The sequence below is a fragment of the Streptomyces sp. NPDC005706 genome (assembly GCF_040631045.1).
GTDB lineage: Bacteria > Actinomycetota > Actinomycetes > Streptomycetales > Streptomycetaceae > Streptomyces.
The window spans coordinates 1-226,613 of record NZ_JBEXYS010000005.1; the positions used below are offsets into that span (position 1 = coordinate 1).

Below are 226,613 nucleotides of genomic sequence, written 5' to 3' on the forward strand. Positions count from 1 at the left end.
CGGGGTATCAACTAATCTGGCGTTGATTTTTGGCACGCTGTTGAGTTCTCAAGGAACGGTCGCTTCCTTTGTACTCACCCTCTCGGGCTTTCCTCCGGGCGCTTCCCTTCGGTCTTGCGTTTCCGACTCTATCAGATCTTTTCTCGACCCGATTTCCTCGGTGCTTTCCAGGTTCCCGCTCTCGCGTTTCCCTTTCCGGCGGTTCCGACTCTATCAGATCCTTTCGGCGTCCGATTCCCGGTCGGCGGGTTTGTCTTCGCGGCTGTTGGGCCGTTCCGACGAGTGAGACTTTAGCGGATTCCCGGCTCCCGAGCTAATCGGGGGCCGCGTCCTTTCGAACGTGGATTCCTCATTTCGCGAATACGCACGCCAAAACAGCCGACGCGGAACGTCGATGAAGTGGCTGGTACCTGCGGAATCGCTGTCCGGGGACCGACCGAGGTCGGCGCTCACGTCGGACAACTCGGAGAACACTACGCACGGGGCCGGGGTGTGTCAACTCACCCCCGAGGCCACAGGTGAGGCGTACCCTGACGGCATGACCACGCATACGTGTAGCCAGCTCTGGTGGGCCGCCTGACGGCGGCCGACTCACGTATGCACTCAACGGCCGCCGCTTCGGCGGCCGTTCTCGTATCTCCTCCAGGACTCCGGGGGCCGGCCGGTCGGAACGGCGGTCTCGATCAGGAAATGGAGCGGAGATGACACGGGTCTTCAGCGGGATCAAGCCGACCGGGCATCTGACCCTCGGCAACTACCTGGGAGCCATGCGCCGCTGGGCCGAGGTGGACCAGCACAGGTCGGACGCCCTGTTCTGCGTCGTCGACCTGCACGCCCTGACGGTGGACCACGATCCGGCCCGGGTGCTCAGACTGAGCCGGCAGGCGGCGACGCTGCTGCTCGCGTCGGGACTCGACCCGGAGCTGTGCACCGTGTTCCTGCAGAGCCACGTCGACGAGCACACGCGTCTGTCGTACCTGCTGGAGTGCGTGGCGACGGACGGCGAGATGCGCCGCATGATCCAGTACAAGGAGAAGGCGCCGCGCGAGCGTGGGCGGGGCGGGAGCGTACGGCTGTCGCTGCTGACGTATCCGGTGCTGATGGCGGCGGACATCCTGGCCTACGGGGCCGACGAGGTGCCGGTCGGCGAGGACCAGACGCAGCACGTCGAGCTGACGCGGGACCTGGCGGTGCGGTTCAACCAGCGGTACGGGCAGACCTTCGTGGTGCCCAGAGCCACTCCTCCGGAGGTGGCCGCCCGGGTGATGAACCTTCAGGACCCGACGTCGAAGATGGGGAAGTCCGACGACTCCGGGCCCGGGATCGTCTACCTGCTCGACGAGCCGGACGTGGTGCGCAAGAAGGTCATGCGGGCCGTGACCGACAGCGGCCGGGACGTGGAGTACGACCGGGAGGCGCGGCCGGGGGTGGCGAACCTGCTGGAGATCCTCGGCGCCTGCACGGGCGGGGACCCGCAGGCGCTTGCCGCTGACTACGACTCGTACGGCGCCTTGAAGAAGGACACCGCGGAGGCCGTGGTGGAGGTGCTCAGGCCGGTGCGGGAAAGGCACCGGGAGCTGTGCGCGGACCCCTCCTATATGGAGGGGGTGCTTCGCCGGGGCGCGGAGAAGGCCCGGGCGATGGCGCGGCCGACCGTCGACGCCGCCTATCGCGCGATCGGTCTGGTGCCGGCCGTGTCCGAGCCCGCACCGGACTCGGCCCCGTAGGGAAGCCGGACGGCTCCGGGGCGGTGGGGGGAAATCGGTGTCCCGCCGCCCCGGGTGCGGTCGTTCTCTTTCAGTCCTTCTTGCCGGAGGCCAGTTCGCGGCTCCGGTCGCGGGCGGCCTCCAGGGCGGCGATGAGGGCGGCGCGTACGCCGTGGTTCTCCAGCTCGCGGATGGCGTTGATCGTCGTACCGGCGGGGGAGGTCACGTTCTCGCGCAGCTTGACCGGGTGCTCGCCGCTGTCGCGGAGCATCACCGCGGCGCCGATGGCGGACTGGACGATCAGGTCGTGGGCCTTGTCGCGGGGCAGACCGAGCAGGATGCCGGCGTCGGTCATGGCCTCGACCAGGTAGAAGAAGTACGCCGGGCCGGAGCCGGACAGCGCGGTGCAGGCGTCCTGCTGGGTCTCGGGGACGCGCAGGGTCTTGCCGACACCGCCGAAGATCTCCTCGGCGTGGGCGAGGTGCGCCTCCCCGGCGTGGCTGCCCGCGGAGATGACGGACATGGCCTCGTCGACGAGGGCGGGCGTGTTCGTCATGACCCGGACGACCGGGGTGCCGGCGGCCAGGCGCTCCTCGAAGAAGGAGGTGGGGATGCCGGCGGCGCCGCTGATGACCAGGCGGTCGGCGGGGAGGTGCGGGGCGAGTTCGTCCAGGAGGGCGCCCATGTCCTGCGGCTTGACCGTGAGGATCAGGGTGTCGGCGGTCTTGGCGGCCTCGGTGTTGGTGACCGCGGTGACTCCGTGGCGGGCGCGGAGTTCCTCGGCGCGTTCGGGGCGGCGGGCGGTGACCAGGAGATCGGCGGGGGCCCAGCCGGCCCGGATCATTCCGCTGAGCAGGGCTTCGCCGATCTTGCCGGTGCCGAGGACTGCGACTTTCTGGCTCATGCGGTTCAGTCTGGCACCGGGGCCGTGGGGTGCGGGCCGTTGTCCGGCTGACGGAACGCGGACCGCCTGCCACGACCGGCCCTACGCCGTCCGCCGTCGCAGGGTCGCCGCGCCGAGGACCAGGACCAGGACGGCGCAGCCGGCCACGATCAGTACGTCGCGCAGGAACGTGGCGGTCATGTCGGTGTGGTGGAGGACCTCGTTCATGCCGTCGACGGCGTACGACATGGGCAGGACGTCGGAGACGGCCTCGAGGGCGGGGTGCATGTCGGAACGGGGTGTGAAGAGTCCGCAGAGCAGGAGCTGGGGGAAGATCACCGCGGGCATGAACTGGACCGCCTGGAACTCGGAGGCCGCGAAGGCCGAGACGAAGAGACCGAGGGCCGTGCCGAGCAGGGCGTCGAGGAGCGCGACGAGCAGGAGCAGCCAGGCCGAGCCGGTGACGTCCAGGCCGAGGAGCCAGAGCGCGAGTCCGGTGGCGAGGGCGGACTGGACGACGGCGAGGGCGCCGAAGGCGAGCGCGTAGCCGGCGATGAGGTCCGCTTTGCCCAGGGGCATGGCGAGGAGACGTTCGAGGGTGCCCGAGGTGCGTTCGCGCAGGGTGGCGATCGAGGTCACCAGGAACATCGTGATCAGCGGGAAGATGCCGAGCAGCGAGGCGCCGATGTTGTCGAAGGTGCGGGGGCTGGCGTCGAAGACGTAGCGCAGCAGGACCAGCATCAGGCAGGGGACGAGGATCATCAGCGCGATGGTCCGCGGGTCGTGCCGGAGCTGGCGCAGGACTCGGGCCGCGGTGGCGGTGGTGCGGGTGGCGTTGAAGGCGCCGGTCGGGGCGGCGGCCGCCAGGGGTGTCGTGCTCATCGTGTCGTCTCCTCGGTGCGGTCCGCGGCGGCGTCCTGGTCCACCAGGCGGAGGAACGCGGCCTCGACGGTGTCGGTGCCGGTACGGGCGCGCAGGGCGTCCGGGGTGTCTCCCCCGGCCTCCGGCCGGGAGGTGCCCCCGGCGAGGATCCGGCCGTCGCGCATCAGGAGCAGCCGGTGGCAGCGTTCGGCCTCGTCCATGACGTGGGAGGAGACGAGGAGGGTGACGCCCCGGTCGGCGACGAGGGCGTGGAAGAGGTTCCACAGGTCGCGGCGCAGGACGGGGTCGAGGCCGACCGTCGGTTCGTCCAGGACGAGGAGTTCGGGGGCGCCGAGGAGGGCGACGGCCAGGGAGACGCGGCTGCGCTGGCCGCCGGAGAGGTTGCCGGCGAGGGCGTCGGCGTGGCCGGTGAGGTCGACGTCGGTGAGGACGCGGGCGACGTCGTCGCGGCGGTCGGGCCTGGTGCGGCCGGGGTCGAGGACCGAGGCGAAGTAGTCGAGGTTCTGGCGGACGGTCAGGTCGTCGTAGACGGAGGGGGCCTGGGTGACGTAGCCGATGCGGCTGCGCAGGGTGGGGTGTCCGGCGGGGCGGCCGAGGACGTCGAGGGTGCCGGAGACCTTGGCCTGGGTGCCGACGATGGAGCGCATGAGGGTGGATTTGCCGCAGCCGGAGGGGCCGAGCAGGCCGGTGATCCGGCCGCGCGCGACGGTGAAGCCGAGGTGGCGCAGGACGGTGCGGGAGCCGCGGACGACGGTGAGGCCGTCGGCGCGCACGGCGTCCGGTGCCGTGGGCCGGGGTGGATCGGACACATAATTCATCACGCGATGAATAATCGTCCGGCGAGCCGGTGCCGTCAAGGGGCGCGTTCGTGTGCTCCCGGACGCGGAAGCGGCGGCCGGTGTGACCGGCCGCCGCTTCCTCTCGTCGGTGATGTGGTGTCAGGGCTTGGTGGCGACGAGCAGGAGCACGTCGTACGTCTCCTCGACGACGCCGCCCGGGAAGACCTTCAGCAGATGGGCGCGCTCCTCCTCCAGGAAGGCGTCCCTGCGCTCCGCCGGCGCGACCAGGAGCGCCGAGTGGCTGCCGATGTTGGCGAGGTGGGTGTCCAGCGGGACGCGGCGGCTCCAGCGGATGTCACGGCGGGTGAAGCGGAGGCGCCCGGTGGGGTCGGCCTGCGCGCGGTCGCCGGCCCCGCGCTTCTCGGCGGGGATGTCGACCCCGACGAAGCGGGCGGTCCGCTCGGCCGACTCGGCGATCCACTCGACGTCGACGGCGTCGGTGTTCCACCACAGCGCCAGCGTCCCGCCCGGACGCAGCACGCGCAGCGCCTCCGGCACCGCCCGGGCGGGGTCGGTCCAGTGCCAGGCCTGGGCGTAGGTGAGGAGATCGGCGTGGGCGTCGGCGACGGGGAGGGCGTTGCCGTCGCCCCGCACGACGGGGACGTCCGGCAGGGCGCGGCGGAACTCGGCGGCCATGCCCTCCCCCGGTTCGACCGCGAGGACGTCGGCCCCTCGGGCCCGCAGCAGGGCGGTGGCGATACCGGTGCCGGCGCCGACGTCCACGACCCGGGCGCCGGACAGGGGGCGGCCGGCCAGATCCTCCACCGCGTCCAGGAGGGCGGGCGGGTAGGAGGGACGGTTGGCGGCGTACTGGGCGGCCGCCGCGTTGAAGGAGTGGGCGCGCAGGCCGCGCGACGGCTCCGCGGTGTGGGACGTGGTCATACCGCCATGCTGTCCACGCCGGGGGGCGGGGACACAAACGGTTTCAGGGGCGCGGCGGCGCCGAGCCGTGCCGCCGGCCCCGGGTCAGCCGCGGCGCTTCCGCTTCGACGGGTTGCCCGTGCGCCGGGAGGTCCGGCGCGCGTACTCCTCGCGGGCCTTGTCGTACTCCTCGCGGTGCAGCTTCTCGCCCGGGGCCTCGGTGAGGGCGCGGAAGAAGTAGGCCAGCAGCGAGCCGACGAAGCCGATGGCGAGCAGGCCGCGCAGCGAGGCCTGCCGCTGGGGGTCGTGGCGCCTGCCGAACCCCTCCCAGGTGTTGCGGAAGGCAAGCGCGCTGCAGATCGCGAACATGGCGATGATCAGCACGGTCACGAAGGCGCCGGTGCCGGCGATCTGCAGGCCGTCGTAGGCGAAGCGCAGCACCAGGCAGGAGACGACGGCCGCGGCGAGGGAGCCCGCCGCCACGCCGGCCCGGCGGGCCGCGTACCCGTGGTCCTGCTCCACCCAGGAGGTGCCGAAGAAGCGGAGGGGTTCGGGCCGGGGCCCGCCGCCCGCGGTCTCGCCGCGCGCGGAGCCCGCCTGGTCCTCCGGGGTGCCGGTGTCGTCGCTCACGTGACGATTATGGCTCCGGACGCGGGCGGGCTCCGGGCGGGGTCAGCCGCAGCGCGGGGCGATGTAGCCGTCGCTGCCGGTCTGGACGTAGGCGTCGGAGACGTACTGGCCGTTGCTGATGTTGTCCCAGATCTTCGACGTGCCGTACGGACCCGTCACCGTCGTACCCGGCGACTGGCAGTACACCGGGACCTTGGCTCCCTCGGTCAGGACGCGGACGATTCCGTAGTCGGTGCCGGGGCCGTTTCGGACGTTGAGACGGACTCCCGGCGCCACCGAGTAGTAGCGCAGTGCCTGTGTCGAGACCGCGGCCTCCTCCGCACCACCGCCGTCGGTCTCCTCGACGCGTTCGACAGACATCGATTGCCTCCCCCGTTCGTCCCCATCGCTGTCATGGGGTCGCGTTTCCATCCCCTTGAGGCGAGTCGGACGACGTGTCCGCGACTCGCACGCGGAGGCTAGCAAGCCGCCTCTGTCTCGCACGAGTCATCGACTAGGCTCCGTGCGTCGCGCGCACGGACGAACAGCACGGGGGTGGTCCATGGCGCCGCAGCGCAGCATTGGAGCGGGCGCGGAAGCGGAACTTCCCGAGTACGCCGGCCGGTATCGCCTGGAGTCACACCTGGGTTCCGGCGGCATGGGTGTGGTCCATCTGGCCCGCAGTGACTCCGGGTTGAAGCTCGCGGTGAAGGTCGTCCACGCCGAGTTCGCCAGGGACCGCGAGTTCAGGGGTCGTTTCCGGCAGGAGGTGGCCGCCGCTCGCAGGGTGAGCGGCGCCTTCACCGCGCCGGTCGTGGACGCCGACCCCAACGCTGAACGCCCCTGGATGGCGACGCTGTTCATCCCCGGTCCGACTCTTTCGGATCACGTGAAGCGGAACGGCCCCATGCCGTCGGCGCAGTTGCGCCGGCTCATGGCCGGGCTCGCGGAGGCCCTGCGTGACATCCACCGGGTGGGCGTGGTGCACCGGGATCTCAAGCCGAGCAACGTCCTGCTCGCCGAGGACGGGCCGAAGGTCATCGACTTCGGCATCTCCCGGCCGAAGGACAGTGAACTTCGCACCGAGACGGGCAAACTGATCGGTACGCCGCCGTTCATGGCGCCCGAGCAGTTCCGGCGGCCCCGCGAGGTCGGTCCGGCGGCGGACATCTTCGCCCTCGGTTCGGTGCTGGTGCATGCCGCCACCGGCCGCGGGCCGTTCGACTCGGACAGTCCCTACGTCGTGGCCTATCAGGTGGTGCACGACGAGCCGGATCTGACGGGAGTGCCCGAGAACCTCGCTCCGTTGGTGCTCCGCTGTCTCGCCAAGGAGCCGGACGATCGTCCGACCGCGGACGAGCTGATGCGGGAGCTGCGGTCCCTGGCCGCCTCGTACGACACGCAGGCGTTCATACCTGCGCAGCGGACGAGCGAGGACGGCAGGAAGCCGCACGTGCCCGACGAGCCGCACGTGCCCGACGAGCCGGCCGCGCCGCGGTCCGGAACACCGCGCCGCCGCGGAAGCCGCGCGGCGGCCGTCGGCGCCGCGGGCGTCGGTCTGGCCGTGCTCGGCGCCCTGGCCGCGATCCACGTGTTCGACGGCCCGCGTGACACGCCTGGTCCGAAGAGCCCGCGCATGTCGCCGGCGTCCGCCGCGTGGACAGCCAGGCCGACCGGCGCGGGCAAGAGCATGCCCCAGTGCTCGTACGGTGCGCGGCGACTGCTCTGCGCCCGGCCCGGCACGGTGTTCGCGCTGTCTCCCGACGACGGCGCTCTGCTGTGGCGGCACCCGGTGGCAGGGCAGGCGTCGAGCGAACCGCCCGCCGTGTCCGCGGGACTCGTGCAGACGTACACGAGAGGAGATCGACTGGCTGCTCTCGCGCCCGCCACGGGCAAAGAGGTCTGGCGACGTCCGCTGCCCCCCGGCACGACTGTTCATCGCGCGGACGACATGGTCCTGCTCATCCGCCCCGACGGGACGGTCACCGGCGTGGACGCCGCCACCGGTGACACGCGGTGGCGGCGTGCGTTCCCCGGACAAGGCACGCCGACCGTGCGGTCCTTCTCGGGAGACCCACTGGTCTACACGGTCCGCACGAACACCGACGGCTCCAGCACCTGGGCGAGCGCGGTGGATCCACGTACGGGGCGGGTGCGTTGGGATGGGCGACTCGCCGGGACGCTGCAGCCGGTCGGCGCCCAGAGCGGCTCGGTCTTCTTCCTCGCCGTCAACAGCGTTTACGGCAGAGCCGAAGAAGTCGTCCGTTACAGACCCGCGTCACAGGAGACGCACCGAGTCCAACTGCCCGTCCCGCTCGACGACGCCCAAGCCACCGTGCGGGGGCGGAACGTCTACCTCCTGGGTAGCACCGGCTCACTGGCCGCCGTCGACATGGACGCACGAGAAGAACTGTGGCGCCTGGAAACCTCGGCAAGCCATGTCTCCGCACCGGTCACCGACGGCAGGAGGGTGTACTTCAGTCTGGCCGACGGACGGCTTCTCGCGGTGGACGCAGTCCGAGGGAAGCTGATCGGCCAGACACCGGCACGGCTGGGGTCGGACCCGGCCCAGGTCGTGGGCGCGCCCTCCGCGCCCGTCCTCATCGGCCCGCGCGTCTACGCCACCGCCCCCGACGGCACCGTCTTCGCCGTCCCCGCGAAGGACCCCGCGGCCTGGTGAGACGGCTCGAGGGGCCGCCCCCGGTGGAGACGGCCCCTCGGGGAACTCCGGGTCAGCCCAGCTTGCTGACGTCGCGCACCGCGCCCTTGTCGGCGCTGGTCGCCATGGCCGCGTAGGCGCGCAGCGCGGCGGAGACCTTGCGGTCGCGCTTCTTCGGGGCGTACGCCCCGGCCAGCGCCTGGTCGCGCCGGGCCAGCTCGGCCTCGTCGACCAGCAGCTCGATCGTGCGGTTCGGGATGTCGATGCGGATGCGGTCGCCGTCCTGGACCAGGGCGATGGTGCCGCCGGACGCCGCCTCCGGGGAGGCGTGCCCGATGGACAGGCCGGACGTGCCGCCGGAGAAGCGGCCGTCGGTGATCAGCGCGCAGCTCTTGCCCAGTCCGCGGCCCTTCAGGTACGAGGTCGGGTAGAGCATCTCCTGCATGCCGGGGCCGCCCTTGGGGCCCTCGTAGCGGATGACGACGACGTCGCCGTCCTTGACCTCCTGGGTGAGGATCCGCTGGACGGCCTCCTCCTGCGACTCGCAGACCACCGCCGGGCCCTCGAAGGTCCAGATCGACTCGTCCACGCCGGCGGTCTTCACCACGCAGCCGTCGACGGCCAGGTTGCCCCGGAGGACCGCGAGACCGCCGTCCTTGGAGTACGCGTGCTCGACGGAGCGGATGCAGCCGCCCTCGGCGTCGTCGTCCAGGGCCTCCCAGCGCTCGGACTGGGAGAAGGCCTCGGCGGAGCGGACGCAGCCGGGGGCCGCGTGCCACAGCTCGACGGCCTCCGGCGACGGGGAGCCACCGCGGACGTCCCAGGTCTTCAGCCAGTCGGACAGGGAGGGGCTGTGGACGGCGTGGACGTCCTCGTTGAGCAGACCGCCGCGGTGCAGTTCGCCGAGCAGGGCGGGGATGCCGCCGGCACGGTGCACGTCCTCCATGTAGTACGTGCGGTTCTTCGCGACGTTGGGCGCGACCTTGGCGAGGCAGGGGACGCGGCGCGAGACGGCGTCGATCTGCTCCAGGCCGAAGGGGACGCCCGCCTCCTGGGCGGCGGCCAGCAGGTGCAGGATCGTGTTGGTGGAGCCGCCCATCGCGATGTCCAGGGCCATGGCGTTCTCGAAGGCCTGGAAGGTGGCGATGTTCAGCGGCAGGACGGTGTCGTCGTCCTGCTCGTAGTAACGGCGGGTGAGGTCCATGACCGTGCGGGCCGCGTTCTCGTACAGGGCGCGGCGGGCGGTGTGGGTGGCGAGGACCGAGCCGTTGCCGGGCAGGGAGAGGCCGATCGCCTCGGTCAGGCAGTTCATCGAGTTGGCGGTGAACATGCCGGAACAGCTGCCGCAGGTCGGGCAGGCGTTCTCCTCGATACGGAGGATGTCCTCGTCGGAGATCTTGTCGTTGACGGCGTCGGAGATCGCGTCGACCAGGTCCAGGGTACGGACCGTGCCGTCGACCAGCGTGGCCCGGCCGGACTCCATCGGGCCGCCGGAGACGAAGACCGTCGGGATGTTCAGGCGCAGGGCCGCCATCAGCATGCCCGGGGTGATCTTGTCGCAGTTGGAAATGCAGACCAGGGCGTCGGCGCAGTGGGCCTCGACCATGTACTCGACCGAGTCCGCGATCAGGTCGCGGGAGGGCAGGGAGTAGAGCATGCCGCCGTGGCCCATGGCGATGCCGTCGTCCACGGCGATCGTGTTGAACTCGCGCGGGATGCCGCCCGCCTCCTTGATCGCCTCGCTGACGATCCGGCCGACCGGCTGGAGGTGGGTGTGGCCGGGCACGAACTCGGTGAAGGAGTTGGCGACGGCGATGACCGGCTTCCGGCCGATGTCCGCACCGGGTACACCGGAGGCGCGCATAAGGGCGCGGGCGCCCGCCATGTTGCGGCCGTGGGTGACTGTGCGGGACCTCAGCTCGGGCATCGTCGCTCGCTCCTTCGAAGACCTTCTGCCAGAGAGTTCTGACTCCTCCGAGCGTACGCCGCCGCTCCAAGGGATGGACAAGCATGTCCGGAATGCGGGACGCGTGTTTCACGGCCGCGGGTGCCGGGGCCGGCCGGGCAACGGTGTCAGGGCGTGGCCGCGGGGGTCAGGGCTGTGTCAGATGGCGCTGCACCACGGGCGCGACCCGCGCGATGATCTGCTCCAGGTCCGCCGACGCCAGCGGCTCCAGCTTGATCACGTAGCGCATCAGCGCCGCGCCGACGAGCTGGGCGGCGGCCAGCTCGGCGCGCAGCTCCGGGTCCGGCAGGTCCACCTGGGCGGCCACGCGGCGCAGCAGCTGGGTGGCGACCAGGCGGCGGAAGACGGCCGCCGCGGTCTCGTTGTTCACGGCGGAGCGGACGATCGCGAGCAGGGGCGTACGGGTCGTGGGGTTCTCCCAGACGCCGAGGACGAAGCGGGTCAGCCGCTCGCCGACCTCGGCCAGCGGGACCTCGGCGATCGCGTCGGGCGCTTCGAGCGCGGGCGCGAAGGCGACCGCGATGGACGCCTCGAAGATCTGCTCCTTGGTGCCGAAGTAGTGGTGGACGAGCGCCGAGTCGACCCCGGCGGCCTTGGCGATGCCGCGCACGGAGGTCTTCTCGTAGCCGCGCTCGGAGAACTCCTCGCGGGCGGCGGCCAGGATGCGGTCGCGGGTGCCGGCGGACTCGGTGCGCGGGGGCCGGCCCCTCCGGCGCGAGGTGGTGCCGGTCATCGCCGTGGCACCCACACGGCGGAGGCGAGGTGCTGCCGGCTGAAGGCCAGGGCCTCGGCGAGGTCGGCCTCGCGCTCGGCGCTGGACATCGCCCGCCGGGTGTTGACCTCGATCACGACGTGGCCGTCGAAGCCGGTGTGCGTGAGCCGCTCCAGCAGTTCGGCGCAGGGCTGGGTGCCGCGTCCGGGGACCAGGTGCTCGTCCTTGGCGGAGCCGCGGCCGTCGGCGAGGTGGACGTGGCCGAGCCGGTCGCCCATGCGGTCGATCATGGCGAGGGCGTCGGTGCGGGCCGTCGCGGTGTGGCTGAGGTCGATCGTGAAGTGCCGGTAGTCGTCCTTGGTGACGTCCCAGTCGGGGGCGTAGGCCAGCATCTCGCGGTCGCGGTAGCGCCACGGGTACATGTTCTCGACGGCGAACCGTACGTCCGTCTCGTTCGCCATCCGCCACACCCCGGTGACGAAGTCGCGGGCGTACTGCCGCTGCCAGCGGAAGGGCGGGTGGACGACGACCGTGTCGGCGCCCAGCTTCTCGGCGGCCGCCCGGGCGCGCTGGAGCTTGGTCCAGGGGTCGGTGGACCAGACGCGCTGGGTGATCAGCAGGCAGGGGGCGTGCACGGCGAGGATCGGGACGCCGTGGTGGTCGGACAGCCGGCGCAGCGCCTCGATGTCCTGGCTCACCGGGTCGGTCCACACCATGACCTCGACGCCGTCGTAGCCGACGCGCGCGGCGATCTCGAAGGCCGTCGCCGTCGACTCCGGGTACACCGAGGCCGTCGACAGGGCGACCTTTACGTCCCTTGGTTCAGCCACGTCCGTCACCTTACGGGGTCGGGCGGCCCGGACGCGGGGTGCCGGTTCGCCATTGTGAGCTTTGCCATCCGCGTAGTTGCACGGCATGCCGGGGCCGCTCGCACGCGCGGCGCCGGGCATGTGCGGATACGGTTCCGCACCCCTCGGGCACTCAGTCCGAGCCCATGTGGTCGAGACGGCGGAGGATGACGCCCTCACGCAGCGCCCAGGGACATATCTCCAGGCTCTCCACGCCGAACAGGTCCATCGCGCCCTCGGCCACCAGGGCGCCGGCGAGGAGCTGGCCGGCCCTGCCCTCCGAGACGCCGGGGAGTTCCCCGCGCTGGTCCGCGGTCATCCCGGACAGCCGGGGCACCCAGGCCTCCAGGGACTCCCGCTTGAGTTCGCGCTGGACGTAGAGGCCCTCCGCGCTGCGGGCGGCACCGGCGATACGGGCGAGCTGCTTGAAGGTCTTGGAGGTGGCTACCACGTGGTCCGGGGCGCCGAAGCGGCTGAACTCGCCGACGGTACGGGCGATCTCCGTACGGACGTGGCGCCGCAGGGCGCGCACGTCGTCGGGTCCGGGCGGATCGCCGGGCAGCCAGCCGGCGGTGAGGCGGCCGGCGCCGAGCGGCAGGGAGACGGCGGCGTCCGGCTCCTCGTCCATGCCGTAGGCGATCTCCAGGGAGCCGCCGCCGATGTCCAGGACCAGCAGTTTGCCGGCGGACCAGCCGAACCAGCGGCGGACGGCGAGGAAGGTGAGCCGGGCCTCCTCCGCGCCGGTGAGCACCTGGAGCCGTACGCCGGTCTCGTCCTCCACGCGCGCGAGGACGTCGTCGGCGTTGGTGGCCTCCCGGACCGCGGAGGTCGCGAACGGCAGCAGGTCCTCGACGCCCTTGTCCTCGGCGGCCTGGAGCGCGTCCCGGACCACGTCGGCCAGTTGGCGGATGCCGTCGTCGCCGATGGCACCGCTGTCGTCGAGCAGTTGGGCGAGCCGCAGTTCGGCCTTGTGCGAGTGCGCGGGCAACGGCCGTGCGCCGGGGTGGGCGTCCACCACCAGCAGATGCACCGTGTTCGAACCCACGTCCAGGACCCCGAGTCTCATGTACGGAACGCTACTGCCAGATCCGCCGTCCTCGGTCCCCGCTGCGGCCCCGGGCCACTTACCCTGGACGCGTGCCAAAGACGAAAAAGGCGAAGGACGACAAGCCGTCCAAGTCCGGCAAGACGCCCAGAAAGGCCCCGAAGGTGAGTGACGAGAAGGGGCTCGACTTCGCGCGCGCGTGGGTGGAGTTTCCCGATCCGGCGGACGAGGAGCAGGTCTTCCGCTGCGATCTGACATGGCTGACCTCTCGCTGGAACTGCATCTTCGGCAGCGGCTGCCAGGGCATCCAGGCGGGCCGCGCGGACGACGGGTGCTGCTCGCTGGGCGCCCACTTCTCCGACGAGGACGACGAGAAGCGGGTCGCCGGGCACGTGGCGAGGCTCACGCCGGAGATCTGGCAGCACCACGACGAGGGCGTCCGCAACGGCTGGACCTCCGAGGACGAGGAGGGGTCCCGGCAGACCCGGCCCTTCCAGGGGTCGTGCATCTTCCAGAACCGTCCGGGCTTCGCGGGCGGCGCGGGCTGCTCGCTGCACATCCTCGCCCTGAAGGAGGGGCGGGAGCCGCTGGAGACGAAGCCGGACGTCTGCTGGCAGCTGCCGATCCGGCGGACGTACGACTGGATCGAGCGGCCGGACGACACGCGCGTGCTGCAGGTGTCGATCGGCGAGTACGACCGCCGGGGCTGGGGCCCGGGCGGCCATGACCTGCACTGGTGGTGCACCTCGGCGACGTCGGCGCACGGCGCGGGCGAGCCGGTGTACGTCTCCTACCGGGCGGAGCTGACCGAGCTGATGGGCAAGGCCGGCTACGACCGCCTGGCCGAGCTGTGCGAGCAGCGGCTGGCCTCGCAGCTGCCGCTGGTGGCTCCGCATCCGGCGGATCCGGGGCCTGCCTAGCCGTCGTCCGACGGGCTCGGGTCGCCGTCGTCGGTGGGCGGCGGCGGGGACGAGCTCGGCGGATCGGACGGTGTCGGGTCGGCCGGCGTGGACGGCGGGTCCGAGGGCGAGGGGGGCGGACTGGACGGCGGGTCGGTGTGGGCCGGGGTCGAGGGACTCGGGTCGGGGGCGGGCGTCGAGGGCGGGGCCGGGGGTCCGCCGGGGGCGGTGCCGTAGCCGTCGATCGTGACCACGGCGCCGGCCGGTGCGACCGCCACCTGGGTGTGCCAGTGGCCGGACGGCTCGCGCAGCCGGTCGACGTACACCTTGATCGTGAACGTTTCGCCGGGCCGGAGCGTGCCCGCGGACCGGCTGAAGTAGAGCCAGGACGCCGAGGTGGACGCGGACCAGCGGACCGGTCCCGCGCCGGACGCGGTGAGCGTGATCAGCGTGATGTCGCCGTCGGTGCGCGCGCCGACCGCGAGCTCCCCTGCGCCCTTCCCGCCGCCTCCGCCGACGCTGACGACCTTCACGGAGACGTCCGACGTGCCCTTCTCGGCCGGGACGCCGGACGGCTTCACCCGGGCGTTCCCCGCGTTCTCGTAACCGCCGCCGGTGTCGCCGCCGAACGCGTCGGGGCCCTGCGCCTCGCTGGCGGCGCCCGGCCGGCCGTCCTCGCCGGGGGCCGGAGCGCCCCGGTAGGCGGCCCACAGGGCGAGCACGGGGGCGGCGACCACGGTGGCGACGACGGTCGTGGTGACGGCACGCGCGCGGAGGCGGTCGCGGCGGGCCGCGCGGTCCTTGGGGTCCATCGGGAAGCCGCGCCGGTCGAAGCGTGGCGCGGCCGCGCCACGCGCGCGCGGGTGGTGCGCGAGGGCGACGTGCAGGGCCGCGCGGGGCGCCTGCAGAACCGGCAGCTCGGCCGGGGTGACCGTGGCGCCGGGCCAGCGGCCGGGGACGGCGCGCTCGGCGGTGCGGCGGCAGCGGGGGCAGTCGTCGACGTGCCGGACCAGCTCGCGGCGCAGGGTGGTGCTGAGGACCAGCCGGCTGTCTCCGGTGAGGTGGGCCACGCTCGGGCAGCCGCCGGTCTCGACCACGGCGAGCGCGGCGCGGGTTCGCTCGACCTCGCAGGCCGCGGTGGCCAGCAGCTCGCGCGCGGCGGCGGGCGCCATGCCGAGGACGGCGGCGACCTCGCGCGCGGCGAGGTGGTGGCGGACGGCGAGCTCCAGGGCCTCGCGCTGCTCGGGGGAGGTGCCGGCCGCCTCCGGCCAGGCGAGCAGGGCGAGTTCACCGCGCCGCTGCTCCAGGACCTCCGGGGCCACGGGCGGATCGGCCTCCCGCTTCGCGGCGGCCGGGCGGCCCGACGCGTGGGTGGCCTGACGCTTCTGCCGGGCCTCGGCGAGCCCCCGCAGGCACGCCCAGCGGGCCAGTGCGTACAGCCAGGCCCGCTGGTCGACGGCCTCCGGGACGCGCTGTCCGCGCCGCTCGGCCAGCGCCAGGACGTCCCCGAGGGCGGCGGTGGCCGCGTCGTGGTCGCACAGCACCGACAGGCAGTAGGTGAACAGACCGTCCAGGTACGGCTCGTAGCGCGCCGGCGGCCGCTGCGCGAGGGTGCGCGCGGCGGCTCGGTCGCGCGCCTCCCGGTGCGTCCGATGTGCGCCGGTGGTGCGGGTCGTCGTCTCCGGACTGCTGCTCATCACCCGTGCGACCGTAGGCGGCGGCGCAGTGCTCCTTCCGGCGCCTTGAGCTCTTTTAATTCGTACGGGTGAAACGATCCCTCATAAGGGGACAGGAACCTTTCGTTCCACGGCCCGGACCCGACGGGCCCTGACCGGTACCGGGCGGCCCGTGGGGGCGGTGTCAGTGCCGCGGGCTACGGTTTCCGCATGGCTGCCCGTACCAAGACCACCAAGGACCGACCGTCCTACCGCTGCACCGAGTGCGGCTGGCAGACCGCCAAATGGCTCGGCCGCTGCCCGGAGTGCCAGGCCTGGGGCACGGTCGAGGAGTACGGCGCGCCCGCGGTCCGTACGACGGCGCCGGGCCGGGTCACCAGCTCGGCGCTGCCCATCGGCCAGGTCGACGGCCGTCAGGCGACCGCCCGCCCGACCGGCGTGCCGGAGCTGGACCGGGTGCTCGGCGGCGGTCTGGTGCCCGGCGCGGTGGTCCTGCTCGCGGGCGAGCCCGGCGTCGGCAAGTCCACCCTGCTGCTGGACGTGGCCGCCAAGTCGGCCAGTGACGAGCACCGCACCCTCTATGTGACGGGTGAGGAGTCGGCGAGCCAGGTGCGGCTGCGGGCCGACCGCATCGGCGCCCTGGACGACCATCTGTACCTGGCCGCCGAGACCGATCTGGCGGCCGTCCTCGGCCACTTGGACGCGGTGAAGCCGTCCCTGCTGATCCTGGACTCGGTGCAGACGGTCGCCTCGCCGGAGATCGACGGCGCGCCCGGCGGCATGGCCCAGGTGCGCGAGGTGGCAGGCGCCCTGATCCGCGCCTCCAAGGAGCGCGGCATGTCCACGCTGCTGGTGGGCCACGTCACCAAGGACGGCGCGATCGCGGGCCCCCGGCTGCTGGAGCACCTGGTGGACGTCGTCCTGCACTTCGAGGGCGACCGGCACGCCCGCCTGCGCCTGGTCCGGGGCGTGAAGAACCGCTACGGCGCCACGGACGAGGTCGGCTGCTTCGAGCTGCACGACGAGGGCATCACGGGCCTCGCCGACCCGAGCGGGCTCTTCCTGACCCGTCGTGCCGAACCGGTCCCGGGCACCTGCCTGACGGTCACCCTGGAGGGCCGCCGCCCGCTGGTGGCGGAGGTGCAGGCGCTGACCGTGGACTCCCAGATCCCCTCTCCTCGCCGGACCACCTCGGGTCTGGAGACCTCCCGGGTGTCGATGATGCTCGCGGTGCTGGAGCAGCGCGGGCGGATCAGCGCGCTCGGCAAGCGGGACATCTACTCCGCGACGGTGGGCGGAGTGAAGCTCTCGGAGCCCGCCGCCGACCTGGCGATCGCCCTCGCGCTCGCCTCGGCCGCCAGCGACACCCCCCTGCCCAAGAACCTCGTCGCGATCGGCGAGGTGGGGCTCGCGGGCGAGGTCAGACGGGTCACGGGCGTGCAGCGCAGGCTCGCCGAGGCGCACCGGCTGGGCTTCACACACGCCCTCGTGCCGGGTGATCCGGGCAAGGTCCCGGCCGGGATGAAGGTGCTGGAAGTCGCCGACATGGGGGACGCGCTCCGGGTGCTGCCGCGCTCCCGTCGCCGAGAGGCCCCACAGGAGGCGGAAGACCGCCGGTAGACTTTGCCCAGGTCTCGCCCGTCCGTACGAACATAGTGCGTGCGACGGCGGCGCCCCAGAACCTGCGACCGGAGGAGTGCAGTGGCAGCCAACGACCGGGCAGCAGCTCCCGGAAAGTCCGGTGGGAGCGCCGGCTCCGATCGCCTGATGCGCGCCTCACTGAGCGCCGTGGCTCCCGGCACGCCCCTGCGTGACGGCCTGGAGCGGGTCCTGCGCGGCAACACCGGCGGGCTCATCGTCCTGGGCTCCGACAAGACCGTCGAGGCGATGTGCACCGGCGGCTTCGTGCTGGACGTGGAGTTCGCCGCGACACGGCTGCGGGAGCTGTGCAAGCTGGACGGCGGCATCGTGCTCTCCTCCGACCTGTCGAAGATCCTGCGGGCCGGCGTGCAGCTGGTCCCGGACCCGACGATCCCGACGGAGGAGACCGGCACCCGGCACCGCACGGCGGACCGGGTTTCCAAGCAGGTCGGCTTCCCGGTGGTCTCCGTCTCCCAGTCCATGCGGCTGATCGCCCTCTACGTCGACGGCCAGCGCCGCGTGCTGGAGGACTCCGCCGCGATCCTCTCCCGCGCCAACCAGGCCCTGGCCACCCTGGAGCGGTACAAGCTCCGCCTGGACGAGGTCGCGGGCACGCTGTCGGCGCTGGAGATCGAGGACCTGGTGACGGTCCGGGACGTGTCGGCGGTCGCCCAGCGTCTGGAGATGGTCCGGCGCATCGCCACCGAGATCGCCGAGTACGTGGTGGAACTCGGCACCGACGGCCGTCTTCTCGCGCTCCAGCTCGAGGAGTTGATCGCCGGGGTGGAGCCCGACCGCGAACTGGTCGTCCGGGACTACGTCCCCGAGCCCACGGCGAAGCGGTCCCGCACGGTGGACGAGGCGCTCGCGGAGCTGGACGCCCTGACCCACGCGGAACTCCTCGAGATGGGCACGGTGGCGCGGGCACTGGGCTACACGGGCTCCCCCGAGACCCTCGACTCCGCGGTCTCCCCGCGCGGCTTCCGGCTGCTGGCGAAGGTGCCGAGGCTGCCGGGCGCGATCATCGACCGTTTGGTGGAGCACTTCGGCGGGCTCCAGAAGCTGCTCGCCGCGAGCGTGGACGACCTGCAGACGGTGGACGGCGTCGGCGAGGCCCGGGCGCGAAGCGTCCGCGAGGGCCTGTCCCGCCTGGCCGAGTCGTCGATCCTGGAGCGGTACGTCTGACCGGCGCGGACGTGGCCGCGTAAGTGCGGGCACGCGTATCGCCGAGGCGGCACGGGCGGGCGGGGAAGGCATCCCGCCGACGCGGCACGGGCAAGCGGAACAGTCCGTGCCCGGCCGCGGCCCAGGGCGCCACGACAGCGACAATGCGCCGCGCTAGTCGGCCGACAGCACGAACGAGGCCCGCGCCTTGGCGAACCCCGGCGCCTTCGCCTCCAGCAGATACGTCCCCGCCTTCGCCGACCCCGCCGGAGGCGTGGCGCACTCCGGCGCACTCGGCTTCCGGTCCCACTTCACGTTGTACGTGATGCTCTGACCCGCGCTCACCCGGAAGAGCAGGCTCGCCGCGCTCTTCGGGCAGTCGGCCGACGACCAGTACGCGTCGTCGCCCTCCGCCGGCGTGATGGTCAACACCGCCTTCTTGGGCCCGAGATCGACCTTGCAGTCACCGGACGAGGAGTTCTTCGCGACGAGTTCGAACTCCGGCGTCTGGTCCGGCGAGAAGGAGTTGTGCACGCTGCGCAGGGTCAACGTCACCGCGCCGGGCGTGCAGTTGGGCAGCGAGGAGGACGCGGGCAGCGCGTTTTCGGTACCGACCCCGCCGCCGCCTGCGGCGGAGCCGCCGCCCGAGCCACCGCCGGAGCCGCCCTTGTCATCCGAGCCGGTGTCGCCCGAGCCGGAACCGCTCCCGCCGGTGTCCCCGCCGCCCGGCTCGTCACGCCCGCCCGGGTGCTGGCTGTAGGCCGGCCCGGACGAGGAGGGCCCCGGCGTGATGGTGGACGCGGGATTCTTGCCGTTCGGCCCGTCGGCACCGTTCTTGCCGCCCCCGCCGCCCGAGGTCACCATCCAGGTGATCAGCAGCGCCAACAGGGCGAGTACGGACAGCATGAGGACCCTCCGTCGCCAGTAGATGGAGGAGGGAAGCGGCCCGACCGGATTGCGCAGAGATCCCACGGCGCAAACTGTACGAGAGATCACCGCTCCGGCTCGCGCCACCCGCCGTCCGGACGACAACTTTTCCGGATCATCATCACGGCAACTGCCCGCGGACGAAGGGCTTCTTCACTCACCGCCACGCGACGCGACGCTCCGCGACCGCGCCGTCGTCGGCCACCACACGCCGAGCCGTGGCAGGATCGGAAGGCCATGACTGAGAAGCTTCACGCCCCCGTGATCGCCTGGTTCGACTCCCACGCCCGCGACCTCCCCTGGCGCCGCCCGGATGCGGGCCCCTGGGGCGTGATGGTCAGCGAGTTCATGCTGCAGCAGACGCCGGTGAGCCGGGTGCTCCCCGTGTACGAGCAGTGGATCGAACGCTGGCCCCGCCCCGCCGACCTCGCCAAGGAGGCCCCCGGAGAGGCGGTGCGCGCCTGGGGCCGGCTCGGTTACCCGCGCCGCGCCCTGCGCCTGCACGGAGCGGCCGCGGCCATAACGGAACGGCACGGCGGTGACGTGCCGACGGATCACGCGCAGCTGCTGGCGCTCCCCGGGATCGGCGAGTACACGGCCGCGGCGGTCGCCTCCTTCGCGTACGGGCAGCGCCACCCGGTGCTGGACACGAACGTGCGCCGGGTCTTCGCGCGGGCGGTGACGGGTGTTCAGTACCCGCCGAACGCCACCACGGCCGCCGAGCGGCGGCTGGCCCGGGAGCTGCTGCCGGAGGAGGAGAGGACGGCCGCACGCTGGGCCGCCGCCTCCATGGAGCTGGGCGCGCTGGTGTGCACCGCGAAGAACGAGGGCTGCCCGCGCTGCCCGATCGCCGCGCAGTGCGCGTGGCGGCTCGCGGGCAAGCCGGAGCACGAGGGCCCGCCGCGCCGCGGCCAGACGTACGCGGGCACGGACCGCCAGGTGCGCGGCAGGCTCCTCGCCGTACTGCGGGAGGCGCACGCGCCGGTGCCGCAGGCGGCGCTGGACCGGGTCTGGCACGAGCCGGTGCAGCGCGCCCGCGCGCTCGATGGGCTCGTCACGGACGGTCTGGTGGAGCCGCTGCCGGGCGCCCTGTACCGGCTGCCGCTGACCTGACGCACAGCCAAGTCACAGCCGATCGGCGTTCGTTGCAACAGGCTCCGGCCGACGAAACAGTTAATAGCAGGACATAAGCGCCGCGTTCCTTACCCCGTACCTACTTCCGTTACACAACCGACGGACAGCCGATTGCCGGCCGCAGGCTGCTCCGCACAGCCTCGTGACAACCGCTCCGTAGCTTTCTTCCCGTGCCCGGCGGACCAACGGGCAGGCAGCACGGCGGGACTTCCGGCACGGGGCCGGAGTACACGGGGAACGGAGGCGGTCGATCATGGCGCAGGGTGAGGTGCTCGAGTTCGAGGAGTACGTCCGCACCCGGCAGGAAGCGCTGCTGCGCAGCGCCCGCCGGCTCGTCCCGGACCCGGTCGACGCCCAGGACCTGCTGCAGACCGCCCTGGTGCGGACGTACGGCCGCTGGGACGGCATCGCCGACAAGCGGCTCGCGGACGCCTACCTGCGCCGGGTGATGATCAACACCCGTACCGAGTGGTGGCGGGCGCGCAAGCTGGAGGAGGTCCCCACCGAGCAGCTCCCGGAGTCCTCCGTGGAGGACGCCACCGAGCAGCACGCCGACCGGGCCCTGCTGATGGACATCATGAAGGTGCTCGCACCGAAACAGCGCAGTGTCGTGGTGCTGCGACACTGGGAGCAGATGTCCACGGAGGAGACGGCCGCGGCCCTCGGTATGTCGGCGGGTACGGTCAAGAGCACGCTGCACCGGGCGCTCGCCCGGCTCCGCGAGGAGCTGGAGGCGCGCGATCTGGACGCACGCGCGCTGGAGCGTGAGGAGCGGGAGCGTTGCGCGGCCTGATCGGGGCCGGGCCCGAACGGGCCCCAGGCAGTTCAATGGCGGTGATCGCGGCGGCGGCCTCGGTCACCGCCCTCGGCCTTTTCGCCGCCGCCTGCGGCACCGGGGGGACCGGCGCCCGGGACGAGGGCCCGGCGCACGCCTCCGCGGTGGCGGGCGCCTCCCCGCCGCCCAGTCCGTCCGACTCCTACCGGCGGGTGGACGCGGTGGCGCTGCTGCGCCACGACCCCGCGGTCTCGGCCTCGGTCAAGCGCGACCTCAAGCCGTGCAACGGCGACGACTACCCGGTCGACGTGTCCTACGGCGACCTGACCGGCGGCGCCGTGAGCGATGTCGTGGTCAACGTGCTGACCTGCGCGGACGCGGTGGGTGTCGGCTCGTACGTGTACCGGGACGAGAACGGCGCGTACAAGAACGTCTTCCGGTCCGAGGAGTCCCCGGTCTACGCGGAGATCGTCCAGGGCGTCCTGACCGTGACCAAGCAGGTGTACCGCAGGGGCGACCCGATTTCCCGCCCGTCCGGCGAGGACGTCATCCCCTACAGGTGGAAGGCGGGGCGCTTCGCCCAGGGCAAGCCCGTCCACAACGACTACAGCAAGTCCGTCGGCGAGGACGCGACACCCGCTCCGGACAACTGACCGACCACAAGCACACGAGGACTGAGAGCACCCGGGATGGCAGACCAGACCCACGTCCTGTTCGTCGAGGACGACGACGTCATCCGCGAGGCCACCCAGCTCGCCCTGGAGCGGGACGGCTTCGCGGTGACCGCCATGCCCGACGGGCTCTCCGGGCTGGAGTCCTTCCGGGCGAACCGGCCCGACATCGCGCTGCTCGACGTCATGGTCCCGGGCCTGGACGGCGTCAGCCTGTGCCGGCGCATCCGGGACGAGTCGACGGTTCCGGTGATCATGCTCTCGGCGCGCGCCGACTCCATCGACGTCGTCCTCGGCCTGGAGGCGGGCGCCGACGACTACGTGACCAAGCCGTTCGACGGTGCCGTGCTGGTCGCCCGGATCCGCGCGGTGCTGCGCCGCTTCGGGCACGCCGGCGGGGCCGCCGCCGGCTCGGGGGCCGCGGCGGACCTGAACGGCGGGCCGCTGGTCTTCGGCGAACTGGAGATCGACACCGAGGGCATGGAGGTACGCCGGGCCGGACGCCCGGTGGCGCTCACCCCGACCGAGATGCGGCTGCTGCTGGAGTTCTCCGGCGCGCCCGGCACCGTGCTCTCCCGCGACAAGCTGCTGGAGCGGGTGTGGGACTACGGCTGGGGCGGGGACACCCGGGTCGTCGACGTCCATGTGCAGCGGCTGCGCCAGAAGATCGGCCAGGACCGGATCGAGACGGTCCGCGGGTTCGGCTACAAGTTGAGGGCCTGAGCGGAGCGGGACATGCGGGGGATCATTCGGCGCCCGATGCGGCGCGTGGAACGGGCGGGACTGCGGACCGGGCTGAGATGGAAGCTCAGCGCGGCGATCGCGCTGGTCGCCGGTCTGGTGGCGATCGCGCTCAGCCTCGTCGTGCACAACGCGGCCCGTGTCTCCATGCTGGACAACGCCCGTGACCTGGCCAACGCGCGGGTCCAGATCGCGCAGCGCAACTACGAACTGGGCGGCCGGCCGAACTTCCCGAGCATCAAGATCGACGACCCGGAGCTGCCGCCGCCGCTGCGCGACAAGGTGAGGGAGGGCCGCCGGGCCAGCTACGTCAGCGACCGCGGCGCCGGGCCGGACATCTGGGCAGCCGTGCCGGTCAAGGACGGGCATGTGCTGTCCCTGCACGGCAACTTCCCGGACCGCTCCACGGACGTGATGAAGGACCTCGACCAGGCGCTGGTCATCGGCTCCATCGCGGTCGTGCTCGGCGGCAGCGCGCTCGGCGTGCTGATCGGCGGGCAGCTCTCGCGACGGCTGCGCAAGGCGGCGGCCGCGGCGGGCCAGGTCGCGAAGGGGGAGACGGACGTACGGGTGCGGGAGGCCATCGGCGGGGTCGTACGGGACGAGACCGACGACCTCGCGCGCGCGGTGGACGCCATGGCGGACGCGCTGCGGCAGCGGCTGGAGGCCGAGCGGCGGGTGACCGCCGACATCGCGCACGAGCTGCGCACCCCGGTGACGGGTCTGCTGACGGCCGCCGAGCTGCTGCCTCCGGGGCGCCCCACCGAACTGGTCCTGGACCGGGCGAAGGCGATGCGCACCCTGGTCGAGGACGTGCTGGAGGTGGCCCGGCTGGACGGGGCCTCCGAGCGGGCCGAGCTGCAGGACATCATGCTGGGCGAGTTCGTCGCCCGGCGGGTCGCGGCCAAGGACCCGGACATCACCGTACGGGTGGTGCACGAGTCGGAGGTCACGACCGACCCGCGCCGTCTGGAACGGGTGCTGTTCAACCTGCTGGCCAACGCCGCCCGGCACGGCAGGCCGCCGGTGGAGGTCACCGTCGAGGGCCGGGTCATCCGGGTCCGCGACCACGGCCCCGGTTTCCCCGAGGCCCTGCTCGCCGAGGGACCGAGCCGCTTCCGCACCGGCAGCCAGGACCGTGCGGGCCAGGGCCACGGCCTGGGCCTGACCATCGCGGCCGGCCAGGCCCGGGTGCTGGGCGCCCGGCTGACCTTCCGCAACGTACGCCCGGCCGGGGCCCCCGACCACGTTCCCGCGGAGGGCGCCGTGGCCGTCCTCTGGCTCCCGGAGCACGCCCCCACCAACACCGGCAGCCATCCCATGCTGCCGGTGTCCGGCGGGCGTTAGGGCCTCACCGGTCGCCGCGGGTCCGGGCCGGCGGGCCGGTCGCCGCGTCCGGCGGGCCGGCACGGCGAAGGCCCCCGGGGCGGACACCGCCGGGGGCCTTCGGACCGGGAGAGGCTCAGAGGGCCTCGGTCACCTCGGGCTTCTGGGGGCCGCCCTTGAGCGGCACCTCCTTCACGAACAGCGCCGCGATCAGCACCAGGACCGCGATCACCGCGCCCAGCAGGAACGCCGAGTGCGTGCCGGCGGACACCGCGTGCTGGTAGGCCTCCCGCGCCTGCACCGGCAGCTTCGCCAGGCTCGCCGCGTCGAGCTGCGCCGACTTCTCGGTGACCTTGGAGCCCAGCGCGCCGGCCTTCTCCGACATGACGTCCTGGACCTTGTGGTTGAACAGCGCGCCCATGACGGCCACACCGAAGGAGGAGCCGAGCGTACGGAACAGGGTGGTGGAGGAGGACGCCACACCCATGTCCTTCATCTCCACGCTGTTCTGCGCCACCAGCATGGTGATCTGCATCAGGCAGCCCATGCCCGCGCCGAGCACGGCCATGTAGATGCCGGAGGTCAGCCGCGTGGTGTCGGTGTCCATCAGCGACAGCAGGTAGAGCCCGACGATCATCAGCACGCCGCCGGCGATCGGGAACACCTTGTAGCGGCCGCTGTTGGTGGTGACCCGGCCGGCCACCATCGAGGTCACCAGCATCGAGCCGAGCATCGGCAGGAGCAGCAGACCCGAGTTGGTCGCGGAGGCGCCCTGGACCGCCTGCTGGTACAGCGGCAGGAAGAGGGTGGCGCCGAACATCACGAAGCCGGTGATGAAGCCGATGACCGACATCAGGGTGAAGTTGCCGCTGCGGAAGATGTGCAGCGGCAGCACCGGCTCGGCGGCCCTGGTCTGCCAGAACACGAACCCGACCAGCGCGGCCACGCCGATGCCGATCAGCTCCATGATCCGCGCGGAGGTCCAGGCGTACTCGGTGCCGCCCCAGGTGGTGACGAGCACGATGGAGGTGATGCCGACGGTCAGCAGGACGACGCCGAGGTAGTCGATGCCCGCCTTGGACCGCTTCTTCGGCAGGTGCAGCACGGCGCTGACGAGCGCGAGCGCGACGGCGCCGAGCGGCAGGTTGATGTAGAAGGACCAGCGCCAGCCCCAGTTGTCGGTGATGGTGCCGCCGACCAGCGGGCCGCCGATCATCGCCAGCGCCATGACGCCGGCCATCATGCCCTGGTACTTGCCGCGCTCCCGCGGCGGGATCAGGTCGCCGATGATCGCCATGACGCCGACCATCAGACCGCCGGCGCCGAGGCCCTGCACGGCACGGAAGCCGATCAGCTGCCCCATGTCCTGGGCCATGCCGCTGAGCACGGAGCCGATCAGGAAGATCACGATGGAGCTGAGGAAGGTGGCCTTACGGCCGAACATGTCACCGAGCTTGCCCCAGACCGGGGTCGCCGCGGCGGTCGCCAGGGTGTAGCCGGTCACCACCCAGGACAGGTGCTCGAGGCCGCCGAGCTCACCGACGATCGTCGGCATCGCGGTGCCCACGATCATGTTGTCCAGCATCGCGAGCATCATCGCGATCATGAGGGCGAGGAGCACCACCCGGACGCTCCTGGGCTGCTTCTCCTGCGACTCCTCCGGTTGCCCGGGCTGTTTCCGGTCCGCCGCGACCGCTTGTGTGTCCGCCATCTCTCCCACTCCCCCCGACGGCCCCTTACTTGCCGCCCGGCTAGTTCACTACACTGAGGGAAGGTAGACCCGCCACTAGCCGGTCGTCAAGTAAGTTTTGCGGGAGCGCGAGGAGTACGAGGATGGGCGTCACCATGGACGGCACCAAGCATCAGCGCCGCGGCAACACCCGCCAGCGCATCCAGGATGTGGCGCTCGAACTCTTCGCCGAGCACGGCTACGAGAAGACCTCCCTGCGCGAGATCGCCCAGCGTCTCGACGTCACGAAGGCGGCCCTGTACTACCATTTCAAGACCAAGGAAGAGATCATCGTCAGCCTCTTCGAGGATCTGACGCAGCCGATCGAGGACCTGATCGAGTGGGGTCGCAGCCAGCCGCACACGCTGGAGACCAAGCAGGAGATCGTGCGGCGTTACAGCCAGGCTCTGGCCGGCGCGGAACCGCTCTTCCGGTTCATGCAGGAGAACCAGGCCACGGTCCGGGAGCTGCGCATCGGCGAGTCCTTCAAGGACCGGATGCGCGGCCTCAGGGACATCATCATCGACCCCGAGGCCCAACTCGTCGACCAGGTCCGCTGCGTGAGCGCGCTGTTCACGCTGCACGCGGGGATGTTCGTGATGCAGGACCTGGAAGGCGACTTCGAGAAGAAGCGCGCGGCCGTCCTCGAAGTCGCCGTGGATCTCGTCACGCAGGCGCATCAAGGCGCCCACGGGGAACGGTAGATCAGACCTTCAGACCGTGGGCCTTGAGGAAGACCACCGGGTTGACCGCGGAACCGTAGTTCGGGGTGGTCCGGATCTCGAAATGCAGGTGCGGGCCGGTGGAGTTACCGGTGCTGCCCGAAAGGGCTATGTGCTGACCGGTCTTGACGACCTGGCCAACCTTGACGTCGATCCGGGACAGGTGCGCGTACTGCGAGTACGTGCCGTTGCCGTGCTTGATGACGACGGCGTTGCCGTAGGCGGGACCGTCACCGGCGCCGTTGGGGCCGGCCTTGACGACGGTGCCGCCGTGCGCGGCGAGAACCTCGGTGCCGGTCGGGACGGCGAAGTCCTGACCGCTGTGCTTGTGCGCCCAGTGGCTGCCGTCCTGCATGAAGCTGGCGGACAGCGTGTACTTCTTCACCGGGTCGACCCAGGAGGCGGCCGACGGGGTGGCCGCGCTCGCGACCCCGGTTCCCACCACGGCCGTGGCGCCGATGCCGGCAGCCAGGACGGCCACGCGGGTGCGGAGCGAGGACGTACGCGAAGAACGGGACGTGAAGCGCTGGAACATCGAAACCTCGTGGACTAGGGAACGGGGGGCCGTGCGACGTACAGGCGTTCGCCGCGCTGGCCATTCATTGGTAACCCACCACCTCAGTCCGCCACAAAGCCCTGCTTCTACGGCAGGACGTAGTACACAACTACAAATGCACCCACTTCTTGACAGACACCGACTCTTCGGACACCACCGCTGCTGACATGCGGTTTCTTCGTCAAGCGGTGCCGGTAATGCCCCATTTTGACCTGATAGGAAATATCACTAAGCCGGGTAGTAACGGGCATTTCCCCTGTGCGGCTTGTCACGGCCCAGGGGGCCGTGGGGGTGCCTGAATGTGACCCGCGCTACTCGCTTGCCCGGTACGGAAGTTGGCGATCCGGGGACGGATCCGGGACCTGACACTCCGTCAGCCGACCCCGGCCGGACCGCGAAATGTGACGCAGACCCCTGTACGACTACCGTTCAGTAACCCTACGGTTCCTCTCGCGCCACCCTCAGCACTGATCATGCCCCTGACAGTCAATCGTTCTGACCCTTCAGTACGGACGTGAGAGGACCCCCACCGATGACCAGACGCCCCTGGGCGCGCCGTATATCCGTCACCGCCGTCTCCATGGCCGCGCTCACCGCGCTGGCCGCCCCCGCGGAGGCGGCGACCACGAGCGGTTCCTCCGCGAAGGTCGACTACGCCACCTGGCAGCAGGACTGCCAGACCGTGATGGACCAGGCCCTTCCCTACCTGAAGGACCGCATCGCCGCGGCCCGGCCGGGTGAGAAGCAGGCGATCGTCTTCGACATCGACAACACGACGCTGGAGACCGACTTCGGGTTCAGCTTCCCGCAGCCCGCCAACAAGCCGGTGCTGAACGTCGCCGAGTACGCCCAGGAGCACGGCGTCTCGCTCTTCTTCGTCACCGCTCGCCCGGGCATCATCGAGGCGCCCACCGAGTGGAACCTCGAGCACGACGGCTACGAGGTCTCCGGCCTTCGCGTCCGCGGCTTCCTCGACCTCTTCAAGGACGTCGCCGCCTACAAGACCGCCCAGCGCGCCGACATCGAGAAGCGGGGCTACACGATCATCGCGAACGTCGGTAACAGCGCCACGGACCTCTCCGGCGGCCACGCCGAGAAGACCTACAAGCTGCCGGACTACGACGGCCAGCTGTCCTGACGACGGAGAAAGGGGCTGCCCCGGGACCGTGGTCCCGGGGCAGCCCCTTTTCTCGTCCGTCGTGCCCCCGGAGGGTTACGCGTCCTTGCTCAGGTTCGGACCGGCACCGCCGGCCGCCTGCTCGATCGGCGGGACGTCCGGCAGCGCCGACTTCTCCTCGCCGCGGAAGGTGAAGGTCTGGGACTCGCCCTCGCCCTCGGTGTCCACGACCACGATGTGACCGGGGCGCAGCTCGCCGAAGAGGATCTTCTCCGAGAGCGTGTCCTCGATCTCGCGCTGGATCGTGCGGCGCAGCGGCCGGGCACCCAGCACCGGGTCGTAACCCTTCTTGGACAGCAGCTCCTTGGCGGTCTGGGACAGCTCGATGCCCATGTCCCGGTCCTTCAGGCGCTCGTCCACCTTGCTGATCATCAGGTCGACGATCCGCAGGATGTCCCCCTGCGTCAGCTGCGGGAAGACGACCACGTCGTCGACGCGGTTGAGGAACTCGGGGCGGAAGTGCTGCTTGAGCTCGTCCGACACCTTGTTCTTCATGCGCTCGTAGTTGGACTTCGTGTCGCCCTGGGCCGCGAAGCCCAGGTTGAAGCCCTTGGAGATGTCCCGGGTGCCGAGGTTGGTCGTCATGATGATGACCGTGTTCTTGAAGTCCACGACCCGGCCCTGGGAGTCGGTCAGGCGACCGTCCTCCAGGATCTGCAGCAGCGAGTTGAAGATGTCCGGGTGGGCCTTCTCGACCTCGTCGAACAGGACGACGGAGAACGGCTTGCGGCGGACCTTCTCGGTCAGCTGGCCGCCCTCTTCGTAGCCCACGTAGCCGGGGGGCGAACCGAACAGACGCGACACCGTGTGCTTCTCGCTGAACTCCGACATGTCGAGGGAGATCAGCGCGTCCTCGTCACCGAAGAGGAACTCCGCGAGGGCCTTGGACAGTTCGGTCTTACCGACACCGGACGGGCCGGCGAAGATGAACGAACCACCGGGGCGCTTCGGGTCCTTCAGACCGGCACGCGTACGGCGGATCGCCTTCGACAGCGCCTTGACGGCGTCGACCTGGCCGATGACCCGCTTGTGGAGCTCGTCCTCCATGCGCAGCAGACGCGAGGACTCCTCCTCGGTCAGCTTGAAGACCGGGATGCCGGTGGCGGTCGCGAGGACCTCGGCGATCAGCTCGCCGTCGACCTCGGCGACGACGTCCATGTCGCCGGCCTTCCACTCCTTCTCCCGCTTGGCCTTGGCGGCCAGGAGCTGCTTCTCCTTGTCGCGCAGGGAGGCGGCCTTCTCGAAGTCCTGCGAGTCGATCGCGGACTCCTTGTCGCGGCGGACGCCGGCGATCTTCTCGTCGAACTCGCGGAGGTCCGGCGGCGCGGTCATCCGGCGGATGCGCATCCGGGAGCCGGCCTCGTCGATCAGGTCGATCGCCTTGTCCGGCAGGAAGCGGTCCGAGATGTAGCGGTCGGCCAGGGTGGCCGCCTGCACCAGCGCCTCGTCCGTGATGGAGACACGGTGGTGGGCCTCGTACCGGTCGCGCAGACCCTTGAGGATCTCGATCGTGTGCGGCAGGGACGGCTCGGCGACCTGGATGGGCTGGAAGCGGCGCTCGAGGGCCGCGTCCTTCTCCAGGTGCTTGCGGTACTCGTCCAGGGTGGTGGCACCGATGGTCTGCAGCTCACCGCGGGCCAGCATCGGCTTCAGGATGGAGGCCGCGTCGATGGCGCCCTCGGCGGCACCCGCACCGACCAGCGTGTGCAGCTCGTCGATGAACAGGATGATGTCGCCGCGGGTGCGGATCTCCTTGAGCACCTTCTTCAGGCGCTCCTCGAAGTCACCGCGGTAGCGGGAGCCGGCGACCAGCGCGCCGAGGTCCAGGGTGTAGAGGTGCTTGTCCTTGAGGGTCTCGGGCACCTCGCCCTTGACGATGGCCTGGGCGAGGCCCTCGACGACGGCGGTCTTGCCGACGCCGGGCTCACCGATCAGCACCGGGTTGTTCTTGGTACGGCGGGACAGCACCTGCATGACCCGCTCGATCTCCTTCTCGCGCCCGATGACCGGGTCGAGCTTGGACTCACGAGCGGCCTGGGTGAGGTTCCGGCCGAACTGGTCGAGGACCAGGGACGTCGAGGGGGTGCCCTCGGCAGGCCCGCCGGCGGCGGCGGTCTCCTTGCCCTGGTAACCGGAGAGCAGCTGGATCACCTGCTGCCGCACCCGGTTGAGGTCTGCGCCCAGCTTGACCAGGACCTGGGCGGCGACGCCCTCGCCCTCACGGATCAGGCCGAGCAGGATGTGCTCCGTGCCGATGTAGTTGTGGCCCAGCTGAAGGGCCTCGCGGAGCGAGAGCTCCAGGACCTTCTTGGCACGGGGAGTGAAGGGGATGTGGCCGGACGGGGCCTGCTGGCCCTGACCGATGATCTCCTCCACCTGCTGGCGGACCGCCTCAAGCGAAATGCCGAGGCTCTCCAGGGCCTTAGCGGCGACACCTTCGCCCTCGTGGATGAGACCCAGGAGGATGTGCTCGGTGCCGATGTAGTTGTGGTTGAGCATCCGGGCTTCTTCCTGAGCCAGGACGACAACCCGCCGCGCGCGGTCGGTGAACCTCTCGAACATCGTTAATCGCTCCTCAGAGCGGTCAGGCAGTGGGGGGAACTTCCCCTCCCTGTCCTTCCGCAGCTTAGTCCCGCAAGCGGGGACCGCTCATTCCAACTGCCGACACCGTCGATGGCCTCCTGACCCCGAACGCCGACATCTGTCCCAACCCGATGGTGCGAGACGATGTTCCCGCAGGCCAGGCAGTTACCCCAGTCGCCAGTACGCCGATGGCGAACGTGAGGCCGCCCGTCCTGCGTGTCGCCCCCTCCCACTAGGCATGTCTTACCCGCTGGGACTGACACTCCATGCCGCGCCCACCGGTTCCCTCCGCTATGGGCGAACAACCTTGCGGCTGCCCGTGACCCCGCGCGCCTCTTTCTCCCGCACCCCGCGCGACGGACGGAGCGCCCAGCGTAACCACGGGCCCGGTTCGGCGGTTGCACCCTGCATGGCTGGCTCGGTCTCCGCGATCTCATCGGTCCCCCTTCCCCGTCGTCCGCTCGATCCGGTGCCGCCCGGTCCGCGGGCGGGCGGGGTGCCGGACGGCCCGGAGGACGGGGCCCGGCACTGGTACGAGAACGAGCTGGGCTGGCCGACCGTGCCCGGCCGGCCGCCGATGCTGGTCACGGGGGTCCGCTTCGACGTCCTGGACGTGCCGGCCGAGGCGGGCGCTCATGCGCTCCGCCACCTCGGGCCGGGTTCCCCGGTGGCCCTGTGGGGCGAACGGATGCGGCTGCTGGTGGCCGCGGGCAGCGCGGAGGAACTGCCGGGAGTGCTGGAGTGGCTGGAGTGGCGCGGGCTCGCGCTGGATCTGCGGGCACTGGGCACGGGCGGCCTCATGGAGGCGCCCGCACGGCCCGGAGAGGCCCGCTCAGGGGCGCTGCCGCCGGAGCGGGGCCGCGCCGCCGGGCACGGCCCGGTTCCCGTGCAGGGGGCCGCCGTATGGCTGCGGCCCCCCGGGCCGGGGGGTGAGGCCGAGGCCTCGCTGCCGGCGTTGCCGGCCGTGGGGGGCCCGACAGGCGCCCCCGATCTCGTACGACTTGTGGACACGCTGGCGACGCACTGCCACCGCGTCCGGCTGCGGCGCGCGAACGCCCGGCCGCCCGCCTGCCGGGGAAATCAGCCGTTGGCCTTCTCGTAGGCCTCGCGAATGGACGCGGGAACACGGCCGCGGTCGTTGACCTCGTAACCGTTCTCCTTCGCCCAGGCGCGGATGGCCGCCGTGTCCTGGTTGCCACCGGAAGCGGCGCGCGCCTTTCCACGTCCGCCCGCGGCACGGCCTCCGGTACGACGACCGCCCTTCACATAGGGGTCGAGAAGGCCACGCAGCTTGTCCGCATTGGTGGTCGTGAGATCGATCTCGTACGTCTTGCCGTCCAGTGCGAACGTAACCGTCTCGTCCGCCTCGCCGCCGTCGAGGTCGTCGACAAGAAGGACCTGAACCTTCTGTGCCACCGGATTTCCTTTCATCGATAACGTTGAGGGCCAGGGTGTGCGGCGCCCGCCGTTTCGCCGCCCCTGTTATATGCAGTACTGCAGTACGTCGGAAAGCAAACCGCTTTTGCCGGAAAAACACAAACCCCTGGGAGAGACCCGGGGGCCCGCCATGGTCCGGAAACATGCGCGTTTCGGACATAGGGCACCGAGGCAATGGCGATCACAGATGCAGAAGCATCCGGCTGTTGCCCAAGGTGTTCGGTTTCACTCGTTCGAGACCGAGGAACTCCGCGACGCCCTCGTCATAGGAACGCAACAGCTCCGCGTAGACATCGGTGTCGACCGGCGTCTCACCGATCTCCACGAAGCCGTGCTTCTGGAAGAAGTCGACTTCGAAGGTCAGACAGAAAACGCGGCGAACGCCGAGCCAGCGGGCGGTCTGCAGCAACTTCTCCAGCAACTGGTGCCCGACACCGGCGCCCTTGAGGCCCGGCTTCACCGCGAGAGTGCGGACTTCGGCCAGGTCTTCCCACATGACGTGCAGGGCGCCGCAGCCGACCACCTCGGCGTTGTCGTCGCGTTCCGCGACCCAGAACTCCTGGATGTCCTCGTAAAGGGTGACCATGGCTTTGTCGAGCAGGATGCGGTCGCGGACGTAGGCGTCGAGGAGGTGACGCACGACCGGCACATCGCTGGTCCGGGCCCGCCGGACGGTGATGGCTTTCGCGGGGACTTCGGGACGTTCTGCGGACATGGGCGGACGCTATCGCCCGGAGGTGTCCTCCGCCGCGCCGGGGTTCTGCTCTTCCCGCGCTTCGCCGGGTTCCGCGGCTTCCCGCGTCGGCGCGGGTTCCGGCGCTCGCGCGGGTTCCGCCGCTTGTACGGTTTCCGGCCCCTGGACGATGCGTACGGCGTCGCTGAGGGCCTGGCGCTGTTCCTCGCTCATCATCCCGAAGAAGGCGACGAGAGCGGCGGCCGGGTTGTCGCTCTGCGACCAGGCGTCGTTCATCAGCGCGGCGGCGTAGGCGGCCCGGGTGGAGACGGCCTCATATCGATAGGCCCGCCCTTCCGCCTCGCGGCGCACCCAGCCCTTCTGATGGAGATTGTCCAAAACGGTCATCACGGTGGTGTACGCGATGGACCGTTCCTGCTGGAGGTCTTCCAGGACTTCTCGAACGGTCACCGGGCGGTTCCACTTCCACACCCGCGTCATGACCGCGTCTTCGAGTTCTCCCAATGGGCGAGGCACAGCCAGAACAATAGTGGGAGATTCCGCCGAAGGCCCGCCGGACGTGCGCTTAGGTCGCCAAAGCGAACAAAAAGGGCGCACGACTCGGAAAGCACCGGGGTGCGAGGAGTCGTACGCCCTGACGGGGGCGGGTCGGCGAGGCGGCTCAGGCGTCGCCGGCGGCGGTCTCGCGACCGCCCTCCACGCGCGCGAGGGCGGCGTCGACGGCCGCGTCCTCCTTGGCCTTGGCGGCCCCGCCCTGGGTCTTCACGATCACCCTGACCACACCGATGAAGAACACGGCCATGACGACCGGGGGAACGAGCGCGGCGACGTAGTCCATGACACCAGGGTAGCCACACGGGCCGGGACGAAAGGGGCGGGGTGGGCGGCCGGGGCTCAGCCGGCGGCGAGCTGCCGCGACTGCTCCGGGTCAACGGGCGGCGTGGGCGGCTTGCGCCGCGGGAAGACCTCGCCCGGCGTGGGGACGGGGCGCTTCGGGGCGGGTTCTCCCGCCGGACGCTCGCCGGGCCGCCCGGGAGGGGCCTGGCCGGGCTTCGGAGCGGGCTTCTGAGCGGGTTTCTCCTGCCCCTCGGCCGCTCGGGCCACATCCTCCCCCGCGCCGCCCGTGAGGGCCAGCAGGCGCGTCCTGGAGGGCGGTACGGCGGGCGCCGGGACCTTGCGCGCGCCCTGCGCGAAGCGGGCCCGCACGTCCTGCTCCGCGAGCGACCGGCAGCGCTCCAGCAGGGCGGCGCCCTTCGGGTTCCCGCGCAGTGCCCCGAGGGCGGCCAGGTCGTCGGGCGCGGGCCGGTACCCGGCGCCCAGCACCTCCTCCAGCAGGGCGAGGTAGCCGGCCGCGGTGCCCGGCAGGGCGGCGCGGTACCGGTCGAGGTCGGCCACGAGGAAGGCGCGCAGCCGGGCCGCCTCGCGCATCGCCTCGTCCAGGGACGCGGCGAGACGGAAGCAGTCCTTGACGTCCTCGGCGGACGCTCGGCCTGGGTGAAGGGCGAGGGCGAGGGCGCGGCGGAGCACACGCAGCTCCTGCGCACCGAACGCCATGCCGCCGCGGGATCCGTATGGCGTGGGCATGCGGCGACGCTACCGCTAATCGGACAAAAGTGATGGATGGGGACGTTGTGTCGTCGCGTGTCGCCGTCCGGTTTCCCCCGGCCGGTGTCACCCGCGCGCGTGAACGGCGGGAACCGGCGCCCCACCGGGCGCCGGGCGCCTCACAGCCGCGACACGTTCCGCTCGTAGACCAGGCGCAGGCCGATCAGGGTCAGCCAGGGCTGGTGCTCGTCGATCACCGAGGACTCGCCCAGCACCACCGGCGCGAGACCGCCGGTGGCGATCACCGTGACCTCGTCGGGGTCGTCGGCCAGCTCTCGGGCCATGCGGCTCACCACGCCGTCGACCTGTCCGGCGAAGCCGTACACGACGCCCGACTGCATGGCCTCGACGGTGTTCTTGCCGATCACGTTCCGGGGCCGGGCCACCTCGATCTTCCTCAGCTGCGCGGCCCTGATCCCGAGGGCCTCCACCGAGATCTCGATGCCGGGCGCGATGACCCCGCCGACGTACTCCCCGCGCGCGGAGACCGCGTCGAAGGTGGTCGCCGTACCGAAGTCGACGACGATCGCCGGGCCGCCGTACAGCTCGTTCGCCGCGACCGCGTTGATGATCCGGTCGGCGCCGACCTCCTTGGGGTTGTCGAACTGGATCGGCACCCCGGTCTTCACACCCGGCTCGACCAGCACCGCCGGCACGTCGCCGTAGTAGCGGCGGGTGACCTCGCGCAGCTCGTGCAGCACGGACGGGACGGTCGCGCAGATGGCGATGCCGTCGATGCCGTCGCCCAGGCCGTCGCCGAGCAGCGGGTGCATGCCCATCAGGCCCTGCAGCAGGACCGCCAGCTCGTCCGCCGTGCGGCGCGCGTCCGTGGAGATGCGCCAGTGCTCGACGATGTCCTCGCCGTCGAACAGGCCGAGCACGGTGTGCGTGTTTCCGACGTCGATCGTGAGCAGCATGGGCGTTACTCCGCCTCGCGCAGGTCCAGGCCGATGTCCAGGATCGGCGAGGAGTGGGTGAGGGCGCCGACGGCCAGGAAGTCCACCCCGGTCTCGGCGTACGCGCGCGCGGTGTCGAGGGTGAGCCGGCCCGAGGCCTCCAGCAGCGCCCGCCCGCCGGCGATCCCGACGGCCTCCGCGCACTCGCCCGGCGTGAAGTTGTCCAGCAGGACCAGGTCGGCGCCCGCCTCCACGACCTCGCGGAGCTGGTGCAGGGTGTCGACCTCGACCTCGATCGGCACCTCCGGGAAGGCCTCCCGCACGGCCTTGAAGGCCGGCGCGACACCCCCGGCGGCGACGACGTGGTTGTCCTTCACCAGGGCCGCGTCCGAGAGCGACATGCGGTGGTTGACCCCGCCGCCGCAGCGCACGGCGAACTTCTCCAGGGAGCGCAGCCCCGGAGTGGTCTTGCGGGTGTCGCGCACGCGGGCCTTGGTGCCCTCCAGGACGTCCGCCCACGCGCGCGTGGCGGTCGCGATGCCGGACAGCCGGCACAGCAGGTTCAGGGCGCTGCGCTCGGCGGTGAGCAGGTCCCGCGTGCGCGTGGTGACCGACAGCAGCCGCTGCCCGGCCTCGACGCGGTCGCCGTCCTCGACGTGCCGCTCGACCTCGAACTCGTCGGTGCAGACCACCGAGAGCACGGCCTCGGCGACCCGCAGGCCCGCCACCACTCCGGCCTCGCGCGCGGTGAAGTCACCGGTGGCGACGGCGTCCTCGGGGATGGTCGAGTCGGTCGTCACGTCCACCCCGCCGTCCAGGTCCTCCTGGATGGCGACGTTGGCGATGTCCTCGACCTCGACGGGGTCGAGTCCGGCGGCGGCCAGCAGTTCGGCGAGCGCGGGGTCGAGCCCGCACTCCAGGTACTCCTCGTCGCCCTCGGCGCCGCAGGCGCAGCCGTCGCCGCAGCCACCGGTCGGGGCGAGGGGAAGGTCGTCGGTGCTCACGTGTGTCACTGCTCCTGGGAACGCTGGTGGGGCCGGGTAGGGGGGAAGTCTGCGGTGTCCGTGGTGTGTAGGGCCAGGGACCGGTCGGGACCGAGCCGTACGACGATGTGGCGCCGCCACTGGGCGTCGTCGCGCTCGGCGCGGTCCTCGCGCCAGTGGCAGCCGCGGGTCTCCTCGCGCCGCAGGGCGGCGGCGACCAGGACCCGGGCCACGCACAGGAGGTTGGTGGCCTCCCAGGTGTCGACGCCGGGCTCGGCGGTCTTGCCGTTCTCCCGCAGGGCGTCGCGGGCCTCGCCGTGCAGCCGCTGAAGCTGGTCCGCGGCCCGCTGGAGCGACCGCGCCGAGCGGAGCACGCCCGCGCCCTCGGTCATGATCCGCTGGATGGCGAACCGGGACTCCGGGGCCAGCAGCGGGTGGGTGGGCGTCTCGGGGTGCGCGAGCCGGGCGGGCTCGCGCGCGGGGAGGCCGCCCCGCTCCCGGGCACAGGCGATGTCGGCGGCGATGCGCTCGGCGTAGACGAGTCCTTCGAGCAGGGAGTTGGAGGCGAGGCGGTTGGCGCCGTGCACGCCGGTGCAGGCGACCTCGCCGCACGCGTACAGGCCGGGCACGGTCGTCCGGCCCCGGGCGTCGGTGCGGACGCCGCCGGAGGCGTAGTGGGCGGCCGGGGCGACCGGGACGGGCTCCGTCACCGGGTCGATGCCGTTGGCGCGGCAGGCGGCCAGGATGGTCGGGAAGCGGTGCTCCCACATCTCGGCGCCGAAGTGCCGGGCGTCGAGGAACATGTGCTCGGCGCCCTGCTCCAGCATGCGGCGCGTGATGCCCTTGGCGACGATGTCGCGGGGCGCCAGCTCGGCCAGCTCGTGCTGCCCCACCATGAACCGCACGCCGCCCCCGTCGACCAGGTGGGCACCCTCGCCGCGCACCGCCTCGGAGACCAGCGGCTGCTGGCCCTCGGCGTCCGCGCCGAGGAACAGCACGGTCGGGTGGAACTGGACGAACTCCAGGTCGCTGACCTCCGCGCCCGCGCGCAGCGCCAGCGCCACGCCGTCGCCGGTCGACACCGAGGGGTTGGTGGTCGCGGAGAACACCTGGCCCATGCCGCCGGTCGCCAGGACCACCGCGGGGGCGTGCACCGCGCCCACGCCGTCGTGCTGGCCCTCGCCCATCACGTGCAGGGTGACGCCCGCCGTACGGCCCTCGGCGTCGGTCAGCAGGTCGAGCACGAGCGCGTTCTCGACGGTTCGCAGTCCGCGCGCGCGTACCGCCTCCACCAGGGCCCGGGAGATCTCCGCGCCGGTGGCGTCCCCGCCCGCGTGCGCGATACGGCGCCGGTGGTGGCCGCCCTCGCGGGTGAGCTGGATGCCGCCCTCGTCGTCGGTGTCGAAGTGGGCGCCGGTGGAGATCAGCCGCCGTACGGCGTCGGGGCCCTCGGTGACGAGGATGCGCACGGCCTCCTCGTCGCACAGGCCCGCGCCCGCCACCAGGGTGTCCTCCAGGTGCTGCTCGGGGGTGTCGCCCTCGCCGAGGGCAGCGGCGATGCCGCCCTGCGCCCAGCGCGTGGAGCCGTCGTCGAGGCGGGCCTTGGTGACGACGACGGTCGTCAGGCCCGCGGCCTCGCAGCGCAGCGCGGCGGTCAGACCGGCCACCCCGGAGCCGACGACGACCACGTCCGCGGAGATGCTCCACCCGGGGGCGGGCGCGTGCAGTCGTATGCCTGTGCTGGTCACGAGGCGGCTCCGAGGGATCCGAAGGTGAGGGGCAGGTTGTCGATCAGCCGGGTGGCGCCGACGCGGGCGGCCACGGCGAGGACGGCCTCGCCGGTGAAGCCGTCGCCGATCTCGGTGAAGTCGGACGGGTCGACCAGGGCGAGGTAGTCCAGCTTCAGCGGCGGGTCGAGACGCGCGGCCTCGTCCAGGACCTGGTGCACGGCTGCGCGGACGGCCGCCGGGCCACCGGGCGCGGCGGTGGCGACCGCGTGCGCGTCGGCCGCCGCGCGGGACTCGCCTATGGCGCTCAGCGCCTCCGCACGCGCGTGCGTGGAGGGCACCTCGCGGGCCCGCGCGCGCAGCGCCTCCTGCGCCGCGTGCCGGTCCCGGCCGGCGAACAGGGCGCGGGACAGCGAGAGGGCGGTGCGGCGTTCGCCGGGCGAGAGGTAGCGGTTGCGGCTGGACAGGGCGAGCCCGTCCTCCTCGCGCACGGTCGGGACGCCGACGATCTCCACGCCGAAGTTCAGATCGCGCGCCATGCGCCGGATCAGGGCCAGTTGCTGGGCGTCCTTCTGGCCGTACAGGGCGACGTCGGGGCGGGTCAGGTGCAGCAGCTTGGCGACGACGGTGAGCACCCCGTCGAAGTGCCCGGGCCGCGAGGCACCCTCCAGGCGCCCGCCCATGGGGCCGGCGGTGACGCGCACCTGGGGTTCGCCGCCGGGGTAGACCTCGTCCACGGAGGGCGCGAACACGGCGTCCGCGCCCGCCTGTTCGGCGAGCTTCAGGTCGGCGTCCAGGGTGCGCGGGTAGCGGTCGAGGTCCTCGCCGGCGCCGAACTGCAGCGGGTTGACGAAGACGGTGACGACGACCTCGCCCTCCGGCCCGGCGATCCGGCGCGCGGCGCGGATCAGCGTGGCGTGGCCCTCGTGCAGCGCTCCCATGGTCATCACGACGGCACGGCGTCCGTGGCGCACACGCGCGTGCAGCTCCTCGGCGGTGCTCAGCAGGGCGGTGGTCATCAGGCGTTCCCCTCGGTGCCGTCGGGCCCGTTCGTGCCGTCGGTGCCGCCGGCCAGCACCCCGAGCAGGTCCTCGGCGAGCTCCGGCTTCAGCAGGCCGTGGGCGAGGGCCCGGTCGGCGGTCGCGCGGGCCATCGCCAGATAGCCGGCGACGGCCTGCGGGGAGTGCTTGCGCAGCTCGGCGACGTGCGCCGCGACCGTTCCGGCGTCTCCGCGCGCGACGGGGCCGGTGAGCGCGGCGTCGCCGGAGCGCAGCGCGTTGTCCAGGGCGGCGCCGAGCAGCGGGCCGAGCATCCGGTCGGGGGCGGAGACACCGGCCGTGCGGAGCAGCTCCATGGACTGGGCGACCAGGGTCACCAGGTGGTTGGCGCCGAGGGCGAGGGCCGCGTGGTACAGCGGGCGGCTCTCCTCACCGATCCACTCGGGCTCACCGCCCATCTCGATGACCAGGGCCTCGGCGGCCAGCCGCAGCTCCTCGGGCGCGGTGACCCCGAAGGAGCAGCCCGCCAGCCGCTGGACGTCGACCGGGGTGCCGGTGAAGGTCATCGCCGGATGCAGTGCCAGCGGCAGCGCGCCCGCGCGCAGGGCGGGGTCGAGGACCTTCGCTCCGTACCGTCCGGAGGTGTGCACGAGCAGTTGTCCGGGCCGGACGGCGCCGGTCTCGGCGAGGCCGGCGACCAGGCCGGGCAGGGCGTCGTCCGGGACGGTGAGCAGCACCAGGTCGGCCCGCTGGAGGACCTCGGCGGGCGGCACCAGGGGCACGTCCGGGAGCATCGCCTCGGCGCGCCTGCGGGAGGCGTCGGAGACTCCGGAGACGGCCACCGGGCGGTGCCCGGCGAGCTGGAGGGACGCGGCCAGGGCGGGGCCCACGCGTCCGGCGCCGACGACGCCTACGGTGAGCCGCGCGGGGCGGTCCTTGAGGTCTGGCTGGTGGACTGTACTCACGCGACGGTGACCTTCCCGTTCCAGTCCGCTCTGGGTACCGGACGATTTCTCGTCATGTTAACGCTATCCGGTGAGGGGCGGCCGGTTGTCCACAGGCTGTGGGTTTCGCCACGGCCCGGGCGCCTGGAAATCCGGCTGCCGCGCCGGGGCCGCGCAGGGCATGATCCCCCGCATGAGCGATACGGCTGAGCAGGGCGGGGAGCGGTCGGCGGCACAGCGGCTGCGCGAGCGGCGCGGGGCCGCCCAGCGGCAGGCGCGGCGGGTGCTGTCGCGCGCGGGCTGGCGGGGCACCATCCGCGAGCGGCTGGCGCTGCTGCAGGAGGCCGCCCCGGCGGTGTACGACCTGGACGAACAGGCGGACATCTACGGCGACGGGGTCGTGGCCGCCCTGGAGGAGCGGGTCGCCGCGCTGCTCGGCACGGAGGCCGCGGCGTTCTTCCCGACCGGCACGATGGCCCAGCAGGTCGCCCTGCGCTGCTGGGCGGCCCGCACCGGCGACACCACCGTGGCCCTGCACGGTCTGGCCCACCCCGAGGTGCACGAACGGCACGCGCTCAGCCAGGTCGCCGGCCTGCGACCGGTCCGGGTGACCAGCGAGCCCCGGCTGCCCACGGCCGGGGAGATAGGCGACTTTCCCGAGCCCTTCGGGGCGCTGATGCTGGAGCTGCCGCTCAGGGACGCCGGTTTCCTGCTGCCCTCCTGGGATGAGCTGACCGACGTCGTGGCGGCGGCCCGGGAACGTGACGCGGTGGTGCACTTCGACGGCGCGCGCCTGTGGGAGTCGACCGTCCACTTCGGCCGCCCCCTGGACGAGATAGCCGGCCTGGCGGACAGCGTGTACGTGTCGTTCTACAAGTCCCTCGACGGCTTCGGCGGCGCCGCGCTGGCCGGCCCGAGGACCCTGGTCGAGCAGGCGAGGACCTGGCGGCACCGCTACGGCGGCATGGTCTTCCAGCAGTTCCCGACCGCGCTGTCGGCACTCGTCGGACTGGACCGGGAACTGCCCCGGCTGCCGGAGTACGTGCGCCACGCGCGCGTGGTCGCGCAGGCGCTGCGCGAGGGGTTCGCCGAGGCCGGCCTGCCGGGGGCGCGCGTGCACCCCGAGGTGCCGCACACCCACGAGTTCCAGGTCTGGCTGCCGTACCGGCCCGAGGCGCTGACCGAGGCGGCGGTGCGGCAGGGCGAGGAGACCTCGGTACTGCTCTTCGCGAGCACCTGGGAGGCGGCCGGGCCCGGCATCGCGTGCACCGAGGTCACCGTCCGCTCGGCGGGCCTGGAGTGGACGGCGGACGACGTGCGCGCGGCGGTCGCGGACTTCGCGGCCCGGCTGCCGACGGCGCCGTAGCCGCGGGGTGCGGGCGGCGGGCGGCGGGCGGCGCCTCAGTCGAACCGGAGGTGCGGGGCCGGCCCGCCGGGCCCGGTCAGCCGTGGCCGCCGGCCCGCACCAGCCCGGTCTCGTACGCCAGCACCACCACCTGCACCCGGTCGCGCAGGCCCAGCTTGGTCAGGATGCGGCCCACATGCGTCTTCACGGTCGCCTCGGACAGCACCAGCCGGGCCGCGATCTCCCCGTTGGACAGCCCCTGCGCGACCAGCACCATGACCTCGCGCTCGCGGTCCGTGAGCCGCTCCAGCTCCTTGTGCCGGGGCTCCTTGACGCCGGACGGCAGCATCGGCGCGAACCGGTCCAGCAGGCGCCTGGTGGTGGAGGGCGCCACCACCGCGTCCCCGCTGTGCACGGCGCGGATGGCCGTCAGCAGCTCGCCGGGCGGCACATCCTTGAGCATGAAACCGGAGGCGCCCGCCTTCAGCCCGGAGAAGGCGTACTCGTCCAGGTCGAACGTGGTCAGGATCAGCACCTTCGGCGGGTTGGACTCGGCGCAGATCCGCCGGGTGGCCTCCACGCCGTCCAGCTTCGGCATACGGACGTCCATCAGGACCACGTCGACGCCGGTGGAGCGGACCGCCTGGAGGGCCTCGACGCCGTCGCCCGCCTCGGCGACGACCTCCATGTCCGGCTGGGCGGCGAGCACCATCCGGAACCCTGTGCGCAACAGCACCTGGTCGTCCACGAGCATCACGCGGATCGTCATCGGGGTCCTCTTCCGTTCGTCTTCGGGGGGTCGTGCGGGGTCTTCAGGGGGTCCGCCGGGGGGCGTGACAGGTGTCAACCAGGGGCGTGCGGCAGCGTCAGTGCGCCGGTTTGAGCGGCAGCAGCACGCTGATGCGGAAGCCTCCACCAGGACGCGGGCCGGCGTCCAGGGTGCCGCCGACCATCCCGACCCGCTCCCGCATGCCGATCAGGCCGTGCCCCTGTCCGTCGGCACCGCCCTCCTCGTACAGCTCGTGCGGGGCGCCCTTGCCGTCGTCCTCGACGAGCAGGCCGAGCCCGTCGTCGAAGTAGACGAGGCGCACGCTCGCGCCCGCGTTGGGCCCGCCGTGCTTGCGGGTGTTGGTGAGCGCCTCCTGCACGATGCGGTACGCGGTCAGCTCCACTCCGCTGGGCAGCGGACGCGGGGTGCCCTCGACCTTGAAGTCGACGGGCAGGCCCGAGGTGCGGCACTGCTCCACGAGGTCGTCGATCTGGTCGACGTCCGGCTGCGGGACGTACTCCCCCGTCTCCTGGTGCTCGCCGGTGCGCAGCACGCCCAGCAGGCGGCGCATCTCGGCGAGGGCCTGCCGGCCGGTGGAGGAGATGGTCTCCAGGGCCTTCTTCGCCTGGTCGGGGGCGGCGTCGAGGACGTAGGCGGCACCGTCGGCCTGCACCACCATCACCGACACGTTGTGCGCGACGACGTCGTGCAGCTCGCGCGCGATCCGGGCGCGCTCGGCGGCGACCGCGACCTTGGACTGCGCCTCGCGCTCCCGCTCCAGCCGGGCGGCGCGCTCCTCGAGCTGGGCGAAGTAGGCGCGGCGGGTGCGCATGGAGTCGCCGAGCACCCAGGCCAGGGCGAACGGCACCGTCTGGAACACCGCTATCGCCAGCTGGCCCAGCACGCCGGTGTGCTGGGCGGGCCAGCGGATCTGGGCCAGGGCGGCCGCGAACAGGCTGACGGTGAGCGCGAGCCGGGAGGCCCAGCGCGCGCCCATCGTCGCGACCGTGTAGGTGATCACCAGCATGGCGAAGTCGGCGGCGGTCGACTCGACGTCCAGGATCAGCTGGGCCAGCCCGGCGGCGAGGGCCAGCAGCAGCATCGGCTCGGGGTAACGGCGGCGCAGCGCCACGACGACGCACAGCACGGCGGACACCGCCAGCCCCCCGGCGAGGGGCATGTGGTGTCCGGGCGCCCTGCTGAGACTCACCACGCTCACACCGGAGAGCCCGAACAGGACGACGGCCCAGAAGGTGTCGACCCAAGTCGGGTGCCTGCGGAGGAAGTCATAGAGGCGCTGCACGTAACCCAGAGTAGGGAAATGAAATGAGTGCACGGGTCAACCGGAGGGCCGATCCCCACGAGGCACGCGTACTCCGCAAGGTGGAGGAAGTGATCACCTGTACGCCTAGTCTGGCCCGGTGACGGACGAGACGGCGGCTGGAAGCGGGCGCGAGGGACGCGGGTGGCGGCAGGCGGCGCAGGAAGCGCTGTACGGGCCGGCCGGCTTCTACCGGCGGCCGGAGGGCCCGGCCGGGCACTTCCGCACGTCGGTGCACGCCTCCCCGCTGTTCGCGCGCGCCGTGGCCCGGCTGCTGTGCCGGGTCGACGAGGCACTCGGCCGGCCGGGCACCCTGGACTTCGTCGACATGGGGGCCGGGCGGGGTGAGCTGGTCACCGCCGTGCTCGCGGCGCTGCCGGCCGGCGTGGCCGCCCGCGCGCGGGTGTACGCCGTCGAGCTCGCCGCGCGTCCGGCGGCACTGGACGAGCGGATCACCTGGCTGAGCGAGCCCCCGGACGCGGTCACCGGGCTGCTTTTCGCCAACGAGTGGCTGGACAACGTACCGGTGGACGTCGCCGAGGTGGACCCGGCGGGAGTGCCCCGGCTGGTGCTCGTCACCGCGGACGGCACGGAGCGGCTCGGGGACCCGGTGTCGGGGGCGGACGCGGACTGGCTGGCCCGGTGGTGGCCGCTGCCCGCCGAGCCGGGGCTGCGCGCGGAGATCGGACGGCCCAGGGACCTGGCCTGGGCGGCCGCGCTGGAGCGGGTGCGGCGGGGGCTCGCGGTGGCCGTGGACTACGCGCACACCGCCGGCGCCCGCCCGCTGTTCGGGAGCCTCACCGGGTTCCGGGAGGGGCGCGAGACGGCGCCCGTGCCGGACGGCTCCTGCGACATCACGGCGCATGTCGCGCTGGACGCGTGCGCGGCGGCACGCGCGGAGACCTCCCCGCCCGCGCGTCTGCTCACCCAGCGCGACGCCCTGCACGCCCTGGACGTCACCGGCGCACGCCCCCCGCTCGCGCTGGCCTCCACGGACCCGGCGGCCTATGTGCGTGCCCTCACGAGCGCCGGGGAGGCCGCCGAACTCACCGCCCCGGACGGGCTCGGCGGCTTCGGCTGGCTGCTCCAGCCGGTCGGCGTCCCGGACCCGCTCGCCTGAGCCCCGCCGGCTTCCCGGGCGCTACTTGTCGATGTCCCCCACCACGAAGAACATCGACCCGAGGATCGCCACCATGTCCGCGACCAGCGTCCCCGGCAGCAGTTCGGTCAGCGCCTGGATGTTGTTGTACGAGGCCGAGCGCAGCTTCAGCCGGTACGGGGTCTTCTCCCCCTTGCTGACCAGGTAGTAGCCGTTGATGCCGAGCGGGTTCTCGGTCCACGCGTACGTGTGCCCCTCGGGCGCCTTCAGCACCTTGGGCAGCCGCTGGTTGACCGGCCCCGGCGGCAGTTCGGCCACCCGGTCCAGGCAGGCGTCGGCGAGGTCCAGCGCGTTGTGGGTCTGCTCCAGCAGGCACTCGAAGCGGGCCAGGCAGTCGCCCTCGTCCCGGGTGACGACCCTCAGGGTGTCCTGGAGGTCGCCGTACGCCAGGTAGGGCTCGTCGCGGCGCAGGTCGAAGTCGACGCCGGAGGCGCGCGCGATGGGCCCGCTCACGCCGTAGGCGTGCACGGCCTCCGGCGCGAGTTCCCCCACGCCCCTCGTACGCCCCCGGAAGATCTCGTTGCCGAGCACCAGGTCGTCGAAGACGTCCATGCGGGAGCGCACCGCCGCGACGGCGGCACGCGCGCGTGCCGTCCACCCGGCCGGCAGGTCCTCCTTGAGGCCGCCGACGCGGTTGAACATGTAGTGCATGCGCCCGCCGGAGACCTCCTCCATGACGTTCTGGAGCACCTCCCGCTCCCGGAACGCGTAGAACACCGGCGTGATCCCGCCCAGCTCCAGCGGGTACGACCCGAGGAACATCAGGTGGTTCAGCACCCGGTTCAGCTCGGCGAGCAGCGTGCGCGTCCACACCGCGCGCTCGGGGACCTCCATGCCGAGCATCCGCTCCACGGCGAGGACCACGCCCAGCTCGTTGGAGAACGCCGACAGCCAGTCGTGACGGTTGGCGAGCATGATGATCTGCCGGTAGTCGCGCGCCTCAAAGAGCTTCTCCGCGCCCCGGTGCATGTAGCCGATCACCGGCTCCGCGCGCTGGATGCGCTCGCCGTCCAGCACCAGCTTGAGCCTCAGCACGCCGTGCGTGGACGGATGCTGGGGGCCGATGTTGAGCACCATGTCGGTGCTCTCGGCGGCGCCGCCGACGCCGACCGTGGTCTCCGTCGCAGTCATGGACCCAGTCTCCCCTACGTACGCTGGCCCCATGGAGACGGGGAGCCCGGCGGAGACCGGGGTGGCGGGGGACGAACCGGTGTGGCGGGCACTGCCGCCCGGACTGCTGCGCATGCGCCGGCTGCTGCTGGTGCTGTGGACGGGCGTGCTCGCCCTGGCGGCGGGGCTGCTGCCCGGCCTGCTCGTGGGACCTGCCTGGGGCGCCTTCGCGCTGCTCCCGCCGGCCCTGGCCGTGTGGTTCTGGCGGTTGCTGGGCCGCAACTGGCGCTCCTGGCGGTACGCCGAGCGCGCCGACGACCTGCTGATCCGCCGTGGCGTGCTGTGGCGCGAGGAGACCGTGGTGCCGTACGGGCGGATGCAGCTCGTGGAGGTCACCTCGGGTCCCCTGGAGCGGTACTTCGGGCTGGCCAGCGTCCAGCTCCACACCGCGGCCGCGGCGACCGACGCGGTCGTCCCGGGCCTGGACCCGGCCGAGGCGGAGCGGCTGCGCGACCGGCTCACCGAGCTGGGCGAGGCCCGGTCGGCGGGCCTGTGACGGCCCCGGCCCCCGGCGGCGTGCCGGACCGCCCGCCGGTCGCCGAGCGGCGGCTGCACCCCGTCACGCCGTTCCGGCGGGCCTGGGCGCCGGTCGCCGTGCTCGCCGGCTGGGCCGTGCACGACCCGAACGCGGCGCAGGAGCAGTTGGCGAGGCTGACCGGCACCATGCTGCTCATAGGGCTCAGCGTGCTGGTCCCGGCGGCCGGTCTGTACGGCTTCCTGTCCTGGTGGTTCACGCACTTCGCGGTCACCGGCGGCGAACTGCGCATCCGCACCGGCCTGCTGTTCCGGCGCACCGCGCACATCCGGCTGGAGCGCATCCAGGCGGTCGACGTCACCCGGCCGCTCCTCGCGCGCGTGGCGGGGGTGGCCAAGCTCCGCATCGACGTCGTCGGCGCCGCCAAGAAGGACGAACTCGCCTTCCTGGGCGAGCGGGAGGCGCGTGCGCTGCGCGCGGAACTGCTCGCGCGCGCGGCCGGATTCGCCCCGGCGACGGCGCGCGAGGTCGGCGAGGCACCGGCGCGGGAACTGCTGCGCGTGCCGCCGCGCGCGCTGGTGCTCTCCCTGCTGCTGACGGGCGCCACCTGGGGCTCGCTGGCCGCCGCCCTGGTCGTGCCGCCCCTGCTGTGGTTCGCCACGCACAGCGTGTGGACGGTCCTCGCCACCGCCCTGCCGCTGCTGGGCGCCGCCGGCGCGAGCAGCGCGGGCCGGTTCGTCACCGAGTACGACTGGTCGGTGGGCGAGTCCCCGGACGGGCTGCGCATCGACCGCGGGCTGCTCGACCGCGCGCACGAGACGGTCCCGCCGGGCCGGGTGCAGACGGTGCGGATCGTGGAGCCGCTGCTGTGGCGGCGGCTGGGCTGGGTGCGGGTGGAACTGGACGTGGCCGGATCCGACAACTCGGTGCTGGTGCCGGTCGCCCCGCGCGCGGTCGCCGAGTCGGTCATAGCGCGCGTGCTGCCCGGCGTGACCGTACCGGCGGCGCCGGCCCGGCCGCCGGGACGGGCCCGCTGGTGCCTGCCGGTGTGGTGGCGCGGGCACGGTCTCGCGGTCACGGACGCGGTGTTCGCCGCCCGGCACGGCCTGCTGCGCCGGCGGCTGTCCCTGGTCCCGCACGCCAAGGTGCAGAGCGTACGGCTCACCCAGGGGCCCTGGGGGCGGCTGTGGCGGCTCGCCGACGTGCACGTGGACACCGGGGCGGGCAGGACCGTCACGGCCCGGCTGCGCGACGCGGACGAGGCCGGCCGGCTGCTGCGCGCCCAGGCGGAGCGCTCCCGCACCGGCCGCCGGGACGCCCGCCCGGACCGCTGGATGGCCTGAGCGGGACGGCCGCCGGTACGGCAAAAGGCCCGGCTCCCCTCATGGGGCGCCGGGCCTTCCGTCGTTCCCGCGGGTCCGCCGGGACCGCTCAGGAGGCCGCGCTGCGCAGACCCTGGACGTCGATCTGTTCCGTCTCGTCGTGCGCGGTCAGGTCGATGACCTGGCCGACGCCGCGCGCCTGGTCGTCGGCGGTCTTGAACTCGGCCTCGGCCTCGGCCTTGTGCAGCGCGAGGGCCTCCTGACCGACGACGTCCGCCAGGTCCTCGTTCTGCACGGACTCCAGCGCCTCGGACGAGGTGTGCTTGTGGGTGCCGAAGAAGTCGAACCCGCCCTCGATCACGGGGCGCCGGGCGGGCGCGGCCGGTACGACGGCCACCGCGGTCGGCACCGTGAAGTGTCCCGCGGGCTGCTGCCCCGCCGACTTGGCGGCCTCGGCCGGTGCCGTCGGGGTGGCGGCCGGGCGCGCGTGCTCCCCGGCCGCCCCGGGCTTCCCCTGCGCCTCGTCCTCCTGGCCGGCGTCCTCGCTCCGGGGAGCGCCGGCCGCCTGCGTCACGCCGTCCGCGGCGCCCTCTCCTTTGGCGGCCGCCCCGGGCGGCACGGCCGCGGCGGACCGGGTCTCGGCCGGTTCCTCGGCGGACGGCCCGAAGGGCTTCACGGCCCCGGCGTGATCGGCGGGCCTGCCGGGAGCCTCGGTGCCGGGGTTGGCGGGAGTTACGGGGCCGGGCTCGACGGGAGCGTCGGCACCCGGCGCGAGGGCCTCGGCGTCGGGCTTCGCGGCAGCGTCGGCGTCGGGCGCGGAGGCCTCGGCGTCGGGCTCGGCGGGGGCCTCGGCGTCGAACCGGGCCAGTGCCGTCGCGGCCCGCAGGTAGAGCCGCGAACCCTCGGGCGAGAAGACGGCGCCGGGCTCCGGCTTCTCCGCGTCGGCCGGCTCCGCCGCCTGCACGGCATCGAGAGCCTCGGGGGCCTCGGGCTCGGCGCTGCGCGCGGGCGGCAGCGCGAGCGCGCCGGACGGCTCGCCCGCCTCGATCTCCAGCAGCCGGCGCCCCTCCAGGGCGCTCGCCCGCTCGGTCTCGGCGGTCGCGTAGCGGCGCAGCAGGGCGGCGTGTTCGTTGCGCAGCCCGGCCAGCTCCGCGCGCTTGGCGCGCAGCCGCCGCTCGAGCTTGGTGCGCAGCTCCCGCGACTCCTCCAGGTCGGTCTCCAGTTCGGCGACCCGCTCCTCGAAGCGCCACTCGTCGCTGGCACGCGCGCGCATGAGGTCGGCGACCTGCTTGCCCGCATGGGTGTCCCAGCGGCGCATCACGACGGCGCCCACCACGGCGGTCGCCGCGGCGGCCGCGGCCAGCAAGCGCAGCACCGTGGCCTCGGAGAACACCCAGGGACCCAGCGCGCAGACGACGGAGACTCCGGCGATCGCCGACGGTGGCAACAGCCGGTGCAGAGGCGGGGAATGGCGGTGGCGTCCACGTGGCATGGCCAGAAACTTACCGCGCGTAGGCGAATCATGGGTCCCCGCCCCGTAAAAACACGGCCACACCGACGGCTTCGCCGGCCCCGGCGGCACCGGGGTCAGCGGTCGCTGAGCCTTCCGCTGATCCACTGCAGCGTCGGCGGGATCTCCCGTCGCCAGGTGTTGAAGTTGTGCCCGCCGCTGTCCAGGATGATCGAAGAGATCCGGGTCCGGTTCGTGGCCTTCACCCGCTCTATGAACCTGAGCGTGTCCCGGTAGTTGTGCTCACCGACCCGGCTGCTGGTGACGAGCAGTGAGGTGTCGGGCGCTGGGGCGTGCTTGAGGACCCACCACAGGTCGGCGCGGCCGCGCAGGTCCCGGTCGCCGTGGAAGAGGTCACCGGTCGTCGGGTCGATCGGCGCCTTGTAGTACGGCGACAGGCCCGCACCGGCCGCGTAGACGTGCGGGTGGTGCATGGCCAGCTTCAGCGCGCAGTAACCGCCGGTGGAGTCGCCGATGACGCCCCAGCTCCCGGGCCGCTTGCCCACCCGGTAGTGGGCCAGCACGGCCTCGGGGAGATCTTTGGCGAAAAACGTCTCCGTCCGCGGGCCCCCCGGGACGTCCACGCACTCGGTGTCCCGCGGCGGCGCCACGGTCGGCCGCAACATCACCAGGATCATCGGCTGCGTCCGCCCGTCCTTGGCCAGCTCCTGCGCCGTACGCGGATAGTTCAGCTTGTTCACCAGCGCCTGCGCCGTACCGGGGTAACCGGTCAGCACGACCGCCGCGGGGAACGTACGCGTGCGGTACCGCGGCTGGAAGTACTCGGGAGGCAGGTAGACGTACGCCGGTGAGGCGATGCGGGATTCACGGCCCACGATGTCGACCTTCTGTATCTGCCCGGCCGTCCGCGGCCCGGAACCCGTCACGCCCGGCACCGGGGAGGTGGAGAGCACCTGCAGCGGGCCGCCCGGGCCGCCGCCCGAGGAGTGGTCGACGACGACTCCCTGTTCGGTCTCCCGGCCGAACAGGTCCGCCCAGCCCGCGTAGAAGCCGAAGGCCTGGTTGGCGGCGATCCCCAGGGAGGCGAAGAGGGCGAGCTGGGTGGCGAGGAGCAGCCCGACGCGTCCGCTGACGGACCGCCAGCTCCGCCGGGCCAGCCGCGGCCACAGCCACACCGTGGCGACGAACAGAGCCACGGCGAGCACGATCGCCAGCAGCAGCACCTTGTTGCTCGTGAGACCCATGGGGTGTTCCGCCTGCGCTTTCCGCCCGTGCGCCGCCCACACATCGTCGCGAGGGCTTGTCCGGGGCTTTCCTTGGCCTTTGATCCGGCTTTCCGGAAGGGAGTGAACCTCTCTCCCCGAGACACCGTCCTAGAGGGCGCAATGTCGCCGGATGCCCCGATCGGCACCGGGTTCAAGGTCTCTCGCAGAACTACGGGATGCGATGTCTGTCAGGATAGATGGGGAAATGTCGGGCGAGGTTCCGAGCCGATCAAGCCGGGCGCGGCGCATCCTGCGCGGCCCGCGCCCCGAGGCCGTTCCCACCCTGGTCGCCAGGGCGTGCGCCGTCGTGGGCGTTCTGGACATCGCCGCGGGCGTCTTCCCGCGCTTCCGCCACAGCCGTATGCACGCCCTGGCCGAGGTGCTGCCCGGCTCCTTCGGACCCTTCGCCGCGGCCCTCTCGCTGAGCGCCGGCGTGCTGTTGCTGCTGCTCGCGCACGGGCTCAGGAGGCGCAAGCGCCGGGCGTGGCGCGCCGCGGTCGCGCTCCTCCCGGCGGGCGCGGTGGCCCAGTTCGTCTACCGGCACTCCCTCATCGGCATGCTCATATCGGTGGCGCTGCTGGTGCCGCTGCTGCGCCACCGCGACGAGTTCGCGGCCCTGCCCGACCCCCGCAGCCGCTGGCGCGCGCTCGCCAACTTCGTCCTGATGAGCGCCGGTTCGCTCGCCCTCGGCCTGGTCATCGTCAGCGTCCACCCGGGCCGGACGCTCGGCGACCCGAGTCTGGCCGACCGCCTGACCCACGTCCTGTACGGCCTGTTCGGCTTCGAGGGCCCGGTGGACTACGCCGGCAACACCTCGTGGACCGTCGCCTTCTCCCTCGGCGCGCTCGGCTGGCTCACCACGGCCACCACCGTCTACCTGGCCTTCCGCCCCGAGCACCCGGCCGCCCGCCTCACCGAGGAGGACGAGGCCAGACTCCGCGCACTGCTGCACCGGCACGGCCGGCGCGACTCCCTCGGCCACTTCGCGCTGCGCCGCGACAAGGCGGTCGTCTTCTCCCCCAGCGGCAAGGCGGCCGTCACCTACCGCGTCGTCTCCGGCGTGATGCTCGCCAGCGGTGACCCGATCGGCGACGTCGAGGCCTGGCCCGGCGCCATCGAGCGCTTCATGGACGAGGCACGGGCACACTCCTGGACGCCCGCCGTCATGGGCTGCTCCGAGACCGGCGGCGAGGTGTGGACCCGTGAGACCGGTCTCGACGCCCTGGAACTGGGCGACGAGGCGGTGGTCGACGTGGCGGATTTCTCGCTGGCCGGACGCGCGATGCGCAACGTGCGCCAGATGGTCAAGCGCATCGAGCGGGCCGGCTACGAGACCCGGGTACGGCGCATCCGTGACCTCGGCGACACCGAACTGGAGCGCATCCGCCGGGCGGCGGAGGACTGGCGCGGCACCGACACCGAACGCGGCTTCTCCATGGCACTCGGCCGCATCGGCGACGCCGCCGACGGCGACTGCCTGATCGCCACCGCCCACAAGACCGAGGAGGAACCCGGCGAGTACGGGGACCTGAAGGCGATCCTGCACTTCGTGCCCTGGGGCGAGGACGGCGTCTCGCTGGACCTCATGCGCCGCGACCGCGGCGCCGACCCCGGCATGAACGAACTGCTGATCGTCGCCGCCCTGCAGGCCGCCCCGAGGTTCGGCGTCACGCGGGTCTCACTGAACTTCGCGATGTTCCGCTCCGCCCTCGCGCGCGGGGAGAAGATCGGCGCGGGCCCGGTGCTGCGCGCTTGGCGCGGACTGCTGGTCTTCCTCTCCCGCTGGTTCCAGATCGAGTCGCTGTACAAGTTCAACGCCAAGTTCCAGCCCCGCTGGGAGCCCCGCTTCGTCGTCTACCGCGCCTCGGCCGACCTGCCCCGCATCGGCTTCGCCGCCATGCAGGCCGAGGGCTTCGTCGACGTCGCCCTGCCGCTGCCGCGCTTCCTGCGCCGGCGCCGCGCGGCCGTCGAGCGCCCCTGCGCGCACGCGGTCGTGGAACGCGACATCCGGGCCGCCTGAACCGCGCGGTGGCGCTCCGGCCCCCCGAGACGCCCCCGCCCGGCACGGGCGCCACCGCGCGTTCACGGCACCGCCCTGGGCCTACGCTGAAGGTATGAACAACCTCAGCGGGCGCGGCCGAGTGGCAGGCCTTCCGGCATGGGACCGGTGCGCGGTCATGGGAGTCGTGAACGTGACCCCCGATTCCTTCTCCGACGGCGGCCGCTGGTTCGACACGTCCGCCGCCGTCAAGCACGGTCTGGAGCTGGTCGCCCAGGGCGCGGACCTCGTCGACGTCGGCGGCGAGTCCACCCGCCCGGGCGCCAGCCGCGTCGACGAGGCCGAGGAACTCAGGCGCGTCATCCCCGTCGTCCGCGGCCTCGCCTCCGAAGGCGTCGTCGTCTCCGTCGACACCATGCGCGCGCGTGTCGCCGAACAGTCCCTCGCCGCCGGCGCCGCCCTCGTCAACGACGTCAGCGGCGGCCTGGCCGACCCCGCGATGATCCCCGTGGTCGCCGCCACCGGCGCGCCCTTCGTCGTCATGCACTGGCGCGGCTTCCTGGAGGGCGGCAACGTCCAGGGCGCCTACGAGGACGTCGTCGCCGAGGTCGTGGACGAACTCCACGCGCGCGTGGACGCCGTGCTGGAGGGCGGCATCGCCCCCGACCGCATCGTCGTCGACCCCGGTCTCGGCTTCTCCAAGGAGGCCGAGCACGACCTCGCCCTCCTCGCCCACCTCGACCGTCTGCGCGCCCTCGGCCACCCGCTGCTGGTCGCCGCCTCCCGCAAACGGTTCCTCGGCCGCGTCCTCGCCGGACCGCAGGGCGCTCCGCCGCCGGCCCGGGAACGCGACGCCGCCACGGCCGCCGTCTCCGCGCTCGCCGCGCAGGCCGGCGCCTGGGCGGTACGCGTGCACGAGGTACACGCCAGCGCGGACGCGGTACGGGTCGCGCGCGCCGTGGAGGGAGCGCGTACGGAACGGCCCACGCGGGGCACGGACGGCGAGCGCGGCGCGGAAGGAACCCGGTGAGCGCCCCCCACACCGACGTCGAACAGGTGGAGGCCGCCAACACCGCCTTCTACGAGGCGATGGAGCGCGGGGACTTCGAGGAGCTGTCCTCCCTCTGGCTCATGCCCACCGACCTGGGCGTCGACGAGGAGTACCACGACCCGGCCGACACCGGCGTGGTCTCCTGCGTTCACCCCGGCTGGCCGGTGCTCACCGGCCGCGCCGAGGTCCTCAGGTCGTACGCGCTGATCATGGCCAACACCGACTACATCCAGTTCTTCCTCACCGACGTGCATGTCTCGGTCACCGGTGACACCGCCCTGGTGACCTGCACCGAGAACATCCTCAGCGGCGGCCCGGCCCCCCAGGACGGCGCCGAGCTCGGCCCCCTGCTCGGCCAGCTCGTCGTCGCCACGAACGTCTTCCGCCGCACGCCCACCGGCTGGAAGCTCTGGTCCCACCACGCCTCACCCGTGCTGACCGAGACCGACGAAGAGGACGAGAACGGACAGGACGGGGTCAACGGCGTGAACCCGGACGACGATCCCCTGCTCTGAGCGGCCGCGCGCCCGCCGGGAGCCGTGAAGTGGTTGGAATCACGAACCCGGGGGTAGGAGCGGCTACCAGCCCATGACGTGGCCGGGTTCCCCAGGGAGAACACGCGGTGAAACGTCCGGGTCCCGGCCCGGCCCGCACCCCGGTGCCCCGGCTCTGTCAGCGCCCGCGGGTAGATTCGTCCCAGGCCGGTGTGCCGTCCGCACGTGGCACCGCCCGGCCGTTCCCGACGATTGCAGGAGTGATTCGCGTGGATCGTGTCGCGCTGCGCGGCCTGAAGGCCCGCGGGCACCACGGCGTGTTCCCCAAGGAACGCGAGGAGGGCCAGACCTTCCTCGTCGACCTCGTCCTCGGCCTGGACACCCGGCCGGCCGCCGCCGACGACGACCTGACGAAGACCGTGCACTACGGCATCGTCGCCGAGGAGGTCGTGGCCGTGGTCGAGGGTGAGCCGGTGAACCTCATCGAGACCCTCGCCGAGCGGATCGCCCAGACCTGCCTGAAGCACGAAGGGGTCCAGGAGGTCGAGGTCTGCGTCCACAAGCCGGACGCCCCCATCACCGTCCCCTTCGACGACGTGACCGTCACCATCACCCGGAGCCGAGTATGACCCGACCTTTCACCCAGGGTCACAGCGACCCGACCGTCCAGCCGGTGCCCGCCTCGGTCGTCGAGCAGGTCGACGCCGCCGACACCACGCTGAGCAACCCCAAACGGGCCGTGATCTCCATCGGCTCCAACCTCGGCAACCGCCTGGAGACCCTCCAGGGAGCCGTCGACGCCCTGGAGGACACCCCCGGCGTCCGCGTGAAGGCCGTCTCCCCGGTCTACGAGACCGAGCCGTGGGGCGTCGAACCGGGCTCGCAGCCCTCCTACTTCAACGCGGTCGTGGTCCTCAAGACCACGCTGCCCCCGTCCTCCCTGCTGGAGCGGGCCCACGCCGTCGAGGAGGCCTTCCACCGGGTACGTGACGAGCACTGGGGACCGCGCACCCTGGACGTCGACATCGTCGCCTACGCCGATGTCACCTCCGACGACCCGCGGCTGACCCTGCCGCACCCGCGCGCCCACGAACGCGCCTTCGTGCTCGCACCGTGGCACGACGTCGACCCGCAGGCACAGCTCCCCGGCCGCGGCCCGGTGGCCGATCTGCTGTCGGGCGTCACCCGGCACGGCGTCGAAGCACGCGCGGACCTGGAACTCCGACTGCCCGAGTAGTCGTTAAGGTCAAGACGACCACAGTCCGGGACAGTCCGGGGGAGCTGAAGGGACACCGTGAAACAGCTGCGCATCAGGGTGCTGGCCGGCGTGTTCGTCGTGGCCGGCGTCCTGTCCTGGGCGGGCGCCCGCCTCTGGAACTCGATCGGGACCCTGCCCAGCGTCCCCCTGGCCGCCCCCGTCGTCCTCGCCCTGATCGCGGTGGTCCTGCTCGCCACGGCGCTCTCGCTGCGCGCCCGCTTCAAGGCCCAGCGCGAGCGCCGCCCCGGCGCGAAGGGCGTCGACCCCCTGATGGCCGCCCGAGCGGTCGTCTTCGGCCAGGCGAGCGCCCTGGTGGCCGCCCTCGTCGCCGGCATGTACGGCGGCACGGGCGTCTTCCTCCTGGAACTCCTCGACATCCCCGCCCGCCGCGACCAGGCCATCTACGCCGGCTTCTCGGTCCTGGCCGGCATCGCCGTCATAGCGTCGGCCCTGTTCCTCGAACGGGTCTGCAGACTCCCCGAGGACGACGACCAGAACCACACGGGCGCGGAGCCGGTGGCCTGACCACCGGCCCAGGAGGAGGTCCGCAGGAGTCGTACCGGCACCGCGGTCGTATCAGCGCGCCATGATGAGGCTCATCGCCTCGTTCCGCGTCGCCGCGTCCCGGAGCTGGCCGCGCACCGCCGAGGTGAGGGTCTTCGCGCCCGGCTTGCGGATGCCGCGCATCGACATGCACATGTGCTCGCACTCGACGACCACGATCACTCCGCGGGGTTCGAGTATCTCCATGAGGGAGTCCGCGATCTGCGTGGTGAGCCGCTCCTGCACCTGCGGGCGCCGGGCGTAGACGTCCACGAGGCGAGCCAGCTTGGACAATCCGGTGATCTTGCCGGAAACAGATGGAATGTAACCAACATGAGCAACTCCCCTAAATGGGACAAGATGATGCTCACAGGTGCTGTACACCTCGATGTCCTTCACGAGGACCATCTCGTCGTGGCCCAGGTCGAACGTCGTCGTCAGGACGTCCTCGGGCTCCTGCCACAGGCCCGCGAAGATCTCCTGGTACGCCCGTGCCACGCGCGCCGGGGTCTCCCTGAGGCCTTCACGGTCCGGGTCCTCACCGACCGCGATCAGCAGCTCCCGAACGGCGTTCTCCGCGCGCTTCTCGTCGAACTCGCCGATGCGGCCCTCGCTGTCCAGCGTCACGGGGTCGGTCATCTGGATTCCTCGTTCCTGTGCCTGTCACGCGTGCGGCCCACGCGCGCTGTCCGCGAGCATACGAAAATGCCGCACCCCCCAGGCTAGAACCTGGGGGGTGCGGCATTCATTCCGGGCCTGCCGGCCGGAACGATCAGCTCTCGGAGCGGTCCTCCGGGGTCTGCTCGGTCACCGGGGCGGTGTCCGAGACCGTGGACTTGGCCGTGCTGATGGCCGCCGTCGCGCCGTTCGCACCGTTGGTCAGTGCGAGCTCCTTGGGGGAGAGCACCGGCGGGCGGGTGGAGGGGGTGCGGCGGGAGGAGCCGGTCCACGCGGGCCGCGGCGGGCGCTTGTGGATCGTGGCGAAGACCTCGGCGATCTCCTCCTTGCCCAGGGTCTCCTTCTCGAGAAGGGCCAGAACCAGGTTGTCGAGCACGTCGCGGTTCTCGACCAGGATCTCCCAGGCCTCGTTGTGAGCGGTCTCGATGAGCTTCTTGACCTCTTCGTCCACCAGCGCGGCGACCTCTTCGGAGTAGTCGCGCTGGTGAGCCATCTCACGTCCGAGGAAGGGCTCGCTGTTGTCCCCGCCGAACTTGATCGCGCCGAGCCGCTCGGTCATGCCGTACTGCGTGACCATCGCGCGGGCCAGGTTGGTGGCCTTCTCGATGTCGTTGGCGGCGCCGGTGGTCGGGTCGTGGAAGACCAGTTCCTCGGCCGCCCGGCCGCCCAGCATGTAGGCGAGCTGGTCGAGCATCTCGTTGCGGGTGGTGGAGTACTTGTCCTCGTCCGGGAGCACCATCGTGTAGCCGAGGGCGCGGCCCCGGGACAGGATTGTGATCTTGTGGACCGGGTCGGAGTTCGGTGAGGCCGCCGCGACCAGGGCGTGACCGCCCTCGTGGTACGCGGTGATCTTCTTCTCCTTGTCCGACATGATCCGGGTCCGCTTCTGCGGGCCCGCGACCACACGGTCGATCGCCTCGTCCAGCGCCCTGTTGTCGACCAGCTTCTGGTCACCGCGGGCGGTGAGCAGGGCTGCCTCGTTCAGCACGTTCGCCAGGTCGGCGCCGGTCATGCCGGGGGTGCGGCGGGCGACGGCGGCCAGGTCGACGTCGGGCGCGACCGGCTTGCCCTTCTGGTGGACCTTGAGGATCTCCAGGCGGCCCTGCAGGTCCGGCGGGTCGACGGCGATCTGCCGGTCGAAACGGCCGGGGCGCAGGAGGGCCGGGTCGAGGATGTCGGGCCGGTTGGTGGCGGCGATGAGGATGACGCCGCCCTTGACGTCGAAGCCGTCCATCTCGACGAGCAGCTGGTTCAGCGTCTGCTCGCGCTCGTCGTGTCCACCGCCGAGGCCGGCGCCGCGGTGGCGGCCGACCGCGTCGATCTCGTCGACGAAGACAATCGCCGGGGCGTTGGCCTTGGCCTGCTCGAACAGGTCGCGGACCCGGGAGGCACCGACACCGACGAACATCTCGACGAAGTCGGAACCGGAGATCGAGTAGAAGGGGACTCCGGCCTCACCTGCCACCGCGCGGGCGAGCAGGGTCTTGCCGGTACCGGGACGGCCGTAGAGCAGCACGCCCTTGGGGATCTTGGCGCCGACGGCCTGGAACTTGGCCGGCTCCTGCAGGAACTCCTTGATCTCGTGGAGTTCCTCGACGGCCTCGTCACAGCCGGCGACGTCGCTGAACGTCGTCTTCGGGGTGTCCTTGGTGATGAGCTTGGCCTTGGACTTGCCGAAGTTCATGACCCGGGAGCCGCCGCCCTGCATCTGATTCATCAGGAACAGGAAGACGACCACGATGAGGACGAAGGGGAGCAGGGAGAGCAGGACGCCGAGGAACGGGTTCTGCTTGGACGGCGAGACCGTGTAGCCGTCCGGGATCTGCTTTTCCTGGTACTTGCTCTGCAGCGTGCTGGCGATGGTCACGCCTTGGTCGCCGATGTAGCTCGCCTGGATCTTGGAGCTGCCGTCGACCTTCTGACCATCCTTGAGCTCGACCTTGACGGTCTGCTCGTCACCGGTGGTGAGCTTGGCCGACTGGACCCTGTTGTCGTTGATCGCCGCCACGACCTGGCCGGTGTCAACCGTCTTGTAGCCGCCGGACGAGCCGACGACCTGCATCAACACGACCACGGCAAGGACGGCCAGCACGATCCACATGACCGGCCCACGGAAGTATCGCTTCACGTCCATCCATACGGAGCGGTGTCGCCCCGTCCCTCCTGCCATAGTGAGTTTGATAAGACAGTTCTTCTGACGGTACCCCAGCATTGTTGTCCGAAGCCGCACGGAGCGGCATCGACGGCCGGCAATCCCGTCTCTGCATGCTCCAACGCGGGGAAACCCGCTGGGGTTCCCGGTCGTCCTACAGGGAATGGCCCGGTTGGCTCAGCCGCCGTAGACGTGGGGCGCGAGCGTACCGACGAACGGCAGGTTGCGGTACTTCTCCGCGTAGTCGAGGCCGTAGCCGACGACGAACTCGTTCGGGATGTCGAAGCCGACCCACTCGACGTCGATGGCGACCTTGGCGGCGTCCGGCTTGCGCAGCAGGGTGCACACCTTGAGGGTGGCGGGCTCGCGCGAGCCGAGGTTGTTGATCAGCCAGGACAGGGTCAGGCCGGAGTCGATGATGTCCTCGACGATCAGGACGTGCTTGCCCTTGATGTCGGTGTCGAGGTCCTTGAGGATGCGGACGACACCGGAGGACTGGGTGCCCGCGCCGTAGGAGGACACGGCCATCCAGTCCATGGTGACGGGGGTGGACAGCGCCCGGGCGAGGTCCGCCATGACCATCACCGCGCCCTTGAGGACGCCGACGATGAGCAGGTCCTTGCCCGCGTACTCCGCGTCGATCTTCGCGGCCAGCTCGGCCAGCTTCGCGTCGATCTCTTCTTTGGTGATGAGTACCCGCTGAAGGTCGGCACCCATGTCGTTCGCGTCCACCCGCATCACTTTCGGTCGTCCCGCACTTACGGCCGCACTCGCGTGCCTCCGGCCGCCCCGCCCCGCCGGAGGGGGTCCTCCGGGGCCGCGATGTCAGCCCTGCCGAATCACCAGTCTGCCACCCTGCCGCCGGGCGACGACTTTGCCCGGGAGATTGATGACTCCCTGGCCGCGCCATCCGGTGATGAGGCGGTCGACTTCCTCGATGTGGCGGGCGAAGAGGGATCCGGCCGGGGCACCGGCCGCGATGGCGGCGCGGCGCAGGATGCGGCGGCGTACGGCGGGCGGGAGGGCGTAGAGCTTGGCGCACTCCAGGAGGCCGGTGGCGTCGCGTACGGAGGCCTCGGCCTGGCTGGCCCAGGCGTCGAGGGCGTCGGCGTCGTCGCGGGAGAGCTGGGCGGTGCGGGCGAGGGCTTCCACGACGCCCTTGCCGAGAGCCTTCTCCAGGGCGGGCAGGCCTTCGTGCCGGAGCCGGGAGCGGGTGTAGGCGGGGTCGGCGTTGTGCGGGTCGTCCCAGACCGACAGGGACTGGGCCATGCAGGCCTTGCGGGCGGTCTGCCGGTCCAGGGACAGGAAGGGGCGCCGGTAACGGCCGCCGGCCCCCGAGACCGCGGCCATTCCGGACAGGGAGCGGATGCCGGAGCCGCGGGCGAGGCCGAGCAGGACGGTTTCCGCCTGGTCGTCGCGGGTGTGGCCGAGCAGGACGGCGGTGGCGCCGTGGTGTTCGGCCGCCGCGTCCAGGGCGGCGTAGCGGGCGTCGCGGGCGGCGGCCTCGGGTCCGCCTTCGCGGCCGACGGTCACGGCGATGGACTCGACGGGGTCCAGGCCGAGTCCGCGCAGCTTGAGCACGACCTCGTCGGCGCGCAGTCCGGAGCCGGGCTGGAGGCCGTGGTCGATGGTGACGCCACCGGCGCGGATGCCGAGTTTGGGGGCTTCGAAGGCGAGGGCGGAGGCGAGCGCCATGGAGTCGGCGCCGCCGGAGCACGCGACGAGCACGAGCGGGGAGGGGGGCCGCTCGGCCGGACCCCGCCCGGCGGGCGTCCGGAGGGGCACGGTGCTTCGTCCGGCGGTGCTGGTGTGGTCGGTCAGGATGTCGTGGAGGACGCGGCGGACCGCCAGGCGTATCGCCGCGACCGATGGATGGGGACCCATGTCCGGTTCCCTTCATGAAGTTTTCGGGGGGTGAGCCCGAGGATCGGTCACTCAGAGTGTGTCGATGGTGACAGAAGCGGGCCGTTCCCCGAGCATTGCACGCCTACCCATGGCTCACGGTCCCTCGGACGGGTGATTGGAGGGGCGTTCGCCTGCCGTCGGCCGGATTCGTCTCACGGCTTCGCGGCGTGGTTCACGACTCGGCCTTGCGGTGCACCCGTGCGACCCAGTCCGCCGGTTTGGCGATCTCCGCCTTGGTGGGCAGGGTGTTGGGCGAGGTCCAGACGCGGTTGAAGCCGTCCGTGCCGACCTGGTCGACGACGGCGCGCACGAAGCGTTCGCCGTCGCGGTACTGCCGGAGTTTGGCGTCCAGGCCGAGCAGTTTGCGCAGGGCGAGGTCGAGCCGGGAGGCGCCCTTGGCGCGGCGCTGCTGGAACTTCTCGCGGATCTCGGCGACGCTCGGCACGACCTGGGGGCCGACGCCGTCCATGACGAAGTCGGCGTGGCCCTCCAGCAGGGACATGACGGCGGTGAGGCGGCCGAGGATCTCGCGCTGGCTCGGGGTCTGCACCAGTTCCACGAAGGAGCGCCCGCCGTCCTCCTCCTCGCCCTCGGGACGGCCGCCGGCGAGGGACTGGGCGGCTTCGCGGACGCGTTCCAGGACGGTCATCGGGTCGACGTCGGTCTCCGCCAAGAACGACTGGATCTCGCCCTCGAGGTGGTCGCGGAGCCAGGGCACGGCGGTGAACTGGGTGCGGTGCGTCTCCTCGTGCAGGCACACCCAGAGCCGGAAGTCGTGGGGGTCGACGTCGAGTTCGCGTTCCACGTGGACGATGTTGGGCGCGACGAGGAGCAGCCGGCCGCCGCCGTTCTCCCCGGCGGGCAGGTCGCGGGAGGCGGGGGCGAAGGTCTCGTACTGGCCGAGGACGCGGGAGGCGAGGAAGGACAGCAGCATGCCGAGTTCGACGCCGGTGACCTTGCCGCCGACGGCGCCGAGGACGGCGCTGCCCGGGTTGCCGCCGCGCCGTTCCTGCATCTTGTCCAGGAGGGGCTTGAGGAGTTCCCGGAAGCCGGCGACGTTGGCCCGGACCCAGCCGGGACGGTCGACGACCAGGACCGGGGTGTCATGGGTCTCCTCGGTGCCGAGCCGGGTGAAGCCGCGGACGTGTTCCTCCGCGGCCTTGGCGTGCCGGCGCAGTTCCGAGACGACGTCCCTGGCCTCGTCGCGGCTGACTTCGGGGCCCGGTCGTACGAGCCGTGTCGCGGTCGCCACCGCGAGGTTCCAGTCGACCATCCCGGGAGATGCGGTGCCACCGAAGCTCGTCATGCGTCAACGGTACGTGAGCGGTCCCCTTTCGGGCAGGCCGTGCGAGGGCGTTCCGGGCCGCCCGCGGCGGGGGGCGGCCCGGCCCGGCGGTGGCTATCCGCAGCCGCAGCCCGCCAGGGCCGTGGCCGTCCTGTCCAGGGCCGACTGGGCCTCCTGGGCGCTGGTCGTGCCGGAGGCCATGAAGGCGAAGGCGAGCAGGTGGCCGTCGCGGTCGACCGCCGTGCCGGCCAGGGTGTTGACGCCGGTGAGCGTGCCGGTCTTCGCCCGTACGACGCCGGCCGCGCCGCCGGTGTAGCGGTCGGTCAGGGTGCCGGTGAAGCCGGCGACGGGGAGGCCGGTGAGGACGGGCCGCAGGCCGGGGCGGGCGGGGTCGCCGGCCTTGACCAGGAGGGCGGTGAGGAGGTTCGCCGTCAGTCTGTCGTCGCGGTCGAGGCCGCTGCCGTCGTGGAAGGAGGCGCCGGACAGCGGCAGTCCGAGCTTGCGCAGCTGGGTGGAGATGGCCTCGGCGCCGCCGGTGAAGCTGCCCGCCTCGCCGCTCGCGAGGGCGGTCTGGCGGGCCAGGGTCTCGGCGATGTCGTTGTCGCTGTTGGTCAACATGCGCTCGACGAGGGTGGCCAGCGTGGGTGAGGAGACGGTGGCGAGGGTCTCGGCGCGGCTGGTGGCCTTGGAGGGGCCGGGGGGCGTGGTCTCGATGCCGGCGTCGTGGAGGAAACCGGCGAACTTGCGGGCGGCGTCCGCGGCCGGGTCGGTCACGCGGGGCGCGGGGCCGCTGGTGGAGTCGTCGGTGCGGCCCTCATCGGCGGTCAGGGCGCTGACCGGGGCGAGGTTGTCGTTGACGCCGATGGGGTGAAGGGCGGGGCCGGAGAAGAGCGTGGTGTCGTAGGACAGCGTGATCCTGCGGATGCCGCGCTTCGCGAGGGTGGCGGCGGTGTCGGCGGCGAGGGTGCGCAGGCTCGCCCGGTCCCCGGCGTCGCGGCGCGCGGTGAGGGCGGGGTCGCCGCCGCCGGTCAGGACCAGTTCCCCGGTGTCGGGTTCGAGCGCGGCGCGGGTGGTGAAGCGGTGGTCGGAGCCGAGGGCGGACAGCGCGGCGACCGCGGTGGCGATCTTGGTGGTGGAGGCGGGGATGAGGGCCTGGTCGGCTCCGGCGGCGTAGAGCCGCGTGCCGGTGGTGACGTCGACGACGGCCGCGCCGCGGCCGGAGCCGAGCGCCGGGGCGTCCAGGAGGGGCCCGAGGACGTCCGTGAGGGCCTGTCGGCCGGTCGGGGTCTTCTTGGTGCTGACGGTGCCGGTGGTGCCGCCCAGGCCCGCGAGGACGGCCGCGGCGCTGGGCGCGGCCTGGGGGGTCCGGGGGCTGGTGCCGGATCCGCCGTGATCTGCGCCACCTGATCGCTCCAGGGCGGTCGCCCGGTCCCGCTCGGCCGTACGCTGACCGTTGGCGTCCCAGGGACCGGCGGCGGTCACCACCGCGGCGGCCAGTGCCAGTCCGGCGGTGGCGGCGCCGGCGGTGTACTGCCAGGTCCTGTCGGTCCGCCGGCGGGGGAGGTGCGCGAGTTCGGGGCGCACGGCCTTCGTCAGCCGCGCGATCCGGGGTTTCGCGGCCGTCGCGGCACGCGCCAGGCGCGGTCGTACGGCGTTCGCGATCCGCCGCACATGCGGTCCCGCGGCTCGCCAAGGCCTCTGCTCTGGCACGACCACCAGCCCCTTTCGCGATCACACACCTGCGTGAGGGACACTTAATCACCAGAACTATGTGTTGATCATGGAGGAGCCACCGGTGGAGTTCGACGTCACGATCGAGATCCCGAAGGGTTCGCGCAACAAGTACGAGGTGGACCACGAGACCGGTCGGATCCGCCTGGACCGTCGCCTCTTCACCTCGACCGCCTACCCGACCGACTACGGCTTCGTCGAGAACACCCTCGGCGAGGACGGCGACCCGCTGGACGCGCTGGTCATTCTTGACGAGCCGACCTTCCCGGGCTGCCTCATCAAGTGCCGCGCGATCGGCATGTTCCGGATGACGGACGAGGCGGGCGGCGACGACAAGCTGCTCTGCGTCCCGGCCACCGACCCGCGTGTGGAGCACCTGCGCGACATCCACCACGTGTCGGAGTTCGACCGCCTGGAGATCCAGCACTTCTTCGAGGTGTACAAGGACCTGGAGCCCGGCAAGTCCGTCGAGGGCGCCAACTGGGTGGGCCGCACCGACGCCGAGATCGAGATCGAGCGGTCGTACAAGCGCTTCAAGGAGCAGGGCGGCCACTGACCGGCCGGTTTGCCCGACGCGGGCCGCGGCACCCTGGTGGGGTGGCGCGGCCCGTTTGCGTAGGCGTGCGCATACTGAGGCCTACGAGAGGTGTCGTTCAGGAAGCGGTGCGAGGTGACGGAGGCGGAGGACCGCAAGCCCCGGTCGGACGAGGCGCGGACCGCGTACGACCCGGAGATCACGTCCGAGTTCGCCCTCCCCGAGGGACTGGCGGTCCCCAGGGGCGGGGGCGAGTCGGAGACCACGTCCGAGTTCTCGGTGCCCGAGGGGCTGCAGGCGCCGCTGCCCGCGAGCGCCGAGCCGGAGGGGTCGGCGTTCAGCCTGCCGCGCACCTACAGCGCCACGGACTCGCTGGTGGCGTTCACCCCGGCGACGGGTGTGCCCGCGGTCAGCCTGATCAAGGACGCGCCGTGGCAGGACCGGATGCGCACGATGCTGCGCATGCCGGTGGCCGAGCGGCCGGCGCCCGAGCCCGTGCAGCGGGCCGAGGAAGAGGGCCCGGCGGTTCCGCGTGTGCTCGACCTGACCCTGCGTATCGGCGAGCTGCTGCTGGCCGGCGGTGAGGGCGCGGAGGACGTGGAGGCCGCGATGTTCGCGGTGTGCCGGTCCTACGGCCTGGACCGCTGCGAGCCGAACGTCACCTTCACCCTGCTGTCGATCTCCCACCAGCCGTCACTGGTGGACGACCCGGTGACGGCCTCGCGCACGGTGCGGCGGCGGGGCACCGACTACACCCGCCTCGCGGCCGTGTTCCACCTGGTGGACGACCTGACCGACCCGGAGACCCATGTCTCCCTGGAGGAGGCCTACCGGCGGCTGGCCGAGATCCGCCGCAACCGGCACCCGTACCCCGGCTGGGCGCTGACCCTGGCCAGCGGGCTGCTGGCCGGTGCGGCCTCGGTGCTGGTCGGCGGTGATCTGATCGTGTTCATCGCCGCCGCGCTCGGCGCGATGCTCGGCGACCGGCTGGCCTGGCTGTGCGCGGGGCGTGGACTGCCGGAGTTCTACCAGTTCACGGTGGCCGCGATGCCGCCGGCGGCGATCGGGGTGGCGTTCTCGCTGGCGCACGTCGATGTGAAGGCGTCCGCGGTGGTCACCGGTGGGCTGTTCGCGCTGCTGCCCGGGCGGGCGCTGGTGGCGGGGGTGCAGGACGGCCTGACGGGCTTCTACATCACCGCTTCGGCGCGCCTGCTGGAGGTCATGTACTTCTTCGTCGGCATCGTCGCCGGGGTGCTCGTCGTCCTGTACTTCGGGGTGAAGGTGGGCGGCACGCTGGATCCCGACGCGGCGCTGGGCGGTATCTCCGAGCGGCCGCTGGTGCAGATCGCCGCGTCCATGGTGCTGTCGCTGACGTTCGCGGTGCTGCTGCAGCAGGAGCGGTCCACCGTGCCGGCGGTCACGCTCAACGGGGGCGTGGCATGGTCGGTGTACGGCGCGATGCACTACGCGGGCGGGATCTCGCCGGTGGCCTCGACGGCGGTGGCGGCGGGGCTGGTGGGGCTGTTCGGGCAGTTGCTGTCCCGGTTCCGGTTCGCGTCGGCGCTGCCGTACACGACCGCGGCCATCGGACCGCTGCTGCCGGGTTCGGCCACCTACTTCGGGCTGCTGAACATGGCGCAGAACGAGGTCGACAAGGGTCTGGTGTCGCTGGCCAAGGCGGCGTCCCTGGCCATGGCGATCGCGATCGGGGTCAACCTCGGGTCGGAGATCTCCCGGCTGACCCTGCGGGTCGGCTCCGCCGGCAAGCGGCGCGCGGCGAAGCGGACCCGCGGTTTCTGACGGTCTCAGCGGGTGCGGTAGTCGCCCTGGGTGCCGTAGGGGTACTGGTTCTGGCCGTACTGGCTTTGGTCGTACTGGTTGGGGTCGTACCCGTTCTGGTCGTACTGGGGCCCGTTCTGGTCGTACTGGGGCCCGTTCTGGTCGTACCGCGGCTGCTGGTGGGGCTGCTGGTGCTGCCCCTGGCCGTAGTACTGGTCGCTCTCGTAGCCGCCCTGGTTCCAGTGCTGCGGCTCCTGCTGGGGCTGCTGCCGGTAGGGCTGCTGGTACGGCTCCTCCGGCTCGATGCGGCGCAGGCGGGTCGTCGCGTCGTCCATGACCGGCCGCTGCTGGAACCCGGAAGCGGGGTGCTGCTGCTGGGCGGGCTGTGCCTCGTCCCCCTCCCGCTGCGCGGCCTTCTTGTTCTTGCTCCGCGCGCGCAGGTACTCGATCGCGATCGGGACCACCGACACGAGGACGATCAGGATGAGGATCGCCTCGATGTTGTCCCTGACGATCGCGTGCCGACCCAGCCAGGAGCCCAGCAGGGTGACGCCCGCGCCCCACAGGACGCCACCGATGACGTTGAAGGTCAGGAACGAGCGGTACCGCATGCCGCTGACGCCGGCGACGATCGGCGTGAAGGTGCGCACGACGGGCACGAAGCGGGCCAGGACCAGGGACTTCGGGCCGTACTTCTCGAAGAACTCGTGCGCCTTGGCGACGTTCTCCTGCTTGAACAACCGTGAGTCCGGCCGGTTGAACAGGGAGGGCCCGACCTTCTTGCCGAACATGTAGCCCGCCTGGTCGCCCAGGACCGCGGCGAGGCAGATCAGGGCGATCGCGGCCCACAGCGGGAAGTCCAGCGCGTCCGTGGCGATCAGCAGACCGCAGGTGAACAGCAGCGAGTCACCCGGCAGGAAGAAGCCGATGAGCAGGCCGGACTCGGCGAAGACGATGAGCAGCAGGCCCCAGATGCTGTAGGTGTCCAGCAGGTACTGGGGGTCCAGCCAGCTCGGGCCGAGGGCGAGTGTCGTCACGGGTCCGGGCTCCTGAGGGGTGAGGCGGCTACGGCGTCCATGGGGGGCGGCCGCACAAAGCTACCAACGTGGGGTGACCGCCCCAGGTTCCACCGGTGCCTCCAGGATGCACTGTGGTGCGACCGGGAGAAAGCTGTGACCCATGGGACTCGATGACTACGGCGGCGGCCAGGGGCCCCAGCCGGACGTGCTGGTCGTGACCACGAACGACGTGCCCGGCTACCGGGTGCAGCAGGTGCTCGGCGAGGTCTTCGGACTGACCGTGCGCTCGCGGCACATCGGCAGCCAGATCGGTGCCGGGCTGAAGTCGATGATCGGCGGCGAGCTGAGGGGGCTCACCAAGACCCTCGTGCAGACCCGCAACCAGGCCATGGAGCGGCTGGTGGAGCAGGCACGCGCGCGTGGCGCCAACGCGGTGCTGATGTTCCGCTTCGACGTCACCGAGGCGGCGGACGTGGGCACCGAGGTGTGCGCCTACGGCACGGCCGTCGTGCTGGCCCGGGAGTAGGCCCCCGGGCCGGCGGATCACGCCGTGCGGCGGTCGGCGTTGGCGGCGATCGCCTCGCTGAGGTGGTCGGCGAGGCCGGGCCGGACGGAGTCGTAGAACGCCTTGAAGCGCTCGTCGGCGACGTACATCGCGCCCAGGCAGCGGTGCATGGGGTGCGGGCACTCGTAGAACCACTTGCCGATGTGCCGGCGGTGCTCCTCGGCCAGGTCCATGGCCGCCTCGTCGGCCGGCCGCCCGCCGGCGGCCATCAGGGCGACGTAGCGCGCGGTCCAGTCGTCGGTCTCGGCCTGCATGCGCCGCCAGTCGTCCTTGGTGTAGCGGGCGGCCCGGCGCTGCGACTCGGCGTAGGCCTCGGTGCCGCCCCAGCGCCGCTCGGTCTCCTCGGCGTACCGCTCGGGGTCGTTGTCCCCGAAGACCTCGAACCGCTCCTCGGGGGTGAGGTTGATGCCCATCGTGCGTGCCTCCATGGCGTGCTCCACGGCCGCGGCCATCTTCTGCAGCTTCTCGATCCGGGCGGTCAGCAGCTCGTGCTGGCGGCGCAGGTGCGCGCGGGGGTCCGCGTCCGGGTCGTCGAGCAGGGCCGCGACCTCGTCGAGCGGGAAGCCGAGTTCCCGGTGGAACAGGATCTGCTGGAGCCGGTCGAGGTCGGCGTCGTTGTAGCGCCGGTGGCCGGCGTGGGTGCGCTCGCTGGGCACGAGCAGACCGATCTCGTCGTAGTGGTGCAGGGTGCGCACCGTGATTCCGGCGAACCCCGCGACCTGTCCCACGGAGTAGCTCACTTTCCGCTCCTTGTCGTCGGTACGGGCACCACGCTGGGGCCTCACGCCACGTGAGGTGCAAGCCGGACGCGCTCCGGATGTTCGCGGCGGTGTGTCCGCTTATCGTGACGACGTGACCCAGGACACCGGGCAGCAGGCCCGCTCGACCCGGCCGGCGAGCCCGGCGCGGGCCCTGCTGCCGTTGATCCTGCCCGCTGTCGCGGTCGGCGTGGCCGCGAGCCTCGTCTACGTCGGCCTGAGCCTGGGCGCGGAGCAACTGCAGCACGTGCTGTGGGGGCCGCTGCCGAACGCGCTCGGCGTGGGCCCCTACTCGGTGCTGTGGATGTTCGTCATGCTGGTGGCCACCGGCCTCGCCGTCGGGCTGGTGGTCTGGAAGGTACCGGGCCACGCCGGGCCGGATCCGGCGACCACCGGTCTGGACGCTCCGGTGCTGCCGCCCCTGGTGCTGCCCGGTCTGGTGCTGGCGACGGGGCTGATGCTGGCGGGCGGGCCGAGCCTGGGCCCGGAGAACCCGATCATCGCCGTGAACGTCGGCCTGGCGGCCTGGCTCGGCGGGCGCCTGCTGTCCCGGATGCCAGGGGCCCTGTGGCCGATGCTGGCGGAGGCGGCGACGATCGGCGCGCTGTTCGGCACCCCGGTGGCGGCGGCCCTGGTCATCTCCGAGGCGCTGGCCGGGCGGCCGGTCAGGGGTCTGCTGTGGGACAACCTGTTCGCGCCGCTGACCGCGGCGGCGGTCGGCGCGCTGACCACCTCGCTGCTGTACCGCCCGGCCTTCGACCTGGGCCTGCCGCCGCTGGGCCGGCCGCGCTGGACGGACCTGCTGGCGGCCCTGGTGATCGCCTCGATGGCCGCCCTGCTCGGCATGTGCGCCGTGCGCGCCTTTCCCTACGTCCACGCGGCCTTCCAGCGGTTGCGGCACCCGATGCTGATGCTCCCGGCGGGCGGTCTCGTGCTCGGCGCCCTGGCCGCCCTGGGCGGTCGTCTGACCCTCTTCAAGGGGCTGTCGGAGGTGGGTGAGCTGGCGCATGACCCGACGGGCTGGTCGGCCGGGCAGTTCGCCGCCATGGCCGTGGTGAAGCTGGCGGCGCTGCTGGTCGCCGCCTCCTGCGGCTTCCGGGGCGGCCGGATCTTCCCCGCCGTCTTCGTGGGCTCCGCGCTCGGTCTGTGCGCCCACGCGCTCGTCCCGGCCGTACCCGCCGCGCTGGGCGTGTCCGCGAGCGTGCTGGGCATGCTGCTGGCGATCACCCGGCAGGGCTGGGTGAGTCTGTTCACGGCCGCCGTCCTGGTGGCCTCCCCCGCCATCATCGCCCTGCTCTGCATCGCCTCACTGCCAGCCTGGCTGCTGGTGACGGGGCGGCCGCAGATGCAGCTGCGCGGTGACGGCACCTCCGTCCGCTGACCCCATCCGCCTGTCTGGAGGCATGTCATGGCCCTGCACAAAGGTCCGGAGAAGCGCGAAGAGCGCCTGATGTCGGTCAACCCGTTCTACGGCGAGGCCAATCCGGTCGGCGGAATGACCGAGGCACCGCCCACGCACCGGCTCCCCGACACCCCGCTGCCGCCGTCCACGGCGTACCAGCTGGTGCACGACGAGCTGATGCTGGACGGCAACTCGCGGCTCAACCTGGCCACCTTCGTCACCACCTGGATGGAGCCGCAGGCCGGGGTGCTGATGGGCGAGTGCCGGGACAAGAACATGATCGACAAGGACGAGTACCCGCGCACGGCCGAGCTGGAGCGGCGGTGCGTGGCGATGCTCGCCGACCTGTGGAACGCCCCGGACCCGTCGGCCACCGTGGGCTGTTCGACCACGGGTTCCAGCGAGGCGTGCATGCTGGCTGGGATGGCCCTCAAGCGCCGCTGGGCGCAGCGCAACGCCGACCGCTACCCGGGAGCACGCCCGAACCTGGTCATGGGCGTCAACGTCCAGGTCTGCTGGGAGAAGTTCTGCAACTTCTGGGAGGTGGAGGCCCGGCTGGTGCCCATGGAGGGCGACCGGTACCACCTGGACCCCGAGGCGGCGGCCGAGCTGTGCGACGAGAACACCATCGGTGTCGTCGGCATCCTCGGCTCCACCTTCGACGGGTCGTACGAGCCGATCGCGGAGCTGTGCGCGGCCCTGGACGCCCTCCAGGAGCGCACCGGGCTGGACGTCCCGGTGCACGTGGACGGCGCCTCCGGGGCGATGATCGCGCCGTTCCTCGACGAGGACCTGGTGTGGGACTTCCGGCTGCCGCGGGTGGCGTCGATCAACACCTCGGGGCACAAGTACGGCCTCGTCTACCCGGGCGTCGGCTGGGCGCTGTGGCGGGACAAGGAGGCGCTGCCCGAGGAACTGGTCTTCCGGGTCAACTACCTGGGCGGCGACATGCCGACGTTCGCCCTGAACTTCTCCCGCCCCGGCGCCCAGGTCGTCGCGCAGTACTACTCGTTCCTGCGGCTGGGCCGTGAGGGCTACCGGGCGGTGCAGCAGGCCACGCGGGACGTGGCGCGCTCGCTCGCCGGGAAGATCGAGGCGCTCGGCGACTTCCGGCTGCTGACGCGCGGGGACGAGCTGCCGGTGTTCGCCTTCACCACCCAGGGCGGCCTGCCCTACGACGTCTTCGACGTCTCCCGGCGGATGCGCGAGCACGGCTGGCTGCTGCCCGCCTACACCTTCCCGCCGAACCGCGAGGACCTGGCGGTGCTGCGGGTCGTGTGCCGCAACGGCTTCTCCCACGACCTGGCCGACCTGTTCGTGGACGACCTGGCCCGGCTGCTGCCGGAACTGCGCCTGCAGCCGCATCCCCTCACCAAGGACCGGGACGCGGCCACCAGCTTCCATCACTAGGGCCCATCACTAGGGCCTGTCCGCAGGGGCCGTACCGGATCAGGGGTCGTGCCGGGTCAGCGGTCGTCCCCCGGGTGCCGCTCCCCCGTGGCGTACGGGTTGTCCTGGCCCTCGGTGAGGACGCCCACGAACGGCTCGCCCTCCCCCGCGAAGGTGTACGCGCCGGCCTCCAGGCGGGCGATGAGCCCCTGGGTCCAGGCGGCGTCCGAGTCGGCCGTGTGCAGCCAGAGGTTCATGATCTCGCCGATGTGCCCGAGCTGTCCGGGGCCGTCCTCGGGGATGTAGTTCCCGGTGACCGCGGAACGCCACTGCCCGATGCGCCGGATCCGCTCCCGGAGCAGGTCCAGCGCGTCGGCCCGCTCCAGCTCGACCAGGAAGCCGATGGCGGCGGACTGGATGTCCATCTTCTGGTCGTAGGAGACCAGGGACTCGCGCAGCAGGCGGAAGAACTCCGTCTCGCCCGGGTCCGTGATCTCGTACTCGGTGCGCGGCGGACCGCCCGCGGTGGACGGCGCGATCTCGTGCGCGCGCAGCAGCCCCTGCTTCGCCATCTGCTTCAGGGCGTGGTAGATGGAGCCCGGCTTGGCGTTGGACCACTCGTGCGCGCCCCAGTACTCCAGGTCGCCCCGCACCTGGTAGCCGTGGGCCCGCCCGTGCTGGCGGACCGCGCCCAGCACGAGGAGACGGATCGCTGACATGCCGTCCAGGTTATGGCCGCGGCTCAGCCCCGCTGTTCCAGGGCCACCAGCTCGAAGGCGGTCTTCCCGTCCAGGGACTCCCGGATGATGTCGGCGTGGCCGGCGTGCCGGGCGGTCTCGCGGATCAGGTGCAGGCACAGCCAGCGCAGGGAGACACGGCCCTCCGGCGGGAACCAGGGGTCGGGCGGCAGCGGGAAGGTGTCGTCCAGGCTGGGCGCGGAACGGATGTACTTCTCCGTCTCGCCGGCGACCTTCTCCCAGTACGCGAGCTGCCCGGCCACCGTCTCGTCGTCGGTGAGCCGGAAGCACTCGTCCCAGTTCGACTGGTCGCGGTGGACCGCCGGCGGCTCCTGCCGGGCCCGGGCCAGCCAGCTCTGCTCGACCTCGGCGACATGCTTGAGCAGCCCGCCGAGGGACAGCTCGCTGGCGCTCGGACGGGAGCGGGCCTGCTCCTCGGTCAGCCCCAGCAGGGCCCGGCGGATACCGCCTCGCTGCTCCTCCAGGAACGCGAGCAGCGCCCCGCGCTCGTCGCCCTGCGTCTCCGCCGCCACGTGTGTGACCATGACCGGCCGCCTTTCATCGGGTCCTGTTGCCTGACACCGACGAAACTACGGGCCCTTGCGGTCAGCTTCTGTCCGCAAGGGCCCGGCACGCGTTTGCGGGCGCCCGCTAGAAGGGGAAGCCGCTGCGGCCGTGCTGCACCGAGATCCACTTGACCGTGGTGAAGGCGTCGACGGTCGTCTCGCCGTTCAGCCGGCCGAGGCCGGAGTGCTTCTCGCCGCCGAACGGCACCAGCGGCTCGTCGTGCACGGTGCCGTCGTTCACGTGGAACATGCCGGTGTCGATCCGCTTGGCGAACGCGACACCACGCTCGATGTCGCCCGTGTGGACGGCGCCGCTGAGACCGTAGGGGGTGTCGTTGACGATCCGGACCGCCTCCTCCTCGCCGTCGAAGGGGACGAGGAAGACGACCGGGCCGAAGATCTCCTGCTGGAGCAGGGCGGAGCCGGCGGGGACGTCGGTGAGGACGCTGGGCTCGACCAGGTTGCCGGTGGTGGTGCCGTGCACGAGGGCGGTGGCGCCCTCGGCGAGCGCCTGTTCCACGGCGCCCGAGACGGCGTTCGCCTGCTGGGAGTTGATCACCGGGCCGATGACGGTCTGCGGGTCGCGCGGGTCGCCGACCTTCAGCGTCCGGACCTTGGCGACGAACTTCTCGGTGAACTCCTCGGCCACCGAGCGGTCCACGAGGACCCGGTTCGCCGCCATGCAGACCTGGCCCTGGTGCACGTAGCGGCTGAAGACGGCCGCGTCCACCGCGTAGTCGATGTCGGCGTCGTCCAGGACCACCAGCGCGCTGTTGCCGCCCAGTTCGAGCACCGCGCGCTTGAAGTGGGAGGCGCAGACGGTGGCGACGTGCCGGCCGACCTTGTCGGAGCCGGTGAAGGAGATGACCTTGGGGACCGGGTGCTCGATGAAGGCGTCGCCGATCTCGGCTATGTCGGTGACGACGACATTGAGCAGGCCGCCCGGCAGCCCCGCGTCCTCAAAGATCTTCGCCACCAGGGTGCCGCCCGCGATCGGGGTGTTCTGGTGCGGCTTGAGCACCACGCCGTTGCCGAGCGCGAGGGCCGGGGCCACGGACTTGATCGACAGCAGGAACGGGAAGTTGAACGGGCTGATCACGCCCACCACGCCCACCGGCACCCGGTAGACGCGGTTCTCCTTGCCGTCGGCCGGGGAGGGCAGGATCCGGCCCTCCGGGCGCAGCGCCAGGTGGACCGCCTCGCGCAGGAACTCCTTGGCGAGGTGCAGCTCGAAGCCGGCCTTCACGCGCGTGCCGCCCAGCTCCGCGACGATCAGGTCGGCTATCTCCTGCTCACGGTCCTCGATCAGCCGCAGCGCCCGCTCGAACACCGAACGGCGGGCGTAGGGGTTGGTCGCGGCCCACTGCTTCTGGGCGCGGGCGGCGCTGCGGTAGGCCTGGTCGACCTCGTCGACCGTCGCCACGGTGATCGAGGCCAGCTTCTCGTCGTCGTACGGGTTGAAGTCGATGACGTCCCAGGAACCGGTGCCCGGGCGCCACTCACCGTCGATGTACTGCTGGGCCAGGTCGCTGAAGTAGGACGGCATGTGATCCCTCAATCGGTAGCAGACACAGGAGCCACGTCACGGTCTGATCACGCGTCATCGTACTTGTGTTTCAAGAGAGTTGAAGGAGACCCCGGAGAAGGTCCCGGCTCTCGTCCGGGCCCGGACTGTCCTGCTGGAGCTCCTTGAGCGCCTGCTCGTACTGGGCGACGTCCTCGCGCTTGTCCAGGTACAGGGCGCTGGTCAGCTGCTCCAGGTAGACCACGTCGGACAGGTCCGCGTCGGGGAAGCTGAGGATGGTGAAGGCGCCGCTCTCGCCGGAGTGCCCGCCGAAGCCGAACGGCATCACCTGGAGCCGGACGTTGGGGCGCCCGGAGATGTCGATCAGATGCTGGAGCTGGCCGCGCATCACGTCACGGTCGCCGTACGGGCGGCGCAGGGCGGCCTCGTCCAGGATGATGTGGAGCTCGGGGGCGTTGTCCGCGAGCAGGTGCTTCTGCCGCTCCAGGCGCAGCGCGACCCGCCGCTCCACGTCGGCCGGGCTCGCGCCCTTCATGCCGCGCCGGACCACCGCGCGGGCGTACTCCTCGGTCTGCAGCAGGCCGTGCACGAACTGCACCTCGTACACCCGGATCAGCGAGGCGGCACCCTCCAGGCCCACGTAGGTGGGGAACCAGCTCGGCAGTACGTCGGTGTAACTGTGCCACCAGCCCGCCACGTTGGCCTCCCGGGCGAGGGAGAGCAAGGACTCGCGCTCCGCCTCGTCACTGATGCCGTACAGCGTCAGCAGATCCTCGACGTCCCTGGTCTTGAAGCTCACCCGGCCCAACTCCATCCGGCTGATCTTCGACTCGGACGCGCGGATCGAGTAACCCGCCGCCTCGCGCGTGATCCCCCGTGCTTCACGCAGCCGCCTGAGTTGCGAGCCGAGCAGCATGCGCCGCACCACCGATCCGGGCTCTCCCGCGCTCACGTTCGCCAGCCTCCCCAACCGTCTCCAGGGGCCGCAGTCTGCCACTAAAACACTTCGAGCAGTACTCGTCCGGTTACGGAAACGGAAAGAGGTCAGCCGTTTTCCGCAGGCAGAGGTACGTACCTCTGACAGTCGCATGGTCCAATGTGGCAGAAAAAATGGCCAAGAAGCGGTACGGGCCAGATCATTTCGGTCACGTGCACGTGCATCTGCCCTTGCATCTGCCTGTCCCATCCGAAACCATGGTGCCGCGCCACCGCTGCATCGCTACGACCGCGAATTCCCGGGAGTGCCTCGCATGGGGACGAATGGATCGACCATGCTCAAGCCGTTACGGCAGGGCCTTCCGCCGTTGGACCCCGCAGCCGTCTCCGATGCCGCCTCCTGCGCCCTGCCGGCCCGTTACGAGGCGGTGGGCGAGGCCCGGCGCTTCACCCGCCGCACATTGGACCAGTGGGACGTGGGCGACCGTTTCGACGACATATGTCTCGTCGTCTCGGAACTCGTCACCAACGCCCTGCGGCACGGCCTGCCCATCCCCCATCAGCGCCCGTCCGGCGAGGCCCGGCGGTCCGCGCCGTCCGGTCCTGCCGCAGCCGCCCGCTCGCCGCAGCCGCCCGCCGTCCGCCTGCATCTGCTGCGCTGGACCGAGCGGCTGGTGTGCGCGGTGCGCGACCCCAGCGACGAGACGCCGGCGCCGCGCGATTCGGACGACTTCTCGGCCGAGTCCGGCCGGGGGCTGTTCCTGGTCGACTCCTTCGCCGACGGCTGGGGCTGGCATCCGCTCGCCGGCACGCTCAACGGCAAGGTCGTCTGGGCGCTGTTCCGGCTCCGGCCGGCCGACTGACATGCCGCGTGGCCGAGTCACGCCCGGTGTCTACGCGCGTACACCGGGTCGCCACCGCTCCCTGGGGCGCTGAGTCGTTTCAGCCGGCTATGAGGTGGTCGAACTCGCCGTCCTTGATTCCGAGGAGCATCGCCTCGATCTCCGCACGCGTGTAGACGAGCGCGGGCCCGTCCGGGAAACGCGAGTTGCGCACCGCCACATCACCGCCGGGCAGGCGCGCGAACTCCACGCAGGAACCCTGCGAGTTGCTGTGCCTGCTCTTCTGCCAGGCCACTCCGTCCAGCTGCGTGGCAGCCATGCCGTTGTACACGTCGTACCTTCCGTACACGCCGTCAACGTCGCGGTCCACAGGTCGCTCCCCGGTGGTGCACTTGGCTGATGTGGCCATGGATGTCTTGGTCAACTGATCCGGATCATAGCTGCGTTCATGTGCAGTTGCATGAGCAGATGCACGTGCACGGGGTGTGTTGCCGCGACTACAGCTTTGACGTCCGCTTTACCGAAGCCGTTCCAGCGTCCGCCCGAGAGACGGCAGCACATGCCCTCTCCAGCCCCCGTTCATGATCTTCCGCGCCATCATCTGCGCCGGGTCGTCCGGATCGAATCCCTCGTGCACTAGGAACAGACGCGTGCCGCGCCCTTCCTGTTCCAGGGTCCACGTGATGGTCCAGTCCGTGGGACCGGCGGGATCCGCGTCGGCCCAGCGGAGGGACAGCATCCGCTCGGGGACGTAGGCGAGGACGCGCACTTCGACGACACCGGAGAAGCGGGTGGCGGGGCGCGGGACCGAGGTCATCCGGTACCGGTGACCGACCTCGAGCCGGAAGTCCTCGGCGCCGGGCATCTGCCAGCGGGCCAGCAGCGCGGGTTCGGTCAGGGCGCGCCAGACCTTGGCGGGCGGATGCGGGAAGAACTGGTCGACGCGGACGGTGGTGAGGTCGTCGGCGTCACCGGGCGGTGCGGTGCTCATGGGTGTTCATCGTCGGGCATGCGGTCGAGCAGATCGCCAAGGCCCTTCAGGCGGTCGCGCCAGAACCGCTCGTACGGATGGAGCCAGTCCTGCACCTCGGCGAGCGGCGCCGCCTCCAGGCGGTAGATGCGCTGGCGGCCGGAGCGCTGCTCGGAGACGAGGCCGGCGTCCCGGAGCACCTTGAGGTGCTCGGACAGGCTCGGACGGCGCATGTCGAAGTGCTCGGCCAGGGCCTGCACGGCCTGCGGACCGCGCTCCCGCAGCAGCCGCAGCACCTCGCGGCGGGTGGCGTTGGCGAGCGCGGCGAAGACACGGTCCTCGGCGGCGGTACCCGTCCCGGTCACGGGGCGGCCGGATTCATGGGGCGGTCCGGTTCATGGGGCGTCAGAAGCCTTCCTTCTCCGTCAGCAGCATCAGGCCGTTGCCGTCGGGGTCCGCGAAGGAGGCCATGCGCCCCCAGGGGAGCTCGTCCGGCCCCTGCACCGGGGTTCCGGCAGCGGCGAGCCTGGCGCAGTCCGCGTCGACGTCGGTCGTGACCAACATGATCCCGTGCGCGGAGCCGGGCGTGAAACCGCCCATCCCCGGCCCGGAGAGCGTGAAGGCGGTCTGCGCGCCCTCGGGGGCCACCTGGAGCCAGCGGCCCTGGGGCAACTGCCGGTCGGCGGTGACCTCCATGCCGAGGACGTCGCGGTAGAAGCGCAGGGCGCGGTCCTGGTCGGAGACGGGGAGGGTGACGAAAGAGGCGTGAGTGATGGTCATGCGCCGAGCATAGGTAGGCATCTTCCGACGCGTCACCGTAGGGGATTCCCTACGGGTACCCGGTGAGCAGCCATGGGGGGATTTCCCGCACGGCGTCCGGAAGTGTTCGGGGTAACGGCTGGTAACTTGCTGCGGTCCCTCCGGTTCGGGGGTGCCGTCCCGAGCGGGACGACGGCCCCGGGACGGCCCGGTTCGCTACAGCTTGGGAGCTTGACGTGACTACGGCGACTGCAAGGGTGCGGACGGCGGCCGCGGCGGCGGGGCTGGTGGGCGCGCTCGCGCTGACCGCGTGCGGTGGGGGCGGCGCCGAGGACGACTCCTCACCGGCCCCGGCACCGACGGCCGGGTCGGAGTCCGGCAGCGGCTCCACGGGCACGGTCACCAGCGCTTCCGGCGAGCTTCAGGGCAGCTGGGTCACCACCACCAAGGGGTCGATCGTGGCCCTGGTGATCACCGGCAAGAAGGCCGGGCTCTTCGCGACGGGCGGAGCCACGTGCGCCGGCACCGCCGGCGCCGAGTCGGGCATGCGGATGATCCACCTGGACTGCACCAACGGCAGCAAGGACCGGGTCAGCGGCATGGTCGAACCGGCGAGCAAGAACACCTTGAAGGTGACCTGGTCCGGCAAGCTCGGCGAGGAGACCTACACCAAGGCCGAGGGCGGCAAGCTGCCTTCGGGGATGCCGACCACCCTGAAGCGGTGAATTCGGTGGGGTGCGTGAGCGGACCCCCGGCGCAGGCGCCATGATGCGAGAAGACCGTCACGACCTCGATGGGACCTGCTCATGCGCGCCATTCCGCTCACCGTCACCGCCCTCACCGCCGCCCTTCTGCTGACCGCCTGTGACGACGGCGGTGGAGGCAAGAACGGCAAGAGCGGCTCCGCCTGCGAGATCGGCGGGGTCGCGGTGCAGATCGGCTCGGCGAGCGTGGCCCCGGCCGCCGGTGACACCGGCGAGGTGCCCGTCAGCATCACCAACCAGAGCACGCCCTGCACCCTGGACCACTTCCCCGGCGCCACGCTGAGCACCGGCGGCGGCGAGGTGAAGCTGCCCGTGCAGGAGGGGGCGAAGCCGCAGAAGCTGAAGCTCGCCAAGGGCGACTCGGCGACCTTCACCATCACCTACGTCCGCGGCGGCGCGGGCGGCAAGGCCGGACTGGTGGCGAAGTTGGTGAAGATCAGCCTGCCCGGCACGACCTCCGCCCGGAGCTTCCCGTGGTCCTACGGGCCCGTCGCGACCAAGGGCTCCGCCGGCACCCCGGACGCCTCCGTCAGCGCCTTCCAGCAGGTCGGGGACTGACGTCCGCGCGGTGCGGCGGGCCGGGCCCCGAGGGTCAGCCGAGCCGGGGGCGGGCCCTGACCTGGGCCTGGTCCGCCGCCCGCGCGCCCTCCGTCCAGCCCGCCGCGTCGCTCACCCCGCGCAGCCGGGTCGTGGTGGTCTCGGGGAACATGTGCTCGAGCCGGTCGGTGACGGCCATCTCGCGGGTGGCGAGGACCGGCAGCAGGTCCTGGGTCACCTGGGTTCCGGCCACGGCCGCGAGGCGGTCGCCGACACGGTGCGCGTAGGCCGCGAGGAACGACTGCCGGAACGTCTTGGTGCGCTTGCGGCCGCCGGCGCGCTGCGCCGCCTCGGCCTTGGTCATCGCATGGGTGGCCTGCACGAGCAGCGAGGTGTGGAGCAGTTCGACCGCCTCCAGGTCCGCCTCGAAACCGACGACCGTGGCGAAGCAGAGCGCCTCGTTCCACACCGCACGGCAGTGGTTGGCGGTGGCCACGGCGTCCAGCAGCACCGCCTTGGCCTGCTCGTACGGCGGCTCCACGCCGATTCGGCAGGCGCCGGGCGCGTCCGGCGCGGGGGCCTCGGCGGCCAGCAGCGCCTCGTCGACGCTGTGCCGGGCCATCAGCTCCTGCGCCTTGGCCGAGAGCGCCTCCGCCTCCTCGGGGTAGCCGGTGGCCTCGGCCTTGGCGAGCAGCGCCCGGATGCGGCTGAGCATGCGGGAGGCGCCGGGCCCAGGATCACGGCGGGGCTCCTCCAGGATCTCCAGGGCGGGCAGGCGCAGCAGCAGGCGGTACAGCTCCAGCGCCGCGGTGGCGTGCGAGAAGCGGTCGCCCGCTCGCGCGGTGGACTCCGGCAGGGCTTCCAGCTGGGCGGCCCAGCGGCGCCCGCGGGCGCGGTCCTGCCCGGACTGCGCCCGGATCAGCGCCGACACGAGCGCCAGGTGGACCTCGTCCAGCTCGCGCCGCACGAGTCGTACGACATCGGCGGGCTGCCAGCCGCGCCGCCAGGCGGCCGCTACGAACTCCTCGCCCCGGCGCGTGAGTTCGGTGTCCGCCGCGGGGTCGGCGGCGAGCAGGGAGGCACCCGTGTCGAGTCCGGCGTCGTTGTCCTCGTACAGGGCGGCGCGGAAGGCCCGTTCGACGGTACTGGCAGTGCTGGTCACCCGTCGATCGTGCCACGGGCCACCGGCGGCGGGCGCAGGCCGTCCACACCCTGTGGACAACCCGGCGGGCCCTGGCGGCGGACACTGTCAACCGACAGTTGACACCCCCTTCAGCGCAACCTACGGTTGACACATGGCGACCAACCCGAACATCACGGCATCCGTACGCCTCGACGACCTCATCGCGGCGATCAAGAAGGTTCATCCCGAACCCCTCGACCAGCTCCAGGACGCGGTGATCGCCGCCGATCACCTCGGTGACGTGGCCGACCACCTGATCGGCCACTTCGTGGACCAGGCCCGCCGGTCGGGCGCTTCCTGGACCGACATCGGCAAGAGCATGGGCGTGACCCGGCAGGCGGCGCAGAAGCGGTTCGTGCCCAAGGAGTCGGCCGACCTCGACCTCAGCCAGGGCTTCAGCCGCTACACCCCCCGCGCGCGGAACGTGGTCATGTCCGCGCACAACGAGGCGGTGGCCGCCCACCACTCCGAGGGCCGCCCCGAGCATCTGGTCCTCGGCCTGCTGGCCGAACCGGAGGGCCTGGCCGCGAAGGCGATCACCACGCAGGGCGTCCCGCTGGACACGGTGCGCCAGGCCGCGACCGCGGCGCTCCCGCCGGCCGCGGAGAACGCTCCCGACCTCGTCCCCTACGGCCCCGAGGCCAAGAAGGTCCTGGAACTCACCTTCCGCGAGGCCCTCAGGCTCGGCCACAACTACATCGGCACCGAGCACCTCCTGCTGGCCCTGCTGGAGCACGAGAACGGCACGGGCGTCCTCAGCGGCCTCGGCATCACCAAGGCGGCGACCGAGGAGTTCATCGGCAAGGTGCTGGCGACGCTGCTGGAGCACAAGAAGGCGGCGGCGGACGCGGAGGAGGCGGCGACGGACTGACCCCCGGGCAACGCACGGCTCCGCCGTGATGGACCCGCAGGTCACAGCCATTGTCAGTGCCGCCTGCCAGACTCCTTCCCATGTCCGGCCGGTGGGCTCTCGCGGCGGCCGAGGACGGTGGCGTGGACGTCGCCCCCCTCGGCCCCGACGGGCTGCCCGCCGGGCCGGTGCGGCGGGAGAGCGATCTCGCCGGGGCGGTGCGGAGCCGTCCGGAGGTGACGCGCTGGGTGTGGCGGTCGACCGCCGACGTCTACCCGCGTCTGCTCGCCACGGGGGTGCGAGTGGAGCGGTGCTACGACATCGAGGACGCCGAGACACTCCTGCTGGGCCACGAGGGCCGGCACGGCGAGCCGCGCTCGGCCGCCGCCGCCCTGGCCCGCCTCCGCGGCGGCCCCGTACCGCCCGACCCACCGCAGCGGCAGGCCGACCCTGGCGCCCAGTCCCCGCTGTTCGAGCCCGCCGGCAACCGCCTGCCCCTCACCGATCTGCTCGCCGTCTACGCCGAGCAGCAGCGACGGCACGAGCGGACCGCCCTCCCCGACCGCATGCGGCTGCTGACCGCCGCCGAGTCGGCGGGGATGCTGGTGGCCGCCGAGATGAACCGCTCCGGCCTGCCCTGGAGCGCCGAGGTCCACCGCGAGCTGCTGCGCGACCTGCTGGGCGAGCGGTACGCGGGCGGCGGCGAGCCGCGGCGCCTGGCCGAGCTGGCGGACGAGGTGTCGGCCGCCTTCGGCCGCCGGGTGCGGCCCGACCTGCCCGCCGACGTGGTCAAGGCCTTCGCCGGGGCCGGGATCAAGGTGCGGTCCACTCGCCGACGGGAGATCGCCTCCGTCGACCACCCGGCGGTGAAACCGCTGCTGGAGTACAAGAAGCTGTACCGCATCTGGGTGGCGCACGGCTGGTCCTGGCTGCAGGACTGGGTGCGCGACGGACGCTTCCGGCCCGAGTTCCTGGCCGGCGGCACGGTCACCGGGCGCTGGGTGACCAACGGCGGGGGCGCGCTGCAGATCCCGAAGGTGATCCGGCGGGCCGTGGTGGCCGACCCCGGCTGGCGGCTGGTCGTGGCCGACGCCGACCAGATGGAGCCGCGCGTCCTTGCGGCCATCTCCCGCGACCCCGGCCTGATGGAGGTGGCCGGGCGCGAGAGCGACCTGTACCAGTCCGTCTCGGACCGCGCCTTCTCGGGCGACCGGGACCAGGCCAAGCTCGCCGTGCTCGGCGCGGTCTACGGCCAGACCTCCGGTGACGGTCTGAAGAACCTCGCCGCCCTCAGACGCCGCTTCCCCCGGGCCGTGGCCTACGTCGACGAGGCCGCCCGGGCCGGCGAGGAGGGCCGGCTCGTCCGCACCTGGCTGGGCCGGACCTGCCCACCTGTCGCCGGCCCGGGCGAGGACGCGGCCGAGGAGGCGGGCATCCCGGTCGGCGACGACGACACCGGCAACCAGGCGGACGGTCCGGGCTGGGGCCCTGGCCACACCTCGGGCGACTCCCGCGCGCGCGGCCGCTTCGCCCGGAACTTCGTCGTGCAGGGCAGCGCCGCCGACTGGGCCCTGCTGCTGCTCGCCGGGCTGCGCCGGGCCTGCGCGGACCTCGAGGCCGAGCTGGTCTTCTTCCAGCACGACGAGGTGATCGTGCACTGTCCCGCCGACGAGGCCGGCACGGTCGTCGAGGCGATCCGGGAGGCCTCGCGCCTCGCCGGGCGGCTGACCTTCGGCGAGACACCGGTGCGCTTCCCGTTCACGACCGCGGTGGTGGAGTGCTACGCCGACGCCAAGTGAGGGCAGGTCAGCACACCGGGGTGCCGGCCACCAGCTCCCGCAGCTCCTCCAGGACCGCCTGCTCGTCGGTGCCGTCCAGCGCCGCGAGGGCCGCGTGCCAGACGTCGCGTGCCTCCCCCCGCCGTCCCTGGTCGCGCAGCAGCAGCCCGTGCTGGTGGCGGGCCAGGCCGCCCATGTAGCGGTCGGCGCGGGCGTCGGCCCGGCGCAGCAGCTCCGCGCACTCGCGGGCGGCCCGCTCCATCTCGCCGAGCCGTCGCAGCGCGCGGACCAGACCGAGCCGGGTCTGCGACTCGCCGTGCCAGTCGCCGTGACCGCCGAGGATGCGCAGACTCTCCTCGAAGTGCCGTGCGGCCGCCGCCGGTTCTCCGAGGGTGAGGTGGGCGTATCCGATGTTGCAGTGGGCCGAGTGCCGCACGATGACCGCGCCGATCGCCTCCCCGATCGCCAGCGAGCGCCGGTGCCGCTCGATCGCCGCGCGCGGGTCCGTGTGCTCGTAGAGGTTGCCGAGATGGCTGTGGGTGATGGCCTCCCCGTAGGGGTCGTTGAGCTGCCGGGAGTACGCGAGGCTCTGCCGCAGCGCGTCACCGGACTCCGCGAACCGGCCGAGCCCCTCCAGCAGCAGCCCGCGGTTGTTCAGGCTGCGCCGGATCCAGGAGACCCTGCCCAGCCGCCGCCAGATCGCGAGGGCGTCGTCGGTGAGGGCGAGGGCGTCGTTCTGCCGGCCGGTCAGGAAGTGCAGCCCGGCGAGGTCGCCCAGCGCGTACGCCTCGGCCGCCGCGTCCCCCAGCCCGCGCGCCGCGTCGAGCGCGGCCCGCCCCAGCACCTCCATCTCGGCCACCCGTCCCCGCCGCCGCACGTAGGGGAAGAACAGCCGGACCAGCACGGAGAGACTGGCGGCCCGGCGCCCGGCGGCCGTGCCGGCGTTGCGCTCCACCAGCGCGACGACGTTCTCCAGTTCCATGTCGCCCCAGGCGAAGGCATGGTCGGCGGACTCGAAGGCCGGCAGGGACGCCACGTCCGCCGCGTGTTCCGGCGGCTGCGCGGAAGTGGGCCGGCGGCGGTCGTCCTGGTCGAGGCCGGGCTCCTCGAGGGCGGTCAGCACCCGCTCGGCGGCCGCCGCGTACCAGCGCAGGGCGGTGAGGTCCGGATCGGTGCCGGCGGCCGGCCCGGCGCTCGCTCCGGCCAGTTCACGGGCGAAGTCGCGGACCAGGTCGTGCGGGGCGTAGCGGCCGTACTCCGTCTCCTCCAGCAGGGCCACGTCGACCAGCCGGTCCAGGGCCGCCTCGGCGCGGCGCTCGCCGGTACCGGTGAGGCGGCCCACGAGCATGGCGCCGTAGGTCGGCAGGTCGAGTTCCCCGATGCGGCGCAGTACGAGGGCCGCGTCCCGGTCGGCCTCGCGTTCGGCGGCGGCGAGTGCGTCGTGGGCGACGGCGAGGGACCGGCGGACACTCAGGTCGTCGTACTCCAGGTGGGGCAACCTGCTGCCCGAGGCGGCCAGTTGTCCGGCCAGTACGTCCGGGGTGAGGGCGCGGCGGGCGGCCAGCCGGGCGGCGACCACCCGCAGTGCGAGCGGGAGCCTTCCGGTCAGCTCGATCAGGGCGTGACCGGCGTCGAGTTCCTCGCGTCCGCTCACGGCCCGCAGCAGCGCGGCGCTGTCCTCCCCGGTCAGCGGGTCGAGCGGGAAGCGCCGGGCGCCGTCGAGGGCGGTCAGCGGCGACCGGCTGGTGACGATCACCGCGCAGCCGGGCCCGGCCGGCAGCAGGGGCCGCACCTGGGCCGCGCTCGCCGCGTCGTCCAGCATCAGCAGGACACGGGACGGAGCGAGCAGGGAGCGGAACAACGCGGCCGCGGCGTCCGGGTGTTCGGGGATGCTCCGGGGCTCGGCACCGAGGTCGCGCAGCAGGGCGACGAGCGCCTGGGCCGGGGTGAGCGGGGTCATGCCGGGTGTGGCGCCGTGCAGGTTGACGTGGAGCTGGCCATCGGGGAAACGGTCCCGCAGCGTGTGGGCCACGTGCAGGGCGAGCGCGCTCTTGCCGACGCCCGCCATACCGCTGATCACGGCCAGTCGGCCGCCCCGGGCGGCGAGGGCCTGCCGCAGGTCGTCGGACTCGGCGGCCCGGCCGGTGAAGTGAGGCGGTGAGGGCGGGAGTTGTGCCGGGACGAGGGCCTGGGGCGAGGGGGACGCCGGGTCCTCGGACGGACGCGGGGCCGCGCCGGCACCACCCGCGTCCCCCATGCCGGCGGTGCCGCTGTCGCCCTCGCCGTCGACCACCTGTGCCCCCTGCGGGCCGGAGCCACCGCGGGCGGGTACCGGTGTGCCGCGGAGGGTGGGGGCGGCCGGCCCTCCTTCGGCCGGTACGCGAGCGCCACGGGCGTTCGCCCCGCTGCCGGCCGGGGCATGGGCGTGACCGCACGCAGAGGCGCTTCCCGCGTCGCCCGTCTCTCCCCGCGCCGGTGCCGTGACCTCCCGCAGGACCTCCATGTGGGCCTCGCGGACCGCCGGGCCGGGCTCGACGCCGAGCTCCTCGATCAGGCGGGCGCGCAGGTCGCGGTGGACGGCGAGGGCCTCGGCCTGCCGGCCGGTGCGGTGCAGGGCGAGCATGAGCCTGCGGTGATAGGCCTCGCGCAGCGGATGCTCGGCGACAAGCGCCGCCAGCTCCGGCACGATGTCGGCCAACCGTGTTCCACCGAGCGCGAGTTCGGCGTCGTACCGCCACTCCAGCAGAAGCAGCCGCGCCTCCTCCAGGCGCTGCACGAGGGCGTGACCGCCGAGGTCTGCGGAGAGCCCGCCGAGCGGAGCGCCGCGCCAGAGCGCGAGTGCGGACGTGGCGGCGCACACGACGTTCCGCCAGTCCCCCCGCGCGTGGGCGGCGCGTGCCGCGGCGACCCCGGCGTCGAACACATGCACGTCCAGTTCGCCCTCGTCGACGCGCAGCAGATAGCCGGGCGCCACGGTTCTGAGCCGCTCGGGGTCGTCCAGGAGCCGGCGCAGCCGGGTGACGTGGTTGTGCAGCGAGGCCTGCGCGGAGACGGGGGGCGCCCCGCCCCACAGGGCGTCCTTCAGCGACTCGGCCGAGACGACCCGGCCGGCCTCCAGCAGCAGCGCGGCGAGCAGCGCGCGCACCTTGGGGCTGCCGATGGCGCGCGGCTGGGTGTCAGCGCCGCCATCGGGGGCATAGTCCTGGGTGCCGGGATCACCGTGGGGTTCGCCGTGCGGACCGGCGCAGGGGTCGTACGAAATTTCGTACGGCTGTCGGTCGTACAGGGCGGGTGACCCCAGCAGTCCGAACCGCAGCTCGTACCGCTGCTTCACGCTGCCCACTGCCTTCCCGCGGTCCTGCTCCCGGCCGGCCGATCGGCGGCTTGCGGACGAACCGTTGGCCACATGTTAGCGATCTGTTGGCGAGCCCTGATGTGATCATTCCATCGGATCCGGTCCGACGGCGCGCGCGTCACACGCGTAACTCGGGGGAGTGTCGCCGCAGGCCTGGTCCGGGGACGCAGAAGGACCCCGGTCGGCGGAGGTGAACGGCCGGGGTCCTGTCCCGCCCTCTCCGCATCGCTGACCGCTCGGCCGCACTGCGCGTCGCCGACGTCCCGGCCGACCCACATGCCCCTCTTGTCCTTGGCGCTGGGGCCGGCGACCGTGAGTCCGAGTGCCGCCAGAGTCGCGATGGTCCTACGCACGCACCGCGCCGCGCCGCGCCGCGCCGGGGCAACGGAAAAACCCCGAATCCGTCGATGACTGACCCGGGGTCCCAGAAGAGCCGCTTTCGGGATTCGAACCCGAGACCTACGCATTACGAGTTGTCGGACCTCGATCTGCGGGCATCCACCCGAGTCCAGGAGCCGGGCGTCGAACCTGCTCACAGCCCTTGCAGAAGCTCGGTGGACGCCGATGGATGGGTCCGGACCGAGGGCGGTTTGAGACCACGAATGAGCCCACAGCTGCTTACATAACGAGTAGGTCCCAGGGCACCCCCATCCTCCAGATCGCGTGGCTTGGCGGCTCCTCGGCCGCCGACGTCGGGGCAGGCGGACGGGGTTGATAGTTCGGCTCATCGTGTGGGGGGTCTCGTCCTATGCTGAACTTCTTGTCCGTTGATGCGCGGGGGTGTTGTCGTGTTGGTCGAGGGACTGATCGCGGTGGCGGCGGCTGGTGGCGGAGCGATCGTGCAGGCAGCGGGGACGGATGCGTGGGCCGGGATCCGTAGCGGTGTCGCGCGGATCCTCGGTCGTGGCGAGGCAGGGCGAGAGCAGACCGAGCTGGAGCGGCTCGATCAGACCCAGGCCGAGTTGGAGTCGGCGGGCGACAGCGCCGAGGCGGAGCGGGTGCAGACCGTCTTGGCGACCCGCTGGCAGACCCGTCTGGAGATGCTCCTCGAGCAGCTCCCGGAAGAGGAGCGGCAGCAGGTGGCCGCTGAGCTGCAGGCTCTAGTCCAGCAAGCCCAGAGCCAGGCCCCAGTGCAGAACACACACAACAATTTCAGCAGCGCAACGTTCACCGACAGCCAGGTTCTCGGCAGCGGCACGCAGAACAACACGATCAACCGGTAGCGGGACGGGCGGATAGGCATGGGGGCAAGGAAGACGTCTGGCAAGCGCAAGAGCGGCGGGAAGAAGGACAAACGTCCCAGGCAGGGACAACGCACTGGTACCAGTTTCGCGGGGGCGTCGTTCGAGCGCAGTCAGGTACTCGGTAGCGGGACGCAGACCACGAAGATCAACGTGCAGGCGTACGCGGCCGTGCCGACCGCACTGAACTCTCTGCCAGGTCTGCCGCAGGAGTTCACCGGCCGCGAGGATGAGATCGCCAAAATTCTGTCCATGCTCGATCCCGGGAGCGGTGCGGGTACGGCGGTCGGATCGGTCGCGGGGCTGCCGGGCGTGGGCAAGACCACCCTCGCCCATGCCGTGGGACATGCCGCGCTCGATAAGGGCTGGTTCACAGGGGTGCAGTTGGTGAACCTGCGCGGCTACGACCCGAGCCCTGTCCCGCCGGAGGACGCCTTGGAGGCGCTGCTGCGAGCCCTCGGTGTCGCGGCGGAACACATCCCGCCCACGCTGGACGAGCGGGAGGGGCTCTACCGGTCCCAACTCGACGCCCTGGCTCGGGAAGAGCAGCGGCTTCTGATCCTGGCGGACAACGCCTCGACCTCGGACCAGGTCCGGCCGTTGCTGCCGGCCCGTCACCACGCAGTGCTGGTGACCTCCCGGCACACCCTGCCCGGGCTTGGGGCCCGCCTGTTCAACCTCCACCCTCTCCAGCCGGATGCCGCCGTCGACCTTTTGCACCAGCGGCTAGAGGTCGCCGACCCCGACGACCGGCGAGTCGAGGACGAGCCCGCGGCCGCCGAGGAACTCGCCGCTCTCTGCGGCTACCTGCCACTCGCGCTGCAGATCGCAGCCGCTCTCCTCGCCGACGACCCCAACCAGCCGCTGTCCGAGCGCGTGCGGATGCTCACCGACGCCGGCACCCGCCTTGGGGGCCTCGACGACGGCGAACGCAACCTGCGCGCCGTCTTCGACGAATGCCTCACCCGCCTCTCCCCTCAGGAGGCCGACTTCTACCGCCTTCTGGGTCTCCACCCCGGCCCGGACATCTCCACTCCGGCCGTCGCAGCCCTCACTGGCCAACCCGCCGACAAGGTCACCCCGCTGTTGCGACAGCTTGTCCGAGCACGCCTGCTCACCCAGAACAGCCAGTCGCGCGACCGCTGGTTCATGCATGACCTCCTGCGCGTCCACGCCCAGGAACAGGCTCGCATCACCATGGGCCGTGACCGTGTCCCCCGCCGACGCTACGAACAGGCCCGCGCCGGGCTCACCGACCACTACGTCCGCCACGCCAGAGCAGCCGACTCTCATCTCAGGCCGTCGGGTGAGGCGGTGCCGACGCTGTTCGACGGACGGGAGCAGGCACTGGCATGGTTCGATGCCGAACGCGAGAATCTCCTGGCTATCACCCACGCGCACGCCCATACGCGGACGGCCCTTGCACTCGGATTCGCCCTCGGCCACTACCTGACTTGGCGACGGCGACTCCACGATCTAATAACCGTCCGTGCTCACGCGCTTGCCGCCTGCCAGGCTCTCGGTGACGCAAAGAATCTCACCAGTGCCTGGACGAACCTCGGCCTCGCACTCGACAACCTCAAGCGCTACCCCGAAGCACTCGCCGCTCACCAAACCGCGCTCGAACTCGTCGACCCAAACGACATCCTTGGCCGAGCTACGGTCTCGACCAATCTCAGCTCCGCGCTCTCGCACCTCAAGCGCTACCCCGAAGCACTCGTCGCCCACCAAACCGCGCTCGAACTCTTTCAACAGACCGACAGCATTAGCGGCTTGGCCGGAGCCTGGCACAACCTTGGCATCGCACTCAAAGACCTCAAGCGCTACCCCGAAGCACTCGCCCCTCTCCGAACCGCGCTCGAACTCTTCCAACAGATCGAGGACACCAACAGCCAAGGCGTCGTATTGGGCAGCCTTGGCACCGCCCATCGGGGCCTGGAGCAGTACGCTGAGGCGATCGTGTCCGGAGAGCGTGCGGTTGCGATGCTGATTCAGGATGAAGACTGGGAGCGGGTGGGAGAAGCGTGGGCTGAGTTGGCCACCACCCTGAACGCAAGCGGCGCTGAGCCATCCCAGGTTCGGGAGGCATGGGAACAGTCCGCCGCCGCCTACATCCTTGCTGGCGACGACGAAGCAGCAGCGACATCTCGTGCCAAAGCCGGATAGCCCGAGCAAAGCCGGGCTCCGCTGGAAGCGTCGCGTTCTGCGCCAGCTTTCCGGCAGGCCGATCGCTGAGCCGGAACGCCGTGCCGATCCGCCGGTCTTCGTTCCCTTCCTGCACGACCACAAGACACAACGGGAGGCTGCACGGAAGGCCGCCGGTGAGCTGTGGCAGGAACACGATGTCGTGTTCTCCCGCCCGGACGGCCGGCCACTGGATCCGCGCACCGACTACGAGGAATTCAAGGACCTACTAAGGAGGCTGGGATCGATGACCGCCGCCTGTACGACGGGAGCCGTCACACCGCCGGCACGATCCTGAACGAGCTGGGCGTCGACATGCCCACCATCATGGAGATCCTGCGGCACACGCAGATCAGTCAGACCCGGCGGTACGTCAAGGGCCGGCCCCACTTATCGAAGGACGCCATGCGACGCATGGGCGAGTTCTTCGTGCCTCCGCCCGCGCCTCCGATTCCGGGCCCCACTGAGACCAAGACTGAGACCACCGGCACACGCGCGGCCCGTTCCCAGCGCCGCCGCCGCATCCGCTGAACGAGACAGCCCAGCTCAGACGGTGTCTGGGCTGGGCTTCGGATGGAGCCGCTTTCGGGATTCGAACCCGAGACCTACGCATTACGAGTGCGTTGCTCTGGCCATCTGAGCTAAAGCGGCGCGCTGCCCGCACTATGGTGCGATCAGCAACGTCGGTAAGTCTACACAGTTTCGTGGGGTGCTTCGCACCCGCCTCGGAGCGGGCGACTCCGGGGCGGGTGCGAGGGCTATGAGCAGCGTTTTCCGGCGGGCGGCGGGGTGCCGTCGAGGAGGTAGGCGTTGATCGCCGAGTCGATGCAGGAGCTGCCGCGGCCGTAGGCGGTGTGGCCGTCGCCGACGTAGGTGAGGAGGCGGCCCGAGGAGAGCTGGGCGGCCAGGGACCGGGCCCAGCGGTAGGGGGTCGCCGGGTCGCGGGTGGTGCCGACGACCACGATGGGGGCGGCGCCCTTCGCCTCGATCCGGTGCGGCTCGCCGGTGGCCTTCACCGGCCAGTACGCGCAGTTCAGCGAGGCCCAGGCCAGGCCCGCGCCGAAGACCGGGGACGCCTTCTCGAACGCGGGCAGCGCCTTCTCCACCTGCTCGGGGCCGGTGAAGGCGGCCGGCAGGTCGAGGCAGTTCACCGCGGCGTTGGCCATCATCAGGTTGCTGTACTGGCCCTTCGCGTCGCGTTCGTAATAACTGTCGGAGAGGGCGAGCAGGCCGGAGCCGTCGTTCTTCCGCATCGCCGAGGTCAGCGCCTCGCGGAGCTGCTCCCAGGCCGTCTGGTCGTACATCGCCGCGATCACTCCGGTGGTGGCCAGCGACTCGACGAGCTTGCGGCCGCCGGCCGGGACGGGATGGGCGTCCAGCTTGCGGAAGAAGGCCTTGAGATGGTCGCCGACCTGCGCGGGAGTGGTGCCCTTGGCGCCGAGCGGGCAGTCGGAGCGGGTCACGCAGTCCTTGGCGAACGCCTGGAACGCCGTCTCGAAGCCGGCCGTCTGGTCCAGGTTGATCCTGCGGGAGTCGAGAGAGGGGTCGATCGCGCCGTCCAGGACGAGCCGGCCCACCCGGCCCGGGAACAGGCCGGCGTACGTCGCGCCGAGGAAGGTGCCGTACGACGCCCCCACGTAGTTCAGCTTCGGATCGCCGAGCACCGCCCGCAGGATGTCCATGTCCCGTGCCGCGTCGACGGTGGACACGTGCCGCAGCAGCCGCGCCGAGCGCGCACCGCAGCCCTCCGCGAACTTGCGGAACTGCCCGACCAGCGCGTTCGTCTCCTGCCGGTCGTCGGGGGTCACGTCGGTCTCGGTGAAGGTGTCCATCCGGGGGCCGTCGAGGCACTCGACCGGCTCGCTGCGCGCGACGCCCCGCGGATCCATCGCGACCATGTCGTAGAGCGCGCGGACCTCGGCGGGGTAGCCGATCCCCGCGTACTGCTCCAGGTAGCCGATGGCCGAGCCGCCCGGGCCGCCCGGGTTGACCAGCAGCGAGCCGAGCTTGTCCTTGCCGGTGGCGTTCTTGCGCGCGACGGCCAGCTTGATGTCGCCCGCGCCGGGGTCGGCGTAGTCCAGCGGCGCCTTCATCGTGGCGCACTGGAAGCCGGGGACACCGCAGGCCCGCCAGCGCAGGTGCTGGCCGTAGTACGGGGCCAGCGCCGCGGGCGTGGCCCGTGGCAGCGCGGCCAGCGCCGCCTCCGCCGCGCCGGTGGACGCCGTGGTGGAACTCCCGGCGGAGCAGGCGGACACGAGCAGTGCGGCGGCCGCGATCAGGGCGCCCGTGACACGGGCCGTCGCCCGGGATCGGGTTCGGGCGCGCGGTGCGGTGCGGGTCCGGCCGGTCCGTTGGGGACGGCGGAGGGAGGGCCAGGTGTGCATCAGGCGATCGTAACGCTGAGCGACGTGATGAGTACGCGGCGTACGGAGCCGTGGCCCCGTACGGGGGACGGAGTCCGTCAACCACCGTACGCCCGGCTCACCCGGCCCGCAGTGCCATCGTCATCGCCTCCACCGCGAGCAGCGGGGCCACATTGCGGTCCAGGGCCTCACGGCAGGCGGCGATCGCCTCGATGCGGCGCAATGTGGACTCCGGGCTGCTGCCGCGGGCCAGCCGGTCCAGGGCGTCCTCGGTGTCGCCGTTGGCGATCGCGACCCGGGAACCGAGCTGGAGGGCGAGGACGTCGCGGTAGAAGCCGGTGAGATCACCGAGGGCGACGTCCAGGCTGTCCCGCTGGGTGCGGGTTTTGCGGCGCTTCTGCATGGCCTCCAGATCCTTCATCACGCCGGCCGTACCGCGCGGCAGCCGACCGCCCTGGGCCGCGCCCAGCGCCGCCTTCAGCTCCTCGGTCTCCTTGTCGTCCATCTCGTCGGCGAGCTGCTTGGCGTCCTCGGCGGCCGCGTCGACCAGTTCCTGGGCCGCTCTGAGGCAGGACCCGACCTCGTCCAGCCGCAGCGGGAGCCTGAGCACGGCGGCCCGCCGCTCGCGAGCGGCGGGGTCGGTGGCCAGGCGGCGGGCCCGGTCCACGTGGCCCTGCGTGGCGCGCGCGGCGGCCTCGGCCGCCGCGGGTTCGATGCCGTCGCGGCGTACGAGCATGTCGGCGACGGCTTCGACCGAGGGCGTGCGCAGGTTCAGGTGGCGGCAGCGGGAGCGGATGGTCGGCAGGACGTCCTCGATCGAGGGGGCGCACAGCAGCCACACCGTGCGGGGCGCGGGCTCCTCCACCGCCTTCAGGACGGCGTTGGCCGACCTCTCGTTCAGCCGCTCGGCGTCCTCGACCAGGATGATCTGCCAGCGGCCGTTGGCCGGGGCGGTGTACGACTTGCGGACCGTGTCCCGCATGTCCTTCACCAGGATCTCGGCGCCCACGGCGGCGATCGTGCTGACGTCCGCGTGGGTGCCGAGCAGCGCGGTGTGGCAGCCGTCGCAGAAACCGCAGCCGGGGGCGCCGCCGAGGGCCCGGTCGGGGCTCACGCACTGCAGGGCCGCGGCGAAGGCCCGGGCCGCCTGGTTCCGGCCGGCGCCGGGCGGGCCGGTGAACAGCCACGCGTGCGTCATCCTCGACGCCTCCGGCGGCGGCTGATCCGCGGCCGCGGCCGTGACGAGGGCGTCGGCGTCCCGCGCGGCGGCGTCGAGCACCGCGCTCACCTTGTCCTGTCCGACGAGGTCGTCCCACACGGTCATGGGTCACGCCGTCCTTCCGTCACACTCCGCGTTCCGCCCTCCATTGTGCGGGCGGGCACTGACAACGACGGCGGCGCCCGCCGGTACCCCGTGGGGTCCGGCGGGCGCCGCCCGGTGTTCCTCGCTCGGCGCGCCCGTTCGGCAGGCCCGTGCGATGCGGCCCGCGGCGTCCGCTGTCAGCCGCGCCGGCCGCCGCGGCCACGCCGCCCACGGGGCTCGTCGTCGCCGGACTCGTCCCGCTCCGGCTGCCGGTCGTCGTAGGACCCGAGCAGTTCGTCCGCCAGGGAGGGGAGGTCGTCCAGCGGGGTCTCCTCGGCCCAGTCGGGCCGGGGGCGGCGGCGAGGTGTGCCGTCGGCGTCGATCTGGGGCATCTCCCGCGTGCGGTCCTCGCCGTCGTCGGGACGGGCGGCGCTCCGCTCGTTCCGGGAGTCGTCCCGGAAGTAGCCGGGCGGCACCCGGTGCGCGGGGTCGTCGTCCCGCACCGGCGGCAGTACGGCGGTCTCGTCGGCGGCACCGGACGGGACGGGCGGCAGTACGGCCGTCTCGTCGGCGGCGCCGGAGGGGGCCGGCGGCTGCGGCAGCTCGGCCGTCACCTCGGAGTCGGTCGTGCGGCCCGCCGAGCGCGCGTCCTCGGCCCGCTCCTCGCGCACCGGTCGCAGCACCGCCGTGTCGTCGTTGCCCGGCGAGACCACGGGAGTGGGCACCGTCTCCGCCGCGCCCGGCGAGACCACCGGCGTCGCCACGGTCGCCTCGTCGGGCGTCATGCCCGGGACCTTCGGCTGCGGCGTACCGGGCCGGCGCGCCGCGGTGTCGGCCGCCTTGGCCGCCTCGGCCGCCTGCCGGCGTGCCTCCTCGGCGCGCAGCAGCGCCTCCTCGGCCTTGCGCTGCTTGTCCAGGCGCCGTGCCTCTTCCTCGGCGCGCAGCCGGGCCTGCCGCGCTTCCTCGTCGGCGCGCAGCCGCGCCTCCTCCTCGGCCTGCCGGCGCCGGCGTTCCTCCTCGGCCCGGCGGCGGGCCTCCTCCTCGGCGCGGGCCTTCTCCTCGGCGAGCAGCCGCTGCCGCTCCTCCTCGGCCCGGCGGGCGGCCTCCTCGGCCCGCTGCCGGGCCTCCTCCGCCTGCCGTTCGGCCTCACGGCGCTGCGCCTCCTCCAGCTCGCGGCGCTTGCGCTCCTCCTCCTCGGCGCGCAGCTTGGCGAGCTGTTCCTGGCGCTCGCGCTCCAGGCGCTCCTCCTTGGCCTTGCGCGCCGCCTCCTCCTCGGCCTTGCGGCGCGCTTCCTCCTCGGCCTTCTTCCGCGCCTCCTCCTGGGCCTTGATCTCGGCCTCGGACAGCGGCAGCACGGTGTCGAGCCGGTGCCGGATCACGGTGGTGACGGCCTCGGGCTCCTGCCCGGCGTCCACGACCAGGTAGCGGCCGGGGTCGGAGGCGGCGAGGGTGAGGAAACCGGCCCGTACGCGCGCGTGGAACTCGGCCGGCTCCGACTCGAGGCGGTCGGGGGCCTCGGTGAACCGCTCGCGGGCGGCCTCCGGCGAGACGTCCAGCAGGACGGTGAGGTGCGGGACGAGTCCGTTGGTGGCCCACCGGTTGATGCGGGCGACCTCGGTCGGGGACAGGTCGCGGCCCGCGCCCTGGTAGGCGACGGAAGAGTCGATGTACCGGTCCGAGATCACGACCGCGCCCCGCTCCAGGGCGGGCCGTACGACGGTGTCGACGTGCTCGGCGCGGTCGGCCGCGTACAGCAGCGCCTCCGCGCGGTGCGACAGGCCGGCCGAGGACACGTCCAGCAGGATCGAGCGCAGCCGCTTGCCGACGGGGGTGGCGCCCGGCTCACGGGTCAGCACGACCTCGTGGCCCTTGGCCCGGATCCACTCGGCGAGGGCCTCGGCCTGGGTGGACTTGCCGGCGCCGTCGCCGCCCTCCAGGGCGATGAAGAAACCACCCGCCGCCTGGGCGGTGACCGGGTCGTCGCCGCCGAGCAGCGCGTCCTTGAGGTCGTGCCGCAGCGGGACGCCCGAGCGGTCGTCGGCCTTGGCCAGGACGATCACGGCAACCGGCAGCAGCAGCGCGCCGACCAGCATCAGCGTGAACGAGGCTCCGCCGTGCGCGAAGACGAACTTGCCGTTCTCCAGCCGGTGCGGGCCGATGAGCCCCGCGACGACGGGAGCGATCAGGGCGCCGAGCGCTATGAAGACCCGTACGACCGCGTGCAGGTGCTCGGTGGTGCGTGCCCTGCGGTACTCCTCGGTCTCCTGGTCGAGCAGGGCGTGCCCGGTGTTGGCGGCGATGCCCGCGCCGACGCCGGCCAGCGTGACGATCAGCAGCACGGTGGTGACGTCCGGGACCAGCCCGGCGACCAGCAGGGCGACGCCGGTGAAGGCGATGGCGAGCGCGAGGAGCCGGCGGCGCGAGAGCGACGGCAGCACCGAGGGCGCGGTGCGAATGCCGACGGCGACTCCGCCGGTCAGGCCGAGGACCAGCAGGCCGTAGAGGACCGGGCCGCCGCCCAGGTCCCTGGCGTGCAGCACGCACACCGCGACGGCGGCGGCGATGGCTCCGGCGACGGCGGCACAGGCCGGGACGAGCAGCGGGATGGCGCCGGTGCGGCCCTTGTCGACGCCGGTGCCGGTGCGCGGGCGGCGCAGCCCCTCCAGCGGGGACCGCGCGCGGGGGGTGCGCGTGTCCGGCAGCTCCAGGGAGGTCAGCACGGACAGCGACGCGGCGAACAGGCCGGCCGCGACATAGGAGGCGAGGGCCGCCTGGTGCTGGTCGAACCAGGCCACGCCGGTGCCGAGCAGGTTGTTCAGCAGGGCGGCGGCGACCAGGACGGCGGCGGCCAGCGGGACGGCCAGGAAGGCGGTGCGCAGCGCGAGCCGGCGCAGGGCGTCCAGGTGGTCCGGCAGCGGGCGTACCGTCGCGCCCTCCGGGGGCGGGGCGGGCAGCAGGGCGGGGGCCGCGCTCTCCCGGCACACCGTCCACAGCCGCTCGGCGACGCCGGTGACGAAGACGGTCACCAGCAGGACGGCGAGCGCGTTGTCCGGGATCCAGTCGATCCACAGGGGCGCGACGATCAGCAGCGCGACCCGCAGGCCGTCGGTGCCGACCATGGTCCAGCGGCGGTCGAGCGGGCCCTCCTGGGCGGTGAGCGCGGTCAGCGGGCCGAGGAGGACGGCGCCGAAGAGCAGGGTGGCGAGAATGCGCGCCGCGAAGACGGTCGCCACTGCGAACGCCGCGCCCCGGTACCCCCCGCCGAAGGAGCCCTCGGCGACGGCCGCCTGGAGGACCAGGACGATCAGCACGAGGAGGGCGAGACAGTCACCGACACCGCTCACGAGCTGCGCGCTCCACAGGCGCTTCACCTGCGGTCGGCGCAGCAGTGAGCGGACGGCGCGCTCGCGGGAGTCCGCGACCAGGGCGTCGTCCGGTGCTGGCGTGGGGGCCGTTGGCTGCTCGGCTCGCGTCATGCGTTCAGCCTATCCGCAGGCGCCGACACCACACCCACCACTCCTGACGTGTGCACGCCCCGACATCAAAGTGATGCCGGGGCGTTCGTTTCGCGAAGCCGGAACCCTGACCGAAGCCGGGGCCGGCCGGAGTGACGGTCCGGCCGGCGGCCCGGCGGGCTGTCAGTCCTCCGTGCCCGAGGCCGTCGCCTTCGAGGCCGTCGCCTTCTTCGCGGTCGTCTTCTTGGCCGTGGTCTTCTTCGCGGCCGCCGTCGTCTTCTTCGCCGCCGTCTTCTTGGCGGTGGTCTTCTTCGCGGGAGCGGCCTTCTTCGCGGTGGCCTTCTTCGCCGTCTTCTTCGCGGGGCCCTTCGCCCGCTTCTCGGCGAGCAGTTCGAAGCCGCGCTCCGGGGTGATCGTCTCGACGCTGTCGCCGGAGCGCAGGGTCGCGTTGGTCTCCCCGTCGGTGACGTACGGCCCGAAGCGGCCGTCCTTGACCACGACCGGCTTGGCGGAGACCGGGTCCTCGCCCAGCTCCTTCAGCGGGGGCTTGGCGGCGGCCCGGCCACGCTGCTTCGGCTGGGCGTAGATCGCCAGCGCCTCGTCCAGCGTGATCGTGAAGAGCTGCTCCTCGGCCTGCAGCGAGCGCGAGTCCGTGCCCTTCTTCAGGTAGGGGCCGTAGCGGCCGTTCTGCGCGGTGATCTCCACGCCCTCCGCGTCGGCGCCGACGACCCGCGGCAGCGACATCAGCCGCAGCGCGTCGTCGAGGGTCACCGTGTCCAGCGACATCGACTTGAAGAGGGAGGCCGTCCGCGGCTTGACCGCGTTCTTGCCGGTCTTCGGGGTGCCCTCGGGGAGCACCTCGGTGACGTAGGGGCCGTAGCGGCCGTCCTTGGCGACGATCTGGTGGCCGCTCACCGGGTCGGTGCCCAGCTCGAAGTCGCCGCTCGGCTTGGCCAGCAGTTCCTCGGCCAGGTCGACGGTCAGCTCGTCAGGCGCCAGGTCGGCCGGGATGTCGGCGCGCTGGTGCTGCTCGGTGTCCTTCTCGCCGCGCTCGATGTAGGGGCCGTAGCGGCCCACCCGCAGCACGATGTCGTTGCCCACCGGGAAGGAGGACACCTCGCGCGCGTCGATCGCGCCCAGGTCGGTGACCAGTTCCTTGAGGCCGCCGAGGTGGTCCCCGTCGCCGTTGCCGGCGTCGGCCGCGCCCGCGGCGAAGCCGCTGTCCGGCACGGTCTCACCGAAGTAGAACCGCTTCAGCCACGGCACGGCACGCGCCTCGCCGCGGGCGATGCGGTCGAGGTCGTCCTCCATGCGGGCGGTGAAGTCGTAGTCGACGAGCCGGCCGAAGTGCTTCTCCAGCAGGTTGACCACGGCGAAGGACAGGAAGGACGGCACCAGGGCCGTGCCCTTCTTGAACACGTAGCCGCGGTCGAGGATCGTGCCGATGATCGACGCGTACGTCGACGGGCGGCCGATCTCCCGCTCCTCGAGCTCCTTGACCAGGCTGGCCTCGGTGTAGCGGGCCGGGGGCTTGGTGGCGTGGCCGTCGACCGTGATCTCCTCGGCGGACAGCGCGTCGCCCTCGGCGACCTGCGGCAGCCGGCGCTCGCGGTCGTCCAGCTCGGCGTTCGGGTCGTCGGCACCCTCGACATAGGCCTTGAGGAAGCCGTGGAAGGTGATCGTCTTGCCGGACGCGCTGAACTCCACGTTCCGGCCGTCGGCGGCGGTGCCACCGATCTTCACGGTCACGCTGTTCCCGGTCGCGTCCTTCATCTGGGAGGCGACGGTCCGCTTCCAGATCAGCTCGTAGAGCTTGAACTGGTCGCCGGTCAGGCCGGTCTCGGCCGGGGTGCGGAAACGATCACCCGAGGGCCGGATCGCCTCGTGCGCCTCCTGCGCGTTCTTGACCTTGCCGGCGTACGTACGCGGCCGGTCCGGCAGGTAGTCGGCGCCGTAGAGCTGCGTGACCTGGGCGCGGGCGGCCGCGACGGCCGTGTCGCTCAGCGTCGTGGAGTCCGTACGCATGTACGTGATGTAGCCGTTCTCGTACAGCTTCTGGGCGACCTGCATCGTCGCCTTCGCGCCGAAGCCGAGCTTGCGGCTGGCCTCCTGCTGCAGCGTCGTCGTACGGAACGGGGCGTACGGCGAGCGGCGATAGGGCTTGGACTCGACGGAGCGCACGGAGAAGCGGGTGTTCTCCAGCGCGGCGGCGAGGGCGCGGGCGTTCGCCTCGTCGAGGTGCAGGGTGTTCGCGCTCTTCAGCCGGCCCAGGGAGTCGAAGTCGCGGCCCTGCGCAACCCGCCTGCCGTCGACGGTCTGCAGACGCGCGACCAGCGACGACGGGTCCGACGAGTCCCCGGCGCGGCCGGTCGCGAAGGTGCCCGTCAGGTCCCAGTACTCGGCGGAACGGAAGGCGATGCGCTCGCGTTCACGCTCGACGACGAGCCGGGTCGCGACGGACTGGACGCGGCCCGCCGACAGACGCGGCATGACCTTCTTCCACAGGACCGGCGAGACCTCGTAGCCGTAGAGGCGGTCGAGGATGCGGCGGGTCTCCTGGGCGTCGACCATGCGCTGGTTGAGGTCGCGCGGGTTGGCGACGGCCTCGCGGATCGCGTCCTTGGTGATCTCGTGGAAGACCATCCGCTTGACCGGGACCTTGGGCTTGAGGACCTCCAGGAGATGCCACGCGATGGCCTCGCCCTCGCGGTCCTCATCGGTGGCGAGGAAGAGCTCGTCCGAGTCCTTCAGCAGGTCCTTGAGCTTCCTGACCTGGGCTTTCTTGTCCGCGTTGACGACATAGATCGGCTCGAAGTCATGCTCGACGTCCACGCCGAGCCGGCGCACCTCGCCGGTGTACTTCTCGGGTACCTCCGCGGCACCGTTCGGAAGGTCGCGGATGTGCCCGACGCTCGCTTCGACTACGTAGCCGGGGCCCAGGTAGCCCTTGATCGTCTTCGCCTTGGCAGGCGACTCGACGATGACGAGTCGGCGGCCGCCCTGTGCGGTCTCGCTGGTCGGGGACAACTTCGCTCTTCTCTCCGGTCGACGCCGGCCACTCCCCCGGCCTTCGTTCCGGGGTCGCGGCGCGCTTCTGGCTCGTGTGACGCTGCGGAGTGTGACGGTACATCCCGCCCCCGTGTCAAACGGGAAAAGCCCACAACGGCCACTCGAACGGTAACCCGACTACCGGCATTCCTGCCGCCCGGACTCCTCGGCCGCCCCCGCTCCGCTGTCCGGAGCGTGACGCTCCTATTACCGGAGCGGTACCACGGCCGCCGACGTCAGAGGCGGGACAGGCAGTACCCGGCGAGGCCCAGCGCGACGACCGCGACGGCACCGGCGAGGGCCGCCGATGCGACCGGGCTCACACCCTGGGCGACCGGCTGACGGTGCCGCACCCGGGTGCCGGTCCACACCAGCAGGGCGCCCCCGAACAGGGCGAACACCACTCCGGCGAAGATCGCCGATCCGCTCTCCATGACCCCGCCCGCCCCTTCCGCGCCGTCCGCCGTACCCAGCGCGGGGAGGGTGGCACGCGCGGGAGACCGGCGGGCGACATCGGGGTGAACGGAAGGTCCCCGAGCCTTCGAACGCGGGCACGAACGCGCCCCGCCCGGACCGCACCCGTATTTTTCCGGCCGTTTTACCGGCACCGGCGCGTTCCGGCCTGTGCCACCGGCATACGACGGCGGTCCGGACGCGGCTACGACGGCCCGGGGAGCGGTGGTACGGCAGCGGGGCGTGGACGTGACCGCGCTCCCGTCACCGCGACCCGTCGCGCCCCGTGTCCGGCCGGCGCGCCGGTTCCAGGAAGCCCTGCTCGACCAGCAGCCGGATCTGCGCGGGGGTGCGGTCGCGCAGCAGGACCGGGTCCTCGCCGACGAGCCGGGCGATCGCGTCGAGGATGCGGCCGGCGCTCAGCGTGCCGTCGCACACGCCGGCGAAGCCCGCGCCGACCGTGTCCACCTTCGTGGCACGGCGCATACCGCGGTGCTGACGCAGCACCACGTGCTCGGGGTCCTCCGCGCCGGGCAGCCCGACCTGCTCCTGGACCACCTCGGCGGTCAGCGCGAAGTGGCCTTCGAGCAGGGCGGCGTCATCGTGGTCCCGGAGGTAGTCGAGGCGGTCGAAGTGCGCCCGGATCGCCTCCCCGAGCGGCTGTTCGATCGAGTGCGGCCACTCCTCCACGGTGATCGAGGGCTCCGCCGCCCCGGTCCTGCGCAGGGTGATCCAGCCGAAGCCGACCGACTTGACCTTGCGCGCCTCGAACTCGTCGAGCCAGGCGTCGTAGCGCGCCTGGTACTCCGCCGGGTCGCCGCGGTGGTCCCCGGCGTCCCTGAGCCACAGCTCGGCGTACTGCGTGACGTCCTGCACCTCGCGCTGCACGATCCAGGCATCGCACCCGCGCGGCACCCACGACCTGAGTCTGTCCTGCCAGTCCTCCCCCGCGACGTGCTGCCAGTTGGCGAGGAACTGCGCGAACCCGCCCTCGCTGAGTCGTTCCCCCGCCTGCTGAACGAGCGAGCGGCACAGATCGTCCCCGCCCATGCCTCCGTCGCGGTACGTCAGCCGGGCGCCAGGTGAGATCACGAACGGCGGGTTGGACACGATCAGGTCGAACGTCTCGTCGTCCCGGACCGGCTCGAACAGCGACCCTTCGCGCAGGTCCGCGGCGGCCGCGCCGGAGAGCGCCAGGGTGAGGGCGGTGATGTGCAGCGCGCGCGGGTTGACGTCGGTCGCCGTCACGCGCGTGGCGTGCGAGGAGGCGTGCAGTGCCTGGATGCCGGAACCGGTGCCGAGGTCGAGCGCGGAGGCGACGGGCGTGCGCACGGTGATGCCGGCCAGGGTCATGGAGGCGCCGCCGACGCCCAGGACCACTCCCTCGTCCCGCCGGCCGATGCCGCCCGCGCCGCCGACCGCGCAGCCCAGGTCGGACACGATGAACCAGTCCTCGCCGTCGGGGCCGCCGTAGGGCCGTACGTCCACGGTCGCGGCGACCTCGTCACCGGCCACGGACCTGAGCCAGCCGCCCTCCAGCGCCTCCGCGACGGGCAGAACGGCCGCCACGCGCGCGTACGGCACCGGTTGCTGGAGCAGGAAGAGGCGTACGAGCGTCTCCAGCGGCTTGTCGCCGCGGGTGGCCCGGAGCGCGGGCACGGTCTCGCTGCGGGCCAGCGCCGCGTAGGCGGGGGCGCCGAGCAGATCGAGCAGCCCGTCGGCGGTGAAGGAGGCGGCGAGCAGGGCGTCGCGCAGGCGTGCGGCGACGTCGGGCCGGTCGGTTGCGGGCAGGGGGGCGAGGCCGGAGTCAGTCACGTCCCCATTGTGGCCCGGCGCGGCCGGCCGGGGCCGCCTCAGCGCGGCGGGCGGGCCGACCGTGTCCGCCGGCCCGGGGTGCGTGTCGGGCACCGGTGCGGGCCGGCCACGGATGCCGTCCGGCCGCCCGCGACGTCCGTCTTTCGGGCGGTCGGCCGGTCGCCGGGGTCAGCCGGTCGTGGCCGACGCGGTGGCGGAACCCGATGCGGCGACCTTGCAGCTCGGCTGCTTGGCGATCGCCTCCTTCACATCGCCCTGCTCCAGCCGCTTCAGCGCCTCAGTGCCGCTGTTGCTCTGCTCGCCGATCTGCTTCGTCTGGTCGGCGACCTCGTGCAGGCCCTTGGCGAACTTGCCCTGGTCCTTGGTGTCGAGCCCGTCGACCTTCTTCTTCAGGTCGCCGTAGGCCGTGGCGAGGCCGGCGAGGTTCTTGGCGGCGTCCTTCTGCCGCTTGGCACCGCCCTCGACCCCGGGAGGCGCTCCGGCGCTGTTGATGGCGGCGGCCAGCCCCTTGTAGCCGTCGGCCATGTCCTGGAAGGCCGACGCGTACGTGCTCTTGGCGGTCTTGGGCGGCAGGTTGCTGTCGGTGGCTATCTTGGCGATCGAGGCGTTCGCCTCCCTGATCTTGGCGTCCTGCCCGGGCACCGCGTCGCAGACCGTCTTGGCCCAGGCGACCAGCTTGGGGTCGGGCCCGCTGTCCTTGCTGCCGCTGCATCCCGACAACGCCACTACCAGTACCGCACCGCCGGACAGTGCGGCCGTGAGCTTCTTGTTCACCGGATCGGTCCCTTCCATGGCTCTCGGCCCCCGGAATCTACACGGCATACCGACACCCCCCACATGCCGAAGGCCCCGGAAGTCTGCTTTTGTGATTCTTTGCACCATGGGAGAGAAGGCTCACGGCCGGGGCGGCACCGCACACGCGACGGGCGGGCGGCACGTCAACACGTGCCGCCCGCCCGCCCGTTGCGCAGACCCGGTGGAAGGGGGCTACGAAACCACTGCCGCGTCGGGCGAGTTGGAGACCCGCTCGGCGCTCTCGTCGTCGCCGACGGCGATCCCGCGCCGCTTGGAGACGTACACCGAGACGACGATGACCAGCAGCGCGAGGATCGCGATCCCGATCCGCACGCCGAGGTTCTTGTCGTCACCGTAGGAGAACTTGATCACCGCGGGCGCGATGAGCAGCGAGACCAGGTTCATGACCTTCAGCAACGGGTTGATCGCCGGCCCCGCGGTGTCCTTGAAGGGGTCGCCGACCGTGTCGCCGATCACCGTGGCGGCGTGGGCCTCGCTGCCCTTGCCGCCGTGGTGGCCGTCCTCCACCAGCTTCTTGGCGTTGTCCCAGGCGCCGCCGGAGTTGGCGAGGAACACCGCCATCAGCGTGCCGGCGCCGATCGCGCCCGCGAGGTAGGAGCCGAGTGCGCCGACGCCGAGCGTGAAGCCGATGAAGATCGGCGCCATGACCGCGAGCAGACCGGGTGTGGCCAGCTCGCGCAGGGCGTCCTTGGTGCAGATGTCGACGACCTTGCCGTACTCGGGCTTCTCGGTGAAGTCCATGATCCCGGGCTTCTCACGGAACTGCCGCCGCACCTCGAACACCACCGAACCGGCCGAACGCGACACGGCGTTGATGGCCAGTCCGGAGAAGAGGAAGACGACCGCGGCGCCCGCGATGAGGCCGACGAGGTTGTTGGGCTGCGAGATGTCCAGCGACAGGCTCATCGGTGAGCCGGGACCGGTGAGCTTCGCGCCGACGTCCTGCACGTTGGTGGTGATGGCGTCCCGGTACGAGCCGAAGAGCGCCGATGCCGCGAGGACGGCGGTGGCGATGGCGATGCCCTTGGTGATGGCCTTGGTGGTGTTGCCGACCGCGTCCAGGTTGGTGAGCACCTGGGCGCCCGCGCCCTCGACGTCACCGGACATCTCGGCGATGCCCTGCGCGTTGTCCGAGACCGGCCCGAAGGTGTCCATGGCGACGATCACACCGACCGTGGTGAGCAGGCCGGTGCCGGCCAGGGCCACCGCGAACAGCGCGAGCATGATCGAGGTGCCGCCGAGCAGGAACGCGCCGTACACGCCGAGCCCGATGAGCAGCGCGGTGTAGACGGCCGATTCCAGACCCAGCGAGATGCCGGAGAGGACGACGGTGGCCGGGCCCGTGAGGGAGGTCTTGCCGATGTCCCTGACCGGGCGGCGGTTGGTCTCGGTGAAGTAGCCGGTGAGCTGCTGGATCACGGCGGCGAGCAGGATGCCGATCGCCACCGCCACCAGGGCGAGGATCCGTGGGTCGCCGTCCTTGGCGCGGATCGCCGCGTCGGTGACGCCGCTCAGGTCGGAGTACTTCGCGGGCAGGTAGAGGAAGACCGCGACCGCGACCAGTACGAGGGAGATCACCGCCGAGATGAAGAAGCCGCGGTTGATCGCCGTCATGCCACTGCGGTCGGACCGGCGCGGCGCGACCGCGAAGATACCGATCATGGCGGTGAGCACACCGATGGCGGGCACCAGCAGCGGGAAGGCGAGCCCTGAGTCGCCGAAGGCGGCCTTGCCGAGGATCAGCGCGGCCACCAGGGTGACCGCGTACGACTCGAACAGGTCCGCCGCCATGCCCGCGCAGTCGCCGACGTTGTCGCCCACGTTGTCGGCGATGGTCGCGGCATTGCGCGGGTCGTCCTCCGGGATGCCCTGCTCGACCTTGCCGACCAGGTCGGCGCCGACGTCGGCGGCCTTGGTGAAGATACCGCCGCCCACGCGCATGAACATGGCGATCAGGGCGGCGCCGAGGCCGAAGCCCTCCAGCACCTTCGGCGCGTCGGCCGCGTACACCAGCACCACGCAGGAGGCGCCCAGCAGGCCGAGCCCCACCGTGAACATGCCGACGACGCCGCCCGTGCGAAACGCGATCTTCATCGCGGTGTGCGAGACGGTGGTGAGATCTTTTTCGGGTTCGCCTTCGCCCGGGGTCGCTTCCCGGGCCGCGGCGGCGACGCGCACATTGCTGCGCACGGCGAGCCACATGCCGATATAGCCGGTGGTCGCCGAGAACACCGCGCCGATCAGGAAGAACACCGATCGTCCGGCACGCTGATTCCAGTCGTCCGCGGGCAGCAGCAGGAGCAGGAAGAACACGACGACGGCGAATACGGCGAGCGTGCGCAACTGCCGGGCGAGATACGCCTTGGCACCTTCCTGGACCGCTCCGGCGATCTCTTTCATGCTGTCGGTGCCCTCGCCCGCCGCCAGCACCTGGCGCACCAGGACGCCTGCGACCGCGAGCGCGGCCAGGGCGACAGCCGCGATCACCGCCACGATGATCCGGTTGTCGTCCGTGAGTACCGCGGCCGCGAGGGTTGTGGGGTGGCCAAACTGATGAGGGGTAGAAAGCCCCGCCATTCGTCCTCCTTGACGCTTGGGCTGAGCTCAAGATGTGGACGGATTGTAGGTACCCCGGAGTGATCTAAACAGGGGACGGGAAACGGAATTCGCCTTCTCGCGCTCTTCAGCAAATGATCGAGCCCCCGCCATGAACCCGAAAGCGGTAACGCCTCAAAGGCATTGACGGCCACATTGATGCTTGATCAAATTATCAGGGTATTGATCGTGAATTCCTTCACGAATTCCCGGGGTGTGCCGGAGACAGCGCGAAGGGCCCTGCTCAGCAGGGCCCTTCGATGCGTTGTGCGCGATGTGCGGACGCGCGATGCGCGGGTTCAGACGAGCGTGACGGTCGGCGGGGCGGTGGGCCAGCTCATGCGGATCAGACCGCCGTCCCGGCCCGTGGTGACCTCCACGTCGTCAACGAGGCCGCTGATGACCGCGAGGCCCATCTCGTCCTCCTCGGCCTCCACGTCCGCGTCCGCGGCGGCTCCGCCGGCCACTCGCTCGGCGGGGACGGCGTGCGGGGCCTCGTCGCCGACCTCGATGGAGAACTGCTTCTCGTCCTCGATCAGCGCCACCTTCACGGGTGCCGTGATGGCGTTGCTCTGGTGGAGTCCGACGGCACGGGAGCAGGCCTCGCCCACGGCGAGGCGCACCTCGTCGAGTACCGCCTCGTCCACTCCGGCCCTGCGCGCCACCGCTGCCGCCACCAGGCGGGCGGTCCGGACGTGCTCGGGCAGCGCGCTGAAGCGGAGTTCGACGGTGGCCATGCATCCCCCTCGCGACTACGGGCGTGCGGTCCGGGGGCGGGGCCGCCGAGAGCCCGCACCCCCTGCTGTACTACTGGGCCCCGGGCCACCCGGCCCGGGGCGGGGCCGACCGTTGTCCGGGCCGGCGAGCGGCCCGGAACAGGTGACCGGCCTTGGTCAGTCGGTGGCCGCCACCGCTTCCTCGACCGAGGTGTGGATCGGGAACACCTTGGTGAGGCCGGTGATCCGGAAGATCTTCAGAATGCGCTCCTGGTTGCAGACCAGGCGCAGCGAGCCCTCATGGGCACGCACCCGCTTCAGGCCGCCGACCAGCACGCCGAGCCCGGTGGAGTCGAGGAAGTCCACGCCCTCCATGTCGACGACGAGGTGGAAATTCCCGTCGTTCACCAGCTCGACCAACTGCTCGCGCAGCTTGGGCGCGGTGTATACATCGATTTCGCCACCGACCTCGACGACCGTACGATCGCCGACGGTACGGGTCGACAGGGACAGGTCCACGGATCCTCCAGCACCTTGCTATCGAGCGGTCGCCCCTCGGTACACCGGCCTGCGGCCCCCGGGGCGTACCGCCAGCCGCGATGGCATTCAATCACTTACCGGCATGCGTGCACGACGCCTTGGCTCCATTGTCCGTCACGCCGGTGACACACTCGGTGCCGATGGCCAAGAATCACCGATCCGATCGACCCATGGCGGACCCCGGGTCCCGCCCGTCTCCGGGCACCGTTCTGCACCGGCTCGCCTCCGGGCCGAGCCGATCTGCGCGCATCACTCATACGGAGCACTTGCCCCCGCGCGCGGGTCGGCATGCAGTCTGGCCTGACCGGATTCGCTCAGAGGTGATCGCCGCGGTGCAGGCGTGCGGCATCGAGCACCCGTGGGCCCACCAGGCGCTGGCCGCCGAGCACGCCCTGGACGGCGACTCGGTGGTCGTCGCCACCGGCACCGCCTCGGGCAAGTCCCTCGCCTACCTCGTGCCGGTCATGTCGACCCTGCTGGACGGCTCCGAGGCCCCGAACGGCCGCGGGGCCACCGCGCTGTACCTGGCGCCCACCAAGGCCCTCGCGGCGGACCAGTGCCGCTCGGTGAAGGAACTTTCACAACCTTTGGCCGGTGCCGTACGCCCAGCCGTGTACGACGGCGACACCCCGTTCGAGGAACGGGAGTGGATCCGCCAGTACGCGAACTACGTCCTCACCAATCCCGACATGCTGCACCGCGGGATATTGCCCTCCCACCCCCGCTGGTCCTCCTTCCTGAAGGCGCTCAAGTACGTCGTCATCGACGAGTGCCACACCTACCGGGGCGTGTTCGGCTCGCACGTCGCCCAGGTGCTGCGCCGCCTGCGCCGTCTGTGCGCGCGCTACGGCGCCTCCCCCGTGTTCCTGCTGGCCTCAGCGACCGCCGCCGAGCCCGCCGTGGCCGCCGGCCGGCTCACCGGACTGCCGGTGGTGGAGGTCGCCGACGACGCCTCACCGCGCGGCGAGCTGGTCTTCGCCCTGTGGGAACCCCCGCTCACCGAACTGCACGGCGAGAAGGGCGCACCCGTCCGGCGCACCGCCACCGCCGAGACCGCCGACCTGCTGACCGATCTCACCGTGCAGGGTGTGCGCTCGGTCGCCTTCGTGCGCTCCCGGCGCGGCGCCGAGCTGATCTCGGTGATCACCCAGGAGCGCCTGGCCGAGGTCGACCGCTCTCTCGCCCGGCGTGTCGCGGCCTACCGGGGCGGCTACCTTCCCGAGGAGCGCCGTGCCCTGGAACGCGCCCTGCACTCCGGCGAACTCCTCGGACTCGCCGCCACGACGGCCCTGGAGCTGGGCGTGGACGTCTCGGGCCTGGACGCGGTCCTGATCGCCGGTTACCCCGGCACGCGCGCCTCCCTGTGGCAGCAGGCGGGCCGCGCGGGCCGCTCCGGACAGGGCGCCCTGGCGGTGCTGGTGGCCCGCGACGACCCCCTGGACACCTTCCTCGTCCATCATCCCGAGGCCCTGTTCGACCAACCGGTGGAATCGACCGTCCTCGACCCGGACAACCCGTACGTCCTCGCCCCGCACCTGTGTGCCGCGGCGGCGGAGATCCCGCTGACCGAGGAGGACCTCGGCCTCTTCGGGCCCGCCTGCGCGGAGCTGCTGCCACAGCTGGAGGCCGCGAAGCTGCTGCGCCGCCGTACCCGGGCCTGGCACTGGACACGCAGGGAGCGGGCCGCCGACCTGACCGACATCCGCGGCGCGGGCGGGCGGCCGGTGCAGGTCGTGGAGGCGGGCACGGGCCGGCTGCTCGGCACGGTCGACGCGGGCGCCGCGCACTCCGCGGTGCACGAGGGCGCGGTGCACCTGCACCAGGGCCGCACCTATCTGGTCCGCTCGCTCGACCTGGAGGACTCCGTCGCGCTGGTCGAGCAGGCCGACCCGCCGTACTCGACGGTCGCCCGGGACACCACGTCGATCTCCGTCCTGGAGACGGACGTCGAGATCCCCTGGGGCTCCGGCCGGCTCTGCTACGGCTCGGTCGAGGTCACCAACCAGGTGGTCTCCTTCCTGCGCCGACGGCTCATCACGGGTGAAGTGCTCGGTGAGACGAAGCTCGACCTCCCTCCTCGTACGCTGCGCACGCGCGCGGTGTGGTGGACGGTCACCGAGGACCAGCTGGACGAGGCGCGGATCACCCCGGAGATCCTCGGCGGCTCCCTGCACGCCGCCGAGCACGCCTCGATCGGCATGCTCCCCCTGTTCGCCACCTGCGACCGCTGGGACATCGGCGGTGTGTCGGTCCCGCTGCACCCGGACACCCTTCTGCCGACGGTGTTCGTCTACGACGGCCATCCGGGTGGCGCGGGCTTCGCGGAGCGCGCCTTCCACACCGCCCGCGCCTGGCTCGCCGCGACCCGGGAGGCCATCGCCTCCTGCGAGTGCGAGGCGGGCTGCCCCTCCTGCATCCAGTCCCCCAAGTGCGGCAACGGCAACGACCCGCTGCACAAGAGGGGGGCGGTACGGCTCCTCACGGTGCTGCTGCGGGAGGCTCCCGAGGAGAAGCCGCGCGAGGACTCGGCGGCACAGGGCTGAGGTGCCGAGGTGCGCCTCCCGGATCAGGCGGACGGCCTCGGAGCGGCTGTCCCCGCCACCGGGGGCAGGGGGCCGGGCGGTCCGGCTCTGGCCCTGACCTCCGCCGCGAACGGCCCTCGCCCCGCGGCCGCCGTGACGTCCGAGGTCTCGCCCGCGATCACGCACCGCACCAGCCGGACTCCCTGGGCCGCCGCCACCCGTTCCGCCCGGGCGCAGGCGCCTGCGGTGCCCTCCGCCCAGTGGTCCGCGGCGGCGAGGGCCGCCAGATCCGCGCCGCCGGCCGCCCGGTGTCTGACCACGACCGCCTGCCCGAGGGCGAGCACGGCGCCGAACACCACACACAGCACGGTGATCACGCCGATGCTCCAGACGGTGGCGGAGCCCCGGTCCCGGCTCCGGGCCTCGCGACGGAGTTCACCTCGCGGGCGCCTCATGACCTCGGCTCCCCCGCGGACCCGGCCACCGCGCCTCTGCCCAGGCCGGCTCCGGCGCCGGTGTCGGCACCGGGGTCGGCTCTGGAGCCGGTGCCCGTGCTTGTTCCAGTTTCTGTGCCTGTACCGGCACCGGCGCCCGTGCCCGGATCGGCGCCAGTGCCGTGGCCCGTGTCGGCGCCATCACCCGTGCCGATGGTCTCCTCCGCCACTGCCACCGCCGCCTCCCGTACCTCGAACGGCAGTCCGGACAGCACGGGCGGTCTGGCCACCACCGTCACCCGGACCTGGTCACCCGCACGGCCGACCGTCACCCGCGCCCCGCGCGGTGCCACCTGCCGGGTCACCTCCACCACCGCGTCGGCCGGGTCCTGCCGGGCGGCGGCCCGGGCGCCGGCGCGGGCGGCGTCCACGCACTGGATCTGGGCCGCCACCACGAGCAGCCCCCAGACCAGCGCCATGGTGAACGCCACCAGCACCGACAGCACCACGGCCGACTCCGCGGTCACGAACCCGCGGTCCGACCCCCGCTCACATCCGCGCACTGAGGGCCCGCTTCACGATGGCCTGCAGTTCCGCCTTGACCTGGCCGCTGGTGACGACCTCGTAGAGCAGCAACGCGAATCCGACCGCGGCCACGATCCCCATCGCGTACTCCGAGGTCACCATCCCTCCGTCCGCGCGCCATCGCTCCCGCACCGAAACCCACAGCTTTCCGGCCTTCTTCCGCACCTCGAACTCCCTTCGCTCCAGTTTTCTCGTCCGTTTCCGAAACCACGCCGTCCGCGTCTCGCGCCGGCACCGCGTCGCCCGCGGCCGCGTCCTCCGCCGTCGCCGTCAGCCGCCACCTCCCATCACTCCGCCCGCCAGCCCGATCACCACGGGCAGCACACCGATCGCGATAAAGGCGGGCAGGAAGCACAGCCCGACCGGCGCGGAGACCAGCACGGCCGCCCGGCGCGCCCGCGCCGTAGCCGCTCTGGCCCACTCGGCGCGCGCGTCGGAGGCGAGGCGGGCGACGGGACCGGCGGCGGGCAGACCCGACTCGTCGGCCCGTTCCAGCAGCCGGGCCAGCACACCGGCACCGGGCAGACCTGCCAGCCGGCTCCAGGCGTCGCCCGGTTCACCACCGAGCCGCACCACGGCCGCGCCCCGCTCCAGCGCGTCCCCCACGGGTCCGCCGAGGGCCTCCCCCACCGCCTGGGCGGCGATCACCGGGCCGGCTCCGGCCGCGATGCAGGCGGCCAGCAGATCCGCGGCAAGGGGGAGCTGGCGGGCCGCGAGCGCTCTGTCGGCCTCCTCCGCCGGGCCCGCCTCCGTCCGCCGGAGCCGCCACCGCCACATCCCCGCGCCGACGGCGAGCGCCACGACCGCCCCCGCCGCGCCGCCGGCCAGTACCCACGCCCCGCACATCGCCCCCGCGACCGGCAGCCACCGCCGCACCGTGTCCCCGACCTCGAAGGGCGGGCGGGAATCGGCCTTCACCAGGGCCAGCAGTTCGGTCACCCTCCGCCGCGCCCGGCGCCGGCGCCGGGCCATGACCAGCCACCGGGCCGCCCAGCCCGCACTCAGCAGGACAACCGCGACTGTCCCCAGCCTGTGGACGACCTCACCGCTCATACCGCCTCAGCTCCCCTCACGATCCGTCCCGCCCACCACACCCCGGCGCCCTCGAACACCGCTCCCGCCACCAGGCAGCCCAGCCCGGCCCCGCTGTGCAGCAGCACCCGCAGCGGGTCGGCGCCCATGGCCGAGCCGAGCAGCAGCCCGAGGGCGGGCAGCGCGGCGAGCAGCAGCGCCGTCGCCCGGGCCCCGGACAGCTGGGCCCGCAGATCCGCCCGCTGGTCCCGGTCGGCACGCAGCGCCCCGTCCAGCCGGTCGAGGCCGTCGGCGAGCCCGGCGCCCTGGTCCACGGCCACCCGCCAGCAGGCGGCGAGACCCAACAGCCCCTCGGCGCCCGGCTGCCGGGCCGCGACGGCCAGCGCGCCCGGCACATCGCCGCCGAACCGCGCGGCCGCGACCGCGCCGTCCCGCGCCTCCCCGAGCCCGCCGGAGTCCCGGGCGGCCCGCAGCAGTGCCTCACCGGGCTGCCGTCCCGCGCGCACCTCCCCGGCCAGCGCCCCGCACAGGCCGATCACCGCGTCCGCGCGCCGCTCCCTGGCCCGCCCTGCCTGCCGGGCCAGCCGCATCCTGCGCAGCACCGGCACCCCGGCCACCCCCGCGACGACCGGAATCACCGAGGCGCCCAGCAGCGCGAGCAGCAGCCCGGCCACGAGCGACCACCATTCCGGCCGCAATCGCTCCCGCACATGCCGCAGTTCACCGACGGCCCGCTCCCAGGAGGGCGGACCGGCCGCCACCCCCGCGCCCCCCGCCAGCAGCAGCCTCGCGCGCCGCACCCCGTGATGCCGTCCGCCCAGCAGCCAGGCCGCCGCCCCGACACAGACCGCCGCCGCGCCCATCGACGCCTCAGTGCTCACTTCCCTCGCTCCTCTCGTCCCGTTCGCTCCCGGACCCGCCGCTCAGCAGCTCCCGCAGCCGCTCCCAGCCCCGCTCCCGGGTGAAGGCCCGCACACCCCAGCGCAGCGCCGGTACCGTCCGCACCAGCCCCGAGTCATTCCGTTCCAGCACGTGCACCTCCGCGATCCGGCGCCGCCCGGACCGGTCGCGGACGAGGTGGAGCACCACCGACAACGCGGCCGCCAACTGGCTGTGCAGGGCCGCCCGGTCGAGCCCCGCCGCCGTTCCGAGCGCCTCCAGGCGGGCGGGCACGTCGGCGGCGGCGTTGGCGTGCACGGTCCCGCAGCCTTCGTGGCCGGTGTTGAGCGCGGCCAGCAGGTGCACCACCTCCGGGCCCCGCACCTCGCCGATGACCAGACGGTCGGGCCGCATCCGCAACGCCTGCCGGACGAGGTCCTCCAGGGTCACGAGGCCCGCACCCTCCTGGTTGGCCGGCCGGGTCTCCAGCCGTACGACGTGCGGGTGGTCCGGTCTCAGCTCCGCCGAGTCCTCGGCGAGCACGATCCGTTCGCCTGGCTCGACCAGGCCGAGCAGCGCGCTCAGCAGGGTCGTCTTGCCGCTGCCGGTGCCGCCGCTGACGAGGAAGGACAGCCGGGCCGCGAGCAGCGCCCGCAGGATCCGGTCCCCGCCGGGCGGCACGGTGCCCGCCTCGACCAGTTCCCCGAGCGTGAACGCCCGGGGCCGCACGACGCGCAGGGACAGGCAGGTGCAGCCGACGGCCACCGGGGGCAGCACCGCGTGCAGCCGGGTCCCGTCGGGCAGCCGGGCATCGGCCCAGGGGCGGGCATCGTCCAGCCGGCGTCCGGCCACGGCGGCCAGCCGCTGCGCGAGACGCCGTACGGCCGTCGCGTCCGGGAAGGCCACCGGGGTCAGCTCCAGGCCGCCGCCACGGTCCACCCACACCCGGTCGGGGGCGGACACCAGGACGTCGGTGACGCTCGGATCGGCGAGCAGCGGCTCCAGCGGGCCGGTTCCGACGAGCTCCGACCGCAGCTGCTCGGCCGCGCCGAGCACCTCGGCGTCACCGAGGACACGGCCCTGTTCGCGCAGTGCCTGGGCGACGCGCGCCGGGGTCGGCTCGGCGCCGCTCTCCGCCAGCCGGCGGCGCACCCCGTCCAGCAGGGCCGTGACGTCGGTCCGATCGAGTCCGGGCAGGGTCATCGGGGGCCTCCCGCCTCGACCAGCGCCTGTTCCCAGAACGTGGCGCAGAAGCGGGCCAGCGGGCCGCGGCCGGTCACGGCGGGCGGCCTGGCGGTGCCATGGGCACGCTGCAGGGCCGGTTCGACGGGCACCTCGCCGGCCAGGGGCAGGCCGAGCAGCCGGGCGACCTCACGGTCGTCGAGGCCGGGCGCGTACGGCCCGCGCACCGCCACCCGCAGGTCCCTCACGACCATGCCGAGTGCCGAGGCGACCCGGCCGGCGGCCGCGACCGCCCGCAGCTCGGCCGGGACGACTAGCAGTGCCAGGTCGAGCTGGGCGAGGGCTTCGGCGACCCCGTCGTCCAGGCGCCGCGGGAGGTCGACGACGACCGTGCCGCCACGCCGCCGGGCGGCGGCGAGCACCGCGCGGACGGCCTGGGCGGGGACGGCCACGCAGTCGCCGCGGTCCCAGCTGAGCACCCGCAGCGAGTGCAACCGGGGCAGCGACTCCTCCAGCGCGCCGCCGCCGACCCGGCCGCGGGAGGCGGCGAAGGCGGGCCAGCGCAGCCCCTCGGCGCCTTCCCCGCCGAGGAGCACGTCGAGTCCGCCGCCCAGCGGATCGGCGTCGACGAGGAGGGTGCGCAGCCCCTCGCGAGCGGACGTGACGGCCAGAGCGCAGGCCAGCGTGGACGCGCCGGCCCCGCCCCGGCCGCCGACGACGCCGACGGTCAGGGCCGGGCGGCCGACGCCCTCGGCGACATCGGCGATGCGGTCGACCAGCCACTGCTCCCCGTCGGGCAGCATCAGGACGTGGTCGGCGCCGATCTGTACGGCCCTTCTCCACACCCCGGAGTCGTCCTGGTCCCGTCCGACCAGCACCACCCCGCGCCGGCGCGCCGCTCCGCGCAGACGGCGGGCCGCGTCATCGCCGACCAGGACGAGCGGGGCCGCTTCCCAGCCACCGCCGTGATCGGGTACACCGTGATGCACCTCGGGCGTGGCGCCCGCGGCCGCGCACAGGCGCAGCAGATCGTCCAGGAGACCCGGGTCCTCGGTGACGATGAGCGGCCGTCCCGGCAGGCCTCCGGCGGCCGGTGACGGGTCGTGGGCGACGGTTCCGGTCACGTGTGCTCCCCCTTCCCATGTCTTCCGCGCGGCCTCCGCGGCCCCGCGATTCCCAAAGATGTGAAGAGCCGGCGAGCGCGGCGCCCTATGCGGGCGCCGGAAACCGGCCATAGGCACTCCGGCAATCGGAACCGGCCATGAACTCGCCGCCGTCGGAGCGCGTGGGAATCACGGTGCAGCGATCCGGAAAATCATGTGGATCTTGGTGGAAAACCGTGGACAACTCAGTCGTTGTGAATATCGCCACCACCCATACCGGTGACCTCTGCGCCGACCTCTCGGCAACATCCACAGAGCAGCGTTTCGATTACTCTGCGTAACAGCTCATGAGCATGGTGAAGTCCGGTCGACGCTGCGCGCGACCGGTCGCGAGACATGTTGAAAAGGGGAGAAAACCCGTCCGGACATGCGACGACCCCCGCCGGGGGGGAGAGCGGGGGTCGTCCCCACGGCCGACTCGGGGGGGGAGGAGTCGGGCCGGGTTAGCACGGTCGCGAACGATCCGTGACTTCCATGGTGTACCCGAGAGCCTTCTCAGGCAAACCCACGCGCCCCACCTTACGCCGAATGGTGGGCGCCTATGCTCAGAGACGTGGAAAACCACTCCTTGCCCCGCGCAGCAGCCTTCTTTGACCTGGACAAGACGGTCATTGCGAAGTCGAGCACACTCACCTTCAGCAAGTCCTTCTACCAGGGTGGACTGATCAACCGCAGGGCCGCGCTGCGTACCGCATATGCCCAGTTCGTCTTCCTGGCCGGCGGCCTCGACCACGATCAGATGGAACGGATGCGCCAGTATCTGTCCGCGATGTGCCGAGGCTGGAACGTCCAGCAGGTGAAGGAGATCGTCGCCGAGACCCTGCACGACCTGATCGACCCGATCATCTACGACGAGGCCGCCTCCCTCATCGAGGAGCACCACACGGCCGGACGCGACGTGGTGATCGTGTCCACATCGGGCGCCGAGGTGGTCGAGCCGATCGGGGAGTTGCTGGGCGCCGACCGCGTGGTGGCCACACGCATGGTGGTGGGCGACGACGGCTGCTTCACCGGTGAGGTGGAGTACTACGCGTACGGCCCGACCAAGGCCGAGGCCGTCAGGGAGCTGGCCGTGTCCGAGGGGTACGACCTGGACCGCTGCTACGCCTACAGCGACTCGGCGACCGACCTGCCCATGCTTCAGGCGGTCGGGCACCCGCACGCCGTGAACCCGGACCGCGCGCTGCGCCGCGAGGCGGTCGCACGCGGGTGGCCGGTCATGGAGTTCGCCCGGCCGGTCCGCCTCAAGCAGCGACTGCCCGGATTCTCCGTACCGCCCCGCCCGGCCCTCGTGGCGGCGGCGGCCATAGGCGCGGCGGCCGCCACCGCGGGCCTCGTCTGGTACGCGAGTCGGCGCCGGTCCGTCGACTCCTGACCGATTCACGGCGTTTGAACCTGAAAGTAAAGATGTGCGAGCAGGGGTTCCACTTGCTCCGGGGGTGCAGTACAAAGGTTTCAGGCCCGCGAGACCACAGGACATCCGTGAGGATCCCCTACCACTACGCACATGGCCCCACGGACCCCGCATGAGCACCGGGCACCCACGCGACGTCGACCCGTCGATTACGGGCCAGCCGCACCAGGTGACGGGCAAAGTCCCCGACCTGATGGGCACATATCGAGGACGCTTGGTAACCCGGTGAGCATGCCAGCGGCGGTACGAGAACTCGTACCGCCGCAACCCTGTCCGGGCCCCTTCAAGGGGCCTTTCGCATGTGCCCGCCGCTCACGGCTCAGGCGGCCCCGCGCTGCAGCGCCTCGCAGACCGCGGTGGACTCGCGCACTCCGAGTTCGACCGCACGGCCGCAGTGGGCGATCCAGGCCGCCATGCCCTCGGGGGTGCCGGAGACATACCCTTCGAGCGCGGCCAGGTAGGAGGCGCGGCCCAGCTCGGCGTGTCCCACCTCGGCCGGGCAGACCGCCTTGGGGTCGAGACCGCTGCCGATCAGGACGATCCGCTCGGCCGTACGCGCCACCAGGCCGTTGTGCGAGGTGAAGGGGCGCAGCGCCAGCAGTTCGCCGTGCACCACCGCCGCGGTGACCAGCGCCGGTGCCGAGGAGCCCGCGATGATCAGGTCCCCCAGCCCCTCCAGCCGGCCCGACACCTCCCGGGCGTCCGGCAGCGGCAGCTCGAGCAGCGGCTCGTCGACCGGTTCTCCCGCCTGGCGCGGACGGCCGACCTCCTCACCTTGCGTCGCGGCGGCCACCAGATGCAGCCGGGCCAGTACCCGCAGGGGCGACTGCCGCCAGATGGACAGCAGCTGACCCGCCTCGGCCGTCAGCCTGAGCGCCGCACCCACGACCATCGCCTCGGCGTCGGCGCTGAAGTCGGAGCGCCGCCGCACCTCCTCCAGGGCCCAGTCGGCGCCGGACAGCGCGGCCGAGCCCCGGGCCCCGCGCAGGGCGGCCTCGGAGGTGATCTCGTTGCTGCGGCGACGCATGACCCGGTGGCCGTAGACCCGGTCCACTGCCTTGCGCACGGACTCCACGGACTCGGACACACCGGGCAGCGAGCCCAGGGCCGCGAGCGGATCGGCGGTCGCGCCTGTCGTACTCATGAGTACGACACTACGCACCCCACGGCCCCGCCCCACGAAGGAGTGGTCTTCTTCACTGCGCCTGACACCCAGAGCCATCACTTCACTACTGTTCGTGAACATGAAAATTGCTTTCGTCGGGAAGGGGGGCAGCGGCAAGACCACGCTCTCCTCCCTCTTCATCCGCCACCTCGTGGCCACCGGCGCCCCGGTCCTCGCCATCGACGCCGACATCAACCAGCATCTCGGCCCGGCGCTCGGCCTCGACGAGGCCCAGGCGGCCGCACTGCCCGCGATGGGCGAGCAACTGCCACTGATCAAGGACCATCTGCGCGGCTCCAACCCGCGCATCGCCTCCACCGCGACGATGATCAAGACGACCCCGCCCGGCGAGGGCTCGCGGCTGGTGCGGGTGCGGGAGCCGAACGCGGTGTACGACGCCTGCGGGCGCCCGGTGGAACTCGACGGCGGCGCCGTCCGTTTGATGGTCACCGGCCCCTTCACGGACGCCGACCTGGGGGTCGCCTGCTACCACTCGAAGACGGGAGCGGTGGAACTGTTCCTGAACCACCTCGTCGACGGCCCCGACGAGTACGTCGTGGTCGACATGACGGCGGGTTCGGACTCCTTCGCCTCCGGCCTGTTCACGCGGTTCGACATGACGTTCCTCGTCGCCGAGCCGACTCGGAAGGGGGTCTCCGTCTACCGCCAGTACAAGGAGTACGCCCGCGACTTCGACGTGGCTCTGAAGGTCGTCGGCAACAAGGTCCAGGGGCAGGACGACATCGACTTCCTCCGCGCGGAGGCCGGTGACGACCTGCTGGTGACGGTCGGGCACTCGGACTGGGTGCGCGCCATGGAGAAGGGCCGCCCGCCCCGGTTCGGTCTCCTGGAGGAGGCCAACGCCCGCTCCCTGCAGACCCTCCGGGCCGCCGCCGACGCCACGTACGAACTGCGCGACTGGGAGCGCTACACGCGCCAGATGGTCCACTTCCATCTGCGGAACGCCGAAGCCTGGGGCAACGAGCGCACCGGGGCCGACCTGGCGGCGCAGGTCGACCCCGGGTTCGTGCTCGGTGAGGGCCTGGCGGCTCCGGTGTGACGCCTACTGCTTGACCGCCGGCGCCCCGGGGACGCCCTTGGGCGCCGGGGCCGGACGCCCGGACAGGAGGGACGCCCAGCCCTGCCGGGGCGCCTCGCCGACCTTCAGGGTGCGCAGCTTGGCCAGCGTCCTCGGGTCCTGGGCGTCCAGCCAGTCGGTGAGCTGGTGGAAGGAGACACAGCGCACCTCGGGCTTGTTGCACACCTCCTTCACCACCTCGTCGATGGCACGCATATAGGTGCCGCCGTTCCATGACTCGAAGTGGTTGCCGATGATCATCGGCGCGCGGTTGCCGTCGTAGGCCCGGTAGAAGCCCTTGAGCAACCCGTCACGCATCTGATCGCCCCAGTAGTCGTACATGTCGGGGTCGCCCTGGGTCTGCGTGCCCGACTGGTTGACCATGAAGTTGTAGTCCATGGTCAACTGCTCGTAGGTGTGCCCGGGGAAGGGGACGAGCTGCATCGACAGGTCCCACAGGCCGTCCTTCTTCTCGGGCCACACCTGGTCGTCGACTCCGCTGGAGTCGTAGCGGAAGCCCAGTTGGCGGGCCGCCTTCCTGAAGTTCTTCTGCCCTTCCAGGCAGGGGGTCCGGGCTCCGATCAGCTCCTTCTCGTAGTCGAAGGGCAGAGGGGCCGCCTTCTTCATGCCGGTGTTGGTCCGCCAGTTCTTCACGAACTGCTTGGCCTGGGCGATCTCGCTCTTCCACTCCTTCACCGACCACTCGCCGACGCCGCCGTCGGGGCCGCAGAAGTGACCGTTGAAGTGGGTGCCGATCTCGTTGCCCTCGAGCCAGGCCAGCCGCACCTGCTTGAGGGTGTCGGAGATGCCCTGCGCGTCGTTGAAGCCGATCTCCGAGCTGCCCGGGGCGTGTTGCGGCGGTCTGTAGAGGTCACGTTTCTCCTCCGGCAGCAGATACACGCCGCTGAGGAAGTACGTCATCGTCGCGTTGTTCTCCTTGGAGACCTTGCGGAAGTGGGAGAACAGTTTCTGGCTGTCCTCCCCCGCCCCGTCCCAGGAGAACACCACGAACTGAGGAGGTTTCTGACCGGGCTTGAGCCGCTCGGGGACGGGCAGGTGCGGCTGCCCGCCGGTGTACGCGGTGGACCCGTCGCCGATCAGACGGAGCACGCTGTTGGGCGCCGGCGCCCCCTGCCGCGGGCCGGGCGCTCCTTCCTTCGGGCCGTTGCCGCCGGACGAGCAACCGGCCAGCGACGCGGTACAGGCCGCGGCGACCATGGCGCCCACGGCGATCCTCTGGGTGGCGGCCATCTTCCGCCCCACCTTCTTCCTTCTCTCAGGCAAACGCTGATGAGGGCGTTTTCAGGTGATGTGCCGGGTTGTACCGACAGCGCCGCCAAGGTCGCACGGGCCCGAGAAGGAATTAGTACGACAAGCCGATGAAATGATCGGTTCGCCCGGAGAGGTGACCGTTTACCCCATTTGCGACTAAAAGCTATGCATGACCTTTACTCTGCATTACGGTTCGTTTACGAAGCGTTGATCTCATCCCGCCACCGCACGCCGTGACCCCACGGCCGCGACCGAGCCCCCGCACCGGCGGGGATCCATCCCCGTACGCGACCGCGCCACCCGGAGGAGACGGGACCATGACAGCCTGCGCCCCCACCCACACCCAGCACTCCCACCCGCCGCACAGCCCGCCCCGGCCCCCGCGTCGCCGCCTCGTCCAGGGCGCCGACCTGTCCGCCTCCGTCGCGGTCTTCCTGATCGCCCTGCCCCTGTCCCTCGGCATCGCCCTCGCGACCGGCGCTCCGCTCCAGGCCGGACTGGTCGCCGCGGCGGTCGGCGGACTGGTCGCCGGCCGGCTCGGCGGCTGCCCGCTTCAGGTCAGCGGCCCCGCCGCCGGACTCACGGTGGTCACCGCCGACCTCATCCATCGCTACGGCTGGCGGACCACCTGCGGCATCACGGTCCTCGCCGGACTCGCCCAACTGGGCCTGGGCTGCCTGCGTGTGGCCCGCGGCGCGCTCGCGGTCAGCCCCGCCGTGGTGCACGGCATGCTCGCCGGTATCGGCGTCACCATCGCCGTCGCCCAGTTGCACATCGTCCTCGGCGGCAGCCCCGACAGTTCCGTACTCGCCAACCTGCGCGCCCTGCCCGCCCAGCTGGCGGACGTGGACCCGGCCGCCGTGTCGATGAGCGCGCTCACCCTGACCCTGCTGCTGGCCTGGCCGCGCGTCCCCGGCCGCGCCGGCCGGCTGCTGCGCCGGGTCCCCGCCGCCCTGGTTGCCGTCACCGGAGCCACCGTCACCGCCGCGCTGACCGGACTGGTCCTGCCCCGGGTCGACCTGCCGTCCTGGAGCAGTCACGCACTGGCCGGACTGCCCGAGGGCCCGGGACTCGGCATCGCCGCCGCCGTGCTCACCACCACGCTGGTGTGCAGTGTGCAGTCGCTGCTCGGCGCGGTCGCCGTGGACAAGCTGGTCGCCGCCCGGCCCGGACCGCAGGCCCATGTCGGGCGCTCGGACCTCGACCGCGAGCTGCTCGGCCAGGGCGCCGCCAACATCGTCTCCGGGGCGCTCGGCGGACTGCCCGTGGCAGGGGTGGCCGTGCGGAGCACCGCGAATGTGAACTCGGGTGCCGTGAGCCGGAACTCCACGATGCTGCACGGCGTTTTCGTAGTAGCCGCCGCACTGCTGATGGTCCCGCTCCTGGAGTGGATCCCGCTCTCCTCGCTCGCCGCCCTGGTGATGGCCGTCGGCATCCAGATGGTGTCCCTGAACCACATCCGCACGGTGACCCGCCACCGTGAAGTGCTGGTGTACGCCGCCACCACACTCGGCGTGGTGGTCTTCGGTGTCCTGGAGGGCGTGGCCCTCGGGGTCGCCGTGGCGGTGGCCCTCGCCCTGCACCGCCTCGCCCATACCCGCATCACGCACACGGAGAAGGAAGGAGTCCATCACGTACGCGTACGAGGCCAGCTGACGTTCCTCGCCGTGCCCCGGCTCAGCAGAGCCCTGCATCTCGTACCCCAAGGCGTGCACGCCGTCGTGGAGTTGGACGGCTCGTTCATGGACCACGCGGCGTACGAGTCACTGCAGGACTGGCAGAACACCCACCGCGCGCGGGGCGGAACCGCCGAGCTGACCGGCCGGCGCGGCAGAGTCCGCTCATCGGATCCCGGCCCGTCCGCGGTGTGCCGGTGCCGGCCCTGGACGCCCTGGCGCAACCACCGGGCCTGCTTCGCACAGGCTCCCACCACGCCCGTCACCCATGAACTCGCCCGTGGCATCAGCTCGTTCCAGCGGAACACCGCCCCGCTGGTGCGGGAGGAGCTGGCGCGGCTCGCGCGGGAGGGGCAGCGGCCCTCACAGCTCTTCCTCACGTGCGCCGACTCCCGGCTGGTCACGTCGATGATCACCTCCAGCGGCCCCGGCGACCTGTTCGTCGTCCGCAACATCGGCAACCTGGTGCCGCCGCCGGGCGAGGAGCACGGCGACCACTCGGTGGCGGCCGCCATCGAGTACGCGGTGGAGGTACTCGGGGTGCGGTCGATCACGGTGTGCGGGCACTCCGGATGCGGGGCCATGCAGGCGCTGCTGGCCGCCGAGCCCGGGGGCGCGGTGACCCCGCTGAAGCGGTGGCTCGGGCATGGGCGGCCGAGCCTTGACCGGATGGCCGACGACCAGCGTGACCGGCTCCTGCTCGCCGGGCGGCCACCCGCCGACGCGGTGGAGCGGCTGGGCCTGGCCAACGTGGTCCAGCAGCTGGAGCACCTGCGGGCGCACGACACGGTCGCGCGCGCTCTGGCGGCCGGTGCGCTGGAGCTGCACGGGATGTACTTCCACGTGGGCGACGCGCAGGCCTATCTGCTCGACGCGAGCGGGGACGGCGCCACGGCGTTCGAGCATGTGGCGGGAGCTGCGGGAAAGGAGGCGGAAGAGGAGGCTGAACAGGAGACCGGGACGGCCCCGGAGCTGCGGAATCCGGTTTGACCACCCGGCCGGTCGACAGGTCTAAACCAATTTTGCCGTCGACCCTTGTCATCGGACCCCCGCGTCTGATGAGCTGTGGCCTGGGACACAACGGACACCCTGGGAAAGGGAGATGTCGTGAGCAACGAAAGCCTGGCCAACCTCTTGAAGGAGGAGCGACGCTTCGCGCCGCCCGCCGACCTGGCCGCGAACGCCAACGTCGGTGCGGAGGCGTACGAACAGGCCAAGGCTGACAGGCTCGGCTTCTGGGCCGAGCAGGCCCGCCGGCTGACCTGGGCCAAGGAACCGTCCGAGACACTGGACTGGTCGAACCCGCCGTTCGCGAAGTGGTTCAAGGACGGCGAGCTGAACGTCGCGTACAACTGCGTGGACCGGCATGTCGAGGCCGGGCACGGGGACCGGGTCGCCATCCACTTCGAGGGCGAGCCCGGCGACAGCCGCTCGATCACCTACGCGGAGCTGAAGGACGAGGTCTCCAAGGCGGCCAACGCCCTGCTGGAACTCGGTGTCCGCAAGGGCGACCGGGTCGCCATCTACATGCCGATGATCCCGGAGACCGCGATCGCGATGCTGGCCTCGGCCCGGATCGGCGCGGCGCACTCGGTCGTGTTCGGCGGGTTCTCGGCGGACGCGCTCGCCACCCGGATCCAGGACGCCGACGCCAAGGTCGTCATCACCTCCGACGGCGGCTACCGGCGAGGGAAGCCGTCCGCGCTCAAGCCCGCCGTGGACGAGGCGATCACCAAGGTCGACAACGTCGAGCACGTGCTCGTGGTGCGCCGCACCGGGCAGGACGTCGCCTGGGACGGCGAGCGGGACGTGTGGTGGCACGAGGTGGTGGAACGGCAGTCCGCCGAGCACACCCCGGAGGCGTTCGACGCGGAGCACCCGCTGTTCATCCTGTACACGTCCGGTACGACGGGGAAGCCGAAGGGCATCCTGCACACCTCCGGCGGCTACCTGACCCAGACGGCGTACACGCACTGGGCGGTGTTCGACCTCAAGCCGGAGACGGACGTCTACTGGTGCACGGCGGACGTCGGCTGGGTCACCGGGCACTCGTACATCGTGTATGGGCCGCTGGCCAACGGCGCGACCCAGGTCATGTACGAGGGCACCCCCGACACCCCGCACCAGGGGCGCTTCTGGGAGATCGTGGAGAAGTACCGGGTCACGACCCTCTACACCGCGCCGACCGCGATCCGTACGTTCATGAAGTGGGGCGACGACATCCCCGCGCAGTTCGACCTGTCGTCCCTGCGGGTCCTCGGCTCGGTCGGCGAGCCGATCAACCCCGAGGCGTGGATCTGGTACCGGAAGCACATCGGCGCCGACGCCACCCCGGTCGTGGACACCTGGTGGCAGACGGAGACCGGCGCGATGATGATCTCGCCGCTGCCGGGCGTCACCGAGGCCAAGCCCGGCTCGGCGCAGCGCCCGCTGCCCGGCATCAGCGCGACGGTCGTGGACGACGAGGCGAACGAGGTGCCCGACGGAGGCGGCGGCTACCTCGTGCTCACCGAGCCGTGGCCGTCGATGCTGCGCACCATCTGGGGCGACGACCAGCGGTTCATCGACACCTACTGGTCGCGCTTCGAGGGCAAGTACTTCGCCGGTGACGGCGCGAAGAAGGACGACGACGGGGACATCTGGCTGCTGGGCCGGGTGGACGACGTGATGCTGGTGTCCGGCCACAACATCTCCACCACCGAGGTGGAGTCGGCGCTCGTATCGCACCCGTCGGTCGCCGAGGCGGCGGTCGTCGGCGCCGCCGACGAGACCACCGGCCAGGCCATCGTGGCCTTCGTCATCCTGCGCGGTTCGGCGTCCGAGGACGACAAGCTGATCGGCGCGCTGCGCGACCACGTCGGCGCCACGCTCGGCCCGATCGCCAAGCCGAAGCGGGTCCTGCCGGTGGCGGAGCTGCCGAAGACCCGCTCCGGCAAGATCATGCGCCGGCTCCTGCGGGACGTCGCGGAGAACCGTCAGCTCGGTGACGTCACCACGCTGACCGACTCCACGGTCATGGACTTCATCCAGGCGAAGCTCCCGGCGGCGCCGAGCGAGGACTAAGTCCGGACTGCGGGCGGCGGCGACGCCGCCCGCACGGCCGCGGGACGGCGGGAAGGGGCCTCCGGCGCGAGCACGCCGGGGCGCCCCTTTTGCGCCTAATGTTCAGATCGCCGGATGCATCCCGCGGCAACCTTAGGTAATCTAAACAAAGCTCGATGTGAAAGAGCCTCAAGGTGCGCCGGGAAGTCTGGTCGGCATGTGCTCAGCCCTGCCCACCACACCCGGAGGTCTCCACCGTGGCCGCCCCCCGTGACACCGCGTCCCCCACCTCGCGCACCGGCCGCAAGGTCCTCGGCCGCCTGTCCCTGCCCGAGCGGACCGCCGTCGCGGACGCGCTACGCACCGAGACCGTGGGCGGCGTCCTGCTGCTCGTCGCCGCCGTCACCGCGCTGATCTGGGCGAACATCCCGGCACTTCACCACGGCTACGAATCCGTCAGCGACTTCCACTTCGGCCCCGCCGCCCTGGGCCTGAACCTGTCCGTGGCGCACTGGGCCGCCGACGGGCTGCTCGCCGTCTTCTTCTTCGTCGCCGGGATCGAGCTCAAGCGCGAGCTGGTCGCCGGTGACCTGCGTGATCCCAGGGCGGCGGTACTGCCCGTCGTGGCGGCGCTGTGCGGGATGGCCGTACCCGCGCTCGTCTACACCCTGACCAATCTGATCGGGCACGGCTCCACCGACGGCTGGGCGGTGCCCACCGCCACCGACATCGCCTTCGCGCTGGCCGTCCTCGCGGTCATCGGCACCGCGCTGCCCAGCGCCCTGCGCGCCTTCCTGCTGACCCTGGCGGTCGTCGACGACCTCTTCGCGATCCTGATCATCGCCGTCTTCTTCACCGAACGGATCGACTTCGCCGCCCTCGGTGGAGCCGTCGCCGGGCTGGTGGTCTTCTGGCTGCTGCTGCGCGCGGGGGTGCGCGGCTGGTACGTGTACGTGCCGCTGGCGGTCGTCGTCTGGGCGCTGATGTACAACAGCGGTGTGCACGCCACCATCGCCGGCGTGGCGATGGGCCTGATGCTGCGCTGCACCACCCGCGAGGGCGAGGAGCATTCGCCGGGCGAACACGTCGAGCATCTGGTGCGGCCGCTGTCCGCCGGGCTCGCCGTACCGCTGTTCGCGCTCTTCAGCGCCGGGGTGTCGGTGTCCGGCGGGGCGCTGGGGGACGTGTTCACCCGGCCCGAGACGCTCGGCGTGGTGCTCGGACTGGTCGTGGGCAAGGCGCTCGGCATCTTCGGCGGCACCTGGCTGACCGTGCGCTTCACCCGGGCCTCGCTCAGCCAGGACCTCGCCTGGGCCGACGTGTTCGCGGTGTCCTCGCTCGCCGGGATCGGCTTCACCGTCTCACTCCTCATCGGCGAACTGGCCTTCGAGGGCGACGCGGCGCTCACCGACGAGGTGAAGGCGGCCGTCCTCACCGGATCGCTGATCGCGGCCGTGTGCGCCACGGTGCTGCTGAAGATACGCAACGCCCGGTACCGCAGGCTCTGGGAGGACGAGGAGCGCGACGAGGACCAGGACGGCATCCCGGACGTGTACGAGCAGGACGACCCGGAATACCACCTGCGGATGGCGGAGATCCTCGAGCGCAAGGCCGCCGACCACCGGCGCATCGCCGCCGAGAAGGCCGCCGCGGCGCGCCACGGGCTTCAGGAAGTACCGGGCGGGGCAGGCGATGAGGACGGCCGTCCGGCATGATCTGACGAGACGGTACAAAACAAGACGGCACACAAGACCTCGCACGGCACGCGAAACTTCAAAGGGAGAACGCGATGAGCGCACCCGACGGCAGCCCGGTCGGCGCCGAACGCAGCATCGGCCAGCTGTTCGCCTCGGCGACGACCGAAATGTCGGCGCTGGTGCACGACGAGATCGCGCTGGCCAAGGCCCAGCTGAAGCAGGACGTCAAGCGGGGGGCGACCAGCGGCGGCGCGTTCAGCGCGGCCGGCATGCTGCTCCTGTTCTCCCTGCCGATGCTCAACTTCGCGCTGGCTTACGGCATCCGGACCTGGAGCGGCTGGAACCTCGCGGTCTGCTTCCTGCTGTCCTTCGCGGCCAACGTGCTGGTCGCCGGCCTGCTCGCGCTGATCGGTGTGATGTTCGCCAAGAAGGCGAAGAAGAGCCAGGGCCCGCAGAAGGTCGCCGCGTCCGTGAAGGAGTCGGCGAGCGTGCTGCAGAACGCCAAGCCGCACCCGCGCCCCGAGCTGCCGCAGGACCGTGCGCCCCAGGCCATCGAAGCTGTGGCACGCTCGTCCTCATGACGGAACCCGCCGCGGCAGCGGCCGTACGGATCGACCTTCCCTCCGGGGAGAAGGTGACACACCGGGACGTCGCCGCCAACGGCGCGCGGTTCCACATCGCCGAGCTCGGCGACGGCCCCCTGGTGCTGCTGCTGCACGGTTTCCCCCAGTTCTGGTGGACATGGCGCCATCAGCTCGTCGCGCTCGCCGAGGCGGGCTACCGGGCCGTGGCGATGGACCTGCGGGGGGTCGGCGGCAGCGACCGCACCCCGCGCGGGTACGACCCCGCCAACCTCGCCCTGGACGTCACCGGGGTGATCCGCTCCCTCGGTGAGCCGGACGCCGCGCTGGTCGGCCACGACCTGGGTGGCTACCTGGCGTGGACGGCGGCCGCGATGCGGCCCAAGCTCGTGCGGCGGCTCGCGGTGGTCTCGATGCCGCACCCCCGGCGCTGGCGTGCCGCCATGCTCCGGGACGCCCGGCAGACGGCAGCCGGCTCCTACATCTGGGGGTTCCAGCGGCCCTGGATCCCGGAGCGCCAACTGACCGCCGACGGCGGCGCGCTGGTGGGCCGGCTGATCCGGGAGTGGTCCGGGCCGCGGCTGCCGGAGGACGAGGCCGTGGAGACGTATCAGCGGGCCATGTGCATCCCGTCGACCGCGCACTGCTCGATCGAGCCGTACCGCTGGCTGGTGCGCTCTCTGGCCCGCCCGGACGGCATCCAGTTCAACCGCAGGATGAAGCGGCCGGTACGCGTGCCGACGCTGCATCTGCACGGCTCGCTGGACCCGGTGGCCCGGACGCGCAGCGCGGCCGGCTCGGGCGAGTACGTCGAAGCCCCGTACCGCTGGCGCCTGTTCGACGGTCTCGGGCACTTCCCGCACGAGGAGGACCCGGCGGCCTTCTCCGCGGAACTGGTCAACTGGCTGCGGGATCCCGAGCCGGACAGGTGAGGGGACAGGGTGCTTCGGGCTCCCGTCACTGAACACCTGTTCCTCGAACGGCCACATGCCTGCCGCATAGGCCAATTGGGGGGCGCGGAAGCGGTTATCGACCTACGAGCGGGGGCAGACGTCGGGGTATGGGCTGGACGCACGACTACAGTGACGCACCCCGCAACCGCCGCTCGGTCTCCGGGCCGAGCTCCCCGCAGCGAGGCACTCCGCAGCTCGCGGAGGCGGACCTCAGGGTGGGAATTCCGCGTATCCTGCGCCGCCGTGCCCGCTGGGTATCGGTACGTCTGCGTCACCCGCGCGGCTGATCCGCCGCCCGGGAATCACCGCGGCCGGTCCCCCCTCCTCCGGGATCACAGGGCGCAGCTGTCGGTGCCCACCTGCTGGTTCGCCGTGCGACCCCGGGTGATGTCCTGCTGGATCTCGTCCGCCGTGAGGGCATAGCCGGTGTCGGCGTCGTCGAGGGACTTGGCGAACACCACGCCGTAGACCTTGCCGTCGGGCGTGAGCAGCGGGCCGCCGGAGTTGCCCTGGCGGACGGTCGCGTACAGGGAGTAGACGTCCCGGCCGACCGTGCCGCGGTGGTAGATGTCCGGGCCGTTGGCGGTGATGCGTCCGCGTACCCGCGCGGCCCGCACGTCGTAGGAGCCGTTCTCCGGGAAGCCCGCGACGATCGCGCCGTCGCCGCCGGACGCGTCCTGGGTGCTGAACTTCAGGGCGTGCGCCGTCAGGTCCGGTACGTCGAGCACGGCGATGTCGCGCTTCCAGTCGTACAGGACGACCTTCGCGTCGTACTTGCGGCCCACTCCGCCTATCTGGACGGTGGGCTCGTCGACGCCACCGACGACGTGCGCGTTGGTCATGACCCGCCGGTCGGCGAAGACGAAGCCGCTGCCCTCCAGGACCTTGCCGCAGCTCTGCGCGGTGCCGGTGACCTTGACGATGGACCGCTGGGCGCGGGTGGCGACCGTGCTGTTCGCCAGGGCCGGGTCGGGCGGCTTCACGTCCTTGATCGGTTCGTTGGAGAAGGGGCTGAAGACCTGCGGGAAGCCGTTCTGGGCGAGGACCGAGGTGAAGTCCTGGAACCAGGTGTCGGCCTGCGCGGGCAGCGCCTCGGAGACGCCGAGCAGCACCTTGGAGCTGCGGACCTCCTTGCCCAGGGTCGGCAGGGTGGTCTGGGCGAGGGCGGAGCCGATCAGCCAGGCGACGAGCAGCATCGCGACGACGTTGACGAGGGCGCCGCCGGTGGCGTCCAGGGCGCGGGCCGGGGACCAGGTGATGTAGCGGCGCAGCTTGTTGCCGAGGTGGGTGGTCAGGGCCTGGCCGACGGAGGCGCAGACGATGACGACGACCACGGCGACGACAGCGGCGGTGGTGCTCACGTGGGCGTTGTCGGAGACGGCGTCCCAGATGACGGGCAGCGTGTACACGGCGACGAGACCGCCGCCGAGGAACCCGATCACCGACAGGATGCCGACGACGAAGCCCTGGCGGTAGCCCACGACCGCGAACCACACGGCCGCGGCCAGCAACAGGATGTCCAGCACGTTCACTGCTTCAGGCCTCGCCTACTCCACTCCGGTCCCAGCAGCCTCGGCCGGGGGTCCGAGGGCCCGCGGCGCAGCCGCCGGCGTCACTGCCCTCGGGCGAACACAGCACGGGGGTCACCCTGTCATGACCGCCAGTCGAGCGGGACCTGCTTGTCCCGGTCCCAGGGGCGCTCCCAGCCCGCGTAGTGCAGCAGCCGGTCGATCACTCCGGCGGTGAAACCCCAGACCAGGGCCGATTCGACCAGGAATGCCGGGCCTCGGTGGCCGCTGGGGTGGACGGCGGTGGCCCGGTGGGCGGGGTCAGTGAGATCCGCCACGGGGACGGTGAAGACGCGGGCGGTCTCGTTGGGATCGACGACGCCGACCGGGCTGGGTTCGCGCCACCAGCCGAGCACGGGGGTGACGACGAAGCCGCTGACCGGGATGTAGAGCGCGGGCAGCACGCCGAAGAGCTGCACGCCGGACGGGTCGAGGCCGGTCTCCTCCTCGGCCTCGCGCAGCGCGGCCCTGAGCGGCCCGTCGCCCTCCGGGTCGCCGTCCTCCGGGTCGAGGGCGCCGCCCGGGAAGGACGGCTGGCCGGCGTGGGAGCGCAGGGAGCCGGCCCGCTCCATGAGCAGCAGTTCGGGACCGCGTTCACCCTCGCCGAAGAGGATCAGCACCGCCGACTGCCGTCCCGAGCCGTTCTCCGGCGGCAGGAAGCGGCTGAGCTGGAGCGGCTGGACCGTCTCCGCCGCCCGCACCACCGGGTCCAGCCAGTCGGGCAGGCCCTCCTCGCTCAGCGTCACCGGCCCCTTGTGCGTGTCGTGCGTGTAGGTCATCGCCACCCCCGTCCTGCCGTGTCCAACGCCCGAGGGCACCGAGATCGTTCCGTCATCCGGCCTCCAGCGGCGGCGCGGGCCTGCCGCCGGCGTCGAGGTAGGCCTGCGGCGGTTTCAGGCGCTGGCCCGGCAGGCCGCCCTTCTCGTACTTCAGGAGCTTCTTCGCCTTATCCGGGTCGGTCTCGCCCTCGCCGTAGGCCGGGCAGAGCGGGGCGATGGGGCAGGCGCCGCAGGCGGGCTTGCGGGCGTGGCAGATGCGGCGGCCGTGCCAGATCACGTGGTGGGACAGGTCGGTCCAGTCGCTCTTGGGGAACAGCGCCCCCACGGCCGCCTCGATCTTGTCGGGGTCGGTCTCGTCGGTCCACTGCCAGCGCCGGACCAGCCGCTGGAAGTGCGTGTCCACGGTGATCCCGGGCCGTCCGAATGCGTTGCCCAGGACGACGAAGGCGGTCTTGCGGCCGACGCCGGGCAGCTTGACCAGGTCCTCGAGCCTGCCGGGCACCTCGCCGCCGAAGTCCTCGGCGAGGGCCTTCGAGAGCCCTATGACCGACCTGGTCTTGGCCCGGAAGAAGCCGCAGGGGCGCAGGATCTCCTCGACCTCCTCCGGGTTGGCCGCCGCGAGGTCCTCGGGCGTGGGGTACTTGGCGAAGAGCGCCGGGGTGGTCTGGTTGACCCGCAGGTCGGTGGTCTGGGCCGACAGGACCGTGGCGACCAGGAGCTGGAAGGGGTTCTCGAAGTCCAGCTCGGGATGCGCGTAGGGATAGACCTCGGCGAGTTCGCGGTTGACGCGGCGGGCACGGCGGACGAGCGCGGTGCGGGACTCACCGGACGGGGGCTTCACGGCGATCTTCTTGACGGGTGCGGCCTTCTTCACCGGCACGGCCTTCTTGGCCGCCACCGCCTTCTTGGCCGGCGTGACCTTTTTGTCTGTTTTGCCGCTTTTACTACTACCGCCGGAGCCCTGTTCGCCCACAGCGGAATCACGACGTACAACCACCCGTGCAGCCCCCTTGCCCTGTGCTCTCACCGGCGTTTTGGACACCCGGCCAGCCTAAAGCCCGACACCGACATCCGCCCCGGACCCGGAGGATCGGCCCCCGATTGGACCCCTGCCGCGTACCCCGGGACATCTGTGCGGCATCCTTGTGACAGATCACACTGTTTGGACCGCCCGGCAAAACGGGGAACACGGTCCCCTGGTACACGGGGGATCATGGTCCCCTGAGCAGGTCGACAAGGGAGAGAACTCGTGGACGACGTTCTGCGGCGCAATCCGCTTTTCGCGGCGCTCGACGACGAGCAGGCCGCGGAGCTCCGCGCCTCCATGAGTGAGGTGACCCTCGCACGCGGTGACTCACTGTTCCACGAGGGCGACCCCGGTGACCGGCTGTACGTCGTCACCGAGGGCAAGGTCAAGCTGCACCGCACCTCTCCGGACGGGCGCGAGAACATGCTCGCCGTCGTCGGTCCCAGCGAGCTGATCGGCGAGCTGTCGCTGTTCGACCCGGGTCCGCGCACCGCGACCGCGACCGCGCTCACCGAGGTCAAGCTGCTCGCCCTCGGCCACGGCGACCTCCAGCCCTGGCTGAACGTGCGTCCGGAGGTGGCCGGTGCCCTGCTGCGCGCCGTCGCCCGGCGGCTGCGCAAGACCAACGACGCCATGTCCGACCTGGTCTTCTCCGATGTCCCCGGCCGTGTCGCACGCGCCCTGCTGGACCTCTCCCGCCGCTTCGGCGTGCAGTCCGAGGAGGGCATCCACGTCGTCCACGACCTCACGCAGGAGGAGCTGGCCCAGCTCGTCGGCGCCTCGCGCGAGACCGTGAACAAGGCGCTGGCGGACTTCGCCGGGCGCGGGTGGCTCCGCCTGGAGGCGCGGGCCGTGATCCTGCTGGACGTGGAGCGCCTGGCCAAGCGGTCCCGCTGACCGCCCGCACACGCGCGTGAGGCCCTGTCGTACGGCAGGGCCTTTCGCATGGCCGCGCCCGCCGGCTCCCGGCCGGTCCGGCGTCCCACCGACGCCCGGCCGTGGATCTCCCGCGCCGTAAATCACCTGACCCGGCGGCCCGGCCCGGGCACAGTGAACGCATGCCTGACGCCGTGCACCGTCCCGGACTCGACGCCGAGGGATTCCTCGTCCGCGAGGGTTCCCTCGCGCGCGTGCCCGACGTGTTCCGTCCGGTCGTGGCCGCCGCGCGGGACCGGCTGCCGGCCCTTCTCGGGGCGCGGCTGCACAGCGCGTACCTCTACGGGTCGGTTCCGCGCGGCACCGCGCGCGTGGGACGCAGCGACCTCGACCTGCTCCTCGCGCTGCGTGAAGAGCCGACGGACGCCGACCAAGAGGCCGTCCGCGCCTTCGGTGAGGCTCTCGACGAGGAGTTTCCGCAGATCGACGGGGTCGGCACGCTGCTGTACGGCCGGGCGCGGCTGCTGAGCGACCTGGAGCGGCACGACCTGGGCTGGTTCGTCGCCTGTCTGTGCACTCCGCTGCTCGGGGACGATCTCGCCGCGCACCTGCCGCGGTACCGCCCCGACTCCCTGCTGGCCCGGGAGACCAACGGCGACCTCGCCCTGCTGCTGCCGCGCTGGCGCGAGCGGATCGAGCGGGCGGCCGGCACCGAGGAGACCCGGCGGCCGCTCGTCCGCTTCATGTCCCGGCACCTCGTGCGCACCGGCTTCACCCTCGTCATGCCCCGCTGGCGCGGCTGGACCAGCGACCTGCGCGAGATGGCCGGGGCGTTCGGCGCCCATCATCCCGGGCGGGCCGGGCAGATGCTCCGGGCGGCCGAGTACGGCTATGAGCCCGTCGGTGACCCGGACGTACTGCGGTCGTACGTGGACGACCTCGGTCCCTGGCTCGCCGCGGAGTACGCGCGCGTGCACGGCGTGAAGGCGCCACGGCCCACGAACCCCTGAGAGGACCGGGCGCTAGATGAGCCCGTGCTCGCTCAGGTAGTCCATCTGAGCCCGCACCGACAGCTCCGCCGCCGGCCACAGGGAGCGGTCCACGTCGGCGTACACATGGGCGACGACCTGCTTGGGGGTGCGGTAGCCGTCCTCGACGGCCGTCTCGACCTGGGCGAGGCGGTGGGCGCGGTGGGCGAGGTAGAACTCGACGGCCCCCTGGGCGTCCTCCAGGACCGGGCCGTGGCCCGGCAGGACCGTGTGGACGCCGTCGTCCACGGTGAGGGAGCGCAGCCGGCGCAGGGTGTCCAGGTAGTCGCCGAGGCGGCCGTCCGGATGGGCCACGACGGTCGTGCCGCGCCCGAGGATGGTGTCCCCGGTCAGCACCGCCCGGTCGGCCGGGAGGTGGAAGCACAGTGAGTCCGCGGTGTGCCCCGGGGTCGGTACGACTCTCAGCTCCAGGCCGCCGACCGTGATCACGTCGCCGGCGGCCAGGCCCTCGTCGCCGAGCCGCAGCGCCGGATCGAGGGCACGCACGCGCGTGCGGGTCAGCTCGGCGAACCGGGCGGCGCCCTCGGCGTGGTCGGGGTGGCCGTGGGTGAGCAGGGTCAGGGCTATGCGCTTGCCGGCCTTCTCCGCCGTGTCGACGACGGCGCTCAGGTGGCCGTCGTCCAGCGGCCCCGGGTCGATCACCACGGCCAGGTCGGAGTCGGGCTCGGCGACGATCCAGGTGTTGGTGCCGTCCAGGGTCATCGCGGAGGCGTTGGGCGCGAGCACGTTGACGGCGCGTTCGGTCGCCGGCCCCGTGAGGACACCGCCCCGGGGCTGACCGGGCAGGGCGCTTGCGTCCGTCATGCGGGGCCTCCTCCGGTGCTCGGAGCCGTCGTCTCGCGTTCCGTCCCAGGTGCCCCGCCGGGGGCCGTCCCACTCGCCGGGACGTGCTTGGTGAACTCGTCGTGCCCGGGCCAGGACAGGACGATCTCGCCGTCCACCAGGCGGGCCCTGGCCAGCACCGGGGTCATGTCCCGTGCCGGCGCCGCCGCGAGCGCCCCGGCCGCCGTGTCGTACGGGAGGAGCTGGCGCAGGGTGGCGATGGTGGGCGGCATCATCAGCAGCTCGCCCTTGTCGTACCCGGCGGCGGCCTCCCCGGGGCGGATCCACACCGTGCGGTCGGCCTCCGTGGAGGCGTTGCGGGTGCGCTGTCCCTCGGGCAGGACGGCCACGAAGAACCAGGTGTCGTAGCGGCGGGACTCGAACTCCGGGGTGATCCAGCGGGTCCAGGCGCCCAGCAGGTCGGAGCGGAGCACCAGGCCTCGGCGGTCCAGGAACTCGGCGAAGGACAGCTCGCGCGCGACCAGGGCGGCACGGTCCGCCTCCCAGTCGTCCCCGGTGGTGTCCCCGACGACCGAGTCGGCGTCGGGGCCGGCGAGCAGGACGCCCGCCTCCTCGTACGTCTCCCGTACGGCGGCGCAGACGACGGCCTGGGCGCCGCTCTCGTCGACGCCCAGCCGTTCCGCCCACCACGCGCGCGTGGGGCCGGCCCAGCGGACCAGGCGGTCGTCGTCACGCGGGTCGACACCACCGCCGGGGTACGCGTACGCGCCTCCGGCGAAGGCCATGGAGGCGCGTCTGCGCAGCATGTGGACGGCCGGGCCGGCCGGAGTGTCCTTCAGGAGCAGCACGGTGGCCGCGCGCTTCGGGGACACCGGTGCGAGGGTGCCGTCCGCGAGCGCGCGGATGCGGTCGGGCCACTCCGGGGGGTACCACTGACCGTTCGCCATGGCCGGAGGCTATCCCGTGTAGGGCGAATGTTCGAGAGGCGCCCGAGGTCAGAGAGGTCAGTGAACGAGCTCGACCTGGATCTCGACCTCGACCGGGGCGTCCAGCGGCAGCACCGCGACGCCCACCGCGCTGCGGGCGTGCACGCCCTTGTCGCCGAGGACCTCGCCGAGCAGCTCACTGGCGCCGTTGACGACACCGGGCTGCCCGGTGAAGTCGGCGGCCGAGGCGACGAAGCCGACGACCTTCACCACGCGCGCGATGCGGTCCAGGTCGCCGGTGACGGACTTCACGGCGGCCAGCGCGTTCAGCGCGCAGGTACGGGCCAGCTCCTTGGCCTCCTCGGCCGTGACCTCGGCGCCCACCTTGCCGGTGACCGGAAGCTTGCCCTCCACCATCGGCAGCTGGCCGGCGGTGTAGACGTACACACCGGACTGCACGGCCGGCTGGTACGAGGCCAGCGGCGGTACGACCTCCGGCAGGGTCAGGCCCAGTTCGGCCAGCTTCTCCTCGACCGCGCTCACGCCTGCTTCTCCCGCTTCAGGTAGGCCACGAGCTGCTCGGGGTTGTTGGGCCCGGGCACGACCTGGACGAGCTCCCAGCCGTCCTCGCCCCAGGTGTCCAGGATCTGCTTCGTGGCATGGACGAGCAGCGGCACGGTCGCGTATTCCCACTTCTTGGTCATGGGCCGACTGTAGCCGCTGTGGTCACCCGGGCAGGCGGCCGACCACGGGCTTCGCCGGCCACGGCGGACGCCGGGCATGAGGGCGGCGGACGCGGGGCACGAGGACGGCGGACGCGGATCCCGGGGCCGACCGGGAGCGGCGTTGTCCACAGCCTCCCGCGTGACAGTCGGCCGGACTGGTTAGGCTCGAATACGTGAGCAGGCTCCAGGTCGTCAGCGGCAAGGGCGGGACCGGCAAGACGACGGTCGCCGCCGCACTCGCGCTGGCCCTCGCGACCGAGGGGAAGCGGACGCTTCTCGTGGAGGTCGAGGGCCGGCAGGGCATCGCACAAGTCTTCGAGACAGATGCGCTGCCCTACGAGGAACGGAAAATCGCGGTCGCACCCGGTGGCGGGGAGGTGTACGCCCTCGCCATCGACCCCGAACTCGCCCTTCTGGACTATCTCCAGATGTTCTACAAGCTCGGCGGCGCGGGCCGGGCGCTGAAGAAGCTCGGCGCGATCGACTTCGCCACCACGGTCGCGCCGGGGCTCAGGGACGTCCTGCTGACCGGCAAGGCGTGCGAGGCGGTCCGCCGCAAGGACAAGGCGGGCCGGTTCACGTACGACCACGTCGTGATGGACGCGCCGCCCACCGGGCGCATCACCCGGTTCCTCAACGTCAACGACGAGGTCGCCGGGCTCGCGAAGATCGGCCCGATACACAATCAGGCACAGGCGGTGATGCGGGTGCTGAAGTCGCCGGAGACGGCGGTGCACCTGGTGACGCTGCTGGAGGAGATGCCCGTACAGGAGACCGCCGACGGCATCGCCGAACTCCGCGCGGCGCGGTTGCCGGTGGGCAGGGTCGTCGTGAACATGGTCCGGCCACGGGTGTTGGACGCGGCGGAACTGGAACTCGTACGGACCGTGCCGCGCACCTCCGTCGCGCGGGCCCTGTCGGCCGCCGGGCTCGGCGGGGCGCGGCGCGGCGGGCACGCGGAGCGGCTGGTGGACCCGTTGCTGGACCAGGCCGCGGAGTACGCCGAGCGGTACGCGCTGGAGCAGGAGCAGCGCGCGGTCCTCGGTGAACTGGGGCTGCCGTTGCACGAACTGCCGCTGCTCGCCGAGGGCATGGACCTCGCGGGCCTGTACGAACTCGCCACCGAGCTGCGGAAGCAGGGGTTGTCATGAGTCCGGACCCGGCCGAGGCGCAGGACGCCGCCCGCCCTCACCTCTCCCCCGCGCGCGTACTCGGCGTAGATCCGCTGCTGGACGACCCGGACACCCGGATCGTGGTGTGCTGCGGCTCGGGCGGCGTCGGCAAGACGACGACCGCCGCGGCGCTGGGGCTGCGGGCGGCCGAGCGGGGCCGCAAGGTGGTCGTCCTCACCATCGACCCGGCCCGCAGGCTCGCCCAGTCGATGGGCATCGACTCCCTCGACAACGTGCCCCGGCGGGTCAAGGGCACCGAGGGCGACGGCGAGCTGCACGCGATGATGCTCGACATGAAGCGCACCTTCGACGAGGTCGTGGAGGCGCACGCGGACCGGGAGCGGGCGGCCGCGATCCTGGCGAACCCGTTCTACCAGTCGCTCTCGGCGGGCTTCGCGGGCACGCAGGAGTACATGGCGATGGAGAAGCTGGGGCAGCTCCGGGCGAGGGACGAGTGGGACCTGATCGTGGTCGACACCCCGCCGTCCCGCTCGGCGCTGGACTTCCTGGACGCGCCCAAGCGGCTCGGCTCCTTCCTGGACGGCCGGCTGATCCGTCTGCTGACCGCTCCGGCCAAGCTGGGCGGCCGCGCGGGGATGGCCTTCCTCAACGTCGGCATGTCGATGATGACCGGCACCCTGGGCAAGCTGCTCGGCGGTCAGCTGCTGAAGGACGTGCAGACGTTCGTGGCCGCGATGGACACCACCTTCGGCGGGTTCCGCACGCGCGCGGACGCCACGTACAAGCTGCTCCAGGCGCCCGGCACGGCGTTCCTGGTGGTGGCGGCGCCGGAGCGGGACGCGTTGCGCGAGGCGACGTACTTCGTGGAGCGGCTGGCCGCGGAGGAGATGCCGCTGGTGGGGCTGGTGCTCAACCGGGTGCACGGCAGCGGTGCCGGCCGGCTGTCGGCGGAGCGGGCACTCGACGCCGCGGAAAATCTTGAGGACCCCCGCATTGTGGATCAGGGGGACGGGAAAGCTGGACTTCGTAACTCTCCCGACACATACGGCAGTTCAGAATCTCCCGCTGCCACACCATCGGCTCCGGACGACGGCTCCCCCGCCGGCACCGACGACGGCTCCCCCGCCGCGGACCCGGAGCGGACTGTGGACCAGCTCACCGCAGGCCTGCTGAGGCTGCACGCCGAGCGCATGCAACTGCTCTCGCGCGAGCAGCGCACGCGTGACCGCTTCCTCGCCCGCCATCCCGAGGTGGCGGTCGTCGAGGTGCCGGCGCTGCCCGGTGACGTGCACGACCTCACGGGTCTGCGTGACATCGGCGACCGGCTGGCGGCGGGGCATACGGAACTGTCGTAGCCCGGAGCGCGCGTGGCTGTCCTGCGCGCGTGGCTGTCGCGCGCCGGCGGCTCGCGGCAGACGTGGACGGGCAACGCGCGTGACGCGCGGAGGTGTCGAGCGCGCGTGGCGCGCGGAGGTGTCGCGCGCTTGGCGCTCGTGACCGGCGTGCGCCAGCGGCCGTCGCACGCTCGAACGACGGGCGCACGTGACTCGCCGGGCGCTTACCGCCCACGCCGCGCCGGGCTGCCACCGCCGCGGCGCCCTGTCACGCCGCCACGGGCCACCGCCACTTCGCCGGGCCACCGCCGCTCGCCTGCCCGGCGGCCGCCTACCCAGCGGGCATCGCCACACCGGCACACACACCTGCCGGCCGGGCCCGGGCCAAGGCCGCTCCTCGAGCGGCCGTCGCCTCGACCATCCTCGCCTCGACCGCGCTCGCCCCAGTAATACCGGGGCGACACGCAGGGGCGTCGCCGTCAGCTGACCGCCGCGTAGTTCTCGTACACCTCGTCGCTGTCGAGGGACACGATGCCCGCACCGCGCTCGTACTCCGAGCGTGCGGTCTCCAGCAGCCTGCGCCATGAGGTCACGGTGGGCCGCCTGCGCAGCAGTGCGCGGCGCTCCCGCTCCGTCATGCCTCCCCACACACCGAACTCGACGCGATTGTCGAGCGCATCGGCCAGGCACTCGGTGCGTACCGGACATCCGGTGCACACCGCCTTGGCCCTGTTCTGCGCTGCTCCCTGCACGAACAGTTCATCCGGATCGGTAGTGCGGCAGGCGGCCTGCGCACTCCAGTCGGTAACCCAGCCCATACCGGCGCCGTCCTCTCCCGAATCGAGGCTCCCCCACGGCGGCAGCGGCATATTCACCGCCGCCAGTTGAGGACGTTACGGAAGGCGGGGACAGCGCAACACCCCCTTCGGGCCCAATCTTGAATGGCCCGAACGGACTATGGGTAAGCGGCAGATCACCCGGGGGAGTGAGCTGACGACATGCGCGACCATCCCGGCATACCGGGACGGCTGTGGTGCGCCACACCGGGCGCCAGGTGACACACGAGGCGGAATCGGACACGCCCCGCCAGAAATTACAGGAGTACTTCCGGAACGATTCGGGTTCGCCGGACGTATTGAAGTGTGGCCGCGCCGCTGTGACAGTTACGAGCAGCTTAGGCCAAGGCCTGTGCGCCTGTCCGGCGAATGAGAACGTAGGCCCCTGCTCTGCCGTGCCGTGACAGGAGCCGCGACCCGCCGGACCAGGGGCGCGCACGTCACGATCCGGCACCCGAACATCCCGACGGAGGGCCGCTCCCTCGGAACGCTCATAAGTACGGATTAGGCTGCCCCCATGGCAAAGAAGCGCTCGAGCGGTGGCCTGTCGGCAACGCAGCAGGCCGCCAAGTTCCTCGGTGTCAGTGTGCTCGCGGGAGCCGTGATGGCGGGCATCGCGCTGCCCGCGGCCGGCGCGCTGGGCCTCGCGGCCAAGGGCTCGGTCAAGGGCTTCGACGAGATCCCGGCCAACCTCAAGAGCCCCCAGCTCAGCCAGCGCACGACCATACTGGACAGCCGGGGGGACCAGATCGCGACCGTCTACTCCCGTGACCGCACGGTGGTGGACCTCAAGAACATTTCGCCGTACATGCAGAAGGCGATCGTCGCGATCGAGGACTCGCGCTTCTACAAGCACGGCGCGATCGACCTCAAGGGCGTGCTGCGCGCCCTGAACAAGAACGCGCAGAGCGGCGGCGTCTCCCAGGGTGCCTCCACACTCACCCAGCAGCTCGTGAAGAACTACTTCATCGAGGAGGCCGGTGACGACCCGACGAAGGTCGCCGAGGCCACCCAGCAGACCCTCGGCCGCAAGGTCCGGGAGCTGAAGTACGCGATCCAGATCGAGGAGAAGCTCGGCAAGAAGAAGATCCTCGAGAACTACCTGAACATCACCTTCTTCGGCGAGCAGGCCTACGGCGTGGAGGCGGCCGCCCAGCGCTACTTCTCCAAGCACGCCAAGGACCTGAACCTGCAGGAGTCGGCGCTGCTGGCCGGCATCGTGCAGTCCCCGAGCCGCTACGACCCGGTGAACGACGAGGCCGAGGCCACCAAGCGGCGCAACACCGTGCTGCAGCGCATGGCGGAGGTCGGCAACGTCTCCCAGGCGGAGGCCGACCTGGCCAAGGAGAAGCCGCTCGGACTGCATGTCAGCCAGCCGAAGAACGGCTGCATCACCGCCACCAAGGGCTCCGCGTTCTTCTGCAAGTACGTGGAGCACCTCTTCCTGACCGACCAGACCTTCGGCAAGACCCGCGAGGCGCGCGCCAAGCTCTGGAACCGCGGCGGCCTGACCATCCGTACGACGCTCGACCCGCAGGCACAGGACTCCGTCCAGGCCTCGCTGAAGGAACACGTCTACAAGTCCGACAAGGTCGCCGCGGCCGCCACGCTGGTCGAGCCCGGCACGGGCAAGGTCCTGGCCATGGGTCAGTCGAAGCCGTTCGGCTACGGCAACAACGAGACGGAGTACAACTTCTCGGTCAACCGGGACCTGGGCGGCTCGAACTACGGCTTCCCGACCGGTTCGACGTTCAAGCCGTTCGTGGCGGCGGCCGCGATCGAGGGCGGCAAGCCGGCGACGCAGGAGTACTCGGCGCCGTACAAGATGAACTATCCGAGCCCCGTCCAGCGGTGCAGCAGCAGCCCGTACGTCAACAACAAGAACGAGACGGTCGAGAACGAGAACGAGTCGGAGAAAGGCCCGTACCGCATGAAGGAGGCGATGGCGAAGTCCATCAACACCTACTTCGTGCAGCTCATCTCCGACATCGGTCTGTGCCCGGTGGTGAAGATGACCGACGCGCTGCACGTGGTGCAGGGTGACGGCTCGAAGCTCCCGGAGACCCCGTCGATCGCCCTCGGCTCGATCGGCCTCTCCCCGCTGACCATGGCCGGCGCCTACGCCACCTTCGCGTCCCGCGGCATGTACTGCACGCCCGTCGCCATCGAGTCGATCGTCCAGAAGGTGGGCACCGAGCAGAAGTCGCTCGAGGTGCCCAAGTCCACCTGTTCGCGCGCGATGAGCGAGAAGACCGCCGACACGGTCAACACCCTGCTGCGCGGTGTGGTCGACTCCGGTACCGGCCAGGAGGCGGGCCTGAACGACCGGGAGAGCGCGGGCAAGACGGGTACGACCGACGAGCGCAAGAACGCCTGGTTCGTCGGCTACACCCCCAACATGTCCGGCGCGGTCTGGGTGGGCAGCGCCAAGCAGAACGTCAAGATGACCGGGATCACCATCGGCGGTGTCTACCGCGATCTCGTCTTCGGCGGTCAGGTCCCCGGCCCGATCTGGCGGGACGCCATGGCCGGCGCCCTCGTCGGCAAGGACGCCCCGGACTTCCAGTTGGTCGACATTCCCGACGACCAGGGGGACGGTGGTGACCAGGGAAAAGGCGATCGGGGGGGACGCGACAGGAAAGGGGACAACACGGGGGGACAGACCGGGGGGCTGATCGGCGGACTGACAAACGGGGGAACAAGCCAGGGCGGTGACACCGGCGGCACCATCCCCACCCCGACCTTCTCCCTCCCCGACAACTTCATCGAGGGCCAGACCAACGGTGGCACGCACGGCAACGGCATCGGGGGGCGCCGGGGCTAGCTCCTCGTCGTGACGCGGCGACTGTGAAACGGCGGGGCCGCACCCTCGGTGAGAGGGTGCGGCCCCGCCGTCGTGCACGTATCAGCTGAGGCGGCTGGGCGGCTCAGCCCTGCAGCAGCTTCTTCACCACGGCGGCGACGCGTCCGCCCTCGGCCTGGCCGGCCACCTTCGGGTTCACGATCTTCATCACGGCACCCATGGCCCGCGGCCCCTCGGCGCCGCCCGCCTTCGCCTCCTCGACGGCCTGGGCGACGATCGCGTTCAGTTCGTCGTCGCTGAGCTGCTTCGGCAGGTACGCGGCGAGGACCACGCCCTCCGCCTTCTCCCGCTCGGCCTGCTCGGCGCGGCCGCCCTGCGCGAAGGCCTCGGCCGCCTCACGGCGCTTCTTCGCCTCGCGGGTGATCACCTTCTGCACCTCGTCGTCGGAGAGCTCGCGCTTCTCCTTGCCCGCGACCTCCTCCTTGGTGATCGCGGTGAGCGTCAGCCGGAGCGTCGAGGAGCGGAGCTCGTCGCGCTCCTTGATCGCGGCGTTGAGGTCGTCCTGCAGCTTCGACTTGAGCGTGGTGGTCATGGAGCCGATTGTCTCAGGTACCGGGGCGCGGGCGCCCACCGATTTTGCGGGCGGCCGGTCCTTAGCCCACCGCCGGTCTGACACGATGGTCGTATGCGCGCGCGATACGGAGTACCCCTGGGAATCATGGCGGCAGGCGCCGCCGGAGTGGCCTACGCGGCGGGCTTCGAGGCCCGCTCCTTCCGCCTCCGACGAGTGACGGTCCCGGTCCTCCCACCGGGCATGGGCCCCCTGCGCGTACTCCAGGTCTCCGACATCCACATGGTGCGCGGCCAGCGCAAGAAGCAGCGCTGGCTGCAGTCGCTGGCGGGGCTGCGTCCGGACTTCGTGATCAACACGGGCGACAACCTCTCCGACCCCGAGGGCGTCCCCGAGGTGCTCGACGCGCTCGGCCCGCTGATGGAGTTCCCGGGCGCGTACGTCTTCGGCTCCAACGACTACTACGGCCCGAGGCCCCGCAACCCCGCCCGCTACCTGCTGGAGAAGGCGAGCGGCCGGCACGGCCTGAACGGCAACCCGCCGGCCGTGGGCGTGATCCACAACCCCTGGGAGGACATCAGGGACGGTTTCGACGCGGCGGGCTGGCTGAACCTGACGAACACCCGGGGCGTCCTGAAGGTCGAGGGCGTGTCGATCGAGCTGACCGGCCTGGACGACCCGCACATCAAGCGCGACCGCTACGCGCAGGTGGCGGGCGGGCCCTCCGGCTCGTACGACTTCTCCATGGGCGTCGTCCACGCCCCCTACCTGCGCGTCCTCGACTCCTTCACGGCGGACGACTACCCCCTGGTCCTGGCCGGCCACACCCACGGCGGCCAGCTCTGCATCCCGTTCTACGGCGCCCTGGTCACCAACTGCGACCTGGACACGGACCGCGTGAAGGGCCTGTCCCGGCACACCGCGGAGGGCCGCACATCGTTCCTGCACGTATCGGCGGGCTGCGGCACCAACCGCTACACCCCCATCCGCTTCGCCTGCCCGCCGGAGGCGACGCTGCTGACGCTGGTGGGGCGGGAGTAGGACGCGGGGAGTCGGGGGCGCTCCGGGTGGGCGCCCCCTGACGATGCCGCAAGGACCGTCGCCGGCCGGACCGGCCGCCCCTGAACCCGAACCGGTGGATCACCGCCTAAGCGGGGCCCCTACGAACTCGAATCGCCGGCCCCCTACGACGAACACGAACCCATTCGGACTGCCCCGTATGGCCCCATTCATCCCCTCTGCCTAGCGTGAGGGCATGACCGCCCCGATACCCAGGGACATCCCTGACCTGCCCGCGGTGCCCAGGTCGCCCCTCCTGCTGCCGGCCCCGGTCCCGGCCACGGCGGTGGTGGGCCCGACGCACCGCCCCCTGGCAGCGTTGTTCCGGTTTCTGATCGCCCTCGTGGCAGCCGCCGGCGTCGCCCTGGAACTCCTCCTCGGCACCCCGGCCCGGACCCTGAGCTACTTCAGCGTCCAGGCCAACATCCTGCTGGCCGTCGTCATGCTCTCGTCGGCCTCCAGGGCCTGGCGCACCCGCCGCCCCCTGCCCGCGTCCGTGACCGGCACCGCCCTCCTCTACGCCGTGATCACCGCGCTGACGTACCAGGTACTGCTGGCCCACGCCACACCCGCGTTCACCATGACGGAAGCGGCCCCGCCCCCCGCCCGCTGGCACGCCCAGTGGACAGCGCTCCAGCTCCTCCACACGGTGGCTCCGCTGGCGGCCCTCCTGGACTGGCTGCTGCTCACCCCCGCGGCCCGCCTGCGCCTGCGCCACGCCGCGACCTGGCTCCTCTACCCCCTGGCCTACCTGGCCTTCTACCTCACCCAGGCGGCGCTCCGGTCCCCGTCCACCCCGGCCCGCTACCTCTACCCCTTCCTCGACGCGCAGACCCACGGCTACCGCGACACCCTGGCGAACGCCCTCCTCATCGGCCTCGCCATCTACGCCCTGGCCGTCCTCCTGGTCGCCCTGGACCACGCCCGCCCGACCCCGGTCCGCCACCGCGGCTAAACCGGATTTCGTCTCCGGCCACCAGTGGGCTAAAGTAAACGACGTCGCCGCGCGAAGCAGCGACATCGGGGTGTAGCGCAGCTTGGCAGCGCGCTTCGTTCGGGACGAAGAGGTCGTGGGTTCAAATCCCGCCACCCCGACACAGGTCAGAGGCTCATTCACGTGATCGTGAATGGGCCTCTGTCGTGCTTGGGGGCCAAACAGGGGACCAAAGGCTTTTGATCAAGCCTCGATGGCGGTCGCCTCGCGGCGCCGGGCGAAGATCACGTCCTTGAAGTGCCGCCGCACGTTGGCAGCATCCAGCGGTTCACCGGACCGCGTCGTGAAGACGGCCGGCCGGGCTCCACTCCAGCCCTCGGGGCGCCCTTTGCTGCTTCTGCCACCGCTTGTGTTCTTCGAGGACACCCACCACCTGCTTCGGCAGCGCGATGGTCCGCCTGCTCTTCCTGGTCTTGGTCTCGCCGTGCTTGCGCACCGATCGCCACAACGGCGAAGAATGCACGGGGTTGCCCAACTCGTCCGTATGGCCCCATGCACGGGGAGTCGGACGGACGCGAGTCGAACACGGCACTTAGCGTCTGTCGCGGGCGATCATCAGCGCCGAGGCGGTCCCGTATGTCCATGTCGGGCATCGATCGCTGCCTTCATCCGGAGCACGCCAGCGCACCTCTGGTGTGGCGCATTGCAGGAGGTCTGCATGTCGGGAATCACGGTACGGGGGGCATCGGAGCAGGGAAGCAGGGACCGAAGTCGCGGGAGCACAGGTCCGTGGTGGGTGCTGGTGCGGACCTGGGTGACGGGACTTGCGGTCCTGGCCGGCCTGGCCGTCCCGATCGCCATGGCCACGCCCGCCGCCGCGCAGACCGGCACCTTCACCTACGTCACCAACTTCGGCTCGGACAGCGTGTCGGTGATCGACACCGCCACCAACACCGTCACCGCCACGGTCCCCGTCGGCGACGGCCCCTTCGATGTGGCGGTCACCCCGAACGGCGCCCGCGCCTACGTCGCCAACAACAACTCGGACAACGTGTCCGTCATCGACACCACCACCAACACCGTCACCGCCACCGTCCCCGTCGGCGACAGCCCGCGCGGCGTGGCGATCACCCCCGACGGCACCCGCGCCTACGTCGCCAACCTCGGCTCCGACAACGTGTCCGTCATCGACACCACCACCAACACCGTCATCGCCACCATCCTCGTCGGCAACGGCCCCCGCAGCGTGGCGATCACCCCCGACGGTACCCGCGCCTACGTGGTCAACAACCTCTCGAACGACGTGTCCGTCATCGACACCGCCGCCAACACCGTCATCGCCACCGTCCCCGTCGGCGTCAACCCCATCGGTGTGGCGATCACCCCCGACGGCACCCGCGCCTACGTCACCGACCAAGGCTCGGCCGAAGTGTCCGTGATCGACACCGCCACCAACACCGTCATCGCCACCATCCCCGCCGGCACATCCCCCATCGGTGTGGCGATCACCCCGGACGGCACCCGCGCCTACGTCGCCGACAACGCCGAGGGAAATGTGCGGGTGATCGACACCACCACCAACACCGTCGTCGGGAACCCCATCCCCGTCGGCGTCAGTCCGAACGAGGTGGCGATCACCCCGGACGGCACCCGCGCCTACGTCGCCAACGCCGGCTCCGACAGCGTGTCCGTGATCGACACCACCACCGACACCGTCACCACCACCGTCCTCGTCGGTGATGTCCCCGTGGGCGTGGCGATCGGGACCAGTGCCGCGGAGCGCATCCCGACCACCCTGACCCTCAAGGTGCAGAAGAAGTGGAAGCCGAAGGACTCCCGGGGTGCCGGCGGTGAGGACGGCGTCACCCTCAAAGCCCAGCTGACCGCAGAAGGCCGGCCGCTGGCAGGCAAGGAGATCGAATTCACCACCGACTCCACCGTGCTGTGCACCGACACGACCGACAGCAGGGGCAAGGCCACCTGCAAGGTGCCCGGCAAGCAGCCCAACGAGATCTGCTACACCGCCACCTTCGCCGGCGACGATACCTACGAGCCCTCCACCGCGACCGTCTGCAAGAGCAAGGACCACAAGGACGGCCTCTGGTCAGAACTGGCCGCCCCGAGCGACATCCATGACGATGTCCGCGACCTCGTGCAAAACACCATGGCCTCGGCAGGCCTGACCGGCTGAGACACCCGGACCGGTCCAGGACGCGCTTGACGCCGAAGGAGCCCCCCTCCCGCCCCCGTAGGCCGGTGCGGGGGCGCGGTCTCTACTGTGTTGTGAAGGTAGAGGGACAGTGCGAGGCCGATCACTCCGACCAGGGCGGCCACGGATGGGGGCGAGGGCGCGCTGCTTCACAGCAGCGCGCCATCATGCTTGAAGATCGCGGGCGAGACCCCTCGTCACTTCACGTCGACGAAGTCGCCCGCAGCCTTGGCGGCGGGCGTGGTGCTCGTGCCCGTGAAGTAGTAGCGCCAGTAGCCGTCGGCGGAGGCGGTGACCGTGGTCTTCGCGTTGCCGCTGCCGTCCGTGTTCACGGTCTTCACGGTGCTGTACGTGCTGCTGCCGGACTTGCGGAACTGCAGCTTCACCGGCTGTCCGGCGTAGCCGTGATACAGGTGGTCCTCCCAGTTCGCCCTGCTCAGCTTGCCCGTGACGGTGATCGTCCGGCCCTTGGCGACCGGCTCCGGCGAGGCGTTGACCGTGAGCTTGGAGTAGCGCTGCACGTGGAAGGTGCCGAGATTCGTCCGCTTCGCCGAGTCGCCGTCCTTGGCCTTCGCGTACGCGCCGAAGTGCCAGGTTCCCGCGAAGGCGTTGTAGTGGAGGTCGTACTCGGGAACGACGGTGTATTTCGACGTGCAGGTGACCGTGGTCCCCGTCGTGCACGTGGTTTCGCTGGGCGAGTCCTGGGTCCAGAAGGCGTCGGGGTCGCTCCAGGTGCCGTGATACAGGTACGTCTGCCCGGAGGCTATGCCGGACGGGTCGGAGGCCGTGAACGTGACGTTGAATGTGACCTTGTTCGTCGTGCCGACGGCGACGTCCTTGCCGCCGTTCACCACCACGTTCGAAACGTTGGTGTCCCCCACCACCGTGTCCGCGTGAGCGGTCGGAACGGTGAGGGCCATGAGTGCCAGCGCGCCGGACGTAGCGGCACCGATGGCGAGTTTGCGCATGGGTTCTCTCAAAGGAGGAGGCCTGTCGCCGAGGTAGGCGTTTGGCGAGTGAGCGAACTGTAAGGGATGGCCTCGTCCCACCGGACGCCTGCTCCCCGGCACCTCACCAGTCCCGAGCTGACGGGCCAGCCGATAGCCTGCATTCCCTCCTTGATGTGAGAAGGCGTTTTGGCGAGCTCGATACCTCCCGCGTTGAAGTCGGCTCTCAACGAGCTGCGCCGGGTACGGTCGTCGAGGCCGGCCGAAGAGGACTGGGCGGCTTACGCCGACTGGCGCGACCAGATGGCGGCGGTGCTGGACAGCCTCGCCGGCAACCTGTTGCACGAGGCCGATCGACGGCAGGCACGCGCCGAGGCCGAAGCAGCGAGGGAACAGGCCAGGGCGATCCGAACGCAGGTCAACGGCCCCGTCGGTCGAACGGCGGCGGGGCTCCGCGTCCGTGGTACTCGCCCACTACCGCTCCATTCGGGCGCGGACGGCCTGGGCGGACCATGCGAACGCCGGTGTCAGGTTCTGCGGGGCGGGCCAGCCGTTCATCACTGCGAGCAGCTGGAAGTACCGGTCCCTGCGCGGGTCGTTCACGCTCTCCAGACGGGCCAGCAGCAAGCAGGGCAGCTCGGTGTCGCAGTGTGCCTGCTCGGCCGCGTGGTCCTCGGCCGTCCGCCGCATGCCGGCACGGAAGTCCGGGTCCAGGGCCAGTTCGGCCCACTCCACCCATGCCCGGACCTGCTCGGCCTCGGCGTTGCCGGGTATCTCGGGTGTCATCGAGCGCCTGATCCCCGCGAACGCGGAGCCGGCGCCGAGGCCGCCGAAGGCGGCGACCGGCGGTTCCGCCGCGGACTCAGCCGGGCGGCGTGGCCGGGGGCCGCATGCCGAGCCATTGCTCGCTGCCCCAGGCCTCGAACCGCTCCACCTCGGTGAACCCCAGCTTCGCCGCCAGACGCATCGAGCCGACGTTGGCGCTCTGGGTGGTGAGCACCACCGGCTCGCCGGGGAGCGTGCCGCCGAGCCAGTCGAGTGCCGCCGCGCACGCCTCGGCGGCGTACCCGAATCCCCACGCCCGCGGCAGGAACAGGTAGCCGAGGTCTGCCTTCCCCGCGGCAGCCGGGCGACGGTGTCCCGTTGCCCTCCTGAGCAGGATCTGGCCGATCATCGACCCGTCGAGATCGACGACGAAACTCCCGGGCCACCGCTCGGGCACCTCGGGTGTCTCGCGCTCGAGCTCGTCACGTCGACGGGGACCGCCGAGGTAGGTGTTCACCTCCGGCGAGGCGAGCAGTTCGATGAACGCCGCGCGGTCGCGGGCCTCGGGCTCACGGAGCACGAGCCTCTCGGTCCTGATCGGCTCGGGCGGCCAGGCCATCGGTCCAAGATCTTCCATTTCGTGGACGCTAACAGGTGGTCAGATCGGTCGGCCAGAGGCCAGGGAAGCCGGGTGACGGCGGTTCGCCGCGTCTCCTCCGGTTGCTTCACCGGCCTGCGGCCGACTGCTTTCGGCCCGGGTGACGGCCGGTGGGTTCCGGGGTCTTTGGTGGTCCCCTGTCTTCCCAGCTCTCGTGGCCTGCCATTAATGTTTCGCCGCTGCCGTCGGATGACGATCAAGATGCCGTCCGTTCGCCCCGGAGGAGGGGTCCGGTAGCCATCCATTCACTGTGGGGGCACTTTGAACGCGCGTACGCGTCGCGGATCCGCGGCGCTCACGACCGTCGCCGCGCTCGCGGCCGGTCTCGTCGGCGGGCTTCCGGGCCCGGCGACCGCCGCCACCGGCGACTGGCCCGCTGCCGACGGCAAACTGCTGTACACCGACGTCGGCGGTCACATGGGCTTCGTCAACCCCAACGGGACCTCGTGGTCCCAGTTCTCCCCGTCCGGCAACCAGGGCGCCTGGTCCGCCGACGGCAGCCAGGTCGCCTTCGTGAACTCCGACCACATCCGCACGGCGTGGGCCGACTCGGAGGACACCGGCCTCGACATCCCCATGCCGGCGGGCAGCGGCTGGCATCCGGCCGACCCGACGTTCTGGTACGGCGGCGGCGACATCGTCTTCAAGGCCGAAGGCCGGCTGCGGGTGACCGCGGCCGACGGCACGCGCACGCCCCGGGCGCTGTTCGGCACCGACGTCGACGGCTGCGACTCCAAGCCGAGCGGTTCGGCCGACGGCATGCTGGCCTTCGTACGCACCGGCACCAGTTGCACCACCACCGGTACGCCGGCGGTGTGGGTCTACAACGGCCGTACCGGCAAGTTCCTCAAGCTGGCCGACGACGCCAGGGAGTCGAGCATCTCCCCGGACGGCCGGTCGGTGGCCTTCACCCGGTCGGTCGGCGGGCACAAGCAGGTGTTCACGGTCGGGACCGACGGCACCGGGCTGACCCAGGTCACCACGGACGCCACCGACCACAACCGGCCCGCCTGGTCCCCGCAGGGCGACCGGATCGCGTACGACGTCTACGTCACCGGCAACCCGGACGTCCCCCAGGGCCCGCAGGTGTGGATCCACGACCTCGGCACGGGCACGCAGACGCAGGTCCCCCAGGGCGACGGCACCGACGTGGCCTGGCAGCCGCTCCGGGACAACGCCATCTCCCGGGTCTACGGCTCCGACACCTACGACACCAACATCGCCTCGTCCAAGTGGACCTGGAACACGGTCGGCAAGAGCACGCCCGGCCTGGCGAACGCGGGCGCGGCCGTCCTCATCAGCAAGTCGGACTCGGCGTACGCCACAACCGCGGCCTCGCTGGCCGGCAAGAAGCGCGGGCCGGTGCTGATGACCTCGGGCACGGCTCTGGACTCCACGGTGCAGACCGAGCTGAAGCGCATGCTGCCCAAGGGCAAGACCGTGTACCTCGTCGGCGGCACCAAGGTGCTCAGCGGTTCGGTGGCGTCGAAGGTGACTTCGCTCGGCTACGTCGCCAAGCGGCTGTCCGACGTCTCGCGCTACTCCACCTCGGTGGCCGTGGCCAAGACGATCACCAGCGCGCCGAAGTACGTCTTCCTGGCCACCGGTACCGACTACCACAACGCCCTCGCGGCCAGCTCCGCCGCGGGCTCCATGGGCGGTTCGGGCAGCGCGGTCGTGCTGCTGACCGAGGGCTCGACCATGACGGCGTCCGTCTACGGCTACCTCGACAAGTACAACCCCGGCACCACGAAGATCATCACGGTGGGGACCGACGCGGAGTCGGCGCTGACCAGGGCGTACAACGCCGGCAGGATGCCGCACTGGCCCAGCAAGTACAGCTACTACCGGGTCGCCGGCGGCAGCCCGCAGTCGAACGCCATGCAGCTCGCCGGCCTGTGGTGGTCGCTGCCCCAGAACGCCGCGGTGGCCTCCGTGAACAGTTGGCGTGGCGGTGTCTCCGCGGCGTCGGCGATGACCACGTACGGTCCGCTGCTGTGGACCGACGTCACGTCGCTGTCGTACGACACCAAGCGGTACCTGATGCGGATGTCGTCGAGCGTGAACCACGTGGCCGTCTTCGGCGGCACCGGCTCCGTCGACACGGCCGTCATCCCGAAGATCGGCGCGGCCATCGGCGTGGGCGGCCACTACGCCTACACCGCGTACTACAAGGGAGCGGCCCCGCAGGCACCGGCCGCCCAGGCGCAGTCCGCCGGCGCCGGGAAGCCCGCGGTCCAGCCGGACCTGGCACCTCTGCGGGTGACGGCCCAGCGCTGACCGCCCGGCCCGGACCGCCACCGCGGCGGTCCGGGCCGAGCCGCCCTGCGTACCGGCCGGGAGCTCGCGGACGGTGGCGGCCGCAGGGACGGGAACCGGGAGCGTGGCTAGCGGACGTCCACGAAGTCGCCTGCCGCGCTGACGGCCGGCGTCGTCGCCGTGCCCGCGAAGCTGTAGCGGAAGTAACCGTCGGTGGAGGCGGTGACCGTTGTCCTGAGGTTGCCCGTCGAGTCGGACGTGAGGGTCTTCAGCGTGGTGTACGTGCTGCTGCCCTTCTTGCGGAACTGCAGCTTCACCGGCTGGTTCGTGTAGCCGTGGTACTCGTTGTCCTCCCAGTTGGCGCGGGAGAGCTTGCCGGTGACCGTGACGGTCCGGCCCTTCTTCACCGGTTCCGGCGAGGCGTTGACCGTCAGCTTCGAGTAGCGCTGCACTTTGAACGTGGTGGCCGCGTCCCGGTGGATGTAGTCGTAGTCGTTGGCGGAGACGAGCGTGCCGAGGTTCCAGGTGGCCGCCGCGTTGTTGTCGACGAAGCCGGTCGACGCCTGCGGGTCGAACGTCAGCGTGCCCGTGCAGGTCGACGTGGTGGCGCTCGCCTTGACGCACGTGATCTCGTCGTCCCAGATCTGGGCGAAGTTCGGCTTCGGGCCCGAGGCGCTGATGTACGTGGTCTCGGCGATGCCCGAGTCGTCCGACGCGGTCACGGTGACCTTGGCGGACACCACCTTGGTGGTACCGACGACGACCGGCTTGCCGCCGTTGACGACGACCTTGTCGATCGTGATGTCGCCCTTGCCGCCGTCGTCCGCCTGGGCGGTGGTGGCGCAGATCGCGGTGGTGACCAGCGCGACGCTGGTGCCGAGCAGGGCGAAGCGCGTGGCTTTACGCATGGATGTCCCCCCACGGGATGGTGATCGATCAAGGGGAGCGTATTGCGTCGTCCGGTGGTTCACCACGTCGTTCCGGCGTTTCGGCGCCCGCACCCGGCAGGCGGGTCTCAGGCCGTCGGGGAGACGGCGAGGCCGGCGAGGAGGGCGCGGACCCGACGCTCCGTCTCGTCGCGGATCGGCCGGACGGCCTCGACGCCCTGGCCCGCGGGATCGGGGAGCCGCCAGTCCAGGTAGCGCTTTCCGGGGAAGACCGGGCAGGTGTCACCGCAGCCCATGGTGATCACCACGTCGGAGAGGCGTACGGCGTCCGTGGTGAGGATCTTCGGGGTCTCGGCGGAGATGTCGATCCCCACCTCCTTCATGGCCTCGACGACGGCCGGGTTCACGGTGCCGGCGGGTGCGGAGCCGGCCGAGCGGACCTCGACCCGGTCACCGGCGAGGTGGCTGAGGAAGGCCGCGCCCATCTGGGAGCGGCCGGCGTTGTGGACACAGACGAACAGCACCGAGGGGCGCGGGGTGGGGGCGCTCATGGCCTGGGGTCCTTCTCGGAGGCGGGACGGGGACGGGTGTGAAGGGAGTGGACCGGCTCAGGGGGAAGCCGGTTCGGGCTCGCCGTGCGCGAGGGGGCCCGGGTCCGCGACCTGCGCCGGACGGTCGCGGAGCACGGCCTTTTTTGACGCTGGGCCGGGACGGCCGTGGACGACCGCGACGGCGCCCAGGCCGACCACCGTTCCCAGGAGCTGGGCGGCGATGAACGGCGGTACGGAGGCGGGGGCGATGCCGGCGAAGGTGTCGGTGAAGGCGCGGCCGATGGTGACCGCCGGGTTCGCGAAGGAGGTGGAGGAGGTGAACCAGTAGGCCGCCCCGATGTACGAGGCCACCGCGACCGGCGCCAGAGCGGCGCGGGCGGTGCGGTCGAGGCCGAGGATCAGGGCGATCAGTCCGGCGGTCGCCACGACCTCGCCGAGCAGCAGGTGGCCGGCGGAGCGGTCGTGGGCGGAGAAGCGCACCAGCGGCTCGGCGAACATCGCGTCGGCCAGGGCGGCACCGCAGACCGCACCCGCGATCTGCGCGGGAACGTACGCGGCGACGTCCCGCGCGGCGAGGCCGTCCGGGGCTCGGCGGCCGGTGAACCAGACGGCCAGGGTCACCGCGGGATTGAAGTGCGCGCCGGACACCGGGCCGAACAGGGTGATCAGCACGCCCAGACCGAACACGGTGGCAAGGGAGTCGGCCAGGAGCCGCACCCCGGCGTCGTGGGAGAGCCCGGTGGCCTGGATGCCGGAGCCGACGACGACCGTGACGAGCAGCGCGGTGCCCACGGCCTCGGCCGCGGCGCGGCGGCCGAGCGGCGGGGTCACGTGGTGGCTCCCGCCGTCTCGGGGGTGGTCAGGAACGTCGCGAGCCGGGCGAGGGCGCCGGGGAGGACCCAGTAGTAGACCCAGGTTCCCCGGCGCTCGCAGTCGATGAGGCCGGCCTGCCGGAGCAGTTTGAGGTGGTGGGAGATCGTCGGCTGGGAGAGCTCGAAGGCCGGTGTCATCTCGCACACGCAGACTTCGCCGCCGTCGCGGGAGGCGATCATCGACAGCAGCCGGAGACGGACCGGATCGCCGAGGGCCTTGAACACCTTCGCCAGTTCGGCCGCCCGCTCGTCGCCCAACGGCGCGGACGCCACGCCCCGGCAGCAGCCGGCGTCCTGCCCGATCACCTCAAGCTCTTGTTTCGACATACCTCTATGTTGACGTATATCGAATCAGGGCGCAAGGTTGCATCGACAGACATCGATACAGGCTCTTCGAAGTCATGCAGGAAGTCATGGGGGAAGTCATGGAGGAAGCCATGCGTGAGCAGTCCACGGACCTGCGGGAAACCGTCCGCCGGCGATACGCGGCCGCGGCCGCGGAGGTCACCGGCGGCGGGACCGGCTGTTGCGGGCCGCAGCCGGTCGAGGTCGACGAGAACTTCGGCTCGGCCCTCTACGCCGCCGACGAGCGCGACGCCCTTCCCGCCGAGGCCGTCGCCGCGTCCCTCGGCTGCGGCAACCCGACCGCGGTCGCCGAACTCCGCGACGGCGAGCGCGTCCTCGACCTCGGCTCCGGCGGCGGCATCGACGTCCTGCTCTCCGCGCGCCGCGTCGGCCCGGCCGGCAAGGCGTACGGGCTGGACATGACCGAGGAGATGCTCGCCCTGGCCCTGGCCAACGCCGAGAAGGCGGGCGCCACCAACGTGGAGTTCCTCAAGGGCACCATCGAGGCCGTCCCGCTGCCCGCGGGCACCATCGACGTGGTCATCTCCAACTGCGTGATCAACCTGTCCGTCGACAAGCCGGCCGTCTTCGCCGAGACCTTCCGCGTGCTGCGGCCCGGCGGCCGGCTCGGCATCTCCGACGTCGTCGCCGACGACTCCCTCACCCCGGCCCAGCGGGCCGAACGCGGCGACTACGTCGGCTGCATCGCGGGCGCGCTCTCCTTCGCCGAGTACCGGACGGGCCTGGAGGCCGCCGGCTTCGCGGACATCGAGATCACCCCGGCCCACGCGGTCGCCGACGGCATGCACTCCGCCATCGTCCGGGCCCGTAAGCCGGTGTCCTCCGAGGCGGCCGCGGGTGCCGTCACGCCGGCCGGCACCTGTTGCGGCGTCACCTCCTGCTGCACGGAGACCGAAACGGCGGCCGACCCGGCTCTCGGCGTGTCCGAGGCCAAGTCGGCGTCGGGATGCGGTTGCCGGGACTGACGCCGAGCGAACCGGCCGCTGAACGCGGCCGGTTCAGCCGTCCGTGTGGCACGATCGCCGATGTGGAGTGGGGGAGTCTGGTGGGGACCGGGTTGGGGGCCGTGCTCGGCGTAGGCGCCACGCTGGCCGGCGAGCACGTACGGTGGCGGCGCGCCAGCAGGGAGACGAGGCTGCGGGACCGGCAGACCGCTTACGTGGACTGTCTCGTGGCCTTCCGCCGGGCGCACGAGGCCATGCGGCTGGCCGCGGACGAGGATCACGCGAGCCCGCAGGTCAGGGGTAGCAGGATCAGGCAGGCGTTCCAGGCGTCCGGGTGCGACGAGGCCCGGGAGCGGCTGATACTGACGGCGACCGAGGACGTGGCCACGGCGATCGACGCGTCGTACCACTCGCTGCGCGAGGTCCGTGAGGTACTCGCCTCGGGTCGCGACATCACATCGGCGGACTATCACGCCGCCCGGCAGGCACACGGCGACGCGACCCGCGCGGCCCGTGTCGTCCTGCGGCGCGACCTGAGCAGCCAGGAAGCCTGACCCGCCCACCGCACCCCGGGAACCCCGCCGCCGGTTTCTACGTTGCTGTAGAAGATGCGGTCGCCCTTCCTGGTGGCCGCAACGCCTTCTATCGCATGTGGAGTTGGTTGGCATGGCCCTGTGGGATCGCGTCAAGGAGTCCGCGTCTCAGATGCAGACCCAGTTGGTGGCGAAGAAGAACGACCTCAAGAGCGGCGCCTTCCGCGACGCGAGCATGGCCATGTGCGCGCTGGTCGCGGCTGCCGACGGGACCGTCGATCCCTCCGAGCGGCAGCGCGTGGCCCAGCTCATCGGCACCAACGAGGTGCTGCAGAACTTCCCCGCCGACGATCTGCGCCGGCGCTTCGAGGACAACCTGAACAAGCTCACCGCCGACTTCGCCTTCGGCAAGGTGAGCGTCATGCAGGAGATCGCCAAGGCGAAGAAGAAGCCCGCCGAGGCCCGTGCGGTGATCCAGATCGGCATCGTCATCGGCGGTGCCGACGGCGACTTCGACAAGGACGAGCAGGCCGTCGTGCGGGAGGCGTGCTACGCGCTCGATCTGCCGCCGCACGAGTTCGACCTCTGACTGAACGGATCTGAAGGCGGCGGCGCCCGGTCCCTCAGAGGGGCGTCGCCGCCTTCAGGACGAGGTACATCGTCACGGCCGAGTTCGCCGACGACATGGCGGACACGGCCGTGCCCACCGCCGCGCCCCAGGCCGCCAGGCCCACCGAGGTGAACGCCGGCGGCCAGTGGCGCCCCGCCGGGGCCGGTGCGAGCAGCGCCGCCACCCGGCGCGGGACGGGCCCCGGCGCGGCCAGGCACGGCAGCGTCGCGGCCGGGGCGCGGTGCGAGGACAGGGCCGCCCTGCCGATGGCGCGGGCCACCGTCCGGCGGCTGCCGACCGCGCGGGCCGCCTCCTCGTCCGCCCACCGTTCCGCCGTGTACGACACCGCCGTGCGCAGCGGGCGCAGGAACGGGTTGGCGCACGCCGCCAGGTGGACGGCGAGGAGGAGGCGGTGGTGCCGGGCGGCGAGGTGGGCGCGCTCGTGGGCGAACAGGGCCCTGCGCTCACCGGGCCCGCGGAGACGGTCCAGCAGGGCCGTCGTCACCACCACGCGGTCCCCGCGTCCGCGTCCACCGGGCAGCGCGTACGCGTACGCCGCCTCGTCGCGGAGTACGGCCACCCCGGTGCCCCGGAGGCCGGCCAGGGCCCGGTGCGCGCGGCGCCGGGTGCGGGCATGGCGCCACAGGGCCCGGCCGCAGGCCGCGACCACCGAGCACAGGGCCGGGATCGCCGCCTTCCCGGCGATCGCGTCGTACGGCACCGCGGCACGCACCTCGGGGTCGGACCACGCGTCCGGCAGCGGGTTGCCGGGGAGTTGGGCGGTGCCGACCACCATCACCAGGCCCAGGCACACGGTGCTGCACACCGCCATCACCGCCGCCACACCGGTCAGCAGCCGCGTGGCGCCACGGGGATGCAGGTGCTGTTCGGCCAGGCGCGCGACCGGCCACGCCGTCAACGGCAGCACCAGCGGCAGGAAGACGAAGACTCCCATCAGAAGACTCCCCTCATAAGGCCTCCATCGGGCCTCAGTCGTCCCCCAGCAGGTCTTCTCCCAGCAGTTCGCGCAGCAGCCGCTCGTCCTCCGGGCCGAGGCCGGTGACGAAGCTGGCCAGTACGGCCTGCCGGTCGCCGCCGGCGTCCAGCACCTTGCGCATCTTCCGCGCGGCCAGGTCCGCCTCGTCCGACACCGGCGTCCAGGCGAAGGACCGGCCCGCCCGCTCCCTGGTGACCGCGCCCTTGGCCAGCAGCCGGGTGAGTATCGTGACCACCGTCGTGTAGGCGAGGTCGCCGCCCAGGCGATCCTGCACCCAGCCGGCCGTCGCGGGCCCGCCCGCCTCCCGCAGCGCCGACAGGACCTGCGCCTCCAGCTCGCCCTGCCCGCGCCGGGAACGCCGCCGGTCAGCCGTCACACCCTGTCTCCCTTCCGCTGTCCCACATGTCATGGGCGGTACATCGTAGGGACACGCCGGGGCGCACCCGTGCCGTGGTCAGGGTCTGCCCGCCCGGCGCAGGGCTTCCTCGGCACCGTCGGCCATGGCGCCCACCAGGCCGGCCGCGGGGGGCAGGTCCGTGACGAGGTCGACGGCTTCGCCCGCCCACACCGGCAGCGGTGGCACCACGCCCCGCGCCACGTCGTCCTGGTAGTCCTGCCGGGCCCGCGCGTCCGCGGCGAGCTCCGGTTCCCGGTCGCGCCACCGGTCCAGATACGGGTGCCCCAGGGTGCGGGCGGTGTACCGGGAGGGCCAGCGGGAGCCACGGACGATGTCCAGTACCCGGCTGCGCTCGGTGTCCTCCCCGCGCCCGTCGACGAGCGCGGCGGAGACCGAGGGGTGGACCAGCGCCTCGGCCGTGGCCTGGAAGCGGGTGCCGATCAGCGCCCCGGCGGCCCCGAGGGCCAGGACGGCCGCCAGTCCGCGGCCGTCGGCGATCCCGCCCGCCGCGAGCACCGGCACCGGCCCCGCCAGGTCCACCACCAGCGGTACGAACGGCAGGGTGGAGCGCCCGTGCCGGGCCCCGTGCCCGCCGCTCTCGGTGCCCTGCGCCACGATGACGTCGGCGCCCAGGTCCACCGCCTGCCGGGCCTCCTCCATGTCGGTGACCTGCACGATGAGTGCGGCGCCCGCCCGCCGTACGGACTCGGCGTACGCGCTCGGGTTCCCGAAGGAGAACATCACCGCCCTGGGCCGGTGCTCCAGTACCCGTTCGACCGCACGGGCGTCGATCCGCCAGGTCAGCAAGCCGACGCCCCAGGGCTGAGCGGTGCCCCGCCGGATCAGGGGCACCTCACGGGCCAGCCAGTCCGGATCGCCGTCGCCGGAGCCGAGCAGCCCGAGCCCACCGCCCCGCGAGACCGCCGCCGTCAGCGCGCCCCCGGCGGATCCGCCCATGGGCGCCAGCGCGATCGGGTGCCGTACACCGAACAACTTCGTGAACGCCGTCGACAACGCCATGGCCGCCATCATCGTCCCACGCGAGCGCATGGGACATCCCCCGCACCGGCCGGCATCTCCACCTCCGCCCAGACCGTCTTGCCCACGGGGTGCCGGGATGTCCAGCCCCAGCGTGCGGCCAGGGCGTCCACGAGGAGCAGGCCGCGGCCCGACTCGCCCTCCGGGTACGAGGAAGGCGGGGCGGAAGGCGGTCGTTTCGCGGTGGCGGCGTCGGACACCTCGATCCGCACCAGGGCCGAAGCCGCGTCGAGGTCGAGACGGAGCCGGAAGTCGTGGCCCATGACGCGGCCGTGCTGGACGGCGTTCGCGGTGAGTTCGCCGACGACGAGGGCGACCGCGCACGACGTGTCCGAGGCCGGCGGGTACCCCCACTCCTCCATGCGCCGCACGCTCATGCGCCGGGCGAGACGCGCGCCGCGGGGTGTCGACGCGAACTGCGCCGTGAGCACGAGCCGCGGGTCCTCGGCCGAGGTGGTCGTTCCTGTCAGCACGCCGTGTCCGTCCTTGCCTGTCGAGCCGTCGGACGCCCCGAGCCGTACGCGAGTCGTCACGTTCCGTACTCAAGGTTGGCCGGGCGGCCCTACGCTCGGAAGGGGACGCAGCCTTACTTTTCGGCTCGTAAGGAACGGAAGTGACGCCTTGGCCAACGGAATCGACCCCAGTACGTCGATGGCGGCGCTCTTCGGCGCACGGGTACGCAGACTCCGTACGGCGGCCGGGCTGACCCAGGCCGAACTGGGCGCGGTGACGCACGTGGTGAGCACCCGCATCACGCAGATCGAACGGGCCTCCGGGGCGAAGCCGACGCTGGAGCTGGCACGAGCGCTGGACGCCGCGCTGGGCGGGGACGATCTGCTGGTCGAACTGTGGCCCTACGTCTATCGGGAGGCGTTTCCGGACTGGTCGAGGGCGTTCATGGCCCACTCGGAACGGGCGGTGTCGATCGGGCAGTACGCGGCGCATGTGGTGCCGGGCCTGCTCCAGACGGAGGCGTACGCGCGTGCCGTCCTCAGCGTCGGCATGACGCTCAGCAGTCAGGAGCAGTTGGAGGAGCGGCTCACCGCGCGCCTCGGTCGCCAGGAGCGGCTCCGCTCGGCCGACCGGCCCCGGTTGTGGGTTGTTCTCGACGAGGCGGTGCTGAGGCGTCCGGTCGGGGGCCGTGACGTGATGCGCGAGCAACTGGAGCGACTGCTTGGGACCGCGGCGGAACCGCACATCACTCTGCAGGTGCTGCCGTTCGACCAGGGGCCCACGACGCGATGGGCGGCTCGCTGACGCTCCTCGAGCTGCCGGACGGTTCGGAGGCGGCGTACACGGAGGGCGCACACCACGGCCAACTCGTCGAGGAACCGGACGAGATCAGGCGGCTCGCACTCACTTACGATCGGCTACGGGCAGCAGCCCTGCCCCCGCTCATGTCGCTCGACATGATCCGATCCGTGTTGGAGGGCAGCCACCGTGGAGCGAAGGTTCCGTCCCGAACCGAACGGCGCCGTGTGGCGCAGGAGCAGTTACAGCAATCAGGAGGGCGGAGACTGCGTCGAGGTCGCTGACGGACTCCCCGGCGTCGTCCCGGTCCGCGACAGCAAGGTCCCGCACGGGCCCGCGCTGACCTTCGATGCCGCCTCCTGGGCCGCTTTCATAAGTGAGTTGAAGACCGGCCGACACCGGGGATGAGTGCGCCGGGTCCCGGGCGGCGGCGGTGCTCCGGGGGCGCCGGGTCCTCGTTCGCGAGGGTCCGGCGGGCCGCCGTTCTCCGGAAAGAACCGGGGGAAAGAACCACCCGCCCACCCGCCCTCCCCGCCATTCACCCGTCCGGGTGACCAGCTTGCAAGGGTGGGATACGGACGGTTACGTTCACCGCGACAACCGCAAACAGATACGGCCCCCGGCCGGGACTGGCATCCCGATCGAGGGCCTGACCGATCAGGAAGTAAGCCCCTTCCCGATGGCTGACTCGCAGTCTAACGCGCGCCTGCGCGCCGACGCCGGAGCTCCGACCTCCGGCGTGATTCACGTACGCACCCGGCTCACCGCCGACATCACCGTGCTCTCCAACGCCCTCGCACAGCGGCGCGGCAGCGCGGTCACGATCGGCGTCGCGGCCTACATCCTCTCGCTGCCCGACGGCTCCCCCGTGAGCATCGCCGCCCTGTGCGAGCACTTCACCGAGGGCGAGATCCTGATCTCGCGGGCACTGAGGGAGCTCGAAGCGGCCGGCTATCTGGAACGGCGGCGCGAGCGGCTGTCCTCCGGGCAGATCCGCACCCGGACGTATCTGTACGACGTTCCCGGCGGTGCTCCGGGCCCCGACGGGCCACCCGAGCCGCCCGCAGGGCCGCCCCGGCCCCCGAAGCCGCGTCGTCAGCCGATCCGGCCGCGCCCCGCGCAGTCACGGGCCGAGTCCACAGCCGCCTCGGCCGAACGGCCGTCCCAGGCGTCCCCGGCGTCACCGGCCGGGACCGAGACCGAGGCACAGGCTCCGGCCCCGGCTCTGCGGGCCGACACCGAGGCCGAGGCACAGGCTCCGGCCCCGCTCGCGGACGCCGATCCGCGGGCCGTCGCCGTGCTCGCCGCGCTGCGCCGGGTCGATCCCCGGCTGGTGCTCTCGGGGCGGGAGGCCGCGCGGCTCGCCCCGGCCGTCGCCGATTGGCTGGCGGCGGGGCTCGACTCCGCCCAGATCACCGGGTTGCTCACGGCGGGGCTTCCCGGCAGCCTGCGGGCCCGGCCGGCCCACATCCTCGCCTTCCGCCTCCGCGAGACACCCCTGCCCGCCCCGCCCGAGCCGCCACATCCCGTGGTCCGCCCACCCGCCCAGCCGCTACAGAACTGCGACGGCTGCGACCGCGCCTTCCGCGCCCCGGTCCCCGGCCACTGCCGCGACTGCCGGCCCGGAGGCCTGTTGAGCAGGGCGTGCTGAGCCCGTCGGCCGGGTGCGCGCATGGGCGCGGCCGGCGCACTCCTCAGCCGAACATCCCCGGCTCGTAGTCGCCGGCCGGCTGCTGGACGATGACGTTCATGCGGTTGTAGGTGTTGATCAGGGCGATCAGGCAGACCAGGGCGCCGAGCTGGTCCTCGTCGTAGTGCTTGGCCGCGTCGGCCCAGGCCTCGTCGCTGACGCCGCCGGCCGCGTCGGCGATGCGGGTGCCCTGCTCGACCAGCTCCAGCGCGGCGCGCTCGGCGTCGGTGAAGACCTTCGCCTCCCTCCAGGCGGCGACCAGGTTGAGGCGGATCGCGGTCTCCCCCGCGTGCGCGGCGTCCTTGCTGTGCATGTCGGTGCAGAAGCCGCAGCCGTTGATCTGGCTGGCACGCAGCTTCACCAGTTCCTGCGTGGCGAGCGGCAGCGTCGAGTCCGACAGGACCTTCCCGGCCGAGTTGATGTAGCGGAAGAACTTGCCGGCGACCGGGTTGGCGAAGAGGTTCAAGCGAGCGTCCATGACGTCCTCCTGTGCGGTTGCTGTTGGCTACACCTCATTGACGGAGTGGGCCGGAGAGATGTGACAGCAACGGTTGTGACCTGGCTCACTTCAGGCGAGCGAGGTGCGGAGACCGGCGATCCCGGGTCGGTCATGGATCCGCAGGAAATGTGTGCAGGAGCGCCACACAGACCGCACACAGTCTGCGGAACGCCTCGTTACCGTTGCCGCTCGATCTCCCGTACGAACGTGAACTGGCCCCGGCCGTGGCCGCAGGCGCCGCCGACTCAGGAAGACCGTAAATGGACTACTGCTCCTCGTGCCGTCGGCATCTGAACGGCGCCCTGGTGTGTCCCGGGTGCGGCGCCTACGCCCCTGACATCGCTCCGCCGGTGGCGGTGGGCACGCCGCGTGCGACGCCGGGCATACCGACGGCGGGGGCGGAGACGCACCCGTTCGACGCGTTCGGCACCGGTGACTGGTACGACGACTCCCTCGACGCCGCCGAAGAGCCAGTGCCGGCCGGTACGGGCGGAGCGCCCCGGTTCCAGCCGTCCGGCGAGGTGGCGGTTCGTCCTGCCGCTTCGCAGGGCCGGGCGGCCCGGCGGCGGCAGCTCGTGCGCTGGAAGAAGAACAAGCGCCGGGCGGCGGTCGCCACCGCCTTCGCGATCGTCGGCGGCGGGCTCACGCTGGCCTCCATGGACCGGCAGTCCGGCGACCGGGCCCAGGCGGCCTCGGCGTCCGACAACCACAGCATGGGCGTAGCGGAGCGGCAGACCGCCGCCGAGTCCCGGCCCGACGTGGCACCGCCCACCGGCCGTCACCGGGCTCCGCGCCCTGCGCACACCCCGGCGGCACCCGCACACGCCGACTCCCATCGCTCCGCGTCCGGCGGGCAGGGCCGGCACACGATGGCCGCCTCGACGCGGACCACCGCGCCGAGCCGACCGGACGCCGCCGCCTCGCCGCTTCCGGCCGTGACCCGGGCCGTGACACAGACCGTCGGATCGGTGTCCGGGTCCGGATCCGGTGCTCGGACCGGGTCGGGGTCCGGTTCCGGTTCCGGGTCCGGTTCCGGGAGCACCGGTTCGACGGCGCAGACGCCGGCCACTTCGGCGCCCGCGAACGGCGGGGGCACCGGCTCGGGGACGTCCGCGACGAGTCCCTCGCCTGCGGCCACCTCGCCCTCCCAGCTCTGCCTGCTCGTGGTGTGCCTCGGCTGACCTGAGTTCATCCGGTTGCTGGAACCACCTATCGGCATGAGGCAGTCTTCTTCCTCGTGGCGAGCGTTCCGAACCAAGGTGGGCCCGGCTCCGGGACGGCGACGATGGTGGTGTGCGGTGACGACGCTCTCGCACACCGGCTGACCGCCGAGTTGCGCACCTTCCACGGCGAGCAGGTCACCCTCGTCGTGCCGCCGAGCGAGCGCCTGGCCCGGCCCCCGGTGGTCGGGCGGGCGCGTGCCGCCTCGGTCGCGCTGCTCGACCGGATGGTCAGTGCCGCCGTCGGACGGGCCGGCAGCGGCATCGGCGGGTTCGCCGGGACCGGCGGGAACGCACAAGGCGTCGACGGCGTAAGGGTGTTGGAGGCCGTCGACGTCACCGAAGCCGTACTGACCGAGGCCGGGGTGGAGCAGGCCTCGGCGCTGGCGCTCGTGTACGACGACGACGAGACCAACATCCGGGCCGCGCTGACCGCCCGCCGGCTCAACCCGCGCCTCCGGCTCGTCCTGCGGCTGTACAACCGCAGGCTGGGCCAGCACATCGAGGAACTCCTCGACCAAGCGGCCACGTTGGCCTCCGGCGAGGGACCCGACGGCGGGCCGGACGCCTCCACGACCGTGCTGTCCGACGCCGACACCGCCGCGCCCGCGCTGGCCGCGGCCGCCGTCGCCGGCACCACCAAGGTCGTCCAGGCCGGCGGACTGCTGCTGCGGTCCGTCGAACGGCCGCCGGCCCGGGGCGGACAACTCCCGGACCAGGGGCTGTGCACACTGGCGCTGCTCTCCGCGAACGGCGGCGGGCCCGGTGGAACGGCGCGGGCCGACGGGAACGGGCACGGCGGGGAGCAGGAGCCCCGGCTGCTGCCGGACGACGACGAGGTGCGGCTCGCCCGCGGACGGTCCGCCCTGGTGCTGGAGCAGGTGTCGGCCGTCGGCGGGGCCGCGCCGGACGCGGCGGGACGTGGTGTCGGGGTGGGCGGCGGGGTCGTACCGCCGCTCGCCTCCCTCTTCTCGCGGCGGCTGCGCTGGTCGCTGGCCGGGCTGGTGGCGTGTGTGGTCGCGCTCGCCGTCGCGCTGTGGGTGGTCACCGACATCGGTGCCCTGCCGGCCTTCTATCTGACGCTGCTGGACCTGTTCGCCATCGACGATCCCGCGATCGGGGCGTCGCTGGGACGTCAGGTCCTCCAACTCCTGTCCGGGCTCGTCGGGTTGCTGCTTCTGCCGGTGTTGCTGGCGGCCGTGCTCGAAGCGCTGGGCACCTTCCGGAGCGCCTCCGCGCTGCGGAAGCCGCCGCGCGGGCTCGGCGGGCATGTGGTGCTGCTGGGGCTGGGGAAGATCGGTACGCGGGTGCTGACCCGGCTGCGGGAACTGAACGTCCCGGTGGTGTGCGTCGAGGCCGACCCGGAGGCGCGGGGGCTGGCGACGGCCCGGCGGCTGCGGGTGCCGGTGGTGCTGGGGGACGTGACGCAGGAAGGGGTGCTGGAGGCGGCCAAGATCCACCGCGCGTACGCGCTGCTCGCGGTGACCAGCGCGGACACGACCAATCTGGAGGCCGCGCTGTACGCCCGGTCGGTGCGGCCGGATGTCCGGGTGGTGCTGCGGCTGTTCGACGACGACTTCGCGACGGCGGTGTACCGGACGCTGCGGGCCGCGCATCCCGGTGCGCCGACGCGGAGCCGGAGTGTGTCGCACCTGTCGGCGCCCGCGTTCGCCGGGGCGATGCTGGGGCGGCAGGTGCTGGGGGCTCTGCCGGTGGAGCGGAGAGTGCTGCTGTTCGCCTCGGTGTCGGTGGCCGGGCATGCGGAGTTGGAGGGGCGGACGGTGGGGGCGGCGTTCCGGGGCGGGGCGTGGCGGGTGCTGGCGGTGGAGGGGCAGGTGGATGTGGGCCCGGAGTATGTGCTGCGGGCTGGTGACCGGGTTGTCGTCGCCGCTACTCGCCGGGGGCTGGCAGAGTTGGGGTGAGCGCCCAGGGGGCTCCGCCCCCTGGACCCCGGGCCCTCGCCCACCACACCCACCCGTCTCGGCCGGCTGAGAAGGGCCTGGTCCCTGCCGGAGGGGAGAAGGACCCTCGGTTCAGCCGAGGTGGGTGGGTGCGTGGGTGGTCGGTCGGTTGAGAAGGGCCCGGGCCCTGCCGGAAGGGAGGACCCTCGGTTCAGCCGACACGGGTGGTTGGGTGGTCGGCCGGCTGAGAAGGGCCCCGACCCCGCCGGAAGGGAGAGGACCCCTCGGTAGCCGACGTGGTCGGGTGCGTGGGGTCAGGCGTGGTTCAGGTGTTTGTCGGCGTAGGCCAGTTCCAGGGTCACCTGCTTGATTCGCTCGTCGACCACCAGGGAGCCGTGGCCCGCGTCGTAGCGGTAGACCTCGTGCGGCGCGTCGCGGGCCTGGAGGCGCTGTACGTAGTTGTCGATCTGGCGGATGGGGCAGCGGGGGTCGTTGACGCCCGCCGAGATGTACACCGGGGCCTTGACCTGGTCGACGTAGGTCAGCGGGGAGGACGCCTCGAAGCGGTCCGGGACCTCCTCCGGGGTGCCGCCCAGCAGGGTGCGGTCCATGGCCTTCAGGGCTTCCATCTCGTCGTGGTACGCCGTGACGTAGTCCGCGACCGGCACCACCGCGATGCCCACCGCCCACGCCTCCGGCTGGGTGCCGAGGCCGAGGAGGGTGAGGTAGCCGCCCCAGGAGCCGCCGGTGAGGACCAGGCGGTCCGGGTCGGCGAGGCCGGAGGAGACCGCCCAGTCGCGCACGGCGGCCACGTCCTCCAGCTCGATCAGGCCGACCCGGTGCTTCAGGGCGTCCGTCCAGGCGCGGCCGTAGCCGGTGGAGCCCCGGTAGTTGACGCGGATCACCGCGTACCCCTGGTCCACCCAGGCGGCCGGGCCGGCGGCGAAGGCGTCGCTGTCGTGCCAGGTCGGGCCGCCGTGCAGGTCGAAGACCGTGGGGAGCGGGCCCGTCGCGCCCGCCGGCTTCTGGATCAGGGCGTGGATGCGGCCGCCGGGTCCCTCCACCCAGGCGTCCTCCACCGGCACCGACGGCGGGCACTTCATGCCGGGCGGGTCCAGGACGACGCGGCCGGAGGTGGAGCGCACCGCGGGCGGCTCGGCCGCCGACGACCACAGGAACTCCACGCTGCCGTCGGGCCGGGTCGTGGCCCCGGAGACCGTGCCGGGCGGGGTGGGGATGCGGGTCAGCTCGCCGGCGGCCAGGTCGTAGCGGAACAGCTCGCTGCGGGCCTCGTAGCCGTGGACGACGAGCAGGGCGGTGCCGTCCGGGTACCACTCGGCGCTCACGTCGCCGGGCAGGTCGAGGGAGAGGTCCGTCTCCGTTCCCGCCGCCACGTCCCACACCAGGGGCTCCCAGCGGCCCCGGCGCTGGTGGCCGATGAGCAGCCGGGTGTCGCCGTCCACGGGGGCGAAGCCCAGCACCTCCAGGCCCAGCTCCTCGGTGCCGCCCTTGGTGTCGTCCAGCTCGGCGACCGTCGTGCCGTCCGGGCGCAGCACGCGCAGGGCCGCGTGCATCGCGTCGCCGTGCTCGGTGTGCTCGATGGCGATCAGGGTGCCGTCGTGGGAGAGGTCGCCGACGCCGGCCGACTCGCGGTGGCGGTAGATCTCCAGCGTGGCCTGACCCTCGCGGGCGAGGTGGATGGTCGTGCCCTCGTCGTCCGTGGAGCGGCCGACCACCGCCGTCCGGCCGTCCCGGGCGAGGGCCAGACCGGCGGGGTAGGAGGGGTCGAGGCCGGGGACGGCCGTCTCGTCCGCGCCGCCCTTGAACGGCTGGCGGCGCCAGACGCCGAACTCGTCGCCGTCCTTGTCGTCGAACCACCAGATCCACGCGCCGTCCGGGGCGAGCACGCCGTCCGTCGTGCCGTTCGGCCGGTCCGTGGCCTGCCGCTGTTCGCCCGTCGACCGGTCCCAGGCGTACAGCTCGTACGTGCCCGTCGCGTTCGACACGAACAGGGAGCGGTCCGGCGCGTCCTCGGCCCAGTCGGGCAGCGAGACCCGCGGCGCCCGGAAGCGCTTCTCCCAGTCCGGCATGTCCGGTGTGTCCGGTGTCCTGCTCTCACTCATGGCCCCAGTCATGCGCCCATAGTGCCTGGCCCGACCGACAATCCGCTGACGGTGCCCCCAGCCTGTGGACAACTTCCCGATCATGCCCACGTGGTCCGCACACAGATACGTACACAAGTGCGTACACAGGCGGCCGGCGCGCGTGGCCGACCCCGGGACGGGACGGTGGCACGGGCGCCGTACCGTTGTGGGCGTGTACCGGTTTCTGCTGACTCCCCGCTGGTGGGGCATCAACGTCTTCGTGCTGCTCGCCATCCCGTTCTGCGTCTTCATGGGGTCCTGGCAGCTGAGCCGGTTCGAGGGGCGGGTGCAGGACCACCGCGCCGCGACCGGACGGGCCGCGTCGGACCGGCACGAGACGGCCAGGCCCCTGGACTCGATGCTGCCCGTCGACAAGAACACCTCGGGATGGCGGGTCACCGCGAGCGGCCGGTACGGCAGGCAGCTCCTGGTGCCCGGCCGGGAGCTGGACGACCGGAGCGGCTTCTACGTGCTGACCCTGCTGCGCACCGACTCCGGCCGGTCCCTGCCCGTGGTGCGCGGCTGGCTGCCGGGCACGGCGGACGCGGCCAGGGCGCCCGCCGCACCGGGCGGCGAGGTCACCGTGACCGGAGCGCTGCAGGCCTCCGAGACACCGGGGGACAACGGCGCCGGCGCCCAGGGCGGGCTGCCCGCCGGGCAGACGGCGGCGATCAGCTCGGCCACGCTGGTGAACCTGGTGCCCGACCGGCTGTACGACGCCTGGGTCACCCTCGACCGGGCCGACGCGGGGATGAAGGCCGTGCCCGCGACCGCGCCCGACGGCACCGGTCTCGACCTGAAGGCCTTCCAGAACCTCGGCTACACCGGCGAGTGGTTCGTCTTCGCCGGCTTCGTGGTCTTCATGTGGTTCCGGCTGCTGCGCCGCGAGCTGGAGTTCCAGCGGGACGCTGCGCTCGGTCTGGTGCCGGAGCAGGATCAGGAACGGGAGGGCGAGGAGCAGGGGAACCCCTCCGCTCCCACCGCCGTCTGAGGGCGCGGCGGCCGCGGGCGGCTTCCCTTCCGGCCGCCGCCCGCCGTCCTGGGCCCGTCAGCCCGCCCGAGGGCTACGACGCCGCCAGCACCCCGGTGTAGTACACCGTGCCCGCGCACGCGTTGGACACGGTCGCGGACGTCGACGGGGAACCCGTCTCGCCGGTGTAGCCGACGAGGACGCTGCCGTCGGCCGTGCCCTCCTCGGTGACGAGCTGGGTGGTGGTGCCCGAGGTGCCGCCGGTCTCCGTGCCGCCGCCGGCGCTCGCGTCCTGCGAGGGCGACGGGTCGGGCGACGGTTCGCCGCCGCCGTCGGAGCCGCCGGTGGAGGGGGTGCCACCACTGGCGGGGCAGGTCTCGGAGGGAACGAAGGCGAACCGTTCCTCGTAGGCGGCGCCGGGCTGCAGGACCAGCTTGGCGACCTCGAGCGAGGGGTCGGGCAGCGCGGCCGCCGCGTCCCCGGCCACATGCCGGACGACGCCGATCTTGGCCTGGTCCGCCGCACCCTGCGCCGTCGCGCTGACCACGACCCCGCCGGTCACGGTGCAGGCGGCGCCCGAGGTGTTGGTGACGCGGAAGGTGCCGTAGACGACGCCCGTGGAGTCCGGGGCGTCGGCGCCGCCGGTGACGGAACTCAGCTGGGCCGCCGTGCACAGCCCGGCGCCCGAGGCCGTGGGGGCGGACGGATCGGCGGCGCCCGCGGAGCCGTCGCCGCTGCCGGTCGTCCCCCGGTCACCGGTCCTGCCGTCGTCCTTGTCCTTCCCGGGGGTGCTGCCGCGGGAGCCGCCGGTGCCGCCGGTGCCGGCCTGCGGGTCCTTTCCCTGGGTGGCGCCGCCCTGCGCCTCGGAGGACTGGCCCGCCATGGCGGTGTTGGGGTCGGTGCCGCCGGAGTTCGAGACGTGGACGAGGGCGGGGATGGCGGTGCCGATGAACAGGGCCGCGGCGGCCATGCCGACGGCGGCCTGGCGCTTGCGGGCCCGGCGGGCCGGTACCGCCCTGCGCAGGTGGTCGAGGGTGCCGGTACGCGGTTCGATGTCGCCGACCGCCGAGTGCAGCAGACCGCGCAGGGCCACCTCGTCCGAGCCGAGCCCGTCGAGCGCGTCGAGGCCCGTGCCGGGCTCCTGGGAGCCCTTTTCGTCGGGGCCGTGGTTCACAGTTCCGTTCCCAGCGTGCGATTGCGGGTGCTCTTGCTCGTGGCCCTGCGTCGGCTCGTGCCAGGCGTAGGGCTCGTGGCGCTCGTGCGAGAGGTTCTCGGGCGAGAGATCCTCGGGCGGGACGCCCTCGTCGCCGTGCTCCGTGTGCTCGCTCATGCCAGCGCCTCCATGGACACCCGCAGCGCGGCGATGCCCCGGGAGCCGTACGCCTTCACCGAGCCCAGCGATATGCCGAGCGTCTCGGCGACCTGGGCCTCGGTCATGTCCGCGAAGTAGCGCAGCACCAGGACCTCGCGCTGACGGCGCTGCAGGCCCTTCATCGCCTTGATGAGGTCGCGGCGCTCGAGCTGGTCGTAGGCGCCCTCCTCCGCGCTCGCCATGTCCGGCATCGGCTTGGAGAGCAGCTTCAGGCCGAGGATGCGGCGGCGCAGGGCGGAACGGGACAGGTTGACGACCGTCTGCCGCAGGTAGGCGAGGGTCTTCTCGGGGTCGCGGACGCGTTTGCGGGCCGAGTGGACGCGGATGAAGGCCTCCTGGACGACGTCCTCGCAGGAGGCGGTGTCGTCGAGGAGCAGCGCGGCGAGACCGAGCAGCGAGCGGTAGTGCGCCCGGTAGGTCTCGGTGAGGTGGTCGACGGTGGTGCCGGCGGCCACGGTCTCCGCGGCCGGCGCGGCGGCCGCGGTCTCGTCGGAGCCGTCACGCTGGCTGGGGATGCGGGTGGGCCGCGCTGCGGGCATGGGCGCAATCACCGGCATGCCGCCGGGCATGCGCGGCCGGAGCGCCGCACGGGGCGGTCGGAGGGCCGCGGTGCCGCGGGCCGCACTGAGTTCGAGTACCTCTGCCACGCCAGTTGGACACGCTTCCCCCCAAGAGGGTTGTACGTGCCGGACGTCACATGTGCGACAACCGACGGTTCCTCAACAGCCGTCATGCGCCCCGCTCTTCCTTTATGTCCCATTCGAACAGGCGTCCCCACCCGGATCCCGACGTCCCCACGCCGGATCCTCACGCCCACGCCTCGCAAGGGTCACTGCAAAGACGCTCCCCGCCCTCCGCGCGGTTGCGGGGGACGGGGAGGAAAATCCTCTGTCGCCGGGGAGCGCGGATCAAGCGGTTAAGCCCATGCTCCCGGCCACATTCCTTATGTGGATGCTACAAGCGTTTTAGCCGCGAGCGACAGTCTCTCCCGTGATCTCCGCCGCCAGCAGCTCGGCGATCTGCGCGGTGTTCAGCGCGGCGCCCTTGCGCAGGTTGTCCCCGCACACGAAGAGTTCCAGCGCGGTCGGGTCGTCCAGCGCGCGCCGGACCCGCCCCACCCAGGTGGGATCGGTGCCCACCACGTCGGCGGGGGTGGGGAACTCGCCGGCGGCGGGGTCGTCGCACAGGACCACACCGGGCGCGGTGGCGAGGATCTCGCGGGCGCCGTCGACGGTCACCTCGCCCTGGAAGCGGGCGTGGACCGTGAGGGAGTGCGTGGTGATCACCGGTACCCGGACGCAGGTGACGGCGACCGGCAGCGCGGGCAGTCCGAGGATCTTGCGGGACTCGTCCCGCACCTTCATCTCCTCCGAGGACCAGCCGTCCTCCCGCAGCGACCCGGCCCACGGGACCACGTTGAGCGCGACCGGCTCCGGGAAGGGCCCGGTGTCGTCCCCGACGGCCCGCCGTACGTCACCGGGCTTGGTGCCCAGCTCGGTCCCGGCGACCAGGGACAGCTGTGCCCGCAGGGCGTCCACACCGGCCCGCCCGGCGCCGCTCACCGCCTGGTACGAGGACACCACCAGCTCGCGCAGCCCGAACTCGGCGTTCAGCGCGCCCAGGGCGACGATCATCGACAGGGTGGTGCAGTTGGGGTTGGCGACGATCCCGCGCGGCCTGCTGCGCACCGCGTGCGCGTTGACCTCGGGCACGACGAGCGGGACGTCGGGGTCCATCCGGAAGGCGCCGGAGTTGTCGACGACTACGGCGCCGCGCGCGGCGGCGATCGGCGCCCACTCGGCGGCGACCTCGTCGGGCACGTCGAACATCGCGACGTCGACCCCGGCGAAGGCGTCCTCCGTCAGGGCCGTCACCTCGATCTCCTCGCCGCGCACGGCCAGCTTGCGGCCGGCCGAGCGCGGGGAGGCGATCAGACGGATCTCGCCCCAGACGTCCGCGCGCTGGGACAGGATCTGGAGCATGACCGCGCCGACGGCTCCGGTCGCTCCCACGACCGCGAGCGTCGGCTTGCCGGTCATCGGCCGGTGCCTCCGTAGACGACGGCCTCATCGGTGTCGGAGTCGAGCCCGAAGGCGGTGTGGACGGCGCGGACGGCCTCCGGCACGTCGTCCTTGCGGGTGACGACCGAGATACGGATCTCGGAGGTCGAGATCAGCTCGATGTTCACGCCCGCGTCGCTCAGTGCCTCGAAGAACGAGGCCGTGACGCCCGGGTTGGTCTTCATGCCGGCGCCGACGAGGGAGATCTTGCCGATCTGGTCGTCGTAGCGCAGGGAGTCGAAGCCGATGCCGCCCTTGTTGCGCTCCAGGGCGTCGATGGCCTTGCGGCCCTCGGTCTTCGGCAGGGTGAAGGAGATGTCCGTGAGCCCGGTGGAGGCCGCGGACACGTTCTGCACGACCATGTCGATGTTGATCTGGGCGTCCGCGATGGTGCGGAAGATCGCGGCGGCCTCGCCCGGCTTGTCCGGGACACCGACGACGGTGATCTTGGCCTCGGAGGTGTCGTGCGCGACGCCCGAGATGATGGCCTGCTCCACCTTCTTCTCCCCTTGCTGCTGTGTTTTCTGCGCGACCGGCTCGCTGCTGACCCACGTGCCCTGCAGCCCGCTGAACGAGGAGCGGACGTGGATCGGGATGTTGTAGCGGCGGGCGTACTCCACACAGCGGTGGAGCAGCACCTTGGAACCGGAGGCCGCGAGTTCCAGCATGTCCTCGAAGGAGATCCAGTCGATCTTCTTCGCCTTCTTCACCACGCGCGGGTCGGCGGTGAACACGCCGTCCACGTCGGTGTAGATCTCGCACACCTCGGCGTCGAGGGCGGCCGCCAGGGCCACCGCCGTGGTGTCGGACCCACCGCGGCCGAGCGTGGTGATGTCCTTCTTGTCCTGGCTGACGCCCTGGAACCCGGCGACGATGGCGATGTTGCCCTCGTCCAGCGCGGTGCGGATACGCCCCGGCGTGACGTCGATGATCCGGGCTTTGTTGTGGACCGAGTCGGTGATGACGCCTGCCTGGCTGCCGGTGAACGACTGGGCCTCGTGCCCCAGGTTCTTGATCGCCATGGCCAGCAGCGCCATGGAGATGCGCTCACCGGCGGTCAGCAGCATGTCGAACTCCCGGCCGGCAGGCATGGGTGAAACCTGCTCGGCGAGATCGATCAGCTCGTCCGTCGTGTCGCCCATCGCGGAAACGACGACAACCACCTGGTTGCCGTTCTTCTTCGCTTCCACGATCCGCTTGGCGACGCGCTTGATGCCCTCGGCATCGGCTACGGAGGAGCCTCCGTACTTCTGCACGACAAGGCCCACGTGCGCTCCTCGCTCGGTTCGTTTATGTCGGCTCAGTTTACCGAGCGTCCGTTTTCCGCCCCCCTGCTCCCGCATGGTGAGACACCGGACGCCCGCAACCGGCACCTGCCCAGCCGCGCGCGGGGCACGCGCAAAGTGCCCCGCGTCACAGTGCGCGGCTACTGGGCCGGGCGCCCCATGCCGAGCGGGCCGCCGATCTCCTCGGCCATGACACGGCCCGCTTCGAACTCGAGGGTCTCGTCACCCATGCCCTGGTCGGTGTCGAGACCGTCGAGCTCCTCGAGGGGCTGGTCGAGGCGGACGTGGATGAGGACGGACTGGAGGGCGCGCAGCACGGCGGAGGCGGTGGGCCCCCAGTTGGAGAAGTAGGAGAACTGCCACCACCACAGGGCCTCCGTGATCCGGCCCGAGCGGTAGTGGGCCATGCCGTGGCGGAGGTCGGTGATGATGTCGGCGATGTCGTCGGAGATCCGGGCCGGCACGGAGGCCTTGCGCGGCTCGTAGGGGTCGAAGACCTCGGAGTAGACGTCGACGGGGTCCAGCAGACGGGCCAGGTTCTCGCGGAGTTCGTCCACGTCCCCCTCGGGGCCGAGGTCGGGCTCGTAGCGCTCCTCGGGGACGATGTCCTCGTGGGCGCCGAGGCGGCCGCCGGCCAGCAGGAGCTGGGAGATCTCCAGGAGGAGGAAGGGGACGGTCGAGCCGGGCTCGTCCCCCCTCGCCACCTCCGTGACGGCGACCAGGAAGCTCTCGACCTGGTCCGCGATCTGGACCGAGAAGTCGTCCGGGTTCCGCGTCGAGTCGTGCAGCGTGGCGTCAGACATCTAGGAGTCGTCTCCCCTCGAAGGCGCGGCCGAGAGTGACCTCGTCCGCGTATTCCAGGTCGCCGCCCACCGGGAGGCCGCTGGCCAGGCGGGTGACCTTCAGGCCCATGGGTTTGATCATGCGGGCGAGGTACGTGGCCGTCGCCTCGCCTTCGAGATTGGGGTCGGTGGCGAGGATCAGCTCGGTGACCGTGCCGTCCGCCAGCCGGGTCAGGAGTTCCCTGATGCGCAGGTCGTCGGGGCCCACACCCTCGATCGGGCTGATCGCGCCGCCCAGGACGTGGTAGCGGCCGCGGAACTCACGGGTGCGCTCGATCGCGACGACGTCCTTCGGCTCCTCGACCACGCAGATGACGGACGGGTCGCGGCGCGGGTCGCGGCAGATGTTGCACAGCTCCTCCTGCGCCACGTTGCCGCAGGCCGCGCAGAAGCGGACCTTCGCCTTGACCTCCAGGAGCGCCTGCGCGAGCCGCTTCACGTCGGCCGGCTCCGCCTGCAGGATGTGGAAGGCGATCCGCTGCGCGCTCTTGGGACCGACGCCGGGCAGCCGCCCCAGCTCGTCGATGAGGTCCTGGACCACGCCTTCGTACAACGGACTGCCCTTCCTGGAGACCTTTCGGTACGTACGGTAGTTGGCTGCCGCCCGTCCTTGGAAGGCGGCGGGGGTCTCGCTCAGGTGGCGGGCACCGGAACGGCCGGCGGATCAGAAGGGCAGACCCGGGATGCCGCTGCCGCCGCCGAGGCCCTGGGCCAGCGGGCCCAGCTTCTGCTGCTGCAGCGTCTGCGCGTTCTCGTTGGCCGCCTGCACGGCCGCCACGATCAGGTCCGCGAGCGTGTCGGTGTCCTCGGGGTCCACCGCCTGCGGGTCGATCTTCAGCGCCCGCAGCTCGCCGGAGCCGGTGACGGTGGCCCGCACCAGGCCGCCGCCCGCCTGCCCGTCGACCTCCGTGTTCGCCAGTTCCTCCTGCGCCTGCTGGAGGTCCTGCTGCATCTTCTGGGCCTGCTGGAGCAGCTGCTGCATGTTGGGCTGGCCACCACCGGGAATCACGATCAGCTCCTGGTTCCTCGTCCACTGCGTCGTCGTTCGCTGTGCACGAGCCTACGTGGTCCGCCCGGCCATCGCCGCGCCACTCTTTCGAGTGATAACAACGTCGGCCCTATACCTGATCAAGGCCCCCTTCCGGGCGGAAAAGGCGGCAAAGCCACGTCCGTGCCACCCATTGGGCGGTAGGAAGGGGGCCGCACGTCGGCAGCCGCTGTCACACGGTGTGACGAGGGTGCGCAGTGCCGTGTTCGGTGTCGCGTTCAGTAGGGAGTGCCGGGTGGGTCAGCCGGAGATGCAGCCCGAGGGTCCGCCTCAGGACGGCCGGGGCGAAGGTCCGGCCGGACCGCTGCCGGGCGATCTGACCGGGCGGACCTTCCCGCTCGGGGACTGGGGGGAGCCCGCCGAACGCCTCGACGAGCTGTACCGGTGGGTGGAGCGGGGGGCGCTGCACACGGCTGCCTGGTACCTCGAGGACCGGATGTGGAAGCGGCGGGGCGCGCGGGCGCTGCGGGCCGGCGCGGCGGCCGGGATCGTCCTCGGGGCCGCGCTGCCCCTGCTGGACATGACCGGGGTGGTCGGCGGGGTCGCGCCCTGGGGGTACCTGGCGCTGCTGCTCGCGGTGGCCTGTGTCGGCGCCGACCGGTTCTTCGGGGTCACCTCCGGGTGGATAAGGGACGTGGCCACCGCGCAGGCCGTGCAGCGGCGGTTGCAGGTGCTCCAGTTCGACTGGGCCTCGGAGAGCGTCCGGGAGATGCTGGGCCCCGCGGAGGGCACGGCGAGCGAGGCGGCGGAGCGGTGCCTGGGGGTGCTGCGGCGCTTCTCGGAGGACCTGCAGGACCTGGTGCGCACGGAGACGGCCGACTGGATGGTGGCGTTCCGCACGGGGTCGGCGCCGCTCGGCATCCAGTCGGCGGTGGTGTCCGGCATGCGGGCGGAGTCGGCGGCACCGGCGGGCCGGCATCCCCTGCCGCCCGCGAACGGCGCCCGCCCGAACATGCCCCGCCAGCGGCCGCCGGAGCCCCGGTAGGCCGCGCGGGCCGCGCGTTCACCGGCACAGCCGCAGGCCCTCCGGCGTCCAGCACGGCACATGGCCGTGGGTACGGATCACGTCCTGCCCGTTGCCCCTGGTCAGATAGGTCAGGAAGCTCGACGCCAGGGAGTCCGCCGGGGGCTGCCCGTAGGTGTACGCGTACTCGATCTCGCGGTACGGGTAGCTGCTGCGGCCGTGCTCGATCGCGTCCACGGACGGGGCGCCGGAGTCCAGGGCCAGGACGTGCAGGCCCTTGGCCCGGGTGGCCAGGTTGAGTTCGCTGTAGCCGACGGCGCCGGGCAGCCCGGCCACCTCGGCCAGCACCTGGTCGGTGGAGTCGAGTTCGCAGCGGGTCACCGGGGCCGTCGCGTCGTCCTTGTGGACGCAGTCGACGGAGGAGTTGGCGATCTCGCCGCGGCCCAGCACCCGGCGCTGGAAGACCTGCCGGGTGCCGGAGCCCGCGTCCCGGCTGACCAGCCGCACCGGCACCGGCCGGCCGCCCAGTTGGCTCCAGTCGGTGATGTCGCCCCGGTACAGGCGCCGTACGTCCGCCGTCGACAGGTTCTTCAGGCCCACGTCGTCGTTCACGACCAGCGCGAAGACCGACAGCGCGACGCGGTTCTCCCGCAGCCGCGGCATGTCGGCGCTCTTGGGCCCGTCGGAGAGCGCCACCAGCGGCGGCGAGCCCTTCTTCGCCGCCGTGCCGGCCGCCTCCAGCTCCCGCAGGCCGGCCGTCGAGCCGTGCACGTCAACGGTGACGGCCGCGCCCGCGCAGTCCGCCTCGTACTTCCGCGCCACCTCCCGCAGCACCGGCGCGAACGCCGTCGACCCCGTGACGGTCAGCGTGCCCTGCGCGCAGCCGATCGGCGGGGGTGTGTCGTCGCGGGCCACGACGATGGCCGCCAGCGTCACCACGGACACCGTGAGCATGATGGTGATGAACCGGGAGGCGCGGCTGAACAGCGGCGGTTTGTCGTCGGGTGTCGCGCTGCGGTTGGGATGGACCTCGCCGTCCCTGATCCCGCCGACGACCCGGATCTCCCGGCCGACGTCCCCGCCGGACAGCAGCACGAGCAGCTTGAAGTGGTCGCCCCGGTTCAGCGGGACGCGCGGGACGCGCAGGGTGTTGCCCTCGTAGCCGAATCCGCGCTCGGCGGTGAAGTGGTCCATCAGGTGGTCGGTGTCGGTGGGCTGGGTGACCGACACCCCCCGGACGGTGCGGTCGGTGAACACCGCGGCCAGGCCGTGCCGTTCGGGACCCGTGTAGTCGTCGCGGTCGATGCCCTGTGAGCCGTCGTTCTCCAGGCGGAGCAGTACGAGGGTCGCGTCGGCCATGTCCGGCGCCTCGTCGAAGAGGCCGAGCCGGCGGTTGGCCCGGCCCGAACGGACGTCGTCGCCTATGGGGTTGTCCATCTGCACCCGGTAGCCGATCCTCTTGCGACGCGGCACCCGGCGCTCGTACCAGACCATGCCGGCGGACGCGACGATGCCCAGCACCGCCGTGCCGACGGCCACGACGTTCTCCGCGCTCAGCCACTCCATATGGGCGCCCCCGCCACTCACCGGAGTCGGATGGTGGGGTCACGGTACGCACGGAGAGGGGCGGAAACCGGACACGCCCGCCGAAGTTCGCCGAACGTTCAACTGTTCCGCGACGACGGTGATTTCAGGTCACTGCTTGGTGTACGTCAGGCTCTCGCCGCCGCTCGCCTTCGCGCGCTTCAGCCGTCCGTCCGGGAGCAGGGTGACCTCGCTGGCCTCGCCCGGCGAGCAGGAGGACATCGGCTCGCCGCTGGTGACGGTGGACGGGCCGATCTCCAACGCGTCGCCGTCACCTGGCTGTTCGGCCAGGGTCGCCTCGAAGACGCAGTGGTACGTGCCGCCGCCCTCGACGGGGCCGTCCGCGACCAGGGTGAGGACCGTGTCGCCGACCTCGCCCTGTCCGATGGTCAGCCGGCGGGTGTTGGTGCCGTTCGCGTTGTCGATGGTGGTCTCCCAGGTGCCGAGGTAGGCGGCGGGGACGGCGCCGTCCGCTGCCGCGGAGGAGGCCGAGGCGGAGGCCGACGGTGCGGGGGCCGGGGAGGTGACGGGCGGGGCGCTCGTGGTTCCGGTCGGCGCGGGGCCGACCGTGCCGCCGGCCGTGTCACCGCCGCCGTGCTTCATCAGCGCGTACACCGAGCCGCCCGCGCCCAGGGCCACCACCAGCGCGATCACGACGAGCAGCGCGGTGGACCGGCCGCCCGGGCGCTCCGGCTCCGGCCGCCCGGTGAACGGCGGCGGGCCGTAGGGCGAGGTGGAACCGAGCCCGCCGTACGGGGTGTACGGCTGCTGCGGGTAGCCGTAGCCGGCGGACGGGGGCTGCGGATGCTGCTGGGCCTGCTGCGGGTAGCCGTAGCCGTACGGAGCGGGCGAGCCGTAGGCGGACGGGGCCGGGGGCGCTCCGGGCGGCGGGGTCTGCCCGGCCACCACGGTCGGCAGATGACCGACCGCCGCACCGCCACCGCCGGGCCGGCCAGGGGGCGGAGGCGTCGGCGCGTCGTCGGCCACGGGCGAGTGCTCGACCGAGCCACCGGCCCCCGGCGCCTGCGCGTAGTGGGAACCTCCGGGGCCCGCCTGCGCGCCGGGGCCTGCGGGGGCGCCGGGGCCTGCGGGGGCGCCGGGGCCTGCCTGGGCACTCGGACCCGCCCAGGCGCCCGCGCCCGCCGCTGGGGCCTGTGCCCCGCCGGGGCCACTTGCGCCCGGGGCACCCTGACCCGGTTGGGCACCCCAACCCGCCGATGCCGCCGGGACCGCCGGGCCTTCCGCGCCGGCGCCCGCTGGGGCATTCGAGCCCGCCGCCGGGCCCTGCGCCCCACCGGAACCACCCACGCCCGGGGCACCCGAGTCCGCTTGAGCACCCCCGCCCGCCGGGGAACCCGAGCCCGCGGGAGCACCCGCTTCCGCCACCGGACCCGGCGCCCCACCGGGGCCGGACGCACCCGGGGCACCCGGCCCCGCTTGGGCACTCCCACCGGCCGGGGCATCCGAACCCGCTTGTCCACCCATACCTGCCGATTTGGCCAGGCCGACCAGGCCACCCGGACCCGCCGGGTCACCCGCGCCCGGCGCCCCACCGGAGCCGTCCACGCCCGGCGCACCACCGAACGCGGCCGCACCCGCACCGACCGGCGCACCCCCGCCCGCCGCAGCACCGGCACCCACCGGACCACCGGCACCCGCCGACACGGCCGGCCCCACCGGGGCAGCCGGGGCAGCCGGGGCAGCCGGCCCGCCCGGCCCCGAGAGCGCCCCCGCGCCCGCCACCGGACCCGGCGCCCCACCAGGGCCGCCCACGCCACGGGCGTCCGTGTCGCCCGACTGGGGGTCCTCCACCTCCAGGAGGCGTACCGCGTGGCGGCCGAGCTGGGCCACCAGGGCGCCGGGGAGCCAGGGGTCGCGGGAGCGGCCGCCGGAGACCGTGTCCTCCGCGCCCGTCCGCTCCAGGATGCGGTCCAGCGAGGGTCGGGCGGCGGGGTCCTTGCGCAGGCATTCGCGGACCAGGTCGGCGATGCCCTCCGGCATCCCGTCGAGGTCGGGCTCCTCCTGGGCGATGCGGAACATCAGGGCGTGCACCCCGCTGTTCGCGCCGCCGAAGGGCAGCACACCGGTCGCCGCGTACGCCAGCACGGAGCCGAGGCAGAAGACGTCGCAGGCGGGCGTGACCCGGTCCCCGCGCACCTGCTCCGGCGCCATGAACCCGGGGGAGCCCACCAGCGAACCGGTCCGGGTCAGGCCGTCCCCGGCCAGCGTCTCGAGCGCCCGCGCGATGCCGAAGTCGATCACGCGCGGCCCGTCGATCGTCACCAGCACGTTCGACGGCTTGAGGTCGCGGTGGACGATCCCGGCGGCGTGGATGTCCTTCAGCGCGTGCGCGAGCCCGGCCGCGAGGATGCGCACCGACCGCTCGGGCAGCGCCCCGTGATCGTGTCCGACGACCTGCTGAAGGCTCGGCCCGGCGACGTACCCGGTGGCCACCCAGGGCACCGGCGCCTCGGTGTCCGCGTCCAGCACGGGCGCGGTCCAGTACCCGCCGACCCGGCGCGCGGACCCCACCTCCTGCCGGAACCGGGCCCGGAACTCCTCCTGGGCGGCCAGTTCCCGGCGGATCAGTTTCACGGCGACGGTACGGCCCCGGTCCGACCGCGCCAGGAACACCTGCCCCATGCCGCCCGCGCCCAGCCGCGCCAGCAGCCGGTACGCCCCGATCTGCCGCGGGTCCCCCGGTCCCAGCTTGTCCATCCCCGCGCCGCCTTCCCCCCATAGGTCTGCAACGGACCGAGAATAGTGCGGGCGCGCCGGGAGCCGCGCCGACGTGTGTCCACGGTTCGGTAACAGCCCGCCCGGGCGCCCCCGGCCGCGCGGGCGCCCGCCCGGCGCACGTCGACAACCTGTCGTGAAAAGCACCCGGCCAGGGAACAGGACGCCGATGTCGCGACCGCGGCAGGGCCCTCTACCCTCGGCCGCATGACCCCTCAGCCCAATCCCGAAGCCGGTGCCGCAGTGAAGGCCGCGGACCGCGCGCACGTCTTCCACTCCTGGTCCGCGCAGGACCTCATCGACCCGCTCGCCGTGGCCGGCGCCGAGGGGTCGTACTTCTGGGACTACGACGGCAAGCGGTACCTGGACTTCACCAGCGGGCTCGTCTACACCAACATCGGCTACCAGCACCCCAAGGTCGTCGCCGCGATACAGGAGCAGGCGGCGCGGATGACGACGTTCGCGCCCGCCTTCGCGATCGAGGCCCGCTCGGAGGCGGCCCGGCTGATCGCCGAGCGGACCCCCGGCGACCTGGACAAGATCTTCTTCACCAACGGCGGCGCGGACGCCGTCGAGCACGCGGTGCGCATGGCCCGGCTGCACACGGGCCGCCCGAAGGTGCTCTCGGCCTACCGCTCGTACCACGGCGGCACCCAGCAGGCGGTGAACATCACCGGCGACCCGCGCCGCTGGCCCTCCGACAGCGGCAGCGCCGGTGTCGTCCACTTCTGGGCGCCGTTCCTGTACCGCTCCCGCTTCTACGCCGAGACCGAGGAGCAGGAGACCGCGCGGGCCCTGGAGCACCTGGAGACGACGATCGCCTTCGAGGGGCCGGGGACGATCGCCGCGATCGTCCTGGAGACCATCCCCGGCACCGCCGGGATCATGCTGCCGCCGCCGGGCTATCTGGCCGGCGTCCGCGAGCTGTGCGACAGGTACGGGATCGTCTTCGTCCTGGACGAGGTCATGGCCGGGTTCGGGCGCACCGGCGAGTGGTTCGCGGCCGACCTGTTCGGTGTGGTGCCGGACCTGATGACCTTCGCCAAGGGCGTGAACTCCGGTTACGTGCCGCTCGGCGGTGTCGCGATCTCCGCGGAGATCGCCGAGACCTTCGCCAAGCGGCCCTACCCGGGCGGCCTCACCTACTCCGGGCACCCGCTGGCCTGTGCCGCCGCCGTCGCCACGATCGGCGTGATGGCGGAGGAGGGCGTCGTCGAGAACGCCAGGCGGCTCGGCGAGAGCGTGGTCGGACCGGCCCTGGCCGAGCTGGCCGCCCGGCACCCGAGCGTGGGCGAGGTCCGCGGCACCGGCATGTTCTGGGCGCTGGACCTGGTGAAGAACCGGGAGACCCGCGAGCCGCTGGTGCCGTACAACGCGGCCGGCGAGGCGAACGCCCCCATGGCCGCCTTCGCGGCCGCCGCCAAGCGGAACGGCCTGTGGCCCTTCGTGAACATGAACCGCACCCATGTGGTGCCGCCGTGCAACGTGACGGAGGCCGAGCTGAAGGAGGGCCTCGCGGCCCTGGACACGGCGCTGAGCACGGCCGACGAGTACACCGAGTAGCCGCTCCGCGGCTGCCGCCGGGGCGATCCGAACGCGTAAGGTGACGTGCTCGTAAAGAATGACGAGTACGTGCGAGTACGTCACCCGTACGCGTGAAGAGAGGCCCCGACGATGCCCGGCAACGGCTCCGTGACGCGCAGCACCCTGCGCCAGCAGATCGCGGACGCGCTGCGCGACGAGGTGCTGGCGGGCCGCCTCACGCCGGGCCGGGCGTTCACCGTCAAGGAGATCGCCGAACAGTACGGCGTCTCGGCGACGCCGGTCCGCGAGGCACTGGTCGACCTGTCCGCGCAGGGCATCCTGGAGGCCGACCAGCACCGGGGCTTCAGGGTCCCCGAGTACTCCCTCACCGACTACCGCAGCATGCTCGAGGCCCGCGGCCTGGTCACCGACGGGATGTTCCAGGCGCTCACCCACGACCACCCGGCCTTCGCCGACATGGACAGCCCGCGGACGGTGGCGGCCCTCGCCGCCGTGCGCCGGCGCGGCGAGGAGGCGCAGCGGGCCGCCGCGGCCGGCGACCTCGGCGTGCTGATCGGCTACGACCTGCGCTTCTGGCGCGAGCTGAGCGGGCTGTTCGGCAACCCCTACCTCGCCGACTTCCTGCACCGGCTGCGCGTGCAGTCCTGGGTGTGCGCGGTGCAGCACCTGCGCCGGCTGCCTGACATCCGCGGCCGGCTGTGGGCCGGGCACACCGAACTCGTCGACGCGCTGGCCCGCCGCGAGGCCGGCGCCGCCCAGGAGATCGTCGCCGCCGCCAACGCCCACTCGCTGGCCCTGCTGGAACGGCTGCCGCCGGAATGAGGCGGACGTGGAGACTCCACGGTGTGCTCTGGGTATGGGACCGGCACGACAGGGGCTGTGCCCGCCCCGTACCGACTACCCTTCCCTGACCACCCGCTGCCGTGCGCGGGACGCGCACCTGCCGATGCGAGGAGCTCTCTTTGGCCTGTGATCTGTGGCTGGTACCGCTCGTGGACGTGTTGTGCCACACCCCGGACAACCCGTTCGCCGAGGAACTCGCGCACTACAACGACGCGCTGGCCGCGGCCGGGCTCCCGCCGGTGCCGGTGTACCAGTACATGCCGGGCCTGTCCGGCGAGGTCGCCCCGGTGGCCGGCTTCGACTACGACGCGCTGCACTTCCTGCGCCGGGCATACCTGCTCCAGGTCTGCGGCCTTCCGGTGACGCCGGTGGACGAACTCGGCGGCGACTACGAGCAGTTGCTGGAAATGTTCGAGGCGACGGCCCAGCAGTCCCACCTGGTCTGGCACTACGACCACGCGGGCGCGTACGTCCCCGTCGACTTCCCGCAGCCGCTGTCCAACGACGAACTCCTCGCCGGCGGCGGCCCGCTGGGCTCCTCGCAGAGTCTGCTGCGCGAGCTGGAGCACGTCGCCCCGTCGATCGGCATCGACCCGGCCAACCCCCCGGCGGCGCCGGAGCCCCCCGCCGCCCCCACGGAGCTGGAGGAGCCGGCCGTCCCCGCGCCGTACGACCCCAGCCCCTTCGCCCGCGAACGGCACGTGTGGCTCGGCCTGCACGCGGCGGCGACCCGGTCCCTGGCCCAGGGCTCGATGATCGTGTTCAGCTGAGCCGAAGCACACGGAGACCGGGCCCAGGCACACGAAGAGGGAGGGAGCACGAGGCTCCCTCCCTCCACCCGGATCTCCGCGTCCCTCCGGTCAGAAGGTCCCGGCGTTCAGCGCCTGCTGGAGGTGCCGGGTGGTGTCCGGACCCCAGTCGCCGTCGACACCGGAGCCGACCTTCTTCTGCAGGGCCTTGATGGTGTTCGGGCCGACCGCTCCGTCCGCCGTCACCCGCAGGTAGCTCTGCAGCGCCTTCTTGGTCTGCGGTCCGAAGGCACCGTCCACGGACAGCTTCGCCCCGTGCTGGTTGAGCGCGCGCTGCATCGCGGCGCACGTCGCGGGCCCGAACCGGCCGTCGACCACGAGCTTCCCGGAGGACGGCGGCCGCGGGGCGGGCGGCTGCGGCCTGGTGCCGCCCTTCAGGGCGGACGCCATCATCGCCGCCGAGGCCGGCCCGTACTCGCCGTCGGACTCCAGGCCGTACTTCGTCTGGAAGGCGCGCACCGCCTTGTCGGTGGCCGGCCCGAAGTCGCCGTCGGCGTCCAGTCCCGCGCCCATGACGGTGTTGAGGTTCTGCTGGAGCGTCTTCACCGCGGGCCCCGTGGAGCCCTTGCGCAGGATGCCGTCCGAAGCCGGCAGCGGGTCGGCGTCTCCGTAGCTGGGACGGCCGTAGCCCACGATCGTGGCGGCGTTGCGCAGCCGCCGCATGCACTGGTCGCTGGTGTTGCCCTCGATGGTGGTGAGGGTGCCGTCGGAGTGCACCGCCTCGACGACACCGACGTGGTCGATCGCGCCGATCGACCGGGTGCCGCTCCAGTCGAAGAAGACGATGTCACCGGCGGTGATGCCGCCGATGCCGTAGTGCCAGCGGCCGACCGACTGGAACCAGCTCGCGTGGGCGACCGTGTACGCGAACTTCTTGCCGCCGCCGACCGCGCTCAGGTTGTCCGAGTGGGCGGCGGCGTAGCTGACGGTCATGTCGCACCAGGCGTCGTTGAAGCCGTACCACTCGGTGACCAAGTTGTGGTTCGAGCCGGGCGGGTACTCCCCCGTGCCCAGCAGTGCGCGCATCTGCGCGAGCATTCCCGCTACGGACCCCATGTCACACCGTCCCGTTCTCGGGAAGGGCGTCGATGTCGCCCTTGACGACGACGTTCGGGTCCTGGCTCACGCCGGACTGGTCGGGGTCGACGTCGAACAGGCCCGCGCCCCCGCGCGGTTCGACGGGCGGGTGGTCCTCGGTCTCAGGCATGCGGTTCCCCCATGTGTACGGGGACGGGCACGATCCGCCGTGCCTCGTCCTGTCCACGAGTCTGCTGTGCCGGTACGCGGATGTCGTTGGCGCTGCGCGCACAGTCTCTTGGCACGCAGCGCCCACAGGCCCCGGCACACCCGCGCGGAAGCACGTGGGCGTGGTCCCGTAGGCGGCCCGGAACGCCCGGCTGAAGTCGGCCGCCTGGGCGAAACCCCAGCGCGCGCCGATGACATGGACGGGCAGACGGCTCAGCCCGGGCTCGCGCAGGTCGCGCCGGCACCGCTCCAGCCGCTGCGCCTTGATCCAGGACGCGACGGTGAGGCCCTGCCGCTGGAACAGCCGGTGCAGGTAGCGGGTGGAGATGTGGTGCGCGGCGGCGACCCGGTCCGGGGTGAGCCCGCCGTCCGGCAGGTGCCGCACGATGTACGCCTGGATGCGCGGCAGCAGCGCCGCGTCCGCGGGTTCCTCCTCGTCGAGCAGCAGCGCGACCAGGTCGGACACCACGGCGCCGAGCCGCTGCTCGTCACCGGGGCGGTGCGGCGCCCTCTCGCCCGCCAGCCCGGCGAGGAGCCCGGCCACCAGCACGGCCAGATCGGGCCGTGCGCCCAGTTCCCGGGTCCGCGGCCGGCCGTGGGGCCGCGGCCGGCGCCCCAGGTGGGCGCTGACCACGCTGCTGGAATCCCCGGCCAGCCGCAGCCGGTACGGCAGGGCCGAGTCGAGCAGCACGCTCCCGCCCGGTCCGGCCCGCAGGGTCCGCCCCTCCTGCTCCAGCACCAGGTCCCCGTGCCGCACCAGCAGGAGATGCCGGCCGGGCTCGCGCCCGTCCCCCCGCACCACCGCGGCGCCCCCGCACACGGACGCCACCCGTACGTCGCCCAGGTCCCGTACGACGCCTCGGGGCGGCCGCCCCGGACCTTCGTACAGCCCGCCCAGTGCCCGAGGCCATGCCTCCATGTCCCTGTCCCCCTTGGTCAGTTGAATACGCAAGGAGCAGAGGTACCAGCGGGGTCCGCGGGGCCGTCGGCGGCGTACCGGAGGGCCGCGGGAATGGGTTCAAGATCACTGGAAGCGGGACCGCCCGCCGGCCGCACCCCGGAGGGTGCCGCCGGCGGGCGGTCGCAGCGGTTCCACGGGCGGTGCCGCCCGCGGCCGCTACAGGAACGAGTTGATCTCGATCGTCTCGGTCCGGCCCGGGCCCACGCCGATCGCGGAGATCGGGGCGCCGGACATCTCCTCCAGCGCCTTGACGTAGTTCTGGGCGTTCTTCGGCAGGTCGGAGAAGGACTTCGCCTTGGTGATGTCCTCGGACCAGCCGGGCAGGTTCTCGTAGACCGGCTTCGCGTGGTGGAAGTCGGTCTGCGAGTAGGGCAGTTCCTCGACGCGCTTGCCGTCGATCTCGTAGGCCACGCAGACCGGGATCTGCTCCCAGCCGGTGAGGACGTCGAGCTTGGTCAGGAAGAAGTCGGTCAGGCCGTTGACCCGGGTCGCGTAGCGGGCGATGACCGCGTCGAACCAGCCGCAGCGGCGGTCGCGGCCGGTGGTCACGCCCCGCTCGCCGCCGATGCGGCGCAGCGCCTCGCCGTCCTCGTCGAAGAGCTCCGTCGGGAACGGGCCCGCGCCGACGCGGGTCGTGTAGGCCTTGAGGATGCCGATCACACGGCTGATCTTCGTCGGGCCGACGCCGGCACCCGTGCAGGCACCGCCCGCGGTCGGGTTCGAGGAGGTGACGAACGGATACGTGCCGTGGTCGATGTCCAGCAGCGTGCCCTGGCCGCCCTCGAAGAGGACCACCTTGTCGTCCTCCAGCGCCTGGTTGAGGACCAGGACGGTGTCGGCGACGTACGGCTTGATCTGCTCGGCGTAGCCCAGCAGCTCCTCGACCACCTGGCCCGCGGCGATCGCGCGGCGGTTGTAGAGCTTGGTGAGGATCTGGTTCTTGGCGTCGAGGGCCGCCTCGACCTTCTGGGTCAGGATCGACTCGTCGTACAGGTCCTGGACCCGGATGCCGACGCGGTTGATCTTGTCGGAGTAGGTCGGACCGATGCCGCGGCCGGTGGTACCGATCTTGCGCTTGCCGAGGAAGCGTTCCGTCACCTTGTCGACGGTCACGTTGTACGGCGTGATGACGTGCGCGTTACCGCTGATCAGGAGCTTGGACGTGTCGACGCCACGCTCGTTCAGACCGCTCAGCTCGGAGAGCAGGACCGAGGGGTCGACAACGACACCGTTACCGATGACCGGCGTACAGCCGGGCGAGAGGATTCCGGAAGGGAGGAGGTGGAGTGCATACTTCTGGTCACCCACGACGACCGTGTGGCCGGCGTTGTTGCCGCCCTGGTATCGCACTACATAGTCCACCGAGCCACCGAGCAGGTCGGTCGCCTTCCCCTTGCCTTCGTCACCCCACTGAGCACCGAGCAGCACAAGTGCGGGCACGCGCGTACACCCCTTCCGGGCGGGGCATGTCCATGGTCGGGGGCGTGGGCGTAAGGTGCATCGCCGCATACCACCGCGACCGCCTTTGGTCGCACGACCGTCGGACCGGATGCCCCGGAATAGACGAAGCCCCTGGCGCAATAGCGCAAGGGGCTCTTGCACAAAGATGCTACCCGAGGAAGCGAGGCAGGACCGAGGTGGCGACCTTCGCGACGTCCGATCAGCTGCTGGTGATCATCGATCCGGCGGCACGGCAGGGGGACGGGGAGTCCGTACGGATCGCGAAAGACGTGCTCAGCGCGGGTGCGACCACGAAAGTGTGTCTGCCGGAGGGTCCGGAGGAATTCGCCCGGGCACTCGGCCGACGGGGTTCCCGGCGGCCGGTCGTGATCGGTGACGACCGGGCACTGGTGCGCGCGGTGACCGTGCTGCACCGGCACCGGGAGCTGACCGGGTGCGCGCTGGCGGTGGTGCCGGTCGGGGAGGCGGCGCTGGCGGAGTCCCTGGGCGTGCCGGCCGGCCCGGTGGCGGCGGCGCGGGCCGTGCTGGAGGGGGCCGAGCGGCGGCTGGACCTGCTGGTCGACGACAGCGACGGGGTGGTGCTGGGCACGCTGGGCATCCCGCCGTCGCGGGCGGCCGCCGTACGGCCGGTGAGCGTCCCCGAGGGCCACCCCTGGCTGCGTACGCGGTACCGCTCGCTGGTCCGCACGCTGGCCCCGCGTCCCACCCGGCTCGACGCGGTGCCGGCGCCCGGTCCCGCCCGGCTGCGGGTGGAGGTCGACGGGGAGACGGTCGTGGACCTGGACCAGCCCGTGGAGGCGGTGTCGGTGACGCCGGGCGACGGCGGGACGGCCGCGGTCGAGGTGCGCCCGCTGCCGGGTCCCGGCGCGGAGCCGTCGCCGCTGCTGGCCGCGGGGCGCACCGTGACCGTCGTGGGGGCGGACTTCCGCTACCGGGCGGACGCGGTGGTGTCGGGTCCGGTGCGCAGGCGGACGTGGACGGTACGGGAGGGGGCCTGGGGGCTGACCCTGCCGGTACCCGGGTAGTCCGCGCCCCGGCGCGTCACGGGGAGCCGAACAGCTCCTCCCGCCGGGCGCGCCAGCGGACCATCATCGCGGCGACCTCGGTGTCGACGAACTCGAAGAAGGCCAGCGTCTCGGCCAGCCGGAGCCCGGCCGGGGTGCTTGCGCCGAGGCTGTCGACGCCCTCCCGCAGGGCGTGCTCCCAGCGCTTGATGACGGCCTCCCGGCTGGTCAGGGCTTCGTACCACTGGTCGCCGTGCACCCGGTACCGCTCCCGGCGCGAGCCGGGTTCGCGTTCCCGGGAGACCATGTGCACCTGCGCCAGGTAGCGCACCGCGCCGGAGACGGCCGCGGGGCTGATGCGCAACCGCTCCCCGAGTTCGGCCGAGGTCAGGGTGCCGGAGTCGGAGGCGAGCAGCGCGGCGAAGACCCGGGCAGGCATCCGGGGCACGCCCGCCTCGACGAGCTGGGCCGCGAAGTGCTCCACGAACCGGGAGACCGTCTCCGGGTCGCGTTCCGGCGCCGGGGAGGTCTGCCGGTCCGCCGCCCCGGGCCGTTCGGCCCTGTCCGCCCGCTCCGTCATTCCCGGATCATCTCCCCTGATCAGCACCGCCGTCGCACACCCTCACGACACCCAACCGCAGTTTATACGGTTCCTTAACTTCACAAGTTTGTGAAAAAAGCGTACGTTGCGAAACATGACGAAGGCAATCACGGTCTCCGGACTCCACAAGTCCTTCGGCCGTACGCACGCGCTGGACGGCCTCGACCTGGACGTCGAGACCGGCGAGGTCCACGGCTTCCTCGGACCGAACGGCTCGGGGAAGTCCACCACCGTCCGCGTCCTGCTCGGACTGCTGCGCGCCGACGCGGGCGCCGCGCGGGTGCTGGGCCGCGACCCGTGGGCGGACGCGGTGGAGGTGCACCGCCGTATCGCCTACGTACCCGGTGACGTGACCCTGTGGCGCAACCTGTCCGGAGGCGAGGTCATCGACCTCTACGGCCGGCTGCGCGGGGGCCTGGACCCGCGCCGGCGCGCGGAGCTGACCGAGCGGTTCGAGCTGGACCCGACGAAGAAGGGCCGCACCTACTCCAAGGGCAACCGGCAGAAGGTCGCCCTGGTCGCGGCGTTCGCCTCGGACGTGGACCTGCTGATCCTGGACGAGCCGACCTCCGGCCTGGACCCGCTGATGGAGGGTGTCTTCCAGCGGTGCGTGGAGGAGGAGCGGGACCGGGGCCGGACCGTCCTGCTCTCCTCGCACATCCTCAGCGAGGTGGAGGAGCTGTGCGACCGGGTGAGCATCATCCGGGGCGGCCGCACCGTGGAGAGCGGTTCGCTGGCCGACCTGCGCCATCTCACCCGCACCAGCGTCAGCGCCGAACTCGCCGGGCCGCCGAACGGGCTGGCGGACCTGCCCGGCGTCCACGACCTCGACATCCAGGGCCGGCGGGTGCGGCTCCAGGTCGACACCGACCGGCTGGACGGGGTGCTGCGGCAGCTCGGCGAGTCGGGCGTACGGTCACTGACCTCGACGCCGCCCACGCTGGAGGAACTGTTCCTGCGGCACTACCAGGACGGTCACGACGGTCCGGCCGAGCCGGCCGTGCGGAACGAGGTGGCGCGATGACCACGCTCGCGGTGCGGACCTCCGCCCGGTCCCGCCAACTGACGGGCACAGGCACCCTGTTGCGCTTCGCGCTGCGCCGGGACCGGATGACGACCCCGGTCTGGGTCGCGGTGAACGCCCTCATGGTCCTCTCCATGCCGGGCACCCTGCGGAGCCTGTACGGCACCTCCGCCGAACGCACTCGGCTGGTAAGCCAGTTGGAGACCAACGCCTCGTTCCGGGCGCTGATCGGCCCGGTGTTCGACACCTCGGTCGGCGCGCTGACCGCCTGGCGGGTGGGCGTGTACGCCGCCGCGCTCGGGGCCGCGATGAGCCTGCTGATCGTCGTACGGCACACCCGGGACGAGGAGGAGAGCGGCCGGCAGGAGCTGGTGGCGTCCGGGGCGGTGGGCCGCCGGGCGCCCCTCACGGCGGCGCTGCTGGCGGCGGCCGTCGCCGACGCGGCCCTGGCGCTGCTGTTCACGGCCGGTCTGGCCGGGCAGGGCGCCGGTGGTGCCCTGGCCTTCGGTCTCGGTCTCGCGGGCGTCGGCATGGTCTTCGCCACGGCGGCGGCGATCGTCGCCCAGCTCACCGAGAGCGCCCGCCTGGCCCGGGGCCTGACGGCGGCCGTCCTCGGGGCCGCGTTCGCGCTGCGCGCGGCGGGCGACTCGGCGAGGGACGACGGTTCCTCGCCGCTGACCTGGCTCTCGCCGCTGGGCTGGCTGGAGAACCTGCGGTCCTTCGCGGACGAACGCTGGTGGGTGCTAGCGCTGTTCGCGGCGGCGGTGGCCGCGCAGGCGGCGGTGGCGTACGCGCTCGCCGGGCGCCGGGGCATCGGCATGAGCTTTCTGCCCACCCGGCCGGGACCGGCCGCCGGCCGCCTCGGCACGGCGGGCGCGCTGGCCCGGCGGCTGCAACGGGGCGCCGTGCTCGGCTGGTCGGCCGGCTTCTTCCTCGCCGGGGTCGTCTACGGCGGTCTCACCGACGGCGCGGCCGACCTGGTCCGAGACAACGAGGCCGCGCGACGGATCTTCGAGCGGATGGGCGGCCGCAGCGGCCTCACCGACGCGTTCCTGGCGTCGATGACCGGCATGCTCGGCCTGATCGCGGCCCTGTACGTGGTGGCGTCGGTGCTGCGCCTGAACGGTGAGGAGACCTCGGGCCGGGCGGAACCGGTGCTGGCGTGCGCGGTGGGACGGCTGCGCTGGGCCGCGGGCCATCTGACGATCGCCTTCGGCGGCTCGGCCCTGATCATGACCCTGGCGGGCCTTGGCTTCGCCGTCGGCTACGGCAAGGAGGTCCTGCCGGTGCTGGGCGCCTGCCTGGTGCAGCTCCCGGCGGTGTGGGTGATCGGCGGGGTCGCGGTGCTGCTGTACGGCGCGGCCCCCCTACTCGCGCCGGCCGCCTGGGGGGTCGCGGTGGCGGTCCTGCTGATCGGCTGGGTGGGCCCGGCCCTGGACGCCCCGAGGATCGTCCTCGACCTCTCCCCCTTCGGCCACCTGCCGAAGCTGCCGGGCGGGGGCATGGAGTGGGGGCCGGTCCTCACCCTCACGGGTCTGGCGGTGGCGCTGGTCGCGGCGGGCCTGGCAGCCCTGCGGCGGCGGGACCTGGCGGGCTGAGCGGCTCAGTCGAGGTACTGCTTGAGTTCCTCGGTGTCGAGTTCGATGCCGACGGGTGCGGGCAGAGCAACCCTGCCGCCGAACTTCACCACGTGGATGTCCCGGTAGCCGTCCTCCGGATCGGGGTCACTGTGCACGACGATCGACTCATTGTCACGGTCGATGAGCAAATAAACGGGAATGCCCACTTCAGCGTAGGCGCAGGGTTTCTCCACCCGGTCACGGCTGTGCGTGTCCGAGTCGTACGACGTGATCTCGACCGTCATGAGCACACCTCGGGGTTCTGCCCAGTCGCCCTGCCCGACGAAGTGATCGACAGGGGCGAGCACTCCATCCGGACGGGCCCGGCCCTTACGGTAGGACTCCACCTTCAACCCCTGTAAAGGGTTGAGGTCGAGCTCGGGCCGAGCACGCATACATTGCCGGATCAGCCACATCGTGATGGCGCCGTGGTTGCCGTTCGTCACTTTCCTGAGCCCGATCCGTCCGTCGATGAACTCGAACCTGACGGTGTCGTCCTCCCGTTCGGCGAACTCGGAGATCCGCTCGAACATGTCAACCGACAACTGAGATGACGCGCGCTCTGCCATAACCGTCATGGTGCCTCCCTTCGCAGGTGGGCACCAGCTTGACGGGCGGTGGGTGGCCACCGGCCGGGATCACTCGATGATCATCCGAACGTGTGATCACTCCACCTCCACGCCCAGCCCCTCCAGCCCCCGGATCACGAAGTTCGGCTTGCGGCGCGGCTCTTGGGCCAGGGTGAGGGTGGGGGCCCGTTCCAGCAGGGCCGTCATCGAGGCGGCCAGCTCGATGCGGGCCAGGGGGGCGCCGATGCAGTAGTGGATGCCCGCGCTGAAGGAGATGTGCGGGTTGTCCCGGCGGGTGATGTCGAGGCGGGCGGGGTCGGTGAAGACGGCCGGGTCGTGGTTGGCCGAGCCGAAGAGCATGGCGATCTCCGAGCCCCTGGGGATCACCGTCCCGGCGATCTCGATGTCGTCCAGCACCCAGCGTTCGAAGAGCTGGAGCGGGGTGTCGTAGCGCATCAGCTCCTCGATCGCGGACGGGACCAGGGAGTGGTCGGCGCGCAGGGCCGCCAGCTGTCCGGGGTTGCGGAACAGGGCCCACCAGCCGTTCACCGTGGCGTTGACCGTGGCCTCGTGGCCGGCGTTGAGCAGCAGCACCGCCGTGGAGATCATCTCCTGCTCGGTCAGCCGGTCGCCCTCGTCGTGCGCCGCGATCAGGCCCGAGATCAGGTCGTCGCCGGGCCGCTCGCGGCGGGCCGCGATCAGCTCCGAGAGGTACGCGGAGAACTCCACGGAGGCCCGGACCGCGCTCGCCGCCGTCTCCTCGGACGGGTTCAGCTCGTACATCCCGCAGATGGCCGCCGACCAGGGCCGCAAGCACGCCCGGTCCGCCTCCGGGACGCCCAGCATCTCGGCGATCACCGCCACCGGCAGCGGTTCCACGACGTCGGTGAGCAGATCGCCGCCGCCCGCCTCGACCAGCCTCGCCACCAGGTCGTTCGCCAGGCCGTGCACATACGGCTTCAGCCGCTCCACCGTGCGCGGGGTGAACGCCTTGGACACCAGGCGCCGGATCCGGGTGTGGTCCGGCGGCTCCAGGTCGAGCATGCCGTGGTCGTTGAGGACGTGGAACGGCTCGTGCTCCGGCGGGGGCGCGGTCCGGCCGAACTCCTCGTGGGTGAAGCGGTGCTGGTAGGTGCGGCCCAGGCGGCGGTCGCGCAGCAGCGCCGAGACGTCCGCGTGGTGCGGGACGAGCCACTGGTCGGTCGGCTCGTACCGGACCACCCGGCCGCGCTCCCGCAGCTCGGCGTAGGCCGGGTACGGGTCGGCGACGAAGGCGGGGTCCCAGGGGTCGAAAGCGAGGTCCGCGGCAGTTGCCATGGAGGGACGCTAGCCCGGCTCAGCCCGGTGTGACCAGCCTCGCCTCGTACGCGAACACCGCCGCCTGGGTGCGGTCCCGCAGGCCCAGCTTCACCAGGATCCGGCTCACATGGGTCTTGATCGTCGACTCGGCCACCACCAGCCGCCCGGCGATCTCCGCGTTCGACAGGCCCTGCGCGATCAGGACCAGTACCTCCGTCTCCCGTTCCGTCAGCTCGCCGTACGCCGCCTGCGCCGACGGCATCAGGCGCGGGGAGTCCGCGAGCCGGGAGAACTCGGTGATCAGCCGCCGGGTCACCGAGGGGGCGAGCAGGGCCTCACCGGAGGCCACCACCCGCACGCCGTCCGCCAGTTGACGGGCCGAGGCGTCCTTCAGCAGGAAGCCGGAGGCCCCCGCGCGCAGCGCCTGGTACACGTACTCGTCCAGGTCGAACGTGGTCAGCACCAGCACCTTCGCCGCGCCGTCGGCGGCGACGATCTCTCGGGTGGCCTCGATGCCGTTCAGCTCGGGCATGCGGATGTCCATCAGCACCACGTCCGGGGCGAGTTCACGCACCCGCTCGACCGCCTCCCGGCCGTTGACGGCCTCGCCGACGACCTCGATGTCCGGCATCGCGTTCAGCAGGACCGAGAAGCCCTCGCGCACCATCATCTGGTCGTCCGCGATCAGTACGCGGATCGTCATGCCTCACCCTCGCTCGCGATGTCCGCCGGCACCGGCAGGAACACCGTCACCTCGTACCCCCCGCCGGCCGCCGGGCCCGCCGTCATCTCGCCGTTCAGCATGGTGACACGCTCCCGCATGCCGGTGATGCCGTGACCGGCGCCCATCGAAGGGTGCGGGCGAAGCCCTCGCTCAGGGGTGGTGGCCGGGTGACCGGCGGGCTTCACCAGGTGCGGAGCGGGCGGCGGGCCGTTGACCACGCGCAGGCCCAGGCCGCCGAGCACGTACCCGATCTCCACCCGGGCACCCGCGCCCGGCGCGTGCCGCAGGGAGTTGCTCAGCGCCTCCTGCACGATCCGGTACGCCGACAGCTCCACGCCCTGCGGCAGTTCGCGCACCGCGCCGGTCACCGCCTTCTGCACGTCGAGGCCGGTCTCCCGCACATTGGCCAGCAGCCGGTCCAGGTCGGCGAGGGTGGGCTGCGGGGCGTCCGGCGCCTCGTAGTCCTCCGCGCGGACCACCCCGAGGACCCGGCGCAGCTCGGTCAGCGCGGCCACCGCGTTCTCCCGGATGGTGGCGAACGCCTTCTCCAGCTCCTCCGGCGGGTTCTCCACCCGATACGGCGCGGCCTCGGCCTGGATGGCGACCACCGACATGTGGTGCGCGACCACGTCGTGCAGCTCGCGGGCGATGGTCGTGCGCTCCTCCAGCAGGGTGCGCCGGGAGCGCTCCGCCTCGGTCACCGTCTGCTGCGCGGTCACCTCGCGCTGGGCCTGCCGGCGGATGTGCCGGACGGTGACGGCCAGCAGGATCAACGCCGACAGGAGCAGCATCGGGGCCACGTCCGTGTCGTAGCGGTTCCAGCCGAGCAGGGTGTCGGTCACGAAGCCGTAGACCGCGGTGAGGACCCACATCCAGGCCGCCGTGCGCGGGCGGGTGCGTATCGCCACCACGGTGAGCACCGTCAGGTGCGAGACGAAGCTGCCCGGCCCCCACGGCCAGTCCATGCCGGTCGCCCCGCCGACGACGGAGACGACCGTGGTCGCGGCGAGCGAGAACCAGAACGCGCCCACCGGACGCACCAGGGTCAGCAGCACCGGGCCCAGCGCCAGCAGCGCGCACAGCAGCGACGGCAGTCCGGAGCCGCTCGTGCTCGCCAGCGCGACCAGCGCCGCCAGCCCGCCGAGGGCGATGACGACGGCGTGCGGTGTCCAGCCCGTGTACCGCGTCGTACGGCCGGAGCGGCCGACGGCCCGGGTCCGGGGCAGCGGGCGGTAGGCGAAGGCGTCGTCGAACAGGTCCTGCCGCAGTCCGCGCAGGGCGTCCGCGGCGAGCCGCCACTCGGGGCTGCGCGGCCGCCCGGCTCCGCCCGCCGGGGTCGTCTGCGTGTGCGTCGTCTCGGTCACGTGGGCAACGGTAGGCCGACCCGGCGCCGCGGTCGTCACCTCGCAGACGGGTCCTCGGCCGTCCTCCTGAAGTACTACGGCTCGCCGGGCGTCAGTATCCGGACGGCCGCACCAGGCCGGACTCGTAGGCGAAGACGGCCGCCTGGGTACGGTCGCGCAGCCCCAGCTTCACCAGGATCCGGCCCACGTGCGTCTTCACCGTCTGCTCGGCCACCACCAGCCGTCCGGCGATCTCCGCGTTCGACAGGCCCTGCGCGATCAGCGTCAGCACCTCCGTCTCCCGTTCGGTCAGGTCGCCGACCCGCCGCATGAGCGGGGGCCGGGGCGTACCGTCCAGCCGGGAGAACTCGGCGATCAGCCGGCGGGTGATGCCCGGGGCGAGCAGCGCGTCCCCGGCGGCCACCACCCGGACCGCCTCGGCGAGCTGGTCGGCCGAGGCGTCCTTGAGCAGGAACCCGGAGGCCCCCGCGCGCAGCGCCTGGTACACGTACTCGTCGAGGTCGAAGGTGGTCAGCACCAGGACCCTGATGTCGGGGTGGTCGGTGGTGATGCGGCGGGTCGCCTCGATGCCGCCCAGCTCGGGCATCCGGATGTCCATCAGCACCACGTCGGGGGCGAGTTCGCGGACCTTGGCGATCGCGTCCAGACCGTGCACCGCCTGCCCGACCACCTGGATGCCGGGCTTGGTGTCGAGCAGCACGGTGAAGCCCTGCCGGACCATCTGCTGGTCGTCGGCTATGAGTACGCGGATGGCGTCGGCGCCGCTCGTCATGGCGTCTGTTCTCCTGTCGTGGACGGGTGGGGCGGGTCGGGCTGACCGGGCGCGTCGGCCGGGAAGGCGGGCGGGGCGCCGTCCCGGGGGAGGAAGGCCGCGACCGAGAAGCCACCGTCCGGGGCCGCGGCGGCGGTGACGTGACCGCCGAGCATCGCCGCCCGCTCCCGCATGCCGAGCAGCCCGTGCCCGGAGCCCGTGGACGGCGGTACGGGGCGGCTCGGGCGGGAGTTGGTCACCGCGATCCGCAGCCCGTCCGGGCCGTGCGCGACCTCGACGCGCACCTTCGAACCCGGCGCGTGCCGCAGCGCGTTGCTCAGCGCCTCCTGCACGATCCGGTACGCCGACAGCTCCACCCCCGGGGCGCAGGGCCGCACCAGACCGCCGACCTCGGCGGTCACGTCCAGTCCGGCCGCCCGGGTGTTCTCGATCAGCGCGTCGAGCCGGTCCAGCGTGGGCTGGGGGGCGTCCGGTGCCGCACCCGTGCCGGGGTCGCCCAGGCCGTAGGGGTCCTCGGGGTTCTCGGAACGCAGCACGCCGAGCACCCGGCGCAGTTCGGTGAGCGCCTCCAGCGCGTTCTGCCGGATGCCCGCGAGGTTCTCGACCAGCTCCGGCGACGGCCGCTCGACGAGATGCGGGGCCACCTGTGCCTGGATGGAGATGACCGACATGTGGTGCGCGACCACGTCGTGCAGTTCCCGCGCGATACGGCTGCGCTCCTCCAGCAGGGTGCGGCGGGCCCGCTCCTCGGTGGTGAGGGTGGTCTGCTCGACGAGTTCGGCGCGGGCCACCCGGCGGCCGCGCAGAGCGGCGCCGAGCACCACGACGACCGTGGACAGGACGACGGCGAGGACCCCGGTGGGCTGGTACCCCGAGCCGCCCCACACGCCCTGCAGCAACCAGGTGACCAGCGCGGTCAGGGCCAGGGCCTCGGCCGACACCCGGGTGCGCACGCGCAGCGCGAGCAGCAGCAGGACGAGCAGGTGGGCGATGAGACCGGCCGCGGTCCAGGGCCAGGTGAACGACGTGTCGGCGACCATGGCCAGCCTGCCGTGCACCGCCGCGGCACCCACCACGGTGCCGGCCATCGACAGCCACCAGCCCGCGACGGGCCGCCACAGCGCGAGCACGATCGCGGCGCCCTGCGCGAGGCCGATCACGAAGGCCGCTCCGGGCGGCAGATGCCCGTTGTCCCCGAGCTGTGCCGTACCGCCGAGGGTGACCCCGAACGCGGCCAGGCACAGCAGGCCGTGCGGCAGCCAGCGCAGCCACACGGAGACGGGCAGCGGATCCGGCCGGAAGTTCCACAGGTCGTCGTGCAGCACCCGCATCCGCCGCCCCCACCGGCCCGCGAGCGGCACCGGTGCCCGGCGGCCCCCCGTCTCCGTCACGCGGTCCACCCTAGGGCCTGTCCGGGGAGTGCCGGATCCCGTGGTCGGCGACCGCGGTGCCCCGGTGCACATGGACCACCCGGGACCCGCCGGAGGCGCCGCCGCTCGCGGGACGGTGGCGGCGGGTGCCCTGCTCGCAGGAGCGGAACACCGCCCAGTACAGGGCGAGTACGGCGGTGAACACCGGCAGCCAGAGGAGCCGCGCCGCCACCCAGCCCAGGCCGTCCGGGCCGGTGTGCAGGCCGGGCAGGCGGCCGGTGGCGAGGGCGGCGGCCGTGGTGGTCATCAGGGCCGTCTGGTGCCACAGGAAGACGGTCATCGCGGAGAGGTTGACCAGGGCCACGGCCGCCCAGGCGAGCGGGCGGCCCATCGCCCGGCGCAGCCGGTCGCGCAGCAGGAGGGCCAGCCCGCACTGGGCCAGGCCGAAGGTCACGGCCGCCATCGTCGGCGGGTTCAGGTTGGAGACGGGGGCGCCCGGCACCCCGACCATGGAGGCGGGGTAGCCCGCGAAGGTCACCAGCAGGGCCGTGGCCGCCGTACCGCCGAGGAGCAGCGCCCGGGCCGCGCGGCGGGACTCCAGCTCACCACGGGTCCAGGCGGCGCCCAGGGTGTACGGGACCAGCCAGCCGGCCGCCACGTTCACCCAGCCCAGCCAGGAGGGTCCGGTGTGCAGGCCGAAGCGGAGGATGTCCACGTGCAGGACGACCGCCAGCGGCCAGAGCGGGCTGAGCCGGACGAGCAGCGGGGTGGCCGCCGTGAGGGCGGCGAAGACCAGCAGGAACCACAGCGGGGACAGCGCCAGTTTGAGGAGCGTGTGCAGCGTCCCGAAGGGGGTGCCGGACAGCAGCAGGGCGGCGGCCGCCACCGTCCACAGCGTGAGGAGCGCGAGTACCGGCCGGAGCAAACGGGTCAGGCGGGTGCGCAGCCACACCCCGTACGACAGTCCCCCGGCCCGCGCCGAGGCGAGTGAGCGCGTCGCCACATGACCGCCGACCAGGAAGAACACCGCGAGGGTCTGGAAGGCCCAGGAGACCGGGGCCAGCCACGGCAGCTGCCGCAGCGGGCTCGCCGTGCGCAGCGCGCCGTCCTGCGGGACCAGGGCGGTGACCAGCCAGTGGCCGAGGACAACACCGAGGATCGCGAGGGCGCGCAGCGCGTCGACCGCGCGGTCCCGGGAGGCGGGGGTGGCGGCGTCCACGCGGTCAGCGCCCCGGCGTATCGCGTGCGGCAGGCGCGGTGCGCGGCGGGGCCGCGTCGTCGCGGGTCGGGCGGGAGTCCGGCGACGGGGACCGGGAGCGGGCTCAGGCACGGGTCACCTCCGAGGTCTCGCCGAGGGTGATCCGGGCCAGGTTGGCGAGGGCGGCCGAGCCCGGGGTGAAGTAGCCGCTGTGACCGGCGTCCGCGGCGTCGAAGACCCGGGCGCCGAAGGCCCGGGAGACCGGGTCGGTGCCGAAGCCGACGGTGGTGACCAGCAGGCCGGCCCGTACGTGCGGCACATGGGCGACCCAGTCGCCGCCGCCGCGCGCCGCCCACACCCGGGCGTGGGTGCGCAGACCGGCGACGGTGCCGGCGCCCGTGCCCGGGCTGCCGACGAGGACGATGTCGCCGACGTCCAGGCCGTGCGCGGCCCGGCCGCAGACGACGGAGCCGTAGGAGTGGCAGAGCAGGGAGACACGGGCACGGGCGGGGGCGAGGGCGCGCAACCGCCCGGTGAGGGCGCGCAGCCGGGGCGCCGCTTCGTCGGCCCTGGCGGTGGTGGTCACCGTGGTGCTGACCGTGCCGGGGGTCCGGTAGCCGAGCCAGGCGACCACTGCCACGCGGGTGCCGGCGGGGGCGCGGTGCGTGAGGTCGTCGTACAGGGCCGCCGCCGCCCGGTGGAAGCGGGCGTAGGTGTCGATCGAGGTGTCGGAGCCGGGTACCAGGACGGCGATGCGGTCGGCCCGGCGCAGCTCACCGAGGACCTCGGTGGCCTGGCCGGGGCCCCGGCCGTCGAAGGCGAGGAGGTCGCGGGTGGCGAGTGCCCGGTCGGCGGCGGCCCGGCGCACGTCGCCGTGGGCCGCGGCCATGGCGGCGGCCTCGGCGGCGTTGGCGCGGTTCGCCGCGTAGGCCGACCGCAGGGTGGCCGCGGTGGGCGGGGCCTGGCCGGCCGGGGGCGGGGCGGGGATCGCGGAGTGCGCTGCGGCGGTCAGGGCGACGGCCGTGACGGCGGTGAGCAGCGCCTGGCGCCAGGTCCGGAACCGCCCCGGCCGCCGCCGGCCCCGGCGGGACGACGGCGGGTGCGGACCGGTGGCGGGTGGCGACGCTTGCCCCATGGTGGCTTCCCTTCGCGGAGCCCGGCCATCGGGCTTGTCGAGAAGGGAAGTTAGAAGTCGGAGGGCGTCGCCCGCGTCCCACCGGGGAGCTGTCCCGCGGGGTAGCTCTCAGGTACTACGGGTATGACCGGGGCGGTTCACCAGGCGAGTTGGGCGATCTCCTCGGTCACCACCGCGCAGGCGTCCGTGGCCGGGTCGATCAGCGGGAAGTGCCCGACGTCCGCCAGCAGGGTCAGGCCCACCATCTCGCCCGCCTTCTCGGCGGCGTCCGCGTACGACTCGGCCACCGGCTGCGGCACCACCAGGTCGGCACGGCCCTGGACCAGCGTCGTGGCGATGCCGTTCGGGAGCAGCAGCACGGGATCGGCGTACGGCCGGCGCTCGGCGAAGTGGTCGTGTCCGCCGAGGAGTTGCAGGGAGGCGTTGCCGCAGACGTCCAGCTTCTCCGCCACGTCGAAGTCGGCGATCGGGGCGAGGGCCACCACGCCGCGCAGCGGGGCGGGGCCGTCGGTGCGCCAGGGGGCGTCGGCGGGCAGGACGTGCCGGGCCGCGGCCCACAGGGCGAGGTGGCCGCCCGCCGAGTGCCCGGTGAGGACGGTGCGGCGCGGGTCGGCCCGCGGGAGCGCCTCGCGGACCAGGCCGGGCAGGGCGTCCAGGGCGGCGGCCACGTCGTCGAAGGTGTCGGGCCAGCGGCCGGCCGGCGGGGTCGCGGCCTCGGGGCCGGGCGCGGCGCCCTTGTTCTGCGCCGGGATCAGGGGCTCGCCGCCGCGCCGGTACTCGACGTTGGCCACGGCGAAGCCGGCGCGGGCCAGGTGATCCGCGAACGGGGTGACATGGCGGCGGTCGTAGCGGGCGCGCCAGGCTCCGCCGTGCAGGACGACGACCAGGGGGGCGCCGGGGGTGCCGGTCCGCGGGGCGTAGAAGTCGATCACCTGGTCGGGGTGGTCGCCGTAGGCGGCGGTCACGTCCGGTTCGACCTCGGGGTGCGAGAAGGCCGACTCCTCTTCGGCGGCGGCGCGGGCTGCTGCGGCGTCGTCCGGCATGCTCCAACCTCTCGGCGGCGGGATGGGATTGGCGGACTCCGCGGGTACCAGGAGGTACGGGGCGGGTACTCTTCGTCGGCCGTTGGCCGGGACGGTATCAGGCGGGTGACGTGGGCGGACACGGGGTCGGCACACGGCGGCGGGGGGCGCGGGGCACCCCCCGCCGCCGTGGCACGTCACCCGGTCAGCAGCTCTCCCAGGAGCCGGGCCGCGCGTTCCGTGTCCGCGAAGCCCACGTACAGCGGGGTGAAGCCGAAGCGGAGGACGTCGGGGTGCCGGAAGTCGCCCACCACGCCCCCCTCGATCAGCCGCTTCATCACCTCGCCCGCGTCGGAGCAGCGCAGGGCGATCTGGCTGCCCCGCTCCGCGTGCGGCCCGGGGGTCACGCACTCCACCCGGCCGGGCTCGGTGTACGCGGCGACGCACTCCAGGAAGAAGTCCGTCAGCGCCAGGGACTTGGCGCGGACCGCGTCGACGGACACCCCGTCCCACACCTCCAGGGCGGCCTCAAGGGCCAGCATGGAGAGGATGTCCGGGGTGCCGGTACGGCCGCGCGCCGCGCCCGGTGCCGGTGCGTAGGTCGAGCTCATGGCGAACGGCTCGGCATGGGAGGTCCAGCCGGGCAGGGGCGAGTCGAAGCGGTCCTGCAGCTCCCGGCGCACATACAGGTACGCGGGCGAACCGGGGCCGCCGTTCAGGTACTTGTAGGTGCAGCCGACGGCCAGGTCGACCCCGTGCTCGTCCAGGCCGACCGGCAGCGCGCCCGCGCTGTGGCACAGGTCCCACACCGCGAGGGCGCCGGACGCGTGGATCGCGGCGGTGAGACCGGGCAGGTCGTGCAGCCGGCCGGAGCGGTAGTCGACGTGGTTGAGCAGTACCGCCGCCGTACGGTCGCTCAGCGCGCCGGGCAGCTCCGCCGGGGTCACCGGGCGCAGGGTGCGGCCGGTCATCCGGGCGGCCGACTCGGCGATGTAGCCGTCCGTGGGGAACGTCGTCGCGTCGACGAGGAGCTCGTCACGGCCGGCGTCCGCCATCCGCACCGCCGCCACGAGCGCCTTGAAGACGTTGACGCTCGTGGAGTCGCCCACCACGATCCGGCCCGGTGCCGCGCCGACCAGCGGGGCGATCCGGTCGCCGATCCGCTCCGGCGCCGTCCACCAGCCGCTCTCTCTCCAGGAGCGGATGCGCAGTTCGCCCCACTGCCTGCGGACCACGTCCGCCACCCGGTCCGGGACGTTCACGGGCAGGGCACCGAGCGAGTTGCCGTCCAGGTAGACCACGTCGTCGAGGACGAAGCGCTCACGCAGCGGGGCCAGTTCGTCCGCCGCGTCCAGTTCCTTGGCTCGCAGCGCGAGTCCGGGACGCTCAGACATGGGACCTCGCCGTCCACAGCTCGGGGAAGACGTTCTTGCGGGCGCGCTTCTCCAGCCAGGCCACGCCCGCCGAGCCGCCCGTGCCGGCCTTGGAGCCCATCGCGCGGCGGGTGGCGACCAGGTGGTCGTTGCGCCAGCGCCAGACCAGCTCGGCCACGTCGGACAGGGCCTCGCCGAGACGCACGAGCTCGCCGTCCTGGTCGCCGGAGTAGACCGCGGCCCAGGCGGACTCGACGGCGTCCGAGTGCTCGTAGCGCCGGGAGACGTCCCGGTTCAGGACCGAGGCGGGGATCGCGTGGCCGCGGCGCGCGAGCAGCCGCAGCACCTCGTCGTACAGGCTGGGCTCGTGCAGGGCCTTCTCCAGCTCCGCGTGGGCGCGGGGGGCGCCGCGGTGCGGGACCAGCATCGAGGCGGACTTCTCGCCGAGCAGGAACTCCAGCCTGCGGTACATCGCCGACTGGAATCCGGAGCCCTCGCCGAGGGCGCCGCGGTACGAGTTGAACTGCGCCGGGGTGAGCTGGCCGAGCGGCTTCCAGGAGGCGTTCAGCGCCTCCAGCTCGCGCACGGAACGCTTCAGCGCGGCGATCGCGGTCGGCACGTCGTCCTGGCGGAGGGCCTTCGCGGCGGTCTCCCACTCGTGCACGACGACGGTGAACCACAGCTCCATGACCTGGGTCGTCACCAGGAAGACCATCTCTCCGGGGTCGTCGGAGAGGGTGTGCTGCAGGTGGGTGAGCACGTCCGCCCGGACGTAGTCCTCGTAGGGCGTCGTACCCGCGAAGTCGAGATGCGGGGTCTCGGGCTCAGCGGCCTCGTGAGGGGGGCGAGCCGGTTGCGACATCGCTGTCTCCTGTTTGTTGCTCCGGGTGGCGGTCCGCCCCTGCCGATGCCGGCACGGGGGCCCCGGTCCCCACCCCGCATCCTCCGCAATCACTCCGGTCACGGCAAGGCCCGCCTGCTGCCAGACGGGCCACACAGGTGACGCCGCGGGGGCCGGCCGGTCAGCCGAGGGTCTGGGCCGCCGCGGGCGAGGAGTCCTTCAGGAACTGGGAGCAGCGCTCGTACTCCTCCTGCTCGCCGATCGCCTGGGCGGCGCGGGCGAGGCCGTGCAGGGCGCGGAGGAAGCCGCGGTTGGGCTCGTGCTCCCAGGGCACCGGGCCGTGGCCCTTCCAGCCGTTGCGGCGCAGGGCGTCCAGGCCGCGGTGGTAGCCCGTGCGGGCGTAGGCGTACGACTCCACGACCGAGCCCCGCTCGAACGCCTCGTCGGCGAGCTGGGCCCAGGCGAGGGAGGAGGTGGGGTATTTGGCGGCGACGTCCGCGGGGGCGGTGCCGGTCGCGAGGAGTTCGCGGGGCTCCGGGTCGTCGGGGAGGTGGGTGGGGGGCGGGCCGCCGAGGAGGTTCTCGTGAATCGTCATGGCTCCAGTCTGGCGCACGTACCGCTCCGCGGCGGAGGCGTACCGGGTGCCGGCAGGCGCCGGGTGCCTGAGCAGGGGCGCGGGGAACCGCGCGACCAGCCCCCCGGCACCCGCGGACGAAGCGCGACCCGCTCCCCATACCCCCCACCCCCCTAAGCCCGGCGCTCAGCCTCCAGCGGCGGAGCCGCGACGCCGCAGAAGGTCCTGCATTCCGGGTGGCGGCAGTCGGCGGGCGGGCGGCGGATCAGGGTGAAGGCCAGCACCGCGCCCAGCACCAGTACCCCCGCGCAGATCGGCATCGCCCGGGAGAACGCCGCGTCGAAGGCCACCGCCGACCGGTAGGCCTCCGGCCCCATCCCCGTCAGCAGCGGCAGCGCGGCCACGGCGACCAGTCCCGCCGCCCGGGCCGCCGCGTTGTTGATGCCGCTGGCCAGGCCCGCCCGGGCGGAGTCGACGGAGGCGAGCACCGTGGCGGTCAGCGGGGCGACCAGGGTGACCATGCCGGCACCCATGACGAGCAGCGCGGGCAGGACGTCGGTGAGGTAGTCCGCGTGCACGCCCACCCGAAGCATCAGCAGCATCGCCGCCGCGCACAGCAGCGGCCCCACGGTGAGCGGCAGCCGCGGACCGGTGCGGTCGGCCAGGGCGCCCGAGCGGGCCGAGAACAGCAGCATCAGGACCGTGGTCGGCAGCAGGGCCGTGCCCGCCTGGAGGGGCGAGTAGCCGGACACCACCTGGAGCTGGAGCGCGGTCAGGAAGAAGAAGCCGCCGAAGGCCGCGTACACGCACAGCGTGACCAGATTGACCGCCGTGAACCGGCGCGAGGCGAAGATGCCGGGCGGGAGCATCGGGTCCGCGCGGTGCTTCTCGACGTACACGAAGCCCACCGCCGCGGCCAGGCCGAGGACCGCGCTCACCACGACCCCCTGCCCGCCGCCGCCCGCCTCGATCAGGGCGTACGTCAGCAGGGCCAGGGCGAGCGCCCCGAGGCCGGCGCCGAGGACGTCGAAACGTCCCTTGCCGGGGCCGGCGGCGGACTCCGGCACGTGCCGCACGGCGATCGGCGCGCACAGCAGGGCGAGCGGCACGTTGAGCAGGAACACCCAGCGCCAGCCGGGGCCGTCCACCAGCCAGCCGCCCAGGAAGGGGCCGACGGCCGCGCCGACCCCGCCGAAGCCGGACCACAGGCCGACCGCCCGGCTGCGGTCGTCCGGGTGGAAGGAGGCCTGGATGAGGGCGAGGGAGCCGGGGGTGAGCAGGGCGCCGCCGACGCCCTGCAGGGCACGGGCGGCGATCAGCACCACCGGGTTCGGGGAGAGGCCGCAGAGCAGGGAGGCGGCCGCGAACCAGACGACGCCCAGTACGAAGATCCTGCGGCGGCCGTAGCGGTCGCCGAGCGACCCGCCCAGCAGGATCAGGCCGGCCAGCGTGACCATGTACGCGTTGACCGTCCACTGCAGGGCGGCGAGGCTCGCGTCGAGGTCGCGGCCGATGGTCGGCAGCGCCACGTTGACCACGGTGGAGTCCAGCATGGCCATGCTGGAGCCGAGCACCGTGGTGAGCAGGATCCACTTGCCCTGGGACGAGCCCAGCCGGACGTCGGGCATGTACCAGATATACAGCGGGCCCGGTGCCGAGGCACCGGGCCCGCCGAAGCCGCCGTACGCGACTTACTTGATCTTGTTGCCCGCCGAGCGCAGGTTCCGCGTGGCCTCGACGACGCGCGCGGCCATGCTGGCCTCGGCCAGCTTGCCCCAGGTGCGCGGGTCGTAGGTCTTCTTGTCGCCGACCTCGCCGTCGACCTTCAGGACGCCGTCGTAGTTCTTGAACATGTGGTCGGCGACCGGCCGGGTGAAGGCGTACTGGGTGTCCGTGTCGATGTTCATCTTCACGACGCCGTTCTCCAGCGCGGTCAGGATCTCCTGCTCGGTGGAGCCCGAGCCGCCGTGGAACACGAAGTCGAACGGGGCGGCCTTGCCGAACTTGGCGGACACGCCGTCGGCCAGCTCCTTCAGCAGCTCGGGGCGGAGCACGACGTTGCCCGGCTTGTAGACGCCGTGCACGTTGCCGAAGGAGGCGGCCAGCAGGTAGCGGCCCTTCTCGCCCAGGCCCAGGGCCTCGGCGGTGCGGATCGCGTCCTCGACCGTGGTGTAGAGGGAGTCGTTGATCTCGTGGGAGACGCCGTCCTCCTCGCCACCGGTCGGGGTGATCTCGACCTCGAGGATGATCTTCGCGGCGCGGGCCTGCTCCAGCAGCTCCTGCGCGATCTCCAGGTTGTCGGCGAGGGTCTCGGCGGAGCCGTCCCACATGTGCGACTGGAACAGCGGGTTGAGGCCGGCCTCGACACGCTTGCGGGAGAGCGTCAGCAGCGGACGCACGTACCCGTCGAGCTTGTCCTTCGGGCAGTGGTCGGTGTGCAGCGCGATGTTGACCGGGTACTTCTCGGCGACGATGTGCGCGAACTCGGCGAGCGCGACGGCACCGGTCACCATGTCCTTGCTGTACTGGCCGCCCAGGAACTCGGCGCCACCCGTGGAGATCTGGACGATGCCGTCGCTCTCCGCCTCCGCGAAGCCGCGCAGGGCGGCGTTCAGGGTCTGGCTCGAGGTGACGTTGATGGCCGGGTAGGCGAACTTGCCTGCCTTCGCCCGGTCGAGCATCTCGTTGTAGACCTCGGGGGTTGCGATGGGCATGGTCCGCTCCTTGGAGTGTGCGGGTTGGGTTCTGCGTACTTACGGCCCTGACCTAGACCTTGGGTGTGACGTCATCGTCGTGCCCATCTTTCCAGACCCGACCCGGTGCCAGTGGCTCCGGTCAAGCCACGGGCAAGTCCAGGTCAATTCCGGGCGTCAGTCCAGACCCAGTTCATCCTTCGAGAAGGCGAAACGGTACGGAACGCCCGCACCGGCCTCGATCTTCTCGGCGGCGCCGGTGGCCCGGTCGACGATCGTCGCCACGGCGACGACCTCGGCACCCGCCTCGCGCACGGCCTCCACGGCGGTGAGCGGCGAGCCGCCGGTGGTGGAGGTGTCCTCCACCACGAGCACCCGCCGGCCCGCGATCTCCGGTCCCTCCACCCGCCGCTGCAGGCCGTGCGCCTTGGCCGCCTTGCGGACCACGAACGCGTCGAGCCGCCTGCCGCGCGCGGCGGCCGCGTGCAGCATGGCCGCCGCGACCGGGTCGGCGCCCATGGTGAGGCCGCCCACCGCGTCGAACTCCAGGTCGGCGGTCAGGTCCAGGAGCGCCTGGCCGACCAGCGGGGCGGCCTCGCCGTCGAGGGTGATGCGGCGCAGGTCGACGTAGTAGTCGCCTTCGAGACCCGAGGAGAGGGTCACCTTGCCGTGCACCACGGCCTTGTCCTTGATCTGCTGCAGCAGCGCGCCGCGTACGTCGTCCGTCATGGCGCCCAGCTTAGAGGCGCCGCCAGGTCCAGGTGGTCGTCGCCTCCAGCGGCTCCAGCGGGGTGACCAGGCGCGGGAGGGTGTTGAGGCCGTTGGGCGGGCCGGTCTGCGGCTCGACGCACACCGCCTCGTCCTGCTCGTCGTAGACGACCACCCACTCCTCGCGGCCGGTCACCTTCAGCTCCAGCTGCCCCGGCCAGGTGAGGGTGACGTCGACGCCGCCGGGCATCCCGAAGCAGTCGTCCCAGGGGCCGGCCCCTGGGTCGACGCGGTTGCCGGTGGGCAGGTGGTCGGCGCCGCGCTCCTCCTGCCAGGCGGGCTTGAAGTCGAGCCGTACGTCCGAGCCGCCGAGGCTGCGGCGGAACCAGGGGTGCCAGCCGATCTGCGCCGGGAAGGAGTCGTCGTACGCCTCGACGGACATGGTCAGGGTCAGGCTGTCCCCGGTCAGCGTGACCACCTGGGTGACCCGGCCGCGGTGCGGCCAGGGGTCGGTCAGGTCGTACGTGATGACGGCCTCGTCCGCCGACACCCGGGCGGTTCGCCAGGCACCGTCGCGCGCGGTGCCGTGGATGGCGTGCGGCGGGGAGTTGAGGGGCATCTGGCGGACGGTGGCGCCGTCCAGGAAGCGGCCCTCCCGGATCCGGCCGCACCAGGGCACCATCGGGAAGCAGCCGTAGCGCTCGCCCTGGCGCAGCAGCTCCACGCCGCCGATCCGCAGCCCGCCGATACGGCCGCCGTTGCCGGGCCGCACGCTCACTTCCGCGTCGCCCGCGGTCAGCGTGATGTCTTCGTTACTCACATGACGACCCTACTTGGGCGATCAAGAGGGCGTCCGCCGCACGGCTGTGACGGACGGCGGCCTGTCGGGGGGACTCCTCAGCGCCGGCGGCGCAGCGCGCGGCCCACCACGATCGCGGAGGCCACGGCCAGGGCCGCCGCGGGGGCCGCCCAGCGCAGCACCTGGTGGCCGGCGCCGGTCTGGGGAGCGGGTACGGGGGCGTAGCGGCCGCGCGGGGGCGCGTGGTCGACCTCCTCCGCGCTGCGGCCGATCATCGTCCGGCGCGCGTGCGCGGCCTCGGCGGGCGGCGCGCCCGTGTCGGCGAAGTCGTCCGCCGGGCGGTCGGCGGCGGTGCCGTCGTCCGCGGCGGCGTCCAGGGCGGGCGGCGGGACCTCGGTGTCGAAGACCGACTCCGGCCCCGGTGCCCGGTCCGGGTTGTCGGGGCTCGCCGCCAGGCTCTCCACGAAGCGGTTCAGCAGCCGCGTCACCGCCGAGCTCACCGCGTCCGCCGGCAGCTCGGCGATGCGTCCGTCCGCCTCCGCGGTGCCCTCGACCATGACGGTGGTGCCGTCGGCGGTGCCTTCGAGGCGCAGGGTGAGCGCGACCTTGGCCGTGCCGCTGCCGCGGGCCTCGCCGGCCTCGCCGTCGACGGCGTAGCCGCCGTCCTCGCGGGGCGTGACGCGCAGCGCCCCGCGGTAGGTGACGGAGTGTCCGCCGACCCGCAGCTTCAGCCGTCCCGAGACGGGTTCGGCACCGGCGTCCTGCTGGAGCCCGGGGACCGCCCGGGCGACCCGGGCGGGCTCGGCGAGCGCCTCCCTGAGCCGGTCGGCCGGAACCGGAACGAAGACCTGGTGCTCCATGTCGGCTGAGCCTACCCAGTCCCGGCCGGAACGCACCCTCCCGCGCGCGGAGCGCGTGGAACCCGCCGCCGCGGCCGCCCACGCGCCCGGGAATGCCCCGAACGGCGGCAGCTTGCCAAGATCGGGTCGGGCCGGTGGGCGGCACGGGCATGGATGGGGGCGGAGGTGTTGCCGCGATGCCCAGCGAAGACCGGCTCATGCGTCTCGACGAGGCCGGAAGGGTGCTCGAATGGCACCGCGCGGCCCAGGAGACGTTCGGCTGGTCCGCCGAGGAGGCCGTCGGGCGGACCGTGGCGGCACTGCTGCGCGGCGGCCCGGCCGGCCTCACCCGGCCGGACGTGATGCCGCCGGTGCTGGTCAGACCCGTGCTGGCGGACGAGGCGCTGGTGTGGGACGTGTGCGCGGCGGCGGAGGCCGCGTCCGGCCAGGACCTCGCCATCCTGCGGGCGATGTTCACCCAGTCACCGGTGGGCCTGCACGTGCTGGACGACCGGCTGCGCATCGTCCGCGTCAACACCGCGACCCGCGCGCTGCGCGGCATGGCGGAGGACCGGCTGCTGGGCCGGGTCTTCTCCCGGGCGTACGGCCTGGCCGACCCCGCGCAGGAGGAGGCGGCGGCCCGCCGGGTGCTGGCCAGCGGCCGGGCGGAGCTGAACCGGATCGTGCGGGTGACGCCGGGCGCGTCCGGCCGGGAGCACGGCGTCTACTCCGTCTCCTACGTACGCCTGGAGAACGTGCGCGGCGACATCCTCGGCCTGGTCGCCTCGGCCATCGACGTGACCGAACGCGAACACGCCCTGTGGCGGCTGTCGGTGGTGGACGAGGTGCGGCGCCGGGTCGGCGAGCGGCTCGACGTGATCGCCGCCTGCCAGGAGTTCGTGGACGCGGTCGTGCCGCGGTTCTCGGGCATCGCCGTGGTCGAGGTGGTCGAGGAGGTGGTGCGGGGGGAGGCGCCGCCCCTCGTCCCGGTCGGCCGCGAGGTGCCGCTGCGCCGGGCCGCGTTCCGGGGCGTGGTGTCGGCGTATCCGGTGGGCGAGGTGCGGCGGCTGCCCTACGGCACGCCGTTCTCGCGGGTGCTCACCGATCTGCGGCCCCGGCTCCTCACGGTCGAGGAGGGCACCCTGTGGCTCGCCGCCGATCCGCCGCGGGCGGACGCCATCAGGGCGTCCGGCGCCCACTCCCTGATCGTCGCCCCGCTGGCGCTGCGCGGTGAGGCGCTCGGAGTGGTCAGCTTCTACCGGCACCGGGAGGAGGATCCCTTCGAGGAGGCGGACGTCGCCCTCGCCGCCGACGTGTGCGCGCACGCCGCGCTGTGCATCGACAACGCCCGGCGCTACGCCCGGGAGCGGACCATCGCCGCGACCGTGCAGCGCAGGCTGCTCCCCCAGCGGCCGGCCCTGCCGGACACGGTGGAGCTGTCCCATCTGCATCTGCCGGCCCCCGAGGGAGGCGGCGCCTGGTTCGACGTGATCGGCATGGCCGGCTCTCGGACCGCGCTGATCGTCGGTGAGGTGGCCGGCCACGGCATGGCCGCCGCGACCACGATGGGACAGCTCCGCACGGTCATCCACTCGCTGGCGTCCCTGGACCTGGCGCCGGACGAACTGATGGCCCGGCTGAGCGACACGGCGGCCCGCCTCGCCGCGGAACGCGCCGCGCTGCCGACGGGCGACCCGCTGCACCGCGAGCCGCTGACCGCGAGCTGCCTGATCGCCGTCTACGACCCGATCGACCTCACCTGCACCTTCGTGCGGGCGGGTCTCTCGGAGCCCGTCATGGTGCCGCCCGGCGGCGCTCCGGCCGTCGTCTCCGTACCGGCGGGACCGCTGCTCGCCGGCCCCGGCAACGCCCCGTTCCCGGCCACCACGGTCGACCTGACGGCCGGGAGCACGATCGCGATCGGCACCCGCGTCCTGGCGCGGGAGGTCCTCGCCCCGTCCGCGCCGCTGCGCGCCCTGTTCGACGAGCACGCCCACGAGCCGCTGCCCGAGCTGTGCGACGCCATCGCCTACGCCGTCAGCGACGGGCGGCGGTCGGAGGACGCGCTGCTGCTGCTCGCGCGGACCGCGGCGCTGCCCGCCGACCGGGTCTTCGGCTGCGACCTGCCGGCGGGCCCCGAGGCCGCGCCGTTCGCGCGGGAGGCGGCCCGGCGCCGGCTGCGGGCCTGGGGGGTCGACCAGGAGGCCGCGTTCACCACCGCGCTGATCGTCAGCGAACTCGTGGGCAACGCGGTCCGCTACGGCGCCCCGCCGATGCGCCTGCGCCTGATCTGCAACGGCATGCTGACGTGCGAGGTCAGTGACGGCGCGATGTCCGCTCCGCACCTCAAGCACGCCCGCACCACCGATGAGACCGGGCGCGGGCTGTTCATCGTCGCCACCCTGGCCGACAACTGGGGCACCCGGTACCAGGCGGGGGGCAAGACCGTGTGGGCGCAGCAGTCCCTCGACGGCTGCCCGTGAGGCGCGCGGGCCCCGGTCAGTACCGCGGGTGCACCAGCGTCGACGCCGGCAGCCCCCCGATCCGCGTGGCGGCCGCGGCGCGCTCGTCGGCCGCCAGGCCGTTCCCGGTCAGGGTGCGGGGCGCGGGCCCCTCGGCGTCCAGTCGCAGTCGCGGCGCCGTACCGCCCGGTGCCGCCAGCAGGAACCCCCAGTCGTGTGGGGCCCGGGAGGCGTCGGCCGAGCGGTCGGGGCCGGCCGGGAAGCCGGAGTCCTGGCCGGGGATCCGGTAGGCGGCGGTGGCGAAGCCGGCCGCCCGGAGGGTCGACGCCACCGTCCAGAAGGCCCGGGGGCGGGCGGTGACCGGACCGGCGTGCACCACGAGCCGCCCGTCGGCGGCGAGGGCGCGGCGGGCCAGGCCGTAGAACTCCTGGGAGTACAGCTTGGTGCTGGCGGTGATGCCGGGGTCGGGGAGGTCCGCGATCACGACGTCGTACGTCCCCGCCGGCGCCCCGCGCAGCCAGGTGAGGGCGTCCGCCGTCGTCAGGCGCAGGCGGGGGTCGTCGTAGGCGTGGCCGTTGAGGGCGGACAGGCCGGGGTCGCGGCGGGCCAGGCGGGTGAGGCCGGCGTCGAGTTCGACCAGGTCGACACGGCGCACGTCGCGGTGGCGCAGGACCTCGCGGGCGGCCAGTCCGTCGCCGCCGCCGAGGATGAGCACACGCGTGTGCGGGCCGCTCAGCGCGGGCTGGACGAGGGCCTCGTGGTAACGGCGTTCATCGCGGCCGCCGACCCTGAGCCGGCCGTCCAGGAAGAGGTCGAGGGGCCGGCCGCCGGTGCCGCCGGCGAGGACGACCTCCTGAACGCCGGTCCGCACGGCGACCCGGACGTCCCCGCCGTACACCGCGTGCCGGGCGGCGCGTTCGAAGTCGCCGGCGAGGGCGGCCGCGGCGGCGAGGACGCCGAGCACGGTGAGGCCGACCAGCAGCAGGGTCCAGCGGGCGCGGCGGGTCAGGTCGCGGCGGAACAGGCCGAGCACCAGGGCGCCTCCGGCGATCACGTTGACCGCGCCGGTGAGCAGCGCCCCCGTCAACTGGCCGAGGTACGGCAGCAGCAGGAACGGGAAGGCGAGACCGCCGACCAGCGCGCCCACGTAGTCGGCGGCGAACAGGTCGGCGACCGCGCCCCCCGCGTCCTGGCGGCGGATGCGCTGGATCAGCTCCATCAGCAGCGGCACCTCCGCGCCCACGAGCAGGCCGATGGCGAGCGAGAAGGCGACGAGCAGACAGCGCGGGCCGTCGGCCCAGACGCCGCCCCAGCCGCCGGTCCAGGCGAAGACCGCGTACAGCGCCATCGCGCTGCAGCCGCCCACCAGGGCGAGCACGATCTCGATCGCGCCGAACCCGGCGGCCGCGTGCCAGCGCAGCCGCTTGGCCACGAGGGAGCCGATGCCCATCGCGAACACCATCACGGACAGCACGACGGAGGCCTGGGTGACCGAGTCGCCGATCAGGTACGAGGCGAAGGCGACGAGTTCGAGTTCGTACACCAGCCCGCAGGCCGCGCACACGAAGACGCACACGAGGACCAGGAACCGCCCGGTGCCGGGCCGGACGGGCAGCCGTGCGGGACCTGTCCAGGGCGGGGCCGCCGGCGGAGCGGGAGCGTGCGGATCGATCACGCTGCGACGTTACGTCACGCACTCGGTACGCTTCGTCACCCACACGTGTGGATCTCCGGGCAGTTGACGCATTACTGGTTTATGCCGCGCGGAACGCGTGTGACCCCGTCCGGCCGGCCGGGACCCGCGCCCCGACCCGCGTCCGGGTCGCCACCAACTGCCCGTCCTGCGGGTAGGCGTGCCAGGTGCGCCAGTGGACCTGGCCCTCGTGCCACTGGGCCAGCAGCGCGGTGAAGGCATGCGGGCTGCCGGGGAAGACGCCGACGAGGCCGTGCGGATGGTCGGAGACGAGGGCCAGCAACTCCTGTGCGCGGCCCTCGAACGAGCCCGGCGTGAGCACCTCGACGCGCGCCGCGAACTCGTACTCCCAGTCGTCGACGCGCTTGGCCACACCCAGCGGAAGCGGGGTGCTGGAACCGGCGATGCACGCGACCGTCTCCGAACATCGCCCCCGCTCCTCATCGAGCAGCACCTGGTGGGAGGCGCCGAGGAGCCGCAACTGCAGGTGGGAGCCACCCAGTTCGAGGTCGAGGGTGGCCAGTGCGGGCAGCGGTTCGCGGCCGAGGGCCCAGGCGAGGTCGGCGGCACGGGTGTCGGTGTAGGAGGTGTTCAGGGTCGTGAGCATGGGTCGGCTCCGCTAACGAACAAGGAGGGGGGAGTTCGGCCTTGTCAGCCCAGTCAGCCCGGCCGGTGGGGGCGACTGCGGGAGTCCGAGGGCTGTGTCGGTGAGTAGGACGGCCGCGTTGGTGAATTAGAGGGAATCATGAACAGTGGCGCCACCACAGCGTTTTTACCCAAGTTCGTGGGGTTTCCATCCCTCAGAGGGCTCCACAGCTCAACTGTTCAACTACGGCGTGCGCCGGGCGCGCGGCCGGCAAGCACCCGGGCGCCCGCCGGATGCGTTCCTCCGGCGGGCGCCCGGGCCCCGGAAGCCGGCCGCCCCGCGCCGGCCGCCTCCCCCGCTCGTGCTCCGTCAGCTGCCTCCCCCGCAGCCACCGCCGCCCCCGCACGAGGACCCTCCGCCGCAGGACGAGCCGCCGCCGCAGGAGGAGGAGCCGCCGCCGCACGACGAGTGCCCTCCGCCCCCGCAGGAGTGGTGGCCACCGGAGTGGCCTGAGCCGTGGTGGCCGCCGGACGACGATCCGGTGTCCGCCGCGCCGGCGACCCACCAACTGGCGCCGCTGTCGTACGACGACGAGGACGACGAGGACCTCGTGCGGGACGAGCGGGACCGGCCGGCCGAACGGGTCCTGCCCTTCTTGAGGCCCGGGCCCCTGTTCCCGGCCCGCTTCCTGCGCGCCCGGTCCGCCGCCCCCGCGATGATCAGCAGTGCGAGCAGAGCCAGGCCGAATCCGATCTCCATGGCGCCGCCCTCCTTCCTTTCCCCCGAAGCGGCCCCCCGTGGGCGCCTCGCTGTCACCGCCTCTCGTGCGGTGACCGGGGGATGCCCGGCCGCCGAGCGCGCCAAAGCAGAGTTGAGCAAGTCCAGAGCTTGGGCGCAGGATGGCCGGCATGACCTCCTCCGCGCGCCCGCACCTCAACCGCCGTCTGGCGGAGTTCGGCACGACGATCTTCGCCGAGATGTCCGCCCTCGCCGTGTCGACCGGGGCGATCAACCTGGGACAGGGCTTCCCCGACACCGACGGCCCCGAGGAGATCCGGGAGGCCGCCGTACGCGCGCTGCGCGACGGGCGCGGCAACCAGTACCCGCCGGGCCCGGGCGTCCCCGAACTGCGCACCGCGATCGCCGCGCACCAGCTCCGGCGCTACGGGCTGTCGTACGACCCCGACACCGAGGTACTGGTGACGGCCGGCGCCACGGAGGCCATCGCGGCCTCCCTGCTGGCGCTGCTGGAGCCCGGCGACGAGGTGGTGGCCCTGGAGCCGTACTACGACTCCTACGCGGCGAGCATCGCGATGGCGGGCGGCCGCCGGGTACCGGTGACGCTCCGGCCGCACGACGGCGCCTTCCGCCTGGACCTCGACGAACTGCGCGCGGCCGTCACGGACCGCACCCGCCTGCTGCTGATCAACACCCCGCACAACCCGACCGGCACGGTCCTCACCCGGACGGAACTGGCGGCGGTCGCCGAACTGGCGGTGGAGCGGGACCTGCTGGTGGTGACGGACGAGGTCTACGAGCGCCTGGTCTTCGACGACGCCGAGCACACGCCGCTGGCGACGTTCCCCGGGATGCGCGAGCGGACGGTGACGATCGGCTCGGCCGGCAAGACGTACTCGTTCACCGGCTGGAAGGTCGGCTGGGTGACGGCGGCGCCCAGCCTGGTCACGGCGGTGCGCTCGGCAAAGCAGTACCTGACGTACGTGTCCTCGGGGCCGTTCCAGTACGCGGTCGCGGAGGCCCTGGCCCTGCCCGACTCGTACTACGAGGACTTCCGCGCGGACATGCGCGACCGCCGGGACATCCTCGCGGAGGGGCTCGCCCAGGCCGGATTCGAGGTCTTCAGGCCCGCCGGCACCTACTTCATCACCACGGACATCCGGCCCCTCGGCGAGAAGGACGGCTTCGCGTTCTGCCGCGCGCTGCCGGAGCGCGCGGGCGTGGTGGCCATCCCCAACGCGGTGTTCTACGACGACCGCGAGGCGGGGGCGCCGTTCGTGCGGTTCGCGTTCTGCAAGCGCCCGGAGGTGCTGCGGGAGGCGGCGGAGCGGCTGCGGAACATGTGAGGACGGGGTCCGGGGGCCGTGGCCCCCGGACCGGCCGGGGCGGGGTTACTCCCCGTCGTCCTCGGGCTTCTCCGCTTCGTTCACTTCGTCTTCCAGGCCCAGCTGCTCCACCAGCCACTTGTCGAACTCGATCGCGGCCCGCACCCAGCTGACCGTGGAGGAGACGAAGTGGTTGAGGTCGACACCGGTGCCGACCAGCATCTGAGCCTCGCCGATGAGGCGGACGGTGCCGTCGTCGTGGGTGTGGGTGTACACCTTGGGCCACAGCGTGCGGCGGTTCCAGTCGTCGACGGACTCCAGCAGCTGCGGCTTCTCGCCGATCTGGTGGGGCCGGTCGTAGAAGGTCCGCACCGAGAAGACCGCCTGCTCATCCTCCCCGCGGAACATGAAGTACGTGCGGAACTGCTCCCACGGCGCCGCGAGGTCTCCCTCCTCGTCGACGACGTACTTCAGCTCCATCTGGTCGAGGAGCTGCTTCACGAGATCCTGATCCGGGACGACGGGGCCCACCGGTCCCTGGGGCTGCGGTTCGGGCTGGCCCCCGAAGTTCGGAATCGAGGACGGGTCGATGCTCACCGTGATTTTCCCTTCGTACGGATCCCGCCATCCTCTCCCATGCGGGGAGGGGGGTGGCAAGCCCCGACGCGGCCTGTCAGCCGAGGGCTGACATGATCCGGCCGGACGGGCCGCACGGCGGCGCCGTGCGGCCCGGCGGCACCGCCCGCCCCCGGGTCGCACGGCCGCTCGGATCAGAGCGTCTTGCCCGTCACCGGGCCCACGATCAGACCCTCCTCGAAGCGGTCCACGCGGACCGTGTCGCCGTCCTTGACCTCGCCGGAGAGGATCTCCCTGGCGAGGCGGTCGCCGATCGTGGTCTGCACGAGGCGGCGCAGCGGACGGGCGCCGTAGGCCGGGTCCAGGCCCTCCTCGGCGAGCCAGGCCAGCGCCTCGGGCGTGATGTCCAGCGTGAGCCGGCGCTCGGCCAGCCGCCTGGCCAGCCGGTCGATCTGGAGCCCGGCGATCCGCTCCAGTTCGGACTTGGTCAGCGCCGTGAAGACCACCAGGTCGTCGAGCCGGTTGAGGAACTCGGGCTTGAAGGAGGTCCGTACGACCTCCAGGACCTGCTCCCGCTTCTCCGCCTCGCTGCTCACCGGGTCGACCAGGAACTGGCTGCCCAGGTTGGAGGTGAGCACCAGGATGGTGTTGCGGAAGTCGACCGTGCGGCCCTGGCCGTCCGTCAGGCGGCCGTCGTCCAGCACCTGCAGCAGGATGTCGAAGACCTCCGGGTGGGCCTTCTCCACCTCGTCCAGCAGCACCACGCTGTACGGGCGCCGCCGCACCGCCTCGGTGAGCTGGCCGCCCTCCTCGTAGCCGATGTAGCCGGGAGGCGCGCCGACCAGCCGGGCCACGCTGTGCTTCTCGCCGTACTCCGACATGTCGATGCGGACCATGGCCCGCTCGTCGTCGAAGAGGAAATCGGCGAGCGCCTTGGCCAGCTCGGTCTTGCCGACGCCGGTCGGGCCCAGGAAGAGGAAGGAGCCGGTGGGGCGGTCGGGGTCGGCGATCCCGGCCCGGGAGCGCCGCACGGCGTCGCTCACCGCGCGCACGGCCTCGGTCTGGCCGATGAGGCGCCGGCCCAGCTCGTCCTCCATGCGCAGCAGCTTCTGCGTCTCGCCCTCCAGCAGGCGCCCGGCGGGGATGCCGGTCCAGGCGCCGACGACGTCGGCGATGTCGTCGGAGCCGACCTCCTCCTTGACCATGGTGTCCCTGGCGACCTCCTCCTCGGCCTCGGAGGCGGCCTCCAGTTCCTTCTCCAGCTCCGGGATCCGGCCGTAGAGCAGCTTGGCCGCGGTGTCGAAGTCACCGTCGCGCTGGGCGCGTTCGGCCTGGCCGCGCAGGTCGTCCAGGCGCTCCTTCAGCTCACCGACCCGGTTGAGGGACTGCTTCTCCTTCTCCCAGCGGGCGGTCAGGCCCCGCAGCTCCTCCTCCTTGTCGGCGAGGTCGCGGCGCAGCTTCTCCAGGCGCTCCCGGGAGGCCGGGTCGGTCTCCTTGGCGATCGCCAGCTCCTCCATCTTCAGCCGGTCCACGGAGCGCTGGAGCTCGTCGATCTCCACGGGGGAGGAGTCGATCTCCATACGCAGCCGGGATGCCGCCTCGTCGACCAGGTCGATGGCCTTGTCGGGCAGGAAGCGGGAGGTGATGTACCGGTCGGACAGGGTGGCGGCGGCCACCAGCGCGCTGTCCGCGATCTGCACCTTGTGGTGGGCCTCGTACCGGCCCTTCAGCCCGCGCAGGATGGCGATGGTGTCCTCGACGGTCGGCTCGGCGACCAGAACCTGCTGGAAGCGGCGCTCCAGGGCGGGGTCCTTCTCGATCCGCTCCCGGTACTCGTCCAGGGTCGTGGCGCCGACCATGCGCAGTTCACCGCGGGCCAGCATCGGCTTGAGCATGTTGCCCGCGTCCATGGCGGAGTCGCCGCCGGCACCGGTGCCGACGACGGTGTGCAGCTCGTCGATGAAGGTGATGATCTGCCCGTCGGAGTCCCTGATCTCGGCGAGCACGGACTTCAGCCGCTCCTCGAACTCGCCGCGGTACTTGGCGCCCGCCACCATCGCGCCGAGGTCGAGCGCCACCAGCCGCTTGTCCTTCAGCGACTCGGGCACGTCGCCCTTCACGATCCGCTGGGCGAGCCCCTCCACGACGGCGGTCTTGCCGACGCCGGGCTCACCGATGAGGACGGGGTTGTTCTTGGTACGGCGGCTCAGCACCTGCACGACCCGCCGGATCTCCTGGTCCCGCCCGATGACCGGGTCGAGCCGGCCCTCGCGGGCGGCGGCGGTGAAGTCGGTACCGAACTTCTCCAGGGCCTTGTACTGACCCTCGGGATCGGCGGTGGTCACGCGGCGTCCTCCCCTGGCCCTGGTGAAGGCCTCTTCGAGCTTCTTGGCGTCGGCACCCTGCTTCTGGAGCACCTCGCCGGCCGCGCCGCCCTTCGCGGCGATGCCGAGGAGCAGGTGCTCGGTGGACAGGTACTCGTCGCCGAGCGCCTTCGCCCGCTCGGTGGCGTCGGCGATGACCGCGAGCAGCTCGCGGTTGGGCTGCGGGGGCGCGACGGTGGAACCGGTCACGCTGGGCAGTCCGGCCAGCACGCGCTCGGCGCCGGAGCGTACGGCGGCCTGGTCGGCTTCGACGGCGGCGAGCAGGTCGGTGATGTTCTCGTTGTCCTGGCCCTGGAGCAGCGCCAGCAGCAGGTGAACGGGGGTGAGGTCCGGGTGCCCCCCGGTGACTGCGCGGTTGCCGGCCGCGTTGATCGCGTCCCGGCTCCTGTTGGTCAGCTCGGCGTCCACGTGTCCGTTCTCCTCCTCGGCGTCGGCTCGGCGGCCGGGTCCTTCCCAGCGCTGACTTGACCAGCGTACACAAAGTTGAGTCTATTCCACTCAAGGCACGGCAGACCGCGGGGCGGTGGAAATTGCGGCTAGGTTTCGGCCATGGCCAAGCACTCCGTAGACCCGGCTGCCCCGGACGAGCCGTATCTCGCCTTCTGGCGGGAACGGCATCTGTGCACCCTGACGACCCTGCGCCCCGACGGCAGCCCGCACGTGGTGCCGGTCGGGGTCACGTACGACCCCGGGGCGCGGCTGGCCCGGGTGATCACGAACGGCGGCAGCGCGAAGGCGGCCCACGTCCGCGCGGCCGGTGACGAGGGCGCGCGGGTCGCGGTGTGCCAGGTGGACGGCCGCCGGTGGGCCACGCTGGAGGGCCGGGCACGGGTGCGCGACGACCGGGAGCGGGTCGCGGAGGCGGAGCGGCGGTACGCCGAGCGCTACCACCGGGTGCCGGCGGAGAACCCGCGGCGGGTGGTGATCGAGATCGAGATCGAGCGGGCGCTCGGACATGGCTGACGACCGATCGGTTTCAGCCGGCGTGGCCGCGCTCCCACACCCGGAAATGTGCCCATAAAACTGCAGCGGCGTCACCGTGTTCAGGTCACGGTGACGCCGCTGCGGGGGGAAGCACCTGAGCGATCTTTTACGACGGGGGAATCGCGTCAGGCACTGCGGGGGGTGGCTGAGATGGTCGTGAGTTCCGGGTCCTCCGGCTCAGCGAGGCGGTGGTCCCTTTGGTCCAGGTTCACAAAGATCATGCCGTAGCGGATCGCGCACCGCACCGGCTGTGGCGCCCCGCGCGGCTTGCGCAGGCACCGGTAGGCCCGTACGTCCTCGTCATCGTCCCGGGTGACGACGACCGGCTCTCCGAACACGGTCACCATCAACGAGTCACCACTGTGGGGGATGGCGGTGACCAGGTCGATGAAGTGCCAACCGGAGCGGTAGGCGGTGGCCATCTCTCGCCGGAAGGACCGGTCGTCGGGCGGGGTGGTCATGCCCTCGCACCCGCCCTCACCACGTCCCAGCCAAGATCCTGCCCGGACGCGGTCTGGCTCGTGCGGGGCGTGATGTCCCAGCCGAGATCCAGCGCGGAGTCCGCATGACCGGCCGGCCGTACGATGTCCCAGCCGAGGTCCAGCGTGCTCACCGTGCCGAAGACCAGTCCTGTGGAGAAGGCCACGGCAAGTACTGAGCGAAGCATTCTCTTGCACATGATGGGCTTCGTCCTCACTTCCCCTGTGTCTCTCCCCCGCCATCAAGACGATGGCTCATCAAGCCACGTCAAAGCCACAGAAGCGGTGCATCATGTTCCTGCATGTACAGGACCCTGGGGGGTGGAGATTTGCCTAATACTCACACAAACGAGACACATCATCCTCACGGGATGACAGATCTCTGTGAAGACGGCAAGCGCCTGTACGCCGACGCGCTGCGGCTGGGACGCGTCGCCCGCCCGGAGGTGGCAGTCGCCCCTTGTCTGCTGGAACTCGCGCTGCTGCACCCCGATCCGGACGATCCCAAGTGGCTGCGTCCGGTACCGCCCGCCGCCGCGCTCGCCCAGCGCCTGCATCCGATCGAACGAGAGATTCAGGAGCGCAGGCACGTCGCGATCGAACTCACCGATTCCTTCGAGCCATTCATGGCCATCAGTGCCCAGACTACGGGGGATACCAACGCGGTCACGGTGCACGAGGGCATCGAGCGGATCAACAAGGCGATCGAACGGGCCACGGCGGACTGCCGGCACGAGGTGCTCACCGTGCAGCCCGGCGGCGGACGCAGCGAGAACGTCCTGGGCATCGCCCTGAAACGGGGTCAGGCCGTCATCGACCGCGGGATCTCGATGCGCACGCTGTACCAGCACACGGTGCGCCACAGCCAGGGGACGCTCGCGTACGCGGAGATCATGGCCAAGGGCAAGGTGGAGATCCGCACGCTCGAGGAGCTGATCGAACGTCTGATGATCTTCGACCGTGAGGTCGCCTTCATCCCCGCCCGCGACGACCGCCAGGTGGCCCTCGAACTGCGGCACCCGGCGCTGGTCGAGTATCTGGTCAAGGTCTTCGAGCAGCTCTGGCGGCGCGCGGTCCCCCTCCTGGAGGAGCCGGCCTACGCTCCTCCGGTCGACGGCGTCACGGGAGTGCAGCGCTCCATCGCCAAGCTCCTGGTCGAGGGCCATGTGGACGAGGCGATCGCCCGCCGGCTCGGCATGAACGTAAGGACCTGCCGGGCCCACATCGCCAAGCTGGCCGCCGCACTCGGCAGCGGCAGCCGCGCCCAGCTCGGCTATCTCATCGCCCGCTCCGGGCTGCTGGACCAGGAACCGGGCCCGGAGTCCGGGACGCCGGCCCCGGCGGAGCACGACTGACGCGAGGGCGCGGCCCGGGCGCCTCAGCGCACGCTCGGCGAGCCCTGGCCGGGCAACCCCAGCGCGGCGGGCGTGGCCGGCGGTCCGCTGTGCGGGGGCCGGTCCAGGCCCACCTGGGCTATACGCACGCCCAGTTGGGTCCGGCTCGCCGCACCGAGCGTGTCCGACAGCCGGGCGATGTGCGACCGGCAGGTACGGACGCTGATGCCGAGCCGTTCGGCGATCACCGCGTCCTGGTGGCCCTCGGCGAGCAGCGCGGCGATGGACCGCTCGCGGTGCGAGATGCCCTCGATGCCGGTGTCGGGCAGCGGCGCCGTCAGCGGCAGCGCCAGGCGCCAGAGCCGCTCGAAGACGGTCACCAGGTACTCGACCAGCGCCGGGTGCCGCAGTTCCAGGGCGATCGTGCGCTCGGAGTTGGCGGGGATGAAGGCGACCGTGCGGTCGAAGAGGATCAGCCGGTCGATGACCTCGTCCAGGGTGCGGGCCTCGACCGCCCCGCCCATCAGCTCCAGGTAGTTGAGCAGCCCCTGCCCGTGCCGGGCCACGTGCGTGTACAGGTCGCGCATGCGCACGCCCCGGCCGCGCAGCGCCAGCGCCCGGTGCAGCCCCTCGGACAGCTCGGCCTCGCGGCGGATGCCGCCCGGCTGCACCGTGAGCACCTCCACGGTGCACGCGGCGGTCGCCTCGTCCATCGCGGCCTGGATGCGGGAGAGCCCGTCCAGCACCCGGATGGCCGTGCCCTCACCGGACGCCGACAGCGCCTGGAGCTGCCGCCCCAGGCCCGCGTACCACTCGAAGGCGGCGACCGCCGAGCCCACCCGCCGCTGGCTCTCCCTGACCTCGTCCTGGACCCCGCGCAGCAGCCGGGTCATGACCTCCTGCGGTGAGGTCGGCACCAGCCAGTCCATGTCGTCCGGATCGGGGTGCAGCAGGGCCAGTTCCAGCAGGCAGGGCACCGGCTCGGCGTCCGTGCGCGGCACCCGACCCCGGCGGACGGCCCGGGAATACACGCGATCCCCGGCCCCGCACAGCCGGTCGGCACCGTGAGGGTGCTCTTCCGCCCCGTGCCCGGCCATCGCCCATTCCACCCCCGGTTGCTGCCACTTCCGCAGCGCAACTATGCGCGGCCGGGACCGGGTCCGCAACACGGCTCGGGCCGCACCGGGCAGGGAAAAGGGCCGGTATGTGCCGTTGTGTACGATCTTCCGCCCGCCGCACCGCAACAAGCTGCGGGGGGGGGCGGGACGCGGGCTACTTCAGGCCGATCGACGCGCAGGCCGCCTTGTACTTGGCCGTGCAGATGTCGCCGACCGAGTAGATGCCGTCGGCGATGACGGTGTCCTTGATCTTGCCCCGGGTCAGGGCGCTCACCTGGACGAGCCGGGACGGGATGTCCTTGTCGGTGGGGCTGTCGACCCGGTCCTGGGTCAGCGCGTCGAACTGGATGTCCTTGCCCTGCACCTTGGTGACGGCCATCTGGGCCGCGGCCTGGGCCTCGTCCGGGTAGGACTTGTAGACGCTCATGAACTGCTCGCCGGCGACGATCCGCTGCACGGCGTCCAGTTCGGCGTCCTGGCCGGTGATCGGGGGCAGCTTGGTGACACCGGCCGCCGTCAGGGCCTTGATGACCCCGCCCGCCATGCCGTCGTTGGCCGCGTAGACCGCGGCGATGTTGTCCTTGCCGATCTCGGCGATCACCTTGGTCATGTAGGCCTGGGCGTTCTCCGGCTTCCAGTCGGGGGTGTCGTAGCTCTTCGCGATGTCGACCTTGCCGTTCAGCTCGGACACCGCGCCCTGCTTGAACTGCTTGGCGTTGGGGTCGGTGGGTGAGCCGTTCACCATGACGACCTTGTCGGAGGTGTCCACGCCCGAGCCCAGGGCCTCGAGCAGCGTGCGGCCCTGCACCTCGCCGACCAGCTCGTTGTCGAAGGAGATGTAGGCGTCGATCGGACCCTCGGCGAGACGGTCGTAGGCGATGACCGGGATGCCCGCTTCCTTGGCCTTCTTCACCTCGCCGACGATGCCGTGCGAGTCGACCGCGTCGAGCAGGATGACGTCGACCTTGTCGTCGATCATCGTCTGCATCTGGCCGGCCTGCCGGGCGGCGTCCGCGTCCGCGTTGGCGTACCGGACCGTGCCCTTCTTGCGGGTCAGTTCGGACACCTTGGCCTTGATGATCGGGTAGTCGAACTTGTCGTAGCGGGTGTTCGCCTTCTCCGGCAGCAGCAGCCCGACGGTGACGTCGTCACCCTTCGTCGGGCTCGCGCTCGCACCGTCTCCCGTCGCGTCCAGCACGCCGCACCCGGCGAGCGAAAGGATCATCGTGGACGCGGCCACGGATATGGCGATACGACGCATTCGAGGGCTCACTTCAGGTGCGATCCGGACGTGGGTGCTTCTTTACGACCCAGGTGTCTGAAAAGACAACGCGGAGCGGCCACCCGGCGTCAAGCGGAACTACTTAACGAGTGCGCAACAGCACGCTCCGCTGCACCTGTGAAGGAGGAGCGGAATCACCTCCAAGCACTCTTTACGGACCCTTCACGTAAAGGAAGTTCACGGGTGGGCAAAGATCCGGGCAACCGACGGGGCCGCCGCGCACGCGGAAGGGGCCGGAGACGGTCTCCCGTCCCCGGCCCCTTCCGGTGCCGCTTCCCGTGGGCGGTCAGTCCGCCTGCTGCTGCCGCTTCGGCCGCCAGACCACCAGCGCGCTGGTCTGCTGCACCTCCTGATACGGCACCAGGTCGCGCCGGTAGGAGGCGTGGACGGCGGCCTCGCGCTGCTGCATCGCGGCCGCCGCGCCCTCCAGGGCCGCCTGCAGCTCCGCCACGCGGGACTGGAGCGCGACGACCTGGTTCTCCAGTTCGATGATGCGCTTGATACCGGCCAGGTTGATGCCCTCGTCCTGGGACAACGCCTGCACCTGACGGAGCAGTTCGATGTCCCGGGCCGAATAGCGGCGGCCCCGCCCGGCCGTGCGGTCCGGGGAGACAAGACCGAGACGGTCGTACTGGCGCAGCGTCTGCGGATGGAGCCCGGAGAGCTGGGCCGCCACCGAGATGACGTAGACCGGGGTCTCCTCGGTCAGTTCATACGGGTTACGCCGACGGCCGGGTGTGTCCATGGGGCTCTCAATCTCCCTTCGCGGCCTCGAACAGCTCCGCCCGCGGGTCCTCGCCCGCGGTCGCCTCGCGATACGCCTCGAGCGCGTCACGAGCCTTCCCCGACAGGTCCTTCGGGACACTCACCTCGACGGTGACCAGAAGGTCGCCCCGGGTGCCGTCCTTGCGGACCGCGCCCTTGCCCCGGGCACGCATGGTGCGGCCGTTCGGGGTGCCGGGCGGCAGTTTCAGGGTGACCGGAGGGCCGCCGAGGGTCGGGACCCGCACCTCGCCGCCGAGGGCCGCCTCCGGATACGTCACCGGCACGGTGACGGTGAGATTGTCGTCCTTGCGCCCGAACACCGGGTGCTCGCCGACGTGCACGACGACGTAGAGGTCGCCCGCCGGTCCGCCCCGCTCGCCGGGCGCCCCCTTGCCGCGCAGCCGGATCCGCTGCCCGTCCGTCACTCCGGCCGGGATGCGGACCTGCATGGTGCGCGAGGACTTGGCACGTCCGCTGCCCTTGCACTCCAGGCAGGGGTGCTCGGCGATCAGGCCGCGGCCCTTGCAGTCGGGGCAGGGATCGGTGAGCGAGAACCCGCCGCCCGAGCCCCGGGCGACCTGCCCGGTGCCGACGCAGGTCGGGCACACGCGCGGCGTGCCGTTCTTGTCGCCGGTGCCCGAACAGGCCTTGCAGGGCGCCTGGGAGGACATCCGCAGCGGCACCGTGGCGCCCTCGATGGCCTCCGTGAAGCTCAGCGTCACCTCGGTGTCGATGTCCTGGCCGCGCCGCGGCTGGGTCCGGGTCGTGCCCGTGCCGCCGCGGTTGAACAGGCCACCGAAGACGTCGCCGAGCCCGCCGCCGAAGCCGCCCGAACTCTGCGGGTTGCCCCCGAAGAGGTCACCGAGGTCGAAGTTGAAGTTGCCGCCGCCGGCGCCCGGCCCGGGGCGGAAGCCGCCGTTGCCGAACAGGGCGCGCGCCTCGTCGTACTCCTTGCGCTTCTTCGGATCGCCGAGGACGTCGTTCGCCTCGGAGATCTCCTTGAACCGCTCCTCGGCCTTGACGTTTCCCTTGTTGGCGTCCGGGTGGAACTCGCGGGCGAGCTTCCGGTACGCCTTCTTGATCTCGGCCTCGGTGGCGTCCTTGGGGACGCCGAGGACCTTGTAGTAGTCCTTCTCGATGAAGTCCTTGGTACTCATCCCCGACGTCCCTCCTTCCTGTCCACGGTGATTACGTCAGCCCTCCTCCGGGCCACCGTTCTCCTTGTCGTCCGCCGCGTCCGCCTCGGTGTTCTCCTCGGCGCCCTCGGCCTTGACGGTCTGCGCGCCGGGCTGCGGTTCGGCGACGGCCACCCGCGCGGGGCGGATGGTGCGCTCGCCGATGCGATACCCGGGCTGCAGAATGGCCACGCACGTCGTCTCGGTGACGTCCGGCGCGTAGCTGTGCATCAGGGCCTCGTGGATCGTCGGGTCGAAGGGCTCGCCCTCCTTGCCGAACTGCTGCAGGCCCATCTTGGCCGCGACGGTCTCCAGCGACTCGGCCACCGACTTGAAGCCGCCGACCAGTTCGCCGTGTTCCCGTGCCCGGCCGATGTCGTCGAGCACGGGCAGGAGCTCGGTCAGGAGGTTCGCGACGGCGATCTCCCGGACCGCGACCCGGTCGCGTTCGACGCGGCGGCGGTAGTTCTGGTACTCGGCCTGCAGGCGCTGGAGGTCCAGCGTGCGCTCGTTCAGTGCCGTGCGCACCTGGTCCAGCTGTGCCACCAGGCCGGCGTCTGCGGTTGCGTCCCCGGCCGGGGCCGCCCCCTCCTCGGGGGCGGCCTTCGGCTCGGCGTCGTCGGGGGTGGCGCCGGAGGGGACGTCGGGCTTCTCCTCGAAGCCCGGGGTCTCCTCCGTCACGCGGCACCGTCCTTGCGCTCGTCGTCGACGATCTCGGCGTCCACGACGTCGTCGTCCGCCTTGGCCTCACCCTCGGGCGCGCCACCGGCGGCCTGGGCGGCCTGGGCGTCGGCGTACATGGCCTGACCCAGCTTCTGCGAGACGGCCGCGACCTTCTCGGTGGCCGTGCGGATCTCGGTGGTGTCCTCGCCCTTGAGCTTCTCCTTCAGCTCGGCGACGGCCTCCTCGACCTCGGTCTTGACCTCGCCCGGGACCTTGTCCTCGTTGTCCTTGAGGAACTTCTCGGTCTGGTAGACGAGCTGCTCGCCCTGGTTGCGGGTCTCGGCGGCCTCGCGGCGGGCGTGGTCCTCCTCCGCGTACTTCTCGGCCTCCTGGCGCATCCGGTCGACCTCGTCCTTCGGCAGCGAGGAGCCGCCGGTGACGGTCATCTTCTGCTCCTTGCCCGTGCCGAGGTCCTTCGCGGTCACGTGCATGATGCCGTTGGCGTCGATGTCGAAGGCGACCTCGATCTGCGGGACACCACGCGGGGCCGGCGGCAGACCGGTCAGCTCGAACATCCCGAGCTTCTTGTTGTACGCCGCGATCTCGCGCTCGCCCTGGTAGACCTGGATCTGCACGGAGGGCTGGTTGTCCTCGGCGGTGGTGAAGATCTCGGACCGCTTGGTCGGGATCGTCGTGTTCCGCTCGATGAGCTTCGTCATGATGCCGCCCTTGGTCTCGATACCGAGGGACAGCGGGGTCACGTCGAGGAGCAGGACGTCCTTGACCTCACCCTTGAGGACACCGGCCTGGAGGGCGGCGCCGATGGCGACGACCTCGTCCGGGTTCACGCCCTTGTTGGCCTCGTTGCCACCGGTCAGCTCCTTGACGAGCTCGGCGACGGCCGGCATACGGGTGGAGCCGCCGACGAGGACGACGTGGTCGATCTCGCCGAGCTGGATGCCCGCGTCCTTGATGACGTTGTGGAACGGCGTCTTGCAGCGCTCCAGCAGGTCCGCGGTCAGCTGCTGGAACTGGGCGCGGGTGAGCTTCTCGTCCAGGTGCAGCGGGCCCTCGGCGGACGCGGTGATGTAGGGCAGGTTGATCGAGGTCTCGGTGGACGAGGACAGCTCGATCTTCGCCTTCTCGGCGGCCTCGCGCAGACGCTGCAGCGCCATCTTGTCCTTGGCGAGGTCCACGCCGTGGCCGGCCTTGAACTGCTGCACCAGGTAGTCGACGACACGCTGGTCCCAGTCGTCACCACCGAGGTGGTTGTCACCGTTGGTGGCCTTCACCTCGACGACGCCGTCGCCGATCTCCAGGAGGGACACGTCGAAGGTGCCGCCACCGAGGTCGAAGACGAGGATCGTCTGGTCGTCCTTGTCGAGGCCGTAGGCGAGCGCCGCCGCGGTGGGCTCGTTGACGATGCGCAGGACGTTCAGACCGGCGATCTCGCCGGCCTCCTTCGTCGCCTGGCGCTCGGAGTCGTTGAAGTAGGCCGGGACGGTGATGACCGCGTCCGTGACCTTCTCGCCCAGGTAGGACTCGGCGTCCCGCTTCAGCTTCTGCAGGATGAAGGCGGAGATCTGCTGCGGGTTGAAGTCCTTCCCGTCGAGCTGGATCTTCCAGTCGGTGCCCATGTGGCGCTTGACGGACCGGATGGTCCGGTCCACGTTCGTGACCGCCTGGCGCTTGGCCACCTCGCCGACGAGCACTTCACCGTTCTTCGCGAAGGCGACGACGGACGGCGTGGTCCTGGCACCCTCGGCGTTGGTGATGACGGTGGGCTCGCCGCC

At 72.2% G+C, this 226,613-nt stretch carries 203 protein-coding genes, 2 tRNA genes and 4 pseudogenes (1 of these 209 running past the window's edge); 75 read left to right on the forward strand and 134 right to left on the reverse strand.

Features of this window, described 5'->3' with window-relative positions; genetic code table 11:
- The first annotated feature begins 701 nt into the window (after window positions 1-701).
- Entirely contained in the window at window positions 702-1,727 is a 1,026-nt protein-coding gene (gene trpS, locus ABZ478_RS11260; protein ID WP_359547559.1) for a tryptophan--tRNA ligase, read from the forward strand.
- A gap of 70 nt (window positions 1,728-1,797) precedes the next feature.
- Here the strand turns inward: trpS and proC are convergent, their stop codons facing one another.
- The 6 genes from proC to ABZ478_RS11290 form a co-directional block, all read right to left on the reverse strand.
- Window positions 1,798-2,610, reverse strand: a complete 813-nt coding sequence (gene proC, locus ABZ478_RS11265; RefSeq protein WP_359547562.1) for a pyrroline-5-carboxylate reductase — start codon at window positions 2,608-2,610, stop codon at window positions 1,798-1,800.
- A gap of 81 nt (window positions 2,611-2,691) precedes the next feature.
- Window positions 2,692-3,471: an ABC transporter permease gene (locus ABZ478_RS11270; RefSeq protein ID WP_358937652.1), complete on the reverse strand. Its 780-nt coding sequence runs from the start codon at window positions 3,469-3,471 to the stop codon at window positions 2,692-2,694.
- Window positions 3,468-4,289, reverse strand: coding sequence for an ABC transporter ATP-binding protein (locus ABZ478_RS11275; protein WP_359548308.1), 822 nt, complete (start codon window positions 4,287-4,289; stop codon window positions 3,468-3,470). Before ABZ478_RS11275 ends, ABZ478_RS11270 begins: the two co-directional genes overlap by 4 nt.
- Window positions 4,290-4,409: 120 nt before the next feature.
- Complete coding sequence (locus ABZ478_RS11280; RefSeq protein ID WP_359547564.1) at window positions 4,410-5,192, reverse strand: class I SAM-dependent methyltransferase; 783 nt, start codon at window positions 5,190-5,192, stop codon at window positions 4,410-4,412.
- Between the two features lie 84 nt (window positions 5,193-5,276).
- Window positions 5,277-5,801: an EamA/RhaT family transporter gene (locus ABZ478_RS11285; protein WP_359547567.1), complete on the reverse strand. Its 525-nt coding sequence runs from the start codon at window positions 5,799-5,801 to the stop codon at window positions 5,277-5,279.
- Window positions 5,802-5,843: 42 nt separating this feature from the next.
- Window positions 5,844-6,161 carry an SH3 domain-containing protein gene (locus ABZ478_RS11290; protein ID WP_359547569.1) on the reverse strand — a complete coding sequence of 106 codons (318 nt, stop codon included), beginning with the start codon at window positions 6,159-6,161 and terminating at the stop codon, window positions 5,844-5,846.
- Between the two features lie 181 nt (window positions 6,162-6,342).
- On the opposite strand from ABZ478_RS11290, the gene ABZ478_RS11295 reads away from it, so the two are divergent.
- Complete coding sequence (locus ABZ478_RS11295; RefSeq protein ID WP_359547571.1) at window positions 6,343-8,460, forward strand: serine/threonine-protein kinase; 2,118 nt, start codon at window positions 6,343-6,345, stop codon at window positions 8,458-8,460.
- A 52-nt stretch (window positions 8,461-8,512) separates the two neighbouring features.
- Here ABZ478_RS11295 and ilvD read toward each other — a convergent pair whose 3' ends face one another.
- The 4 genes from ilvD to ABZ478_RS11315 form a co-directional block, all read right to left on the reverse strand.
- Window positions 8,513-10,366 carry a dihydroxy-acid dehydratase gene (gene ilvD / locus ABZ478_RS11300; protein ID WP_359547573.1) on the reverse strand — a complete coding sequence of 618 codons (1,854 nt, stop codon included), beginning with the start codon at window positions 10,364-10,366 and terminating at the stop codon, window positions 8,513-8,515.
- Window positions 10,367-10,532: 166 nt separating this feature from the next.
- Window positions 10,533-11,138, reverse strand: coding sequence for a TetR family transcriptional regulator (locus ABZ478_RS11305; protein ID WP_358937638.1), 606 nt, complete (start codon window positions 11,136-11,138; stop codon window positions 10,533-10,535).
- Window positions 11,135-11,947, reverse strand: coding sequence for a sugar phosphate isomerase/epimerase (locus ABZ478_RS11310; protein WP_359547575.1), 813 nt, complete (start codon window positions 11,945-11,947; stop codon window positions 11,135-11,137). Before ABZ478_RS11310 ends, ABZ478_RS11305 begins: the two co-directional genes overlap by 4 nt.
- Before the next feature lie 151 nt (window positions 11,948-12,098).
- The gene (locus tag ABZ478_RS11315; RefSeq protein WP_358937634.1) at window positions 12,099-13,031 is read right to left on the reverse strand and encodes a Ppx/GppA phosphatase family protein; all 933 of its coding nucleotides are present in this window, start codon (window positions 13,029-13,031) and stop codon (window positions 12,099-12,101) included.
- A 71-nt stretch (window positions 13,032-13,102) separates the two neighbouring features.
- Between ABZ478_RS11315 and ABZ478_RS11320 the strand changes: the two genes are divergently transcribed.
- Window positions 13,103-13,930: a hypothetical protein gene (locus ABZ478_RS11320; protein ID WP_359547578.1), complete on the forward strand. Its 828-nt coding sequence runs from the start codon at window positions 13,103-13,105 to the stop codon at window positions 13,928-13,930.
- Here the strand turns inward: ABZ478_RS11320 and ABZ478_RS11325 are convergent.
- On the reverse strand, window positions 13,927-15,609 hold the full coding sequence (locus tag ABZ478_RS11325; protein WP_359547581.1) for a hypothetical protein: 1,683 nt from the start codon (window positions 15,607-15,609) through the stop codon (window positions 13,927-13,929). The genes ABZ478_RS11320 and ABZ478_RS11325 overlap by 4 nt on opposite strands.
- Before the next feature lie 186 nt (window positions 15,610-15,795).
- Here ABZ478_RS11325 and radA point away from each other — a divergent pair, with 186 nt between their 5' ends.
- The gene (gene radA, locus ABZ478_RS11330; protein WP_359547584.1) at window positions 15,796-17,205 is read left to right on the forward strand and encodes a DNA repair protein RadA; all 1,410 of its coding nucleotides are present in this window, start codon (window positions 15,796-15,798) and stop codon (window positions 17,203-17,205) included.
- Window positions 17,206-17,286: 81 nt separating this feature from the next.
- Window positions 17,287-18,411, forward strand: a complete 1,125-nt coding sequence (disA, locus tag ABZ478_RS11335) for a DNA integrity scanning diadenylate cyclase DisA (RefSeq protein WP_351667234.1) — start codon at window positions 17,287-17,289, stop codon at window positions 18,409-18,411.
- A gap of 153 nt (window positions 18,412-18,564) precedes the next feature.
- Here the strand turns inward: disA and ABZ478_RS11340 are convergent, their stop codons facing one another.
- Entirely contained in the window at window positions 18,565-19,362 is a 798-nt protein-coding gene (locus ABZ478_RS11340; RefSeq protein WP_359547586.1) for a hypothetical protein, read from the reverse strand.
- Window positions 19,363-19,554: 192 nt separating this feature from the next.
- On the opposite strand from ABZ478_RS11340, the gene ABZ478_RS11345 reads away from it, so the two are divergent.
- The 5 genes from ABZ478_RS11345 to cseC all read left to right on the forward strand — a co-directional run bounded on the left by ABZ478_RS11345 (window position 19,555) and on the right by cseC (window position 23,985).
- Window positions 19,555-20,430, forward strand: a complete 876-nt coding sequence (locus tag ABZ478_RS11345) for an A/G-specific adenine glycosylase (protein WP_359547589.1) — start codon at window positions 19,555-19,557, stop codon at window positions 20,428-20,430.
- Window positions 20,431-20,704: 274 nt separating this feature from the next.
- Entirely contained in the window at window positions 20,705-21,244 is a 540-nt protein-coding gene (locus ABZ478_RS11350) for a SigE family RNA polymerase sigma factor (RefSeq protein ID WP_199211452.1), read from the forward strand.
- A gap of 35 nt (window positions 21,245-21,279) precedes the next feature.
- Window positions 21,280-21,879 carry a hypothetical protein gene (locus tag ABZ478_RS11355; RefSeq protein ID WP_359547591.1) on the forward strand — a complete coding sequence of 200 codons (600 nt, stop codon included), beginning with the start codon at window positions 21,280-21,282 and terminating at the stop codon, window positions 21,877-21,879.
- Window positions 21,880-21,915: 36 nt separating this feature from the next.
- Complete coding sequence (gene cseB / locus ABZ478_RS11360; RefSeq protein WP_358937616.1) at window positions 21,916-22,620, forward strand: two-component system response regulator CseB; 705 nt, start codon at window positions 21,916-21,918, stop codon at window positions 22,618-22,620.
- A 12-nt stretch (window positions 22,621-22,632) separates the two neighbouring features.
- On the forward strand, window positions 22,633-23,985 hold the full coding sequence (cseC, locus tag ABZ478_RS11365; RefSeq protein ID WP_359547594.1) for a two-component system sensor histidine kinase CseC: 1,353 nt from the start codon (window positions 22,633-22,635) through the stop codon (window positions 23,983-23,985).
- Between the two features lie 115 nt (window positions 23,986-24,100).
- Here the strand turns inward: cseC and ABZ478_RS11370 are convergent, their stop codons facing one another.
- On the reverse strand, window positions 24,101-25,675 hold the full coding sequence (locus ABZ478_RS11370) for an MDR family MFS transporter (protein WP_359547596.1): 1,575 nt from the start codon (window positions 25,673-25,675) through the stop codon (window positions 24,101-24,103).
- Between the two features lie 122 nt (window positions 25,676-25,797).
- Here ABZ478_RS11370 and ABZ478_RS11375 point away from each other — a divergent pair, with 122 nt between their 5' ends.
- Window positions 25,798-26,397 (forward strand): TetR/AcrR family transcriptional regulator, encoded by a 600-nt coding sequence (locus ABZ478_RS11375; RefSeq protein ID WP_359547599.1) that lies wholly within the window; start codon window positions 25,798-25,800, stop codon window positions 26,395-26,397.
- Between the two features lies 1 nt (window position 26,398).
- Here the strand turns inward: ABZ478_RS11375 and ABZ478_RS11380 are convergent, their stop codons facing one another.
- Complete coding sequence (locus ABZ478_RS11380; protein WP_359547601.1) at window positions 26,399-26,950, reverse strand: M23 family metallopeptidase; 552 nt, start codon at window positions 26,948-26,950, stop codon at window positions 26,399-26,401.
- 553 nt (window positions 26,951-27,503) lie between these two features.
- Between ABZ478_RS11380 and ABZ478_RS11385 the strand changes: the two genes are divergently transcribed.
- Window positions 27,504-28,109 carry an HAD family acid phosphatase gene (locus ABZ478_RS11385; RefSeq protein ID WP_359547604.1) on the forward strand — a complete coding sequence of 202 codons (606 nt, stop codon included), beginning with the start codon at window positions 27,504-27,506 and terminating at the stop codon, window positions 28,107-28,109.
- A 75-nt stretch (window positions 28,110-28,184) separates the two neighbouring features.
- Here the strand turns inward: ABZ478_RS11385 and ABZ478_RS11390 are convergent, their stop codons facing one another.
- On the reverse strand, window positions 28,185-30,710 hold the full coding sequence (locus ABZ478_RS11390) for an ATP-dependent Clp protease ATP-binding subunit (protein ID WP_359547607.1): 2,526 nt from the start codon (window positions 30,708-30,710) through the stop codon (window positions 28,185-28,187).
- A 430-nt stretch (window positions 30,711-31,140) separates the two neighbouring features.
- On the opposite strand from ABZ478_RS11390, the gene ABZ478_RS11395 reads away from it, so the two are divergent.
- On the forward strand, window positions 31,141-31,833 hold the full coding sequence (locus ABZ478_RS11395) for an SCO3374 family protein (RefSeq protein ID WP_359547609.1): 693 nt from the start codon (window positions 31,141-31,143) through the stop codon (window positions 31,831-31,833).
- On the opposite strand, the gene ABZ478_RS11400 is transcribed toward ABZ478_RS11395, so the two are convergent.
- The 10 genes from ABZ478_RS11400 to ABZ478_RS11445 all read right to left on the reverse strand — a co-directional run bounded on the left by ABZ478_RS11400 (window position 31,812) and on the right by ABZ478_RS11445 (window position 40,036).
- The gene (locus ABZ478_RS11400) at window positions 31,812-32,147 is read right to left on the reverse strand and encodes an Lsr2 family protein (protein ID WP_199211446.1); all 336 of its coding nucleotides are present in this window, start codon (window positions 32,145-32,147) and stop codon (window positions 31,812-31,814) included. The genes ABZ478_RS11395 and ABZ478_RS11400 overlap by 22 nt on opposite strands.
- A gap of 202 nt (window positions 32,148-32,349) precedes the next feature.
- Window positions 32,350-32,883: an amino-acid N-acetyltransferase gene (locus ABZ478_RS11405; RefSeq protein ID WP_199211445.1), complete on the reverse strand. Its 534-nt coding sequence runs from the start codon at window positions 32,881-32,883 to the stop codon at window positions 32,350-32,352.
- A gap of 9 nt (window positions 32,884-32,892) precedes the next feature.
- Entirely contained in the window at window positions 32,893-33,378 is a 486-nt protein-coding gene (locus tag ABZ478_RS11410) for a BlaI/MecI/CopY family transcriptional regulator (protein WP_359547612.1), read from the reverse strand.
- 145 nt (window positions 33,379-33,523) lie between these two features.
- The gene (locus ABZ478_RS11415) at window positions 33,524-33,700 is read right to left on the reverse strand and encodes a hypothetical protein (protein ID WP_358937594.1); all 177 of its coding nucleotides are present in this window, start codon (window positions 33,698-33,700) and stop codon (window positions 33,524-33,526) included.
- A gap of 56 nt (window positions 33,701-33,756) precedes the next feature.
- On the reverse strand, window positions 33,757-34,416 hold the full coding sequence (locus ABZ478_RS11420; RefSeq protein WP_359548311.1) for a hypothetical protein: 660 nt from the start codon (window positions 34,414-34,416) through the stop codon (window positions 33,757-33,759).
- 170 nt (window positions 34,417-34,586) lie between these two features.
- A complete protein-coding gene (locus tag ABZ478_RS11425; protein WP_250402283.1) occupies window positions 34,587-35,384 on the reverse strand; it encodes a type III pantothenate kinase in 798 nt (265 codons plus the stop codon).
- Between the two features lie 5 nt (window positions 35,385-35,389).
- Entirely contained in the window at window positions 35,390-36,367 is a 978-nt protein-coding gene (nadC, locus tag ABZ478_RS11430; RefSeq protein ID WP_351667264.1) for a carboxylating nicotinate-nucleotide diphosphorylase, read from the reverse strand.
- A gap of 5 nt (window positions 36,368-36,372) precedes the next feature.
- Window positions 36,373-38,094, reverse strand: coding sequence for an L-aspartate oxidase (locus ABZ478_RS11435; protein ID WP_359547615.1), 1,722 nt, complete (start codon window positions 38,092-38,094; stop codon window positions 36,373-36,375).
- The gene (panC, locus tag ABZ478_RS11440; protein WP_359547617.1) at window positions 38,091-39,092 is read right to left on the reverse strand and encodes a pantoate--beta-alanine ligase; all 1,002 of its coding nucleotides are present in this window, start codon (window positions 39,090-39,092) and stop codon (window positions 38,091-38,093) included. The genes ABZ478_RS11435 and panC overlap by 4 nt, the downstream gene beginning before the upstream one ends.
- Window positions 39,092-40,036 carry a DUF2520 domain-containing protein gene (locus ABZ478_RS11445; protein WP_359547618.1) on the reverse strand — a complete coding sequence of 315 codons (945 nt, stop codon included), beginning with the start codon at window positions 40,034-40,036 and terminating at the stop codon, window positions 39,092-39,094. The genes panC and ABZ478_RS11445 overlap by 1 nt, the downstream gene beginning before the upstream one ends.
- Before the next feature lie 172 nt (window positions 40,037-40,208).
- Between ABZ478_RS11445 and ABZ478_RS11450 the strand changes: the two genes are divergently transcribed.
- Window positions 40,209-41,381 carry a beta-eliminating lyase-related protein gene (locus tag ABZ478_RS11450; protein WP_359547619.1) on the forward strand — a complete coding sequence of 391 codons (1,173 nt, stop codon included), beginning with the start codon at window positions 40,209-40,211 and terminating at the stop codon, window positions 41,379-41,381.
- A 76-nt stretch (window positions 41,382-41,457) separates the two neighbouring features.
- Here the strand turns inward: ABZ478_RS11450 and ABZ478_RS11455 are convergent, their stop codons facing one another.
- Window positions 41,458-42,129 (reverse strand): response regulator transcription factor, encoded by a 672-nt coding sequence (locus ABZ478_RS11455; RefSeq protein WP_359547622.1) that lies wholly within the window; start codon window positions 42,127-42,129, stop codon window positions 41,458-41,460.
- 97 nt (window positions 42,130-42,226) lie between these two features.
- Window positions 42,227-43,432 (reverse strand): sensor histidine kinase, encoded by a 1,206-nt coding sequence (locus ABZ478_RS11460; RefSeq protein WP_359547625.1) that lies wholly within the window; start codon window positions 43,430-43,432, stop codon window positions 42,227-42,229.
- A gap of 118 nt (window positions 43,433-43,550) precedes the next feature.
- Between ABZ478_RS11460 and ABZ478_RS11465 the strand changes: the two genes are divergently transcribed.
- A complete protein-coding gene (locus ABZ478_RS11465) occupies window positions 43,551-44,570 on the forward strand; it encodes an SAM-dependent methyltransferase (protein WP_359547627.1) in 1,020 nt (339 codons plus the stop codon).
- A 21-nt stretch (window positions 44,571-44,591) separates the two neighbouring features.
- Here the strand turns inward: ABZ478_RS11465 and ABZ478_RS11470 are convergent, their stop codons facing one another.
- Complete coding sequence (locus ABZ478_RS11470; RefSeq protein ID WP_359547628.1) at window positions 44,592-45,740, reverse strand: NADH-quinone oxidoreductase subunit D; 1,149 nt, start codon at window positions 45,738-45,740, stop codon at window positions 44,592-44,594.
- A 31-nt stretch (window positions 45,741-45,771) separates the two neighbouring features.
- On the opposite strand from ABZ478_RS11470, the gene ABZ478_RS11475 reads away from it, so the two are divergent.
- Window positions 45,772-46,275 (forward strand): PH domain-containing protein, encoded by a 504-nt coding sequence (locus ABZ478_RS11475; protein WP_359547631.1) that lies wholly within the window; start codon window positions 45,772-45,774, stop codon window positions 46,273-46,275.
- A complete protein-coding gene (locus tag ABZ478_RS11480; protein ID WP_359547634.1) occupies window positions 46,272-47,597 on the forward strand; it encodes a PH domain-containing protein in 1,326 nt (441 codons plus the stop codon). The genes ABZ478_RS11475 and ABZ478_RS11480 overlap by 4 nt, the downstream gene beginning before the upstream one ends.
- A gap of 88 nt (window positions 47,598-47,685) precedes the next feature.
- Here ABZ478_RS11480 and ABZ478_RS11485 read toward each other — a convergent pair whose 3' ends face one another.
- Both ABZ478_RS11485 and ABZ478_RS11490 read right to left on the reverse strand, forming a co-directional pair.
- Complete coding sequence (locus tag ABZ478_RS11485) at window positions 47,686-49,068, reverse strand: hypothetical protein (RefSeq protein WP_359547637.1); 1,383 nt, start codon at window positions 49,066-49,068, stop codon at window positions 47,686-47,688.
- A gap of 95 nt (window positions 49,069-49,163) precedes the next feature.
- Window positions 49,164-50,291 carry an alpha/beta hydrolase-fold protein gene (locus ABZ478_RS11490; RefSeq protein WP_359547639.1) on the reverse strand — a complete coding sequence of 376 codons (1,128 nt, stop codon included), beginning with the start codon at window positions 50,289-50,291 and terminating at the stop codon, window positions 49,164-49,166.
- Window positions 50,292-50,517: 226 nt separating this feature from the next.
- On the opposite strand from ABZ478_RS11490, the gene ABZ478_RS11495 reads away from it, so the two are divergent.
- The 6 genes from ABZ478_RS11495 (at window position 50,518) to ABZ478_RS11520 (ending at window position 55,639) form a co-directional block, all read left to right on the forward strand.
- Complete coding sequence (locus ABZ478_RS11495; protein ID WP_359547642.1) at window positions 50,518-52,332, forward strand: phosphatidylglycerol lysyltransferase domain-containing protein; 1,815 nt, start codon at window positions 50,518-50,520, stop codon at window positions 52,330-52,332.
- A 94-nt stretch (window positions 52,333-52,426) separates the two neighbouring features.
- Window positions 52,427-53,341 (forward strand): dihydropteroate synthase, encoded by a 915-nt coding sequence (gene folP, locus ABZ478_RS11500; protein ID WP_359547645.1) that lies wholly within the window; start codon window positions 52,427-52,429, stop codon window positions 53,339-53,341.
- Entirely contained in the window at window positions 53,338-53,877 is a 540-nt protein-coding gene (locus ABZ478_RS11505; RefSeq protein WP_359547648.1) for a nuclear transport factor 2 family protein, read from the forward strand. The genes folP and ABZ478_RS11505 overlap by 4 nt, the downstream gene beginning before the upstream one ends.
- 248 nt (window positions 53,878-54,125) lie before the next feature.
- Complete coding sequence (folB, locus tag ABZ478_RS11510) at window positions 54,126-54,485, forward strand: dihydroneopterin aldolase (protein WP_199211435.1); 360 nt, start codon at window positions 54,126-54,128, stop codon at window positions 54,483-54,485.
- Window positions 54,482-55,093, forward strand: coding sequence for a 2-amino-4-hydroxy-6-hydroxymethyldihydropteridine diphosphokinase (gene folK / locus ABZ478_RS11515; RefSeq protein ID WP_359547653.1), 612 nt, complete (start codon window positions 54,482-54,484; stop codon window positions 55,091-55,093). Before folB ends, folK begins: the two co-directional genes overlap by 4 nt.
- A gap of 57 nt (window positions 55,094-55,150) precedes the next feature.
- Entirely contained in the window at window positions 55,151-55,639 is a 489-nt protein-coding gene (locus ABZ478_RS11520) for a DUF3180 domain-containing protein (protein ID WP_359547656.1), read from the forward strand.
- Window positions 55,640-55,690: 51 nt separating this feature from the next.
- On the opposite strand, the gene folE is transcribed toward ABZ478_RS11520, so the two are convergent.
- The 6 genes from folE to dacB form a co-directional block, all read right to left on the reverse strand.
- Entirely contained in the window at window positions 55,691-56,296 is a 606-nt protein-coding gene (gene folE, locus ABZ478_RS11525) for a GTP cyclohydrolase I FolE (RefSeq protein WP_359547659.1), read from the reverse strand.
- Between the two features lie 133 nt (window positions 56,297-56,429).
- Window positions 56,430-58,469, reverse strand: a complete 2,040-nt coding sequence (ftsH, locus tag ABZ478_RS11530) for an ATP-dependent zinc metalloprotease FtsH (RefSeq protein ID WP_359547662.1) — start codon at window positions 58,467-58,469, stop codon at window positions 56,430-56,432.
- A gap of 195 nt (window positions 58,470-58,664) precedes the next feature.
- Complete coding sequence (gene hpt / locus ABZ478_RS11535) at window positions 58,665-59,225, reverse strand: hypoxanthine phosphoribosyltransferase (RefSeq protein ID WP_199211431.1); 561 nt, start codon at window positions 59,223-59,225, stop codon at window positions 58,665-58,667.
- A gap of 87 nt (window positions 59,226-59,312) precedes the next feature.
- Window positions 59,313-60,371: a tRNA lysidine(34) synthetase TilS gene (tilS, locus tag ABZ478_RS11540; RefSeq protein ID WP_359547665.1), complete on the reverse strand. Its 1,059-nt coding sequence runs from the start codon at window positions 60,369-60,371 to the stop codon at window positions 59,313-59,315.
- A 193-nt stretch (window positions 60,372-60,564) separates the two neighbouring features.
- Complete coding sequence (locus tag ABZ478_RS11545; RefSeq protein WP_359547668.1) at window positions 60,565-61,698, reverse strand: zinc-dependent metalloprotease; 1,134 nt, start codon at window positions 61,696-61,698, stop codon at window positions 60,565-60,567.
- Between the two features lie 93 nt (window positions 61,699-61,791).
- Window positions 61,792-63,348: a D-alanyl-D-alanine carboxypeptidase/D-alanyl-D-alanine-endopeptidase gene (gene dacB / locus ABZ478_RS11550; protein WP_359547671.1), complete on the reverse strand. Its 1,557-nt coding sequence runs from the start codon at window positions 63,346-63,348 to the stop codon at window positions 61,792-61,794.
- A 124-nt stretch (window positions 63,349-63,472) separates the two neighbouring features.
- Here dacB and ABZ478_RS11555 point away from each other — a divergent pair, with 124 nt between their 5' ends.
- A complete protein-coding gene (locus ABZ478_RS11555; protein ID WP_010044289.1) occupies window positions 63,473-63,964 on the forward strand; it encodes an inorganic diphosphatase in 492 nt (163 codons plus the stop codon).
- Between the two features lie 114 nt (window positions 63,965-64,078).
- Entirely contained in the window at window positions 64,079-65,743 is a 1,665-nt protein-coding gene (locus ABZ478_RS11560; protein WP_359547674.1) for a threonine/serine exporter family protein, read from the forward strand.
- 5 nt (window positions 65,744-65,748) lie between these two features.
- Here the strand turns inward: ABZ478_RS11560 and ABZ478_RS11565 are convergent, their stop codons facing one another.
- Entirely contained in the window at window positions 65,749-66,759 is a 1,011-nt protein-coding gene (locus ABZ478_RS11565; RefSeq protein WP_359547677.1) for a VTT domain-containing protein, read from the reverse strand.
- Window positions 66,760-66,901: 142 nt separating this feature from the next.
- On the opposite strand from ABZ478_RS11565, the gene ABZ478_RS11570 reads away from it, so the two are divergent.
- Window positions 66,902-67,267 carry a YbjQ family protein gene (locus tag ABZ478_RS11570; protein ID WP_250402311.1) on the forward strand — a complete coding sequence of 122 codons (366 nt, stop codon included), beginning with the start codon at window positions 66,902-66,904 and terminating at the stop codon, window positions 67,265-67,267.
- A 17-nt stretch (window positions 67,268-67,284) separates the two neighbouring features.
- Here the strand turns inward: ABZ478_RS11570 and ABZ478_RS11575 are convergent, their stop codons facing one another.
- Window positions 67,285-68,046 carry a MerR family transcriptional regulator gene (locus tag ABZ478_RS11575; RefSeq protein WP_359547681.1) on the reverse strand — a complete coding sequence of 254 codons (762 nt, stop codon included), beginning with the start codon at window positions 68,044-68,046 and terminating at the stop codon, window positions 67,285-67,287.
- Window positions 68,047-68,158: 112 nt separating this feature from the next.
- Between ABZ478_RS11575 and ABZ478_RS11580 the strand changes: the two genes are divergently transcribed.
- Both ABZ478_RS11580 and ABZ478_RS11585 read left to right on the forward strand, forming a co-directional pair.
- Window positions 68,159-69,445, forward strand: coding sequence for an ion channel protein (locus ABZ478_RS11580; RefSeq protein ID WP_359547684.1), 1,287 nt, complete (start codon window positions 68,159-68,161; stop codon window positions 69,443-69,445).
- A gap of 27 nt (window positions 69,446-69,472) precedes the next feature.
- Window positions 69,473-70,876, forward strand: a complete 1,404-nt coding sequence (locus ABZ478_RS11585; protein WP_359547687.1) for a glutamate decarboxylase — start codon at window positions 69,473-69,475, stop codon at window positions 70,874-70,876.
- A 56-nt stretch (window positions 70,877-70,932) separates the two neighbouring features.
- Here ABZ478_RS11585 and ABZ478_RS11590 read toward each other — a convergent pair whose 3' ends face one another.
- The 4 genes from ABZ478_RS11590 to ABZ478_RS11605 form a co-directional block, all read right to left on the reverse strand.
- On the reverse strand, window positions 70,933-71,574 hold the full coding sequence (locus ABZ478_RS11590) for a PadR family transcriptional regulator (RefSeq protein ID WP_359547689.1): 642 nt from the start codon (window positions 71,572-71,574) through the stop codon (window positions 70,933-70,935).
- 23 nt (window positions 71,575-71,597) lie between these two features.
- Complete coding sequence (locus ABZ478_RS11595; RefSeq protein ID WP_359547692.1) at window positions 71,598-72,137, reverse strand: DinB family protein; 540 nt, start codon at window positions 72,135-72,137, stop codon at window positions 71,598-71,600.
- Window positions 72,138-72,243: 106 nt separating this feature from the next.
- The gene (locus ABZ478_RS11600; RefSeq protein ID WP_359547694.1) at window positions 72,244-73,704 is read right to left on the reverse strand and encodes an aldehyde dehydrogenase family protein; all 1,461 of its coding nucleotides are present in this window, start codon (window positions 73,702-73,704) and stop codon (window positions 72,244-72,246) included.
- A 70-nt stretch (window positions 73,705-73,774) separates the two neighbouring features.
- On the reverse strand, window positions 73,775-74,599 hold the full coding sequence (locus ABZ478_RS11605; protein WP_359548313.1) for a helix-turn-helix transcriptional regulator: 825 nt from the start codon (window positions 74,597-74,599) through the stop codon (window positions 73,775-73,777).
- A gap of 334 nt (window positions 74,600-74,933) precedes the next feature.
- Between ABZ478_RS11605 and ABZ478_RS11610 the strand changes: the two genes are divergently transcribed.
- Window positions 74,934-75,482, forward strand: a complete 549-nt coding sequence (locus ABZ478_RS11610; RefSeq protein ID WP_359547697.1) for an ATP-binding protein — start codon at window positions 74,934-74,936, stop codon at window positions 75,480-75,482.
- 79 nt (window positions 75,483-75,561) lie between these two features.
- Here the strand turns inward: ABZ478_RS11610 and ABZ478_RS11615 are convergent, their stop codons facing one another.
- The 4 genes from ABZ478_RS11615 to ABZ478_RS11630 all read right to left on the reverse strand — a co-directional run bounded on the left by ABZ478_RS11615 (window position 75,562) and on the right by ABZ478_RS11630 (window position 77,211).
- Window positions 75,562-75,780 carry a DUF397 domain-containing protein gene (locus ABZ478_RS11615; RefSeq protein WP_051105974.1) on the reverse strand — a complete coding sequence of 73 codons (219 nt, stop codon included), beginning with the start codon at window positions 75,778-75,780 and terminating at the stop codon, window positions 75,562-75,564.
- Window positions 75,781-75,978: 198 nt separating this feature from the next.
- The gene (locus ABZ478_RS11620; protein WP_359547700.1) at window positions 75,979-76,452 is read right to left on the reverse strand and encodes an SRPBCC domain-containing protein; all 474 of its coding nucleotides are present in this window, start codon (window positions 76,450-76,452) and stop codon (window positions 75,979-75,981) included.
- Window positions 76,449-76,796: a metalloregulator ArsR/SmtB family transcription factor gene (locus ABZ478_RS11625; RefSeq protein ID WP_358937519.1), complete on the reverse strand. Its 348-nt coding sequence runs from the start codon at window positions 76,794-76,796 to the stop codon at window positions 76,449-76,451. The genes ABZ478_RS11620 and ABZ478_RS11625 overlap by 4 nt, the downstream gene beginning before the upstream one ends.
- 40 nt (window positions 76,797-76,836) lie before the next feature.
- The gene (locus ABZ478_RS11630; protein WP_359547702.1) at window positions 76,837-77,211 is read right to left on the reverse strand and encodes a VOC family protein; all 375 of its coding nucleotides are present in this window, start codon (window positions 77,209-77,211) and stop codon (window positions 76,837-76,839) included.
- Window positions 77,212-77,426: 215 nt separating this feature from the next.
- Between ABZ478_RS11630 and ABZ478_RS11635 the strand changes: the two genes are divergently transcribed.
- Window positions 77,427-77,915 (forward strand): hypothetical protein, encoded by a 489-nt coding sequence (locus ABZ478_RS11635; protein WP_359547705.1) that lies wholly within the window; start codon window positions 77,427-77,429, stop codon window positions 77,913-77,915.
- 81 nt (window positions 77,916-77,996) lie between these two features.
- The gene (locus tag ABZ478_RS11640) at window positions 77,997-78,512 is read left to right on the forward strand and encodes a DUF4232 domain-containing protein (protein WP_359547707.1); all 516 of its coding nucleotides are present in this window, start codon (window positions 77,997-77,999) and stop codon (window positions 78,510-78,512) included.
- Between the two features lie 34 nt (window positions 78,513-78,546).
- Here the strand turns inward: ABZ478_RS11640 and ABZ478_RS11645 are convergent, their stop codons facing one another.
- Window positions 78,547-79,653, reverse strand: coding sequence for a DUF2786 domain-containing protein (locus ABZ478_RS11645; RefSeq protein ID WP_359547709.1), 1,107 nt, complete (start codon window positions 79,651-79,653; stop codon window positions 78,547-78,549).
- A gap of 133 nt (window positions 79,654-79,786) precedes the next feature.
- Here ABZ478_RS11645 and ABZ478_RS11650 point away from each other — a divergent pair, with 133 nt between their 5' ends.
- Window positions 79,787-80,545, forward strand: coding sequence for a Clp protease N-terminal domain-containing protein (locus ABZ478_RS11650; protein WP_359547711.1), 759 nt, complete (start codon window positions 79,787-79,789; stop codon window positions 80,543-80,545).
- Between the two features lie 80 nt (window positions 80,546-80,625).
- On the forward strand, window positions 80,626-82,323 hold the full coding sequence (locus ABZ478_RS11655; protein ID WP_359547713.1) for a bifunctional 3'-5' exonuclease/DNA polymerase: 1,698 nt from the start codon (window positions 80,626-80,628) through the stop codon (window positions 82,321-82,323).
- A gap of 7 nt (window positions 82,324-82,330) precedes the next feature.
- Here ABZ478_RS11655 and ABZ478_RS11660 read toward each other — a convergent pair whose 3' ends face one another.
- Window positions 82,331-85,645, reverse strand: coding sequence for a BTAD domain-containing putative transcriptional regulator (locus ABZ478_RS11660; RefSeq protein ID WP_359547715.1), 3,315 nt, complete (start codon window positions 85,643-85,645; stop codon window positions 82,331-82,333).
- A gap of 800 nt (window positions 85,646-86,445) precedes the next feature.
- Between ABZ478_RS11660 and ABZ478_RS11665 the strand changes: the two genes are divergently transcribed.
- From ABZ478_RS11665 to ABZ478_RS11675, 3 genes and pseudogenes are all read left to right on the forward strand, one after another.
- Entirely contained in the window at window positions 86,446-86,880 is a 435-nt protein-coding gene (locus ABZ478_RS11665) for a hypothetical protein (protein WP_359547717.1), read from the forward strand.
- Between the two features lie 18 nt (window positions 86,881-86,898).
- Window positions 86,899-89,064: a tetratricopeptide repeat protein gene (locus ABZ478_RS11670; protein WP_359547719.1), complete on the forward strand. Its 2,166-nt coding sequence runs from the start codon at window positions 86,899-86,901 to the stop codon at window positions 89,062-89,064.
- Between the two features lie 88 nt (window positions 89,065-89,152).
- Window positions 89,153-89,613: pseudogene (locus ABZ478_RS11675) on the forward strand (tyrosine-type recombinase/integrase); the annotation flags it as partial.
- A gap of 43 nt (window positions 89,614-89,656) precedes the next feature.
- Here the strand turns inward: ABZ478_RS11675 and ABZ478_RS11680 are convergent.
- From ABZ478_RS11680 to bldG, 11 genes are all read right to left on the reverse strand, one after another.
- Window positions 89,657-89,733, reverse strand: a tRNA-Thr gene (locus ABZ478_RS11680).
- A gap of 107 nt (window positions 89,734-89,840) precedes the next feature.
- Complete coding sequence (locus ABZ478_RS11685) at window positions 89,841-91,466, reverse strand: alpha/beta hydrolase (protein ID WP_359547721.1); 1,626 nt, start codon at window positions 91,464-91,466, stop codon at window positions 89,841-89,843.
- Window positions 91,467-91,563: 97 nt separating this feature from the next.
- The gene (locus tag ABZ478_RS11690; protein ID WP_359547723.1) at window positions 91,564-92,769 is read right to left on the reverse strand and encodes a DNA polymerase III subunit delta'; all 1,206 of its coding nucleotides are present in this window, start codon (window positions 92,767-92,769) and stop codon (window positions 91,564-91,566) included.
- Between the two features lie 176 nt (window positions 92,770-92,945).
- On the reverse strand, window positions 92,946-96,224 hold the full coding sequence (gene tmk, locus ABZ478_RS11695; RefSeq protein ID WP_359547726.1) for a dTMP kinase: 3,279 nt from the start codon (window positions 96,222-96,224) through the stop codon (window positions 92,946-92,948).
- A 162-nt stretch (window positions 96,225-96,386) separates the two neighbouring features.
- Entirely contained in the window at window positions 96,387-99,230 is a 2,844-nt protein-coding gene (gene topA / locus ABZ478_RS11700) for a type I DNA topoisomerase (protein WP_359547728.1), read from the reverse strand.
- A gap of 257 nt (window positions 99,231-99,487) precedes the next feature.
- Window positions 99,488-99,685, reverse strand: coding sequence for a hypothetical protein (locus ABZ478_RS11705; protein ID WP_359547730.1), 198 nt, complete (start codon window positions 99,683-99,685; stop codon window positions 99,488-99,490).
- A 283-nt stretch (window positions 99,686-99,968) separates the two neighbouring features.
- Entirely contained in the window at window positions 99,969-101,519 is a 1,551-nt protein-coding gene (locus tag ABZ478_RS11710) for a class I SAM-dependent methyltransferase (protein WP_359547731.1), read from the reverse strand.
- 168 nt (window positions 101,520-101,687) lie between these two features.
- Window positions 101,688-102,311 (reverse strand): small secreted protein, encoded by a 624-nt coding sequence (locus ABZ478_RS11715; RefSeq protein ID WP_359547733.1) that lies wholly within the window; start codon window positions 102,309-102,311, stop codon window positions 101,688-101,690.
- Window positions 102,312-102,506: 195 nt separating this feature from the next.
- Window positions 102,507-104,912, reverse strand: a complete 2,406-nt coding sequence (locus tag ABZ478_RS11720) for a sodium-translocating pyrophosphatase (protein WP_359547735.1) — start codon at window positions 104,910-104,912, stop codon at window positions 102,507-102,509.
- Window positions 104,913-105,229: 317 nt separating this feature from the next.
- On the reverse strand, window positions 105,230-105,667 hold the full coding sequence (locus ABZ478_RS11725) for an ATP-binding protein (protein ID WP_359547737.1): 438 nt from the start codon (window positions 105,665-105,667) through the stop codon (window positions 105,230-105,232).
- Window positions 105,668-105,823: 156 nt separating this feature from the next.
- The gene (gene bldG, locus ABZ478_RS11730; protein WP_010986038.1) at window positions 105,824-106,165 is read right to left on the reverse strand and encodes an anti-sigma factor antagonist BldG; all 342 of its coding nucleotides are present in this window, start codon (window positions 106,163-106,165) and stop codon (window positions 105,824-105,826) included.
- Between the two features lie 80 nt (window positions 106,166-106,245).
- Here bldG and ABZ478_RS11735 point away from each other — a divergent pair, with 80 nt between their 5' ends.
- Window positions 106,246-108,729 carry a DEAD/DEAH box helicase gene (locus tag ABZ478_RS11735; protein ID WP_359547739.1) on the forward strand — a complete coding sequence of 828 codons (2,484 nt, stop codon included), beginning with the start codon at window positions 106,246-106,248 and terminating at the stop codon, window positions 108,727-108,729.
- A gap of 23 nt (window positions 108,730-108,752) precedes the next feature.
- Here the strand turns inward: ABZ478_RS11735 and ABZ478_RS11740 are convergent, their stop codons facing one another.
- The 7 genes and pseudogenes from ABZ478_RS11740 to ssd form a co-directional block, all read right to left on the reverse strand.
- Window positions 108,753-109,163 carry an Rv3654c family TadE-like protein gene (locus ABZ478_RS11740; RefSeq protein ID WP_359547740.1) on the reverse strand — a complete coding sequence of 137 codons (411 nt, stop codon included), beginning with the start codon at window positions 109,161-109,163 and terminating at the stop codon, window positions 108,753-108,755.
- Between the two features lie 182 nt (window positions 109,164-109,345).
- Window positions 109,346-109,669 (reverse strand): annotated as a pseudogene (locus ABZ478_RS11745) (TadE family type IV pilus minor pilin); the annotation flags it as partial.
- A gap of 22 nt (window positions 109,670-109,691) precedes the next feature.
- Window positions 109,692-109,829, reverse strand: coding sequence for a DUF4244 domain-containing protein (locus ABZ478_RS11750; protein ID WP_358933122.1), 138 nt, complete (start codon window positions 109,827-109,829; stop codon window positions 109,692-109,694).
- A 168-nt stretch (window positions 109,830-109,997) separates the two neighbouring features.
- Complete coding sequence (locus tag ABZ478_RS11755) at window positions 109,998-110,780, reverse strand: type II secretion system F family protein (RefSeq protein ID WP_359547743.1); 783 nt, start codon at window positions 110,778-110,780, stop codon at window positions 109,998-110,000.
- Window positions 110,777-111,622, reverse strand: coding sequence for a type II secretion system F family protein (locus ABZ478_RS11760; protein ID WP_359548315.1), 846 nt, complete (start codon window positions 111,620-111,622; stop codon window positions 110,777-110,779). Before ABZ478_RS11760 ends, ABZ478_RS11755 begins: the two co-directional genes overlap by 4 nt.
- A 7-nt stretch (window positions 111,623-111,629) precedes the next feature.
- The gene (locus tag ABZ478_RS11765; protein WP_359547746.1) at window positions 111,630-112,841 is read right to left on the reverse strand and encodes a TadA family conjugal transfer-associated ATPase; all 1,212 of its coding nucleotides are present in this window, start codon (window positions 112,839-112,841) and stop codon (window positions 111,630-111,632) included.
- A complete protein-coding gene (gene ssd / locus ABZ478_RS11770; RefSeq protein ID WP_359547749.1) occupies window positions 112,838-113,944 on the reverse strand; it encodes a septum site-determining protein Ssd in 1,107 nt (368 codons plus the stop codon). Before ssd ends, ABZ478_RS11765 begins: the two co-directional genes overlap by 4 nt.
- Window positions 113,945-114,524: 580 nt before the next feature.
- On the opposite strand from ssd, the gene ABZ478_RS11775 reads away from it, so the two are divergent.
- Window positions 114,525-115,358 carry an HAD-IB family hydrolase gene (locus ABZ478_RS11775; RefSeq protein ID WP_358932922.1) on the forward strand — a complete coding sequence of 278 codons (834 nt, stop codon included), beginning with the start codon at window positions 114,525-114,527 and terminating at the stop codon, window positions 115,356-115,358.
- A 358-nt stretch (window positions 115,359-115,716) separates the two neighbouring features.
- On the opposite strand, the gene ABZ478_RS11780 is transcribed toward ABZ478_RS11775, so the two are convergent.
- Complete coding sequence (locus ABZ478_RS11780) at window positions 115,717-116,541, reverse strand: oxidoreductase (protein ID WP_359547751.1); 825 nt, start codon at window positions 116,539-116,541, stop codon at window positions 115,717-115,719.
- Window positions 116,542-116,641: 100 nt separating this feature from the next.
- Between ABZ478_RS11780 and ABZ478_RS11785 the strand changes: the two genes are divergently transcribed.
- Window positions 116,642-117,622 carry an ATP-binding protein gene (locus ABZ478_RS11785; RefSeq protein ID WP_359547754.1) on the forward strand — a complete coding sequence of 327 codons (981 nt, stop codon included), beginning with the start codon at window positions 116,642-116,644 and terminating at the stop codon, window positions 117,620-117,622.
- A gap of 3 nt (window positions 117,623-117,625) precedes the next feature.
- On the opposite strand, the gene ABZ478_RS11790 is transcribed toward ABZ478_RS11785, so the two are convergent.
- Window positions 117,626-118,891, reverse strand: coding sequence for a hypothetical protein (locus ABZ478_RS11790; protein WP_359547757.1), 1,266 nt, complete (start codon window positions 118,889-118,891; stop codon window positions 117,626-117,628).
- Window positions 118,892-119,229: 338 nt separating this feature from the next.
- Here ABZ478_RS11790 and ABZ478_RS11795 point away from each other — a divergent pair, with 338 nt between their 5' ends.
- From ABZ478_RS11795 to ABZ478_RS11820, 6 genes are all read left to right on the forward strand, one after another.
- On the forward strand, window positions 119,230-121,578 hold the full coding sequence (locus ABZ478_RS11795) for a SulP family inorganic anion transporter (RefSeq protein ID WP_359547759.1): 2,349 nt from the start codon (window positions 119,230-119,232) through the stop codon (window positions 121,576-121,578).
- A gap of 117 nt (window positions 121,579-121,695) precedes the next feature.
- Window positions 121,696-123,651, forward strand: coding sequence for an acetate--CoA ligase (acs, locus tag ABZ478_RS11800; RefSeq protein WP_359547760.1), 1,956 nt, complete (start codon window positions 121,696-121,698; stop codon window positions 123,649-123,651).
- Window positions 123,652-123,887: 236 nt separating this feature from the next.
- Window positions 123,888-125,345: a Na+/H+ antiporter NhaA gene (gene nhaA / locus ABZ478_RS11805; RefSeq protein ID WP_359547762.1), complete on the forward strand. Its 1,458-nt coding sequence runs from the start codon at window positions 123,888-123,890 to the stop codon at window positions 125,343-125,345.
- 74 nt (window positions 125,346-125,419) lie between these two features.
- Entirely contained in the window at window positions 125,420-125,908 is a 489-nt protein-coding gene (locus ABZ478_RS11810; RefSeq protein WP_199211396.1) for a phage holin family protein, read from the forward strand.
- Window positions 125,905-126,840 carry an alpha/beta hydrolase gene (locus ABZ478_RS11815; RefSeq protein WP_359547765.1) on the forward strand — a complete coding sequence of 312 codons (936 nt, stop codon included), beginning with the start codon at window positions 125,905-125,907 and terminating at the stop codon, window positions 126,838-126,840. The genes ABZ478_RS11810 and ABZ478_RS11815 overlap by 4 nt, the downstream gene beginning before the upstream one ends.
- A 128-nt stretch (window positions 126,841-126,968) precedes the next feature.
- On the forward strand, window positions 126,969-127,148 hold the full coding sequence (locus ABZ478_RS11820; RefSeq protein ID WP_358932940.1) for a hypothetical protein: 180 nt from the start codon (window positions 126,969-126,971) through the stop codon (window positions 127,146-127,148).
- A gap of 45 nt (window positions 127,149-127,193) precedes the next feature.
- On the opposite strand, the gene ABZ478_RS11825 is transcribed toward ABZ478_RS11820, so the two are convergent.
- The 3 genes from ABZ478_RS11825 to nth all read right to left on the reverse strand — a co-directional run bounded on the left by ABZ478_RS11825 (window position 127,194) and on the right by nth (window position 130,088).
- Window positions 127,194-128,393 (reverse strand): MarP family serine protease, encoded by a 1,200-nt coding sequence (locus ABZ478_RS11825; RefSeq protein WP_359547767.1) that lies wholly within the window; start codon window positions 128,391-128,393, stop codon window positions 127,194-127,196.
- 119 nt (window positions 128,394-128,512) lie between these two features.
- Complete coding sequence (locus ABZ478_RS11830) at window positions 128,513-129,208, reverse strand: CoA pyrophosphatase (RefSeq protein ID WP_358932944.1); 696 nt, start codon at window positions 129,206-129,208, stop codon at window positions 128,513-128,515.
- Window positions 129,209-129,260: 52 nt separating this feature from the next.
- Window positions 129,261-130,088 (reverse strand): endonuclease III, encoded by an 828-nt coding sequence (gene nth, locus ABZ478_RS11835; protein ID WP_359548317.1) that lies wholly within the window; start codon window positions 130,086-130,088, stop codon window positions 129,261-129,263.
- Between the two features lie 369 nt (window positions 130,089-130,457).
- On the opposite strand from nth, the gene ABZ478_RS11840 reads away from it, so the two are divergent.
- Both ABZ478_RS11840 and ABZ478_RS11845 read left to right on the forward strand, forming a co-directional pair.
- Window positions 130,458-131,132: a Crp/Fnr family transcriptional regulator gene (locus ABZ478_RS11840; RefSeq protein WP_199211391.1), complete on the forward strand. Its 675-nt coding sequence runs from the start codon at window positions 130,458-130,460 to the stop codon at window positions 131,130-131,132.
- A gap of 161 nt (window positions 131,133-131,293) precedes the next feature.
- Window positions 131,294-132,121, forward strand: a complete 828-nt coding sequence (locus tag ABZ478_RS11845; protein ID WP_359547770.1) for a nucleotidyltransferase domain-containing protein — start codon at window positions 131,294-131,296, stop codon at window positions 132,119-132,121.
- A 12-nt stretch (window positions 132,122-132,133) separates the two neighbouring features.
- Here ABZ478_RS11845 and ABZ478_RS11850 read toward each other — a convergent pair whose 3' ends face one another.
- Genes ABZ478_RS11850 through ABZ478_RS11865 form a run of 4 tightly spaced genes read right to left on the reverse strand, consistent with a single transcriptional unit; the run spans window position 132,134 to window position 134,573 of the window.
- A complete protein-coding gene (locus ABZ478_RS11850; RefSeq protein WP_359547772.1) occupies window positions 132,134-132,964 on the reverse strand; it encodes an MBL fold metallo-hydrolase in 831 nt (276 codons plus the stop codon).
- Complete coding sequence (locus ABZ478_RS11855; protein WP_359547774.1) at window positions 132,961-133,890, reverse strand: NUDIX hydrolase; 930 nt, start codon at window positions 133,888-133,890, stop codon at window positions 132,961-132,963. The genes ABZ478_RS11850 and ABZ478_RS11855 overlap by 4 nt, the downstream gene beginning before the upstream one ends.
- Before the next feature lie 57 nt (window positions 133,891-133,947).
- Window positions 133,948-134,412: a RidA family protein gene (locus tag ABZ478_RS11860; RefSeq protein ID WP_359547775.1), complete on the reverse strand. Its 465-nt coding sequence runs from the start codon at window positions 134,410-134,412 to the stop codon at window positions 133,948-133,950.
- The gene (locus ABZ478_RS11865; RefSeq protein WP_136744038.1) at window positions 134,409-134,573 is read right to left on the reverse strand and encodes a DUF4177 domain-containing protein; all 165 of its coding nucleotides are present in this window, start codon (window positions 134,571-134,573) and stop codon (window positions 134,409-134,411) included. The genes ABZ478_RS11860 and ABZ478_RS11865 overlap by 4 nt, the downstream gene beginning before the upstream one ends.
- Before the next feature lie 194 nt (window positions 134,574-134,767).
- On the opposite strand from ABZ478_RS11865, the gene ABZ478_RS11870 reads away from it, so the two are divergent.
- The gene (locus ABZ478_RS11870; protein WP_359547777.1) at window positions 134,768-135,745 is read left to right on the forward strand and encodes an ArsA-related P-loop ATPase; all 978 of its coding nucleotides are present in this window, start codon (window positions 134,768-134,770) and stop codon (window positions 135,743-135,745) included.
- Entirely contained in the window at window positions 135,742-137,082 is a 1,341-nt protein-coding gene (locus tag ABZ478_RS11875; protein WP_359547780.1) for an ArsA family ATPase, read from the forward strand. The genes ABZ478_RS11870 and ABZ478_RS11875 overlap by 4 nt, the downstream gene beginning before the upstream one ends.
- 458 nt (window positions 137,083-137,540) lie before the next feature.
- On the opposite strand, the gene wblA is transcribed toward ABZ478_RS11875, so the two are convergent.
- Window positions 137,541-137,879: a transcriptional regulator WblA gene (gene wblA, locus ABZ478_RS11880; protein WP_174266212.1), complete on the reverse strand. Its 339-nt coding sequence runs from the start codon at window positions 137,877-137,879 to the stop codon at window positions 137,541-137,543.
- A 535-nt stretch (window positions 137,880-138,414) separates the two neighbouring features.
- On the opposite strand from wblA, the gene ABZ478_RS11885 reads away from it, so the two are divergent.
- The gene (locus ABZ478_RS11885) at window positions 138,415-140,721 is read left to right on the forward strand and encodes a transglycosylase domain-containing protein (protein WP_359547783.1); all 2,307 of its coding nucleotides are present in this window, start codon (window positions 138,415-138,417) and stop codon (window positions 140,719-140,721) included.
- 103 nt (window positions 140,722-140,824) lie between these two features.
- Here ABZ478_RS11885 and ABZ478_RS11890 read toward each other — a convergent pair whose 3' ends face one another.
- Entirely contained in the window at window positions 140,825-141,292 is a 468-nt protein-coding gene (locus tag ABZ478_RS11890) for a GatB/YqeY domain-containing protein (RefSeq protein ID WP_358932960.1), read from the reverse strand.
- A 93-nt stretch (window positions 141,293-141,385) separates the two neighbouring features.
- Between ABZ478_RS11890 and ABZ478_RS11895 the strand changes: the two genes are divergently transcribed.
- From ABZ478_RS11895 to ABZ478_RS11905, 3 genes are all read left to right on the forward strand, one after another.
- Window positions 141,386-142,312 (forward strand): metallophosphoesterase, encoded by a 927-nt coding sequence (locus ABZ478_RS11895; protein WP_359547785.1) that lies wholly within the window; start codon window positions 141,386-141,388, stop codon window positions 142,310-142,312.
- Window positions 142,313-142,526: 214 nt separating this feature from the next.
- Entirely contained in the window at window positions 142,527-143,285 is a 759-nt protein-coding gene (locus ABZ478_RS11900) for a Pr6Pr family membrane protein (RefSeq protein WP_359547788.1), read from the forward strand.
- Between the two features lie 66 nt (window positions 143,286-143,351).
- Window positions 143,352-143,425 (forward strand) — tRNA-Pro (locus ABZ478_RS11905).
- A 167-nt stretch (window positions 143,426-143,592) separates the two neighbouring features.
- Here the strand turns inward: ABZ478_RS11905 and ABZ478_RS11910 are convergent.
- Entirely contained in the window at window positions 143,593-143,772 is a 180-nt protein-coding gene (locus ABZ478_RS11910; protein ID WP_359547790.1) for a hypothetical protein, read from the reverse strand.
- A 306-nt stretch (window positions 143,773-144,078) separates the two neighbouring features.
- Between ABZ478_RS11910 and ABZ478_RS11915 the strand changes: the two genes are divergently transcribed.
- Entirely contained in the window at window positions 144,079-145,455 is a 1,377-nt protein-coding gene (locus ABZ478_RS11915) for a YncE family protein (protein ID WP_359547793.1), read from the forward strand.
- Window positions 145,456-145,670: 215 nt separating this feature from the next.
- Here ABZ478_RS11915 and ABZ478_RS11920 read toward each other — a convergent pair whose 3' ends face one another.
- The 3 genes and pseudogenes from ABZ478_RS11920 to ABZ478_RS11930 form a co-directional block, all read right to left on the reverse strand.
- Complete coding sequence (locus ABZ478_RS11920; protein ID WP_359547794.1) at window positions 145,671-146,441, reverse strand: calcium-binding protein; 771 nt, start codon at window positions 146,439-146,441, stop codon at window positions 145,671-145,673.
- 453 nt (window positions 146,442-146,894) lie between these two features.
- A pseudogene (locus ABZ478_RS11925) lies at window positions 146,895-147,260 on the reverse strand (MerR family transcriptional regulator); the annotation flags it as partial.
- A gap of 22 nt (window positions 147,261-147,282) precedes the next feature.
- The gene (locus tag ABZ478_RS11930; protein ID WP_359547797.1) at window positions 147,283-147,822 is read right to left on the reverse strand and encodes a GNAT family protein; all 540 of its coding nucleotides are present in this window, start codon (window positions 147,820-147,822) and stop codon (window positions 147,283-147,285) included.
- A 282-nt stretch (window positions 147,823-148,104) separates the two neighbouring features.
- Here ABZ478_RS11930 and ABZ478_RS11935 point away from each other — a divergent pair, with 282 nt between their 5' ends.
- Entirely contained in the window at window positions 148,105-150,123 is a 2,019-nt protein-coding gene (locus ABZ478_RS11935; protein WP_359547799.1) for a cell wall-binding repeat-containing protein, read from the forward strand.
- A 107-nt stretch (window positions 150,124-150,230) separates the two neighbouring features.
- On the opposite strand, the gene ABZ478_RS11940 is transcribed toward ABZ478_RS11935, so the two are convergent.
- The 4 genes from ABZ478_RS11940 to ABZ478_RS11955 all read right to left on the reverse strand — a co-directional run bounded on the left by ABZ478_RS11940 (window position 150,231) and on the right by ABZ478_RS11955 (window position 152,739).
- Window positions 150,231-151,010 carry a calcium-binding protein gene (locus ABZ478_RS11940; protein WP_359547802.1) on the reverse strand — a complete coding sequence of 260 codons (780 nt, stop codon included), beginning with the start codon at window positions 151,008-151,010 and terminating at the stop codon, window positions 150,231-150,233.
- 107 nt (window positions 151,011-151,117) lie between these two features.
- Window positions 151,118-151,540, reverse strand: coding sequence for an arsenate reductase ArsC (locus ABZ478_RS11945; RefSeq protein ID WP_359547804.1), 423 nt, complete (start codon window positions 151,538-151,540; stop codon window positions 151,118-151,120).
- A 57-nt stretch (window positions 151,541-151,597) separates the two neighbouring features.
- The gene (locus tag ABZ478_RS11950) at window positions 151,598-152,371 is read right to left on the reverse strand and encodes an MIP/aquaporin family protein (protein ID WP_359547805.1); all 774 of its coding nucleotides are present in this window, start codon (window positions 152,369-152,371) and stop codon (window positions 151,598-151,600) included.
- Window positions 152,368-152,739, reverse strand: coding sequence for a metalloregulator ArsR/SmtB family transcription factor (locus tag ABZ478_RS11955; protein ID WP_359547807.1), 372 nt, complete (start codon window positions 152,737-152,739; stop codon window positions 152,368-152,370). Before ABZ478_RS11955 ends, ABZ478_RS11950 begins: the two co-directional genes overlap by 4 nt.
- A gap of 110 nt (window positions 152,740-152,849) precedes the next feature.
- On the opposite strand from ABZ478_RS11955, the gene arsM reads away from it, so the two are divergent.
- From arsM to ABZ478_RS11970, 3 genes are all read left to right on the forward strand, one after another.
- Complete coding sequence (gene arsM, locus ABZ478_RS11960) at window positions 152,850-153,743, forward strand: arsenite methyltransferase (protein ID WP_359547809.1); 894 nt, start codon at window positions 152,850-152,852, stop codon at window positions 153,741-153,743.
- Between the two features lie 62 nt (window positions 153,744-153,805).
- A complete protein-coding gene (locus tag ABZ478_RS11965; RefSeq protein ID WP_359547811.1) occupies window positions 153,806-154,276 on the forward strand; it encodes a hypothetical protein in 471 nt (156 codons plus the stop codon).
- Between the two features lie 112 nt (window positions 154,277-154,388).
- Window positions 154,389-154,844 (forward strand): TerB family tellurite resistance protein, encoded by a 456-nt coding sequence (locus ABZ478_RS11970; protein WP_358933000.1) that lies wholly within the window; start codon window positions 154,389-154,391, stop codon window positions 154,842-154,844.
- Window positions 154,845-154,878: 34 nt separating this feature from the next.
- On the opposite strand, the gene ABZ478_RS11975 is transcribed toward ABZ478_RS11970, so the two are convergent.
- From ABZ478_RS11975 to ABZ478_RS11990, 4 genes are read right to left on the reverse strand one after another with little or no spacing between them, the layout of a single operon-like run.
- On the reverse strand, window positions 154,879-155,820 hold the full coding sequence (locus ABZ478_RS11975; protein WP_359547813.1) for a M56 family metallopeptidase: 942 nt from the start codon (window positions 155,818-155,820) through the stop codon (window positions 154,879-154,881).
- 34 nt (window positions 155,821-155,854) lie between these two features.
- The gene (locus tag ABZ478_RS11980) at window positions 155,855-156,271 is read right to left on the reverse strand and encodes a BlaI/MecI/CopY family transcriptional regulator (protein WP_359547816.1); all 417 of its coding nucleotides are present in this window, start codon (window positions 156,269-156,271) and stop codon (window positions 155,855-155,857) included.
- A gap of 45 nt (window positions 156,272-156,316) precedes the next feature.
- Window positions 156,317-157,279, reverse strand: a complete 963-nt coding sequence (locus ABZ478_RS11985; RefSeq protein WP_359547819.1) for a nitronate monooxygenase — start codon at window positions 157,277-157,279, stop codon at window positions 156,317-156,319.
- Window positions 157,280-157,287: 8 nt separating this feature from the next.
- Complete coding sequence (locus ABZ478_RS11990; RefSeq protein WP_359548319.1) at window positions 157,288-157,767, reverse strand: ATP-binding protein; 480 nt, start codon at window positions 157,765-157,767, stop codon at window positions 157,288-157,290.
- A 181-nt stretch (window positions 157,768-157,948) separates the two neighbouring features.
- Between ABZ478_RS11990 and ABZ478_RS11995 the strand changes: the two are divergent.
- The 3 genes and pseudogenes from ABZ478_RS11995 to ABZ478_RS12005 all read left to right on the forward strand — a co-directional run bounded on the left by ABZ478_RS11995 (window position 157,949) and on the right by ABZ478_RS12005 (window position 160,199).
- Window positions 157,949-158,832, forward strand: a pseudogene (locus tag ABZ478_RS11995) (helix-turn-helix transcriptional regulator).
- Complete coding sequence (locus tag ABZ478_RS12000; protein ID WP_359547822.1) at window positions 158,738-158,956, forward strand: DUF397 domain-containing protein; 219 nt, start codon at window positions 158,738-158,740, stop codon at window positions 158,954-158,956. Before ABZ478_RS11995 ends, ABZ478_RS12000 begins: the two are co-directional and overlap by 95 nt.
- Before the next feature lie 271 nt (window positions 158,957-159,227).
- Entirely contained in the window at window positions 159,228-160,199 is a 972-nt protein-coding gene (locus ABZ478_RS12005) for a hypothetical protein (RefSeq protein WP_359547825.1), read from the forward strand.
- Window positions 160,200-160,242: 43 nt separating this feature from the next.
- Here ABZ478_RS12005 and ABZ478_RS12010 read toward each other — a convergent pair whose 3' ends face one another.
- Window positions 160,243-160,716, reverse strand: coding sequence for a carboxymuconolactone decarboxylase family protein (locus tag ABZ478_RS12010; protein WP_358933006.1), 474 nt, complete (start codon window positions 160,714-160,716; stop codon window positions 160,243-160,245).
- Between the two features lie 281 nt (window positions 160,717-160,997).
- On the opposite strand from ABZ478_RS12010, the gene ABZ478_RS12015 reads away from it, so the two are divergent.
- Window positions 160,998-161,918, forward strand: coding sequence for a hypothetical protein (locus ABZ478_RS12015; protein ID WP_359547827.1), 921 nt, complete (start codon window positions 160,998-161,000; stop codon window positions 161,916-161,918).
- A 104-nt stretch (window positions 161,919-162,022) separates the two neighbouring features.
- A complete protein-coding gene (locus ABZ478_RS12020) occupies window positions 162,023-163,879 on the forward strand; it encodes an NAD-binding protein (RefSeq protein WP_359548320.1) in 1,857 nt (618 codons plus the stop codon).
- Between the two features lie 293 nt (window positions 163,880-164,172).
- Here the strand turns inward: ABZ478_RS12020 and ABZ478_RS12025 are convergent, their stop codons facing one another.
- Window positions 164,173-165,981 carry a prolyl oligopeptidase family serine peptidase gene (locus tag ABZ478_RS12025; RefSeq protein ID WP_359547829.1) on the reverse strand — a complete coding sequence of 603 codons (1,809 nt, stop codon included), beginning with the start codon at window positions 165,979-165,981 and terminating at the stop codon, window positions 164,173-164,175.
- 193 nt (window positions 165,982-166,174) lie between these two features.
- On the opposite strand from ABZ478_RS12025, the gene ABZ478_RS12030 reads away from it, so the two are divergent.
- Window positions 166,175-166,993, forward strand: a complete 819-nt coding sequence (locus ABZ478_RS12030) for an SURF1 family protein (protein ID WP_359547831.1) — start codon at window positions 166,175-166,177, stop codon at window positions 166,991-166,993.
- 73 nt (window positions 166,994-167,066) lie between these two features.
- Here the strand turns inward: ABZ478_RS12030 and ABZ478_RS12035 are convergent, their stop codons facing one another.
- The 7 genes from ABZ478_RS12035 to ABZ478_RS12065 form a co-directional block, all read right to left on the reverse strand.
- Entirely contained in the window at window positions 167,067-168,302 is a 1,236-nt protein-coding gene (locus tag ABZ478_RS12035) for a hypothetical protein (RefSeq protein WP_359547832.1), read from the reverse strand.
- The gene (locus ABZ478_RS12040; RefSeq protein WP_359547834.1) at window positions 168,299-168,991 is read right to left on the reverse strand and encodes a SigE family RNA polymerase sigma factor; all 693 of its coding nucleotides are present in this window, start codon (window positions 168,989-168,991) and stop codon (window positions 168,299-168,301) included. Before ABZ478_RS12040 ends, ABZ478_RS12035 begins: the two co-directional genes overlap by 4 nt.
- Window positions 168,992-169,309: 318 nt before the next feature.
- Complete coding sequence (locus tag ABZ478_RS12045; protein ID WP_359547836.1) at window positions 169,310-170,383, reverse strand: aspartate-semialdehyde dehydrogenase; 1,074 nt, start codon at window positions 170,381-170,383, stop codon at window positions 169,310-169,312.
- On the reverse strand, window positions 170,380-171,672 hold the full coding sequence (locus ABZ478_RS12050; protein WP_358933018.1) for an aspartate kinase: 1,293 nt from the start codon (window positions 171,670-171,672) through the stop codon (window positions 170,380-170,382). The genes ABZ478_RS12045 and ABZ478_RS12050 overlap by 4 nt, the downstream gene beginning before the upstream one ends.
- Before the next feature lie 158 nt (window positions 171,673-171,830).
- Window positions 171,831-172,493, reverse strand: a complete 663-nt coding sequence (locus tag ABZ478_RS12055) for a DUF5063 domain-containing protein (protein WP_359547839.1) — start codon at window positions 172,491-172,493, stop codon at window positions 171,831-171,833.
- Window positions 172,486-173,085, reverse strand: a complete 600-nt coding sequence (gene recR, locus ABZ478_RS12060) for a recombination mediator RecR (protein WP_359547842.1) — start codon at window positions 173,083-173,085, stop codon at window positions 172,486-172,488. The genes ABZ478_RS12055 and recR overlap by 8 nt, the downstream gene beginning before the upstream one ends.
- 111 nt (window positions 173,086-173,196) lie before the next feature.
- Window positions 173,197-173,541 (reverse strand): YbaB/EbfC family nucleoid-associated protein, encoded by a 345-nt coding sequence (locus ABZ478_RS12065; RefSeq protein ID WP_359547845.1) that lies wholly within the window; start codon window positions 173,539-173,541, stop codon window positions 173,197-173,199.
- Window positions 173,542-173,815: 274 nt separating this feature from the next.
- Here ABZ478_RS12065 and ABZ478_RS12070 point away from each other — a divergent pair, with 274 nt between their 5' ends.
- On the forward strand, window positions 173,816-174,565 hold the full coding sequence (locus ABZ478_RS12070) for an SLATT domain-containing protein (protein ID WP_359547847.1): 750 nt from the start codon (window positions 173,816-173,818) through the stop codon (window positions 174,563-174,565).
- A gap of 18 nt (window positions 174,566-174,583) precedes the next feature.
- Here ABZ478_RS12070 and ABZ478_RS12075 read toward each other — a convergent pair whose 3' ends face one another.
- Together ABZ478_RS12075 and ABZ478_RS12080 are read right to left on the reverse strand one after the other, a co-directional pair.
- Entirely contained in the window at window positions 174,584-176,110 is a 1,527-nt protein-coding gene (locus ABZ478_RS12075) for a substrate-binding domain-containing protein (protein ID WP_359547849.1), read from the reverse strand.
- 129 nt (window positions 176,111-176,239) lie between these two features.
- Window positions 176,240-178,846: a serine/threonine-protein kinase gene (locus ABZ478_RS12080; RefSeq protein ID WP_359547851.1), complete on the reverse strand. Its 2,607-nt coding sequence runs from the start codon at window positions 178,844-178,846 to the stop codon at window positions 176,240-176,242.
- Window positions 178,847-179,071: 225 nt separating this feature from the next.
- On the opposite strand from ABZ478_RS12080, the gene ABZ478_RS12085 reads away from it, so the two are divergent.
- The 3 genes from ABZ478_RS12085 to ABZ478_RS12095 all read left to right on the forward strand — a co-directional run bounded on the left by ABZ478_RS12085 (window position 179,072) and on the right by ABZ478_RS12095 (window position 182,022).
- Window positions 179,072-180,427: an aspartate aminotransferase family protein gene (locus tag ABZ478_RS12085; RefSeq protein ID WP_359547854.1), complete on the forward strand. Its 1,356-nt coding sequence runs from the start codon at window positions 179,072-179,074 to the stop codon at window positions 180,425-180,427.
- A 111-nt stretch (window positions 180,428-180,538) separates the two neighbouring features.
- Window positions 180,539-181,231, forward strand: a complete 693-nt coding sequence (locus ABZ478_RS12090; protein WP_359547856.1) for a GntR family transcriptional regulator — start codon at window positions 180,539-180,541, stop codon at window positions 181,229-181,231.
- 140 nt (window positions 181,232-181,371) lie between these two features.
- On the forward strand, window positions 181,372-182,022 hold the full coding sequence (locus ABZ478_RS12095) for a hypothetical protein (RefSeq protein ID WP_359547858.1): 651 nt from the start codon (window positions 181,372-181,374) through the stop codon (window positions 182,020-182,022).
- Between the two features lie 90 nt (window positions 182,023-182,112).
- On the opposite strand, the gene ABZ478_RS12100 is transcribed toward ABZ478_RS12095, so the two are convergent.
- The 3 genes from ABZ478_RS12100 to ABZ478_RS12110 all read right to left on the reverse strand — a co-directional run bounded on the left by ABZ478_RS12100 (window position 182,113) and on the right by ABZ478_RS12110 (window position 185,707).
- Complete coding sequence (locus ABZ478_RS12100; RefSeq protein WP_359547861.1) at window positions 182,113-183,087, reverse strand: peptidoglycan-binding protein; 975 nt, start codon at window positions 183,085-183,087, stop codon at window positions 182,113-182,115.
- Between the two features lie 31 nt (window positions 183,088-183,118).
- The gene (locus ABZ478_RS12105) at window positions 183,119-184,225 is read right to left on the reverse strand and encodes a helix-turn-helix domain-containing protein (protein WP_359547863.1); all 1,107 of its coding nucleotides are present in this window, start codon (window positions 184,223-184,225) and stop codon (window positions 183,119-183,121) included.
- A 198-nt stretch (window positions 184,226-184,423) separates the two neighbouring features.
- Entirely contained in the window at window positions 184,424-185,707 is a 1,284-nt protein-coding gene (locus ABZ478_RS12110) for an adenylosuccinate synthase (RefSeq protein ID WP_359547865.1), read from the reverse strand.
- 197 nt (window positions 185,708-185,904) lie between these two features.
- Here ABZ478_RS12110 and ABZ478_RS12115 point away from each other — a divergent pair, with 197 nt between their 5' ends.
- Entirely contained in the window at window positions 185,905-186,753 is an 849-nt protein-coding gene (locus ABZ478_RS12115) for a diacylglycerol kinase family protein (protein ID WP_359547868.1), read from the forward strand.
- Window positions 186,754-186,769: 16 nt separating this feature from the next.
- Here ABZ478_RS12115 and ABZ478_RS12120 read toward each other — a convergent pair whose 3' ends face one another.
- Entirely contained in the window at window positions 186,770-187,312 is a 543-nt protein-coding gene (locus ABZ478_RS12120) for a MarR family transcriptional regulator (RefSeq protein WP_359547870.1), read from the reverse strand.
- A gap of 115 nt (window positions 187,313-187,427) precedes the next feature.
- Here ABZ478_RS12120 and ABZ478_RS12125 point away from each other — a divergent pair, with 115 nt between their 5' ends.
- Together ABZ478_RS12125 and ABZ478_RS12130 are read left to right on the forward strand one after the other, a co-directional pair.
- Complete coding sequence (locus ABZ478_RS12125; protein WP_359547873.1) at window positions 187,428-188,357, forward strand: ABC transporter ATP-binding protein; 930 nt, start codon at window positions 187,428-187,430, stop codon at window positions 188,355-188,357.
- Window positions 188,354-189,955, forward strand: coding sequence for an ABC transporter permease (locus ABZ478_RS12130; RefSeq protein WP_359547875.1), 1,602 nt, complete (start codon window positions 188,354-188,356; stop codon window positions 189,953-189,955). The genes ABZ478_RS12125 and ABZ478_RS12130 overlap by 4 nt, the downstream gene beginning before the upstream one ends.
- 5 nt (window positions 189,956-189,960) lie before the next feature.
- Here the strand turns inward: ABZ478_RS12130 and ABZ478_RS12135 are convergent, their stop codons facing one another.
- From ABZ478_RS12135 to ABZ478_RS12215, 17 genes are all read right to left on the reverse strand, one after another.
- Window positions 189,961-190,554, reverse strand: a complete 594-nt coding sequence (locus ABZ478_RS12135; RefSeq protein ID WP_359547878.1) for a Uma2 family endonuclease — start codon at window positions 190,552-190,554, stop codon at window positions 189,961-189,963.
- 87 nt (window positions 190,555-190,641) lie between these two features.
- Window positions 190,642-191,862: a cytochrome P450 gene (locus ABZ478_RS12140; protein ID WP_359547881.1), complete on the reverse strand. Its 1,221-nt coding sequence runs from the start codon at window positions 191,860-191,862 to the stop codon at window positions 190,642-190,644.
- A gap of 19 nt (window positions 191,863-191,881) precedes the next feature.
- Window positions 191,882-192,547, reverse strand: a complete 666-nt coding sequence (locus tag ABZ478_RS12145) for a response regulator transcription factor (protein ID WP_358933046.1) — start codon at window positions 192,545-192,547, stop codon at window positions 191,882-191,884.
- Window positions 192,544-193,932 (reverse strand): histidine kinase, encoded by a 1,389-nt coding sequence (locus tag ABZ478_RS12150; protein ID WP_359547883.1) that lies wholly within the window; start codon window positions 193,930-193,932, stop codon window positions 192,544-192,546. The genes ABZ478_RS12145 and ABZ478_RS12150 overlap by 4 nt, the downstream gene beginning before the upstream one ends.
- A 91-nt stretch (window positions 193,933-194,023) precedes the next feature.
- Window positions 194,024-194,704 carry a response regulator transcription factor gene (locus tag ABZ478_RS12155; protein WP_359547886.1) on the reverse strand — a complete coding sequence of 227 codons (681 nt, stop codon included), beginning with the start codon at window positions 194,702-194,704 and terminating at the stop codon, window positions 194,024-194,026.
- A complete protein-coding gene (locus ABZ478_RS12160) occupies window positions 194,701-196,035 on the reverse strand; it encodes a sensor histidine kinase (protein ID WP_359548323.1) in 1,335 nt (444 codons plus the stop codon). The genes ABZ478_RS12155 and ABZ478_RS12160 overlap by 4 nt, the downstream gene beginning before the upstream one ends.
- 70 nt (window positions 196,036-196,105) lie before the next feature.
- Window positions 196,106-197,326 (reverse strand): acyltransferase, encoded by a 1,221-nt coding sequence (locus ABZ478_RS12165; protein ID WP_359548326.1) that lies wholly within the window; start codon window positions 197,324-197,326, stop codon window positions 196,106-196,108.
- Between the two features lie 70 nt (window positions 197,327-197,396).
- Window positions 197,397-198,407: an alpha/beta hydrolase gene (locus ABZ478_RS12170; protein ID WP_359547887.1), complete on the reverse strand. Its 1,011-nt coding sequence runs from the start codon at window positions 198,405-198,407 to the stop codon at window positions 197,397-197,399.
- Window positions 198,408-198,544: 137 nt separating this feature from the next.
- A complete protein-coding gene (locus ABZ478_RS12175) occupies window positions 198,545-199,450 on the reverse strand; it encodes an alpha/beta hydrolase (protein WP_359547890.1) in 906 nt (301 codons plus the stop codon).
- Between the two features lie 176 nt (window positions 199,451-199,626).
- Complete coding sequence (kynU, locus tag ABZ478_RS12180) at window positions 199,627-200,823, reverse strand: kynureninase (protein ID WP_359547892.1); 1,197 nt, start codon at window positions 200,821-200,823, stop codon at window positions 199,627-199,629.
- On the reverse strand, window positions 200,816-201,664 hold the full coding sequence (locus ABZ478_RS12185; protein WP_359547894.1) for a tryptophan 2,3-dioxygenase family protein: 849 nt from the start codon (window positions 201,662-201,664) through the stop codon (window positions 200,816-200,818). Before ABZ478_RS12185 ends, kynU begins: the two co-directional genes overlap by 8 nt.
- A gap of 160 nt (window positions 201,665-201,824) precedes the next feature.
- Window positions 201,825-202,238: a DUF3151 family protein gene (locus ABZ478_RS12190; RefSeq protein WP_199211348.1), complete on the reverse strand. Its 414-nt coding sequence runs from the start codon at window positions 202,236-202,238 to the stop codon at window positions 201,825-201,827.
- A 152-nt stretch (window positions 202,239-202,390) separates the two neighbouring features.
- Window positions 202,391-203,845 carry an MFS transporter gene (locus tag ABZ478_RS12195; protein WP_359547896.1) on the reverse strand — a complete coding sequence of 485 codons (1,455 nt, stop codon included), beginning with the start codon at window positions 203,843-203,845 and terminating at the stop codon, window positions 202,391-202,393.
- A 63-nt stretch (window positions 203,846-203,908) separates the two neighbouring features.
- Window positions 203,909-204,931: a class II fructose-bisphosphate aldolase gene (fbaA, locus tag ABZ478_RS12200; RefSeq protein WP_359547898.1), complete on the reverse strand. Its 1,023-nt coding sequence runs from the start codon at window positions 204,929-204,931 to the stop codon at window positions 203,909-203,911.
- A 156-nt stretch (window positions 204,932-205,087) separates the two neighbouring features.
- The gene (gene pyrE, locus ABZ478_RS12205; RefSeq protein WP_359547900.1) at window positions 205,088-205,639 is read right to left on the reverse strand and encodes an orotate phosphoribosyltransferase; all 552 of its coding nucleotides are present in this window, start codon (window positions 205,637-205,639) and stop codon (window positions 205,088-205,090) included.
- 10 nt (window positions 205,640-205,649) lie between these two features.
- A complete protein-coding gene (locus ABZ478_RS12210; protein ID WP_359547902.1) occupies window positions 205,650-206,438 on the reverse strand; it encodes an aldose 1-epimerase in 789 nt (262 codons plus the stop codon).
- Between the two features lie 77 nt (window positions 206,439-206,515).
- Window positions 206,516-207,277: an SRPBCC domain-containing protein gene (locus ABZ478_RS12215; RefSeq protein ID WP_359547904.1), complete on the reverse strand. Its 762-nt coding sequence runs from the start codon at window positions 207,275-207,277 to the stop codon at window positions 206,516-206,518.
- A gap of 176 nt (window positions 207,278-207,453) precedes the next feature.
- Between ABZ478_RS12215 and ABZ478_RS12220 the strand changes: the two genes are divergently transcribed.
- Window positions 207,454-209,739 carry a SpoIIE family protein phosphatase gene (locus ABZ478_RS12220; protein ID WP_359547906.1) on the forward strand — a complete coding sequence of 762 codons (2,286 nt, stop codon included), beginning with the start codon at window positions 207,454-207,456 and terminating at the stop codon, window positions 209,737-209,739.
- A 16-nt stretch (window positions 209,740-209,755) separates the two neighbouring features.
- Here ABZ478_RS12220 and ABZ478_RS12225 read toward each other — a convergent pair whose 3' ends face one another.
- From ABZ478_RS12225 to ABZ478_RS12235, 3 genes are all read right to left on the reverse strand, one after another.
- Window positions 209,756-211,393 carry a polyamine aminopropyltransferase gene (locus ABZ478_RS12225; protein ID WP_359547909.1) on the reverse strand — a complete coding sequence of 546 codons (1,638 nt, stop codon included), beginning with the start codon at window positions 211,391-211,393 and terminating at the stop codon, window positions 209,756-209,758.
- Between the two features lie 79 nt (window positions 211,394-211,472).
- Window positions 211,473-212,018 (reverse strand): DUF2617 family protein, encoded by a 546-nt coding sequence (locus ABZ478_RS12230; RefSeq protein WP_359547910.1) that lies wholly within the window; start codon window positions 212,016-212,018, stop codon window positions 211,473-211,475.
- Between the two features lie 348 nt (window positions 212,019-212,366).
- Entirely contained in the window at window positions 212,367-212,756 is a 390-nt protein-coding gene (locus tag ABZ478_RS12235) for a hypothetical protein (protein ID WP_359547912.1), read from the reverse strand.
- Window positions 212,757-212,896: 140 nt separating this feature from the next.
- On the opposite strand from ABZ478_RS12235, the gene ABZ478_RS12240 reads away from it, so the two are divergent.
- A complete protein-coding gene (locus tag ABZ478_RS12240) occupies window positions 212,897-214,081 on the forward strand; it encodes a pyridoxal phosphate-dependent aminotransferase (protein ID WP_359547914.1) in 1,185 nt (394 codons plus the stop codon).
- Window positions 214,082-214,126: 45 nt separating this feature from the next.
- Here the strand turns inward: ABZ478_RS12240 and ABZ478_RS12245 are convergent, their stop codons facing one another.
- Window positions 214,127-214,657, reverse strand: a complete 531-nt coding sequence (locus tag ABZ478_RS12245) for a YbjN domain-containing protein (protein WP_359547916.1) — start codon at window positions 214,655-214,657, stop codon at window positions 214,127-214,129.
- A 173-nt stretch (window positions 214,658-214,830) separates the two neighbouring features.
- Window positions 214,831-217,428: an ATP-dependent chaperone ClpB gene (clpB, locus tag ABZ478_RS12250; protein WP_359547918.1), complete on the reverse strand. Its 2,598-nt coding sequence runs from the start codon at window positions 217,426-217,428 to the stop codon at window positions 214,831-214,833.
- A 141-nt stretch (window positions 217,429-217,569) separates the two neighbouring features.
- Between clpB and ABZ478_RS12255 the strand changes: the two genes are divergently transcribed.
- A complete protein-coding gene (locus tag ABZ478_RS12255; protein ID WP_359547920.1) occupies window positions 217,570-217,983 on the forward strand; it encodes a TIGR03618 family F420-dependent PPOX class oxidoreductase in 414 nt (137 codons plus the stop codon).
- A gap of 146 nt (window positions 217,984-218,129) precedes the next feature.
- Here ABZ478_RS12255 and ABZ478_RS12260 read toward each other — a convergent pair whose 3' ends face one another.
- Together ABZ478_RS12260 and ABZ478_RS12265 are read right to left on the reverse strand one after the other, a co-directional pair.
- Window positions 218,130-218,465 (reverse strand): hypothetical protein, encoded by a 336-nt coding sequence (locus tag ABZ478_RS12260; protein WP_358933086.1) that lies wholly within the window; start codon window positions 218,463-218,465, stop codon window positions 218,130-218,132.
- Window positions 218,462-218,650: a hypothetical protein gene (locus ABZ478_RS12265; RefSeq protein WP_199211336.1), complete on the reverse strand. Its 189-nt coding sequence runs from the start codon at window positions 218,648-218,650 to the stop codon at window positions 218,462-218,464. The genes ABZ478_RS12260 and ABZ478_RS12265 overlap by 4 nt, the downstream gene beginning before the upstream one ends.
- Before the next feature lie 204 nt (window positions 218,651-218,854).
- On the opposite strand from ABZ478_RS12265, the gene ABZ478_RS12270 reads away from it, so the two are divergent.
- Window positions 218,855-219,838 carry a helix-turn-helix transcriptional regulator gene (locus ABZ478_RS12270; RefSeq protein WP_359547922.1) on the forward strand — a complete coding sequence of 328 codons (984 nt, stop codon included), beginning with the start codon at window positions 218,855-218,857 and terminating at the stop codon, window positions 219,836-219,838.
- 23 nt (window positions 219,839-219,861) lie between these two features.
- Here the strand turns inward: ABZ478_RS12270 and ABZ478_RS12275 are convergent, their stop codons facing one another.
- The 6 genes from ABZ478_RS12275 to dnaK form a co-directional block, all read right to left on the reverse strand.
- Window positions 219,862-220,914: a helix-turn-helix transcriptional regulator gene (locus ABZ478_RS12275; protein ID WP_358933090.1), complete on the reverse strand. Its 1,053-nt coding sequence runs from the start codon at window positions 220,912-220,914 to the stop codon at window positions 219,862-219,864.
- A 175-nt stretch (window positions 220,915-221,089) separates the two neighbouring features.
- Window positions 221,090-222,196: a substrate-binding domain-containing protein gene (locus tag ABZ478_RS12280; RefSeq protein WP_359547924.1), complete on the reverse strand. Its 1,107-nt coding sequence runs from the start codon at window positions 222,194-222,196 to the stop codon at window positions 221,090-221,092.
- A gap of 307 nt (window positions 222,197-222,503) precedes the next feature.
- Window positions 222,504-222,962 carry a helix-turn-helix domain-containing protein gene (locus ABZ478_RS12285; protein WP_359547926.1) on the reverse strand — a complete coding sequence of 153 codons (459 nt, stop codon included), beginning with the start codon at window positions 222,960-222,962 and terminating at the stop codon, window positions 222,504-222,506.
- Window positions 222,963-222,969: 7 nt separating this feature from the next.
- Window positions 222,970-224,139 (reverse strand): molecular chaperone DnaJ, encoded by a 1,170-nt coding sequence (gene dnaJ, locus ABZ478_RS12290; protein WP_359547929.1) that lies wholly within the window; start codon window positions 224,137-224,139, stop codon window positions 222,970-222,972.
- Between the two features lie 36 nt (window positions 224,140-224,175).
- On the reverse strand, window positions 224,176-224,838 hold the full coding sequence (grpE, locus tag ABZ478_RS12295; RefSeq protein ID WP_358933098.1) for a nucleotide exchange factor GrpE: 663 nt from the start codon (window positions 224,836-224,838) through the stop codon (window positions 224,176-224,178).
- Window positions 224,835-226,613 carry the 3' portion of a molecular chaperone DnaK gene (gene dnaK / locus ABZ478_RS12300; protein WP_359547931.1) on the reverse strand. It continues 60 nt past the right edge of the window, so only the last 1,779 of its 1,839 coding nucleotides appear in the window; the start codon falls outside the window, past its right edge; it ends in the stop codon at window positions 224,835-224,837. The genes grpE and dnaK overlap by 4 nt, the downstream gene beginning before the upstream one ends.

Excerpts from the sequence above, each read along its gene's own strand:
- ABZ478_RS11605 (WP_359548313.1), bottom strand. The coding sequence starts at position 74,599 with ATGCTGCTCGGCTCGCAACTCAGGCGGCTGCGTGAAGCACGGGGGATC.
- ABZ478_RS11615 (WP_051105974.1), bottom strand. The coding sequence starts at position 75,780 with ATGGCTGCCACGCAGCTGGACGGAGTGGCCTGGCAGAAGAGCAGGCAC.
- ABZ478_RS11755 (WP_359547743.1), bottom strand. The coding sequence starts at position 110,780 with ATGAGCGGTGAGGTCGTCCACAGGCTGGGGACAGTCGCGGTTGTCCTG.
- ABZ478_RS12125 (WP_359547873.1), top strand. The coding sequence starts at position 187,428 with ATGACGAAGGCAATCACGGTCTCCGGACTCCACAAGTCCTTCGGCCGT.
- trpS (WP_359547559.1), top strand. The coding sequence starts at position 702 with ATGACACGGGTCTTCAGCGGGATCAAGCCGACCGGGCATCTGACCCTC.
- ABZ478_RS11940 (WP_359547802.1), bottom strand. The coding sequence starts at position 151,010 with ATGCGTAAAGCCACGCGCTTCGCCCTGCTCGGCACCAGCGTCGCGCTG.
- ABZ478_RS11980 (WP_359547816.1), bottom strand. The coding sequence starts at position 156,271 with ATGACATGTGGGACAGCGGAAGGGAGACAGGGTGTGACGGCTGACCGG.
- ABZ478_RS12015 (WP_359547827.1), top strand. The coding sequence starts at position 160,998 with ATGGACTACTGCTCCTCGTGCCGTCGGCATCTGAACGGCGCCCTGGTG.
- ABZ478_RS11930 (WP_359547797.1), bottom strand. The coding sequence starts at position 147,822 with ATGGAAGATCTTGGACCGATGGCCTGGCCGCCCGAGCCGATCAGGACC.
- ABZ478_RS11830 (WP_358932944.1), bottom strand. The coding sequence starts at position 129,208 with ATGACCTACACGCACGACACGCACAAGGGGCCGGTGACGCTGAGCGAG.
- ABZ478_RS11455 (WP_359547622.1), bottom strand. The coding sequence starts at position 42,129 with ATGACGATCCGCGTGATGCTCGTGGACGACCAGGTGCTGTTGCGCACA.
- ABZ478_RS12235 (WP_359547912.1), bottom strand. The coding sequence starts at position 212,756 with ATGGAGATCGGATTCGGCCTGGCTCTGCTCGCACTGCTGATCATCGCG.
- ABZ478_RS11720 (WP_359547735.1), bottom strand. The coding sequence starts at position 104,912 with ATGGCGGGGCTTTCTACCCCTCATCAGTTTGGCCACCCCACAACCCTC.
- ABZ478_RS12025 (WP_359547829.1), bottom strand. The coding sequence starts at position 165,981 with ATGAGTGAGAGCAGGACACCGGACACACCGGACATGCCGGACTGGGAG.
- kynU (WP_359547892.1), bottom strand. The coding sequence starts at position 200,823 with ATGTCTGAGCGTCCCGGACTCGCGCTGCGAGCCAAGGAACTGGACGCG.
- ABZ478_RS11920 (WP_359547794.1), bottom strand. The coding sequence starts at position 146,441 with ATGCGCAAACTCGCCATCGGTGCCGCTACGTCCGGCGCGCTGGCACTC.
- ABZ478_RS11405 (WP_199211445.1), bottom strand. The coding sequence starts at position 32,883 with ATGTCCGCAGAACGTCCCGAAGTCCCCGCGAAAGCCATCACCGTCCGG.
- ABZ478_RS11640 (WP_359547707.1), top strand. The coding sequence starts at position 77,997 with ATGCGCGCCATTCCGCTCACCGTCACCGCCCTCACCGCCGCCCTTCTG.
- ABZ478_RS11270 (WP_358937652.1), bottom strand. The coding sequence starts at position 3,471 with ATGAGCACGACACCCCTGGCGGCCGCCGCCCCGACCGGCGCCTTCAAC.
- ilvD (WP_359547573.1), bottom strand. The coding sequence starts at position 10,366 with ATGCCCGAGCTGAGGTCCCGCACAGTCACCCACGGCCGCAACATGGCG.
- hpt (WP_199211431.1), bottom strand. The coding sequence starts at position 59,225 with ATGCGGGTGGACGCGAACGACATGGGTGCCGACCTTCAGCGGGTACTC.
- ABZ478_RS11355 (WP_359547591.1), top strand. The coding sequence starts at position 21,280 with ATGGCGGTGATCGCGGCGGCGGCCTCGGTCACCGCCCTCGGCCTTTTC.
- ABZ478_RS11785 (WP_359547754.1), top strand. The coding sequence starts at position 116,642 with ATGAAAATTGCTTTCGTCGGGAAGGGGGGCAGCGGCAAGACCACGCTC.
- ABZ478_RS11570 (WP_250402311.1), top strand. The coding sequence starts at position 66,902 with ATGGGACTCGATGACTACGGCGGCGGCCAGGGGCCCCAGCCGGACGTG.
- pyrE (WP_359547900.1), bottom strand. The coding sequence starts at position 205,639 with ATGACGGACGACGTACGCGGCGCGCTGCTGCAGCAGATCAAGGACAAG.
- ABZ478_RS11775 (WP_358932922.1), top strand. The coding sequence starts at position 114,525 with ATGCTCAGAGACGTGGAAAACCACTCCTTGCCCCGCGCAGCAGCCTTC.
- ABZ478_RS11760 (WP_359548315.1), bottom strand. The coding sequence starts at position 111,622 with ATGGGCGCGGCGGCGGTCTGTGTCGGGGCGGCGGCCTGGCTGCTGGGC.
- ABZ478_RS11420 (WP_359548311.1), bottom strand. The coding sequence starts at position 34,416 with ATGGCGTTCGGTGCGCAGGAGCTGCGTGTGCTCCGCCGCGCCCTCGCC.
- radA (WP_359547584.1), top strand. The coding sequence starts at position 15,796 with ATGGCTGCCCGTACCAAGACCACCAAGGACCGACCGTCCTACCGCTGC.
- ABZ478_RS11725 (WP_359547737.1), bottom strand. The coding sequence starts at position 105,667 with ATGGCCACCGTCGAACTCCGCTTCAGCGCGCTGCCCGAGCACGTCCGG.
- fbaA (WP_359547898.1), bottom strand. The coding sequence starts at position 204,931 with ATGCCCATCGCAACCCCCGAGGTCTACAACGAGATGCTCGACCGGGCG.
- ABZ478_RS11810 (WP_199211396.1), top strand. The coding sequence starts at position 125,420 with ATGAGCGCACCCGACGGCAGCCCGGTCGGCGCCGAACGCAGCATCGGC.
- ABZ478_RS11945 (WP_359547804.1), bottom strand. The coding sequence starts at position 151,540 with ATGAGCGCCCCCACCCCGCGCCCCTCGGTGCTGTTCGTCTGTGTCCAC.
- ABZ478_RS12215 (WP_359547904.1), bottom strand. The coding sequence starts at position 207,277 with ATGGAGCACCAGGTCTTCGTTCCGGTTCCGGCCGACCGGCTCAGGGAG.
- ABZ478_RS11975 (WP_359547813.1), bottom strand. The coding sequence starts at position 155,820 with ATGGGAGTCTTCGTCTTCCTGCCGCTGGTGCTGCCGTTGACGGCGTGG.
- ABZ478_RS12090 (WP_359547856.1), top strand. The coding sequence starts at position 180,539 with ATGCCCGGCAACGGCTCCGTGACGCGCAGCACCCTGCGCCAGCAGATC.
- ABZ478_RS11290 (WP_359547569.1), bottom strand. The coding sequence starts at position 6,161 with ATGTCTGTCGAACGCGTCGAGGAGACCGACGGCGGTGGTGCGGAGGAG.
- ABZ478_RS11985 (WP_359547819.1), bottom strand. The coding sequence starts at position 157,279 with ATGGCGTTGTCGACGGCGTTCACGAAGTTGTTCGGTGTACGGCACCCG.
- ABZ478_RS12285 (WP_359547926.1), bottom strand. The coding sequence starts at position 222,962 with ATGGACACACCCGGCCGTCGGCGTAACCCGTATGAACTGACCGAGGAG.
- cseB (WP_358937616.1), top strand. The coding sequence starts at position 21,916 with ATGGCAGACCAGACCCACGTCCTGTTCGTCGAGGACGACGACGTCATC.
- ABZ478_RS11620 (WP_359547700.1), bottom strand. The coding sequence starts at position 76,452 with ATGAGCACCGCACCGCCCGGTGACGCCGACGACCTCACCACCGTCCGC.
- ABZ478_RS12230 (WP_359547910.1), bottom strand. The coding sequence starts at position 212,018 with ATGCTCACGACCCTGAACACCTCCTACACCGACACCCGTGCCGCCGAC.
- ABZ478_RS12175 (WP_359547890.1), bottom strand. The coding sequence starts at position 199,450 with ATGCCGGACGACGCCGCAGCAGCCCGCGCCGCCGCCGAAGAGGAGTCG.
- ABZ478_RS11630 (WP_359547702.1), bottom strand. The coding sequence starts at position 77,211 with ATGACCATCACTCACGCCTCTTTCGTCACCCTCCCCGTCTCCGACCAG.
- ABZ478_RS11820 (WP_358932940.1), top strand. The coding sequence starts at position 126,969 with ATGGGCTGGACGCACGACTACAGTGACGCACCCCGCAACCGCCGCTCG.
- ABZ478_RS11595 (WP_359547692.1), bottom strand. The coding sequence starts at position 72,137 with ATGGTCACACACGTGGCGGCGGAGACGCAGGGCGACGAGCGCGGGGCG.
- ABZ478_RS11670 (WP_359547719.1), top strand. The coding sequence starts at position 86,899 with ATGGGGGCAAGGAAGACGTCTGGCAAGCGCAAGAGCGGCGGGAAGAAG.
- ABZ478_RS11865 (WP_136744038.1), bottom strand. The coding sequence starts at position 134,573 with ATGACCAAGAAGTGGGAATACGCGACCGTGCCGCTGCTCGTCCATGCC.
- ABZ478_RS11470 (WP_359547628.1), bottom strand. The coding sequence starts at position 45,740 with ATGACTGCGACGGAGACCACGGTCGGCGTCGGCGGCGCCGCCGAGAGC.
- folK (WP_359547653.1), top strand. The coding sequence starts at position 54,482 with ATGACCCGACCTTTCACCCAGGGTCACAGCGACCCGACCGTCCAGCCG.
- ABZ478_RS11685 (WP_359547721.1), bottom strand. The coding sequence starts at position 91,466 with ATGCACACCTGGCCCTCCCTCCGCCGTCCCCAACGGACCGGCCGGACC.
- ABZ478_RS12145 (WP_358933046.1), bottom strand. The coding sequence starts at position 192,547 with ATGACGATCCGCGTACTGATCGCGGACGACCAGATGATGGTGCGCGAG.
- ABZ478_RS11895 (WP_359547785.1), top strand. The coding sequence starts at position 141,386 with ATGCGCGCGCGATACGGAGTACCCCTGGGAATCATGGCGGCAGGCGCC.
- ABZ478_RS12020 (WP_359548320.1), top strand. The coding sequence starts at position 162,023 with ATGGTGGTGTGCGGTGACGACGCTCTCGCACACCGGCTGACCGCCGAG.
- ABZ478_RS11610 (WP_359547697.1), top strand. The coding sequence starts at position 74,934 with ATGGGGACGAATGGATCGACCATGCTCAAGCCGTTACGGCAGGGCCTT.
- ABZ478_RS11855 (WP_359547774.1), bottom strand. The coding sequence starts at position 133,890 with ATGGCGAACGGTCAGTGGTACCCCCCGGAGTGGCCCGACCGCATCCGC.
- ABZ478_RS11280 (WP_359547564.1), bottom strand. The coding sequence starts at position 5,192 with ATGACCACGTCCCACACCGCGGAGCCGTCGCGCGGCCTGCGCGCCCAC.
- ABZ478_RS11450 (WP_359547619.1), top strand. The coding sequence starts at position 40,209 with ATGAGCGATACGGCTGAGCAGGGCGGGGAGCGGTCGGCGGCACAGCGG.
- ABZ478_RS12035 (WP_359547832.1), bottom strand. The coding sequence starts at position 168,302 with ATGAGCGAGCACACGGAGCACGGCGACGAGGGCGTCCCGCCCGAGGAT.
- ABZ478_RS11900 (WP_359547788.1), top strand. The coding sequence starts at position 142,527 with ATGACCGCCCCGATACCCAGGGACATCCCTGACCTGCCCGCGGTGCCC.
- ABZ478_RS11750 (WP_358933122.1), bottom strand. The coding sequence starts at position 109,829 with ATGGTGACCTCGGAGTACGCGATGGGGATCGTGGCCGCGGTCGGATTC.
- ABZ478_RS12120 (WP_359547870.1), bottom strand. The coding sequence starts at position 187,312 with ATGACGGAGCGGGCGGACAGGGCCGAACGGCCCGGGGCGGCGGACCGG.
- ABZ478_RS12055 (WP_359547839.1), bottom strand. The coding sequence starts at position 172,493 with ATGTCTGACGCCACGCTGCACGACTCGACGCGGAACCCGGACGACTTC.
- ABZ478_RS11350 (WP_199211452.1), top strand. The coding sequence starts at position 20,705 with ATGGCGCAGGGTGAGGTGCTCGAGTTCGAGGAGTACGTCCGCACCCGG.
- dnaJ (WP_359547929.1), bottom strand. The coding sequence starts at position 224,139 with ATGAGTACCAAGGACTTCATCGAGAAGGACTACTACAAGGTCCTCGGC.
- ABZ478_RS11780 (WP_359547751.1), bottom strand. The coding sequence starts at position 116,541 with ATGAGTACGACAGGCGCGACCGCCGATCCGCTCGCGGCCCTGGGCTCG.
- ABZ478_RS12135 (WP_359547878.1), bottom strand. The coding sequence starts at position 190,554 with ATGACGGTTATGGCAGAGCGCGCGTCATCTCAGTTGTCGGTTGACATG.
- panC (WP_359547617.1), bottom strand. The coding sequence starts at position 39,092 with ATGACCACCGCCCTGCTGAGCACCGCCGAGGAGCTGCACGCGCGTGTG.
- ABZ478_RS12140 (WP_359547881.1), bottom strand. The coding sequence starts at position 191,862 with ATGGCAACTGCCGCGGACCTCGCTTTCGACCCCTGGGACCCCGCCTTC.
- ABZ478_RS12005 (WP_359547825.1), top strand. The coding sequence starts at position 159,228 with ATGGCTGACTCGCAGTCTAACGCGCGCCTGCGCGCCGACGCCGGAGCT.
- ABZ478_RS12045 (WP_359547836.1), bottom strand. The coding sequence starts at position 170,383 with ATGACCGGCAAGCCGACGCTCGCGGTCGTGGGAGCGACCGGAGCCGTC.
- ABZ478_RS11705 (WP_359547730.1), bottom strand. The coding sequence starts at position 99,685 with ATGGAGAGCGGATCGGCGATCTTCGCCGGAGTGGTGTTCGCCCTGTTC.
- ABZ478_RS11370 (WP_359547596.1), bottom strand. The coding sequence starts at position 25,675 with ATGGCGGACACACAAGCGGTCGCGGCGGACCGGAAACAGCCCGGGCAA.
- ABZ478_RS11735 (WP_359547739.1), top strand. The coding sequence starts at position 106,246 with ATGGCATTCAATCACTTACCGGCATGCGTGCACGACGCCTTGGCTCCA.
- ABZ478_RS11375 (WP_359547599.1), top strand. The coding sequence starts at position 25,798 with ATGGGCGTCACCATGGACGGCACCAAGCATCAGCGCCGCGGCAACACC.
- ABZ478_RS12080 (WP_359547851.1), bottom strand. The coding sequence starts at position 178,846 with ATGGACAAGCTGGGACCGGGGGACCCGCGGCAGATCGGGGCGTACCGG.
- tilS (WP_359547665.1), bottom strand. The coding sequence starts at position 60,371 with ATGGGTCCCCATCCATCGGTCGCGGCGATACGCCTGGCGGTCCGCCGC.
- ABZ478_RS11715 (WP_359547733.1), bottom strand. The coding sequence starts at position 102,311 with ATGGAAGGGACCGATCCGGTGAACAAGAAGCTCACGGCCGCACTGTCC.
- ABZ478_RS11485 (WP_359547637.1), bottom strand. The coding sequence starts at position 49,068 with ATGCCACGTGGACGCCACCGCCATTCCCCGCCTCTGCACCGGCTGTTG.
- ABZ478_RS12280 (WP_359547924.1), bottom strand. The coding sequence starts at position 222,196 with ATGCGTCGTATCGCCATATCCGTGGCCGCGTCCACGATGATCCTTTCG.
- ABZ478_RS12075 (WP_359547849.1), bottom strand. The coding sequence starts at position 176,110 with ATGGAGTGGCTGAGCGCGGAGAACGTCGTGGCCGTCGGCACGGCGGTG.
- ABZ478_RS11765 (WP_359547746.1), bottom strand. The coding sequence starts at position 112,841 with ATGACCCTGCCCGGACTCGATCGGACCGACGTCACGGCCCTGCTGGAC.
- ABZ478_RS12185 (WP_359547894.1), bottom strand. The coding sequence starts at position 201,664 with ATGTCGCAACCGGCTCGCCCCCCTCACGAGGCCGCTGAGCCCGAGACC.
- ABZ478_RS11795 (WP_359547759.1), top strand. The coding sequence starts at position 119,230 with ATGACAGCCTGCGCCCCCACCCACACCCAGCACTCCCACCCGCCGCAC.
- ABZ478_RS11275 (WP_359548308.1), bottom strand. The coding sequence starts at position 4,289 with ATGAATTATGTGTCCGATCCACCCCGGCCCACGGCACCGGACGCCGTG.
- ABZ478_RS12100 (WP_359547861.1), bottom strand. The coding sequence starts at position 183,087 with ATGCGCGCACTGCTGGGCACGGGGGAGTACCCGCCCGGCTCGAACCAC.
- folE (WP_359547659.1), bottom strand. The coding sequence starts at position 56,296 with ATGACCGACCCCGTGACGCTGGACAGCGAGGGCCGCATCGGCGAGTTC.
- ABZ478_RS12240 (WP_359547914.1), top strand. The coding sequence starts at position 212,897 with ATGGCCGGCATGACCTCCTCCGCGCGCCCGCACCTCAACCGCCGTCTG.
- ABZ478_RS11545 (WP_359547668.1), bottom strand. The coding sequence starts at position 61,698 with ATGACGAGCTTCGGTGGCACCGCATCTCCCGGGATGGTCGACTGGAAC.
- ABZ478_RS11885 (WP_359547783.1), top strand. The coding sequence starts at position 138,415 with ATGGCAAAGAAGCGCTCGAGCGGTGGCCTGTCGGCAACGCAGCAGGCC.
- ABZ478_RS11380 (WP_359547601.1), bottom strand. The coding sequence starts at position 26,950 with ATGTTCCAGCGCTTCACGTCCCGTTCTTCGCGTACGTCCTCGCTCCGC.
- ABZ478_RS12010 (WP_358933006.1), bottom strand. The coding sequence starts at position 160,716 with ATGGACGCTCGCTTGAACCTCTTCGCCAACCCGGTCGCCGGCAAGTTC.
- ABZ478_RS11650 (WP_359547711.1), top strand. The coding sequence starts at position 79,787 with ATGGCGACCAACCCGAACATCACGGCATCCGTACGCCTCGACGACCTC.
- ABZ478_RS11495 (WP_359547642.1), top strand. The coding sequence starts at position 50,518 with ATGTCGGGCGAGGTTCCGAGCCGATCAAGCCGGGCGCGGCGCATCCTG.
- ABZ478_RS11295 (WP_359547571.1), top strand. The coding sequence starts at position 6,343 with ATGGCGCCGCAGCGCAGCATTGGAGCGGGCGCGGAAGCGGAACTTCCC.
- ABZ478_RS12260 (WP_358933086.1), bottom strand. The coding sequence starts at position 218,465 with ATGACCACCCCGCCCGACGACCGGTCCTTCCGGCGAGAGATGGCCACC.
- ABZ478_RS11740 (WP_359547740.1), bottom strand. The coding sequence starts at position 109,163 with ATGAGGCGCCCGCGAGGTGAACTCCGTCGCGAGGCCCGGAGCCGGGAC.
- cseC (WP_359547594.1), top strand. The coding sequence starts at position 22,633 with ATGCGGGGGATCATTCGGCGCCCGATGCGGCGCGTGGAACGGGCGGGA.
- ABZ478_RS11345 (WP_359547589.1), top strand. The coding sequence starts at position 19,555 with ATGACTGAGAAGCTTCACGCCCCCGTGATCGCCTGGTTCGACTCCCAC.
- ABZ478_RS11475 (WP_359547631.1), top strand. The coding sequence starts at position 45,772 with ATGGAGACGGGGAGCCCGGCGGAGACCGGGGTGGCGGGGGACGAACCG.
- folP (WP_359547645.1), top strand. The coding sequence starts at position 52,427 with ATGAACAACCTCAGCGGGCGCGGCCGAGTGGCAGGCCTTCCGGCATGG.
- ABZ478_RS12160 (WP_359548323.1), bottom strand. The coding sequence starts at position 196,035 with ATGCGGGTGCTGCACGACGACCTGTGGAACTTCCGGCCGGATCCGCTG.
- ABZ478_RS11390 (WP_359547607.1), bottom strand. The coding sequence starts at position 30,710 with ATGTTCGAGAGGTTCACCGACCGCGCGCGGCGGGTTGTCGTCCTGGCT.
- arsM (WP_359547809.1), top strand. The coding sequence starts at position 152,850 with ATGCGTGAGCAGTCCACGGACCTGCGGGAAACCGTCCGCCGGCGATAC.
- ABZ478_RS12105 (WP_359547863.1), bottom strand. The coding sequence starts at position 184,225 with ATGGAGGCATGGCCTCGGGCACTGGGCGGGCTGTACGAAGGTCCGGGG.
- ABZ478_RS11655 (WP_359547713.1), top strand. The coding sequence starts at position 80,626 with ATGTCCGGCCGGTGGGCTCTCGCGGCGGCCGAGGACGGTGGCGTGGAC.
- ABZ478_RS11315 (WP_358937634.1), bottom strand. The coding sequence starts at position 13,031 with ATGAGACTCGGGGTCCTGGACGTGGGTTCGAACACGGTGCATCTGCTG.
- ABZ478_RS11850 (WP_359547772.1), bottom strand. The coding sequence starts at position 132,964 with ATGACGGACGCAAGCGCCCTGCCCGGTCAGCCCCGGGGCGGTGTCCTC.
- ABZ478_RS11590 (WP_359547689.1), bottom strand. The coding sequence starts at position 71,574 with ATGTCAGCGATCCGTCTCCTCGTGCTGGGCGCGGTCCGCCAGCACGGG.
- ABZ478_RS11790 (WP_359547757.1), bottom strand. The coding sequence starts at position 118,891 with ATGGCCGCCACCCAGAGGATCGCCGTGGGCGCCATGGTCGCCGCGGCC.
- ABZ478_RS11415 (WP_358937594.1), bottom strand. The coding sequence starts at position 33,700 with ATGGACTACGTCGCCGCGCTCGTTCCCCCGGTCGTCATGGCCGTGTTC.
- ABZ478_RS11690 (WP_359547723.1), bottom strand. The coding sequence starts at position 92,769 with ATGACCGTGTGGGACGACCTCGTCGGACAGGACAAGGTGAGCGCGGTG.
- ABZ478_RS11955 (WP_359547807.1), bottom strand. The coding sequence starts at position 152,739 with ATGTCGAAACAAGAGCTTGAGGTGATCGGGCAGGACGCCGGCTGCTGC.
- ABZ478_RS11815 (WP_359547765.1), top strand. The coding sequence starts at position 125,905 with ATGACGGAACCCGCCGCGGCAGCGGCCGTACGGATCGACCTTCCCTCC.
- wblA (WP_174266212.1), bottom strand. The coding sequence starts at position 137,879 with ATGGGCTGGGTTACCGACTGGAGTGCGCAGGCCGCCTGCCGCACTACC.
- ABZ478_RS12130 (WP_359547875.1), top strand. The coding sequence starts at position 188,354 with ATGACCACGCTCGCGGTGCGGACCTCCGCCCGGTCCCGCCAACTGACG.
- tmk (WP_359547726.1), bottom strand. The coding sequence starts at position 96,224 with ATGACGCGAGCCGAGCAGCCAACGGCCCCCACGCCAGCACCGGACGAC.
- ABZ478_RS11490 (WP_359547639.1), bottom strand. The coding sequence starts at position 50,291 with ATGGGTCTCACGAGCAACAAGGTGCTGCTGCTGGCGATCGTGCTCGCC.
- ABZ478_RS11970 (WP_358933000.1), top strand. The coding sequence starts at position 154,389 with ATGGCCCTGTGGGATCGCGTCAAGGAGTCCGCGTCTCAGATGCAGACC.
- ABZ478_RS11875 (WP_359547780.1), top strand. The coding sequence starts at position 135,742 with ATGAGTCCGGACCCGGCCGAGGCGCAGGACGCCGCCCGCCCTCACCTC.
- ABZ478_RS12270 (WP_359547922.1), top strand. The coding sequence starts at position 218,855 with ATGACAGATCTCTGTGAAGACGGCAAGCGCCTGTACGCCGACGCGCTG.
- ABZ478_RS11600 (WP_359547694.1), bottom strand. The coding sequence starts at position 73,704 with ATGCCGTCCTACTTCAGCGACCTGGCCCAGCAGTACATCGACGGTGAG.
- ABZ478_RS12155 (WP_359547886.1), bottom strand. The coding sequence starts at position 194,704 with ATGACGAGCGGCGCCGACGCCATCCGCGTACTCATAGCCGACGACCAG.
- ABZ478_RS11385 (WP_359547604.1), top strand. The coding sequence starts at position 27,504 with ATGACCAGACGCCCCTGGGCGCGCCGTATATCCGTCACCGCCGTCTCC.
- ABZ478_RS11395 (WP_359547609.1), top strand. The coding sequence starts at position 31,141 with ATGGCTGGCTCGGTCTCCGCGATCTCATCGGTCCCCCTTCCCCGTCGT.
- ABZ478_RS11585 (WP_359547687.1), top strand. The coding sequence starts at position 69,473 with ATGGCCCTGCACAAAGGTCCGGAGAAGCGCGAAGAGCGCCTGATGTCG.
- ABZ478_RS12220 (WP_359547906.1), top strand. The coding sequence starts at position 207,454 with ATGCCCAGCGAAGACCGGCTCATGCGTCTCGACGAGGCCGGAAGGGTG.
- ABZ478_RS11890 (WP_358932960.1), bottom strand. The coding sequence starts at position 141,292 with ATGACCACCACGCTCAAGTCGAAGCTGCAGGACGACCTCAACGCCGCG.
- ABZ478_RS12085 (WP_359547854.1), top strand. The coding sequence starts at position 179,072 with ATGACCCCTCAGCCCAATCCCGAAGCCGGTGCCGCAGTGAAGGCCGCG.
- ftsH (WP_359547662.1), bottom strand. The coding sequence starts at position 58,469 with ATGGACGTGAAGCGATACTTCCGTGGGCCGGTCATGTGGATCGTGCTG.
- ABZ478_RS11845 (WP_359547770.1), top strand. The coding sequence starts at position 131,294 with ATGCCTGACGCCGTGCACCGTCCCGGACTCGACGCCGAGGGATTCCTC.
- ABZ478_RS12195 (WP_359547896.1), bottom strand. The coding sequence starts at position 203,845 with ATGCCCGACGTCCGGCTGGGCTCGTCCCAGGGCAAGTGGATCCTGCTC.
- ABZ478_RS11305 (WP_358937638.1), bottom strand. The coding sequence starts at position 11,138 with ATGACCGGCACCACCTCGCGCCGGAGGGGCCGGCCCCCGCGCACCGAG.
- ABZ478_RS12190 (WP_199211348.1), bottom strand. The coding sequence starts at position 202,238 with ATGACGATTCACGAGAACCTCCTCGGCGGCCCGCCCCCCACCCACCTC.
- ABZ478_RS12170 (WP_359547887.1), bottom strand. The coding sequence starts at position 198,407 with ATGGGGCAAGCGTCGCCACCCGCCACCGGTCCGCACCCGCCGTCGTCC.
- ABZ478_RS11425 (WP_250402283.1), bottom strand. The coding sequence starts at position 35,384 with ATGCTGCTCACGATCGACGTCGGAAACACGCACACCGTGCTCGGCCTG.
- ABZ478_RS12255 (WP_359547920.1), top strand. The coding sequence starts at position 217,570 with ATGGCCAAGCACTCCGTAGACCCGGCTGCCCCGGACGAGCCGTATCTC.
- proC (WP_359547562.1), bottom strand. The coding sequence starts at position 2,610 with ATGAGCCAGAAAGTCGCAGTCCTCGGCACCGGCAAGATCGGCGAAGCC.
- ABZ478_RS12275 (WP_358933090.1), bottom strand. The coding sequence starts at position 220,914 with ATGGCCGGGCACGGGGCGGAAGAGCACCCTCACGGTGCCGACCGGCTG.